The following is a 230,686-nucleotide window of genomic DNA, read 5'->3' on the forward strand; positions in this document are numbered from 1 at the left end:
GCTAAGTGAGACTTCTCCGAAATAACAGCGGGAGTATTTCACGGAACCGATAATAATGATGAGCTATTACTGTATTTTATAAAAAAACAGGTCACATGATAAAAAAATCACCACATTTGATAAAAATAACGAATTTTACAGACGCAGTAAAATCCGTGCTAAGTGAATTTAATTGTTGAAAAAATACACAAATCAAGAATGGCAGTGATATCAGCCAAATATAGGCCGCTCAGGGCTAGCGAATAAGCAGAAGTTATGCTGTAATTTCTTGTCTGATTGGTGTCATTGTGACCTTAAGATTTCAATATATTGATACGGATAGATTTATTTTTATATTACCTATAACATGCTTGGGAACATCAGAATATTGTACCCCGAATGATATTCTGGGGATTAAACGTAGCTGAAACTGAGTCAGGATAGATGTCACAATCGCCAATTGAGTTAAAAGGCAGTAGTTTTACCCTTTCGGTCATTCATTTACATGATTCACGACCGGAGGTAATCCGTCAGGCATTACAGGAAAAAGTGGATCAAGCTCCCGCTTTCCTGAAAAACGCCCCTGTTGTGATTAACGTTGCAACGTTACCTAACGGTGCTAACTGGAAAGATCTCCAACAGGCTGTCACCTCAGCGGGTCTGCGTATTGTTGGCATCAGTGGTTGTCAGGATGAGCGTCAAAAACGGGCGATAGCACGAGCAGGCTTACCGTTACTGAGTGAGGGAAAAGGCCAGAAAATGGCACCCGAACCGGTGATCAGCCCGCCAGAAAACGTTCCGACTAAGACTCGAATCATCAACGCGCCTGTCCGTTCTGGCCAACAGATTTATGCTCGTAATTGCGATTTGATTGTTATCAGCAGCGTCAGTGCCGGTGCTGAATTAATTGCCGACGGCAATATTCATATCTATGGAATGATGCGAGGCCGTGCGCTAGCAGGTGCATCCGGTGATGCCCAATGCCAGATTTTTTGCACGCATCTGGGTGCTGAACTAGTCTCTATCGCAGGGCAGTACTGGTTGAGTGATCAGATTCCGCCTGACTATTTTGGTCAGGCCGCACGTCTGCATCTGCTGGATAACGCACTAACTATACAACCTTTAAATTAAGCCCTTTTGACAAGGAATCCATTTCATGGCACGCATTATTGTTGTTACATCGGGTAAAGGGGGCGTTGGCAAGACCACATCAAGCGCGGCTATTGCAACCGGCTTGGCCCAAAAAGGTAAAAAAACCGTGGTTATCGATTTCGATATCGGCCTACGGAACCTAGATTTGATTATGGGATGTGAGCGCCGGGTCGTTTATGATTTTGTTAATGTGATTCAAGGTGATGCCACTTTGAACCAAGCACTAATAAAAGATAAGCGCACAGATAATCTGTATATCCTGCCCGCCTCTCAGACCCGAGACAAAGACGCCCTGACCAAAGAGGGTGTTGAAAAGATTTTGAACGATCTTGGCGAAATGAATTTCGAGTTCGTGGTGTGTGACTCCCCTGCTGGCATCGAAAGCGGCGCTTTGATGGCACTCTATTTTGCCGACGAAGCCGTCATCACCACAAACCCTGAAGTCTCTTCAGTTCGTGACTCAGACCGTATCCTCGGGATTCTGTCATCCAAGTCACGTCGTGCCGAGAATGGTCAAGATCCGATTAAAGAACATCTGCTGTTGACCCGCTACAACCCAGGGCGAGTTAATCGCGGCGATATGCTTAGCATGGAAGATGTCCTCGACATTCTGAGGATCCCATTGGTTGGCGTTATACCAGAAGACCAGTCTGTATTGCGTGCCTCGAACCAAGGCGAGCCTGTGATTCTGGACAAAGAGTCAGATGCTGGTAAAGCTTATGACGATACCGTTGACCGTTTGCTAGGAGAAGAACGCCCCTTCCGCTTCATCGAAGAAGAGAAGAAGGGCTTCCTGAAACGCCTTTTTGGGGGATAAACCATGGCTTTGTTAGACTTTTTTCTGTCCCGCAAAAAACCGACAGCCAATATAGCCAAGGAACGGCTGCAAATTATCGTCGCTGAACGTCGTCGTGGGGACAGTGCGCCCCATTATTTGCCTGACTTAAAACGCGATATTTTGGCGGTTATTTGTAAATATATCCAGATCGAACCTGAAATGCTGCATGTGCAATTTGAGCAAAAAGGGGATGATATTTCGGTGCTTGAACTTAACGTGACATTACCGGAAACGGAAGAAACGCCTAAATGATTTCTTCGCAATAACTAACCCCTGTATTCATTTACAGGGGTGTTTATTTACAGTGTTATTTATTGTGGAAAGTTACCTCCACTCACTGTGTATATAGCCAGCTTTATTACCGTAGTTAAATAGACACATCCGCTAAAACAAGAAAATTCCTAGTTTCTATTTCGGTTATTCATAAAATCCTGATGAATTAAAACTGAAATAGCCAGAGTGAAGTCTCCCCACTCTGAATATCGATTAATACTGCTGTAAAATCTCGGTCAATTCCGCAGATAACAAATCACCACGCCAACCACTTAATAATTCAGGCTGAGTATCAGATAATTTCAATTTCCAGTGCCAACTGAGTAATTGGTTTATTTGACGACGTGAGGCCAGTAATTCGCTGCTAAGTCCAGAGCGCTCACTGACGGACAAAATGAGCGCTTTAATGTCTTTAAACACTTTCTTGTAGCCGGGCTGGTCAATTAAGTTAGCGACTGGTGCTGGGATTTGGTCTTCAGGTACAGCATTACCCTCAGCAACCAGTGCCAGCAAGGTTCGGCCATGATAGCGAATCTCCTGTCCACTCAGCCCCAAGGAGTCCAGCTCACCTAGCGAAGTTGGCTGATAACGGGCAACTTGCCAGAGGTTCTCTTCCCGCACCACGAAATTCACCGCCAGATCACGCTCACGCGCTTGACGCAAGCGCCATGCTGCCAGCTTCTGTAAACATGCCAACTGACGCCCGCGTAACTGCCAGGCGTTGGTGATTTCGCGATATGCCAGCTCTGGGTCCAGTGTCTCACTACGACGACGGCACAACAGCTCGCATTCATCTTTAGCCGCATCCATACGCCCTGCGGCTTCTGTGGCTTCAACTAATTTAGTCGCTAAAGGCAACAGGTAAAACACATCGGCAGCCGCGTAATCACACTGTTTTTCACTTAATGGGCGGGCTATCCAATCAGTACGAGATTCGCTTTTATCTAACTCAACCCCTTCAAACTCATTAACCAGCATGGCAAAGCCACAAGACAACGATCGTCCTGAAAAGGCGGCCAGTACCTGAGTATCAATCATCGGCGTTGGCATTCTGTCGAAGGCATTTAAGAACACTTCAAGATCTTCGCTTCCCGCATGCAGATACTTCACCACATTCAAATCTTGCAATAACTCGCGGAAAGGTTGCCACTCGGTGATAGGTAAAGGATCAATCAGTGAGAGTTGTTCACCGTCATACAGTTGAATCAGGCCCAACTGCGGATAGTAAGTGCGTGTTCTGACAAACTCTGTATCCAGCGCGACATGAGCATGTTTCCGGGCTTGTTCGCAGACCTGCTGCAATCCATCATTGGTGGTGATCAACTGATAATTCAAAACGTCATTCTCTTGGTCATTATACCCGCCCTCTTTCAAGGGACGGATATCGTCTATGGCAAACACAACAACGCCGGTGATGACCGGCGTTGTTGATAATGATTGGGTGATGCCGTTACGTTAAGCCGCGTCTTGATCGCCAGCCTTATTCATAACAAGCTCATCACGCAATTCCCTACGTAAAATTTTGCCGACATTCGATTTCGGCAGTTCGTCACGGAACTCTACTATTTTCGGTACTTTATACCCTGTCAGGTAGCGGCGGCAATGGGTTAGCAGCTCTTCTTGTGTCAGGGTGGTATCTTTTTTCACAACGAACAGTTTCACCGCCTCGCCAGCAACCCCATTAGGTACCCCGATGACAGCAGACTCGAGTACTTTTGGATGTAACGCGACCACATCTTCAATCTCATTGGGGTAGACGTTAAAACCTGAAACCAGAATCATGTCCTTCTTGCGATCAACGATGCGCAAAAAGCCTTGTTCATCGAGAGTGGCGACATCGCCTGTTGCTAGCCAGCCCTCTTTCAGTACTTCATCAGTGGCTTCTGGCCGCTGCCAATAGCCTAACATAACTTGTGGGCCACGCACCCATAGTTCACCCGGTTCGCCAAATCCAACATCCCGACCCTCATCATCAACCAGCCGCACATCCGTTGAAGGCACAGGTAGACCAATGCTGCCACTGTAATGTTTCAAGTCATAAGGGTTACCCGTCACTAACGGCGAACACTCGGTCAGTCCATAACCTTCCAGCAAGTGCTTGCCGGTGAGTTTTTCCCACCGTTCAGCCACGGCCTTCTGCACCGGCATCCCGCCGCCGACGGACAGGCGCAGCGTAGAGAAATCCAACTTGGTAAACTCTTCGTTATTTAACAAGGCGTTAAATAAGGTATTCACCCCTGTCATTGCCGTGAATGGATAATGACTTAGCTCTTTCACCATTCCCGGAATATCGCGTGGATTAGTGATCAATAAGCTACGTCCACCCAGCTCAATAAACAGCAGGCAGTTCATAGTTAAAGCAAAGATGTGATAAAGCGGCAGCGCCGTCACCACCAATTCATGACCGGGTTGCAACAGTGGCGCATAGGCGGCTTTCGCCTGTTCTAAGTTCGACTGCATATTACGGTGGGTCAACATCGCCCCTTTCGCTACCCCCGTCGTGCCGCCGGTGTACTGTAAAAAGGCCATATCGGTATTGATCACGTCCGGTTTAACATATTGCAGACGGCGACCTTTTTGCAGCGCAGTACGAAATGAAATGGCGTCAGGCAAATAGTATTTCGGCACCAATCTCTTGATGTATTTCACCACGAAATTCACCAGCGTCCCTTTTGCCGTCGATAACTGATCGCCCATGCGGGTTAAAATGACGTGCTTGACCTGAGTTTTAAAAACAACTTTTTCCAATGTATGGGCAAAGTTGGAGACAATAACGATTGCCGCAGCCCCACTATCGTTGAGTTGATGCTCCAACTCTCTGGGGGTATAGAGTGGGTTAACATTCACCACAACCATACCTGCGCGTAAAATGCCAAACAAAGCAATAGGATATTGCAGCAGATTTGGCATCATTAGCGCAACACGGTCGCCTTTTTGCAACCCCAAACCTTGCTGTAAATAGGCGGCGAAAGCACGGCTGCGCTCTTCCAACTTACGGAAAGTCATCACCTCGCCCATATTGATAAACGCGGGTTGGTCCGCATAACGCAATGCCGCATTCTCAAACATTTCCACCAAAGAAGAGTAGCGATCCGGGTCTATCTCTGCGGGGACATCTGCCGGATAACGTTTTAGCCATACTTTTTCCAAGGTAGTACTCCTGAAATTGTTATTGGTCACTAAGATAAGACGCAAATTTACACCAGAACTTTAACAATATTTTAACTCAGCGTACCAGTTTGCTTTTAAACAATTTTAAGGTTGAGAGATACATCACTATTTTCTGGTACCGAGATCCCGAAAATAGCCAAGGCAGCCAATGCTATTCAACAAAACACAACAAAATCAAATTGTTATAAATTACCCATCATGTTAAATATGATAACTATTTGATTATATAATCTTTTGCCGCTTAATCGCTGTAAAACAGAGATAAAAAAAGGCGCTAAATTCAGCGCCTTCTCCTAATGATGTTACTGCTAACACAACAACAAGTTACTCAGTGACAATGGTTTGTACCGGTGCGGGTCCAGGGCCATACCAACCCCAGCCCGGCCCCCACATTTCAGGGTGCCGATACCCCCACGGCCCCATCGTTGGTGGCAGCATCACTTGCTGTTCAAGATGCCATCGTTTGTAGCCAGTGGCATTCATCACCACAAAGGTATACGGCGTCATGCCAATTTTACCGGCTTCAACGCCAGTAATTGGCCCGACGACGGTGACAAGATGCCCTCGGAAATCAACTGGCTCGAGGAAACCATTCACGTAGGCAATCACCCGCCCCTGTGAGGGTTCGCCCAATATCGGTCTAGCACCCGAATCTAATGGGACGCTGGCAATCTCAAGGCGGGTGCGGTGCGGTTCGTTGGTCACATTAATCACTGTGCCGCCGAAACGCGCCTCCTGACCGATAAATACCTGTGGTGAGGTTCTGACAAGATTAAGATTTTGTTGCGGCGTCGCGGTGGTGCCCTGAATCGCAGGGGGGATCGTCACGCAACCGGAAAGTAACAAAACCCCCAAACTCAGCCAACCCAACATCCATTTACGGTTTTTATGATTTGTCGATTGAGCTATTGACGTTTTAATCGCCATCGTCTGTTACCCCTTATTATCTCTTTCGTTGTCCTGATATTTTAGACTCTAATTTCAATAACAAGTTGCTAAGTGCTAGCGGCCCGGCAGTTTTTTCCAAGTGACTTCATTACGCAGATAGACTGGCTCCGCATTTTCCACACTGACAGCGTGTCCGTTCGCCCATAATGATAACGCCAAAGGCAGCATATCTTCGGCTTGCGGTAAGCACATTTGTCCGTCAGCCAGCAGCACATTACTGCCGCTAATCAGATCAGGGTAAGTTTGCCAGCCCGTGCCTACGGTGGCCCAATCACCACTTAACGATTGAGCGCGTACCCCCGTTTGTTCAGGAGTCATCACCGCTTCCGTCGATTCACCGAGCCAAACGCCTTCGGCCTCTCGCTCAAACTCACCCCAATAGACTTCACCCATCCGGGCATCTATCGCGGCCAATACTCGAGACGCGCCCGTCAGCCTAAATGCACCCTGCGCCATGGTTTGCAAGGTGGAGACACCAATCATTGGCAAGTCAGCACCTAATGCCAACCCTTGACCAATGCCGATACCAATGCGCACACCGGTAAAACTCCCCGGCCCCCGGCCAAAGGCCAACGCATCAAGTTGCCCTAGTGATAGGCCCGACTCAGCCAAAATTTGCTGCACCATCGGTAAAATTCGTTGGGTGTGTTCCCGTGGGCAAAGCTCAAACAAAGCCTGTACTTCGCCGTTATTCCAGAGTGCGACAGAACAAGCTTCTGTTGCGGTATCGATCGCTAAAATTCGCGTGGACATGCCAACCTCGGCAGGAAAAGAGTATGAATTCAACACAGGGCGCGCATGATAGCACACCCCTCCTCGCTTTGCCTTTAATCGCGCTGCTTGAGAAAAGCGATGGCTTTCGCCAGTGAGCGGGTTCGTGGGGTCGGTGGCAAGCTATTGAGGAACATCGCGCCATAAGGGCGCATCACCAATCGATTATCACAGATAACCAGTACACCACGATCATCAATGTCGCGAATCAATCGCCCCACGCCCTGTTTCAGGGTGATAACTGCATCGGGCAATTGCACATCATTAAAGGGGTCCCCGCCGCGCAGACGGCAATCTTCAATCCGAGCTTTCAGCAACGGATCGTCCGGTGAGGTGAATGGCAGCTTGTCGATGATAACGCAAGATAATGCATCGCCACGGACATCCACCCCCTCCCAAAAACTGCTGGTCGCAACTAACAGGGCATTCCCCGCCGCCACAAACTGCGCCAGTAACTGCCCTTTACTGGTTTCGCCTTGCACCAACACGGGTAGTGTCATGCTGGCGCGAAACTCCTCCGCCAATCCGCGCATCATCTGGTGCGAAGTGCAGAGGAAGAAACAGCGCCCTTTATTGGCGTCAATTAAGGGTTTGAGCATCACGGCCAGTTTCCGTGCCGCCCCCGGCTCATTGGCGGAGGGCAGATTGCGCGGCACGCAGAGCAAGGCTTGATTGGCATAATCAAACGGGCTGGGCAACAGCAAGGTCTTGGCGTTCGTCAGCCCCAGACGTGTGGTGAAGTGGGAGAGTTGGTCGTTAACCGAGAGTGTGGCGGAGGTGAAAATCCAGGTTCCCGGCTTCTCTTCGATCAATTCACGGAAGCGATCGGAGACCGAAAGTGGCGTCAGCGCCAGAATAAAATGGCGTGAGTTGCACTCATACCAATAGCTGTAGCCCGGCGTGGTGACCTCTTTTAGGCGCTTGAGGCGGTTACGATAGACCGTGGCGCGCTCAAAGGCGGCATCCAGCATGGCGGAACGCCCTAGCGACAACTTCATCACGTCGTAACATAGCTCTAACGCATCATCGAGCAATAACAGCGCCCGCTGAATCGCAGGCTGCTCCATCACGTCGCGTAAATTGCCGCGATAACCGGGGTCTCCCAGTACCAAGCGGAAATCTTGGGTGCTTTGCGACAGGCGATCGGCACTTTTCTGTAATTGCGCGGAGTCCCGCACTTCGGTGCGATAAGCAATAATGATGTCTTTTGCCAGATCCATCAGTTGCCTGCTGGTGAGCTGCTGGCCGAAGTATTGGCTGGCAATATCCGGAATCTGATGAGCTTCATCGAAAATCATCACATCTGCGGTGGGGATTAATTCGGCAAAACCGCTCTCTTTGACCACCATGTCAGCCAAAAACAGATGATGGTTCACCACCACAACATCCGCATCCATCGCCTTGCGGCGGGCTTTCACCACAAAACACTCTTTATACAGCGGGCAATCACTGCCCAGACAGTTATCATTGGTGCTGGTAACCAATGGCCAGACAAAGCTGTCTTCCGCCACCTCTCCACAAGTGCTGATATCGCCGTCAACGGTTTCCGCTGACCACCCGCGCAGGCGAACCAAATCGACGAGGGTTTCACCCGCCAACTCGCCCCCCGCCAATGATTGCTGCTCAAGGCGCTCCAGACAAAGGTAGTTTGAGCGCCCTTTCAATAGGGCCAATTTCCCTTTGTATTTTAAGGCGGTCGCGACGGTGGGCAGATCACGGGAATAGAGCTGATCCTGCAATGCCTTAGAGCCAGTGGAGATGATCACTTTGCAATCAGCCCGCAGTGCGGGGGCCAAATAGGCAAATGTTTTGCCCGTGCCTGTGCCCGCCTCGACCACCAGTTGCTGTTTGCCATCAATAGATTCAGTGATGGCCGCAGCCATCTGGCGCTGGGATTCTCGGGGATTAAAACCTGTAATGGCCTGCGCTAGTGCGCCATCTGTTGCAAAATCGTCTATCACACTGTCTCTTCCGGGCGAAATCAGCGCTGATTATGCCAAGCCTATCGCCCCGCGACTACACATTCTCGCCATAAGCTATGCTACCCTTATGCCAATAACTGACATTGGCATTCACATAAGGAATTGAAAATGAGTATCGAGCGAATTAATCCAGAAAAACGTTGGTCCGATGCAGTGGTTCACAACGACACCATTTATTACACCAGCGTGCCGGAAAATCTGGATGCCGACGCGACCGCACAGACCGCCAACACGTTGGCGGCGATTGATATGATGCTGAATCAGCTCGGCTCAGATAAAAGCCGCATTCTGGATGCCACGATCTTTTTGGTCGATAAAGCGGATTTTGCAGCGATGAATGCCGCGTGGGATGCCTGGGTTGTCGATGGCAATGCGCCCGTGCGCTGCACCGTCGAAGCCAAGCTGATGAATCCGAAGTATAAAGTTGAAATCAAAATTATTGCGGCAATCTGATTAGCGAGAAAATGTACCGAATGGGTCGTAGCAGCCTAAGCCGGTGGAGCGCCCATCGGTACAGTCGCCCCGCCGGACTCTGGGTTATGACAATTTAATCATCACCATTCCCGCCAGCAGCAAAATCAGGCCAATCCAACCTTTATAGTTCAAACGCTGATTAAACAAAATCCAGCCCGCCGCCACAGTCGCGGCAATACCAAATCCGCCCCATAAAGCATAAGCCACGGATAACTCAATGCCTTTCACGGCTTGCGCCAAGGCGCTGAATGCCCCTAATACCGACAGCAATGATAAGATGCCCAACCATACACGGCGAAAACCATCTGACATTTTCAGCAAGATATTGGCGATAATCTCCAAAATGACCGCCAGAATCAGAAAAGCAATATGATAAAACTCAAGCTGTTGCATGATGCTCACCTGCATTTCGGTTCTGGCTGCTCGGCTTCTTCGGTTTACGAGTACCTGATTTCACTAGCATGATCCCAGCCACCAAGGTCGCTAGGCCCGCTATCTTCAGCGCGGATAAACTTTCATCAAACCACAGCACACTGAAAAGGGTAATAATCAGGATGCCAATCCCTTCCCATAAAGCATACGCCACACCCAGCGCTACTTTTTTAACCGCCAGAGCCAGCAAAATATAAGAACCGGTTATCATAAAATACATCACGATATGCCCGGCCATCTCACCGCTAACACTGGCGTATTTCATTGATAAGGTGCCAATAATTTCAGCGACAATCGCTAAACCTAAAAATATCCAATAAATCATCTTTCTTCTCCTAACACGCATAAACGCACGCTAAGGTCTATTTATTACGGTTATCCTGATTCACCGTGCCATTCACAAGGCATAGCGGTGGGGAGGCCGTAAGAAATAGAAACTCACTTGGCGTATAATTTTTTTGTAAATTGACTTAAGACGGAGAGAGAAAGACGCTACAGCTCGCTGCACCAGTGATGCTCACTGGCCAGAATGGCAGACAGGAAGAGTTGGCAGGTAGAAGGTTTGAAAGTAATTCCATTAGTTTTCATCATAATATATCTCTTTTTTTTAGCCACACCTACTTTAGCCACGTACTTGTTAGCCAAACATAGTGTGATACGCCTAAAACCCTCATAAAATTGGAATAATTAACTAACCTATTTTTACCACAGTCAATTTTATAAAGCAAACCATCAATTTGACAAATGGTTTAAAAAAAGAGATTTAAAAATAATAAGTTAGTGATTTCAAAAAACAAAATTCCGCCATAGTGAGCAGTTCCCGCTATTGAGCCTGTTAGGATCTGTCTATTCCCTCCACTGCTGGTTTTTGCCCTTAATTGCCCCTTATTTTTTGATTCCGATATTTTAAGCACACTCAGTGACTGCTCTTGCCGAAGAAATAAGGCGCTGGGAAAGAGATCCCCTCCTTAATCGCCATTAATCATCCTTAACATCCATAAGTTACTGTGACTTTTTTCGACTTCTCTGGCTTTAGCCTTAACCCAAGAGTTACGTTAAGAATTAATAACTTAGAATGCCGCCTCACAAATCATTTCTTAACTAATTCAATCTTCATCGACAGGTGATTGGAGTTGAATGCTATTCGGAGATAGCGTTATGTTACATCCCAAATTACGTACTACACCTATTGCCCTGAGTCTGTTGCTGGCTCTGGGCTTCTCCTCAACATTATCCGCGACCGTTGCAAAAGTTCCGTCCAACCAGTCAATTCAGCAAGCAAAAGATGCGAATAATAGTGCTGAAGTAACGCGGCAAATTCATGTGGTTCAGAATGGCTCTCCCGTTTATTTTACTGGGCAACATAAGCGCAATCGCTTTACCCATCCGACTCAATCCAGCGGGTTCTGGGCGAACAAAGGAGAGATCCTGCATATTGAGTATCAGCATAAGGGGGAAGCCATTGATGAATTGCCTGAACTCTGGATTGTGCCAGTCAAGAAAGGCAAAGAAGCGAACTTTGAGCGGCAGGTGGTTAAGCTGCAAGAAGGCATCAATGAAATTGAGGTTGCAAATACTGGCCCTCTTTATTTCGCCGCCACCAATCAGCCGGGTAGCAGTGAAATGACGGTTAACCTGCTGAAGGGCGGGAAGCCTATGCCGCGCTTTATTCTAGGTGAAAATACCGCAGAAGAGTGGCCGCAGCAGTTAGCGCAATTTAGTGATGCGCCCTTTGCCGAGCTAGTCGGTAAGCGCATGATTCTCACCATGCCAATTAAAAATATGCGCAAGCAGGCCACCGATCCTGAGGGAATTTTACTCTTATGGGACCGCATTGTTGACCTCGCGGAAGAGCAATTCGGGCTCAGCGCAGAGAGAGCTTTCCCCCATCGCGCGACCCCTTTCCAATATCAGTTTGTCAGTAAGCCCGATAGCACTGGGGGTACACTGTCGGCAGGGGATTACTGGTTAGGGAGTAATAGCGAATACATTCCTGAGGTGATCACCACTGAATTGTTACAGAAAGCCTGGGGGCCTTGGCATGAGTTAGGTCACCACTATCAAATGCCAGCGTGGACTTTTGATAACGATACTGAAACTACCGTCAATCTGACCTCTTTGTACGTTCAGCGGGCGCTGGGGGAAACCTCCCGCCTTGAGGCAGAATCACGTTGGGATCTTGTTGATGCTTTTATGAAGACCAGTGGCCATAACTATGAAGAGGTAAGCCCATCTATCCGATTTGCGATGTTTTGGCAGTTGGATCTTGCCTTTGGTCAAGACTTCTACCAGCGCCTTGGTGATCGTTACCGAACACTCACTCAAGCAGAGCAACCCAAAAATAATGATGAGAAGAAACAGAGATTCCTTCTAGAAACGAGTCGGGTTGCAGGCGTTAACCTAGAATCGTTTTTCCATCGTTGGGGACTCAAACCGACTCAAGAGACAAGCGCTCAATTACAAACGATGAATTTGCCTCAGTTAACAAAACCGATTTGGCTGAATACTGACAGTAATATTGCTCACAGTTACCTGCTAACACAGCAAAATATCACCGGCGATGTCCGTGTTCCTGAGACGGTCAATGCAGGGGATGTATTCAGCGTCTCTGTCGATGTCACTAACCGAGAGAGATCCGAGTTAGATTACCAATGGGATATTCCCGCAGGCGTTGAGGTTATCGCTGACAAGGGTCACGAAATTACCCTGCGAGCGCCACATAACGTATTACAAAATGCCATGTTGTCCATTCCAGTCACGGTTACGGATAGCAATCATATGGCAATGCGGTTGGCCAGCTCGACTCAGTTGAAAACTGGAGGTGAAAATATCTCGGCACGGGAAGCTTACAATGAGCTAATCAAACAACGTTACCAAATAGAGGGGGAGTTTAATTTCTGGGATAGTACCGCAACAAAAAATATCCCAGGTACATTCTATCTATACGATAACCCTTACACCCATACCCGTGATTATTTCCGCTTAAAAACGAGCTCATATTCATATTTTCCAACTAACCAAACCAGTGATACCTATTGGGAGTATTTGGAGAGCTACGATGGTCGCCAATATCTGAATGGTGAGGTTATTGAGGCAGTCACCCCGGTCAACCCAGTAGAAAAACCAGTACAATGCAGCGTGCCAGCGTGGGAACAGAAAGTCTATGAAGTGCCGACATCGATCAGTAAAGACGGGCACATTTATACCAACAAATGGTGGGTATCCGCGACAATGGTTCCGGGTGATACTGCGGTGACTGATACCACGGGTAACGGTACGGGCTGGAGTCAACCTTGGGAAGATAAAGGCGTATGTGACTCGACGGTTAAAGGCGAGCAGCCAACCGTCATTGAACCAAAACCTGTCGTACCACAACAGTGCAGTGCGCCATCGTGGGAACAGAAAGTCTATGAAGTGCCAACGACAATCAGTAAAGATGGCAGGGTATATAGCAATAAGTGGTGGGTTTCTGCCGAAAACAAACCGGGTGATAGCGCGGTAACCGACACCAGCGGTAACGGCACAGACTGGGGTAAGGTCTGGGAGGATAAAGGCGGCTGTTAAGGCATAATGAATAAAGGCAGGGGAAACCCTGCCTTAGATAACCGACAAACTCCTGACCAGCTGGCCGGGAGTTTGATTTGTTAGAACAGCTTAGGCAGTGGCACCCGCAACCGCTTGTTTCGCTAATTCAGTAATGCGAGCATAGTCACCTTTTTCCAGCGCATCCGCCGGAACCAACCATGAACCGCCAATACACAATACACTTTTCAGCGCCAGATAATCGCGGTAGTTGTTTGGTGTAATCCCACCTGTAGGGCAGAAACGCACTTGTGAGAATGGGCCGCCGATGGCTTGCAAGGCTTTAACACCGCCGTTGGCTTCCGCTGGGAAGAATTTAAACTCACGCAGACCATAGCTCATGCCCAGCATCAGCTCTGAAACAGTACTGATCCCTGGAATCAACGGGATATCGCCTTCAGTGGCAGCTTTAAGTAGTTCATCCGTCAGCCCAGGGCTGATGGCAAACTGTGCACCCGCCTCAACCACCTCAGCCAACTGCTGCGGATTCAGCACAGTGCCTGCACCGACAATCGCTTCAGGCACTTCTTTGGCAATAGCGCGAATAGCCTCAACAGCACAAGGGGTGCGCAACGTCACTTCCAGTACCCGAACGCCGCCTGCGACCAGCGCTTTTGCTAAGGGTACAGCTTGCTCGAGCTTAGTAATCACAATCACCGGGACAACAGGGCCTGCGGTCATGATCTGTTCTGCGCTCGTTTTCCAGCTTTTCATCAGTTGTTATCTCCACTTATGCCGATTGGCATGTACTCACCCTAAGGTGCCAGTTGAAATATGGCAGGCAGAAGATCTACAGATGTTTTCCGCCTGTCATAAAGAATCAGAATGCGAGCCAGCTAACGGCTCTTTATTATTGCGCGGGCTTCCTGCCCCTAGCGGCCCGCCCTGCTTCCCTGACGGCGACACACCATCAAAATCACCTCTGATGGTGTGCAGGGTCATCAACTTATTCTAACGACAACTTACTCGAACTCGTTCCATGAACGGCCATCGCGGGTGATCATAGCGACAGAGGCCACCGGCCCCCATGTCCCAGACTGATATGGCTTAGGCGCTTCGTTATCCGCAGCCCATGCATCCATGATGGAGTCCACCCACTTCCATGCTTCCTCAACCTCATCACGGCGCACAAACAGAGCCTGAATGCCACGCATGGTCTCCAGAAGCAGACGCTCGTAAGCATCAGCAAGATGCTGTTCGTTAAACGTCTTAGAGAAACTGAGGTCAAGTTTGGTGGTTTGCAGGCGGTGCTTATGCTCCAGACCCGGCACTTTATTCAGCACTTCAATTTCGATGCCTTCATCCGGTTGCAAGCGGATAGTCAGCTTGTTCTGCGGCAATTGTTGATAGGACTCGCGGAATAGGTTCAGCGCAGGGTTTTTGAAGTAAACCACCACCTCTGAACATTTGCTTGGCAGGCGCTTACCGGTTCTCAGATAGAACGGCACCCCAGCCCAACGCCAGTCATCAATGTCAACCCGGATAGAGACGAACGTTTCAGTGTTACTGCTCTTGTTCGCGCCCTCTTCTTCCAGATAGCCCGGCACTTTATTACCCTGCACAAACCCAGCCGTGTACTGACCGCGCACGGTCGTTTCCCGCACATTGGTGTGATCGATACGGCGCAGCGATCGCAGTACTTTCACTTTCTCATCACGGATACGGTCAGTGCTCAGGTCGGCGGGCGGTGACATTGCAATCATGGTCAGGATTTGCAGCAGGTGGTTTTGGATCATGTCGCGCATCTGTCCGGCCTGATCAAAATAGCCCCAGCGCCCTTCAATACCCACCTCTTCTGCTACCGTGATCTGCACGTGATCAATGGTGCGGTTATCCCAGTTGGAGGCAAACAATGAGTTGGCAAACCGCAGTGCTAACAGGTTCAACACCGTCTCTTTGCCCAAATAGTGGTCAATACGGTAGACTTGGCACTCGTTAAAGTATTCAGCCACCTGATCATTAATCACCCGAGAGGAGGCCAAATCCGTCCCCAGCGGTTTCTCCATCACCACCCGGCTTGGCTCTTTATTCAGCCCCGCTTCACCCAATCCTTTGCAAACCGCGCCAAAAGTGCTCGGTGGCATCGCGAAGTAGTTAATGGTTGTGCGATTTTTTTGATCCAGCATTTTGCCCAATTTGGTGAAATGCTTGCTGTCATTGACATCTAAATTACAAAAATCGAGACGCGAACTGAGCTTTTGCCACAATTCATCGTCCAATGTCTCTTTCATAAAGGTATCGAGGGCTTCCTTTACCACGGCTGTGTACGCGTCTTTATCCCAATCGGCACGGCCTACGCCGATAATCCGAGTATCAGGGTGGATGTGACCCGCTTTCTCTAATTGGTAAAGGGAAGGCAGCAGTTTCCGGCGAGCCAAGTCTCCCTTAGCGCCGAAAATCACCAGATCACACGCCTGGGCTGCTTGGCCTGTATTAGTTACCGCCATGTTATTCTCCTCGTTGCAGGATATTTGTAATTTTCTTACATTACTAATGTACTCTCTTTGGCTATAGCCAGTAAACCCAGATAAAAGTGCATCAAAAAAGGTTAAAAAACATCCATTCAGGCGGCAAGCCGCGTCAAATCAGGCCGCGCAACTTAAAAATGTAATTTTATGACGATTTTGACAACCATTTACCATTATGAAAATTAGACACAGGTCATATTCTGGTGAAAAAGCCTCACTTCCAACCAGATGCCACTGCCAACGGGTCCCAGCTCGTAGTATATTTTCATTAAACCGACATAGATTTCTCCTTTAAATGAAATCGGTAAAACCCATGGGTGACTCTCGTTATATGAATACGCTGGAAAATATCCAAAATAATCTGGACCTCCTGAGCAAATCTGAAAGGAAAGTCGCCGAGGTGATCCTGGCCTCCCCACAAACAGCTATCCATTCAAGTATCGCCACACTCGCCAAAATGGCGAACGTCAGCGAACCCACGGTAAACCGTTTTTGCCGCCGACTGGATACCAAAGGTTTCCCTGATTTTAAACTTCATTTGGCACAAAGTCTGGCTAATGGCACACCTTATGTGAACCGAAATGTTGAAGAAGATGATAGTGTAGCCGCTTACACGGGTAAAATTTTCGAATCGACCATGGCTAGTCTGGATATGGCGAAAAATAATTTAGACATTGCTGCCATCAATCGGGCTGTGGATTTATTGACACAGGCAAAGAAGATTTCGTTCTTTGGCCTTGGCGCATCAGCGGCTGTCGCCCATGACGCGATGAATAAATTTTTCCGCTTCAATATTCCGGTAATTTATTTTGATGATATCGTGATGCAACGTATGAGTTGCATGAATTCCAGTGAAGGCGACGTGGTGGTATTAATATCCCATACTGGCCGCACAAAAAGTCTGGTTGAGTTAGCTCACTTAGCCCGTGAAAACGATGCCACGGTGATTGCTATTACCTCGCGCGATACACCATTGGCAAACGAAGCTACGTTACCGCTGCTGTTGGATGTGCCGGAAGACACTGATATGTATATGCCGATGGTGTCCCGTATTGCTCAACTGACATTAATTGATGTCTTGGCGACCGGATTTACTCTGCGTCGAGGGGCAAAATTCAGAGATAACCTGAAACGGGTTAAAGATGCACTGAAAGAGTCACGATTCGATAAAGGTTTACCGCATATCAACAGCGGTGAATAAAGGTAAAAGCGCGGAAGTCGTGTCAGGCGCGGAAATCGCCTTGTTTGGCACCGGTCCTGAAAATTGTGTTAGCGCATCTTCTGTCGTCACGATTTGACGTATTATTAAAAAATAGACGTCACCTTGGCTCAGGTAATTATGGCCCGAGCCGATATGTTGAGAAAGAGCTCGCTTTGTAATGCGATCGTTTTTACATCCGCAAGCGGATAACATGCATGACATGATTTCGTCGTAAAACATGAAAAAGTTTCGTCGTAAAATTTGTAGCTTAGTTACATTTTACTCTCGGATTTATTATCCGCTGTTTTAACAACACCATGCTTCATCAAGTCAACGGAGTAAGAGATGTCCAGACGGCTCAGAAGGACCAAGATTGTTACTACACTGGGGCCGGCTACTGACCGCGACAATAATCTGGAAAAGATTATTGCTGCTGGTGCTAACGTAGTCCGCCTGAATTTTTCCCATGGTAGCGCCGAAGATCATGAGTTGCGGGCGAATAAAGTCCGTGAAATCGCCGCCCGGCTGGGGCGTCATGTTGCTATTCTTGGCGATTTACAAGGTCCTAAAATCCGGGTATCTACTTTTAAGGAAGGCAAAGTTTTCCTTAATGTGCACGATAAATTTCTGCTTGATGCCAACATGGCAAAAGGCGAAGGCGATAAAGATAAAGTCGGTATCGATTATAAGGGCCTGCCTGCTGATGTGGTCCCTGGTGATATCCTGCTGCTGGATGATGGCCGGGTACAGCTAAAAGTGATTGAAGTACAGGGTATGAAAGTCTTCACCGAAGTGACTGTCGGTGGCCCGCTCTCCAACAATAAAGGCATCAATAAACTCGGTGGCGGCCTGTCCGCAGAAGCCCTGACTGAAAAAGATAAGGCCGACATTGTTACCGCCGCTAAAATTGGTGTGGATTTCTTGGCCGTCTCCTTCCCACGTACTGGCGAAGATCTGCATTATGCCCGCCGTCTGGCGCGTGATGCGGGTTGCAACGCACAAATCGTAGCAAAAGTTGAACGTGCTGAAGCCGTGGCAACAGATGAAGCCATGGATGACATCATCCTCGCCTCTGATGTGGTGATGGTCGCTCGCGGTGACTTGGGTGTAGAAATTGGTGACCCTGAGTTAGTCGGTATCCAGAAAAAACTGATTCGCCGCGCGCGTCAGCTTAACCGCGCCGTGATCACCGCGACTCAGATGATGGAGTCGATGATTACCAACCCCATGCCAACCCGAGCAGAAGTGATGGACGTGGCTAACGCCGTACTGGATGGCACCGATGCCGTGATGTTGTCGGCTGAAACCGCCGCCGGTCAGTATCCAGCAGAAACTGTGGCTGCTATGGCGCGAGTTTGTCTGGGTGCAGAAAAAATCCCAAGCATTAATGTGTCCAAGCACCGCCTTGATGTGCAATTCGATAATGTCGAAGAAGCTATCGCGATGTCGACCATGTATGCAGCAAACCACCTGAAAGGTATTACGGCAATTATCGCCATGACCGAATCAGGTCGCACTGCGCTGATGATGTCCCGTATCAGCTCCGGTTTACCGATCTTTGCGATGTCTCGTCATGACCATACTTTAAACCTGACGGCGATCTATCGTGGAGTCACTCCGGTCTATTGTGATACCCACACTGATGGCATCCTTGCCGCCACTGAAGCGGTTAACCGTCTAAAAGATAAAGGCTTCTTGGTTTCGGGTGATCTGGTGATCGTGACTCAAGGTGATGTCATGGGGACCATTGGGACCACCAATACTAGCCGGATTATTCGCGTTGAATAATCTGTCTTAAGCCAGCAAAAGCAAAAAGCCCGCTAATGAATAAAATAGCGGGCTTTTTTATTGATGTTCAACGGTTATTGATATTCAAAGACAATGACTGCCGTTAAAGATCCTTGCGAACATAAGGCTCGATCTCGCCCTCTTTGCGGGTCTTCAGCAGCTTAAGAATCCAGGTGTACTGCTCTGGATTAGGTTTAACCAGCAACTCAACCTCTTCATTCATCCGACGAGCAATATAAGCGTCGTCAGCATCTGCCAAGTCATCCATCGGTGGGCGGATATAGATATCAAGACGATGTTCACGATAATTATAGACTGGGAACATCGGCACAATCGCAGCGCGACAGACTTTCATCAAGCGCCCGACCGCTGGCAATGTGGCTTTATAGGTGGCAAAAAAGTCAACGAATTCACTTTGCTCAGGGCCATAGTCTTCATCGGGCAGATAGTAGCCCCAAAATCCCTGACGGACGGAACTGATAAACGGCTTAATGCCGCTTTCGCGTGCATGGATACGCCCACCAAACCGCAAGCGTGCGCTATTCCATAAATAATCTATCAGCGGATTGCGCTGATGATGGAACATCCCCGCCACCGGTTTACCCTGCTCCGCTAATAACATGGCTGGAATATCAATCGACCAAGCATGTGGCACCAACAGAATGACATTACGCTCTTGACGTTGCAGTTCGTCCAAGATATCTAACCCGTGCCAGTGAACACGGGATAGCACTTTTTTGGGATCGCGAAAACAGAGTTCTGCCATCATCATCAACGGCTGTGCTGCCGTGGCAAACATCTGGTCGATGATATGCTCGCGCTCTGCTTCGGGCAGTTCAGGCATGCAATAGAGAAGATTAATACGGGCGCGGCGGCGGCCACTTTTGGCGAACTTCCCTGCAAGGCGGCCAATGCTTGCCAACAAGGGATCACGGAATTTGGGCGGGACATAGGCCATCGCTGCCATTGCTCCGACTCCCAACCAGACACCCCAAAAACGAGGGTGTAGGAAAGATTTTTTAAATACCGGAATAAAGCCAGCGGCGTCATTTTTATCTTTATGCATGGAGAAACTCTTGGGGTTGGCAGTGGGCTAATAATAACATACCCGTGATCCTTGAAGTTGCTGGGGCTTGAAGTTGCAGAGGATTAGCAACGCTCGTAACTCGATCGACTCATGGGCCTTGCAGCAGCTAGCCCGCGGCAAGGCCCATGATTTTAGATCTATCGCTCTCTGGCAGAGTGCGGCTACCGGAGAACCGTTAGTCTAATTGCAGCTGTGGAATCACCTGTTTGGCGATAGCCAGATATTCACTGCGGTCTTTACCACTTAAGCCTTCTGAACGCGGTAATTTGGCGGTTAATGGATTAACCGCTTGCTGGTTCATCCAGAATTCATAGTGCAGATGCGGGCCAGTAGAGCGGCCAGTGTTACCTGACAATGCGATACGGTCGCCACGCTTCACTTTCTGCCCCGGCTTAACCAGCAATTTCTTCAAATGCATGTAGCGGGTGGTGTACTGGCGGCCATGGCGAATAGCCACATAGTTACCGGCTGCCCCACTGCGTTTAGCAATCACCACTTCGCCATCACCGACAGCAAGCACGGGTGTTCCCACTGGCATGGCGAAATCTACACCTTTATGTGGTGCGACACGCCCAGTCACAGGATTAAGGCGGCGAGGATTGAAGTTAGATGAGATTCGGAACTGTTTCATGGTCGGGAAACGCATAAAACCACGAGCCAGACCAGAGCCTTGGCGATCGTAGAATTTACCGTCATCGGCACGAATCGCGTAGTAATCCTTGCCGCCAGAGCGCATACGAACCCCGACTAACTGGCTTTGCTCACTACGGCCATCAAGAATTTCACGAGACATCAAGACCGAGAATTGATCACCTTTGCGCAGTTTCGCGAAATCCAACTGCCACTGTAGTGCTTTGGTGACCGCACGAATTTCAGAATTAGTTAAACCGGCCTTCTTAGCGCTAGTCACAAAGCTACCATCAAGGCTACCAGTCAGAACTTTGTTGCTCCACTCGCCCTTTTGTAGCTCTTTCGTCTCTTTAAAAGCGTTACCGACACGGTCATAAGTGCGCGTTTCACGGCGAGACATCTCCCATGTCAGACGCTGCAAATCACCCGTATCATTGACGGTCCAAGAGATTTGCTGCCCGATCTTCAGATTACGAAGGTCGCGATTTGAGTTCGCAAGCAGAGAAACATCTGAAATATCAATGCCATACTGGGTAAGAATGCTGCTCAGGGTATCCCCCGTAGAGACAACATACTCATGGACGCCCGTTTCACTGGCATCCTTGGCATCTAACTCGTCTTGCGGAATTTCATCATCAGGCGTGGGCTGATCAATGGGTTCACTGGCTTCAGGCAATAAAATACGGGGTTGGCTGGTATCTAATACCACGCTCTTGGCAATAGGGTCATGCTCAGGGTGATAAACAAAAGGCCGCCAAACAGCTACGGCCAGTGTCATTACAGTCAACGACCCCAACATAATACGGTGGGGTCGAGGGAGATTGTTATACGCCAGGGTGATAGTTCTGACTATCTGCTGCACTTATGAGTATCCTTTTAATCTTACTTCAGGCAGCTCACGTATTGGTTCGACAACTGAGACAAAAAGTTCACATAGCTGTCCTTGCCTAATACTATGCCGCTGCCCAAGGGATCCAGCGTACCTGAACGGACGTCTGTTCCTTTGGCAACGGCATTAATGACGGCCGGCCTGAATTGTGGCTCAGCAAAAACGCATAACGCTTTGTGCTCAACCAACTGTGTTCGAATTTGATGTAAACGCTGCGCACCAGGTTGTATTTCGGGATTGACTGTAAAATGCCCTAATGGGCTCAAGCCAAAGTGTTTTTCAAAGTAGCCATAGGCATCATGAAAAACAAAGTATCCCTTACCTTGGGCAGGCATTAGCATAGTAGCAATATTTTTTTCATTTTGCGCTAGTTGATCCTCGAACCGGCGCAGGTTTGCATCTAATTTGTCCTTATTTTGCGGCATAAGTTCCAATAATCTGTCATGAATCGCGATTGCAGATTGTTTCGCTATGGTCGGCGACAACCAAATATGCATGTTGTATTCGCCATGGTGATGCTCGCCGCCACTATTATCTTTAGCATGATCATGGTCATGCCCCGCATCTTCCCCTTCATGCTCATCATGTTCCTCACCTTTCATTAACAAAGGCATAACGGAAGGTAACTGAGCTAATGCAATTTGTTTCTTATCAGCAACTTGTGAGAGAGGTTTTGATAGAAAGGCTTCCATTTCCGGTCCGACCCAAATAACCAGCTCAGCACTGCGTAACCGCTGGACATCCGATGGACGAAGCGCATAATCGTGCGGCGAAGCGCCATCGGGCAATAATACTTCAGTCGGTAACACGCCATCTGCAATAGCGGAGGCGATAAAACCTAATGGCCGAACAGATGTCACGATGGCAGCGGAGGCCATATTAAAGGGATTAGCAATGAAAATTGCACTGGCGAGCATGGCCCGCTTCAGCCACTTATTTTTATGTAACATAATACGAATTCTCGACGTTTGGTTGAGTAAAGCGTAATATTATAACATTCACTCGGTTCTGCAAACGTAATCATAATGTCCACATTGGTCACTCTAAATAAGATATCTGTCACTTTTGGTAATCGGCGGGTACTAAATGATATTTCCCTTTCTCTGCGCCCGGGAAGAATTCTGACCCTGCTCGGGCCAAATGGCGCGGGTAAATCGACACTGGTTCGCGTGGTGCTTGGATTGGTTGCCCCCACCAGCGGCACACTAATTCGCGAGCCGGGTCTGCGCATTGGTTATGTTCCGCAAAAGCTCCATCTGGATGCCACATTGCCGCTCACAGTCAGTCGTTTTATGCGACTGAAACCCGGCGTCAAAAAGGCCGATATCTTGCCCGCACTGAAACGTGTACATGCTGCACATCTGTTGGATCAACCCATGCAAAAACTCTCCGGCGGTGAAAACCAGCGGGTGCTGCTTGCGCGCGCGCTGCTAAATCGCCCACAGCTATTAGTGTTAGATGAGCCGACGCAAGGTGTTGATGTTAATGGACAACTGGCCCTTTATGACTTGATCGAGCAATTGCGCAAGGAGCTGGGCTGCGCCGTGTTAATGGTCTCCCATGACTTGCATTTGGTGATGGCAAAGACCGATGAAGTTTTGTGCCTTAACCAACATATCTGCTGCTCTGGCGCGCCGGAAGTGGTTTCAACGCATCCTGAGTTTATCGCCATGTTTGGCAATCGCGGTGCCGAACAGTTAGCCGTTTATCGTCATCACCATAATCATCGCCACGATCTGCACGGAAAGATTATTTTGAAAAACAGTGGGAGTCGTGACGCATGATTGAATTATTACTGCCAGGCTGGTTAGCCGGTATTTTGTTGGCGACAGCGGCTGGCCCACTGGGATCTTTTGTTGTCTGGCGACGCATGTCCTATTTTGGTGATACTTTGGCCCATGCCTCTTTATTGGGGGTGGCATTCGGTTTGCTGCTGAATATCAATCCATTTTATGCCGTCATTGCCATGACCATGCTGCTAGCGCTGATTTTGGTGTGGCTGGAACGTCGACCACAGCTCGCAGTCGATACCCTACTAGGGATCATGGCTCATAGCGCATTATCTCTGGGTCTGGTGGTGGTTAGCCTGATGCATAATGTACGGGTCGATTTGATGGCCTATCTGTTTGGTGATCTCCTTTCCGTGACACTGAGTGATATCTGGCTGATTGCGGCTGGGGTTATTGTGGTGTTGGGGGTGTTGTGCTGGCAGTGGCGTGCATTGTTATCCATGACCGTCAGCCCAGAGCTAGCTCATGTGGACGGCGTTAATCTGGAGCGAGTTCGGATGTTGCTGATGTTAGTCACCGCACTGACAATAGGGTTGTCGATGAAGTTTGTCGGCGCTCTGATTATCACTTCACTGTTGATAATCCCAGCGGCGGCGGCACGTCGTTTTGCCCGCACGCCGGAACAGATGGCGGGAATTGCCGTCGGTATTGGTATGATTGCCGTGACGGGCGGCTTAACTTTCTCCGCGTTGTATGACACGCCGGCCGGGCCTTCCGTCGTGCTTTGCGCCGCCGTGATGTTTGTACTGAGCCTGTCACAAAAAGCGCGTGGATAATCATTTGACTGAATGGGGTTTATCTTTATAAGCCCCATTGGTTATGGTCACACTTTCCGGTTAAAGCCGTTAACTCTCTGCCTCTCCCCTCACGTTAGATTACTCTTCGCGGGTAATACCGAAATGTTTGTAAGCATGGTTAGTCGCAATGCGCCCACGGGGAGTGCGCTGAATAAAACCTTGTTGAATGAGATAGGGTTCCAATACGTCTTCAATGGTCTCCCGCTCTTCGCCAATGGCTGCCGCCAGATTATCTAGCCCCACCGGGCCACCCATAAATTTATCAATCACGGCCAACAAAAGTTTACGGTCCATAAAGTCGAACCCTTCGGCATCGACATTCAGCATATCCAGTGCTTTCATCGCCACATCACCATTGATAGCACCATCCGCGCGTACCTCCGCGAAATCCCGCACGCGACGCAATAGGCGGTTGGTGATGCGCGGCGTGCCTCGTGAGCGACGTGCCAATTGGTGCGCTCCTTCGGCGGTTAACTCCAGCCCCAAACACTTGGCACTACGCGCAACAATGTGCTCTAAATCGGCCACCTGATAAAACTCAAGGCGCTGCACAATACCAAATCGATCACGTAACGGAGAGGTCAACGACCCCGCGCGCGTGGTGGCACCAATCAGGGTAAAGGGGGGCAAATCAAGTTTGATTGAGCGCGCGGCGGGACCTTCACCAATCATGATATCCAACTGATAATCTTCCATCGCGGGATACAGAATCTCTTCGACGACCGGTGACAGGCGGTGGATTTCATCAATAAACAGCACATCGTGCGGTTCTAGATTGGTCAACATCGCAGCTAAATCACCCGCTTTTTCCAGCACGGGGCCAGAGGTAGTGCGCAGATTCACCCCCATCTCATTAGCGACAATATTCGCCAAAGTGGTTTTACCCAAACCGGGTGGGCCGAAGATCAGCACATGGTCGAGTGCATCGCCGCGCTGTTTAGCGGCTTGAATGAAGATTTCCATCTGCTCACGGACATGGGGTTGCCCGACATATTCAGCCAACAGTTTCGGGCGGATAGCCCGATCAATGCTCTCTTCATCACTGATCACACCCGCTGAGATCAAGCGGTCTGCTTCAATCATCATCTACCTCTTTATATCCTTGGTACTTGAAGCCGCAGGGGGATAGTTGCCCGCAACGCCAATCACATTGGCTATATAAAATGATTTTCTATAATGCGGCCCGCAGAGCATCACGGATCAGGGTTTCACAATCTGCACCCGGTTTAGCGATTTTGCTCACCAAACGGCTCGCTTCCTGCGGTTTATAACCTAAAGCCACCAGCGCGGAAGCCGCTTCGGCTTCAATATCCGCATCAGAGATTTGTGACGAAGTGGACGCAGGTAAGGTGATATCACCCGTATTGTTGAACAGGTCGCCATTCAGCCCCTTGAAGCGATCTTTCATTTCGACCACCAAACGTTCAGCGGTTTTCTTGCCGACACCCGGCAACTTCACCAGCGTAGTAATGTCTTCGCGCTCAACCGCTGCCACAAACTGCTGTGCTGACATACCGGAGAGAATAGCGAGCGCCAATTTTGGCCCGACGCCGTTCACTTTGATCAGCTCACGAAACAGCGCCCGCTCCTGCTTATCATTAAAGCCGTATAGCAGTTGGGCATCTTCACGCACCACAAATTGGGTAAAGATAATGGCTTCCTGCCCTAGATCAGGCAGCTCATAAAAACAGGTCATTGGCAGTTGGACTTCATAGCCAACACCGTTTGTTTCCAACAGCACCAGTGGGGGCTGTTTTTCCAAAATGATACCTCTGAGGCGGCCTATCACGTGAATCTCTCCTTACCCATGATCCCCTTCGTATGTGAAGCTACAGGGGTGTTCACTGCAACTTCAATCACTTTGGGTATAAACATAATGGGCTGTTTATAGCATAAAAAAGGCTGGATGGATATCCAGCCCGTCATAACAGTTAACCTGCTCGCATTAAAATGCGGCTCAACGAATTCTGCCGCGCGCCAATGTCATCTGATTATTACCCAATCGAAGGGTGTTTTGGCTTAGATGGCAGTGCGTAATGGCAATGGCTAAGGCATCGGCAGCATCGGCCTGAGGGTTCGCGGGCAGCTTCAACAGGGAGCGCACCATGTGCTGGACCTGACTTTTTTCAGCCGCTCCGGTTCCCACTACGGTTTGCTTCACCTGACGAGCGGCGTATTCGGAAACTGGTAAATCCAGATTTACCGCAGCGACAATCGCCGCCCCACGTGCTTGCCCCAGCTTTAAGGCTGAATCGGGGTTTTTCGCCATAAACACTTGTTCGATAGCAAAAAAATCGGGTTGGAACTGAGTGATGATTTCGGTCACACCGGCATAAATCAACTTCAGCCGAGTGGGCATATCGTCAACGACAGTACGGATACAGCCGCTACCCAGATAAGTGAGTTGGCGACCTTCTTGGCGGATGACGCCATAACCGGTGACACGAGAACCGGGGTCGATACCTAATATGATCGCCATACCAATTTATTTACCTTGTTCGCCGCGTGGCTTCTCAACGAGATGACTTTAGTGATACCGAGGGATAAAAGCACCACATTCATGAAGCCTCTGCGGCACTGCAAAAACGCTGGCCACAGAGTGTGACCAGCGATGATGACAGATATTGCTAATGTGTAGAGTAAGACAATGCTGCTTTACAGTGTGGCCGCAACTTCATCAGAGATTTCACCGTTATGGTAAACCTCTTGTACATCATCAGAATCTTCAAGCATGTCGATCAAACGCAGCAATTTAGGTGCTGTTTCAGCATCCAGATCGGCTTTGGTTGATGGGATCAATGAGACTTCCGCGCCTTCGGCAACTAAACCCGTCGCATCCAGAGCATCTTTCACCGCACCCAGCGATTCCCAAGGGGTGAACACGTCGATAGCACCATCGTCATAGACCACGATATCATCTGCACCCGCTTCCAGAGCCGCATCCATCACTGCATCTTCTTCCAAACCCGGCGCATAAGAGATGACGCCTTTTTTGGTGAACAGATAAGAAACAGAGCCATCAGTTCCCAGATTGCCACCGGTTTTGGTGAAGGCGTGGCGGACTTCAGATACGGTACGGTTACGGTTATCACTCAGGCATTCAACCATCACGGCAGTGCCGCCTGGGCCATAGCCTTCGTAAATGATGGTTTCCATGTTGTTATCTTCGTCACCACCCACACCACGAGCAATGGCGCGGTTCAGGGTGTCGCGTGTCATGTTATTCGACAGTGCTTTATCGATGGCCGCACGTAAACGCGGGTTTGCACCGGGATCTCCACCACCCAGACGTGCTGCCGTCACCAGCTCACGGATAATTTTAGTAAAAATCTTACCGCGTTTGGCATCCTGCGCCGCTTTGCGGTGTTTTGTGTTGGCCCATTTACTATGACCTGCCATAAATATCTCCAAAATAGCCTAAAAGACGTACTCTTCAATCGCTTGCTGGTTGCTCCAGGACTTGGTCAATGCAGCGGCATCCGCCGCATTGAGCCACTGGTAAGCGAGATGTTCGCTGATCACCACATCTCGCTCTTCGGGTAACGCCAGACAGAACCAATGCTCTTTATTCCGCGTGACACCCGGTGCATAGCGACGGCGCAAATGCGCAAAGAGTTCAAATTCCACACAGCGCTGGCAGTCGAACAGCTCCAGATTTTCACCCAGTATATCAATGCCGACCTCTTCCTTTACTTCGCGCTGCGCGGTTTGCAACGGGGTCTCCCCCTCTTCCAGACTGCCGGTGACCGACTGCCAGAAATCGGGGTCATCCCGCCGTTGCAGCATCAGCACCCGACCGCTGGATCTGGCGTAGATAACCGCCAGAATCGATTCGGGGCGTTTATAATTCATTACTGATTCTCTTCTTCCGCTGCATCTGTTGCCCCTTTCTTCGCCACGACGCTGATAGACAGCTCTTGCAGTGAAGCAGGATTAGCAAAGCTTGGTGCGTCAGTCATCAGACAAGCCGCCGCAGTGGTTTTCGGGAAGGCGATCACATCACGGATGTTATCCGTACCGGTCAGCAGCATCACTAAGCGATCCAGACCAAAGGCCAAGCCCGCATGAGGAGGGGTGCCGTATTTCAACGCATCCAGCAGGAAGCCAAACTTCTCACGCTGTTCATGTTCATTGATGCCCAGAATGCCGAACACTTGCTGCTGCATTTCAGTACGGTGAATACGCACAGAACCGCCGCCCACTTCATAACCGTTGATCACCATATCGTACGCATTGGCGATCGCGGTGGTCGGTGCTGCTGCCAGCTCTGCCGGACTCATCTCTTTCGGCGCGGTGAACGGATGGTGCATCGCCGTCAGGCCGCCTTCGCTGTCATCTTCAAACATCGGGAAGTCAACAACCCACAGGGGTGCCCATGTCCCCAACTGAGTCAGTTGCAGATCACGGCCCACTTTCAGGCGCAATGCGCCCATAGCATCAGTCACGATCTTGTTGCTATCGGCACCGAAGAACAGGATATCGCCGCTTTCAGCCTGAGTACGAGTCAGAATCGCTTCCAGAACCTCAGCACTGAGGAACTTGGCGATCGGGCTTTGCACCCCTTCCATACCGGCAGCGCGATTATTAACTTTCAACCATGCCAAACCTTTAGCGCCGTAAATGCCAACAAACTGGCCGTACTCGTCAATTTGCTTACGAGTCACCTGTGCACCACCGGGAACACGCAGTGCCGCAACACGGCCTTTGGCGTCATTCGCCGGGCCGGAGAAGACTTTAAATTCGACCTCTTTGACCAGATCCGCGACATCCACCAGTTCCAGTGGGTTACGGAGATCCGGTTTGTCAGAGCCGTAACGGCGCATGGCTTCAGCAAAGGTCATGACCGGGAAATCGCCCAGATCGACACCTTTGGTTTCCTGCCACAGTTCCCGCACCAGTTTCTCCATCACTTCGCGCACTTGATCGGCGGTCATGAAAGAGGTTTCAACATCGATCTGGGTAAATTCTGGCTGGCGATCAGCACGCAAGTCTTCATCACGGAAGCATTTTACGATTTGATAGTAGCGGTCGAAACCCGACATCATCAGCAACTGCTTAAACAGTTGTGGTGATTGCGGCAAAGCATAGAATTTGCCTTTATGTACGCGGCTTGGCACCAGATAGTCACGTGCGCCTTCCGGTGTCGCTTTGGTCAGCATCGGAGTTTCAATATCAAGGAAGCCGTGGCTGTCCATGAAACGACGAACAAAACTGGTAATCTTGGCGCGAGTTTTCAGGCGATCAGCCATTTCTGGGCGACGCAAATCCAGATAGCGGTACTTCAGGCGCTGTTCTTCGCTGTTGATCTGATTAGAGTCCAGTGGCAACGGCTCAGAGCGGTTGATGATATTCAGCGCGTTGGCAAAGATTTCCACTTCACCGGTAGACATATCTTTATTGATTTGGCTATCAGGACGCGCTCGTACAGTACCGGTAATCTGGATGCAGAACTCGTTACGCAGCTCTGAAGCTTGCTCATAAGCGGCTTTATGATCCGGGTCGAAGAATACCTGAACGATGCCTTCACGATCACGCATATCAATAAAAATTAGGCCACCCAAGTCACGGCGACGATTAACCCAACCACACAGTGTCACTTCTTGGCCCACATGGGACAGATTCAACTGCCCGCAATACTCAGTACGCATACAATATCCTTTTACTCAGCCGATGCCGCACGCATATTCATTATTCATATATAGGCATGGGTATTTTGGATTAGAGAGTGTTGAAAAAAGGGAGTCATTATAAAGGAAATTCGAGGCATAGATAAGAGCGAACGCACAGCTCCAGCACGACAAAATTCCTTTCATTGATGTTTTAACACATCATTTAACAAATTTCCCCCCTCACAAGGTGTGCCCGATAACATATGCTGGCCTAACTTGGTCAGCATATTGATCCAACCCTCCCTATTCTCACGTCATGATCTTGAGGCCCGAAACAATGAAACTTGATGCAAAAACCACCGCACTAGTACTGATTGATCTGCAACAGGGAATCTTGCCCTACGCCAAAGGCCCTTACAGTGCCGAGCAGGTTATTGCGACTAATGCGCGTCTAGCCGATAAATTCCGTCAGCTCGGTGCTCCGGTGGTCTTCGTGCGCGTGGGGTGGTCTGACACATTCGCCGATGCGTTAAAACAGCCGGTCGATCAGCCAAGCCCTGCCCCTGAGGGCGGTTTGCCCCAGTCATGGTGGACCTTCCCTGAACAGTTGGCGGTGACGGATCAGGATATTAAAGTGACCAAGCACCAGTGGGGGGCGTTTTATGGCACTGATTTAGATTTGCAGTTGCGCCGCCGGGGTATCAAAACCGTGGTACTGGCGGGGATTGCCACCAATATAGGGGTAGAATCAACCGCCCGTACCGCTTGGGAATTGGGTTATGAGTTAGTGATCGCCGAAGATGGTTGCAGCACGGCCAGCGCCGAGATGCAGCAATTTGCGGTTAATAACATCTTCCCCCGGATTTCGCGAGTCCGCAGCAGCAGTGAAATTCTTGCCGCACTGAGCTAAAATCAGCGCCGCTAACAACGCGGCAACGTCAAGGAGCCATGCGGAATATCCAAACTCATTGGCGTTGCGGCTAGGCAGCAAGTGAGTAAATCCCGATGAGCTGACATCAGTCAGTGATTCGGGTGAGTGAACGCCGCTAACAACGCGGCAACGTCAAGGAGCCATGCGGAATATCCAAACTCATTGGCGTTGCGGCTAGGCAGCAAGTGAGCAAGTCCCGATGAGCTGACATCAGTCAGTGATTCGGGTGAGTGAACGCCGCTAACAACGCGGCAACGTCAAGGAGGAAGGATATTTGTATATTGGACTGCCACAATGGCAACACTCCGCCTGGAACCGCCTGGGTATCAGGGATTTAGCTGACTACAGCCGCTACTTTAATTGCGTTGAGGGGAATACCACGTTCTATGCCCTGCCTCGATTAGAAATCGTGCAGCGCTGGCGTGATATGACCCCCGACAGCTTTCGCTTTTGCTTTAAATTCCCCTCAACGATCAGCCATCAGGCCGCTTTACGTGATTGCGAGCAAGAGCTACTGGCGTTTTATCACTGTCTGACCCCACTGCATGAGCGCATTGGTCAGTTATGGCTACAGTTGCCAGCGGCCTTTGGGCCGAATGAGTTGAACCGCCTGTGGCAATTTCTCGACAAATTGCCTGCGGGCTTCAATTATGGGGTCGAAGTGCGCCACCCTGAGTTTTTTGCTAAAGGTGGCGCGGAGTTGGCGCTGAATCAAGGTTTACATCAGCGGTCAATCAATCGGGTGATATTAGATAGCCGCCCTATTCATGCGGCAAAACCATTAACCGCAGCCGTCCGCGATGCACAAAGTAAAAAGCCACGTTTACCGGTCCACGCCGTGGTCACCGGAGGGCAGCCGCTGGTGCGATTTGTGGGTGGTGACCAGTTGGATGATAATCTGGCCCTCTTTTCGCCGTGGATGCAGAAACTACCACTCTGGGAGCAGCAATATCAGCCCTATGTTTTCATTCACACACCCGATAATGCTGACTCGCCACAGCAGGCACAAAAAATTTGGCAGCACTTGGCCGCGCGCATACCGACATTAGCACCTGCACCCGACTGGCCAGAGCAAGAGACGCTGTTTTAAGTTCATCTTTCCAAACGCTAAACTGAGGCGCTAGAAATGCTATTCCCACGATTTTTCTAGCGACAGTAACACGGTAGGCGGTTATCATCATTCAGCCAGTCTATGGTTGGGCAATGGAGTTGAAAATGGTTAGCTCGCTTTATGTTGTGTTGGGCGCACTGTTATTGATCAAGCTTTCATTCGATGTGGTTAAATTAAGAAACCAGTACCGGGTCGCTTATGGTGACGGGGGGTTTTATGAGTTACAAACCGCCATCCGCGTACATGGTAATGCCGTAGAATATATTCCTATTGCTGTTATTTTGCTCATCATGATGGAGATGAATGGTGCACAGACGTGGATGATCCACCTCTGTGGATTAATGCTGATAGTCGGCCGCCTGCTGCATTATTATGGTTTACGTCACCGCGAAATTCGCTGGCGTCGCTCTGGGATGAGTGCCACTTATGTCTCTTTGGTATTAATGGTTATTGCTAATATTTACTACCTACCTTGGGATCAGATTTTCAGTTTAACCTGACCCGTTATTACCACGTTATCCGTTCCGAGCGCCATTGCCGCCGGAACACTGTTAGTCCGGGCGGGTCATCCCCGCCTTCATGTCTTTCCTTACACTTTGATTATCCCCAGTCGTATTCCGCAAGTTTATTACGCGCTTATATATATTAAATAGATTTTAAATATAACCCCCATTGATTCATCTATGTTGATTTTTCATGGGGTGCTATTTATGACGGTTTTATATGTTAAGAATAACACGGCCGAAAATTAATAATGATAATGGGGTGACGATTCACCATGTGCCATTATTCTTTTTGCCGTAATCTAGAACAGTGTATATACGATACATAATGCACTAAGTGAGTTAAACAGGATGCCGTGAAATTGAAGTGATTTATTATTTTCAAATCAACTTTGAAATAATGCTGCATCAATCAATTATCAGCCATGTATGGCGGTAATGAATTAAAAGGAGTTTATTATGGGAACAGTACAAGCTTGGGCCCCACCATTAATGTGGGGGCCGTGGGTAAATTTAATGGGGCATGTTGGTAACAGTAATGTTTACACCGTGAGTTTTGAAACGGAATCAGAAGCTCCCTCCTCTTTTGACGTAGAAATAGAATACGTGACAGAAGCAAGTATGCAGCTGGTTTATACACAAGGCCCCGGAAGCTATCAAATTGTAGCTAGTGGTGCTGGCACAGATAGAATACGCTTTAAAAGCCATACTCTTGGCCAAACCATTAAAGTTAACTATTAAGTAAAGTAAAACCCCGTGGATAATTTTTGCTTATATATAATGCTAGTACATTAATATAAGCCCCTCGGGGTTGTTCAATTAGCATATGCGTTGACTATTTCTAATGCAACCTCCTTCTTAGAGACTGCCTGAGAAAGAATTCCGCTGTCAAAATTCATTTCTGAGACTATTTTTGTCGCAGGTACTATGTCATTTCCATTAAATGACATGTGTATTTGTTTACCGATATTGGCATTGATAAATTTTGAGAATTTCTGTACACATTCTTTCTTGTTATCTAATTCTATAATGATATTATCATTTAAATAAAATATCGGATTGTCTTCTCGCAAATAAACACGTTCAACACAATTCTTTTCCAGAGGAAAGTAATTATCATTGATTTGGTATACTAACACTCGCTGTCCGTTTTTTGTTGCGCACGAAGATATAAAGGCGACACAAAGAATGGCAATGGTAAATTTATACAAATTTCCTGTATTTTTAAGCATAGAAGTCTACCTTATTGGTGTGTGTAATTTGAACGATAAGTAATGAATATCGGTAACTCAACTAACAACCGCCTATCAATACTATACATGACTCCCACAACCATCTGCATCGGTATGGTGACCACTTTCTCGATGGCATTCTTCATTCCGCTTGCCTGATGTGCGCCATGCAATTAACAACAATAGCCAAGTGAATTTGACCTTAATCCTAACAATGAACCTACATTTATCCAGCTATGGTCCAGATTCACAGATCACTATACCGACCTATCTCCTGCTTGCATTCGGTTTATCGCGCTTATTTGTCCGGTTTTCTGTTATAATATGCGCCTTTAATTTCTTGTTAATGCCAATGACAGTCATGCCAAATCGCGACACTCAATCTCAAAACGACGCGCAACGCCATCCGTCTGGGTCGACAGAGCCACAGCGTGATAGCCTGTTTGCTGCCCCTATTGCCAAATTAGGTGATTGGACCTTCGACGAAAAGGTCGCTGAAGTGTTCCCAGATATGATCCAGCGATCGGTTCCCGGTTACTCCAACATTATCTCGATGATCGGCATGTTGGCGGAGCGTTTTGTGCAGCCCCATAGCCAGATTTACGATCTGGGCTGTTCGCTGGGGGCGGCTACACTGTCAATGCGCCGCAATATCAAGGCTGAAGGTTGCAAAATCATCGCCGTGGATAACTCGTCCGCAATGGTCGAGCGCTGCCGTCGCCATCTTGATGCTTTCCGCGCAGAGACGCCGGTCGAGGTCGTGGAGTCAGACATTCTGGATATCAAGCTGGAAAACGCCTCAATGGTGGTGCTGAACTTCACACTACAATTTCTGGAACCTGCGGATCGTCAACGGCTGCTCAATCAGGTGTATCAAGGGCTGCGCCCAGGAGGCGCCTTGGTGTTATCTGAGAAGTTCAACTTTGAGGATAGCGATATCGGCGAGCTGCTGTTCAACATGCACCACGATTTTAAGCGCGCGAATGGTTACAGCGAGCTGGAGATTAGCCAGAAACGCAGCATGCTGGAGAATGTCATGTTGACCGACTCGGTTGAAACCCATAAACAGCGCCTGCATCAAGCCGGTTTCGAACACGCTGAAGTCTGGTTCCAGTGCTTTAATTTTGGTTCGCTGATTGCCCTGAAAGCAGGAGAGACTCAATGATTGAATTTGGCGATTTTTACCGGCTGATTGCCAAAGGCCCATTAAGCCCATGGCTAGATACCCTGCCCGCTCAGCTCAGTGCCTGGCAGCGTGAGTCATTACACGGCAAATTTAAAACCTGGTTTAACGCGGTAGAGCATCTGCCGCAACTCACCCCAACCTCACTGGATTTGCGCGATGGCGTGCGGGCTGAGATGTCGCCCCCACTTTCTGCTGGTCAGCGGGAGGGGATGGAAAACATGTTGCGCGCCTTGATGCCGTGGCGCAAAGGCCCCTTCTCTTTATATGGGCTGGATATCGACACCGAATGGCGCTCTGACTGGAAATGGCAGCGCGTATTGCCGCACATTAGCCCACTGGCTGGGCGCACCATTTTGGATGTCGGCTGTGGTAGCGGTTATCACCTATGGCGAATGATTGGCGAAGGTGCCCATCTGGCCGTGGGTATTGACCCCATGCAGCTCTTTTTGTGTCAGTTTGAAGCCATCCGTAAACTACTCGGCGGTGATCAGCGCGCGCATGTACTGCCGCTGGGTATTGAGCAACTGCCTGAGCTGGCGGCCTTTGATACCGTGTTTTCGATGGGTGTTCTCTATCACCGCCGTTCACCGCTGGATCACCTCTATCAGCTGAAAAATCAGTTGGTGAGCGAGGGGGAGCTGGTGCTTGAAACTCTGGTGGTTGAAGGTGATAGTCGGCAAGTCTTAGTGCCCGGTGATCGCTATGCCCAGATGCGTAATGTCTATTTCATTCCATCGGCCCCGGCGTTGAAAGAGTGGCTAGAAAAATGCGGATTTGTCGATGTCAGAATCGCGGATATGGCGGTGACCACGACCGACGAACAGCGCCGCACCGATTGGATGACCAGCGAGTCATTAGCCGAGTTCCTCGACCCGCAAGATTCTGGCAAAACGGTAGAAGGCTACCCGGCCCCACTCCGAGCCGTACTCATCGCGCGTAAGCCCTAATCCTAAACTCTCCGCTTAGCCAAAAATAATGGCCCCCGGTTTCATCGCCGAGGGCCGCTAACAACACTGTCACTTCAAGTCTCTGCCATTAGATCCAAAGTAATTGGAGTGACAGCTAGGCAGCAAGCGAACGAGTCCCGATGAGCTGACTTTGGTCAGTGATTCGGGTGAGAAAGTGCCGCTAACAACGCTGTCACTTCAAGTCTCTGTCATTAGAGCCAAAGTAATTGGAGTGACAGCTAGGCAGCAAGCGAACAAGTCCCGATGAGCTGACTTTGGTCAGTGATTCGGGTGAGGAAGTGCCGCTAACAACGCTGTCACTTCAAGTACGCAGGATCTAAGCGGATTGAGGTAGTGGCGCGCCCATCACCAACAAACTCTTCATCGCCTCAACCACTTCGCCATCAACACAATAATGTGCAAATTCATCAACATCACTGTCGGCACACATGGTCACGCCAGCCTTGCGGTATTTCATGGTCGATGGAACAGAGCGCCCCGCTGAACTGTGCAGTTCGCGAATACCGGCATCAATAAATTTCTGCATATTGGTCAGACGAACACCCGCGCCTGCCATAATAATCGGCCCTTGTGCCTGAGTGGCCGCCGCCAAATCTTTCAGTAATGACAGCCCCAGCTCAGCATTTTGCTGCTGACCCGAGGTTAAAATCCGTGCCACATTCAAATCAGTCAATTGCTGTAGAGCGACCATCGGGTTTTGGCACATATCAAATGCGCGATGGAACGTCACCGCCAAGCCACCGCTGAGGGACATTATCTCTCGCATCCGTGGCATATCAATATGGCCGTCAGTATCTAACACCCCCACCACCACGCCCGCAAAACCCATATCACGAATGCGCGCGATATCATTTTTCATGATCGCAAAATCATTATGGCTATAGCAGAAATCACCGCCCCGAGGGCGCACGATAGGGTGCACCGGAATCGTCACGGTCTCTCTGGCTTGCATTAATGCGCCGACACTGGGTGTTAATCCCCCTTCGGACTGACCGCAGCATAATTCAATCCGGTCGGCTCCTGCCTTTTCTGCTACTTGCGCACAATCGACGCTATAGCAACAAATTTCCAATTTAGTCATTCTCTCCCCCGTTTGACGGATGCCACTGCGGCAGTTGTTGTACCCGGTAGTCAATAGATGTCACTTAAGAATTTAATAATTCAATTACTGAATGATTAAGATGCTTAATATATTACTCACGCTAGAGCTGGAGTTCATCACCTGTGCCAAGGCACTTACTATGGCACTCATTTTGAATTCGTGAGTAGATGTCAGTCACAGTGACAACCATAAGTGATAGTTGATGTTGAAATAAATAACCCATTTACGTTAGTTATGGTGCTCGCTATCTATTATTTGCCGCAAGGTATAGGGGTGAAACTTAATCGTTATTTCACCATCACTCACCGCCAATGTTGGGTTAGCTAATCGTTCATGCTCCCCTTGCGGTGAACTAAATTTTTCATTAATACCGGCCGGTAAAGTCACGGGCAGCAAGGCGCGGGCGCGTTGCCTTAGGGTTTGTGGGTCGCCGGGTAAAACCAGCTCAACATGCTCCCACCCCTGATGGGGGTAATGGGTTTTCCCCGGATAGGGCAACTCGATACAATCTATCTGCCAAGGTCCGACGGGTAAAGGTTGCGCTAAATCGAACAAGCAAATAGGTCGGCCATTAATTTGTGTCTCGGACATCAAATGACCGCAATGCAATAAGCCGCTGCGCCAACGTTCCGCCGTTTCAGTCTGATGGCAGCGCAATGAAATATGGTCAGCGCTAAATTGAGTTAAATCCAAATTTAATTTAGCCGAAAAATTGGCCAGTCTTTGCTCAAAATTCGGCAGATCCGTGATTAAATCCTGTAATTCGGCGATATCTGTCAAGCGGCGCATCTGGCACTCCTTTTTAAGCGGCCATTTCGGACATTGAAGCGGCCATAATCTACAGTTATTAGCGCTAATCAGCCATATTTTATATGATTGATTTATGAGGTCGCATCACTCATGGCTAATAAAATAATCAGTTGATTTATTTGCGGGGGATCTTCGCAGCAACTCCCGCCCCGATGCTGACGCCGCAGGTCAAATATGGTATAAATCCCGCCATCTTGCGACTAACACGCCACCAGCCCGCCCCGCCGCCACTCATTTTTGCGGGACAAGGCGCTGGCCCCGTTTGAATTAACTGGCACAAAGATTTTTTTGTGCATCATTAATATCTCTTTTGTGCGTAATAAAGGTAACCCGGTGAATATTCAGGCTCTTCTCTCAGATAAAGTCAGCCAGGCGCTGATTGCAGCAGGTGCTCCAGCAGGTAGCGAAGCTCAAGTTCGCCAATCTGCCAAAGCTCAATTTGGCGATTATCAAGCTAATGGCGTGATGGCCGTTGCCAAAAAACTTGGCATGCAACCCCGACAACTGGCAGAAAAAGTCATTGAGCTGCTCGATCTGGAAGGCATTGCCAGCAAGGTTGAGATTGCTGGCCCCGGTTTTATCAATATTTTCTTAGACCGCCAATGGGTTGCCAGCAAAGTAGAACACGCGCTGACCGCACCCAAGCTGGGTGTTGCACCGGTTGAACCACAAACGATTGTGGTCGACTACTCGGCACCTAACGTGGCGAAGCAGATGCACGTCGGTCATCTGCGTTCAACCATTATTGGTGATGCAGCGGTACGGACGCTGGAGTTCTTGGGGCACAATGTGATCCGCGCCAACCACGTCGGCGACTGGGGTACACAATTCGGTATGCTGATTGCCTATCTGGAAAAAATGCAGAACGAAAGCGCCAGCGATATGGACTTATCGGATCTGGAGCTTTTCTATCAGCAAGCCAAGAAAACCTATGACGAAGACGAAGAGTTCGCTCTGCGCGCCCGTGCCTATGTGGTGAAACTACAAAGCGGCGACGAATATTGCCGCCAGATGTGGCGCAAGTTGGTGGATATCACCATGGCGCAAAACCAGATTGCCTACGATCGGCTGAATGTCACCTTGACCAAAGATGATGTGATGGGTGAAAGTCTGTATAACGCCATGCTGCCGGGGATTGTGGCGGATCTGAAGGCCAAAGGTCTGGCGGTAGAGAGCGACGGCGCGACCGTGGTCTATCTGGATGAGTATAAAAACAAAGATGGCGAGCCAATGGGTGTCATCATTCAGAAAAAAGATGGTGGCTACCTCTACACCACCACAGATATCGCCTGTGCCAAGTATCGCTATGAAACACTGGGCGCAGACCGCGTGTTGTATTACATCGACACACGCCAGCACCAACATCTGATGCAAGCATGGACTATCGTGCGCAAAGCCGGTTATGTCCCCGAGTCCGTGCCGCTAGAGCACCATATGTTTGGCATGATGCTGGGCAAAGATGGCAAGCCATTTAAAACTCGCTCAGGCGGGACAGTTAAGCTCTCCGATCTGCTGGATGAAGCCATTGAACGGGCGGGCAAATTGATTGCCGAGAAAAACCCAGATATGCCGGCGGATGAGCTGAAACAGGTGGTGGAAGCGGTCGGTATTGGCGCAGTGAAATATGCTGATCTGTCCAAGAGCCGCACCACTGACTATATCTTCGACTGGGATAACATGCTGGCGCTGGATGGCAACACCGCACCTTATATGCAATATGCCTATACCCGCGTGGTTTCCGTGTTTAAGCGTGCTGGTGTTGATGAGAGCAGCCTGACCTTGCCACTGGTGATAACCGAAGATCGCGAAGCGGCACTGGCAACACGTTTGCTGCAATTTGAAGAGGTCATCACTACCGTCGCCCGTGAAGGGACGCCGCATGTGATGTGCTCTTATCTGTATGACGTAGCAGGCTTATTCTCCAGTTTCTACGAGCATTGCCAGATCCTGAATGCAGAGAGCGAAGAGATCCGCCAAAGTCGCCTGAAGCTGGCGATGCTGACCGCTAAAACTTTGAAGCAAGGTCTGGATACCCTCGGTATTCGCACTGTCGAGCGGATGTAGTTTTCGCTCACTGGCTGTGTTTAGCTCAGTACTATTGACAACAAAAAAGGCCAAAATGGCCTTTTTTGTTTAGCATAAAGTGATTAAGTTTTAAGCTAATTCGTCCGTCGGGCAAAATCCCGTAATTTGAATCCGAGTAGCGCCAGTGAAGCAAAGTAGGCAATCACCCCCGCCACCACCACGGCCGATAAGCGCAATAACCGATAAGCCATTCCGCCGATATCCCATGCTGGCATGACCCACAACAGCCCCAGCAGCACCGCAGACATCACGATCACGCCGATCACCAATTTAGTCAGGAATATTGCCCAACCGGGTTGTGGCTGGAAAATCTGCTGCTTACGTAACTGCCAATAGAGCAAGCTGGCATTCAAGCAAGCCCCCAGACCAATCGACAGAGATAGCCCCGCATGTTTAAGCGGCCCGATGAAGATGAGGTTCATCACCTGAGTCAATATCAGCGTGACAATGGCGATCTTCACTGGCGTTTTGATGTTCTGCCGCGAATAGAACCCCGGAGCCAGCACTTTAACCACAATTAACCCCATCAGACCCACAGAGTAGGCCACCAACGCCCGCTGGGTCATCGCCGCGTCAAAGGCACTGAATTTGCCATACTGGAACAGTGATACCACCAGCGGTTTGGCAAGTATCCCCAATGCTACGGCACTGGGTAACGCCAGCAAGAAGCAGAGACGCAGCCCCCAATCCATCAATCGGGAGTACTCATCATGGTTACCGCTGGAGAAGCTTTTCGCCAGTGAAGGCAACAAAATGGTGCCTAACGCCACACCCAACACACCGGAGGGGAACTCCATCAAGCGGTCCGCATAGTACATCCAGGAAACAGAACCAGAGACCAAAAATGACGCAAAAATCGTATTGATAATCAAGGAGATCTGGCTTACTGACACCCCGAGGATCGCCGGTCCCATTTGGCGCATCACCCGCCAAACGCCCGCATCACGCAGCGACAAGCGCGGCAGTACCAGCATACCTATCTTTTTCAGATGGGGGAGCTGATAGCCCAATTGCAGTACCCCACCGACCACCACCGCCCACGCCAGCGCCATCACTGGCGGGTTAAAGTAAGGCGCTGCAAAAAGCGCAAACCCGATCATGCTGACATTAAGGAAGGTCGGTGCAAACGCGGGAATGGAGAAACGGTTCCATGTATTGAGGATCGCCCCCACCAGCGAGGCCAGTGAAATCAGCAAGATATAGGGGAATGTCACCCGCAGCAGCGCCGAGGTCAGCGCAAATTTATCTGGGGTATCGGTAAAACCAGGAGCGGTAATAAAAATAACCCAAGGAGCGGCCAACATGCCCAATACCGTGACCACCGCCAGTATTAGGGTTAACAGACCGGAGACATAGGCGACAAAGGTTCGTGTGGCTTCCTCACCCTGTTGGCTTTTATATTCCGCCAAAATCGGCACAAAAGCCTGAGAGAATGCACCCTCGGCAAAAATACGCCGTAAAAGATTGGGCAGTTTAAATGCCACAAAAAAGGCATCCGTTGCCATGCCCGCGCCAAACACCCGCGCCACGATGGCATCACGGGCAAAGCCCAATACGCGGGAAAACATGGTCATGGAACTGACGGCTGCCAGTGATTTCAGTAGATTCATAGGTTTTCTGATCTGGGGTTAAGGAATGGTGGGTTAGCCCGCCGCTTACTGCTGTAACATCGCCTCGATTATGCGTTGAGCATAAATCGCCTCTTCACCCGAGACTTGCGGGGCGGTTTGGTGACTCACCGCGCCGATAAAGTGGCGCACGGCCCCGACAAAACCGCGCTGCTCCAATGTGGTTTGCCAGCCGGGTGCGGGCAAGCTAATCACCTGCCCATCAGACTCCTGCTGCCACTGCCGCATATCGTTCATCTGATAACAGCGTCCAGAGGTAATCGCTTGCACACTCTCCCGCTGTGTACCGGCATCACGATGCATACTGGTGGTGATCAGGCAATCGCCCGCCTCGAAGTGGTGCTCGGCATACAGCATCTGCCCCAGCGCGTTGGTCTGCACGCGGCCTGCTGTCAGTTTTGCCGCCTCTCCTCCTAACCACAATGCGGTATCCACCACATGCAGATAATCATCCAATAAGGTAAAACGGACATCATTTGGGCCAATGCCGTTCTGACGATGCTTCTCCATGCGCAGAGATGCTGGGGCGATTAGCTGCTGTTTAAGCTGCTGATATAACGGCGCAAAGCGGCGGTTGAAACCGACCATCAGCGCCAGATTCTGTTTGGCGGCCAGTGCGATCAATTGCTCCGATTGCGCCAGTGTTTCCGCCAGTGGCTTATCGACATAGACATGAATCCCGGCTCGCAATAATTCACTCACCACCTCAAAATGGCTGGCGGTAGTGCTGTGGACAAAAATTGCATCGCACTCAGCAGCGAGGGCATCCAAACGCGAAAAATAGCGCATTCGATAGCTGTCGCACACCGGCTGCGCTTTAATCTGATTAGGCGAGAATGCACCGATTAACTGCCACTCTTGCGCGTGGCTCAAGATGGGCAAATACGCCTTTTGCGCAATGCCGCCAAGGCCGACAATACCCACTCGTAGTTTTTTGCCAACAGCCGATTTGCTCATAGCATCCTTATCAATCATCTAACTGGATCAACACTTCATCCAAACGGCGTGTCAGCGCCATGACCTGCTGCTCAAGCTGAGCGACTCGGGCTTCAAGTCCCCCGTCCACACCTTGCTCGGCGGGCGCAACGGGTGCAGCATCGCCGCTGAACAGATGCATGTAGCGGTTCTCGCGTTTACCCGGTTCACGGGCCAGACGCGCCACGAATGGCCCATCTTCACGCAAGGCGAGCTGATTCAGTACCTCTTCTGTCTCGGCCACATCCGCAAACTCATACATTCGGTTGGTGCGGGTGCGTAACTCACCCGGCGTTTGTGGGCCGCGCAGTAATAACGTGGTGATCACCGCCAATTCAGCCGGAGAGAATTTAAGGTTACCAAACTCAGAATTGCAGAAACGGTGCTCGTACTTCATAACCCTATTGCCGCTTTGAGTCCGAATCAGGTGTTTTTTCAGCAAAAAATCGAGTGTCTGCTGCACCTCCGAGTCAGAAAGCTCCATCACCGGCTCACGGTTGGTTTTCTGATTGCAAGCCACAGTCACGCCATTAAGCGACATTGGATACTGCTCTGGCGTCGTCACTTGTTTTTCCAACAAACAGCCAATCACTCTGGCTTCTAGTGCATTTAAACTGTGTTTCATCCTGACCTCAGCGAGTTGGTGTCCATTCTTTATGAGTCAAAGCCGTCAGCACATGGTCGCGCCACTGACCGTCGATCAGTAAATAGTCTTTGGCGTAACCTTCGCGCTCAAAACCAAGGCGTTCGAGTAAGCTGCCACTGCGATGATTATGCGGCATATAATTAGCCATAATACGATGCATTCGCTCCTGCCGCTGCATATAGCGAATCAGCGGTTGCAGCGCTTCGAACATTAAACCCTGCCCCTGCCAGCGCTCACCTAATGAGTAGCCCAGAAAACAGGCATGAAAGGAGCCGCGCAGGACGTTGCTGAAGTTAGCGACACCGCGCACCTCTTTCTCTTCCGGGTCCAGCAGAATAAAATAGTAGGCGCTGCCCTGCTTTTGCAACTCCATGATCATCCCCAATCGTGCCTGCCACCCAGAAGGCATACAGTGGCTTTGATCGCGTACCGGTTCCCAAGGTTTGAGAAAGACCTGATTTTCAGCGTAATACTCCGCCATGCGGTAAGCATCACGCTCATGGACCAGCCGCAATGACATGCGGTCAGTGGTCAAGCGTATTTTAGGTGTTGCTGAATGATAGCCGAACATCTGCTCCCCTTGGCGGTGTGCTGCAAATTCACTGAGCAGCTCGCGGCAACTCTTATGCTTCAATATACCTGCTAGGCAGGTGCCGCGTAAAACCACGCTTACGCTCTTTTGATACATCCCATACAATTAAATGATGCCACTGAAGCGCCAAAAAACATTTTATGATGAAATTGTCGGTGAGGTAACGTATTGACGATAAAAAAATATTATCAATCTAACCCCTATCGTTTCTGATGGTTTGGGTACAAACTAGGATCACTAAGCACTATAAGTCTATTTTCTATTCCTCCCTATTTGATTTCTGACGGTGAAGCATGGCTTTGGTATCGCAAGCTCGGAGCTTGGGTAAGTATTTTTTATTGCTTGATAACTTATTAGTGGTGTTGGGTTTCTTTGTCGTCTTCCCACTTATCTCTATCCGATTTGTCGATCAAATGGGTTGGGCTGCGGTGATCGTGGGTCTGGCCTTGGGGTTAAGGCAACTGGTCCAACAGGGGCTAGGGATTTTCGGCGGTGCTATTGCCGACCGTTTCGGTGCCAAGCCCATGATAGTCACCGGTATGCTGATGCGTGCAGCGGGTTTCGCCTTAATGGCGATGGCGACTGAACCTTGGATTTTGTGGCTAGCCTGTGCACTCTCTGGCTTAGGCGGCACCCTCTTCGATCCCCCGCGTACCGCTTTGGTGATTAAGCTCACCCGCCCTCATGAACGTGGCCGTTTTTACTCACTGCTGATGATGCAAGACAGCGCTGGTGCGGTGATTGGCGCATTAATCGGTAGCTGGCTACTGCAATACGACTTCCACTTTGTCTGCTGGACTGGCGCGGCCATCTTCGTCTTGGCGGCGGGCTGGAACCTGTGGTTGCTGCCCGCCTACCGCATATCTACCGTGCGCGCCCCGATGAAAGAGGGGCTGATGCGCGTACTGCGTGATCGCCGCTTTGTCACCTATGTCCTGACACTGACGGGCTATTACATGCTCGCCGTGCAGGTGATGCTGATGCTGCCGATCATGGTGAATGAAATTGCTGGTTCACCCGCCGCCGTTAAATGGATGTACGCCATTGAGGCCGCGCTCTCTCTGACCTTGCTCTACCCGATTGCCCGCTGGAGCGAAAAACGTTTTAGCCTTGAGCAGCGTTTAATGGCCGGGCTACTGATCATGACACTCAGCTTGTTCCCGATCGGCCTGATTAGCCATCTGCAAACTCTATTTATGTTTATCTGCTTCTTCTATATGGGGTCAATCATTGCCGAACCAGCCCGTGAAACCTTGGGGGCATCACTGGCGGATTCCCGCGCTCGCGGCAGCTATATGGGCTTTAGCCGCCTCGGGCTGGCACTGGGTGGCGCATTGGGCTATACCGGTGGCGGCTGGATGTACGACACGGGTCGAACCCTTGAAATGCCGGAGTTACCGTGGTTTATGCTGGGTGTCATCGGCTTAATCACCTTGATCGGGCTTTACTGGCAATTTAATCAACGCCGGATAGAATCTGCGATGCTTAGCGGCAATTAACCTGCGATTAATTCTGATTCAGGGTTATCTGATTGGCAATCACCGTACACTGACGCACTATCTCGCCCCATCCCAAACCGTTGTTGAACGATATCTAACAGTTGAACAACAGCGGTTAATAATACAAAACAGCAGATTAAGCGGTTATTATTGGGCAAACTCGTCTTGTCTGATGTGATTGTGCATATTGCTATGAGGCTTTTAATGAAGAAATTAATGTGGGGCGCTGCTGCGCTGCTAACGACTGCCACGCTGGTCGGCTGTAACCAACTGACACAGTACACCCTGAGCGAGCAGGAAGTGAATGATTACCTGCAAAAGCATAATAACTATGAAAAGCAGATTGGTATTCCGGGTCTGGTTGATGCTCATATCACTTTGACGCAGTTGCAGAGCCAGATCGGCCGCGCGGAACCCGGTAAAGTGACATTAACCGGTAATGCCAAAGTAGATATCACCTCGATTCTTGGCCCGCAAAGTGCGGATATGACGCTGACCTTAAAAGCGCAGCCCACATTCGATCGCGAAAAAGGCGCTATCTTCCTGAAAGATATGGAGTTAACTGATTACACCGTCAAACCAGAGAAGATGGATACCGTGATGAAGGCGCTGACGCCTTATCTGAATCAGTCACTGAAATCCTATTTTGATCAGCAACCCGTTTATGTGTTAGACGGCGAGAAGAGCAAAGCAGAAGCGATGGCGAAGAAACTGGCGAAAGGATTAGAAGTGAAACCGGGCCAATTAGTCATCCCACTGACTGACTAACCGACACGGTGCATTTGATTCAAATTGATAGCGGCGGAGATAACTCCTCCGTGCAGACTACTGACAAACCCCGATGACTCGATCGGGAACGGTGAGGACAGCCGGAAGAGTAAAGCGTCCGCGCCACGGATGGCGCGGTACGAGCCTCCAGGGAGGCTTATTTTTACAAAGGGAAGACGGCGTCTTTACGATCCGCCTGTTCTCTCCGCTGCTAGCACTTTGTCAACAACCTCAACGGAGGAGATTACTCCTCCGCATCGCCGTTTTCTGACAACTCATCCCACATCGCTTGCACCGCCTCACGGCTCAACTGCGCCAAGGTGCGATAAAAACCACTGGTGGCATGAGCTTCTACTTTGCCAAGAAAACGACCACACCAAGGCAGTAAATAGTCATCAAACAGCGCAATTTGTGCTGCCACTTCATCTTCAGCCGCCTGATCTTCCAGCCAAGAGGCCGCCAGTAATAATCCACCGAAGTGGTCGGTGGGCGCATCGCCAAGCGGCATACCGCGCTGTTGCAGAAAGGCTCTGACTTCGGCTTCAGGTCGGGCATCTTCATAATCTGAGCCATAAGGTGACACGCTGCGATCATCACCCACGAACATTGCCGTATAGTCAGCAGCCAATGCCTCTGGCTGATATTCTTGCTGCAAACGCGCCAGCAGCTCACTTTGCTCCAGTGGCCAATGTTGCTCCAGCTTGCCCTGACTGATCAGGGCAAACAGCGGTTCCAGCAGCGGATCTTGTGGTTGGCGATAGAAGAGTGACCCCAGAATTCGACACACCAGAGAAAAATCGTTCATTTACATCGTCCTGTTTCTTATTGTTTTTGCATAAACGCAACGGTGACAACGTCACCTATTATCTTATAAATCGGCTAATTCGGGGATAGCTGGCCGGCCCCGCATCTCGAGGAAATTAAGTAAACGGCGCGGGCTGACATTTAAAATGCGCTCCTGCGGGAAATTCACTTCAGCAATAATACGCTCACAATGCTCAAAAATACCCAATGAATAGGCGATATGGGAGTCAGAACCTAGCGCCAACCAGCCTCCGGCATCACGAACCGCTTCGGCTATCGCACGGCAGTTCGGCTCACTCCCTTTACGTGAATGGCTGAAAGAGGAGTTATTCAGCTCTAGGGCTACATGGTATTTTGCTGCCGCTTGTGCGATCGCCGGAATATCAACCGGGTATTTAGGGTTACCGGGATGGCTGATGATATGCACATTACCTTGGGCCATAGTCGCGATCATCGCCTGAGTATTGGCGGCCTTAGCTTGCGGCGGGAATACGGGCTCGTGGAACCCAGCAATGAGCAGGTCTATGGCATCGAGCATCGGGCCGGTACAATCGATATCGCCGTCTAAATTCTTAATATTGGCTTCAATACCCCGCAAAATGCCCACGCCATCCACTAAACGCGGCCAGACTCGCATATTCATAAAGTGCCAATAGTGTGGCGCATCCGCCATATCCGGGCCATGGTCGGTAATGGCGAACAGCTTAATATTTTTGAGCTTAGCTTCGGCGATGTAATCGTGCAAAGTGCTGTAAGCATGAGTACTGGCAATGGTATGCATATGTAAATCAACAGGATACATGACTACTCCACAAAGTCTTTTAACGCGGGGAACATTTATTTGCAGGCAAAGTATAGCCCGCTAATGATAGCAGGAATTCTTCTCATCAGCAGCGCTAAAAACCTTGCCCGATAAATGCTATCCCCGTGGTACGGGTCGCCCTTAATCAGTAACCTCGTGCCACATCGACCAACCCAACCGGTTCCCTACCCGCCTCCATAGCTTGAATATTTGCGACGACCTGATCCATCGCGGCTTCAGGCAGGGTTACTGCGGCAATGTGCGGCGTAATCGTGATTCGTGGATGGCTCCAGAAAGGGTGCATCGGGGGTAGTGGCTCTTCAGCAAACACATCCAATGTCGCGGCGGCAATATTACCAGCACTCATGGCCGCGAGTAGGTCCCGCTCAAGCAGGTGTGCTCCCCGTGCAATATTAATGATATAGGCATTGGCATTCAGTTGCGAAAAGAGTGATTGATTCAAGATGCCGGCCGTCTCCGGGGTATTCGGCAACAGATTAATCAGTAATTGTGTCCCTTGAAGGAAGGCGGGTAACGTCTCTTTGCCCGCAAAACTGACCACACCATCAATCTGTTTGGGTGTACGGCTCCAACAGCGCACCGTAAAGCCAAATTCAGCTAATTTGTGGGCCACGCTTTTGCCTAAAATACCCGCCCCAAGAATACCGATGGTAAACTTATCGTGCTGATGTGGATCCAGAGGCTGCCACACTTTCTGCTGCTGTAGCAGTTGATATTCATCCATCCGACGGAAATAGCGCAGTACACTGGCAACAACATACTCCTGCATTTGCAAGGACATCCCCGTGTCCTCCAAGCGAATCAGCGGTACCCCAGCAGGCAATGTCCCCGGATGGCGGCGCTCTTGATCCAAAATCGCATCCACCCCTGCCCCCAACGCAAAAACCCCTTTTAGTTCAGTGCGTTTGGCTAGCATCTCCTGTGGCGGTTGCCAAACCAGCGCATAATCTGCGGGTTGAGTATCACCCCGTCGCCACTGCCGAATATTCGCGGCGGGTAAGCGAGACTCGATGCCTGACAACCACTGTTTGGCTTCAAAAAACGGGTGATAAAAAATAATATTCATTATTTGCCAGCTCCTTGCGAAAGTACCTGTTAGATTTCCGCGATTAACCGCCAGATGCAAGTGCTACCCGCAAGAAATGCCGATGAAATCAGCAAATTGATGCAACTTTAGCTAAACAGCCATAAAGGCAACATAAGAGGGTTGACGCTGGGCACACTTTTGCCTACATTACGCCGGTCAACCCCATTTAATGCGGTTGATTGTAGTCGCAGTCAATACGGTGAGGTGTCTGAGTGGCTGAAGGAGCACGCCTGGAAAGTGTGTATACGCGTAAGCGTATCGAGGGTTCGAACCCCTCCCTCACCGCCATATTAAGTCGTTACAGCGCAAAGCGCGGTACGGCAGCAGTAAAATCAAACGGCAATTGAAGCAAACCGGGTGTTTTCCCCCGTATTTGTGATTCGGTTGCCGTTTTTTTTATCTCTTTTTTGCTTGCCCGATAATGGTGTTGCGCCACGTTATTTGCCTGCGATTCACTCTATCTGGGTGCGGAATAACCAGATGAATGGCAACGGATAAATACTGCTTGACCATCACGCCGCCTGTCCCTATAGTACCGCCCCGTTGCAGTGCATAGCGCCGCAACGTACGGTGAGGTGTCTGAGTGGCTGAAGGAGCACGCCTGGAAAGTGTGTATACGCGTAAGTGTATCGAGGGTTCGAACCCCTCTCTCACCGCCATATTCGAGCGAAAGGCTCTGACGAAAGTCAGAGCCTTTTTCTTTGGCGTCCAATCAGGCTTTCATGTCGCGATGACCTCTGCTGCTATGATCTGCGGCGACGCCCTTCTCTACTGATGCGATCCCCTAATGGGGAGAATGGCATTAACCGACTGTAAACCACCTGATTACGCCCTTGTTTTTTCGCTTGATAAAGCGCTTCATCGGTCATCTTCATTGCTTTGAGCATCGACATGCCCGGTAAATAGAGCGAAGCACCAATGGAAATGGTGGTCTTTACTTTTCGGCCGTCAGGCAATTCAACATTTAAATTCTCTACCCGTTGGCAAATGCGCTCAGCAACCGTTTTAATAGTTTGCGGATCATGGCTATGGGTAATCACAATGAATTCCTCCCCGCCAAAACGACCCACGAAATCCTCATCCCGAACACTTGAAGTCAATAATTTCCCCACTTCAGTCAATAACAGATCACCCCCATCATGACCATAGGTGTCGTTAACCAATTTGAAGTGGTCAAGATCCAGAATCATTAACCCACAGGCCTGTCGGCTGCTATGGATGGTATTTAATCGATAATCAACACTTGCCCGATTATTTAATTGGGTTAATTTGTCGATATTCGCCCGGTTCTTCATTGCAAAATAGGCGTAAATATAGCGCTCTTTAAAATTCAGAGCATGATAGCAAATAGCCAAACAGAGGGCAGAAATCAACTGATACACCACAATCTGGGTCCATATCAGTGCACTTGGAACAAACAGAAGCGCGGCGAGAACGCGATAAAAAGCGATTAAGATAATGGTGATATAAAAAATACGATTACTTTTTTTCTCCCACACTCTGGAGAGTAAAAGAGGAATAAAAATGATGGTTATTAAGATATTATCTAACGTGACCCAGCCGGTAAAAGCAAAATTGATCACCAATGCAGTCAAGCTACTCAGCCAGCCGCCATAAAAAGTGACCAACACAATCGGGATCAATTCAAAACTGTAGAAGAATGAGCCGGAAATAACCCACTGGTCCTGATTCAGGTAGAGCGAAACCAGTCCTGCGACCAGACCAAATAAAATACGTTTCCAGACCTCTCCATGATAGGAGAAGGCGCTACTTTTACTTAAAGCAAAATAACTAATAGAGAGAGTTGCATAGGTGACACAAACATCCCGATAGAGTGTTGACAGAGATTCTATTTCACTCATGGCGTAGCATCAGTCCTTTGAATTCTCACTGTTGATTTTAACCCACAGTAGCGTGACCGATTGCCCATTAATGTTAAACCATATTTAAGACTGAAATTATTCATCGGAATCCCTGAACATTGAGTGTGGATAATAGCCATAGTTTCTAACCTAAATCTTAGCTGCGAGATAGGCTTTGTTCCTGAATAATTTCATTATGAGATCTGCCAAGATTGTCCGGCAACAAGATATCGCTGAATCCTGAATGTCTCCCTCTACTGCGCCATCATTTTTATCTGGCGGCTTAATATTCATTTTCTGATATTTGGGGGTAAAAGAAAGGGCTAGTAGGGATAATAGTCATTTTTAATATATCCAGCCGAGAAATTCACTGATCTGCAATGGAACTGTTCATTTAACACCCTTTTTAAAAGAGAGAGTTATCCCAATTCTGACAGAGATTGATATACATCTAGATCTCAGTTACCGAATTGGCGTATCGTGGATGTCTGCTACTCGAGACGGACCCTTATTGGCCCGCCATTTATTTTGTCTTTTCTTTATTTGGTTTGCACCTTAGATGAAAACGCACGGAATTAACGGCATTAGGCCGTTCAGCGCGCTTATTGACGCTTGCTGGCGAGAAACCTATACACTTCAACGACTTCTCAAAGATATAATTGCCGGTGTCACGGTCGGTATTATTGCTATTCCGCTGGCGATGGCTTTGGCTATCGCCAGTGGTGTCCCGCCGCAATATGGCTTATATACCTCCGCTATCGCCGGTATTGTTATTGCAGTGAGTGGCGGCTCCCGCTATAGCGTATCCGGCCCGACGGCGGCCTTTGTCGTTATTCTCTATCCGGTGTCGCAGCAATTCGGTTTAGCCGGTTTATTACTGGCGACATTAATATCCGGCCTATTTTTACTCTGCATGGGTTTGGGGCGACTTGGGCGCTTGATTGAATATATTCCACTGTCAGTGACCTTGGGTTTCACTTCTGGGATTGGCATCACCATCGCCACCATGCAAGTGAAGGATTTCTTTGGCTTACACCTGACCGAGGTGCCGGAAAACTATGTCGGCAAAGTCAGCGCACTGGCGCAAGCCATGCCAACCATTAACTTCAGTGATACGTTAATTGCTACCGTCACGCTGCTGGTATTAGTGCTCTGGCCACGACTAAAATTAAAGTTACCGGGTCACTTACCGGCTCTGGTGGCGGGTACTGCCGTGATGGGGCTGCTATCACTCTTTGATCATCAGGTCGCGACCATTGGTTCGCGCTTTGGCTATTTGCTGGCCGATGGCACTCAGGGCCATGGCATTCCCCCTATCCTGCCGCAATTTGTCTTACCCTGGCATCTCCCTGCCGCAAATGGGCAGGATTTTGTTTTGGACTGGGCGACCCTTTCCGCATTGCTGCCAGCGGCCTTTTCGATGGCGATGCTGGGGGCGATTGAGTCGCTATTATGCGCCGTGGTGCTTGATGGTATGACCGGGCAAAAGCATCATTCAAACAACGAGTTAGTGGGTCAGGGATTGGGGAATATGGTCGCGCCATTCTTTGGTGGGATCACCGCAACAGCCGCGATTGCCCGTTCTGCGGCGAATGTCCGCGCAGGAGCCACCTCACCGGTATCAGCCATTGTCCATGCCCTGCTGGTGTTATTGGCCCTATTGGTGCTGGCCCCCATGCTCTCTTATCTGCCGTTGGCGGCAATGGCTTCGCTACTGCTGATTGTGGCTTGGAACATGAGTGAAGCGCATAAGGTCGTTGATCTCCTGCGCCGTGGGCCGAAAGACGACATTATCGTGATGTTGCTCTGCATGAGCTTAACAGTGTTGTTCGATATGGTGATTGCCATCACGGTGGGTATTGTGTTGGCCTCACTGCTATTTATGCGGCGTATTGCACGAATGACGCGGTTAAGTGAGATTCCGGCGGCGGTTGACGAGCAAACACTGATATTGCGGGTGAATGGGCCACTGTTCTTTGCTGCGGCAGAGCGGATATTTAATGAGTTGCTGGGGCGCAGTGAGCATTACCAGACCATTATTCTGCAATGGGATGCCGTACCGGTGCTGGATGCGGGCGGCTTAAATGCGTTTCTGCGCTTCACAGAGGCTCTGAGCGATGAGCAGCAGCTCATCATCACCGACATTCCTTTCCAACCCCTGAAGACGCTGGCAAGAGCTAGAGTGCACCCTATTGAGGGCAAGTTGAGTTTCTACGGCACCCTGCCAGAAGCACTGGCGGCTTTGCAGTCGAAATAGCCGTTAGCGCGATCAAAAAAGGCAGCCTCAATAGCTGCCTTTCAGACTGATGACAAACCCCGATGACTCGATCGGAAACGGTGAGGACAGACGGAAGAGTAAAGCGTCCGCGCCACGGATGGCGCGGTTCGAGCCATCAGGGACGATTTTACGGCGTCTTTACGATCCGCCTGTTCTCTCCGCCACTGGCACTTTGTCAACAACCTCAAAGGCAGCCTCAATAGCTGCCTTTTCAATCAGTCAAACATTCATTCGACTTATAGCTCGATATCCGAAGTCATTGGCGTTGGCTGCAACGTCAAGGACGACGGAGATGAGCTTACTTGCTGGTATCCAGCTCTGGGAAACTCTTCACCAAATCGTCAATGGCTTTCATCTGAACCAAGAATGGCTCCAGCTTAGCTAATGGCAGTGCTGACGGACCGTCACACTTGGCGCTATTCGGTTCCGGATGTGCTTCAATAAACAACCCTGCCAGACCCACCGCCATACCGGCACGGGCCAGCTCAGCCACTTGCGCACGGCGACCACCGGATGCAGAACCAAATGGGTCACGGCATTGCAATGCATGGGTCACGTCGAAAATCACCGGATGACCGCCAGTGGCTTGCACCATGACATTGATGCCCAACATATCAACCACCAAATTGTCATAACCAAAGTTGCTGCCGCGATCGCAAAGAATAACTTGATCGTTGCCCGCTTCTTTGAATTTCTCGACGATGTTGCCCATTTGGCCGGGGCTAACAAACTGAGGTTTTTTCACGTTGATCACCGCGCCAGTACGGGCCATCGCTTCGACTAAATCAGTCTGACGCGCCAAAAATGCCGGTAACTGGATAACATCAACCACTTCAGCAACGGGCTGACACTGGCTTATTTCATGAACATCGGTGATCACTTTCACGCCAAATTGTTGCTTCAGATCTTGGAAAATTCGCATCCCTTCTTCCAAGCCGGGGCCACGGTAAGAGTGAATTGAAGAACGGTTGGCTTTGTCGAACGAGGCTTTAAATACGTAAGGGATGCCCAGTTTTTGGGTCACGGTGACGTAATGCTCGCAGATGCGCATCGCTAGATCGCGTGACTCAAGCACATTCATGCCGCCAAACAGCACGAAAGGCAGGTCGTTCGCTACGTTGATATCGCCAATGCTAACCACTTTCTGTTTCATACTAATACCTTTATAAAGGGTAAATCGAGATTAATAACAGCAGGTTATGTCAACCGCTCATCGCCGTAGAGGCTGGCCGTTATCGGACCGCAGCGACACAACCGCTATCGAAATAAAATCAGTGCAATGTGACCCGCTGTTGCTCGATGGAGTGGATCTGCATTTTTATCATTTCAGCGATCGGGTCTTCCGGGCACTGCTCGACAAAATAGCTTAAATCTGAGATAGCGATATGATTGCAATCCAATTGGGCATAAATCAGGCCACGGTCGCGGATTTCATAGGGGTCATCGGGATCAAATGCCAATACCGCTTCACTGGCACGTAGTGCCAACTCCATCTGCTTCTCTTCCATCAATGCGGCTTTCAGCGTGTCGAGCATTTTACGGACAATAATCGTGTTTTCTGCCTCTTCTAAATCTTCATCTTCCAACTCGGCGCTCAACCCTAAATTACCTTTGATCCACACCTCCAGCATATGCTCGTTCAGTGTTTCGCCGTTCAGCGGGTTAATTAGCCACATCTCTTCGTCTAGCCAATCAGCACGAAGAATTAATTGAGTTGGAAAGATAACGGGCATTAAAGGCAAATTCAGTTGATGGGCGATATAGAGGAAAATCACTCCCAGCGACACCGGGGTTCCCTGCCGCTTATCGAGCACTTTATCCAGCCAAATAGCATCGGAGAGACGATAAACGCCCCCTGCGCCACCAAATTTCCACTGGCGGTAAAACAGATCGATAAGCACTTCTAATTGCTGATCCTGATTAAGATCGGCAGGCATTGCCGCCCGCGCATCATCGACCAGCTGTTGCAGTTGGTTGCGTACATCAGCCAGTGGAAAATCTTGTCGAATCTCCTGGGTAACCAGTAACACCCCATCACACAGGGACGCGTTGTTAAATTCGAAATCAGCAATACTACTCATAAATATCCCATCAGCAGTGGTAACTTAGTTGTTGCCAGTTTGGCAATCAAATACAGGCAACCCAATGCGAGTATAAAAGCAAGCCAGCGACGACTCTGGCTGCGGGTGCGCTTACCTAATGCGACATAGCCAAGCAGGATATAGATAATAACGCCAAACAGCTTTTCAGTCAGCCATGTTCCTTGCGGACTGAAAGGGTAAAATCCAGTGATAAAAATCAGCACAATGCCGCTGACAAATAACAGCGTATCATTGATATGCGGGGTTATTTTCACCCAGCGTTTGTCCATCATAGCTGAACCGCGACATTTCCAGAAGAAACGTAATACAAACAGCGTAATGCTGATAACCACTGTCAGCAAATGCAAATACTTCATGGCGATATAATCGACCCACATGACTCTTGCTTCCTTTTTTATACAGAACGGGAATTTTCTTAATTACGCGCCCCATTGCCCCAAAGTAACACGATCATTATTACCATAATCTTTATGGGTAATTACAGCACTAAAACCCGCTTTTTTAAGGTGTTTTTGGACTGCCTGCGCCTGCTGCCAGCCATGCTCTAACATTAACCAGCCGCCTGCCTCCAGATAAGCCGGTGCCTGACGGATAATTTCAGCCAGATCGGCCATCCCTTCATCCTCGGCCACCAGCGCACTCTGCGGCTCATAGCGGACATCCCCTTGATTGAGATGAAGATCATTGGCATCAATATAGGGAGGATTGCTGGCGATCAGTATGAATTTGCCGCTCACCGATTGAAACCAGCTACTTTGCAGAAAATCAACATTCTCTATCGCAAGCTTTTCTGCGTTATGACGCGCTAGCGCAACCGCATCCGCTTTAATGTCTACGCCCATCACCGCACAATCTGGCCGTTCGCTGGCCAAGGCCAAGGCGATGGCCCCCGTACCGGTACCTAAATCCAGAATATGGCAAGGGGTGGAGGGCAAATGCACCAACGCCTGCTCGACCAAGCATTCAGTGTCTGGCCGGGGGATCAGGGTGGCGGGGGAAACACTCAGTGGCAGTGACCAGAACTCTCGCTCACCCACCAGATAGGCAATTGGCTCACCCTGCTCACGACGAATAGCCAGTGGCTCTAACACCGCTAACTGTTCGGGAGACAATGGGGTTTCGCCGAAAGCCAATAAATAGGTCCGCGCGCGCCCAGTCACAAAGCTCAACAGAATCTCAGCATCGCGCTTCGGGCTGTCACTTTGGCTAAAACGGGCTGCCGCTAACGACAGCCACTGTTGGTAATCCATTAATCTTGCTCAGATAGTGCGGAGAGTTGGTCAGCCTGATACTCCTGCACGATCGGCTGGATCAACATATCCAGTTTACCTTCCATCACTTCATCCAGACGATACAGTGTCAGGTTGATGCGATGATCTGTTACGCGCCCCTGCGGGAAGTTATAGGTGCGGTTGCGATCAGAGCGGTCGCCTGTACCCAGCAAGTTGCGGCGCTCAGAAGCTTCCGCCAGTTGGCGTTTTTGCATTTCGGCAGCACGAATACGTGCGCCCAAGACGGACATCGCCTTGGCTTTGTTTTTGTGTTGCGAACGCTCGTCCTGACACTCCACCACCAGCCCCGTAGGAATGTGGGTAATACGGATTGCCGAGTCCGTGGTGTTAACGTGCTGCCCGCCCGCCCCTGAAGAGCGGAAAGTATCAATACGCAAATCACCGGCGTTGATCTCCGGCATTTCAGCTTCAGGAATGGCAGGCATCACCGCGACAGTACAGGCCGAGGTATGAATGCGCCCCTGTGATTCGGTTTCAGGGACACGTTGCACACGGTGACCGCCTGACTCGAATTTCAGTTGCCCAAAAGCACCCTCGCCGGAAACCTTGGCAATCACCTCTTTATAGCCGCCGTGCTCACCTTCGCTGGCGCTCATAATCTCAACTTTCCAGCGGCGAGCTTCGGCATAACGGCTGTACATACGGAACATGTCACCCGCAAAAATAGCGGCTTCGTCGCCACCCGTCCCAGCACGGATCTCCAGAAAACAGTCGCGCTCATCATCAGGGTCTTTCGGCAACAGCAACAGTTGCAACTGCTGTTCCAGCTCTTCACTGCGCGCTTTGGCCTCTTTCAACTCTTCCTGTGCCATTTCACGCATTTCGAGATCGTCCAGCATCATTTCTGCGGCTTCAATATCATCCTGCGTACTGCGCCACTCTTTAAAACAGTTTGTGACGTCAGTCAATTGTGCATACTCACGCGATAACGCGCGGAAACGGTCTTGATCGGCAATCACGCTGGCATCGCCAAGGTACGCCAACACTTCTTCATGGCGCTCTTGTAACGCTTCCAGTTTGGCAACAATAGAAGACTTCATCCGTGGTTTTAAACCCTGTAATTAGAGGAAACTAGTGCTGATCCAGCCCAAGGCTGTCGCGTAATAATTGCAACCGCTCCATATCGCCATCGCTGGCAGCTTGCTGGAGGGATTTGGTGGGCGCATGAATCAAGCGGTTGGTGAGCTTATAGGCCAGTTCATTCACCACCTGCTCGATATCAGCACCCTGCTCAATGGCGGCTAATGCTTTAGCGGTCATCTCGCTGCGCACCTGTTCGGCCTGAGAGCGGTAATCACGAATGGTTTCCACCGCCCCCTGTGCACGCAGCCAGGTCATAAAATTCATGCTTTCCTGTTGTACTATCGACTCGGCCTGAACTGCGGCGGCCTGACGCTGCGCCATATTGTGCTGAATAATCGCTTGTAAATCATCAACACTGTATAAATAGGCGTTGGACAGTTTACCCACTTCAGGCTCGATATCGCGCGGCACCGCAATATCGACAAACAGCATTGGCTGATTGCGGCGGCTTTTAAGTGCCCGCTCGACCATCCCTTTACCAATAATCGGCAGCGGGCTGGCGGTTGAGCTGATAATGATGTCAGCATCGGCCAGACGCGCGTCAATTTCTGGTAGGGTGATGACTTCCGCGCCCACTTCCGTCGCGAGCGCTTGTGCGCGTTCGCGGGTACGGTTCGCGATAATCATATGTTTGACTTGATGTTCACGCAGATGACGGGCCACCAGCTCAATGGTTTCACCGGCACCGACCAGCAACACATTCAGTTCTGACAGTGACTCAAATATCTGCCGCGCCAAGGTACAGGCGGCAAACGCCACCGAAACGGCGCTAGCACCAATCTCAGTTTCGGTGCGAACTCGCTTCGCTACCGAGAAGGATTTCTGGAACAACCGCTCCAACTCGCCAGACAGCGATTGGCCGCGCTGAGACTCAGCAAAGGCTTTTTTCACCTGCCCCAGAATTTGTGGCTCCCCTAATACCAGGGAGTCCAGCCCACTCGCAACGCGCATCAGATGACTGACGGCGTCATTGCCATGATGCCAGTACAGGCTTTTTTTCACTTCGTCTGGGCTGAGTTTATGATAGCTACACAGCCAGGCAATGAGTTGTTCGTGCAGATTTTCTTGCTGTTCGACGCTGAGGTACAGCTCCGTTCGGTTGCACGTAGACAATACGACACCGCCCTGCACCAACGGCTGTTGGAGCAAGCTAGCAAGTGCCTGATCGATCGATTCCGGTGAAAATGTCACCCGTTCACGTAACGATACAGGAGCGGTTTTGTGGTTAATGCCTAATGCAAGCAGAGTCATGGGAACGGCTTCGAGTAATACTGGTGTTAGTATGGATTCTCGTCTGAACCGCATTCTACTTGATGCGCGAGATCAATAAAAGGCGCAGTGCATCATCCTAAGTATTATCCCAACTTATGCTCAGAATTTGATTATATGCTGTACAACATAGAACAAGATATTGACGCTCCGCCCTTTGGCCGTTAGCGTGAGCAGCAATATTGCCTGTTTGCGGCACATCATCAGGATCTGCTTTACACTATATTTCTATTGCTCTATCAAAACATTGCTCTATCAAAAATAGCGTGTTTCACCCAAAATATAGTGCTCCAGCAGAAACGTGCCGCCAGTGCAAACCCTGCGACCGATAGGATTTATACTCATATGCCTCAGCGCAAAATCAGTTTTTATCGTCTACTGCCTTTAGCTACCCTGCTGCTAGCCGCCTGTAGCACGACGCCTACCAGTGGCCCAGCGACCAGCCCGACATCACCACAATGGCGTCAGCATGAGCAACAGTTACAGCAACTCAGCCAATTCCAGACCCGTGGTGCATTCGCGTATATCTCCGAAAAACAAAAAGTCTATGCCCGCTTCTTCTGGCAACAAACCGCGCCAGAGCGCTACCGCCTGCTGCTGACCAACCCATTGGGGAGCACTGAGCTAGAGTTGCTGGTGCAACCGGGTGTGACTCAGTTGACGGATAATCAGGGCAAACGCCACGTCAGCGACAATCCACAAGAGATGATTCAGAAATTGACCGGCATGGCGATTCCATTGGATAGCTTGCGTCAATGGATTCTGGGCTTACCGGGAGACACCACCGATTTCACCCTCGATGACAAGTACCGCCTGAAACAACTGACTTACACGCAAGCGGGTATCACGTGGACGGTGGATTATCAGGAGTACAATACTCAGGTGACACCAGCACTGCCTAGCCGCATGGAATTGAGCCAAGGTGGGCAACGTATCAAACTGAAAATGGATAATTGGACTGCCAAATAACATGGTTAGCGTAAACCCACAGGTGTGGCCGTCACCGGCAAAACTGAACCTGTTTCTTTATATCACTGGGCAGCGGGCAGATGGCTATCATCAACTACAAACGCTGTTCCAGTTTCTTGATTATGGCGACGAACTGACGATTGTACCGCGCGATGACGACCAAATTTGCTTATTGACGCCGATCGCGGGCGTGGAGAACGAGCAGAACTTGATCGTCCGAGCCGCACGATTGCTGCAAAAACAGCACGGGGCGACAAAAACAGCACGGGGCGCGGATATCAGTATCGAAAAACGTTTGCCGATGGGTGGTGGATTGGGCGGCGGCTCTTCCAATGCGGCAACCGTGTTAGTCGCGCTCAATGCGCTGTGGCAATGTGGCTTATCTGATGACGAATTAGCCACTTTGGGGCTGACATTGGGTGCCGATGTGCCGGTATTTGTACGCGGACATGCCGCTTTTGCCGAAGGAATTGGTGAGATATTGCAGCCCGCGACACCTGCGGAGAAGTGGTATTTGGTCGCGCACCCCGGTGTAAGCATCCCAACACCCATTATTTTTTCCGATCCTGAATTAAAAAGAAATACGCCAGTTCGCCCACTGGCGGCGCTTTTAAGCACTCCTTACGCAAATGATTGCGAACCGATCGCAAGAAAACGTTTTCGCGAGGTTGAACAGGCTCTTTCATGGCTGTTAGAATACGCACCGTCACGCCTGACCGGAACAGGTGCTTGTGTGTTTGCAGAATTCGACACAGAGTCATCAGCTCGGCAGGTGTTAAGTATTGCCCCGGAGTGGTTGCACGGTTTTGTCGCTCGTGGTGTGAATGTTTCGCCACTGCATCGTGTCCGCTCTGGAAAATTAGAAAGCAGTGAGCACAGATAACGATTTACAGCGTTATGTAAGGTCGATGTAATGGCCCCACTGACCTTGGGTTCTGAAAATACCTGTCTCACTTGATTGAAAGCCGGTTCATAATGCTGTTTGTACCGGATAGATTTCAAAATGCAGAAAGGCGGCACGCGAGAGCAGCCAACCCCCCTGCAACTTGAAAGATGATGGTTATCACTGTGTTTTGGCTTTAAATACCCGTATGTATATTGCAATCAGTATGAATAATCGCCCCTGATTACTGATCTGACAATATCTTCTCTGGACGCATGCCTGAGGTTCTTCTCGTGCCTGATATGAAGCTTTTTGCTGGTAACGCCACCCCGGAACTAGCACAACGTATTGCCAACCGTTTGTACACCAGTCTTGGTGACGCCGCTGTAGGTCGTTTTAGCGACGGCGAAGTGAGCGTGCAAATCAACGAAAATGTACGCGGTGGTGATATTTTCATCATCCAGTCCACCTGCGCACCCACGAACGATAACCTGATGGAACTGGTTGTCATGGTTGATGCCCTGCGTCGCGCCTCCGCAGGACGTATTACTGCTGTTATTCCTTACTTCGGTTACGCTCGTCAGGATCGCCGTGTGCGCTCCGCCCGTGTACCGATCACTGCCAAAGTTGTTGCGGATTTCCTCTCCAGTGTTGGGGTTGACCGTGTTTTGACAGTGGACCTTCATGCTGAACAGATCCAAGGCTTCTTTGATGTTCCGGTTGATAACGTATTTGGTAGCCCAATTCTGCTGGAAGATATGTTGCAGCAAAATCTGGAAAACCCAATTGTTGTCTCTCCAGATATCGGCGGTGTTGTCCGTGCCAGAGCCATTGCAAAACTGCTGAACGATACTGATATGGCGATTATCGACAAACGCCGTCCGCGCGCTAACGTCTCCCAAGTGATGCATATCATTGGTGATGTTGCGGGCCGTGACTGTGTGTTGGTTGACGATATGATCGATACCGGTGGCACATTGTGCAAAGCGGCAGAAGCCTTGAAAGAACGTGGTGCTAAGCGTGTTTTTGCTTACGCAACTCACCCGATCTTCTCTGGCAATGCGGTTGAGAACATCAAACACTCCGTTATCGACGAAGTGATTGTGTGTGACACCATTCCGCTATCTGCTGAAATCAAGGCATTGAAAAATGTGCGTACTCTGACGCTGTCTGGCATGTTGGCTGAAGCCATCCGCCGTATCAGCAATGAAGAGTCGATCTCTGCGATGTTTGAGCATTAATCAGCATTAGGTTATGAATATTCCTGCGGTGCTGTTTGGCCGCAGTTAGCCGCAAGGTTATGACCGTGATGCGCCGTTTGGCGGGCATTACGCGAAATCTTTGTAGTGGAATGATGTTGTAGCGGAATGTTTGTAGCTCGTTGATATAATGCAATATATGAACTGATGCAGATAAAGAAAAACCCGTTGAAGCAGATGCGACAACGGGTTTTCTACTCTTGCTCTATGCTTCCTTGACCAATGGATTTTTGAGCCGTCATTTACCCCTCCTGCACATCAGCTCAATTAAAAACTGAGAAGACAGGTTTTCTATTGGCTACTGCTATATTGGTTACGCTACCTATAAGTGCCGCAACTCAACATAGGGATAGCGGGTTTATAGCTGAATTGTTTTAAAACTGAATTATTTTAAAACTCATCGCTATGAGTGACGTTGATTACGATTACAACGTTTATCAAAGTGCTTAACCCACCAATAGCGGTCAGCAACTTCTTCACGGCCACCAATACGGGCACCCACCAACCACAACAATGCGCCCACAAAGATACTCATGACAGCACCATGGGCAAAGAATTGTGGTAAGCCGAGTTGAGTCACTTCAGTCAGGATGGAATAACCTACGCCACCTACCATAGTCACCAAACCCAATCCCATCAGCACATTACCTAGCCTTGCAGCGCTTTTACGTTTCATATGCCACCTCCACTTCGGGTTGCCGATAAATAATCACTCAGCTGAGCCGTTAAACTGCTTGCTTAATGCGATTATTCATGTCCATTTGATTACTTAGTATAGTCAGGCTGGTGAGGAAGGTATTGCGCTTGCGATCACAACTGGCAAATATAATCCAACAAATCTTTACACTTTCCAGACATTTAGCACCGAAATTGAATTATACACGTGAGTTATTATTCATATTGTGAATTATTGTCATCAATTTGCAGAGCCAATTAAAACACGTCTGCATCTTCACATTAACGATATATAGCCAAAAAATGGGGTATTGCCGCTCAATAGTCCCTCCCCCTGCCCATTCAAGTATCCACGATATCAACCTGAGTTTTGTCATTACGCGCCATGACAGGTAAACTGTGGCCCTTAAATTCCTTTCGTAATAGCGAATGACGACGTGAGCAGTATTAAATTAATCGTTGGGCTGGCAAATCCGGGCGCTGAATATGCCCAAACCCGCCATAACGCGGGTGCCTGGTATGTAGATTTATTAGCCGAGCGCCATAACCAATCACTGAAAGAAGAAGCTAAATTCTTCGGTTATACCGCACGGTTAAATCTGGCAGGTCAGGATGTTCGCTTGCTGGTGCCCTCTACATTTATGAATCTCAGTGGCAAAGCCGTCGTGGCAATGGCAGGGTTTTACCGTATCCTGCCTGAAGAGATCTTAGTCGCGCACGATGAGCTGGATATCCCACCGGGCGTGGCAAAATTGAAATTAGGCGGTGGCAACGGCGGTCATAACGGCCTGAAAGATATTCAGAGCAAGCTGGGCAATAACCCAAACTTCTATCGTTTGCGCATTGGTATTGGTCATCCAGGTGATAAAAGCAAAGTTGTCGGCTTTGTTCTGGGTAAGCCCCCCACAAGCGAACAAACATTAATAGATGATGCCATTGACGAATCCATCCGCTGCACTGAAGTGCTGATGACTGAGGGTATTACCAAGGCAATGAATCGCCTGCACTCTTTCAAGGCTGGCGTATAAAAGCTTGCCAGCTCCCCTGCGGATTCGTATCAGCGGGGGAGTTAATCTTTCGCTTTACTCATTTTTGTTGCACAAGGCATTGATCCCCTGCTGCCCTTCGGCCGTCAATACCACACCCGAGGTGATCACCCTCACCCGCCCAAGAAAGTTATTGCTTTTGCCATCATATTCATCAGCTATATCGCTGAGTTTATCGGTACAAAAAAGGGCATCCCATGCGGTTGCTTTTCTCTTATTTTCTGACAACTCATGGCTGCGCTCGAATTTGTCGGTTGTCGCAGTGAAGGTCAGTTGAATACTATCAAAATCCTCATAAAGTCTGTTTTTCTTGTAGCCCACATACCTTACGCTTTGGCCCGACTGTTTCTCTATTTCCACGCCATATTGATCAATCAATTGCGCAAAGGTGGGTCCAGCAGGCTCAATATCTGCCGTTAAAAACCGCATTCCCACAACACCGACCATCCCCCCGAGTAAAATTACTATTAACCACTTATAGATGCTCATTTCCATTGGGATAATCCAAACTCAATATGCAGATCGTCATCATTAGTTATCGGACATTTGCCAGAAAACTTCAGATGACAGAAACGTGATCTCAGACACAGAGTTAGAAAAATCAATCACCTATCAGCCATTACAGTGAAATCGCCACCCGCAACGAAACAGCATGATCGAGATAAATCATCATTATGTGTATAATGGCGGCATAAATTTTGATTACATCAATCTGTTAACCCTAACAGGTTGATTTTTAAGTTATTTAAGGTGATATAAAACATGGGATTCAAATGCGGTATTGTGGGCCTGCCTAACGTCGGTAAATCCACCCTGTTCAACGCGTTGACACAAGCGGGCATCGAAGCAGCTAACTTCCCGTTCTGCACCATTGAACCCAACACGGGTGTGGTGCCAATGCCGGACCCGCGTCTGGATCAACTGGCCGAGATTGTTAAACCGCAACGTATCTTGCCAACGACCATGGAATTTGTTGATATCGCGGGCCTGGTTAAAGGGGCATCGAAAGGCGAAGGTCTGGGTAACCAGTTCCTGACCAATATCCGTGAGACCGAAGCGATTGGTCACGTCGTGCGTTGTTTTGAGAATGACAACATTATCCACGTCGCAGGGAAGGTTGATCCGGCTGATGATATTGACACCATCAATACTGAGCTGGCACTTTCTGATTTGGAAGCTTGCGAACGCGCCATCCATCGAGTTCAGAAGAAAGCCAAAGGCGGCGATAAAGACGCTAAAGCTGAACTGGAAGCACTGGAAAAATGTCTGCCACATTTAGAGAATGCGGGCATGTTACGTGCATTGAAGAGTCTGACCGAAGAAGATAAAGCCGCGATCCGTTATTTGAGCTTCCTGACGCTGAAACCGACCATGTACATTGCCAACGTCAATGAAGATGGCTTCGAAAACAACCCCTATCTGGATCAAGTGCGCGCCATTGCGGCAGCAGAAGGTTCTGTTGTAGTGGCTGTTTGCGCCGCTGTTGAGTCTGACATTGCTGAACTGGAAGATGCAGACCGCGCTGAGTTTATGGCTGAATTGGGTATTGAAGAGCCGGGTCTGAACCGTGTTATCCGTGCGGGTTATGAACTGCTGAATCTGCAAACCTACTTCACTGCGGGTGTCAAAGAAGTCCGCGCATGGACCATCCCTGTGGGGGCAACCGCGCCACAAGCCGCCGGTAAAATCCATACCGACTTCGAAAAAGGCTTTATCCGTGCTCAAACTATCGCCTTTGATGATTTCATCACCTATAAAGGTGAACAAGGCGCGAAAGAAGCCGGGAAAATGCGTTCAGAAGGTAAAGACTACATCGTAAAAGATGGCGACGTGATGAACTTCTTGTTCAACGTCTAAATAAAATTTGTTGTCTTATGAGGTTTCACTGAATCTCATAAAACTGACAAACACCATAAAATCCACGCACTTGCGTGGATTTTTGATTAATATAAGTGACCAAATAATAATCAGAACTTATTTTATGTTGTCGGAATGCAAATAATTGATTCTATATTTCTGTTTTTGAAAGATTCTTTCCGAAGAATTGATCTAATTTCCCCATGGCTTGATTCACATATTCCGGCTTCCAATAGGTTTCAATATGGGTTGCGCCCTCAATCAGAAATAACTCTTTGTCTTTCGCAGCAGTGGCACCTTTAAAGGCTTTCTCAGTCATATAAAGGGAGTCGGCTTTGCTACCGGCTATCATCAGTAACGGCTTATTAATCAAATCCATATTGCTTGCCGCATCAAATCTCATTAAGTCGAGCAGACTACTGGCGGTGTATCTGAAGGTCGAGTTAGGGTGAGCGTGAGTCTTGCCGTAATACTCAAAACCCTGCCGATAGAGGTCAAACGGCAGTTTGGCAATTTGTTCGTCTGTCAGTTTGGCATCTCCTAGATAAATAACCTCGCCACCAGCCGCTTCCTGTGCTCGTGCATCCGAGGCTTGTTTTAAACGCTCTTGTATCGTAGAAAGCTGCGAATCCTGATAGCCGTTGCGTCTAACCAAGCCTGAGTCAAACATGCTCAGTGTCGCAATGGCACTGAAACGTTTATCTGTTTGCGCTGCTTTTAACGAGTAGCCACCGCCGCCACAAATACCCAGTAATCCTAAACGGGCAGTGTCTACGCCGGGATATTGGCTAATGAAATCTGCCATGCCATGAATATCTTCAATGCGGTAAGCCGGTTTATCCACATTACGAGGTAAACCCCCACTCGCCCCCTGATATGCCGCATCCGCAGTCACAGTAATGTAGCCTTGTTCAGCCAGACGCTGGGCATATAGACCCGCGACCTGCTCTTTTACCCCTCCATTGGGGTGTGCCACCACCACTGCCGGATATTTTTTGGCGGGATCATAATTTGCCAGCGTATAAACGTTAGCAGAAATATCCAGCCCATTCAGCTTATAGGTGACCGGATGAATATTGACTTTGCCTTTCACATTTTCAGTAATCGCGTCGTCATAAGCTAAGGTAAATGGATTTAATTTATAATCTGCTGCCATTGCGCCCCCTGATGAAAATGTGATCACTGCCGCTAGCAAGCTTGATTTAAAAATCGGTGACGTTTTAAAAGTCGATGCACTTTTTAAAACCGATATCGCTTTGCAAACGTTATGTTTCATTTAAAAAACCTCCAGATATTCAAATAAACACGTATTACCCCGTCACTCACTTGGGTATTTTTTGAGTAGGGATAGGCTGGCAGGTAGTCTAAGGGGGTCATGCTGACATCAACGTGACTGCCAGATAACATGTTTGTCAGTGACATAAAGACTTTTCTGACAAAAATGTCAGGAAAATGTCAGCTTGGTGTTAGTCATGAAGCGCTAAGATAGGTGAAATGAGATTTTTATTATCCTGACCGACAAAGGGAGAGAGAAACATGCGGCTACTATTGGTCGAAGATGAGGAGAAAACATCCTCCTATATTCATCGCGCACTGACCGAGCAGGGTTTCACTGTCGATATCGCGGCCACTGGCACGGATGGATTGTATCTGGCCCTTGAGTATGATTACGACACGATTGTGCTGGATGTCATGTTGCCCGGCATGGATGGTTACCGTGTTCTGAAAGGTCTACGCGCCAGTAAGCAAACCCCCGTGCTGATGTTGTCTGCCCGAGGTTCAGTTGATGAACGCGTCAAGGGTTTGCGTCATGGCGCAGATGATTATCTGCCGAAACCTTTCTCGCTCATTGAGCTGATTGCCCGCATACAGGCATTGTTGCGGCGACGTCCCAGCGACGGCGCGGATGTGACACAATTGCACATTAACGATCTGCATCTCGACCTACTGGCGAGACGTGTCACTCGAGGGGGGGAGCGCCTCGAACTCACAGCAAAAGAGTTTGCTCTGTTAAGTTTATTAGCCCGACATCAGGGCGAGATCCTGTCAAAAATGATGATTGCAGAACAGGTCTGGGACATGAACTTTGACAGCGATGCTAATGTCGTCGAGGTCGCAATAAAGCGCCTGCGGGCGAAAATTGATGCGCCCTACTCGCTCAAACTGTTACATACAGTGCGAGGCATGGGGTATGTCCTCGAAACTCGGCCCGAACAACAGGCCAAATAAAGGACGACGTTATGATTAAAAGTTCCATTTCAGGGCGACTGGCGCTGATGTTTGCCCTTGCTGCTGTGTTGATAATCTCAGCCGTCGGTCTTGTGCTGAGAAGCTCCCTACATGAATCATTACAAAAACAGATGCATAACGAATTACGGTTCAGGGAGTCGCTGATGACACCGTGGATTCTCTCTCGCACCACGCTGGATGGCTGGCAAACACTGGCCAGCAAATTTGCCGATTTAGCCACCACTGAAGGGGGTCGAGTACAGTACTGGATTCTCAGTGATGACCCCCGACTTCGGATAGGGGGGCCGCCGCCAAGCGGTGTCAATTGGGCGTCACTGCGCAGTGGATTCAGCAAAGTTTCTGGCTCAACAGAGGCGTCATGCTCTCTCTTTCTGCTGATGTCGGAGATTCCTGCCAAAGGTGAGCGTCCTGCGCTGCGCTATGTTGTTGCTATCGATTCCACGCCCTATATGGGCACCCTGAATGAATTTACCCGCACATTGATTGTGATTACCGCAATTGGCGTCTTATTGGTGGCCCTGTTGGGGTTCGTGATTGCCAGAATAGGCATGCGCCCTGTTAACAAACTCAGTGATCAGGCGCACCGACTTGCTCCGGGAAATCACGGGCAGCGTCTGGAGACTTCAACACTGCCAGATGAACTGCAAAAGCTGGCCGTCGCATTCAACGGCGTACTCGAACGGCAGGAAATCGCCTGGCGACAACTTGAAAGTTTTAATGCTGATGTGGCACATGAACTGAGAACCCCACTGACCAATCTGATGGGCCAAACACAACTCGGTCTGTCACGTCAACGCGAAACGCATGAACTCAAGGAGTTACTTGAGTCCAATTTGGAAGAGCTTGAGCGCATGACCTCTATCGTCAACGATATGTTATTTCTTTCTCATGCTCAGGCCGGGGAGCATGCCACCCAATTAACCGAAGTTTCTCTTCGTGCAGAGGCGTACAAAACCACAGAATACGTCGAACCTTCATTTGCCGAAAAAAACTTGTCTATTCATGTCGAAGGGGATATCACCGCGCGTATTGATCGGCGACTATTCCACCGTTCGTTGGCTAACCTACTGGAGAATAGCGCCCGACACGCGGTTCCCGGCACCACCGTCACCGTGAAGATTGCACACGAAGATAATCTGGCGTCCATTGCCGTCGCCAATGTCGGCGAACCTATTGCGGCTGAGCATCTAAAACGACTCTTTGAGCGTTTTTATCGTGTGGATTCAGCACGTTCACACAGTGCCACACATCATGGACTGGGGCTTTCCATCGTCAGAGCCGTGGCAATAATGCATCGGGGAGAGGTATTTGCCAGTAGCCAAAATGGAGTCAATACCTTTGGTCTGACCCTCGCAGTAAGCAGTGCCCCAGCTGATAAAAAGTCTTTTTAATCAAGGTAATTTAGCCCGTTACTCTGACAGAGTTGTCAGGTCGCGGTCAGCCTAGTGACATGAAGCATCCGGTAAAATCACGTTATCGTCACCGAACGACTCCCCATTTTTAATGGTGTCGATAACAAAGGAAATGGATGATGAAAAAAAAGATTCAGCAATGTCTGCTTTGTACCGCCCTAACATTTTTCGGTTCGATTGCCACCGTTGCTCACGCACAGGACGCCACGAAAAATCAGGCAGAGAAGCCGTCACGGGCGCAACAATTAATGGGTGATATTGCCCCCAAAATGGCGCAACTCACAGACGATGTCCTGTACGCCGATATCTGGGAGAGGCCACAGCTCTCAAAACGTGACCGGAGTCTGGTGACCGTTAGCGCACTAATTGCAATGGATCGCCCCGACCAGTTGCGCTCTCATCTGCGTTTGGCACGCCAAAACGGTGTCACTGAAGAAGAGTTGGTCGAAACCATCACCCAGCTTGCCTTCTATTCAGGATGGCCAACCGCAGTCACAGCAATATCCATCGCAAAAGAGGTCTTTAAAGAAGGGAAATAGTTTTATCTTCAATGGATTAATTGGAATTTCTCGCCTTAAAGGATTGAATCGATATGAAAATGACCCTTATTACACTGGCTGCACTTTTACTGACCAGTACGCACACCGTTGCCGCAACACAGGGGGCGGTGACAGTCAGTTCAGCAGGATCGCAACCCACAACTATGGGTGCAGTAGAGTACTTTACTGGCACGGCAAAAGTTGACTCCCGCTTTAAAGGCACCGCCCCAGCCCGAATCTCTGGAGGGACAGTCTCATTTGACGCGGGAGCACGGACAGCATGGCACACACATCCCCTTGGACAGACACTCATTGTCTCTTCCGGTACAGGTTGGGTACAGGAATGGGAGGGGGCAGCCCAACAAATCAAAACCGGTGATGTCGTCTGGATTCCGCCGGGTGTCAAACACTGGCATGGTGCATCCGCAAAGCAGCCGCTGGTGCACATTGCTATCTCAGAAACACTTGAGGGTAACACTGTGACGTGGATGGAAAAAGTCACGGACGACCAATATCCACAGTGATAAATAAGAGGAACAGACATTGAAAACCTTACTCAAAACATTTACCGCCTGTATGTTGATGGGTGGGCTGATTCCGCAATCTGCATTCGCTGAGCCGACAAAACCCTTAGTGATTCAGTCTCAGGGAAGCTTTGCCGCAGGTGGGGCGATCATGACGGCACCGGGTCAGTTTGATCCGAAAAAGCCACTGGACTCCGCTGGCCAGAGTTATCATGGTGATCACGCCGCTGTGTTTTATCAGATCCCTGAGAACCCTCACAAATATCCTATTGTGATGTTACACGGTGCGGGGCAGTCTTCCCGGACATGGGAAAGCACGCCGGATGGGCGCGAGGGTTTTCAGAATATCTTCCTGCGCCGTGGCTTCTCAACCTATTTGGTCGATCAACCCCGTCGGGGCAATGCCGGACGCAGCATGGTAGAAGGCACGATCAAGCCCGTTGGCGATGAGCAATTATGGTTTAATCAGTTCCGTCTGGGGGTCTGGCCTGATTTCTTTGATGGTGTTCAGTTCTCCCATGATAAAGAGGCGTTAAACCAGTACTACCGTCAGATGACTCCCAATACTGGCCCTTTTGATATTAATGTGATTTCAGATGCCCTGTCAGCCGTAGTGGATAAATCTGGCCCGGCTATTTTATTTACTCACTCTCAGGGTGGCGGCCCGGGCTGGTTTACTGCGATGAAGAACGCCAAGGTCAAAGGGATTGTCGCGTTTGAACCCGGCAGCAGCTTTGTCTTTCCTGAAGGCGAGGTTCCCCCTCCAACAAAGAACGCTTTTGATACCGTCAAAGGAGAGTCGGTGCCCTTGGGTCAGTTTATGGCACTGACTAAAATCCCGGTCCTGATTATTTACGGTGACAATATTCCCGATAAACCGAGCGCTTTGCCTGCACAAGATAGCTGGCGCGCCCGACTGGCTGTGGCGCGTCAATGGCGGGATGTGGTGAATAAGCATGGCGGAGACGTGACGGTGATCCATCTGCCGGAAATTGGCATCAAAGGGAACACTCACTTCCCGTTCTCAGATCTGAATAATATCGACATCGCCGATCAGGTATCGACATTCCTGAAAGAGAAAAACCTCCAATAAATAGGCACATAGCGCCACGTACTCACCATTAATGCAACAACGGACAAGGGTGGCGACGATTTGGAGAGCATAAATCGCTGCCCGCCAGGTCGTCATAGTCCCGCTCTATTTATTAACTCAATTCATAAAGCTATGCGGAATCTAGTCCCTAATCTTATGGCCACACTTGCACTATCCTTTTGGTAGCTAACACATGACACAGGAGATCACGATGAACACGGTGACATTAAATAACGGCATTCAGATGCCGTTACTGGGCTTTGGCGTTTTTCAGATGACGGACCCCTCCGAGTGTGAGCGGGCAGTGATTGATGCTATTGATGTGGGATACCGTCTAATTGATACAGCGGCCTCTTATCAGAATGAAACACAAGTGGGTAATGCATTAAAGCAGAGCGGCATTGCACGAAATGAACTCTTTGTTACCACCAAACTCTGGTTACAGGACACTCACTATGAAGGCGCAAAAGCACAATTTGAGCGCTCGCTTAACCGTCTACAGCTTGATTACGTTGATCTTTATTTGATTCATCAGCCCTATGGCGATGTTCATGGCGCATGGCGTGCCATGGAAGAGTTATATCAGGCGGGGAAAATCCGGGCGATTGGTGTCAGCAATTTTCATCCTGATCGCCTCGCAGACCTGATGGCCTTTAACAAAATCATACCAGCAGTGAATCAAATTGAGGTCAACCCCTTTAACCAGCAACTGCATGCGGTACCGTGGATGCAAAGTCGCACCATCCAGCCCGAAGCTTGGGCACCCTTTGCTGAGGGGCGCAATGGATTGTTCCAGAATCCACTGCTCACGGCCATTGGTGAGAAGTATGGCAAAAGTGTGGGTCAGGTTGTTCTGCGCTGGATTTATCAACGTGGCATTGTTTCGCTGGCCAAATCCGTTCGCAAAGAGCGCATGACGGAAAATATCAATGTGTTGGATTTTGAACTTAACGCCGAAGAGATGACGCGGATCGCCGCTATGGACACCGCCACCAGTGCCTTCTTCTCTCACCGTGATCCGGCGATGGTTGAGTGGCTGACTCATCGTAAGCTCGATGTTTAATGAATAGCCGCCCTGAGCATATTTATCTGGCGGTTGAAAACGGATGTTATTGATTTACTGCACTGACATCAGCGGCTGGCAGCCCTTGCCAGCCCATCTCATTAGCCACACCCCATGGTAGATTTTGACGCTAATCATTCAAATGTTAATATAGAGCAAAGAGGGAACTAAACTTCACGATAAGAAAGGAAATTTTTTGAACACTGAAAGCAGAATAGGGTTGTGGCCAAGGTTAGCTTTATATGCAATGGCAATTTTGCTATTAGCGGGATGCTCAAGCAAAACAAATCGTGACTATGCCACCCTGCCCAAAGGCAGTTACAACGATAAAACCTACACAGTCCAACGCGGTGATACACTCTATTTTATCGCCTGGATCAGTGACTCTGAAGTCAGTGACCTTGCCCGCATCAACAAAATTCGCCCCCCCTATCAGCTCGAAATTGGGCAAAAGATCCATCTTGGCAGCGCCACAACCTCGAGTCGTCAAGCATCGGGTAAGCGCAAATCCTCAAGCACAGCCATCGTCAACTCGACACCACCACCCGGCGCTAATCGTTGCTGGCGTTGGCCAACCAGCGGCCAAATCATATCGAAATACTCCACTGCCGATGGCGGTAATAAGGGTATCGATATTGCGGGTAAACGTGGGCAACCTGTGTATGCTTCAGCCAAAGGGCGAGTCGTGTATGTTGGGAATCAGCTACGGGGTTATGGAAACTTAATCATGATTAAGCATGGCAATGATTTCATCACGGCCTACGCCCATAACGATACGATGCTGGTGAAGAATGCGCAAGATGTGAAGGCTGGGCAAAAAATAGCCACCATGGGAAGCTCAGGGACGGATACCTTGATGTTGCATTTTCAAATCCGTTACCGCGCCACCGCCCTTGATCCGCTGCGCTATTTGCCGCCGCAGGGAACATCACCTAAGTGTTAACCCACTCTCATCTGAGATGATCATGACACGCCATGATCTCTTAGATATGCAAAAGGCTCCTGCTTAGGAGCCTTTGATTTTTGTGCATGATGCTTTTTTGGCGCTATCGTTACGCCAAAATTTCTTTCACGAAAGCTTTGATCTCTTCAACCTGACAGTTATCGAAGAAGCACTGCTGGAAACGTTCGCCGCTTACGGCAGTTTTCACCAGTTCTGGATCGATTGCACGCAGTGTATCCAGATAGTTATCTTTCACTACGGCTGCTTTCACTTGATTCAAGATACCCGCGTTGCGCACTTGTGGCTCTTTACGATCCAGTGGGTAGCCTTCGCCCTTCACGCCAGTAAAGGCTTTTTCGAAGATATAACGCACATTCAGCTCAGCGCCCCAGCCAAAACCTTTGGCATATGGCAGAGAAAGTGCATTACCGTTATTGATTTGCGCAAACAGGAAAGCATCCGCAGGATCAATGCAATAACCACACACCACACCTGGGTGAATGTTTAATGACATCATTGCGCCCTGACCCGTACCACAACCTGTGACCACGAAATCAACCGCTTTAGAATTCAGCAAGATACTGGCCATGATCCCCAGATGAATATAAGTCAGGTGATGGTCGTTTTCATCACTCATACCTACGTTGTATACCGGGTACGCTTTTTCCGAGGCTACAGCATTCAGCTCTTTCAGGATTATCGCGTTTTTCGTTGCCTGACTATTTTCCATCATCAGTGCAATTTTCATTTTTTTATCTCCGATTGGTCAATGAAACGTAGTCCATTGAAGGTGTCATGTTTAGCTTGATTATATCGAAGATATCACTAGTAAAACAACATTTCAATTTTAATGGAAATTAGTTCTACACAAGTCACACATCAGCATGGCTCTGTATAAGAATGCCCTGTTTCTCCTTAAGATTTCGGTCACAACATCTCCAAGATGGCTACGCGCAGGGAACCCAAGCCGCAACACAGTGCGGCTTGGATGATATCAGATGAGATATAAGATAAGGCCACTCTTAGTGATGTAACATCTCGTGAACAATGTCATCTTTACCCAATGTTATTGGATAAAATGTTGGCCAGTTATCCATTTCTTTAAGCAACTTTTCATGCGATTCATTGCTCGTATAAATATGAAAATGATGGGATTTTTGCGACTTAATAATGTGATCGCTGAATTGAACATACTTTGGGGCTTTTGAATGAGTGTCTTTGCATTCGAATAAATAGCGCACACCTTTCTTCCCTGAGTCATAGTGCATTATTTTAAAACCAGAGTAGATATATTTACAGGAGTTCACGGCTTCAGCGGTATGGAAATCAATCGTATTATCCTCAATACCAATCATATTAACGTCAGTGGCGTAGCCTTTTTTGTAATACTCTCGGTACTCTTCAACACTCTTATCTTTATTTTTCTGCGCCTTATGAATGAGCACAGGGTCTAAGTCCCCGTTTATAAGATAGGGATTAATTGATTGCCAGACCCCATCCCAATCGCTAAGTGTTCTATCTTCAACATCTTTGTCTTCAAAAACACCTTCACTCGCTTTACGTTCAGCCTCCGTTTGTTGATGCTCATGCGCATGGCTATGGTTACCGTGAGCGAATAAGTTAAAACTGACCAGTGAGGCACAAACACCGAGTGCAATAATTGATCGATGGATAATTTTTCTTGGCATGAATAGCTCCTGCTTCTGATTGAATGCTTGATATGTGATGTTATACTATTACATATATTGTAATCAATAAGCACTTTTCCTCAAACCCAGATCTGATGAAAACTCAGCTCACAGCGCGGCAATCAAAAAAGGTCAATACAGATTGCTGTCTGTATTGACCTTTTTTGACTAAAAATTATTTTCTTGCGGCTATTGATATAACCAAGTGTTTATAACTGATAACTAACGCTTTTTACGATTGCGATGCATATCAATGGCGACCGCACTGACGATAATGATCCCCTTGATGATGTCTTGGATGTATGAATCCACGCCAATAAAGGTGAAGCCACTCTTAATCAGCCCCAGAATCACTGCGCCTATCACCGTCCCAGTGATTCTACCGACTCCCCCCATCAGACTACTGCCACCAATAACGGCGGCGGCGATCGCATCCAATTCATAGGATTGGCCCATGCTGGATTGCCCACTACTGACACGTGCCGCCAATACAACACCCGCTAATCCGGCCAATCCCCCAGCAATGGTATACACCGTCACCAGATATTTATTAACGTTAATACCCGAGACTTTTGCTGAGATCATATTCCCCCCAATGGCATACACGTATTTACCGTAACGAGTATGCTTCAGGGCAATATGGAAAATCACCGCAATGACCAGAAAGATAATAACGGGCATCGCACCTTGACCTATTGCGGTAAAATCATCGGATAGAAAACTGACCGGATTTCCCTTGGTGTAGTATTGAGCAAGCCCTCTGGCCGAAACCATCATTCCCAAGGTAGCGATAAAGGGCGGGATACCCGTGCGAGTAATAAGAAAACCGTTAATAAACCCACAGACTATCCCTACCCCTATTCCTGCGGTAATGGGAATCGCGGCCGGTAAATCTAATAGATGCGGGTACATGGGGGAAATACTATCTGATGTCTGCGCCAAACTGGCTGCCACGACGGCGGTCAATGCGATTAAAGAGCCAGAGGAGAGATCAATACCCGTCGTAATAATGACTTGTGTTACCCCTACGGCAATAATACCGATAATCGCGACTTGCAAGATAATCAGCAATAACCGATTAGGGTTCAATAAGAATGATTGATCACGAATGAACCAACCAAGAAACTCAAAGATTAATGCAATACCGACCATGACAATAAATATACCGGTATCTTTAGGTAATTTCCCTTTTAGCCCCGACATCAATGACGGAGCTGCTTCTGAACTAACCGTGGGTGATTTATCAATTTTAATATAACTCATTATTATTACCTTCCTGCAATTATTCAGAGGCCAGTGCCATTATCTTCTCTTGGCTAGCATCTTGCTTATCCAATATTCCAGTGATATGGCCACCATGCATGACCATGACTCTGTCGCTCATACCGAGGATTTCAGGTAATTCAGAAGAAACCAAAATAATGGCAACACCCCGGTTTGCCAGCTCACTAATTAAACGATAAATTTCTGATTTTGCCCCAACATCAATACCTCTGGTTGGTTCGTCTAGAATAAGTATTTTAGGTTGGGCTAATAACCATCGTGCAATCAAAACCTTTTGTTGATTTCCGCCACTCAGGTTGTTAATAATTTGATCCATGGTCGGTGTTTTGATATTTAATTTTTTAATCTGCTCCATGCAGTCTTGAGCCATTTGTCCATGACTGACGAATCCTTTTTTATTAATATATTCTGAAAGATTCACAATACTCATATTCTCAACGACAGATAACACCAAGAATAACCCGGATTTTTTTCGGTCCTCGGTCAGAAAAGCTAATCCCTGCTCAATAGCTTTTGAAGGCGAGTTTATATTGACAGGTAGACCCTCAATCAAAATTTCGCCCCCATCTGCCGGATGCATCCCAAATAAACTTTCCATGACCTCACTGCGCCCTGCACCCACCAAGCCAGCAACACCTAATATCTCTCCGCGTTTAACGGCGAATGAAATGTCACGGAACAAACCCTGACGATGTAACCCACTGACCCGTAGCACTTCCTCACCGATATTATTGTTAAATTTAGGGAACATGTGCGTGAGCTCACGGCCGACCATCATGGTAATCAGTGACTGTTTCGTCAGATTTTCAGTTTTATCTGTGGCAACAAAAGTCCCATCGCGGAAAATAGTAACTTCATCGGTAATTTCAAAAATCTCATCCATTTTATGGCTAATATAGATAATGCCTTTTCCTTGCTCTTTTAATTCATTAATAATTGCAAAAAGGTGAAAAACCTCCCCTTCAGTCAAGGCTGAAGTCGGCTCATCCATGATTAAAATATCAGCATCATAGGAGACCGCCTTGGCAATCTCGACCATTTGTTGACTGGCGATATTCAATTCGCCGACAACCATTTCTGGTTTTAATCTTATATTTAAGTGTTGTAATAAGTCCTGAGTTTTACTATTCAGTAAATCATGATTGACCAAACCATAATGGACAGGCTCTCTCCCTAACCAAATATTTTCTGCGACTGTCATGTGTGGAACTAAATTTAGCTCCTGATGAATCATAGCAATACCAGCATGGAGTGCATCCAAGGTATCACTAAAGTTGACCGTCTCTCCTCTTACCTTTATCGTGCCTTCATCAGGATGATATATTCCAATCAAACACTTCATCAGTGTTGATTTTCCCGCACCATTCTCTCCCATTAATGCATGGACACTCCCTGATTTTATTTTAATGCCCACTTTACTCAGTGCCTTAACGCCAGGAAATTGCTTGCTGATGCCTTCAGCTTCGAGAATGTAAGGATGCATGTCATCTTCTCCGGGGTCATCTCAATATTATTATTTAGTAAATGCCGAATTTATTAATTTAAATAAAAACGGCATTATTTATTGATTTAAACAGGCATAGTGAAAGTGTTTTCATGTTCAATGCTAAAATTAGTTAACATCCACTTATTCGCTCTATTCTATTAATTAACCTCTATCAGGAATAAGCCTCTATTTTTACTTTTTATTCTTATTGGCAAAATCTTGATAGTTATCTTTTGTAATTAACTGGTACGGGATCATCACACTACTTTCTACTTTTTGGCCGGAAGCTAATTTAATGGCAGTATCGACCGCCCCCTCCCCTTGCCCTTTCGCATCTTGGAAAATACTGACACTCAAATCGCCTTTCTTAATAAACTCAAGCGCATCAGGTGTGCCATCAATACCACCGATCACCACCCCCTTTTTCTTTGCTTGTTTCAAGGCGAGGATCGCCCCAATGGCCATTTCATCATTATTAGAAGCAATAGCATCTATTTGCTGACCAGAAAGAATCCAATCTGTAGTGACATCAACCGCCTCTTTGCGGAAGAATTTTGCCGTTTGTTTATCAATAATATGGATGTTTGGGTACTGAGCCGCTACTTTCTCGACACCTCTGGTTCTATCGCGGGTAGCCTCACTTGATAGCTCCCCCATTAGAATCATTACGTTCCCTTTGCCCCCCATCAGTTTCGCCAGTTCTTCCATCTGTAGGCGTCCTGCAAGTTCAGAGTCGGAACCCACGTAGGCCATACTGGCTGGTAAGGTTATTTCTGGACGACGATTGACAAAAACCAGTGGGATTTTGGCCTGCTCTGCTAATTTGATCATTGGCTTGACGCCTTGAGTATCAACTGGGTTCAGAATAATGGCATCCACACCCTGACTAACAAAATTCTCTACTTGCTGAATTTGCTGAGCAATATCACCTTTGGCATCTTCAAACTGCCCAGAGACATTACCCTCTTCTTTCATTTTATTTTGCATGGCCTGACGTAATATGGTCAGGAAGTTATCATCGAAGTAAGCCATGGATACGCCAATTTTCAGGTCTTTAGCATAAGCGCCCAGTGGCAGCATACAGATAGCGAGTGAGGTAATAATGAGTTTTTTCAGCTTCATGATCGATACCCTTCAATAGTGGAATGCTTTAACATCTCAATGCCTATTGATTGAAAGTAATTTTTTACAACCGCGCAACTCAGCGCATGGTAAACATAGCTACTTTAGGCATTTTAATGCGCTTTCCGTGAATGCAACCGCCCCATCCCCGGCCTAGTCATCACAAATAACTTAATAAAAAACAATATATTATTCATCTTGTATCTTCTTGTTGAGATCACCACCTTCGTTTTTAAATATTTATTTCATAATTTAGATTATTGAAATTTTTAACACCAAACAACCGAAATGTGCGTTTTGTATCGAGCAAATAACAAAACTATGACAGGGGTCTAACAAATGCAGGTAATTTGAGCGATAGATGATGGCTAAACGTGTTATTCAGCAACGAAAAAGCTGCCTAAACACAATTTATGTAGAGGAGTGAACAGTAAAAAGCAGTCATCGAGTGATGGCCCACGATGTGCCTGTGGGCATTAATCGCGAAAGTACAACTTATATTAGTCTTATAAATTAATGCGTTATATCGGTAGATTGCGGCAAAGAAACATCAATTTGATAAAAATCACAAATGGCTTATCGCTCTGGGAACAAATCCACCCACAACACACAGCTATTTGGGGCGAGCGGCTGTAATTGCCCCCCTTTGATTGTGGATTGCCACCAACACCCCTGCGAGGTTGTCAGTTCGTGTGTTTCTGTATGGCTGATAAGCCATTTCCCTTTCACCACATAGATCAATCCTGCATGAGATGCGGGCAGTTCCCGTGCCGAACTCACTGCCGTTACTGAGGATTGCCAGCAGCCTCGCCGTGTCATAATGTTAAAATCTTGGCTGCTTCCACCTAATAGATGTGCGTGAATAGGAATATCGCCGGGAAAGGCGAAAGGTTGTAATGGCTGTGAGAGTGTATGGGCCTCCCACTCTGGGCTGGAGAGCACCATGCCCTCTCCTGAGAGCAACGTAATTGACCGATCGATATTTGAAAATAGCGAAAATGGGCCATCTTGCTCAATCGTCGCGATACTGGCACGCCAAGCAAAATCATCTCCCCCGACTGGCCAGCATGCAATTTCACGGGTTTCTCCGCCCCCATTTCGCCAACGGCTCACCGGTAAACTGGCAAAGTCAAAAACGGTAAAGCTCATCAGACCTCCTGTTGACAGGCTTTCAGTACTGCCAGAAATGCCTGTGCAGTTTGCTGTTGCAGTGGATGATATCTATCCACTATTACCGCTTTGCCTGCCACATAAACATCTCGAATTTGCGATTTGCCCCCCGCAAATAACCACCTATTCAGCAAAGAAGCGGATTTTGTACCCGCAATATAGGGATCATCGCCATCCAAAACTAGCCAGTCTGCCCGATAACCTTCAGCTAACAGGCTAATTTTACTGGCACAAGCCTGCCGTCCGCCCGCGAGAGCTTGGGTATACAGCAAATCGGCGACAGCAGGATACTGTTTATTGGTCAGGCGATTACGCCGTTGATCACGCAAACGTTGACCATATTCCAACCAACGCAACTCCTCGACCACATCCAGAGAAACGTGGCTATCGGACCCTATGCCCCAGCGCCCCTGATGTTGCAAATAGTCAACACCGGGGAAAATACCATCACCCAAATTTGCTTCCGTGGTTGGGCATAATCCAGCTACTGCCTGACTTTTTGCCAAACGCACAAGCTCTAACTCATCCAGATGGGTGGCATGAATCAAACACCACCGGCTATCGACGGGCAAATGGTCATACAACCATGCAACAGGCCGCTGCCCACTCCAATCCAAGCAGTCCTTAACTTCTTTTTGCTGCTCTGCAATATGAATATGTATCGGTAACTGCTTATCTGAGGCATCAAGTACCTCCTGCATTTGGTTTAACTCCACCGCCCGCAGTGAGTGGAAACACAAGCCATGGTTTTGCAGCGGCTGGTTGGCAAGCTGTTTGCTGATAATCTGCTGCTGCGTAAGATAGCTCTCGGTGTTCTGAATAAAACGACGCTGCCCTTGTTGAGCCGGCTGAGCACCAAAGCCCGCATAACTGTACAATACCGGCAACAGGGTCATTCCGATCCCTGCATCTTGCGCTGCCTGACTCAGCTGTGATGACATTTCACCCGGATCACGGTAGGGATTACCGTCGGTGTCGTGGTGTAAATAGTGAAACTCCGCGACTTGGGTGTAGCCCCCTTTTAGCATTTCGATATACAACTGGCGCGCAATCACACCAATATATTCCGGCGTCAATTGCTGTACCAGCCGATACATCAGGTCCCGCCAAGTCCAAAAACTATCTTGTGGATTACCTGCAATTTCTGCGAGTCCTGACATCATGCGTTGAAAGGCATGTGAGTGAAGATTTGGCATCCCTGGCACAATTGGCCCAGATAAAATTTGGCAATCTTCATCACTGCTACCGCTACAAATGCGCTGAATGATCCCCTGTTCATCAACAGTGATCTGCACATCCGTTGCCCATCCATCGGATAAAAAAGCACGTTTGGTAAAATAAACTGGCATAGCGATATCCCAATATTTTGTTCAGAGTCAAACGCGCTGGTAGCAGCGGCGTCAATTAATTAAGTCATCTACTTGTATATACATATACATACGCTAAATTCAACCTTAGACTTAACATATGATTTTATTATTTGACGAGGTTAACGCCGTGGCGGAACAGCAAGCAGTCTTACAATTAAGTGCCGCAATGGACGATACGCCTGCGCCCATTTACCAACGAGTAAAATTGGCTATTATTCGTCAAATTCGGACCGGAATCTGGCAGCCCCACCAGCGAGTTCCCTCCGAAAGTGAGCTTGTTGCAGAGTTAGGTGTCAGCCGCATGACCATCAACCGAGCACTCCGTGAACTGACCAGCGAAGGTTTCCTTATTCGCATGCAAGGCGTGGGAACCTTTGTCGCTGAAGCAAAAGCGCACAGTGCCTTGCTGGAGGTTCATAATATTGCTGACGAAATTACGGCTCGTGGCCACCGCCACAGCAGTAAAATTCTGCAACTTGAGGCGCGCCCGGCAACCGCTGAAGAAGCGGCCTCGTTGGGTATTCAGCCCGGACAACAACTGTTCTACTCGCAAATTGTTCATTATGAGAATGACTATCCTATTCAGGTCGAAAACCGTTGTGTCAATCCAAACACTGCCCCCGACTACATGAAGCAGGATTTCAATCAGATAACCCCCTACAGCTATCTCACTCAAGTGGCTCCCCTCACCGAGGGTGAGCATATTGTTGAGGCGGTGATCCCAAGCCCAATCGAACGACAACTGCTGCAACTGGATGAACATGAACCCTGTCTGTTGATTCGCCGCCGAACTTGGTATGGAAAAGCCATCGTGACTGCTGCTCAACTGCTCTATCCCGGTTCTCGCTATCAGCTCTATGGTCGTTTTACCCCACAAGGTACCGTGACGTCCTGAACAATTTTATTTCTCTGCGAGAACTGCGAAGTGTTACGCAATTGTTGAAATCCTTATCTTGATGATAGTGAATTTATGCGCTAGGTTGTCCATGATTGTATATACAACTTAATTTCGTCTTTTTTTTGGGGAGTGGAATCGTGTCAGAAATTCACTGCGACAGCCTGTGGTACGGCGCCGATATCGTGACCATGCAGGGTGGGAAGTATCACCTGATACCGCAAGGTGCGATGGCGGTGACTGGCGGTAAAATCGTCTGGATAGGTCCACATAGCGAACTTCCCGCATTCAATGCCTCACGCGAGGTCGTCTATCAAGGTGGCCTAATTACCCCCGGATTGATTGATTGCCATACTCATCTGGTTTTCGGTGGTGATCGCAGTGCTGAATTTGAGCAACGCCTTAATGGCGTGAGTTATGCCGAAATCGCGGCTCAAGGCGGCGGTATCCTCTCTACTGTCAAAGCCACTCGAAACAGCAGTGAACAGCAACTACTAGAACAAGCTCTATTTCGCCTAACACCGCTGCTGGCTGAGGGCGTAACTTGTATTGAGATTAAGTCCGGTTACGGCCTTGACCTTGAAAGTGAAATAAAAATGCTGCGGGTGGCTCGTCAGTTGGGAGAATTACTGCCCATCACGGTGAAAACGACGTGCTTGGCGGCCCATGCTTTACCACCTGAATTTGCAGACCGGGCTGATGACTATATTGATTTCGTTTGCCACACCATCATTCCGCACGTCGCCACAGAGGGGCTGGCCGATGCCGTTGACGCTTTTTGTGAGCATCTGGCGTTTTCGCCCGCACAAGTTGAACGCGTATTTTTAGCTGCCCGCCAAGCTGGGCTGCCCATCAAACTCCATGCCGAACAGCTTTCTGCACTCAATGGCAGCACTCTGGCCGCCAGCTATAATGCGCTCTCCGCCGATCATCTCGAATATGCAACCGAGTCAGATATTCAGGCAATGGGTAAAGCGGGGACTGTCGCGGTGTTGTTACCCGGTGCCTATTATTTGCTGCGGGAAACACAATGCCCCCCAGTTGAGTTGTTCCGCCAATATAATGTACCAATGGCTTTAGCCAGCGATGCTAACCCCGGGACATCCCCTGCACTCTCCTTACGTTTAATGCTGAATATGGCTTGCACACTGTTCCGCATGACCCCAGAAGAAGCGCTGGCAGGTGTCACTTGTCATGCAGCGCAGGCCCTTGGCTTGCAAGAGACTCAGGGCACTTTGGAAGTCGGTAAATTAGCGAACTGGGTTCATTGGCCATTATCTCGCCCTGCCGAATTGGCTTATTGGCTGGGTGGCCAATTACCTGCGGCCGTCGTTTTCCAAGGAGAAACCCGCCCATGAATATCGTTGACCCTTTGAGTTTCCGTGCGGGTAAGCTGCCTTTATTAATCAGTATTCCTCACGCCGGAACGCGACTGACCCCCGCCGTGGAAGCGGGGCTGTCAGATGCCGCTCGTCCTTTATCAGATACCGACTGGCACATTCCTCGTCTCTATGACTTTGCCCATGAGATGGGGGCCAGCATAGTGATCGGCAACTACTCTCGCTTGGTGGTTGATCTTAATCGACCAGAGGATGACCAGCCGCTGTATAGCACCGCGACCACGGGCTTATTCCCTGAAACACTTTTTGATGGCCGCCCCTGTTTTATGCCGGGTAAAACACCGTCACCGCAGGAGCGCCAATCCTACTTACAACAGATCTGGCGACCCTATCATCAACAACTGCAATCAGAGCTGGATCGCCTTAAAAACCAGTTTGGCTATGCATTATTATTAGATGCTCACTCAATTGCCTCAGTTATTCCGAGATTGTTTGAGGGGCAACTGCCCGATTTGAACTTTGGGACGAACAGTGGGGCCAGTTGTGCACCCTCATTGAGTGAGCAGTTGATCGAATGCTGTCAGTACAACTCCTCATTCAGCCACGTATTAAATGGCCGTTTTAAGGGGGGGTACATCACTCGGGCATATGGCTCACCTCAAGATCATCAGCACGCAGTACAGTTGGAGTTATCGCAGCTCAACTATATGTCTGAAACCGTGCCTTATCCCTACTTGCCTGAACGGGCAACGCATTTACAGCAATTACTCCAACAGCTGATTAATAAAATGCTGTTATGGGGTGAACATCACTACCCGCGCTGATTTCTCACAAATCATTAGCCGCAAGTAATTACCCCCACTTATCGTGCTAACTGAGATAACTGAGATAATTGAAATGCAAAAAAGGCGGGGTTATCCCCGCCTTTTTAATTCACCAATTTCCGACACAGAAAAGGGTAATAATGACTGCTTAAATTAACTTAGAAACGGTAAGTCAGGTTAACTGCAACAATATCATCTGTACCCAGACCCAGTGGGTTGTTTTCATCCAGCAAGTTAATCTGGTAGTCAACATAGGTGAACATGTTTTTGTTGATGTAGTAAGTCACACCGATTTCAGCATATTTCAGCAAATCAGCATCACCGACCACTGATAGGTCTTTGCCTTTAGACTGAACATAAGCGATTGATGGGCGAATACCATTTTCGAACTGGTACTGAGCCACCAATTCTACGTTCTGAGTTTTGTTCGCAATCAGTGCCTTGTATGGGGTCATGTTCAGCGTTTCGCCGTACATTGCTGCAATGTAAACTTGGTTTGCATCGTACTTCAGCGCTGTCGCCCAAGCCTGAGCTTTGTCACCGGTAGCACTGTTAGCCAGATTTTTCTGACCCAGAGTACGGTTGGAAGAAGAGTAGGCAGCTGCGAAGCCAACACCACTGCCTTCGATGTCTTGATAATCAACAGACAAGCCGAAACCGTCGCCGTTAGCTTTCTGAATGGCACGCTCGTTCTTAGTGGTATCGCCATCATCATTGTGGCCTTGATACTGCGCGGCAACATTCAGACCTTTTACCAGACCAAAGAAGTCTGAGTTACGGTAAGTTGCCAAGCCGGTAGAACGGCCAGTCATATAGTTATCGGTGTAAGCGATTGAGTCACCACCGAATTCTGGCAACATGTCGGTGTAAGCCAGTGCGTCATAAACTACGCCGTAGTTACGGCCATAATCGAAAGAGCCAAATTCAGCAAATTTCAAACCAGCAAAGCCCAGACGGGTTTTATTGCCCTTATCGCCCTGAGATTCAGCATTGTTTGCTGCAACGTTATATTCCCACTGGCCAAAACCGGTCAGTTGGCTATTAATTTGTGTTTCGCCTTTAAAGCCGAAACGAACATAAGTCGCATCTGCGTTATCATGATTTGTAAAAAGGTATTTAGCGGCTACGCGGCCATAAAGATCCAGCTTGTTGCCATCTTTATTATAAATTTCTGCTGCGTTTGACAGAGTAGGAACCATACTCAAGGTGACCGCTAAGGCCAGCACACTGCGCTTCATCATTATTTTTTCCTTTAAATTTTAATAAAACTAACCCGCCGGACTAAATTGGTTTTAGCCTCATAAAAGTTAATTTTTAATTTTTTATAGTGACCTGTCTTGTAAAGCGAATAGACATTATCATTAAGCACGAAAAGTTAAAACGGTAAATTTGAAGATATATACGTTTAAACAGGTAATCAATTGTAACAAAATGTGTTTTTTGGAACTTTTTATAACTCGTTGATTAAAAGAGATTTTAAGTAATTAGATATAACCAAAATAGTGCAATAGCACCAATTTAGTGCGAAGTCATTTCAATTTGTTTCTTTTTTGTTCTATTTGACAATAAGATTTGTAAAATGGAGTGGATATCACAGTTCTATTGCACTTTTTTATATATTCAATGCAACTTAATGGCTATTTAAAATCCCAAAAGTGAGTCTGACCTGTCCTATTTGGTGCAATAAACATAAAAGGCATTAATAGGTTTGTAAAAAGTGTGCCTTTAGCCTGTTATTAATTGGACGGTTTTTTATTAATAGCATGAGGACTATATAGCGAGGGATAAGATATCTTTTAATTTAATGGGTGAAAAATGAGCTATTGTTTCTGATAGCCCATTTTTTGTACACTAAAAAAGATATATAGCTTTGAATTTAGCTTAAGGAATACTTCCTTTGGTGATATTACCCTACGTCACTATCTACGCCGGTATTGGTAATCGGCTCTTATTTAAACTCTGGGTAACTCACTTTCATCCATTTGCACCAACATGATCCCTGCTCGTAACCCCATCGCGACCCGTGGATTGGGAAATAAGATCCATTCTGCTTCATGTTGGACACGATAAGACTCATTCGATTGTTCAGTCAGCCGTGTCCCTTGCCTGAAACGAGTAAAGTTCAGTGTGTCATCTGCTACCAAAAGTTGAAAATCGGGCTGCTGTTTTAGCAGTGATTTGACCACTCGGTAGAAAATCATCGCCTGTGTCGTGCGTTTTGGCAGTGGCCCACCACTGACTAATGCCTTCAATCCCGCAATAATCGCGCTAAATTGTGTCAGTTGATTCTCACCAAATGGCAGCGCCTTTCCTAGCTCCAGTGTGCAGCTTGCCGCCAGACAGTGCTCACTGCTGAAGTGCGCGAAGGTTCCCCCTGCCGAGGTGTGCATCACCAGCGCGTCCAGCTCAATATCTTGCAGCCAGCGCAGCATTGCCGCCGAGTACGGCGCGGATTGGTAAGGTAATAGGCCAAAGCGAATATGATGTGAACCTCGAATTGCGGTGTGTAAATCATAATGCAGTCGCATTGATTGGCTATCGGCATCAAAAAAATCTATCACCGTCTGTTCGAGAAACGCTGCCCTTTTTGGCTCCTCTCCCGACGGGGAGTTCTGATGACGCCCGCCAAACATGCGGTTGATATCCGCCGTGAGATAGCGCTCCCCTGCTCTTATCGCCGGTGGATTGCCTAATATCACCAATAAACGCACGGCCAGCGGCAATTTGCCCAGCAATAGCTCGGTGACTAATTGATTGATGATCTCAATCGGTGCGGTTTCATTCCCATGGATACCGGCAGAGAGCACCACCGACTGCGTATAACCCCCATGGGGCGTCAACATCAACGCCCCTTCGCCGAGCCATTGCCATGTGAGGTTTGCCGTTTCACCTTGTGTGGTTTGCGGCGAATGGCCCGAGAGTGTCACCGACAAAATATCTAGCATCATCAAATCTTCCCCTTGCTTTATACCTAATCTCGCTGGAACGGGTATACCGAGCCAAGGTTGAGTATTCGCGTCAGTTCATCTAAGGCTTGTCGCCCCTCTTGCAAGAGCTGAGGGTCAGCTAAGTCTTTAAATTGCAGGTGATCACGATAATGTTGGTCAACCCAATTATTCAGTGTGACAAACAGTGCCGGGGTCATCATCACTCGGCTGTTCACGGCCGGTAACTCAACCTCATTCAGCGCCACGCGCAAACGCAAACAGGCCGGGCCACCGCCATTACGCATACTTTCACGCAGATCAAATACCCTGACTTCATCAATGGGTCCACCGCTATTGATCAGTTCAGACAGATACCGCCACACTGCGGGGTTTTCTTGTGACTCCTGCGGAATAATCAGCAGCATTTTGCCGTTGGGTTTACTCAACAACTGGCTGTTAAATAGATAGGTCGAAACAGCATCAGCAACTGACACCTCAGCAACCGGCACTTCAATTGTGACTAGTTGTTGTTCAATGCTCCCCATTTTGCGGCGCAGATCATCCATCACTTGAAACTCTGGCACAAATGCATGCTGGTGATGGAACAATACATTTTGATTACTGACCGCGATAACATCATTGTGAAAGACCCCTTGGTCAATCACAGCGGGATTTTGCTGCACAAAAACCGTCTGTTCAGGCGCTAACTGGTGCAAGCGCGCGACGGCTTGACTGGCTTCCAGTGTTTGGCGGGCAGGATATCGACTCGGATGGGTGCCGTTTTCCAGCCCTTTACGGCCATAAACGAACATCTGAATCGCCGGGCTGTCATACTCGCCGCCCAGACGATTGTGATTCGCCGCCCCCTCATCGCCAAACAGTTCTACCGAGGGTAAAGCCTCGTGATGAACAAAGTGGCGATGGTTGTTGAATACCGCTTTTAACAGCGCAGAGGTGGTATCCGCCTCAATCGCTCGGTGAAATTTATTGTTCAAATTGGCGACAGTAAAATGGACGCGCCCATCGCGGCTGTCCGCCGAGGGAGAAACTGTCGCGGCGTTAGCAGTCCACATTGAGGAGGCGGAGCTGACCGCCGATAACAAGCGCGGCGACTGGCGGGCCACTTCACTCAAGACTTGCTCATCTGAGCCACTGAATCCCAACTGCCGCAGAACCCCGATAGCGGGGCGTTCTTGTGGCGGCAAAACACCTTGTTTGTAGCCTAAATCAGCCAGCGCCTTCATTTTTAGCAACCCCTGTTTGGCGGCCAAACGGGGGTTAGAGATGCTATTTTGATGGGTCGTCGAGGCTTCATTGCCAAAAGACAATCCAGCATAGTGATGTGTCAGTCCAACCAATCCATCAAAGTTAACTTCATAGCCTGCCATCCTAATTCTCCCTTCGCGCGGATCAGTGCCTGTCTGGCAAATCAAAAGCGGGTAAATCGAAAGTGATGCCCGGCGACAAGGTAGCAGGCAGCGTCAGGCTTTCGCTTTCCAGTGATGCCATTGGCCAAGCACAATAATCAGCGGCGTAAAATGCACTTGGTCGATGGTTGCCGGATGCGCCGACCCCACCAAAGGGCGCAGCACTTGAGGCTCCCGTCAGCGGTTTGTTCCAGTTAACAATCCCCGCGCGGGCTTCCAACAGCAGTTGTTCAAATTGTTGGCGATCGTCAGAAACCAGACCAATGGCTAACCCGAAGCGGGTTTGATTGGCAATGTTTAGCGCTTGAGCAAAATCATCGTAGCGAATGACGCTGACCAGTGGACCGAAATACTCTTCATCGGGAACCCCACTGATGCCGGTGATATCAATAATACCGGGGGTCAAGACCGCACTCTGGCTGTCGGGGCGGGTCATGGCTAATAGAGGTTTTCCGCCTAACTCTATCAACAGTTGTTGTGCTGCAAGCATCTTTTCAGCCGCCTGAGATGAAATTACCGCGCCCATAAAAGGTGCAGGTTGACTGTCCCAGCGGCCAATACGCAGTGCTTTGGCGACGGCGACAAAACGCAGTAAAAAAGCATCGCCTTCAGCGCCCGTTTTCACCAACACGCGGCGAGAACAGGTACAGCGCTGTCCAGCGGAGATAAACGCCGACTGAATCGCGAGATTAACTGCAGCATCACGGTCTGTGACATGCTCAACAATCAGGGCATTGTTGCCGCCCATTTCCAGCGCCAGAATTTTTTCCGGCTGCCCCGCTAATTGACGATGCAAGTGATAGCCCGTATTCGCGCTGCCCGTGAACAATAAACCATCAATATCAGGTTGTGCCGCCAGTGCTTCGCCCGTTTCACGCCCGCCCTGTACTAAATTGAGCACGCCGTCAGGTATACCGGCCAATTGCCACAGTTTGACCGTCTCTTCTGCTGTCATGGGTGTCAATTCACTGGGCTTAAACACCAGAGTATTGCCCGCCAACAGTGCTGGCACGATATGCCCATTGGGTAAATGCCCCGGAAAGTTGTAAGGGCCAAAAACCGCCAAGACACCATGGGGTCGATGACGCAACACCGAAACAGCATCGCCCATCGGAGTCTGGCTGCTGCCCGTTCGGGTTTGATAGGCTTGCAGCGAAATCGCCACTTTGCCGATCATCGCCTGCACTTCCGTCACCGTTTCCCAGTGGGGTTTACTGGTTTCCAAGCTAATGGTGCGCGCCAATTGTTGCTTATGCTGCTCAAGTAAGGCGGCAAAACGTTGCACGACAGCCACCCGCTGTTCCAGCGGCGCACGCGCCCAAGCAGGGAAAGCGCCCCGTGCGGCGTGACAAGCTGCCGCCACATCCTGATGGTCAGCGGCCTGCCCTTGCCACAAGAGTTGCTGATCCATGGGGTCATGTTTGTCGAAATGGGCACCTTTGCCAGTGCGCCATTCACCCTGAATAAACAGTGCAGGATGGGTCATTTTTTTATCTCCGGAGCAAAGAGGCTCACTATCCGAACCGAATCACCCGCAGCGACACCCAGTGCGGCGGCATGTGGGGTGGTTAAATGCAACCATTCATCTGATAGATGAGTGTGAATCAATATTGAGCGGAAATGTTGATAGTGATCATTCGCCACTAAATAGGCGGTGCCACTTGGATCAACATCGATATCATCGATAACCACTTTTCGCCTGCTGCTGTCCCGCACTGCGCGCACTTCATCCGTGTTGGCTTCCAGTGTCGGGCCGCCATCAAAGATATCCACATAGCCTTGATATTGTAGCCCTTCGGTCTCCAGTACCGCCCGTGCGGGTGCAGTGTGTGGATGAACTTGCCCGATCACTGCCCGCGCCTCCTCTGCCAGAAAATCCACATACAGCGGGTGCTTGGGCATTAATTCAGCAATAAAGGCTTTTTGCCCTGTTCCACTGAGGTAATCGGCTTTGGCGAACTCAATCGCGAAGAAGTGACGACCCACATTCTCCCAAAATGGCGAGCGGCCCTGTTCATCCGTAAAGCCCCGCATCTCGGCAATGACTTTGCGGGAGAAGTATTGACGAAATGCCGCAATAAAGAGAAAACGCACTTTTGATAAGAAGGGGCCGTTTTTATTGATACGATATTCAGGATCAAGAAACAGCGTGCACAGTTCGCTATACCCCGTGTGGTCATTGCTGAGAAACAGGGTCGGGACAGATTTGTACACATTCAGCGTTTTGGAGGCGTGCACCAGCGTCCCGACGCGGAAGTTGTACCAAGGATCATTCAATCCGACCGCCACTTCAATGGCACTGACACCCACCACTTTCTCTCGTTCACTGTCTTCCAAAACGAACAGGTAGCCCTGTTCGCCCGCTGTCAAAGAACCTTGCCAGGTATTTATCGCGCGCTCAATACGTGCCGCGAGATGTGCCTCATTTTGTGGCAGTGAAGTCATGCCAACGCCAGTTTTTCCAGCCAACTCAAGGATATCGGCCAAATCTCGGCGCTCTACCGGGCGAATGATCATCATATTCAAGGTCCTTGCTGACTGCATAAATGTTACGACTTAGCCTTTCGACACACCTGTTCAATCCCCAGTGCAAGTCGGGCCAAACCATCCTTAATATCTTGTCGAGAAATAATCAGTGATGGCGCAAAACGCACCACATCAGGGCCAGCAATGAGCGCAATAAGCCCATGCTCAGCGGCAGCCTGAATAATCTCTTTGGATTTACCGGCATAATCACTGTTGAGCGCACAGCCAATCAGTAGCCCGCGCCCACGTATTTCAGCGAAGACTTTGTAGCGGGCATTGATTTCAGCCAACCCATCCAAGAACCACTGGTGTCGCTCTTTCACGCCCGCAAGCACCGCAGGGGTGTTGATCAGTGACAAAACGGTACCGGCCACGGCGCAAGCCAGTGGGTTACCGCCGTAGGTGGTGCCATGGCTGCCGACATTCAGTGCGCTGGCAAATTGCGTGGTGGTTAGCATCGCAGCAATCGGGAAGCCACCGCCTAAGGCTTTAGCACTGGTCAGGACATCCGGTGTCACGCCGTAATGCATGTAGGCGTAGAGCTCTCCAGTGCGGCCGACCCCAGTCTGTACTTCATCAAAAATCAGCAATGCATTATGGCGATCGCATAAGGCGCGCAAGCCGTGCAGAAACTCGCGATCCGCTGGCAATACTCCGCCTTCACCTTGAATTGGCTCGACAATCACTGCACAGGTTTGGTCGGTGATCAGTGCTTCAGCAGAGGCCAGATCATTGAAAATGCCGTGACTGATGCCCCCCGGCAGCGGCGCAAAATCCTGCGAGTATTTAGGCTGCCCACCCGCAGACACGGTAAACAGGGTGCGGCCATGAAATGCATTTCTAAACGCCACAATCTGGTTTTTCTCTCCCTGCAGGCCCGGCTTATTGGCAAAGTTATCCAGCGCATATTTTCGCGCCAATTTTAGCGCCGCCTCATTGGCCTCAGCCCCTGAGTTGCAGAAGAAAACTTTCTCCGCAAAGGTCGCATCGATCAGTTGTTTCGCCAGTCGCAGCACCGGTTCGTTGGTATAACCGTTGCCCAAATGCCACACTTTATCCGCTTGCTCAATCAGTGCAGCCTTAACCGCCGGATGCCCATGTCCCAAGGCATTGACGGCAATACCGCCCGCAAAGTCGATATACGATTTGCCCTGCTGATCCCACAGTGTCGCCCCCTCTCCCCGCACGATAATAAAATCTGCTGGTGCATAGGTTGGGACGATCCATTCATCAAAAGACTGTCGGGTAACCGGGATTGGCTGTTCCATAGTGGCCTCTTTAATCAGCGTAAATATTGGGTTGAGAGAGATCCCATTTGGTTTAGTGATGCCATCCAACAGAAATCTCTTATTCTGATAACAATAAATAATGAAATATATTCACCTGATATAAAGTGTACAGCAGCATTCGTGCCACACCATATGCAATGTGAATAAAATGTATAAATTCCATTAAAACAAGAATTTAAATTGCATAATTATGCAGAATACCCGCATTCATACTGTACTACAGTCACTTAACTGGCTAATAATGTGGGCTTGTAGAGCAATTATATGCATTTGTTATCAATTTTGATTTTTGCTCTGTCAGATCACAGTTTAGCAACATATAAATAACAACAGCGGTTCCTGTTGCCCTACAAATGAGCACTGAATGCTTCAATTGAGTGCATTTCTACTGCGTGAAAAAAGGGGCTGGCGGCAAGAAATAAGCGAGTTATGCATCATAACGGGGGTGAAATGACCGCCATATCGCTAGCATATAATGCTGCTTTGGCCCCACTTCTGGAGCCATTTGATTCGTGAATTGATTTGAATTGAGCCATTGAGGTGAGAGGGCTAGCGGAAGCGACTGTTATAGGTGTCGTGGCTCAGTTGGTGAATCAATTGCGCCAAAATTTGGATCGCCTTTTGGCTCTGCTCTGACCAAGCAAAAGAGGCATTGAGTCGAAAGCAGTGATCAAACTGATTACCGGTGGTGAACATCCGGCCGGGGGCAATACTGACGCCCTGCGACAGTGCACGCCGATAGAGTTCGCTGGCATTAAAGGGGGGTTCTAGTTCCAGCCACAAAAAATACCCTCCCGCTGGATGGCTGATTTTGACATTTTTCGGAAAATGCTCGACCACCGCCTGCCGCAGTGCGTTTAGCCGCTGCTCCATTAAGCGGCGTAAGCGGCGAAGATGGGTATCATAGCCGCCTTGAGTGAGATAATCCGCAATCGCCAACTGGGTCGGGACACTGGCCGAAACGGTACTCATCAGTTGCAAATGTTGAATCCGCTGCGCATGTTCACCAGCGGCGACCCACCCCACACGGAAACCCGGTGCCAGACACTTTGAAAATGAGGAGCAGTGCAGAATCTGCCGATGTTGATCGAGTGCTTTGGCAGGCAGCGGGCGCTCGGCACCAAAGTACAATTCGCCATAAACATCATCTTCAATCAACGAAATATTGTTCTGTTGCAACAGCGCCACCAGCCGTTTTTTCTGCGGCCATGACATGGTGCACCCCAAAGGATTCTGAAAATGGGTCATTAACCAGCAGGCTTTAATCGGGTATTGCGTGATGACCTGCTCAAGGGCATCCAGATCCATGCCATGCTGCGGGTGCGTGGTGATGAAAATGGCTTTTAATCGTAACCGCTCAATGGCCTGTAGTGCGCCATAAAAGGCCGGCGACTCTAGCACCACCCAATCGCCGGGCTGAGTGACGGCTTGCAAACTCAAGCTCAGTGACTCCATCGCCCCAGCAGTAATCACAATCTCCTCGGGTGAAACATTCATTCCACTGGCGGCATAACGCTGGGCGATATTGCGCCGTAAACTCTCATTCCCCGGCGGTAAATTGGTCACCGAGCTTTGTGGTGATATTTTGCGGGCCACACTGGCCAGTGAGCGGGATAAGCGGGGTTGCAGCAAGAGACTCGGATCAGGAAATGCCGAACCAAAGGGCATAATTGCCGGATCTTTACCTGCTTGTAGTACATCAAAAATAAAAGCATTAATGTCTACTTGCTCATCCAGATGCAGTTTTTTCCCGCGCTGAGGCTGCGGCAGTTGTGTCGGACGCGAGGCCACATAGTAGCCCGATTGCGGACGGGCGACGATCCACCCCTGACTTTCCAGTAGCTGATATGACTGCACCACCGTCATTAAGCTGAGTCCTGATTGCTTACAACTTTCTCGCAGCGACGGCAGCTTGTCACCCGCCTGCCAGACCTTAGATTCTATTTGCGCCCGGATTTGCTGCGCTAACTGTTCATATCGAGTCATAGACCAACTGTTATAGGTAATATTGAATTAATTGTCACTATTATAGCTACTTTAACTTATGGTTAACTAACTGCCAAGTTTGCACCCTGAAATAATCGCCTGTGGCTCGCCGCAGTGGGTTGATTCATTTTATCGATTGATGAGGCAGTACCATGTTTGCAGCGAGGTCACTATGTTTGGCTTAACCGCTCTCGAGTTGGCCAGAATCCAATTCGCTTTCACTATTTCGTTCCATATCATCTTCCCCGCCATCACTATCGGGTTAGCCAGTTTTCTGGCGGTATTGGAGGGTTTATGGTTAAAAACCAAAAATGAGGATTATCGCGATCTCTACCATTTTTGGTCGAAAATCTTTGCCGTCAACTTTGGTATGGGGGTGGTTTCCGGTCTCGTCATGGCCTACCAATTCGGCACTAACTGGAGCTTTTTCTCCGAATTTGCTGGCAGTATCACTGGCCCCTTGCTGACCTATGAAGTCCTGACCGCGTTCTTCCTCGAGGCGGGCTTTTTGGGGGTGATGCTGTTTGGTTGGAATCGCGTTGGCCCCGGTTTGCACTTCTTTGCAACCTGCATGGTGGCGCTCGGCACTCTGATGTCCACCTTTTGGATTCTCGCCTCTAATAGCTGGATGCAGACCCCCCAAGGTTTTGAGGTTATCAATGGGCAAGTGGTGCCCGTTGACTGGCTGAAGGTGATCTTCAACCCCTCCTTCCCTTATCGGCTGCTGCATATGTCAACCGCCGCATTCTTAGCTTCAGCTTTCTTTGTTGGAGCCTCCGCCGCCTGGCATTTATTACGCAAGCGCGATACCCCGGTAATGCGGAAAATGCTGTCGATGGCGATGTGGATGGCCTTGATTGTCGCCCCGCTACAAGCGGTGATTGGCGATGCCCATGGCCTGAATACTTTGGAGTATCAACCGGCTAAAATTGCCGCCATTGAGGGGCATTGGGAGAATAAGCCCGGTGAAGCCACGCCGTTGATTCTGTTCGGCTGGCCGGATATGAAGCAGGAGAAAACCCATTTCGCGGTGGAGATTCCCTATTTAGGTAGCCTGATCCTGACCCACAGTTTGGAGAAACAGATCCCGGCGTTGAAATCTTTCCCACCGGAGGATCGGCCAAACTCCACCATCGTGTTCTGGTCATTCCGCATCATGGTCGGGTTGGGTATGTTGATGATTTTGGCCGGATTTTGGAGTTTATGGCTCCGCTGGCGTGGCGGTTTGTATCAGTCGCGCCCGTTCCTCTATTTCGTGTTGTGGATGGGGCCATCGGGGCTGATTGCGATTCTGGCCGGTTGGTTTACCACCGAAGTGGGCCGCCAGCCGTGGATTGTTTATGGCTTACAACGCACTCGCGATGCGGTGTCGTCTCATGGCGAGATGCATATGAGCATCAGTTTACTGGTATTCATTGTGGTTTATGGTTCGGTGTTTGGTGTGGGCTACGCCTATATGATGCGGCTGATTCGCCAAGGGCCAAAAGCCCACGAAGATAGCCAGCCAGAGCAAGGCGGCCCCGGCCAACACAAGACGCCTGCACGACCACTCTCCGCCGTCAGTGAGCCATTTGATACTGACCACAATCTTTCGCCGACTGACAATAATCACCACAGGAGCTAATGATGGGTGTTGATCTTCCACTGATTTGGTTTGTCATCATTGTATTCAGCACCATGATGTATGTGGTGATGGATGGCTTCGATTTAGGGATTGGCATCCTGTTTCCGCTGGTCAAAAACAGCCGCGACCGGGATTTGATGATGAACAGCGTGGCCCCGGTTTGGGATGGCAACGAAACTTGGTTGGTACTGGGCGGCGCGGCTTTATTGGGCGCTTTCCCACTCGCCTATGCCGTGATTTTGGATGCACTGGCGATCCCGCTGACCCTGATGCTGTTGGGGTTAATTTTTCGCGGCGTGGCCTTTGAATTCCGCTTTAAAGCCAGCCCGGAAAAACAGCATATCTGGGATAAAGCGTTTATTGGCGGTTCGCTGGTTGCCACCTTTACACAGGGCATGGTGGTCGGAGCCTTTATTCATGGTTTCCCGGTGACTGGCCGCAGCTACAGCGGTGGGCCATTTGACTGGTTTACCCCCTTTGCCCTGTTTTGTGGCCTCGGGTTAGTGACGGCCTATGCCCTGCTCGGCTGCACTTGGTTGATTATGAAAACCGAAGGTCATGTGCAGCAGGTAATGCATAAGCTGGCGACCCCCCTCACCGTCGCGATGTTGCTGATTATTGCCGTCATTAGTCTCTGGACGCCGTTGGCACACCCCCAAATTGCGGCGCGTTGGTTCAGCTTGCCCAATCTGTTCTGGTTTATGCCGGTGCCACTCTTAGTGTTATTGGCCAGTTGGGCCTTGCTGCGCGCCGTCAACCGCGGGGGCCATTATGCCCCCTTCCTGCTGACGCTACTATTGGTATTCCTTGGCTATAGCGGCTTGGGGATCAGTATCTGGCCTTATCTGATTCCGCCCGCCATTACCTTGTGGCAAGCGGCAGCTCCCCCGCAGAGCTTAGGATTTATGCTGGTGGGCGCGCTGTTTATTATCCCCATCATTCTGGTTTATACCTTCTGGAGCTACTATGTATTCCGTGGGAAAATCAATCACGAACAGGGCTATCATTGAATGATTAAATCACCATCACCTTCCCCATCAACTGAGCCGATAAAATCACCTTGGTGGAAGCGCGTCGGCTGGATGCTGATTATCTGGTGCGGTAGCGTACTGGCGCTATTAGCGGTGTCCATGCTGTTCCGTATGATGATGACGGCGGCCGGGATGAAATCCCATTAGCGCTAACATTCCCAGATTAAAACCGTTAAAGTTGCAGGCTTATTTGATCAGGAATCCCACTTTATGAAACGTTACCTTATCCCACTGGTGAATCAGATCTCATTGCTGATGATACTGCTGGGGATGCTGGGGTTGGCGGGCATGACGATTTCGTCGTGGATGGCGCAAAGCATTCAGGGTAATGCCCACGCCATTAATAAAGCGGGTTCACTGCGGATGCAAAGTTATCGGCTGCTCTCAATGGTGCCACTGGATGATCGCGATTTGCCTTATTTGGTGGCACTGGAGCAGGACAAAACCAGCAGTGATTTACAGCAAGCGCTCAAGCGGGAGGGCTTAACCAACCAGTACCTGCAAATCGAGCGCTACTGGCAAGAGACACTCAAACCTCAACTGCTAGAAGCCAAACACCCCGACGAAGTGGCGGCTCGTGTGGCTGACTTTGTTCACCAGCTTGACGCGCTGGTACTCGCCATTGACCATAAAACCGAGCAGCGTCTGTTGCTGGTGACCCTAATTCAGTTGGTCTTCATCATCCTAACTCTGGGACTGCTGTTAGCCACTATCTACTATCTGCGTCGCCGTTTGTTGCGCCCATGGTTACAATTAATCTCCATGGCGAACGCGATTGGGCGCGGTGATTTTAGCAAGCGCTACACCTTATCCAATCAACGTGACGAGATGGGCATGTTGGGGACGGCATTGAATCGAATGTCGCAGGAACTGTCGTTGATCTACAGTGATTTGGAGCAGAGAGTCGAGCAGAAGACCACTGATTTACAACAGAAAAATCAAGTATTGGCCTTTCTGTATCACAGCAGCCGCCAGCTACATACCCATCAACCGCTGAGTGAGCGGCTGGTGCCGGTGATTGATCAGTTGCAAGCCCTGACACCGCTGGAAAACGTGCAGATCTGTTTGTACGGCAATCATCTTTATCGTACACACCTCTCGGATAATATGGATGGTGAATATTTGCCGCCACAAAATAGCCCAACGCGATCTGCGGTCTCAAAACAGTTAACCATCAGCAGCGGGTTTAGCAGTGTCACTCAGGCGACATCACGGGAATCTCTGAGTTGGAGCCTGAGTGATAAGCTCGGCCAATATGGACTATTGCTGGCGAAGTTACCCACGGATAAACCGCTCAATTCAGATCAACAGCAGTTGGTTAACATGTTGGTCGAGCAGCTCACCAGTACCTTAGCGCTGGAGAGCCAAGCCCGACATCAGCAGCAATTACTGTTGATGGAGGAACGCTCCTCCATTGCACGCGAGCTGCACGACTCCATTGCACAATCCCTCTCTTGCCTGAAGATACAGGTGAGTTGCTTGCAGATGCAGACACCTGATTTGCCTGCCCCGAGCCAATTATTGGTACAGCAAATGCGCGATGAACTTAACATCGCCTATCGCCAGTTACGTGAACTGCTAACCACCTTCCGCTTGAAGCTCAATGCTGCAACCTTACAAGCGGCACTCCAGACGCTAGTCAATGAGTTCAGCGAACGAGCCAATGTGCCAATAACACTCGATTTTAACTTAGCCTCGGATGCGGTGCCTGACTATCAAGCTATTCATATGGTCAATATCGCCCGTGAGGCGCTGAACAATATCTATAAACATGCCCATGCCAGCAAGGCCGAGGTCAAAGTCATGGCGGATCAAGGCGAGGTTGTAATGTCCATCATCGATAATGGCTGTGGGATTGGGCAAGCCAGTGAGCGACCTAATCATTACGGCCTGATCATTATGCAGGACAGGGCCACCAGCTTGGGTGGGCAGTGCGATATTCGTCAGCGAGAAGAGGGAGGGACAGAAGTGCGGGTGCGATTTAGCCCGGACAATGATGACCTTGACTGACGTTTTGTGCCAAACCGCCAGTCAGCGCCGCGCCCTTTATCGGCTAAATTTGGTAATCGATCACCCCTTCTTCTGTTGCCTCGGCCAGCACTTTCTCTTTGATATCATGCAGGGAGAGTGTTGGATTACAGAGCTGAATAAAGAACCAGATAAAGTTACGTTGTAACTGACCGCGTTTTAACCCCAACCAAACCGTGTTGGCATCAAATAAGTGCTCGGCATTCAGTCGTACCAGCCCCTTATCACGATGTGCTTCATAGGACATATCTGCCAGAATCCCCACCCCCATACCCAACTCGACATAGGTCTTAATCACATCAGAATCTTGCGCGCTGAGTGCGATATCCGGTGTTAAGCCTGCATTTTTAAAGGCATTATCTAAACGCGAACGGCCCGTAATCCCCTGACGATAGGTAATTAATGGCAAGGTGCTTAGCGTCTCCAGTGTGATATTGGGTTCTTGAGTTAACGGGTGATTCTCTGGCACCACAATGGCGTGATGCCAGCGATAATAGGGAAATGCTGCGATGGACTCATCACTCATTAATAGCTCGGTAGCAATACCGATATCAGCTTCACCGGAGTGAAGCATGGCGGCAATCTCCTGTGGATTACCCTGACTGATCACCAACTTAACCTGCGGATAGAGCAAGCGAAACTCTTTAATCACCCGAGGCAAACTGTAGCGTGCTTGCGTATGGGTGGTGGCAATATGCAACTGACCGCTATCATTACTGCTGAATACATCGGCCAGGCGGCGAATTTGATTGGCGTCATTTAACATGCGCTCCGCCACCGTCAGTAACTCTTTCCCCGGTTCTGTCATCCCCAATAAGCGCTTACCCCGACGAATAAATATCTCAATCCCCAACTCCTCTTCCAGCTCGCGGATATGCCGACTGACACCCGACTGTGAGGTGAATAAAGTATTCGCCACCTCCGTGAGGTTATAATTGCAACGGGCTGATTCCCGAATAATTTTAAGCTGCTGGAAATTCACACCGCCACCCCAAACTTTATTTTCTAAGATGGAAACAGTGATACGGCGGAACAGAGCCGTTCGCAAATATGAAAAAAATGTTTCTTATGCGTTTTAACACTAAGCAAAGCCATTAATGCAGGATCGGCATTTCACCCAACCGCACTTTCTATCAATACAAATAATTATCATTAACATTGGTTGGTGTTATAGTTTATGTCTCTATAAGCCACGATCTCTGCTGGCTGACGATAAAAAATAAAATGCCACGACAAGATGAAGAAGGAACCACTGTGACCACCGAATCCACCCGCACAAAGCCCAAATCTCGTCCCACCCCACCCCGCTTGGTTCAGGTAAAAAAAGTTGTCAACACCTCACCCCATTTGCGCCGAATCACTTTCCATAGCCCCACATTAGAGAATTACCCATCAGATTGCGGCGGTGCGCATTTGAAAGTGTTCCTGCCTTTAGCGGGCCAAACACAGCCGGAATTGCCGATACTCGGCGAGAAAGGCCCGGTGTGGCCAGCAGCGGACGTGCGCCCGATTGTTCGTACTTATTCCGTGCGCGCTGTTCGCCCAGAATTGGGTGAGATAGATATTGAGTTCGCCATACATGAGCACAGTGGTCCGGCGGTGAATTTTGCCCGCAATGCCAAGCTGGGTGACTGGTTGGGGATCACTAATCCCGGCGGGCCTGAAACCCTGCTGCCGGTGGCAACTTACCGCTATCTGGTTGGCGACCCCTCTTCACTGCCAGCCATTGCGGCACTGCTGGAATCCCTGCCTGCCACTGCGGAAGGCCATGCCATTATTCGGGTGGATACGCCCCAAGATGTCTTGGACCTGATCAAGCCAGCCGGTGTTGAACTCAGTTGGGTCATTGGCGGTACAGATAAAACCAAGGAGGTGATCACCCAATTCTGCGCCCTAAATTTGTCGATGGAAGAGTCGGCTTTTTGGATCGCGGGTGAGGACAGCATGGTGGTGCAGTTGCGCCGATATCTACGCCGTGAAAAAGGGTGTGAGCGCCAACAGCTCTATGCCATTCCTTACTGGCGTGAAGGGCTGAATGAAGAGGACTATCATCAGAAGCGCCATGAAGTTATGGATAACCTTGACGACTAGGCTCCATTAATACCTATTAAATCAATGGACATCACTCTGGAATGTCCATTTTTCTTGCCTTTTTTTCACTCTACCCAGTTAAAACCTTGTAAATTTTCTGCGACAATTCCCTGTTATTTGTTAGTCTTAAGGCTACTTAGCCTGCAATACGGCGCTTAATTCTCGTTAAATGGCTGTAATGCCTGTTTAACACAGTAAAGTTATTAGGAGCGTTCTCAAAATGAAGTCGCAAAATGATCCTGGCCGATCTAAATCACGCCATCACGAATACTCCCTTATCCTGCCCATTATTGCGCTGGTTATTCTTAATCTCTGGGGAGATACCAGCAATTTCGCCGCCATTATCATTATCAATCTGATTGCATTGGTGGGGATTCTGAGCAGTGCTTTTAGCGTGGTTCGCCATGCAGACGTGTTAGCACACCGTTTAGGTGAACCTTATGGTTCTCTTATTCTCAGCTTGTCAGTGGTGGTACTTGAGGTCAGCCTGATCTCGGCGATGATGGCCACTGGCGATGCTGCTCCAGCCCTGATGCGCGATACGCTCTACTCCATCATCATGATTGTTATTGGTGGGTTGGTGGGCGTCTCCCTGCTGCTGGGTGGCCGTAAATTTGCGACCCAACACGTTAATTTGGTCGGCATCAAACAATATCTGATGGCTATCTTTCCACTGGCGATCATTGTTTTGGTGTTACCCAGCACCCTGCCCGGCGGTAACTTTAGTGTGGCGCAGTCATTAGTCGTCGCAGCAATTTCGGCGGCGATGTATGGTGTTTTCCTGCTGATTCAAACCAAAACGCATCAAAGTCTGTTTGTCTATGAACACGAAGACGAAGGTGATGACCCAAGTGACCCACACGGTAAACCGTCGTCTCACAGCAGCCTGTGGCATACATTATGGTTATTGGTTCATCTGGTGGCAGTGATTGCCGTCACCAAATTTGATGCTAATCCACTGGAAGCCTTGCTGACCGAGCTGAATGCGCCAGCTAAATTTACTGGCTTCCTGATCGCCCTGTTGATCCTCTCCCCTGAAGGGCTGGGTGCCTTAAAAGCGGTGTTGGCAAATCAGGTGCAGCGGGCCATGAACCTGTTCTTCGGTTCCGTGCTGGCGACCATTTCACTGACTGTGCCAGCCGTGACATTGATCGCGGTACTGACTGGGCAGGAGTTGAACTTTGGTCTGGAAGCGCCGCATATCGTGGTGATGGTGAGCGTCTTGATTCTGTCGCAGATCTCATTCTCCACCGGCAGAACCAACGTACTGAATGGCACCGCCCACTTGGCGCTGTTTGCCGCTTATATGATGACGATTATGCTGTAGCGGCTTTGTAGCGGCAGTTCTCTCGACGCCATTGGCGTCACAGATAAGCAAAGGGCAAGTGCGATAAGCACTTGCCCTTTCTTATGGGGTCATCCATTCATAACTTTGCGTTATGAATAGGCATTCAAAGTATGTTGGCATAGCGCTGAGCGGACACAGTCCTGTTTGTCAAAGCGGATGATGCCAATCATTTCATCCTCAGCGAAACGCTCCAGCGCATCACTAAGACCCGATTTCACGCCACGCGGAAGGTCGCATTGGGTGATATCGCCATTAACGATAACCGTGACATTTTCACCGAGACGGGTCAGAAACATCTTCATTTGGCTGGCGGTCACGTTTTGTGCCTCATCGAGGATCACCACCGCATTTTCGAAGGTACGCCCACGCATATATGCGAATGGCGCAATTTCCACTTTACCGATTTCTGGACGCAGACAATATTGCAAGAAAGAGGAGCCGAGTCGGCGCAGTAGGATGTCATACACCGGGCGGAAGTATGGCGCAAATTTCTCCGAGATATCACCGGGCAGGAAGCCCAAATCTTCATCTGCCTGTAACACTGGCCGCGTCACAATGATCCGATCAACTTCTTTGTGAATGAGGGCTTCAGCCGCTTTGGCCGCGCTGATAAAGGTTTTACCACACCCCGCTTCGCCGGTCGCGAAGATGAGCAGTTTACTGTCTATGGCTGATAAGTAATGACCTTGAGCTTCCGTACGCGCCTGAATAACGGAGGTATCACGGCTATCCCGTGCCATACCTATTGATTCAACACCGCCCATTTGCACTAACGATGTCACGTTCTCTTCCTCACGCTGACGATGACTACGTGAATCACGTCTAATGACGCGTTTCGCTTCACGACGAGCTTTGATCACTGCTTTCTGTCTTCCCATAGTGGCACCTTACAGTTTGTTTCACCTACCGCAGCAGAAATTGCCTACGCGATTATGTTTCACATACGGATGAGGTTTTGGCTTCCTTCGCAGCCAATAATAGCCAATGAAAAATGCGAATAACGTAAACACTTAAGCAGCCTAAAGGCTCGAGTGAAAACAATATCGCAAGGGAGGGTGTTACAGGAGATAAATAGTGGAAGCAATAACGTTGGAGATAATAAATCAGAGGTAGAGACTGACAGCACTGCTAGAAATTGAGAGTCGGAGGGGGAGCCCTCGTCACAACGAGTTGCTTGAGTAAAACTTTGGTCTTGTCTTAACAGCCCAATCATGGACTCTACCATTAGCGATCCCCGCAGTGATAAACAACAGCCTAAGCTATGCACCGTGTGAAAAATACCGCCAGATGATTACAGTATAATGACACTCTTAACTTTCGCGATATTAAAATGCAAAAAATATATTATTTTTTATTTGTTCGTTTTTTACTCTAATCATTTTTCGGATCGCGCTATACTATTTAGCCCCGCTTTACGTCCTGCATTAATCTTGTACTCTTATTTCGCCCTTACTTTTTTTATCTCTACGTTAAGCAAAGGCGAAACTCAATAATCAGCAGGTAATACAAGGGGATAATATTAACGATAATGACCCCGACTATCACTAGCGGCTGATTCTTAAATCCTGTAAACGTGTTTTTTGCTTGCCTTGACTATCAAAGTTTTCCATAGCCAGCCAATCATTAAATGCCTGCTTAATTAATGGCCACTCGCGGTCAGTGATGGAATACCAATTAGTATCTCTATTCCGCCCTTTGGTCACGATAGCCTGACGGAATTGCCCTTCAAATTGGAAACCAAAGCGAGATGCAGCCGAGTTTGACGGCTCATTCAATGAATCACATTTCCACTCACAGCGACGATAACCTAATTTGTCAAAGACGTAATGCAAGAGCAAATAGATGGCCTCAGTGCCCGCTGAGTTGCGCTTTAATCGTGGCGACCAATTAACGGAGCCTATCTCGATGACACCATTTTTCTCATCAATTCGCTGTAAGCCAACCGTCCCCAACGCCAAGCCCGTTTGGGCATCAACCACCGTATAGTGGAAAGCCTCATCACTATTAATTAAGGTTTGCAAATATTGATGAAAATCGATCTCACTTTCCGGGCGTTCACAATAAAAATAGGTCCAGTCATGTGTATCTTTAACCATGTGGTACGCCTGATATAAGCACGCTTCATGTTTATCTGCATCGACTGGGGCGAGATAACAAAAATGGCCCGGCAAAATTTCCCGCTGCGGCAACAATGCGGCTTGCCAATTCAATAATGCAGCTCCGATAGTTTGTCCAAAATGATTTTGATTCACTGTATGCTCCCTTTTTAATTCAACTGCCAGAGGAATACCTGTTATGACGAAACGCGATCATGACTTCACACTATAATTTCAGCTAAATCATAGCAATATATATAAGGAGAGGTAATACAAGAAAGTGGAGTTTTGCGGGGTTAATCTCAGAGGCGGGCCTAAAATTACAGCGGGTATCCCTGAATACTTGAAATAAGCACTAAACAGCCACTTATGTCCAAATATTCAGAGATTATCGCCCATCACCCTCGGCGTAAATTGACGACTGGTGCGACTGATGGGAGTTGTAGTCCCTCTTTGACGTCCAGTAATTGCCCATGCTCATCGTTGTATAACGTGAGACAGGAGCCGGCTTTCAGTTGGGCCACCATCTCGCCCGAAATATCCATACTACTCGCCAGCTCATCGTCGTTCAGATGTGGCCTGTGACCACGGCGCTCAACCTGAAAACGGACCTGATTGTATTTGGCCCAGATAATGATGACCACTGCATTGAAGAGCGCAATAGCCGCATACAAGGCGAGCGTGGTCAAGCCACTGAGGATATAGAGCCTGAACGGAATCGGCCCCATGTTCGGCGCCCTGTCGATCATGTCCAGAAATCCTTTCACAAACAAAAAGATAAAACCGAACCAAGCCAAGGCAGTGATAATAATATCGATCCAGCGGGGTATCAGCCGCTGCTCAGTATGAATCAGAGGTTCATTCATGGTTTAACTCTCCCGATTCCGCGGTCTGGGCTCACCCAACGCGCACGTTTACGCTTGGTGTTGAGCATGACTTTGGGGAACGCAACCACGGTGGTAAACAAACTCAGCATCCAGTAGACCATCGGATACCATATAATCCAGAACAGTGAACTACCCAGTTTAGGCTCATAGCGCCGCTCAATCACCAAACTGATAGCAAACTGCATCAGACAGGTCAGGGCCAATACCATCCCGGTAAAGGCAGGCGGGAAGACCGTTTGTACATGAATTCCCGGCGGCAGTGTAATCACCAACCCCAGCAGGAATAAAACGATACTGAACAGATAAGTAAACGCCCAAGTGATCGACAGCGAGTACTCAAGGAACAACAGCCACATCCTGCGATTGCGCCAGCGCCACAGTTTGAACATGTTCTTCAGGAAAACTTCGGCCCCGCCCTGCGCCCAGCGCAGGCGCTGTTTCCACAAGCCACCGAGGGTTTCTGGCATCAAAATCCAGCACAAACCACGCGGCTCAAAGAATACCGACCAGTGTCTAACCTGTAATTTCCAGCTAATATCAATATCTTCCGTGATCATGTCTGGGCTCCAGTAGCCCACATCGGCTAACGCTCTGCGGCGGAAAGCGGCCACCACACCAGACACAGTGAAAACTTGACCATAGACGCGTTGCGTCCGCTTAATCAGCCCGATAATTGAGGAGAACTCCCCAACCTGAACACGACCAATCAAGGTTGAGCGTGTGCGGATACGTGGGTTGCCGGTGACAGCCCCCGTGCGCGGGTTGGCAATCAGTGGTGCGACCAGATAAGGCACCGCTTTTTTGTCCAGCAAAGCATCACCATCAATGCACACCAGATATTCACTGCGTGCCGCCGCTGCCCCCATGCGCAGGGCAATGGCTTTACCCTGATTATGGGCCAGATGAATCACTCGCAGACGAGAGTCTTCCTCCAGTAATGAATCCAGCACTTGCGCGGTATCATCGCTGGAGCCATCGTTAATGGCGATCACTTCAATATTGGTGTAGGTCTGTGCCAATGCTGCGTGAATGGTTTCCCGTGCATTCAACCCCTCGTTAAAACAAGGGATTAAAATCGACACCAGCGGATTACCTTTCAACTCAGGCGGTGGCACATCATCGCCCCACGGCCAGTGTCTCTCCCGGCGTAGCCAGAAATAGACCCCGCCGGTTATCCAGATACCGGACATAAAGAGCGGATAGAAGAAAACAAAATTCAGCAACACGTCGCCAGTAAAGAGCAAGATCATTCCCGCAGGGATGCTCAGTACCAAGCATAGGATGAGTAATGCAATAATTCTATCGATCATATAAAGGATACCAGGCAGAAGATAGCACAGGGCGGACATCTTTTAGCGGTGGTTCGCCAGTGATAAAGTTATCCGGATAGTAACCAAAATTTTGCGCGCCGTTTAACTGCAACTGGCGCATCCATCCCGCCAGTATCGGGCCACTAATGGCATTGCTGCCCTCAGGCTTGGTCCAGTCCTTCGATTGCAGTTCAAATACTGTTTTATTCAGTGCTCCTGGCCGCTCAGCAACTTTGTTCACCAGTTGCGATAGCCACTCTTTCGACTCAGATAGCGGCACTTTCTCCATTAATGGCATGGCCATCGGAGCAACCCAGTCATAGTTAGCCAAGAAATCATCAAGATTCTGCGCAAACCATGCTTCACTTTCCGGTTCCAAGATCGGCATAGCGAATATATTACGCGCTGATTTTACTTGCGGGCCACGGACATCACGTACCTGCCGCGTTAACTCATTAGTAAAATCAACCAGATACTTACTCTTATAGCGGGTCCAGCGGGCCATGGTTTCGGGATCGTTGCGGATAGTGACAATCGAACCTGGGAAACCGGCTTTTTCGTAAGCGCGAATAGCATCCGGCGAGGCGTCTTCAAAGTCGGACATCACCGCATCGTCATGATAGAGAATTCCGTCAATTGGCGCGCTATAGGCCATATCGCGATAGATATCGATAATGCGCTGCCGGACTTCGGGGTTAAATGGCGACAGACGGCGATATTGATCCGGATCGATGCTGGTTTTGCCAGTTTTCGGATCAATACGCGTAATCCGTGGCAAAGAGGGGTCCATTTCAAAGGCCAATACGGGCATCCACGCATAGACATCCACATCTGGGCGAGAGGCTAATTGCCATGCCACGCGGTTAAACAAGTCTTGGCGCATCGGTATCCAGCGGTTAGGGAAATAGACCTGCCGGATATTGCCATCCCCTTTTGGGTCAGAAAACGCTTGTAAAAACACGGTAGTGACACGTAAATCAGAGATGCGTTGTACCAGTTTGTCGAGGTTCTCCTTCTCCTGTACGGGGTCTGGATCGTAGAGATAATCCAAATCAACATGCGCCACCCGCATGATTTCCTTTTCCTGTACGGAAGTGATCAACTGGGCAAAGTCTTTCAATGACGGATTATTACTGATTAAGATACGCGGAATATTCATCAGATCATTAACGTTGCCAATGCCCGGCTCCAATGTCATTGCCATTTGGTAGCCGTGTTGACGCAAGATATTGATTACCGTGCCATTCGGCGCACCGTAGGGCCAAACCCAGACCCGAGGGGGTTTCCCCGTGGCTTGAGTAATGCGCTGGGTGATCAACGAAACGTCTTTTTCCATTCGCTGCTTGAATGCCGCTTCAGTTTCATATTTCTTTGTTTTTGGATCGTAGATCAAGTTAGCGGCAGCCGGTTCAGTATTCCCCTGCGGGTTGGCAATCACACCATAATGGGAAGCATAGGTATGTGCGCCGATCTCAATCAGTCGCGATTTAGACATTTCGGCGATCTCTTTCCAGGTCAGGAAACGATCGCGGTCCGTGCTTAACCCCCCAAAATCCACCTTTTTATTGGGTGGCGTATCTATCCAAGTCCCCACAGGGGCCAGCACCGCACTCATATTATTGGCTTCTAACAACGGATAAACACGGGTGTAAAAACTGCTGTAACCATCATCAAAGGTCAGCAAAACCGCTTTATTGGGTAAGGGTGTGCCCCCATTACGGGCGGCCAGAATTTGATCGACAGAAACCACGTTGTAGCGGTTATCCTTCAACCACGCCAGTTGCTCACTTAATGCACTGCTTCTTACCGATAAATAACGTTGGTCGGCTGAATCATCTTCAACATCATGATAAGCAATGACTACGAAGGTATTCTTCTGCCACGGCCTTTCACTCTGCGGTAATGGACGATCGGCCGGTGGAACGAATACGGGTTTTTCTGCATAACACACGGAGGCCAGTAGCGTTATCATTCCTACTACGAGTATCCGGATAAAAAATAGTATCTTCGCCATAGCGCTGATCCCTTAGAAACGGTAATTCAAATCGAAAGCGAGCGAGAGGTCGTGCTCACGGACACCATCATAAGGGCGTTTGTCATAGGTCACTGCCACACCAGCATCGACCACATCATTCCATTGAATACGTTGCCCATAACCTGCCGTGGTGACCAGACCATTACCGTAGTTTTTCTCCCAGTAGCCGCCCACACCGAGCTGTATTTGTTGACTCCAGACCGTTTTATAGTGGCGATACATGATGTGATTGAGAGTCACAGCAGGTAGGTAGGTGAAATCACGTTTTGGGTTATAGTAAATCACGTCTTCTTTGGTATTGGTGCTGGCGGCCAATCCTAGATTGAAGTCTGCTGTCAGGTACGGCCCAGTCCAGATACGCTGACGTCCGTTAAGCTCGTATTCCCACCGCTTGTTGCCGTCAGAGTAATCAGACGGCGTGACATTAAATTCAAGATCACGCCGATCATCAGCCTTCCACAAGACAAAAGCAGAGGCGCTGTTGGAGCTAATATTGTTTTTCATGGCGCGCAATGGAGTCTCTTTCGCCAATCTTTCGACCTGACCGCCGACCCGCCAGTGATCATTAAAATCGTACCAAGTGGCTAACCGAGCACCGGTTTTGTTACCGAAACCGTAATTCTGATTATTCACTTCGGCCTCGACCCAGTGATCACGAGAGGTCCACTCTCCGCCCAAACGCATCACGCGATTAATACCAGTACCTTCTTCAAACTGGGCATTGTTATAGCTGCCACCACCAAATACACGCCAGTTTTCGGCTATCGGTGGGCTGTACAGCAAGGTTTCAATGCCATAATCCTTGTTACCGCTGACTGGGCTATTGGAGGAGAGCGTACGGTTACCACTCACACGCAGTTCATACATATTGTGTACTTTGCGCTGCCGATCTAATTCCTGAGACGGAACATCTTCTGGGGAGCGGGTAATCACATCATCGGTCAACAACTCCATCTGATGCCACTCCTGCAAATCCATCGCCGTTTCAGCTTGGGCGCGCTCCAAAATCAGGCTGCGTGGTGCCAATGACTCCACCGCTTTCAGCTCTTGTTCAGCTTTACGTGGTAAGTCTCTGGCCAGATAAACACTGGCTAAAGCGATACGTAAATTCTGGTTTGCAGGCGCGGTGCTGGATAATGTTTCCAGCTTTTTCTGTGCTGCGGGCAGATCATTAAGCGCCACCAAAGACTGAACCAGCAGCGTCTGACCCTCCATCCAATCGTCATTGGGTTCTTTGCCCGGCAGACCATAAACCCCTACTTGATACGGGGTCTGCTCGCTGTAGTTCTTAGCGAATTGATGCGCCTTATCCAATTGCTCACTTTCATTCAGCGAGTAATAGAGATCATCGGCATCAAGTAAGTCATCACTGTTTCGGAAAGTTTTGCCATCGGCGTAATACAAACTGGTCAAGATCGGCGCTGCTTTTTCTGGCATCCGACGATCGACATAAGCAGAGGCGGCCCAGCGACGGGCATAATCCGGCATTTTGTAGCCTTCAGCTTCCATCGCTTCATATTCTTTAATCAGCTCGACGGTATTACGGCGTACCAATAATGCACCGAGCCTATCAATACGCGCGCGCTGATAATCCGCCTGCGCGTCGGGATCTTTGCTCCAACGCGTTAACAGATCCTGATAATCTGCCAGCGCCTGATCAGCAATGTAAAAACGCTCAGTTTCACTGCGCGTTGGCATCACGGCCATACGAACCTGTTCCGCTGCCGCATCTCTCTCAAGTTGCCTATACTGTTCAGCCGTGACGAGTTTCGGATTCTCTTTTGCCAGTTGTAGTGCAGGATCAGCAATGCGGTTTCTTTGCAGTATCTCAAGGTGATTTTTTAAGACTTCCTCAGATTCAGGCGCTAATCGCACTGCCTCACTGGAAGCCTGCAACGCATCATAATTGCGGTTGGTTGCGCGGCTCAGATAAGAGAGTGTCATATAATTTTTGGCGGAGGGGTCACGCTCAGCTAACTCTTTTGCCTTTTGTAAAGCCTCACCGCCACGCCCTGAATCAGCCTGCGTCATGATCATACCGGTGATAAGGTCAGGGTTAGTCGGGTCTTTCTTCAAGCTGCTTTGCCACAGTGCCAAAGCTTGATCCCAACGTTTTTCATTGCGATAAGCACGCGCCGCAGCGGCTAGCCCCCGCGAGGAGAGATTCACGGAAGAGTGATATTTTTCGTAAACATCGATCACTTCTTGATTACGCCCTGCCCAACCGGCTATTTGTAGCCAGTCGTCAACTTGACCACTATTAAGCGGGCCTGCTTTAGATTCTTTTTGTAAATAGTCAAGGACCGGCGCAGTATCCCCCGCTCTGGCTTTGATGATTAATGAATCATACTGTGTTTCTGCCATGACTGGATTAACTGAAAGGCCGGAAATTAATAGCGCTAATAAAGTAATTCTGTGCCGTTGCAACGGACGCAGTAGTGTCGTAAATGCGTTATACATTATATAACCCTTAAGCCAGCAACTTGTTTGATGATCAAGAAAAGCTACTTCACGAACATCCATTTTTCATTATTGAATTACGATGAAATGAAGTCCTTGGAATGTATTACAGCATGTTACATAGGATAGTTGAAAGAAAATACTGTTGTCGAATTATTATAGAATATTGTTATTCCAGCGATTAATAGAGGTGAAAACGTGATATGTGCGTTAGTTTAGGGGCGATCAAGATTAATCCTAGTTAAAAACACCTAACAACTCCAGAAAATAGAGATAAAATATTTTCACTCGGTGCATAGCGCGATACAGTATCCTGCACGAGGGCAGTATGGTTTGATTTTTGGGCTGTTTCATCGGCTTTTTTATTGCTTTAAATTTTGAATGTCTAAAATATTCTTTATATTAATAATCGTCAAAAAAATAGTATGATTTGGAATGTCGATTATCACTTCCGTTATCATTATTAATAGAACCATTTCAAAATTATAAATAACCAATGGAATGTAAATAACAAGAGCGCTAAAGCACCTTTGTGCTTTAACACTCTATTCTATATGAATAATATTATTATTTTATGCAAATCTGTGACAAATGACTTTCGAGAAAAAAACTTGGTTAAAAAACTGAAGCATTGACTGCCAAAGATGAATGCCATTCACATCAAGTCAGATATTGTGCAAAAATTAAGGGCAACGCAGTAAGTCGCGTTTAAGTTTACTTAAAAACTCAAAACCGTTATTGGTAATGAGAATCATATCCTCCAACATAATTGCGCCAATACCGATACCGTAATAGGGTGTCTCGAGGCTTAATACCATTCCTGGGCGAAACGTTTCAGTTGCCAAAGTACTGACAAAAGGCGCTTCTTCTAGCCCTAAAAATACCCCGTCGCCATGCCCAAGATGACCACGATTATAATGCGGTAAACCTGACTTTTTGATGACATCCATGGTGGAGTCAAATACATCTTTTAATTTCACCCCAGGTGCAACCATCGATAACATATGTTCATGGCCGATTCGAATGGTGTCATAGATCTGTTGAGTTAGTGGGTCCGGCTCGCCTAGTACAAATGTTCTGGCCAGATCAGCACCATAGCCCGCAACATCGACACCGCAGTCAAATTTAATGAGGTCACCATACTTTGCTGGCGTCTCATCCGCGATAATCTTAGGTGAGAAGTTGTCGCCAACAGAAATAAGATTGAAACGCGAGAAGTTCGTTTCTGGGAAGGTCATCACCGCAGCTTTAAATGCGGCGGTCAATTCTGCGGCAGTACAACCGACACGGATTTTTTTAGCTGCACAGGTAATACCATATTCGGTAATTTCAGCGCTTTTTCGCAGGTGTTCAATCTCCCACGGGCTTTTGATCACTCTGATTTCATTAAACAGCGGGGTTGAATCAACCCATTTTAACCCTGGAGCCACTTTGTCCAGCACACTTTTACCACCGTTGGACATCGCATTTAATTCGATGGCAATCGTCTTATCCATTACGTGGGCCTTTTCAAGCGCCGCTTTAACTAAACCGAAAACGGCTTCAATCGGCGGACCAATCGGGCGCTCACGTTTGTTCTGATGATTGAGGGGATTGCGTGGATCATCGACATCAACCCATACAGGGAAGGTTTTCAGCTCCACATTGGGCATATCAAAGTGTGTGCTGGCAGCCTCAAATTCATTCATGATGATTTGCGAAGGTATTGTCGCATCACGGAACATAATCGCAACAGCCGCGCCAGTATGTCGGAAGGTATACATAAAGAAGCTGGCAAACCCGGTGAGATAATAAAAATTATCACACACGGTGACCACCAAGGCCTCTATCCCCTCTCGTTCCATTACCTTGCGGGCGTTATGACTGACCACCTCTAAATGCGCAATTTTTTCGTTATTCACCGAGACTTCCTTCATCACTTTCTTGATCTGTAGGTTGAATCATATACCCAAAATCAGTGAAGTTGCAGGTAGGCAGTCATTATGGGCGAGATTCTAGTGGGTAATCGAGGCAATTGCCGACGCCCGGAAGCTTATTACATCGGTAGTCAGTATCTTACGTCGGCGGTAAGTGTTGTTCGATGCGGTAATTACGGTTTCTTTGCCAGCAAAGTGGCAAAACGTAATTTTATCCGATTACCTTGCGCATCAGTCTTATGTAATTGCCCAACATCTTCGTTGTACTTAATCACTTCCCAATCTTTATAGTACTGGCTTAACTCACCTGACTTTAATGTAAAGGAGAATGGCACAGTACAAGGAAAGTCATCAGTTGACATGGCGGAGATGATCAGATTATAACCACCGGGCAAAGTACACTCTTGCATATTATTAATAAGATGCGGAATTCTTTCCGGTTGCAGGAACATAAGCACGACAGTCGAAAGAATAAAATCGTAACGGTTGTCCAAACTGGCTTCGTTGATGTTGTAAGTGCTGGCAGTTATATTTTGCAGTTCTTCCTGCGCAATGATCTGCTGCAAGTTCCCTATACTATCCGTATTTTTATCCACCGCCGTAACATCAAAACCTAATAAATTCAGGTATAACGAGTTGCGGCCAGAACCACAGCCTAAATCTAATGCTTTTCCCGGTTGAACCCACTTTACCGCTTCAATCACTTCGGAATGTGTCGGGGTTAGATTGTATTTCTTATGGTAAAAATCTTCCGCTGAACAGTAAAAACTCAGTTGGCATTGCAGATCATCTGAACATGCAGCAATACGATGCCAGACTTGTGGCTCAATAAAAGGCGGTTGATGTTCACTTGAAAATGAGTGCCTTTCCAGTGTATTTCCTGCTTCGTCCAGAATCAGAAAATCCATCTCGCCGCTGAGAATGGTGAGTTTGGCCCAAGTGCCTGCTTTGGTATTGTGTTTCTCTCGAAACATCGCTGGCACGCCAGCACTGTTCCAGACAGGTAACTGTTTGTAGCAAAGCAGCGCTGATGTATTTCCCATGCTGATATTCCTCAAATAAATTAAAGATGCATTTAATATGCAACATATAATACAGCATTTATGTGACCAAATGAAGCAGCGAAATCACTCATATACAGTGATAACCATCCGCTTATTTAGCACATAAAATCATTTAGATAGCGTTATCGTAGGATGTCATGGGGCTTTAGGCTTGGTTAGTTTTAGGTTTTCAATATGATCAGCGAGCTTTTGGATATCGTCATCTGTCAGATGCGCTTTGGCTTTATTCCCCCTACCGACAATCTTGCCATCGCGCCGCGCAGTCAGACCGTCGACTATTTCATCGCGAGATAAAGAGATCAGCGGAGGGGCTTTATCTAAACCTTTCCGATCAGCCAAACGTCCATGGCAGCTTGAACAGGTTTGTTTATAGATATGCTCACCGTCAGTGGCCGCCTGTGTAGGTATGCTAAATATCATCATGCACAGGGCCAACAACAATATTTTCATATTGCACCCGTCGCCCATTGTTGGAACAACCGAGTCAAATCTTTCTCATTGCGTGCACCCTGATGTAACTCAGTGACTTTGCCGTTGCGATCAATCAGAAAAGAGGTGGGTGTGCCAATCACCTGATAACGTTCCTGCGTAATGCCCAGTTGATCGCGAATGACGGGATAGCTAAGATTGCGCTGCGCCAATACCGGATTGATATCCACCTGATCTGGATCGGTGTTGATGGCCACCACCACAATATCACCCTGATATTGCTGGCTCAGCTTATCCAGTGCCGCCATCTCGGCCAGACATCCCCCACAGCTTGCCGACCAAAAATTGAGGTAGACCTGTTTGCCTTTCCATTTATCGAGTGCGACGGGCTGACCTTGCATATCATAAGCCGCCAATTGAGGGGCAACTTCCCCCACCGCGACCTCTTCTTGTTTGCAGGCGCTAAGTAGCAGTAACAGGCTACATAGGCCAATCGTTTTTAACCCATTACGCCACATGATGACGACTCTCTTCGTTAAGATATCTACCGTGCTGAAGCCGGATGATCCGATCAGCAACACAGCCTAGGTCTGGATTATGGGTGACCATGACGATGGTTCTGCCTTGGCGATGAATATGGTTTAACAGATCCAAGACCCGCTGTTCATTCTCTTCATCAAGGTTGCCGGTAGGTTCATCGGCAAAAATGATCGGGGGCTGATTGACTAATGCCCGCGCAATGCATACCCGCTGTTGCTCCCCCCCGGAAAGCTGGCTGGGCAAGTGATCCATACGCGGCGTCATCCCAACTTGCTCCAAAACTTGCCGCGCTGCCTCTTCATCCACCACGCTGTGGTAATGCTGCGCTAACATAATGTTTTCTAATGCTGTCAGGTAAGGGATAAGGTGAAATTGCTGGAAAACCAGCCCTATCTTGTCTGCCCGAAACTTCCTGCGGCCCTCTTCATCCAACCCTGCGGCATCAATACCATCGAGCAATACCTGCCCTTCGGTTACCGTGTCCAGGCAAGTCAGAATATTCATCAGTGTGGTTTTGCCAGAGCCTGAAGCCCCCATAATCGCCACAAATTCACCGCGATTGATGCGAATATTAATATCTTCCAGCGCCGTAACTTGCCCGAAACGCTTATATAAGTGCCGGGTTTCAATGACGGCATCCGTAACGTATTCAGGTTTCACCTGTGTTAGTGACGATGTCATTTGCTACTCTCCTTTCAGGACTTTAGCGGGTTCAATATGAATAGCCCGGCGGGTGGGAACAATTGCCGCGACAGCGGCGACTAACAATGACAATACCAGTGTCAGCGGTAATACCGGCGCACGTAAGGCTATTGACGCGCTGAATACGGTCTGCCCCAAGACTTGCGCCAATACATACCCTAGCAGAGCACCACAGACGGCGGCCGCCAGCGAGATAATCAGCGTTTCGGTCAGCATCTGGCGAATAATATCGCCCCCACTGGCACCCAGTGCTTTTTGTAAGGCGAACTCTTTTGAGCGCTCACCCACAATCGCCATCAGAGTGGTATTAACGCATAGAGAGGACAGAATAAGAATCACGACCGAAACCAGCCCCATTAGCCCTTTTATTTTATCGAGCACCTGCCCTTCAGAGGCGGAGACTTTCCGAATCGGCCGGATTTCAAGATCGGGATATTGTTCACGCAGATGGCTGGCAAAAGTTTCGACCTGCCCCACATCATTGCTGACACTCAGTAGTGCGTTGCTGATCTGGCCCGGTTGATTGAGCCATTTCTGTGCCAGTTCCAAATTAACGATCAGCATATTATCGGTGGCATCGCCAGCCTCAACAATACCTTTGATTTGCAGCCGCTGCCGCGCACCTTCACTCACTAGGGTGAGGGTATCGCCCACCTTGACGTGCAGGCGCTCCGCCAGTTTGACGCCGATCATGGCGTTGCGATCATCAAAACTGACACCAATCCAATTGCCCGTCACTTGCCAGTAAGGCACCAGTTGTTGCAAGGATTCAAACCACACGCCCATCAATACTACTTTTTCTAGTTCGGTACGTGCCATGCCATAAATGTAGGGGCTGGAGGCGTTGATCAGCCCTTTCGGGGCAGCATCAATGATGGGCTGAAATCGCTCTTGCTCAAATGCACTGCCATGCCCTGGGCCGATATAGAAATTCGCGCCGAAAGTGCGTAACTCTTGGCTCATCTTGGCATTGATATCGAAATAGACGGCCGACATGGCGGTGACAATCGCCGCACCGACGGTCAGCGCCGCAAACACCACACTGACCCGCTGCATACGCAGGCGCAAGGCACGTAATACCAACCGCCAAAACATGCTATGACTGCCTTTATGTTGCACTGCTGGAGGATTAACGGCCATAGAGTACCTCCACCGGATACAGGCTAGCGATGCGCCGTGCGGGGAACCAAGTACCAATGACCGCAATCAAAATAGAGATCACCAACACACAAGGCACCACCATCCAAGCGAAGCTCAATGGAGCACCAAAAAGCATCAGGCCAATGGTTTTTGCCAACCCCCACCCAGCCAGACAACCGGCTAGCCCTCCAATCAACCCACTGATGGCGGCTTCAAGATAGAACAACATCAGAATTTGCCACTGACGCGCCCCCAATGCTTTCATCAAACCAATCTCTTTAGCCCGTTCCATTATCGTGCTGGTCATCAGTGAGGCGATGCCCATGGCAGCCGCAATCAACGCGGCCAATGTGACGACGCCCAGCAGCAGTTGTATTTTTTCAATCACCACCCCCTCAGATGCTGCAACCTGCCAGATAGGCCGAACGACTGAACCGGAGATCGCCTCCTCGAGTTGGTGAGCAATGGAAGAAACATAGGCGGTGCAATACCACAAGTCATACTCCTCGGCATTGAGGGCTTCAAGATTTTCACGCGCTTTGCGTGACAACTCATTTTCCGGCACGGTCAGCGCCGAAACCCGTACTGCCTGAATCTTCCCTGGCAAACCCAGTAATGATTGCACTGCCACCAGAGGCAACACCAGACGGCTCTCTTCTTCGCCCCCACTGCTCAACACGCCGCTTATCTTCACCGTCAACGGGCCAGAAACGCCGTTTAGATGCAGCTCATCGCCTATTTTCCAGCCAGTGTGTTGTGCCAATTGCTTACCCAGTAGAGCCTGAAGCTCTTGAGCATCGGCTTTGACTGGCTCGCTCGGCCAGTCACCATTAACCTGCCAATAGGGGCTGATTATTTGCTGACCCGTGTGATAATCCTCTTCATCAGGCACATCAACTGGCTGATTAAAATAGGTGCCTAGTAGTGGAATAGTCAGTCCGTTAACGTCAGTTTCACCGCTGAGCAGTGGGGCAAAACCGACAATATTGTTGCGCCAAAAAATGTCTTTAATATTGGGTAACTCGGCTTGATCCAAAAAATCCTGCCCACTCAGGGGATGACTTTTCTCGCCAAACAGTGACGGCAATGCCACCTGACCGGCGGGTTCAATCAGAATATTGGCACCATAAGATTTCAGCTCACGGGACATTTTATCGCCAATATCTATCGACACCGCCAAAAGCGAAGAGATTAGCCCTGCGGCAAGGAATACCGTAAAGACGGCCAACGACTTACGCCGGACATTCCTGAACCAAGATTGCTTGAGCATACGCCACAACATAATTATGGGTTCTCCTGAGTATCACTCTCTTCACTGCTGATAACTGGTGTGACAAATTGCTCTGGATGATCGCGGAAACGGTTGTAATTCGCCTCAGATGAGAAGAAGTAGGTTTTATCACCGTAGCTGTACTTAAATTCGGCTTTTTGATTAGTGAGGTGCGTTTTATCGACCGGATCAATCACATCTAATGTCACGACCGTCGTGAAATAATTGACGCCCGCCTCCAGAGAGGCTTTGGGGATAACGAGCTCTTTATCATCACTTTTCCACTCTTCTAGCGGGATCGGGTTGCATCCCCCCGCTTTGCCGATCGACGGAATGAAAATATGCACCGCGCAGGCAACACAAATCACCTGATTACCTTCCATCACATACCCTTGGTCGCCACATAATAGGCAGGCGTCAAACACCACGCTAAGACGTAAACGATCGGGGTAACGGTTAATAATAAAGAAGCGCACGGCTTTGCCATCATCAGCGACCCAAACAAAACGGTGCAGTTTGCCGTCGCGTACCTGATCAACCGGAATATGAACCAAGCCATCAGCGGCTAGCGTGACAGGTAAAGCTTCTGAGAGTTGTGGGGGCTGAGAAGCCACTTTATCCCAATAAAGTTGAGCGCCCATCACCACGATCCATGCCAGCAAAGCAAACACAAAAATTCTGCGGACATTACGGTAATCGGCCAAGGCTTTACGGCGGGCAATGGGTTCTGCATTTTCACTGACCACCCGACGAGCATGGCGCAACGGCATCAAATAACAGAGTGTCGTCAATGCCAATAGCAGCGCACAAATATAACTGAGCCAAGCATTCCCGTTAGTCACCAAAGCCACATAACTGAGCAGTGATTTGGTTAACGGCAAAACCTGTAACTTCATCAGTAACAGGATCGCATCGCCACTCAAGGGTAAAATGAGGAGCAGTGTCAACAGAACCAACAGCGGCCAGCGACAACGCGGCAATTGTCGAATCATCATCAGCAACAGTACTGCACAGAAAATGACCCAAGCAAACGCGACAATAATCGCCGCCAGATTAAGCAGCAGGTCAGTGTTGATCACATGAGTGTTGGTAAACGCGCCCAGATTGGGATTATTGCCCCAATTAAAAGCTGCGCCAAATACCAGCAAAATCTGCCAGCAATAGCCTAATGAACGGCGGGGAGTGAATTGGCTTAATAAGAAGAACAACAGTGCGAGAAGTTGAATCCCCGCCAGCGCTAACTGCAATTGCTGCGACTTAGGGTAATGAGTACCCGCCCATATCCCGGCAATAGCCATAAGTATTGTTATCCATACCACCCGATTCAATGCAGGGGCAGGCCGAATAGCCCAACTTAACCCCAGCAGCATAGCAATCGGTAAAAAGGCCTGTAGTACGGAAACAAAGAAATAACTCATTAGCACACACCTTGGGCAAGGAGATCACAACACCTGCCAGTTATCACTGATCAGCCCCTCATGTGGCGCTGATAACAACAATTGCCTGACCGTCCGATATCAATAAAAAAAGCCGCGATCACTGCATCAGTCATCGCGGCTATGACTATCAATTCAAACCGGTATATTTAAAGTCGTAGCTCACATCAAACGGCTTCCACCAACGACCAACACCTGTTTCGCTATCGGTATGACGATGCAAACCTGCTTTGGATGGCTCACTAATGTGATAGGTCACTTTGTAGTTACCCACGCCCATCATTTTGATGTTAGCACCGTAGTGTGGGCCATCGCTGGCAACCATTGGCATAAAGGTGCCTTCTTGTTTCGCGCCAGTATCGGTGTTCACCAAGGTGTAAGCGATAGTCAGGTATGGCATCCATTCACCGGCACCGAAACCATTTTTATTGCCTTCAGTTGCATGGATATCCGCTTCCAGATGGATGTCAGCCTTCGCTGCTGGCAAGCCCATACCGCGAGGTTCCATATCAATCGGCTGTAAGTAAACCGCCGCAATTTCCATATCATTAATTTTGATAGGTTCGCCGGCTGGATACTCTTTAAAGGCAAAGGCAGCAGGTGCTGCAAAAATGCTGGCAATGATACTGCTGGCAATAATCGTTTTCTTCATGGTCATGTAGCACACCCTCTGGTATCAAATGATAAGTACATTGTCGTAATTCACACCGGCATCATGCCGGACCATCATGCTGGGATAGCACGACCACGCCGTTGCATTACCCAAAGGGCAACCAGCGCAGCAATCAGTAATATCCCTTGAGGAATCAAAGTCTCCAGATATGGATAGATTCCCAACCAACTAATTTCAGGCACGCCCGGTAGCAGTGTCGGCTCAAACAATTTGCCCTCAATCAGCTCAAGGACACTCTTCCCAGCGAACACAAACGCCATCAGGTACATAAAGCCACCGGTAAACATAAAGAACGGCTTAAGTGGCAATTTAACCACGGTAAAGCGCATGACCAGATAAGCCACCAACAAGAACACACAGCCGACGCCAAAACCGGCCAAAATCGACAAGTGCCCGCTGGTTGTGCTGGCATCCCCCATCAGAGCCAGATAGAACAGCACGGTTTCGGCCCCTTCGCGGTATACCGCCAAGAAGCTGGTTAGCCATAGCCCTATCATTGAGCCGCTACTGAGTGATTTGGAGAACTTCCCTTCGAGATAGGCTTTCCATTGGCGTGCTTCAGTTTTTGAAAGCAACCAGTAACTCATGGAGAACAGCATCACCACGGCAATCATCATGGTGAAGCCTTCCAGCAATTCGCGGCTTTGCCCTGAGTTGGCAAACAGCCACTGGAAGACAAAGGCCGTTAATACGCTGGCAATTAATGCCACCACAACCGATTGACGAATCAGCGGCAGTTTGTCCTGATGGTTGTTTTTCACCAGATAAGCGACGATGGCCGCCACAATCAGCAAGGCTTCCAAACCTTCGCGCACAATGATCAACAGGCTGTAGATAAACAGACTCCAGTCGGTTTCATCTCCTCCGCCTAACATCTCAACCGCACTGGAGAGATCTTTCTGCAAAGCGAGAGCTTCAGCTTGCAACTGTTCGACCGGCTGCCCCGCTTTCATAAAGCTGACCAAGCGGGTGAAATGGCCCTCTAGCGTTGATTTAAACGCCGCATCCCGTGAGCCAATTTTGTTCTCCATGCCACTGGCTTCGAACAGATCAAAATAGGCGTCCTGTACTGCCATCATGGCAGGTGTGGTCTGCCCTTTCTGGTACTCATCGATAGCGGCGGTAACCGCCTGATTTATTTTGTCGGAAACCACACCCCAATCCGTGTTGGCCTGCCCATCAGCATTAGCACCACTCGCAGAGGATTGCCCCGCATTGGGCTGATCGGCAGTGACTTGCTGCTGTTCGCGGGTTGTAGGTAAGCCCGGCAGTATGTCTTCAATGGTTTGCAACAAGCCCGTGACACGATAAGCCACTTCCGTCAGTTGGTCGGGCTTGCTGGTTAAATCAATTAATGCGGTGAATTGTTGGTTAATCGCAGCGGCATCCTGTGCAGAACGATTTCCCCGCACTGACATTTCCATTTCAGAGTTTTTAAAGCCCTGATAGTGTGCTTGTTGCACACTTTGACTGGCAGCCGCGAAATTGCCTGCCTGATATTCACTGATGGCCTGCGCCAACAGATCATCAATGATTTTGAAGCTCTGCTGCCAGTAGACTGCAATATCACTGTTTTCATAGGCGGCATGCTGTTGTTCGGCGGTGAGTTTGTGACCGTCAGCCAGCACGGGCAACACGCCTGTCAACTCACTTTTGAGCCAGTTGATCTTATTATCGACCTCAGCTTGCGGTCTCCCTTCGCCAATCATGCGGCGAATTTCACCAAAAGCCGCTTCCATCTGATAACTCTTTTGGGCAGAGATATTAATGCGAATCGGCCCTTCCAGATTTTCAAACAGTTCAAAATAGGCCATCTGCACCGTGGTGCGGGCTTCATCATTGTTCTGTTGTTGATAAAGTTGAGACGTTTTATCAAGGCGGGATTGAATATCATTGACCAGTTGCGGGTAATCCACAGCAGCCCAAGCCAATGAGCTAGAGAGCCACCAACAGCAACAAAGCAGAATAAATTTGTGCCAAATTTGCATAATGAGTGATGCACATGAAGTTGATAATGAGATTTATTAACATTACCACTAAAGATAGGAAATGTGTCTTGATCCGCATCAAAAAATATTTAGTCTCTTGAAGTTTTGTTTAGAAATGCGGAGCACCCCGCAATTCTTGTTCAGGAAACAGCCCCTTGCTGGATGGCTCTTAGCCATTTGTTGAAATGGAGTATAAGAAGAAAAAATGCTCGCCTGCTGCGGAAATACCACAGGTGAAGGTAACCTAAATCCGCAGACAGGCGTTTATTTCATTAAAAATATAATCTGAGTTAAATGGTTAATTGATAATGTTCATTTATCCAATAACTGATATTACATCAGAAGAAATATTTGAATCTGGCACGAACACCATAACGATCATCATTGTCGCCATTGACTACTTTATTATTTTCAGCGACCTCCAATTTAGACCAGTAGGCACCAAGGTATAAATTAAAGTTATTCATATCCATAACATTAGCGATTTTATATGAGGTATGAATGGTGTGGACATCATATTTATCTGGTGAAGTTAATATTCCTGACGTAATAACACCGGCATTCGCACTGTTGAAATATTCGATATCGTTATGTGCGAAAATATAACCAACTTCAAAGTTTCGCCATAAAATATTGGCACCTGCACTGAAGTTTTTCTCATTGGTGGCATCCATATAAGCTGAACTCAGGTTGGCAACAATACCATTCTCGGGATCTTTATCCTGATTATTAAAGGTGAAGGTGGCACCATAACCATTACGTTTAGACTGATCCTGCCATATGCCTTGGTCATCCCGATAGCCATAGGCGTTACTGATGACGTTACTTTCCATCGCAATCGCGGCAGAAAGGCTGTCTTGTTTCCACGAAATAACAGGGCGAACATAAGCCACATTTTTTTCGTTTTCCAACGTATTGCCATGGTAGGTATTATTGGCAAACAGTGTGGTGCCATCTTTTAAGATGGTGTTAACTTCAAAATACCAGTTGCCCAGATATTTGCTCACCAGGAAGTTGCCGCCATTATTGCTGCGTCCACGCCCCTCTTTCATCATATAGATGTAGCCATAACCGTCACTGTATAGATCATTCGCAGTGTTCCCTGAGTGCTGGACAAAGGTATCCTGATTCAGTGGGAACATATCGTAAGCTTCAAAGCGACCCACTTTCACTTTCCAATCTTTTTCATGGCCAAAGAAGAATGCCGCATCATCAAGGTTCATGCTACCGCCAACATCAGCTAATGGCTGCACCGTGAAGCCGGCAAAGTTACCATTATTCAGGCGGCGATAACCATCCAGACCAATAAGAATTCGTCCATTAATATCCCATTGTTCTCTGCTACCTGCTTTCCAGTCTTTATTTGCACTGGTACGCAATGAGGTGAGTTGCCCGCTTTTGCTGGCGGCATCCATATTAATTTCAACATCACCATATAATTTAAGATTTCCTTGAGGGGTTTCCCAAGTAACTTCAGCTAACGCAGGCAATGATAAAAGACTGGTAAGTCCAACCAGAATAAACTTGTTCATATTGACCATCTCTATTTAGGATAATGTAAAGTAAAAATACTTTCTTAGAATGAGGGCAACACTCTGCCCACCCGATTTTAAAGAGTTAATATTTGTTTTATTATTTATTGTCATATCCAGAAGCATTAATTGGAAAATGGCACGCCATGATTAAATATTCATATTTGACCTCTACGAAATAGTTAAACTATTTTTATTTAATTTTATGATATTTATCAGCGAGGAATGAATTATCCTCGCTGATAGAGTAATACTAATTCATTGGTTAATTCACGGGCTAATAGCGATGTCATTAAGTGATCCTGAGCATGGACCATAATGAGCGTCATGGGTGTTTTGGCTTCACCCGCATCTTGTTCAATCAGCTTGGTTTGCATACGATGCGCCGCTTTTGTAAAGCCATCAGACTCCGCTAACAGTGCATGAGCCTGAGTGAAATCCCCTTCACGGGCAGCGCGCAGGGCTTCAAAGCACAAGCTTCTGGCCTGACCGGCATTGACGATAATCTCCATGACGGCCTCTTCCAGATCAATCATTTTTCTCTACCTCATCAAAGCCTTGATTGTCAGCCGTTGCCGCGAACCATTCACCACTTTTTTTCACGATGCGTTGTTGCGTTTTTAAATCTAACTGGATGAAACCATAACGGTTTTTGTACGCATTGCACCATGACCAGTTATCAATAAACGTCCACATATGATAGCCCAGGCAGTGGCTTCCTTCCGCTAATGCGCGGTGAACCCATTTTAAATGTTCAGAGACAAACTCAATACGATAATCATCATTAATCTGCCCGTTCTGGCTAAAACGTTGTTCGTTTTCAACGCCCATGCCATTTTCTGAAATAAAGCAGCGCGGATTATCGTAATTTTCACGTAGGTTGGTCAGGATGTCGTAAATACCGGGTTCATAAATTTCCCAACCTCGGTGCGGATTCATTTTGCAGCCGGGCATCTGATAATAATCAAACAACCACTCCGGCATAAATGGCGCATCAGGATTAACCCTGCTATCGCGACACTTTATTCTACGCGGCTGATAATAATTGATGCCGAGTAAATCTACTTTGCCCTCAAGGATTAATGCGCTGTCTCCGGGCTGGCACTCAGGTAATTGATCGTAATCTTTAAGCAATGCGACCAGTTCAGTCGGATATTCACCGCGTAATACGGGGTCAAGGAAGCTGCGGTTAAACAGTAAATCCGCAATGTTGGCTGCTTTGATATCCGCCGGATTCTCGGAGCGGGGATAGGAGGGTGTCAGATTTAAAATAATACCAATTTCGCCCCCTAATTCGCGCTGACGGTATTTTTTTACCGCTAAAGCATGGGCCAACACCGTGTGATAGGCCACCGTGGCCGCGCGCTTGAAATCCACCACATTGGGGTAATGGAAATCATACAGATAACCGCCTTCAACGGGCACGATAGGCTCATTGAAGGTAAACCAGTGTTGCACCCGATCACCAAACAAACGGAAGCAGGTATCCGCATATTCGGCATAGGCGTCAACCACATAGCGACTTTCCCAGCCCCCCTGTTCTTGCATCACAGTGGGCATATCAAAATGGAACAAATTGATAAACGGGGTTATCCCCTGCGCCAACAACTCATCAATCACGCCATTGTAGAAATCCACGGCCTCTGGGTTGACTTCACCCCGCCCTTTGGGCATCAGACGCGCCCAAGAAATTGAGGTGCGGAAGCTATTGTGATTTAACTGTTTCAGCAACGCGATATCTTGCTGCCAGTGTTGATAAAATGTCGAGGTCTGCTGTGGTCCGATTTGCTGATGAAAACGGCCTGGCTGCTTTGCATACCAAGTGTCCCAAATAGTCGCACTTTTGCCACCACTTAGGCTCTCACCTTCAGTTTGCGGCGCGGAGCTGGCACTGCCCCACCAGAAATCACGTGGAAATTGATACTTCATCTTACTCTCCGTAAAAATCAATCTAATCAGGGTTTAGCGAGTTTCAGCGGCTTCAGCAAAGCTCTGTTGTTGCTCTTTTTCTTCGTCAGCTTTCAGCAGGCTGCGCTCATAAGCTTTGAGGAAGGGGTAGTACATCACCGCAGAGAACACCATACATAACAAGCACATCACCACCGGGCTAAAGGCCCAGTTTGCCGCCCAAGAGGCACCAATAGGTGCAGGTGTGGTCCAGGGTGTTAATGACACAACTTGTGCAATCCAGCCCAACTTGGTTGCGATATAAGCCAAAGTGGCATTGATCATCGGAACAAAGATAAAGGGCAGGAAGAAGACCGGGTTCATGATGATTGGTGCGCCAAATAGAATCGGCTCGTTGATATTAAAGAAGCTCGGCACAATGCCCATCTTGCCAATCGTTCGCAAGTGAATGGCTTTGCTGCGCAGTAGCAGGAAGGCCAGCGGTAATGTTGAACCGACGCCGCCAATCAGTAAGTAGTGATCCCAAAAACCTTGCAAGTAGATGTGGGGCAGAGGTGCACCCGCCGCTAATGCCGCCTGATTCAGTGCCAAGTTGGTCATCCAGAACGGGTTCATGATACCGGTGACAATCAACGCGCCATGAATACCGGCAAACCACAATATTTGGCAGAGCAATACCGACAGCAAAATAGCCGGCAGTGAATCTGAAGCTGAAACCAAAGGAGCCAACAAATGCATGATGGCTTCTGGAATAATCATTCCAGTGGATGATTCGATAAATAAATTGAGTGGGTGCAGAGTCGCGACCACGGCCACCACAGGAATCAGGATTTCAAAGGAGCGCGCCACACCGGTCGGCACCTCTTTGGGTAGACGGATGGTAATGTTATGGCGCTTTAAAAATGCATATAATTCAGTGGAGTACACCGCAGTAATAATGGCGGTAAAAATTCCTTGGCCGGAGAAGTATTGGGTTGAGATATGGCCGTCGGCATAAGGAGCCGCCACCAGCAAGAATGACATCAATGCCAGCAGGCCAGTCATGATCGGGTCAAGCTTGTATTGCCGACCCAGACTGGCGCCAATCCCGACCGAGATAAAGAAGGTCATAACCCCCATGCTGAGATTAAACGGCAGCATCAGTTCATTGCGATAGGTGCTGGAGAAATTCAACCACGCCCGAGCAAAACCCCAAGTGGTGTCAGCAGAAAATGGCGGGAAGATAAAGACCAGCATAAACGAACCGATGATCATAAACGGCAGTGCCGAGGTAAAACCGTCGCGGATCGCGATAATGTACTTTTGTTGCCCTATCCGCCCGGCCAGCGGCGTGATGGTTTGCTCAATCATCCCAACCATTGTTTGGTAAAGAGAACTCATTGCAGATACCTTTTATTTCACTGCATTAATAAGAGATAAGGCGAAGTCGAGAACCTTATCACCGCGTTGCATGCCGTAATCCATCATGTCGATGGTCATCACCGGAATTCCCAAAGGCTCAGCCGTTGCTGCCAAATCCCGTTGCATGTATTTCACCTGCGGCCCTAACAGCACAACCTGATAGTGGCTGAATTGCTCGTTAAACTCGCTGGCACCAAAAGCATCAATCTGAACCTCCAGTCCACGGGTCGCTGCTTCAGCCAGCATTTTTTTCACTAGCATACTGGTGGACATCCCGGCTGAGCAGCACAGCATTATTTTTTTCATTACCTATAGCCTCACGTCATCTTGTCATATTGAGCCTCATTGGAAACAAAATGGAAACCGGTTTCCATCCAAACAGAAGAGATATGAGAGCGCGCTCAAATATTTACTTACTGAAAGATATGCAGTTGTGAAAGAGGTCACAAAAAGCTAAGCAAGAATCAATGTTTTACTGGATACTTTCTGGTGACAACGGTTTCCGTCATGGCAATCAGGGTATAGAATGGGCAGAGTTAGATTGGAACCAAGGATAAAAGGAACTGATCAGGCCCTCTGGCCATTGATCAGATAAAGTGGAGTGAAGTTATGTCGACTATTAATGATGTATCGCGGTTAGCCAACGTATCTAAAGCCACTGTGTCTCGGGTGTTGAGCGGGTCACGCGGTGTCAAGGAAGAGAGCCGTCTGGCAGTAATGAAAGCGGTCGAAACCCTTAACTATAAGCCGAATGTGATCGCGCAATTTCTGACCGCGCAGTCAACAGGTTGTGTCGGAGTGATTTGTGCCACTGAACACATTCAGCAAACAACCAGTTATCTGTTCGCCTTAGAAAAGCAGTTTAGTCAGCATCAAAAGCACTTATTACTGCGTTTTGCGGACAACAGTGTCGGGGTTGCCAACGCCGTGACAGAGCTGGCCAATGGCCTGTGCGATGCCATTATCATCATCGGTGCACGCTTTCCGCTGCCGCCACCCGATGAGAAAACCATCATGATTGATTGCCTTGAATCCTCAACCCCTAACAGTATTTTATTCGACCACTCATTCGCGGCAGAAACCGCCTGCCACTATCTGGTCAGTCAGGGCCGTCGGCATATTGCGCTGTTAAATCATGCTTCGGGGACAGTCGCGGAGCAGACACTGTTGGGTTACCAGCGGGCGCTGGAAAATTACCTGATCCCCTACAACCGTAGTCTGGTGATGGGCAATGTTCTCTCCTCTTCCGAGGCGTTGCAGACACTGTTGAACAATGGCGTGCAATTTAATGCCCTGCTAGTGATGGATGAGATTGAAGCCCAGAAAGCCATTGCCCTGTTACATCTCTTCAAGCGCACCGTGCCGGATAAAGTGATGGTTTTCAGTCTGGATGGTTCGGTGCAATTACCGGGAGTTCCCGCGGTGCCTGCCATTGAGTATTCGCTGGAAACACTGGCCAGAAAAGTTGTCGACTTAATTGATGCCCGCACGGGTAAGCATGTAAATCCACAAGTTTTCCGTGGCAATCTGGTGGTTCCGCACGGTTTAACCGAATAACGACACTTATTTAGGTGATTCGATAATGAATACCATTCAGACAGATTATGACGTTATCCGTTCAGCCCTCAGCGATAACACATTGATTACACTATTGCATATTGGCGATGAATCGACCGCCGTCATAACCTCTGACGCCGACGATGCAGTAGTTACACAGCAGCTCACGGTCGGCGCAATCAATACCGCTCGCACCTACTTCAGGCACAATCCGCCAACCCCAGATGAGATGGAAACCGCCATTATGGTGGTCGAAGATGAAGTTATCCGTATCAGTCCTGCGGTGAATAGAGCTTCGCAACTCTTTACCACTGACCCTAATATTGCGGAGATTGCCCTGCTTGCCGGTTTGCCCTTGCAGTCTGAAACTCGGATGTCACTGGAGTCAGTGGAGCGAATGTTTGATAGGTTGGCCGCCGTGATGATGGGCAGACCTGCCGCCTCTGAAGGGATTCCGGCAGATAATGAGTTTGCGGCCCGCCTGCTGATTCTGCGCGAATTTATGCATCATTTGCAGTTTTCGGCGATTACTGTGGTGGCTGAGACGATGCGAATGAGTGGCTATGCGGATAAGCGGTAATCGATTGATCTTATTAGGATAATGTAGATAGATGAGTGACAGCGGCCATTTTCATCGCACACTGTCACTCTTTTTTATGATGCTTTTACTCGCAATACCACTGCTTATTTACTGGCTTTAGGGTCCAGATTATCCGCTGGCAATTCACCGGGCAGATAGTCCGGCAAGCGACCCGCAGGGAAGATAGCCAGCAGTGATAACAGCGCCATAATCAGCAAGCCAAATTTCAGCGCACGTAAACGGGCTTCTTCGTTGACTCGCACCGCTTCCGCTACCTGTTCAGGGGTCGCAGTCGTCTGCGCTAACACACCTTGTAGGCGGTCATTACTGACGAAGTTGATGCTGTCCATATTGACCTGAGCCTGAATCTCTGGCGTCAGAATTGGCGTTTCAGCCACACCGCGCATCACGTTGGCACTTAACAAGCCCACCAGCAAAGCACCGGCGACCGCAGTACCGATGGCGTTGGCCAAGTTGTTTGTCGTACCACGTAGTGAGCCAACATCGCCTGCCAGTTCTTTTGGTGACGCACTGACCAACACGTTGAACAGCAAGGTGACCAATGCACCCTGAGCCAGACCGAAGATCACCAGACCAATCAATACCGCGAACTCACTCCAGTTATTGCGCACCACAAATGCCAGCCACAACAGGGCGATGGTACAGGTGATAAAGCCATAACGGCCGATCTTGCGGGGTGTCAGTTTCTTATAGAAGCGGACAATCAGCATGGCAGAGAAGAAGACAGACAAGTTAAACGGCATCATGGCAATGGCCGTGGCCATTGGGGTGCTGCCCTGCACGATTTGGATGTACAGCGGAACCGAGAAGTTCAGCATTGCTTCCAGTGCGACCACGGCGAACATGGCGAACACGGCCGCTTTCTCCGTGGGTGAGGTGATCACTTCCAGTGCCAGTAACGGCGTCTTGCCTTGTTCTTGGCGGCGACGCGTCCAGACCACAAATGCCTGACCCAGCACAATACCCAGTACAATCATAAATGGCGCAGGTGAGAAGCCCAGCAGATCAAATGGCGCACCGTCACGCACTAAGCCGAAGCCCCAGCGATTCAGGTTATTAAAGCCGAATGACAGCAAAATAATGGCCGAAGCCGCCAGAATCACACCGATAATATCAATGCCCACTTCTGGACGGCCTTTATCTGCTTTCAGGCGGAAGCTCAGTACAAAGATAACTGCCGACAACACAATCAAAATACCGAACGCCGGACGCCAGCCGATATAAGTCCCAAGAATACCGCCGATCAAAAACGCCGCCACACCCGCACCGGCACGGGCAGAACCCAATGCACCGAGCGCCGTCGCTTGTTGCGTACCACGATAGTTTTCAGCAATCAGTGCCACCAAGGCTGGCACCAAGGCCGCACCGGCCAGACCGCTTAATGCCTGTGCACTGATCATCACGGTGACATTCGGACTGAATGTCATCATGACCTGCGCGATACCGAACAGCAAAACGGTGCTGCGAAATACCACCAATGGCCCAAAGCGCTGGTTGAGTTTGGCACCCAACATCACGAAACCGGCCACTGACAGTGAGTACATCACGATAGCGGTGGCAATCGTGGTGGGTGGCACATTAAAACTTTTGACCATTCCACCCAAGGCAACCGGCAGAGAGGCCACGTTGAATGACATTAAAATCTGGGCCAATGCGATGGTGATCATCGGCACCCAGGACTCTTTAACTTCCGCACCCGCGCGGTGAGTTGATTGATTCGCCATAAATTTCTCTATCCTTTTGACATATTATTCTTGTTTTCAGAACCATTCGACTTTTGACGCCGCTCAGTTTTTGAAACGATCGATTTTCAGAGCAATGCCCAGATGCCGAGGCTCAACCCTTGTCGGTGTAAGGCTCAGAAACAAACATGTCCATCCCAAGACGACGTGATAAGAATCGGGCAGCCAGTTGCCCTTTGACACTGTTACCCGCAGCATCCAGTAATGGCGCAAAGGTCCCCAAGCCACCTTTACCTGGTGACACTGTCACAATCCCACCACCAATCCCGCTTTTACCGGGCAGACCGATGTCATACAGCCAGTCACCCGAGGTTTCGTACAACCCAGCGGTGACCATGACGGCTAATGCGTAATGACATACATCGTTATCCACCACCCGCTCACGGGTCAGTGGGTTAACACCGCCATCAGCCAATGTTGCGCCCATCACAGCGAGATCTCGGGCGCTGACATTCAGTGAACATTGGCGGGTATATAAGTCGGTGGCAATCAGCGGATCACAGCCCAGACGCCCATAGCCTTGCAGCACATTGGCAATGCCACGATTGCGGAAGTTGGTTTCACAGGCGGATTGATACACTTCTTCATTCAGTGTCAGCTCACGCCCGGCAAAGCGGCACAAACCGTCATAAATGAATTTCCACTGTTCATCACTGGTGGCGCCCGGCACTAAACTGGTGGTAGCAATCGCACCGGAGTTCACCATTGGGTTAGTGCGTCCATCGGGTGCGCGTTCAATCGCCGTGACAGAGTTAAATGCCATCCCAGTGCTGTTAACGCCCAGTTTTTCGCGAGCGGCTTTCGCCCCAATAGCCTGACAAACTAATGCAAAAACAAACGGTTTAGAGACACTCATGATGGTGAATTCATAGTCTACATCGCCGGCTGAATGCACTTTACCGTTAGTGCCGACCATGCATACACCAAAGAGATTCGGTGGAATACGCTCCAATGCGGGGTAAACGGTTGAAACCACACCTTCCGTATCTGTGCCAAATCGTTGATGGGCTTCTTGTACCAGTTTAACTACCGTGTCTGGATCCGGCAGATGTCCGGTTGATACGTAGTCGATAATTCCATTCTTGCTATCATCTGTAGGCATATAGTTATCTCTTGTTTAACTTCCGTTTATTATTCTGTCTTTCTTTTGTCTCTTTAACTTATTTTAAGCGACGGAAATAGTTCCTTCATTTTGACTCATAGGAAATGATAATAATCAATTGAAGCTTCTTTGAGTCTTGGCTTTATCAATTAATCATGAAATTCTTAGAGTAAGATATCCTAGGTTAAGAAAGCTGTATATCACTTGTTTTCAATAATTTGATTGTTATTGAGCAGAGAAAAAAATATCGAGACTGTTGCAGAATCATGACATTAACGATGAGGGATGAAAAAATTGGTAGCCATGCATTTAATTATCAGCAGCAGATTCGCATGTCTGTTAGCAATAATCTGATATAACTACGCAACAAAGGGATGAAGTTTGCCTTTAATGACTAATATTAATAAAAGTGGCACATCGTCAACCTAAATAGTTAATGTCAGCTTGTCGTTAAAATTAATACAGATAATTGAATGCCCTGCCCAGTCAGCAAGCTAACTTAACCAGCAATGAAGATGATACCCCTTGAACCTCACCCTCGGAGGTTGATTCGGGTTGCTAGACCCGACGAACTAACATTGCTGAACAGAGTGATCACACCTGACTCTTCATCGTGATCTGTCGGTGCCTGAAGGGTGAAATTTGATTAACTATATAAATCGTTATGTAGCTAAAGTAATCCCAAGTCTTAGCATCCTAATCACTAAACAGCGTAAACTATAGGGTAATTTTATCAGCTCACTGATTGGGTTCGCTGTTTTTTGGTACTACACCCATTTCATCAATCTGGACGTCTGAGAATCACGCAGGCCGGTGTCTCTGGAGCATGGCATGAACAACGCAACATCGGCAGGAAAGCAAAAAGTGCCGTTACGGCTTAGCACCTCAATTACTCTGATGGTTTCTGCGGTGATTATTTCTGTGTTATTCGTGGTTCACACGCTATTTTTCATTCAGCTCAGCCAGATGGCGCAAGAGAGTTTGCAAAACAAAGCCGTCGCCGTCGCACGGGCCTTATCTTTCTCTCCCACGATCATTAACGGCTTAACCGACCCGGTGGCCGGACAGAAGATTCAGGCTTATACCAGCGAAGTACAGAAAGCCAATGACCTGCTCTTTATTGTCATTACCAATATGGAAGGCATCCGTTATTCACATCCCAATCCTGAAATGATCGGTCAGCATTTTATCGGCAATGATCTGCTGCCGGCATTGCAGGGTAAAGAGAACAGCGCGATAAACCGTGGTGTATTGGCGAGGGCATTACGTATTTTTATTCCTGTCTATGCGCCACAGGGTAAACAAATTGGCGTGGTAGCGATTGGGATTTCTCTGACCAGCATTGATTCGGTGGTCAATGAAACCCGTTGGACAATCCCGTGGACCATCTTATTTGGTGCTCTGATTGGTTCGCTGGGAACTTGGTTTTTAGTTAAAGCGCTGAAGCGAATTATGTTGGGCTTCGAACCCTACGAAATATCGAATTTATTTGAACAGCGTAACGCCATGCTGCAGTCCATTAAGGAGGGCGTCATTGCTGTTGATGCCGACTCTCGCATTACTGTAGTGAACCATGAAGCCAAGCGTCTATTTAAACAAAGTGGGCCAATGGAGAATTTATTACTGAGCAATGCCAGTAAATATTGGCCGGTGCGCTTGTACTTACAGCAGGTTCTGGAAACCGGCATTGCCCGCCGTGATGAAGAGATAAATTTTAATGGCAGCATATTACTGACCAATACCGTCCCGGTGATGGTGAAAGGGAATGTTATCGGCGCCATTGCCACCTTCCGTGATAAAACTGAAGTGAGCCAACTGATGCAACGCCTGACTGGCATGGTGCATTACGCTGATGCTTTACGGGCGCAATCACATGAATTTATGAATAAACTTCATGTGATTCTCGGTCTACTACACATGAAGTATTATCAACAACTCGAAGATTACATCGTTAAAACATCGAATAATTATCAGGCGGAGATCGGCTCTCTGCTGCGCAAAATAAAATCACCCGTAATTGCAGGTTTCCTGTTAGGAAAAATTAATCGTGCTCGGGATCTAGGTATCACATTATCCATCAGCGACGATAGCTTATTGCCGGATACGGATAATGAACAAGTGACCACCACCTTAATCACCGTGTTAGGCAATTTGATTGAGAATGCCATGGAGGCTATTGGAAGTCAGAGTCAACGAGAGATCAATGTCAGTTTTCATTACCAAAATGGCCGGGTGCATTGTGTCGTCAGTGATGATGGGCCGGGCATATCAGCTGAACTGCAAGATCGTATTTTTGATAACGGTTTCTCCACCAAAGGAAATGAACACGGCATAGGTTTAAGTCTGGTACGCCAGAGTTTAGAGAGTATTGGTGGCGATATTGAGTTTGATTCTGAAGCCGGTGTTTTTACACAGTTCTTTATCAGCCTTCCCTACGACATTACCCTTAATAATATGACATCTCATAACAATATGACTTTTAGCAATATCTCTTCAAACAACATCAGCGCGGTAAATCATGATTAATGTATTAATAGTGGATGATGATGCCATGGTGGCTGAACTCAATAAGTGTTATCTGAACCAAGTCGCCGGTTTCAACTGTTGCGGTTCAGTTTCCAGCTTGCAGCAAGCCAGAGAATACTTAATGGCAGCAGAGCAGCCAATTGATCTGGTGCTGTTGGATGTTTTTATGCGTCAGGACAATGGATTGGATTTGTTGCCAGTGTTGCGTGAATTCAGCGTGCAGACAGATGTGATTGTCATTTCATCAGCGACTGATGTGAATACCATTAAAAAAGCGCTGCAATATGGTGTCGTCGATTACTTAATTAAGCCTTTCCAGTTTTCACGTTTTGAAGAGGCACTTTCCACTTACCGTGAAAAAAAGAGCTTGCTGGATCAACGTGAGTATTGTGCGCAAGAGGATGTGGACTCATTACTGCGGCGCAGCAATGTGATACCCGCCGAGCGTAAAAAGTTACCTAAGGGTCTGACATCGCAGACACTGCGTACGGTATGTGAATGGATTCAAGAGATGCAGGACGGGGAGTTTTCTACGGAGCAGATGGCGAATGCCATTGGCATTTCGCGGGTTTCTTGTCGCAAATACCTGATCTATCTTTCAGATACTGAAGTCCTCAGCACCAAGGTTCTTTACGGGGCGACCGGACGGCCCGTTTATCTCTACAAACGCTTACCCAGCCAGCAAGAAGTCTTAAAACAGTATTGCCAATAGCAGAATGCGGAGCCTACTGCCCGACAAATAAGCGGCATCCGATTAGGGATACCGCTTATGCCTTCTTTATCCACGAAGATTTACATAATCCAGCCTAATAGTAGCGTGGCACCAATCACGGTAGATGCTCCACCAATACGGGTTGCTATCTGAGCAAATGGCATCAATGACATCCGGTTAGATGCGGACAGAATCGCCACATCCCCCGTCCCCCCTAATCCACTGTGGCAACTGGTAACGATGGAAGCTTCCACCGGATACATATTTAAATATGGGGCGATAATAAAACTGATTGCGGCCATTGATAGCACCACGGCACCACAGACCACGACATACCCAACAGAGAACACCGCAACAACACTTTCGAGTGGAACATAGAGCATTCCGAGACCAATCATCAGCGGCCACACCAGTGTGGTAGAGACAAATTTGTACCAGCTATGCGCGCCCTGCTCCATTTTCGATGGAATAACCTGCGCATATTTGCACATCACCGCAATCAAGATCATCAATACGGGGCCAGGGATATGAACAATATGCTCAAACAAACCACCGACAATAAAGAAAGCGCAGGTCATCAACAGCCCTCCACCCATTAACTGAAAGTCCGCTTGTTTTGGCCCCTCTTGCGAAGTAAATACGGCATTATCCTTTGCCGAGCGAATTAACATCCCCTCACCATTGAGATCTTTGCGCCGCATACCAATACGCGCCAATACACCCGCACAAATAATCGCAAATATATTCCCGACCACCGCCGCAGGTGCAAGTTGAGCAACATAGATATCTGGAGACTGCCCAAGGATGGCTGAATAAGCCAGTGATAATGGCAATATACCCTCACCAATACCGCCACCGATGATGGGCACAATAATAAAGAAGAATGTGTGGTAAGCGGTAAAACCAAATAATTTACCAACCAGCAAACCCGTAGCCACTGCGGTTATCGTGCCCACTACCAGCGGGATAAACATCCGCGTCATCCCTTGGATAAGCACCACGCGATTCATGCCTAGAATACTCCCGACCACCAGACTGGCTATCACGAAATAGAGTAAATTCGCCTCTTTCATCAGCAAGTGGACGGTGTCCAACGTATTCGTTTGGAAAATACCAAAGTAAACCAGAACCGATGGCACCATTAAACATAAAATGGCGGGTCCACCGATATCTTTCAACACCGGTATATGACGGCCGATGTGTGATAAAACAAAGCCCATTGTCATGATAACAGCCAGCCCGCCAATCATATTTTTTGGTAAGTAGCTGGCATAAGCGGAAATGAACACAATGGCTGAAATAGTCATAAATAATGCCATAGGCATGGTATTTATATTCATCTCATTTATACTTAAAATAAATTTCTTGGCGGCGGATTTATCCGTTATGTCAATTTTATCGGCGGATGCAAGAGCGGTATCCTGATTTATTTTTTTCATTTTATACCTACAGTTGGGTAGCACCTAGGGAGCGGGTTTATCTATGCCGCATCATGGTTAATATCTATCCAGTTAACACCTCTAATAAAAACATCAACCTAACTGGCACTAGAGAGTACATTGTCGATATTACACATCAAACATTGAGTTTAAGTGCAAATATATGCCATCAAACTACCACTCGATTAAAAATAAAAAAATAGCCGGCGTGATTAGGATTTCTGTTTTTGAGAAGATATCATCAAGTTTATTATAATTAACTTAACTTGGCGTTTTGTAATTAAATAATTTGAATGATAAACGATTTATCTGTTATGATTTTCAGTTAATAATAAGATCCTCAGCCTTGACAAAGGTAATCTATCCTCTACCCCTCTAAATCTACTGCTTCAATAAGAAAAACCGCCAAAATGCATCGTTCATCAAGAAATGATATATTTTATTTCCTATTAGTTATCATAGAAATAGAAAATATAGTATGATTAATCATCATCTCCTTCATGGCCATGTACATCCTCATTACAGAGGTACAAATGGTCATATCACACTCAACACATTGTGTTTCTGAGCTCAGATTAGCCGAAATACGTGTGCTTTATAATTAGTACAAGCTCAAGGGTATTACATGAGAACATCTGTACAAAACCTATTGAGAAATTCCATATCATTGTAATGATATAGCAGAATGAGAAATGTCATTAACATTACTAACATCACTACATAAAAAATAAATCACAATCTTAAAATAATAGATCAAAAATCAATGATATATAATTATTATAGCAAATAAGACAAATTGCAATTCTGCCTCTAAAAATAATCTGCCATTGTAAGTTAAGCTTGAAAATAGTTTTCACATAATCGATATGTGCTTGATTTATATTTAAGGCAAGTAATTATTGAATTTTCATCAAGTTAACAATGAGCTATAAATTGTTGAAAATTAATTCAATAGAAATGGTAAATACATCACCTTGAAAATATTATCATTGCATATAAAACAACCTATCACTATCAATTACTGACTCGGGTAATAACACAAAAAAAATAATTTATAAGTGAATATTTTTTTGCCTCATCACGTCAGAAACGATAGCATGCCCCTCCAGAAATCCAATGACAGTAATAAAAACCATAATAACGGAAGGCGCTAAGACGCTATTTATGCATTAACCTTTAGCAATCAGTTGCTGTAATACATTCACGATGATTGCACGACAGACAGGAAAATAGGAAAGTTTATGATGTCAGGAAAATACTCTGCGGAGACTCATCACGCCGCAAAAAAACGCTGGTTAGATTCTAATGATACTGGCTACCACAAAAGTATGGGTCGACGTCATATACAGATGATAGCTATCGGCGGTTCTATTGGCACTGGGCTGTTTTTAGGCACAGGTGCCCGCTTACAAATGGCTGGCCCGGCGCTGGCTTTGGTTTATCTCATATGCGGCGTTTTCTCGTTTTTTATTCTGAGAGCTCTCGGCGAATTAATTTTACATCGCCCTTCCAGTGGCAGCTTTGTTTCTTATGCAAGAGAGTTTTTAGGCGAAAAAGCGTCCTATGTTGCCGGATGGATGTATTTTCTCAACTGGGCAATGACTGGCATTGTTGATATCACCGCAGTGGCACTTTATATGCACTATTGGGGCAGCTTCTCTGATGTACCTCAGTGGTTATTTGCACTCGGTGCGCTATTCATTGTCGCGACCATGAATATGATTGGAGTGAAGTGGTTCGCCGAAATGGAGTTCTGGTTTGCTCTAATCAAAGTTGCCGCCATTGCCATATTTTTAGTCGTGGGGGTAGTCTTCCTTGGGACTGGGCAGAGTGTTGCAGGGCATCCTACCGGCATGCATCTCATCACAGATAATGGGGGATTATTCCCTCACGGATTATTGCCAGCACTGATATTGGTTCAAGGGGTCATATTCGCTTTCGCCGGCATTGAATTGATTGGCACGGCGGCAGGTGAATGCAAGGACCCGGAAAAAATGCTGCCAAAAGCAATTAATAGTGTTATTTGGCGTATCGGCCTATTTTATGTCGGCTCTGTGGTGCTATTAGTCTGTTTACTACCTTGGAATAGCTATCAGGCGGGTCAAAGCCCCTTCGTAACATTTTTTAGCAACTTAGGTGTCCCCTACATTGGTAGCATCATGAATATCGTGGTGTTAACGGCCGCGCTCTCCAGCTTGAACTCGGGCCTTTACTCCACTGGCCGCATTCTACGTTCGCTATCAATGGGTGGTTCAGCGCCTAAATTCATGTCCAAAATGAGCCCACAATCGGTTCCTTATGCCGGAATATTAGTGACCGTTGGGATTTATGTATTGGGTGTGTTTCTGAACTACCTTGTTCCATCTCAAGTATTTGAAATTGTATTGAACATTGCCTCTTTGGGTATTATCAGCTCATGGGCATTTATCATTATCTGCCAGATGAAGCTGCGTCAGGCCATCAAGCGGGGAACGGCAAAACCGGTCTCCTTTAAGATGCCTGGTGCGCCCGTAACATCTTGGCTGACACTCTGTTTCTTGTTCGGTGTTTTAGTGATGATGGCCTTCGACTATCCAAATGGCACTTGGACCGTCGCCACTGTGCCAGTGATAATCGTGTTACTTATTGTCGGTTGGTTCAGCTTGCGTAAACGTGCTAGTGAGGTTGCAGCGGCACCAATAGAAGTCATATCGCAAGATGCCTCATTTCACGAGTCTGAAATTCATAAAAAACCGCAAAAAGAGCTATATAAGCAAGAGTCTGCGGGCTAATACCTGCTGTCATTGAAAGTCTGTAGGTGGCTTAATACACCTACAGGCTGGATTGAGTTTTACTTTATCGGTTCAATCAGAACTTGCTCAAAAGAAAATCACGTAACATGACTGCATGATCCTAATGATAGTGTTTTCCTCATAAAAACTAACATGTTATATTCATTTCTGCTGAATCATTGGTGAAAAAAATGACTACTGTACCGATTAATACAACCAGACAGATGAAACAAAAAAATATTATGTTGGTTATGAGTACATTAAAATCACTGATCTCGGCAACCAAAGGTGATATATCCAACCAAACTGGGCTAAGTCTGGCGACATGTGGCACCATTTTGAATGAACTCTGCTCTAAGGGAGAAATTATTGAGGAGTCCCTTGATGAGTCTCGAGGTGGCCGCCCAGCAAAACGTTATAGATATAACTCAAACTACTTTAGCTTATTAAGCATTTACGTCGAGGGGACCAACACCTCAGGCGTTATTTCCTCATGCTTAACTTCTGCTGATAATAATACCATTGACGAACACGATGAAATCTACAGTAATTTTACCGTAGATGCATTAATTACACACATTCAAAAGCTCTCTGATAAATACCCTAATATCAAAGCAATAGGGTTGGGGGTGCCGGGCATTGTTGTTAGTGGAAATGTGCTCTCCTGTGACATTAGTAATCTGGAGGGATTAGCAATATCTGAGCTACTCAGTTCTCATTTTGGTATTTTTGTCCAAGTAGGGAATGATATGAATTATACGGCATTTGGCTTCTATCGTAATCACTGCCGTAATATAGATTCACCTGTTGCTTACATTTATATGCCACCAAGACACTGTGCTGGCTGCGGCATTGTTATTTCAGGGGAAATGCTAAGAGGTGCAAGCCAATTCGCAGGTGAGGTAGCTAAACTGCCATTTTATGATCATGTTGTAAATAAAGTGAATGTACGGTCTCAGAGTACACTCGTGTTAGAGAGACTTATCCATATTACGTCATCTCTGATTGCGATAATTAATCCCGCCACTATAGCCATATCTGGCGAGCAGGTCAGCCAGAATTGCATCGAAGATCTTTCTGGGGAGTTACTAAAAAGATTTGATAGCAAGCATATCCCCCACTTTGTTTATCGCGATAACATAAAATCCGACTACCATAATGGAATATCAGAATACACCCTTGATGCCTATAATAACTTCCGAGTATTTAAAATCTAACTTGGAAACTCCTGCTATGGGATAACTTTATCTAGGGCAGAAATACAGCGATTCTAAAAAACACCTCAAGTTAGCACTACCCTTTCAATACACCTTGCCCTTTCACCTCACTTTGCAACCCTGCCTATCAATCAAGATTCTGCTTGACACATCAAGTCTCCGCTTATACTTTAACACTTAATTTAAGTCTTTTATTAAGTGTTTTCGGACTAATGACCCGAGTTCACTTGCCACAGTTAACCAGAGAAAGGTCACTAAAGAATGTCTACTCATACCATCGACTACTCTCTGGATTCCCAAGCTAAACGTGTCGCCACACGAGCTATCTTCTTTGTCGCCGGATTTGCTATGGGACTTTGGGCGTCACTGGTGCCCTACGCACAAAATAGATTAAATTTCGATGCAGGTTCATTGGGTATGCTGCTGCTCTGCCTAGGCAGTGGGTCACTTCTCGCGATGCTTTTCTCAGGAAAACTTATTGGCCGTTTGGGATGCCGAAGGATCATGTTATTAGGTATTGCACTGACCTGCTTTTTCCTACCCACATTGGCCGTTATTGATCTATTTCCCTTAATGGCATTATGCCTATTCTTTTTTGGCGCGGGTATTGGCTTGGTCGATGTTGCCGTGAATGTACAAGGCTCTCTGGTTGAGCAATCCTCTGATAAACCTCTTATGTCCGGCTTCCATTGCTTATTCAGTATTGGCTCGATTGTGGGAGCAGGAGGTGGTGCAATATTGTTTACCATTGGCTTAATGCCCATCACCGTGACACTTATTGCCGTCACCGTAATTGGAATAATTACATCTGTCGTATTCAACGAATTAATCCCCTTTGGCGATCATAAAGAGCCTAATAAGTCGGTAATGACAAAACCGCGACCAAACTTTAGGCTCATTTTAATGGCACTTATGTGCATGATATGTTTCATGGCCGAAGGTGCAATATTGGATTGGAGTGGCGTATTTCTGACAAATGACCGAGGCCTTGACATAGTTCATGCCGGATGGGGGTTTGCTATTTTTGGTGGCACTATGTCGATAATGCGTTTTAGTGGCGATAAAGTTGTCAGCCTCTTGGGCCGCAAACGCGTCCTGATTTTCAGCAGTGTATTTGCCATGATCGGTTATGCGATCGTGGTCATTATTCCAGATTGGAAATTTACTCTGCTTGGCTTTGCTCTGGTCGGTGTGGGTGCCGCCAATATTGTCCCTGTACTTATCACTCTGGCGGGTCAGGAAAAAGTGATGCCCGTTAATATGTCTGTCGCTTTGGTGGCAACAATGGGCTATTTCGGGATATTGGGTGGACCGGCACTGATCGGCTTTATTGCCCACTTAACTAATCTTTACATTGCATTCTCAATAGTCGCACTGACCTTTCTCGTCATTGCGCTGGGTGCATTTAAGCTGAAATACATCAGTGACTAGCCGCGATATAACGGTGAAGAAAAGCAGCAAGATAATGAACAGAAGCCTTTTTCGAAGATTATGAATGTAACTGAGTAGGTAATTTTACCGGCTAGCAAAATTATGCTAGCTTTTTTTTAGAGAAAATAACACTCAGACATCTTCAAACAGTCCTATATTTTAAATATTTTTAAAGAGGAAAATGAAATGAGCATCAAAATTATTGCTGTTGATATGGATGGAACCTTCCTCAACGATCAAATGAGCTTTGATCGGCAACGGTTTAGTGCGCAATATTCACAATTAAAAGAAAATGGAATAAGATTTGTTGTTGCCAGTGGCAATCAATATTATCAGTTGATCTCATTTTTCCCTGATATTGCCCACGAAATCGCTTTTGTTGCTGAAAATGGTGCCTATGTCAGTGACAAAAATACCGAGATTTTTTGCGGTGAAATCGCCAGCCAAGACACAAATAACGTACTGAAAACGCTACTGTCGATACCTTATTTAGATGTTATCCGTTGCAGCAAAAATGGGGCATATATGCTGAGCTCTTCAGATGAAGATTTCTATGCCACCATGAGTAAATACTACCATCGCCTTAAAATCATTGATAACTTTAATCAAGTTACTGAACCTGCATTTAAATTCGCGATCAGTTTACCCAATGAGAAGTTGCCCGGTTTTATGACATTCATTGAACAGAAATTGGCAGGAATTGTTACCCCCGTATCCAGCGGCCATGGTTCTGTTGACCTGATAATACCCGGTGTTCACAAAGCCAATGGTATTAAATTACTCCAAAAAAATTGGGGGGTAAAAGATGAGGAAGTCGTCACTTTTGGCGATGGTGGTAATGATGTGGAGATGTTGCAATACGCAGGTTTTGGTTATGCAATGGCTAATGCACCCGATAACATTAAAAAAATAGCAAAATACCAAGCCGAATCGAATAATGATTCTGGCGTGCTAAATATTATAGATAAAATTATAAAAAGAGAGCCCCCTTTCGTATAGGTATCCGCATATGATTGGCGGGGAGTTTCCCGCCAATCATATTAGAACTAGAAATTAATTAAAACACAGCGATCAGTAGTACTCTGTTTCATATATCGCCGTATAGATTTCAATTACTTTACCATCAGGGTTCAAACTCTCTATTTTACAAGATGCCGGATTCCCATGAGAATCAGTCTTACACTCTCTTCTGGTTGAAAGCAGAAGCTTATCATCTTCATAAATCTTCGTTTTATAATTGAATGGGTTTTGTCCTTTCGCGTCTAGTTCCGTCACTATTTTAAACGCTTTTCCGATATCATAACTAATATCTACGATAGGAAACCCATTATCGTCATAATCATAGTGTTTTTTTGTCACTCCAGATTCAGACATTTTGACATCTGTTACGAATCCTTTGTCATTAATTAAAACGTTAACGTTTCCACTCGCCGTCTGCGTAATGTGGCATTTTTCATTTAAAACGAGTTGTTTCTCTTTCGTTTTATTATCGATTAGATAGCCGCCCTCTTTTACATAATCTAAATCGACATCTTGGGCAGGAGTCTGTATCTGAAGAGTGGTAAAGCATCCATCCTCATTAATCTCTGCATGAACCTCAGAATAAATATCACCTTTTGCATCTAGCATTTTTTGAGTCAGTGATTTTACAGGCCCCTGTATTGGATCAAACCCGAATATATTAGAGTAACTTGCAACGTTCGCTGTGAAAACGTAAGGCTCATGACCCTTATCGCAGGCGCTTAATGCCAAGACCAGCAAACAAATACTTAAAGTCCGTCCCATTAATTACTATTCCTATAATAATCAGTGGACACACTCTAGCAGGAGTGACTGCAAAACCAAGAGACACACAGCTAATACTTTAAAAATTTTAGGGATTTTGCCAATAGAAAGCGTTTATTTAATCACTATTCGGCGATAAATCCCTCAACTACGGCGCTATACGAGGAGACTAGCTGGCGGAAACACGTAATCTAATAGTTGGCTTAAATGGAACACCCTTATCCCAGCGTGAATTCCAGTGTGTTACAAACTGTTGAACAACTTTAGGCATCCCACGTATGACAACCACGTTTTCTGAGTTCTCAGTTTCAGCCGAAGGGGCAAAATTAAATGATCCTGTTTCAACCGTTTGGCCGTCAACAATAATCGTTTTATCGTGCTGGATATGATAATGCCCATCAATACGCAGCTTTACGCCATTATTGGCAGCATACAACATCGTAGTTTTGCTCGCATTCACTTGATTGCGTCTTTTATCCACAACAACACGGACATCAACACCCCGCTCTCTCGCAGCAATTAATGCCTTTGCAATGTCCGGCGCTTGAAACGAATAACCGATCATCTGGATAGATTTATGTGCGCTATTGATGACGTTCAGCACTAATGCTCGAGCTGAGCCTTCCGGCGAAAATCCCACTTGCACATTCGGTGCCGCAAATGAAACAACGGGGAAACTAATCACGGCCACGAATATAATGTATTTTGTACAATGCATAGAATTGACTTTTCAGGCGGCTCTAATTCTTCCCTCAACAATATTCTTGGAACCAATTTGTGTCCAGCAAAGGGGACGATAGAAGTCAGGATAAAACGTGAGAATTTATTTCCGCACTAATGCGGCCGATTTTCATGGCGGTACTGCAAAAGAAAAACCACCGGCTTATAAGGAATCCAGTTCTGACCACAGGGCATCTTTGCCAGATGTTTTATCGGTGAAGACTTTATCACCTGAGTTTGATCCCGTTGCCGTTCAGGGTTCTGATCAAAACTACTGACCCGGATATAGCCAATGCGTTGGCCTTTCATACGCCCCGATACTGAATACGTAAGAATAATCTGTTATTTTTAATTATCAGCGTCAATGATTATGATTATTGATATTTTTCCTACACTTTTTTGTCAAAAATCCTACCGTAAATTTAGGGTATAATCCTAATTTACATTGGAAAACAATCATTATGAAACCAAAGTCTGAATATATAAAAAGCTTCTGTGTGACAGGGCTTTGTGTACGTACGAAAAATATTGATGAGTTTAATTCTGAAAGTGCAAGAATCCCTGGGCTATGGACACAGTTCTATTCAGAGGGAGTGGCAGAACAGATCTCAACACGGCTACCAGATACTCCTATTTTTGGCGTTTACTCGGCTTATGAATCTGACGCTACTGGCTTCTATGATTTAACCGTTGGTGTATCTGTTGATAAGTCAAACAGCGGTTTTGAAAATATTGTCATTGAAGCTGGGGAATATCTCGTTTTTGAAGCAAAAGGGGTCATGCCCGATGCGATTATTCATACTTGGTCTAACATCTGGTCTTATTTTGAGCAACACCCCAAGATATGTCGCAGCTTCCTTACTGATTTTGAAGCTTATAAAAGCCCAGAAGAAGCTCATATCTATATAGGCATTAGTACTACGTAATCTTCTCAAATGCGATAAGTCTACATTGGGGTTCCGTCCCAATGTAGACAAAGCAGATGTCCAAACATCCTTGATTAAAGCATACGCTATTTGCATATCAAATTATTACGGGGTTTTCTGTCGCTAGAGATAAGAGTGGGTTTCAGTGGAAAGAAGGTACCCCTCCAACATTCCATGAACAACGATCATTAGCAGAAGGCTATATCGGGAACAAGGAGTAGATACCAAGACATTACTCGGACATAAAAATCAGGCAATGACAGATAAATGCAATGACGATCGAGGTAAAGAATGGACTGTTTTAGCTGTTTAAATCAGGTTACTTTCTAGACAGTTTTGCAGAGGGGTTTTGCAGGAGCACTTAGCGGCGCTTTAAAAAATCACGGAAGCCGAAGCCTCCGTGAACTATTGCACTCGAAGCGCAATTACATGTGCTGAATAATGGCGTCGCCAAATTCACTACATTTCAACAGCTTAGCGCCATCCATCAGACGTTCAAAATCATAAGTCACGGTCTTGGCCTGAATCGCGCCTTCGGTGCCTTTGATAATCAGGTCTGCGGCTTCGAACCAGCCCATGTGACGCAGCATCATTTCTGCGGACAGAATGATAGAACCGGGGTTCACTTTATCCTGACCTGCATATTTTGGTGCAGTACCGTGTGTGGCTTCGAACAGTGCGCACTCATCACCAATGTTGGCACCAGGGGCAATACCGATACCGCCAACCTGTGCTGCCAAAGCATCAGAAATATAATCACCGTTCAGGTTCATACACGCGATAACATCATATTCAGCAGGACGCAGTAGGATTTGTTGCAGGAAGGCATCGGCAATAACATCTTTCACGATGATCTCTTTGCCGTTGTTTGGGTTCTTGATTTTAACCCAAGGGCCGCCGTCGATCAGCTCACCACCAAACTCCTCACGCGCTAACTGGTAACCCCAGTCTTTAAATGCGCCTTCGGTGAATTTCATAATGTTGCCTTTGTGAACCAGAGTGACTGATTCACGATCGTTGGTAATTGCATACTCAATTGCTGCACGTACCAAGCGCTTGGTCCCCTCTTCTGAACAAGGTTTGACACCGATACCACATTGTTCAGGGAAGCGGATTTTCTTCACGCCCATCTCTTCACGCAGGAACTTGATGACTTTCTCAGCTTCTGGTGAACCGGCTTTCCATTCGATGCCCGCATAGATATCTTCTGCGTTTTCGCGGAAAATCACCATGTTGGTCAATTCAGGGTGTTTTACCGGGCTTGGCGTGCCTTCGTAATAGCGCACTGGGCGCAGGCACACATACAGATCGAGTTGTTGACGTAAAGCAACGTTTAAAGAGCGAATGCCGCCACCGACTGGCGTGGTCAATGGGCCTTTAATTGCAACGCGATAGTCACGAATCAGGTCCAATGTTTCCTCTGGCAACCAAACGTCTTTGCCATAAACATGCGTTGATTTTTCACCGGTGTAGATCTCCATCCAGGCGATTTTACGCTCACCTTTATAGGCTTTCTTAACCGCAGCATCGACCACGTTAATCATGGCTGGAGTCACATCAACGCCAATGCCGTCACCTTCAATAAAAGGAATGATCGGATTATGCGGAACAACCAGTTTACCCTGAGCATCGACAGTAATTTTCTTACCTTCTGCCGGAACCACTACTTTGCTTTCCATCAACCTCTCCTTCAGCGCAATTTTGTTAATGCCTTGTAAGATTCGTGTCAATACTACTTGAATATTCGTTCCACGCCAATCCGAAACGGATTGAGGTATAATGCGCTAATCATTCGGAATCGCAATAATCATGAATAAATTCTCTGTTAAAAATCACAAAGTTAACCGATTCAGCACTCAGTCACCGGCCAAAACGGCAATACCAGTGCCCCCACAGAGGGTGCTGTTATTCAACAAGCCTTTTGATGTTTTACCCCAATTCACAGATGAGTCTGGGCGCAGAACTTTGAAGGAATTTATTCCTTTTAATGATGTTTATGCCGCTGGCCGACTCGATCGTGACAGTGAAGGTTTGCTGGTATTAACCAACAATGGCAAATTACAGGCCAAACTGACGCAACCAGCCCAGAAAACAGGTAAAGTCTATTTTGTGCAAGTGGAGGGGGTACCCACAGAGGAAGCACTGACTCAGCTACAGCGGGGCGTGATCTTAAAAGATGGCCCGACCCTACCTGCCGGTGCTGAGTTAGTTTGTGAGCCCGAGTGGCTCTGGCCACGTAATCCGCCCATTCGAGAACGAAAATCGATCCCCACCAGTTGGTTAAAGATCACACTTTTCGAGGGGCGCAATCGGCAAGTTCGTAGAATGACGGCCCATATTGGCTTCCCAACCCTGCGTCTTATCCGTTTTAGTATGGGAAATTTAAGTCTTGGCGATCTACAGCCAGGCGAATGGAAGGAGATAAACCATGTTTAAGCCCCATGTTACCGTCGCTTGTGTCGTTCACGCTCAAGGGAAGTTTTTAGTGGTCGAAGAGACCATCAACGGTAAAAAGTTATGGAATCAGCCCGCAGGACATCTTGAGGCGGATGAAACCCTGTTTCAGGCTGCGGAAAGAGAACTGTGGGAAGAGACGGGCATACGCGCAACCCCCCAATCGTTTCTGCGGATGCATCAATGGATAGCGCCGGACAAAACCCCATTCTTACGTTTCGCTTTCGTGATTGAACTGCCTGCACCGCTACCGACCTCGCCCCATGACAATGATATTGACTGCTGCTTGTGGCTCACTGCCGATGAAATCCTGCAATCGGCCAATTTGCGATCACCTCTGGTCGCTGAAAGTATCCGCTGTTACCAGCAGCCAGAGCGCTATTCGCTTGATTTAGTCGGCCCCTTTAACTGGCCGCTGTAACAGACAGATTTGATTTTCGCAGGTAATTTCGCCCAGACTGCGAATCTGCAATGCAGCAACGCGACCAACGTGATAAAATCCGGCGCTTGTTTTTATAATGCCTTTCCCGCGCGGGTAAATTGTTCGGATAGTCGATCCGCAATGGTCCTGCCGGAGCTGGGGTATTTACGTTAGTGAGACTCCCATGTCAGATAACAGCCAGAAAAAAGTAATCGTCGGTATGTCCGGCGGTGTCGACTCCTCCGTTTCCGCTTACCTGCTCCAGCAACAGGGCTACCAAGTTGCCGGCCTGTTCATGAAAAACTGGGAAGAGGATGATGGCGAAGAGTATTGCTCAGCAGCGACCGATTTGGCCGATGCTCAAGCGGTATGCGACAAGCTGGGCATGGAGTTGCACACCGTCAATTTTGCCGCAGAATATTGGGATAATGTCTTCGAGCTATTCCTCGAAGAGTACAAAGCTGGGCGCACGCCTAATCCCGATATTCTCTGCAATAAAGAGATCAAATTTAAAGCCTTCCTTGAGTTCGCCGCCGAAGATCTGGGGGCTGACTATATTGCTACCGGTCACTATGTCCGTCGTCAGGACGTTAACGGTAAGAGCCGCTTATTACGGGGTCTGGATGGCAATAAAGACCAAAGTTACTTCCTCTATACACTCAGTCACGAACAGCTTGCTCAGAGCCTGTTCCCCGTTGGCGAGTTAGAAAAACCGGAAGTTCGCCGCATCGCCGAGCAACTTGATCTGGTCACTGCAAAGAAAAAAGACTCTACCGGGATCTGTTTTATCGGCGAGCGAAAATTTCGCGATTTCCTTGGCCGCTACCTGCCCGCGCAACCCGGCCCTATCATGACCGTAGACGGCCAGCATATGGGCGAACATCAGGGTTTGATGTATCACACCTTGGGGCAGCGTAAAGGTTTAGGTATCGGTGGCACCAAAGACGGTGGCGATGATCCTTGGTATGTAGTGGATAAAGATGTCGCCAACAATATCTTGCTGGTCGCACAAGGCCATGAACATCCGCGCTTAATGTCTGTGGGCCTGATTGCCCAGCAGTTACATTGGGTTGACCGCCAACCCATCACTGCCGCTTTCCGCTGCGTGGTGAAAACCCGTTACCGCCAGCAGGACATTCCCTGTACCGTGACACCACTGGATGACGAGCGTGTTGAAGTGCGGTTTGATGACCCCGTTGCAGCGGTTACGCCCGGCCAGTCCGCCGTCTTCTACCAAGGTGAAGTGTGTCTCGGTGGGGGTATTATTGAAGAGCGCTATCCACTGACTGACTCAGCAACCCAATAAATCAGTCATCATCGAGCCAAAATGTTTACAGGAGTGACCGTGGCGAAGAACTATTATGATATTACGCTGGCGTTGGCAGGCATCTGTCAGTCAGCTCGCTTGGTTCAACAATTGGCCCATGAAGGTCAGTGCGACAATGACGCACTCAGTACCGTGCTGGGGGGATTACTGCAAACTAATCCCCCGTCAACACTGGCGGTGTTTGGCGGCAATGAACAATCCCTGAAGATGGGGCTGGAAACACTACAAAGCGTCCTAAATGCCAATCGTCAGGGACCCGCAGCGGAACTGACCCGCTATACCCTAAGCCTGATGGTGCTTGAACGTAAGCTCAACGCCAATAAATCAGCCATGAATACCTTAGGTGAACGTATCAGTCAGCTTGATCGCCAACTGGCACATTTTGACCTCGAATCTGAAACCATGATGAGTTCGCTGGCATCCATTTATACTGATGTTATCAGCCCGCTCGGCCCACGCATTCAGGTGATAGGTTCACCGGCTATTTTACAAAGCACACTGGTGCAGGCAAAAATTCGTGCCACTCTGCTGGCGGGCATCCGCTCAGCGGTGCTATGGCAACAAGTGGGCGGAAGCCGCTTGCAGTTAATGTTTTCGCGAAATCGTCTGTTCAAGCAGGCACAGAGTATTCTTGCTCATAATTGAAATCTGATCTCAGGAGTTGCCACCGATGGAATTATCCTCACTGACCGCCGTTTCCCCTATTGATGGACGCTATGGCGATAAAGTCAGCGCACTGCGCCCAATCTTCAGCGAATTTGGTTTGCTGAAATTTCGTGTGCAGGTCGAAGTACGTTGGCTGCAAAAACTGGCCGCCTGTGCAGAAATCAAAGAAGTTCCGGCTTTTGATGCCGACGCAAACGCTTACCTTGATAAGATCGTGCAAGAGTTCAATGAACAGGATGCACAACGCATCAAAACCATTGAACGTACCACTAATCATGATGTGAAAGCGGTTGAGTATTTCTTGAAAGAGAAAGTCGAAAGTATTCCAGCCTTGCATGCAGTGTCCGAATTCATTCACTTCGCTTGTACATCTGAAGACATCAATAACTTATCCCACGCTTTAATGTTGCAAACCGCCCGTCAGGATGTGGTCTTGCCGATGTGGCGTCAGATTATTGACTCAATTAAAGCACTGGCCCACCAATATCGCGACTTGCCGCTACTGTCACGCACCCACGGCCAGCCTGCCACCCCCTCCACTATCGGCAAAGAATTTGCGAATGTCGCTTACCGTATGGAGCGCCAGTTCCGTCAACTGTCACAAGTGGAGATTTTGGGCAAAATCAACGGGGCTGTTGGCAACTATAATGCGCACATCGTGGCATATCCTGAAGTTGACTGGCACCAGTTCAGCGAAAGTTTCGTCACGTCACTGGGAATTAACTGGAACCCATACACCACTCAAATTGAACCTCATGATTACATTGCTGAGCTTTTTGATTGTGTTGCCCGTTTCAATACCATTCTGATCGATTTTGACCGCGATATTTGGGGTTATGTTGCACTGAATCACTTCAAGCAAAAAACCATCGCCGGTGAGATTGGTTCCAGTACTATGCCGCATAAAGTGAACCCGATTGACTTCGAAAACTCTGAAGGCAATCTTGGGTTGTCTAACGCGGTGCTGGGCCATTTGGCCAGCAAGTTGCCGGTTTCACGCTGGCAGCGCGACTTGACGGACTCCACCGTGCTGCGAAACTTGGGTGTTGGCCTCGGTTATGCCCTGATCGCCTATCAGGCGACAATGAAAGGGATCAGCAAACTGGAAGTTAATGAAGCACACCTGTTGGAAGAGCTGGACCATAACTGGGAAGTTCTGGCTGAGCCAATCCAGACTGTAATGCGCCGTTATGGCATTGAAAAACCGTATGAAAAACTGAAAGAACTCACCCGTGGCAAGCGTGTTGATGCTGCCGGTATGCAGGCGTTTATTGATGGTCTTGCCTTGCCGGAAGAAGAAAAAACGCGATTGAAGGCCATGACACCCGCCAACTATATTGGTCGGGCGACGTCTATGGTTGATGAACTAAAGTAGTGTTTAGCGCTGATATACCCAGCGTTATTAGCGTTGTAGGTAAGTAGCAAGCAAAGTATCCCCAACTGGCTCAGGCGAGTGAGTTGGGGAATTACCCTAGCGAGCAGATTACTGTTTAAAATAGCAATAATATACAGATAGTTAGTGCCCTCTGCATCACCTCACTGCTCTTTCCCTCCCTAGCGCCCCCTCCCTGTTTAGCCCCGGTTTAGCTGTTGTCACTGATAATGTTAGCGATATCAAAAGGACATTATACACGCAAGAGCTACTATCACATGTAGTGAGTTTGCGTTATAACGTTTCAATAATCAGTTTAATGGCTTACTGGGCAATATTTGATTACCCGGTTAAAGACTTATCGAGGGATGTGGTATGCGGGTTCTCGTTGTGGAAGACAATGCTCTGTTGCGTCACCATCTTACTGTACAAATGCGTGAGATGGGCCATCAGGTTGATGCAGCAGAAGATGCCAAAGAGGCAGACTATTTCTTGCAAGAGCACGCGCCAGATATCGCCATTATTGATCTTGGCCTACCCGGTGAAGATGGATTAAGCCTTATTCGTCGCTGGCGTAGCCATCAAGCAAACTTACCCATTCTGGTGCTGACTGCACGTGAGAGCTGGCAAGATAAAGTCGCGGTACTGGAAGCCGGTGCTGACGATTATGTGACTAAACCCTTCCATCTGGAGGAGGTTATCGCTCGGATGCAAGCCTTGATGCGGCGTAATATTGGTCTGGCATCTCAGGTCATTGAGTTCCCGCCGTTTCAGATTGACCTTTCGCGTCGAGAGTTGTGTGTCAATCAGCAACAGATTAAACTGACCGCCTTCGAATACACCATTATTGAAACCCTGATTCGTAATTCGGGCAAAGTCGTCAGCAAAGAGACACTGATGCTGCAACTCTATCCTGATGCCGAACTACGTGAGAGCCATACCATTGACGTATTAATGGGCCGTTTGCGTAAAAAACTGCTGGCAGAACATGAGGGTGAAGTGATTACGACCATTCGTGGTCAGGGATACCGCTTTGACGCCAACTAGACATCATGTTCAGGAAAAATAGCAAACCCTTCTCCCTTCGTGCGCGTTTTCTTATGGCCACAGCGGGTGTCATCCTTGCGCTATCGCTCTCTTACGGTATGGTCGCGGTAGTGGGATATATCGTCAGTTTTGATAAAAACACTTTCCGCGCCCATCGTGGGGAGAGTAACTTATTTTTCAGCTTGGCGCAGTGGCATGATAATAAGCTCAGTATTTCGGTGCCCCCTGAGCTTGAGCTCAATATCCCGACGCTGATTTTGATTTACGATAAAGATGGCAATATCTTGTGGCGTCAGCGTCATGTCCCTGAACTTGAATCTCATATCGAAAAAAGCTGGTTACAAAAACCGGGCTTTTACGAACTGGATACCGGGACGCACATCAGTAGCGTGATGCTGGGTGATAACCCAAAAGCCCAAGATCAGCTCAAAAAATATGACGATAACGACAACAGTGCGCTAACTCACTCAATCTCAGTCAATACTTATCCCGCGACAGCCCGCTTGCCACAACTCACCATTGTGGTGGTTGATACCATCCCGCAGGAGCTACAGCGCTCTGATCTCGTTTGGGACTGGTTTAGCTATGTCTTACTGGCAAATTTGCTGTTGGTGGTCCCCCTGCTGTGGCTGGCTGCCTATTGGAGTCTGCGACCAATTAAAGCGCTGGTCAGCCAAATCAACCAGCTCGAGAAAGGGGAACGCGAACAACTGGATGAGAATCCGCCGCGCGAATTGCAGAGTTTAGTTCGCAATCTCAACATATTGTTAACCAATGAACGCCAGCGTTATACCAAATATCGCACCACGCTGTCGGACCTCACCCACAGTCTTAAGACCCCACTGGCGGTATTACAGACCACATTACGCTCTTTACGCACCGGTAAGCAGACGACCATTGAGGAAGTGGAGCCGATTATGCTTGAGCAGATAAGCAGAATCTCTCAGCAAATTGGTTATTACTTGCACCGTGCCAGTATGCGTTCAGAGCATAGTGTACTGGTTCGGGAAATTCACTCCGTTCCTGCCTTGCTGGATAGCCTGTGCAGTGCGCTGAATAAAGTTTACCAACGCAAAGGGGTGGTTTTGACACTGGATATCTCCCCGGAGGTCACATTCCTTGGCGAGGAAAATGACTTTATGGAGGTGATGGGCAATGTTTTGGATAATGCCTGTAAATACTGTTTGGAATTTGTTGAGATTACCGCCCTGCACTCAGAAAAACAGCTCACTATTGTGGTCGAAGATGATGGGCCGGGTATCCCTGAAAGTAAACGGCAGTTGATTTTCCAGCGCGGTCAGCGGGTTGATACATTACGCCCAGGCCAAGGACTAGGGTTATCTGTCGCCGCCGAAATCATTGAGCAGTATCAGGGTGAAATCACCATTACTGAAAGTCCCTTAGGGGGCGCAAAAATGATGGTAACCTTTGGTCGGCAGAGTGATTATCATGATGATTAACAAAATTTGCCTATCACCCCCTGATACTGGCGGCAGGCATCCGTTATAATCACCGCCAAGCCCCCTCCTATTTGGAATAAACATGGATTACCAACTCGATCTCGATTGGCCTGATTTTCTGCAACGCTATTGGCAGAAACGTCCCGTTATCCTCAAACGCGGCTTTAAAAACTTTATTGACCCGCTCTCGCCAGACGAGCTTGCTGGGTTAGCGATGGAAAATGAAGTCGATAGCCGTCTGGTCAGTCATGAAGAGGGTCGTTGGCAAGTCGGCCATGGTCCATTTGAGAGTTTTGACCATTTAGGCGAAACTAACTGGTCACTGCTGGTTCAGGCGGTTGACCACTGGCATGAACCCGCCGCTGCATTAATGCGCCCTTTCCGTGAACTTTCTGATTGGCGCATGGATGATTTAATGATCTCCTTCTCTGTGCCCGGTGGCGGCGTTGGCCCCCACTTTGACCAGTATGACGTCTTTATCATTCAGGGCACGGGCCGTCGTCGCTGGCGGGTCGGAGAAAAAACTGAAATGAAGCAGCACTGCCCACATCCAGACTTGCTGCAAGTCGGCCCCTTCGACGCCATCATTGATGAAGAAATGGAGCCGGGTGATATTCTTTATATCCCACCGGGCTTTCCTCATGAAGGCTATGCCCTCGAAAACGCATTAAATTACTCTGTCGGTTTCCGCGCGCCAAATGCGCGCGAGCTAGTCAGCGGCTTTGCAGACTATATCCTTTCACGGGAGTTAGGCAGCCACCGCTACAGCGATCCCGATCTGCAATTGCGTGAGCATCCCGCTGAAGTGTTGCCACAAGAAGTCGATAAGCTTCATACCATGATGTTGAATTTAGTCCAGCAACCGGAGCACTTCCAAAATTGGCTCGGTGAGTTTATTTCTCAATCGCGCCATGAATTGGATATCGCGCCGCCGGAACCACCTTATCAGCCCGGTGACATCTATGAGTTGCTCCAGCAAGGTGAGGCGTTACAGCGCCTGACTGGCCTGCGCGTTCTGCGCATCGGTGACCATTGCTATGCTAACGGTGAGTTGATTGATACACCTCATCTGCAAGCCGCCGACGCATTGTGCCAACATTTCAGTGTTGATGCCGAGAAGCTGGGCGACGCGCTGGAAGACCCATCATTCCTGGCGATGCTGAGTGCGATGGTCAATAGCGGATATTGGTATTTTAACGACTGATTTTTGCGGCTTATTACACGACAACGCCCCGCATAACGGGGCGTTCAGCTAAAAAACAACCGAGAGACTTATGCTGCTTTAGCCCGTTTAGCGGTCAATTCAGCAATTCGCATGATAACGGCAACCGCTTTCTCCATCCCTTCCAGCGTAATAAACTCATGTTTACCATGATAGTTATATCCCCCGGTAAAGATATTTGGACAAGGCAGTCCGAGGAAGGATAACTGAGCGCCATCGGTCCCACCACGGATTGGCTTCATGATAGGGGTGATATCACAATCGCGCATGGCCTGTTGTGCCAGTTCAATAATATGCGGATGCTTAACGATATGCTCACGCATGTTGTAATAGCTGTCATCCATAATGATTTCGATATAACAATCACGGTGTAAACCTTTCCCAACCCGCTTAGCAATATCCACCATATTCTTCTTGCGCGCTTCAAAACCGTCACGGTTGAAATCTCGCACAATATAGTGCATTTCTGCCCGTTCAACCGTGCCTTTAATGCTTTGCAGATGGTAAAATCCTTCGTAACCCTCTGTGCATTCAGGTGTTTCATCCACAGGGAGTTCCTGATGGAAACGAGTCGCCAGCGACAACGCATTCACCATCACCCCTTTCGCACTGCCGGGATGGACGTTATTACCCACAATTTTGATGGTCACTGAAGCCGCATTAAAATTTTCAAACTCTAGCTCACCCACGCCGCCACCATCTACCGTGTAAGCCCACTGCGCATCAAATGCGGTCACATCAAAGAACCGCGCGCCTTTACCCACCTCTTCATCTGGGGTAAACGCAATGCGGATCTCCCCGTGTGGAACATTGCTGTGCTTTAAGCGCATCATGGCAGTGATGATTTCGGCAATACCGGCTTTATCATCCGCGCCTAATAGTGTTTTACCGTCCGTGGTGATCAAGGTATGTCCGAGTAACTGATGCAATATGGGGAACATCACCGGGGACAAAACCTCGTCGCCCATCCCCAAAGCAATATCGCCACCACGGTAGTTTTCTAAAATCTGCGGATTGACATTTTTACCTGAGAAATCAGGTGACGTATCAAGATGGGCAATAAAACCAATGGTGGGGACCGGCCAAGAGACATTGGCTGGCAATGTTGCCATGACACAGCTATGGTCGCTCAAGCTAACCTGAGAGAAGCCCAGCTCCTGCAACTCATGTTGCAGTGCCTGAGCAAGCTTACGCTGCCCTTCAGTGCTCGGCACGGATTTTACATTGGCTTTTGCTTGTGTATCAAAAGAGACATAGTTGAAAAAGCGGTCGAGTAATTTGTCCATGGTTCCCACCCTCATAATAGTGATTATCATTATGGGGAAGTGATCATGATCAAATATTGCGTCAGGTCAGTTTTAGACAAACTTAAGCCAGAATAAAAGTGGCGGCCTTAAAAACCCGCCGGATGATTTATTCATCAACCGGCAGAGTCATTAATCGCCTTGGCGATTCTCGCCCCGAGTCGTTAAAAACTCGCGCACATATTCCGGTACCACTTTACTCGCTAAGCCGTAATGTTTTTCATCAAACTGGCTCTCCACTTGACTCGGTTCCAGATTCAGCTCGACGGTATGTGCACCGTGCAAACTTGATTCATGAACAAACCCAGCAGCAGGATAGACATGGCCTGAGGTGCCAATCGAGATAAAGAAATCTGCATCAGCCAGTGCTTGATAGATCTCATCCATCCCCATCGGCATTTCGCCGAACCACACGATGTGAGGCCGCAGTGGCGAAGGGAATTGGCAGCAATGGCAGCGCTCATCCGCAGAGAGATCACCCGGCCAATCCAGCACTTGTCCCGATTGGGTGCAACGCACTTTCAGCAGCTCACCATGCATATGAATTACTCGCTTACTGCCCGCTCTTTCATGCAAGTTATCAATATTTTGGGTCACCAGTACAAAGTTATCACCGAGCACGGCTTCCAGATCTGCCAGTGCGAAGTGAGCCGCGTTAGGCGCAATATCTGGCTGCTGTAACTGGCGACGACGCGCATTATAAAAAGCTTGAACTAATTCAGGGTCTCTGCGATATCCCTCAGGTGTGGCGACATCCTCTACCTGATGCTCTTCCCATAAACCATCAGCGGCACGGAAAGTACGAATACCGGACTCAGCCGAGATACCTGCTCCAGTGAGCACCACCACAAAGGGTTTCTTCATTTCTGATATCGCGGCACTGTCCCGATGAAAAATACGGGAGCGAAAACGTTGATGCCGCAAATGCTTATTCTTGCGAAACCGACATAGCCGATGGCGAATGCGCATAACTTTTTGCCTCTTCTATAACCGTGGCACTTGAGGTTGCAGGGGGAGCACACTACCGACCTGTCTCATCAGCGCCATTGGGTATTATTATTGATAGTAACGACTATTGCTCATTCAAATTCAGAAACGCAGCCCCACGCACGCCACCCGCATCGCCATATCGCGCTTTCTCAATGCGGGGTAAGCGCGCCACTCGTAATAGATGCTGCGGTAAGCGTTTGGGGAGTTCTTCGTAGATCTTCCCGAAATTAGATAATCCGCCACCAATCACCACTAAATGGGGGTCCAGCATGGTCAGTAGATTGCCCAAACAGACCGCCAACACATCCATAAAGCGCTCAACATGAGCCACGGCTTTAGGTTCACCAGCGTTATAATTGGTGATAATTTCGGTTGCAGGCAAGGATTGCTGGCTAAAGTGCTGATACATCCACTCAAAACCACGGCCAGAAATGTAGTTCTCTATGCAACCATTATGGCCGCAACCACAAGGCACCCGTGGAATATCTGCCCCCAAAATATCGAGCGCATCGACGGGTAAGCGGAAGTGACCAAATTCACCGGTGATATGGTTGCGCCCACTGACAATACTACCGTTCACTATTAAGCCACCACCGACCCCCGTCCCCAGAATCAGCCCCAAGACCGTAGGATAGGCGCGAAATTCCGGGTCCCAAGCTTCAGACAGCGCAAAACAGTTGGCATCATTATCAATTCGCACTTCACGCTGAATCAATTTTGACAAGTCGCCTTGCAATGATTGCCCCATCGCCGCCGGGACATTGGCAGTGAAAACCGTGCCGTCATCCGCATTAGGTAAACCGGGAATACCTATACCCACACGGCCTTTAACACCACAATGGGCATCAGCTTCCCATGTTAAACTTTGTAGTGTTTGCAGCAATTGTTGATAGTCGTCGCGTGGCGTAGAGACGCGTTTATGCCAGATTCGTTGTAGGTTGACATCAAAAACGCCCAACTCTATTTTGGTGCCGCCCATATCAAAACCGTAATACATAAACGTGTCCTTAATATGCCCTAAATAATTCGAATGACAGGAAGACAACCCACGCACATGCAGCTTGAAATATGACGGTCTAATTATTGCCCGCTCAGTACTCGTGCGGGATCAATACGGCTTGCACGACGCGCAGGATACCAGCTAGCAATCAAGCTCAGCACCAGTGCAGTTGCCAGCACGCAGGCCACGTCAAACCAGTGCAACTCTGACGGCAAGAAGTCGATGAAATAGATATCGCCCGACAAAAATTGATGCCCGATCAGCTTTTCCAATCCACGGATGATATTGGTGAGTTGCAGCGAGATAATCACTCCGGCCACCACCCCGCTAATGCTGCCAATAAATCCGGCCAGTAAGCCATACCAGATGAAAATGGCACGGATCAGGCCATCTTTAGCGCCTAACGTGCGCAATACCGCAATATCGCTGCTTTTATCTTTAACCGCCATGACCAGTGTGGAGACAATATTAAAACTGGCGACACCGATCACCAGCACCATCGCTAAGTACATGATCGTGCGGATCATCTGGATATCTCGGTACATATAGCCATAGGTGCCAATCCAGCTACTGATATAGACATAGGCATTACTCACCTCACCGGCGCTGCGCACCAGCTTGTTGGCGTTATAAACATCATTGACCTTGATGGCGATGCCCGTAACACTGTCACCCATCTCGAGATATTGCTGTGCATCAGCCAAGGGCACCAGTGCCAGACTGTGATCCAACTGGCCACTCAACTGAAAAATACCGGCCACCTGTAAACGAATGCGTTTAGGTTGCAGCAGTTTCATCTCAGGATCGCTATTGGGGATCATCACCGTCAGCCAAGAGCCTTGCTTCACCCCTAAGGCATCCGCCAAACCCTTGCCTAATATAATCTGCTGTTGCCCTGCTTTGAAATTATCCCAAGCGTGATCAACAACAAAACTGGGCAGTGCGCTAAGTCGCTGTTCGGCCTCAGGATCAACCCCTTTGACCTGCACCGCGCGCAGTTGTGTGGCGTTTTCAATCAGCCCGGTAAAGTTGATATAGGGGGCAGCAGCCAGAATACCCGGCACTTTTTCAATTCGCTGTAAGCTCTGTTGCCAGTCTGAAAACGGCTGATTCACCGCCGCAATCTCACCGTGAGGGACAACCGCCAAAATGCGGTTTTTCAGCTCACGTTCGAAGCCGTTCATGGCGCTTAGGCCGACGATCAACACCGCAACACCCAAGGCAATACCCAAGGTCGATATCACCGAAATGAGCGACACCATGCCGCCACGACGGCGGCCTCGACTAAAACGTAAACCGATTAAGAGCGAAAGTGGCAAAGCGCCCATCACTAAGCCCCCACCAACGTCAAGTGCTGCTGTAGCTGACCATCGCGCATCTCTAACTGACGGCTCATCCGTTTCGCCAACTGCAAATCGTGGGTGACCACTAAAAAGGCGGTCCCCTGCCGGACATTCAATTCACCCAGCAAATTGAAGATGCTATCTGCATTGCGCTGGTCCAGATTACCGGTTGGCTCATCGGCCAACACCAAAGAGGGGTTGTTGACCAGTGAACGGGCAATCGCCACCCGCTGGCGCTCACCACCGGACAACTCTGACGGGCGATGCTTACTGCGCTTTTCCAGCCCCACCGCCACCAACATAGCGCGGGCTTTATCCTGCGCCTCTGCCGGTTTAGCGCCGCCGATGAGCAGTGGCATCGCGACATTTTCTAATGCAGTAAAATCAGGCAGTAAATGGTGGAATTGATAGATAAAACCTAACTCACGGTTGCGTAACTCCGCTTTCGCGCTGGAGGAGAGCTGATTCAGTGAGCGCCCCTGATAAATGACTTCACCAGAGGTCGGGGTATCCAAACCGCCCAACAGATGCAGCAAGGTGCTTTTCCCCGAGCCAGAGCTGCCGACAATCGCCATCAGTTCACCGGACTCAATGGTAAATGACACATTGCTTAACACGTCGGTATGCAACTGCCCTTCCTGATAGCGTTTGCACAAGTTTAAGCACTGTAATAAAGGATGATTACTCATAGCGTAAAGCCTCGGCAGGTTGTGCGGCGGCAGCGCGCCAGGAAGGATAAAGCGTGGAGAGCAAAGCAATGGCCATCGCCAACAGGGCAATAACCGTCACCTGAACAGGGTTAATTTCCACCGGTAAGGTGGCATCATCAATCAGCAAGCCGAGAATTGGGATAAGCGTGTTCAATTGGCTGGCGAGTAAAATACCCAGCCCCGCGCCGAGTAGAGCACCAATCACCCCCGCAGTGGCCCCCTGCACCATAAATATCAGCATGATTTGGCGGCGGCTCAAGCCTTGCGTCTGCAAAATAGCCACCTCACCCTGTTTTTCCATCACTAACAGGCCCAGCGAGGTGATGATATTAAAGGCCGCAACGGCAATAATCAGACTCAGCAGCAACCCCATCATATTCTTTTCCATGCGCACGGCTTGAAACAGTTCGCCTTTGCGGTCGCGCCAATCCTTCCATACCGTGCCTTCCGGCAGGGTTTGTTGGCTCAGACTATCGACGGAGAGTGGTTGCGAAAGGAATAAGCGCCAGCCGGTAATATTACCCGCCGGATAGCGCATCAAGCGCGATGCATCCTGCTGATTAACCAGCATTTGATAGCCATCGACCTCACTGTTAGCAGCGAATGTCCCAATGACATTAAACAGCCGCTGGCTAGGAATACGCCCCATTGGCGTGAACTGACTAGCGCTAGGCACCATTAAACGTAGCGTTTCGCCCCGCTTGACCCCTAACTGCCCCGCCAGTTTCTCACCGAGGATCATATTATAGCTACCGGGCTGCAAATCTTTCAGGTGCACATTAACCAAGTAATCCGCCAGAGGTTCGTGCTGTGTGGGGTCAACCCCCAGCATTACACCAGCGGAAAGATTACGGGCGCTCTGTAACACCACATCTGCCGTGGTCAATGGCACAATATCGGTCACACCTGTCAGTGATTTCAGGGCTGACGCAGGGATTTTATTCGGATCGAGCGAGCCTTGCGGCGTGGTAATCAGCGCCTGTGGCATCAGCCCCAAAATATTATTCTGCAAATCGCGCTCAAAACCATTCATCACAGACAATACGGTAATCAGTGCCATCACACCCAGCGTGATGCCAATGGTAGAAAGCCACGAAACAAACCGCCCAAAACGGTCGGATGCACGCCCGCGCATATAACGCAGGCCAATAAATAGTGCGACAGGTTGATACATGAAATCTGTTTAGATCCTGTTGCTAAAGCAAAGTGATCGAGGATAATAAAGGGTACTACCGCTTTATGGAACCATTAACCGCCTAAATCTCCGGCTTTTATTCCAAAAAAGAGCACCCATCTGTGGCTATACCGCTTCACGTGCTAGGATAGCCGCCGAGATAATTTGTCCTGATAAAGAGACTGTTTAACTGCTTATGTCCCAACAATATCGTTATTCATTACCTGAACGACGTGGCGATACCCGTCAGTTAGGTCAGTTGACCGGCTCTGCATGCGCGGTCGAATGTGCGGAAATCATTGAGCGCCATAAGGGTCCGGTAATGTTAATTACCCCCGATATGCAGACGGCGCTGCGCCTACGCGATGAGATCCAGCAATTCTCATCATGGCCGGTGAATACTCTCTCCGACTGGGAAACGCTGCCTTATGACAGTTTTTCTCCGCATCAGGATATTATTTCGGCCCGCCTCTCCTGCCTGTATCAACTCCCAGCAATGGATCGTGGCGTTATTATTCTCCCGATCAATACCCTGATGCAACGGGTATGCCCCCATGAGTTTCTGCATGGTCATGCGCTGGTGATGAAAAAGGGCCAGCACCTGTCGCGGGATAAGTTACGCGCCCAGCTTGAACAGGCGGGATATCGCAGTGTTGATCAGGTCATGGAGCACGGTGAGTTTGCCACCCGTGGAGCACTGCTGGATCTCTATCCGATGGGCAGTGAAGAGCCGTATCGAATTGATTTCTTTGATGATGATATTGACAGTTTGCGGGTGTTTGATGTGGATACCCAGCGCACACTGTCTGAAGTTGAGCAGATAAATTTACTGCCCGCCCATGAATTTCCGATTGATAAAGCCGCCATTGAGCTATTTCGCAGCCAATGGCGTGAGCAGTTCGACGTCCGCCGTGATGCGGAACATATTTATCAGCAAGTGAGTAAAGGGATCTGGCCTGCCGGGATTGAGTACTGGCAGCCGCTGTTCTTCAGCCAACCCTTGCCCTCACTGTTCAGTTACTTGCCTGAAAATACCTTATTGGTTAACACGGGTTCGCTGGAAAGTTCCGCTGAGCGTTTTTGGCTCGATGTGAATCAGCGTTTTGAGAGCCGCCGCATTGACCCAATGCGCCCCTTGCTGGCCCCCGACACTCTCTGGTTGCGGGTGGATTCGCTGTTCAGTGAGCTAAAAGCGTGGCCACGCGTCCAATTTAAGACGGATGAAGTCCCTACCAAAGCCGCCAATACTAACTTGCACTATCAGGCGCTGCCTGATTTGGCAGTTCAGGCGCAGCAAAAAGCGCCACTGGATAATCTACGCCGTTTTATTGAGGCATTTAGCGGTAGTGTTGTCTTCTCCGTGGAGAGCGAGGGGCGACGCGAAACACTGCAAGACCTGCTGGCGCGGATAAAAATCAGCCCAACCCTGATCACCGAGTTATCGCAAGCCCGCACACCCGGCCATTATCTGATGATTGGTGCCGCCGAACGCGGCTTCCTTGATGCGGATAAACAGCTGGCGCTGATTTGCGAAAGTGATCTATTGGGCGAGCGCGTTAGCCGTCGTCGACAAGATAACCGCCGCACCATCAATACCGATACCCTGATCCGCAATCTGGCCGAGCTGCGCCCCGGTCAGCCGGTGGTGCATCTGGAACACGGGGTCGGCCGCTATTTGGGTCTGACCACCCTTGAAGCGGGCGGCATCAAAGCTGAATACTTGATTTTGACCTACGCCGGTGAAGATAAGCTCTATGTGCCGGTCTCCTCCTTGCATCTGATCAGCCGTTATTCCGGTGGCGCAGATGAAAATGCGCCGCTGCACAAACTGGGTGGCGAAGCCTGGAGCCGCGCACGGCAGAAAGCCGCCGAAAAAGTGCGCGATGTGGCGGCTGAGTTGCTGGATATCTACGCACAACGCGCCGCCAAATCGGGCTTTAAATTCAAGCTCGATCGCGAGCAATATCAGCTGTTCTGCCAAAGTTTCCCGTTTGAAACCACCCCCGATCAGGAGCAGGCCATCAACGCGGTGCTCAGTGATATGTGCCAGCCGCTGGCGATGGACAGATTAGTGTGTGGTGATGTTGGTTTCGGTAAAACCGAAGTGGCGATGCGGGCCGCCTTCCTTGCTGTCGCAAATAATAAGCAAGTCGCGGTATTAGTGCCGACCACCCTGCTTGCTCAACAGCATTTTGACAACTTCCGCGACCGTTTTGCCACTTGGCCCGTGCGGATTGAGATGATGTCCCGCTTCCGTAGCGCCAAAGAGCAACAAGTGATTCTGGAGCAAGCCGCTGAAGGGAAAGTGGATATTATTATCGGCACCCACAAATTGCTACAAAGTGACCTGCGCTGGCAAGATCTCGGTCTGTTGATCGTCGATGAAGAGCACCGTTTCGGGGTGCGCCATAAAGAGCGTATCAAAGCCATGCGCGCTGATGTGGATATCCTGACGCTCACCGCAACGCCTATCCCGCGGACACTGAATATGGCGATGAGCGGTATGCGCGATTTGTCGATTATTGCTACCCCGCCAGCACGCCGTCTGGCGGTGAAAACCTTTGTTCGCGAATATGACAGTTTGGTGATTCGTGAAGCGATTCTGCGTGAAATTCTGCGTGGCGGGCAGGTTTACTACCTGTACAACGACGTGGAGAACATCGAAAAAGCCACCCAGCGACTGGCGGAATTAGTGCCAGAGGCGCGGATCGCTATTGGTCATGGTCAGATGCGTGAGCGCGATCTGGAGCGGGTGATGAACGATTTCCATCATCAGCGCTTTAACGTACTGGTCTGCACGACGATTATCGAAACCGGCATCGACATTCCTAGCGCGAATACCATTATCATCGAACGGGCCGATCATTTCGGTCTGGCGCAGCTACACCAGTTGCGGGGCCGCGTCGGGCGATCGCATCATCAAGCTTATGCCTACCTGCTCACGCCAAACCCGAAAGCGATGACCACCGATGCCAAAAAACGGCTGGAGGCCATCGCCTCACTGGAAGATCTGGGTGCGGGCTTCGCCTTGGCAACCCATGATCTGGAGATTCGTGGGGCTGGTGAGTTGTTGGGCGAGGACCAAAGCGGCCAGTTGACCACCATTGGCTTCTCGCTCTACATGGAGCTGTTGGAAAACGCGGTTGATGCGCTGAAAGAGGGCCGTGAACCCTCACTGGAAGATTTGACCAATAATCAGACTGAAATTGAGATGCGTATGCCAGTGTTGCTACCTGACGATTTCATTCCAGATGTGAATATCCGACTTTCGTTCTATAAGCGAATCGCCAGCGCGCGCAATGAAACCGAACTTGATGAGTTAAAAGTTGAGCTAATCGATCGCTTTGGCAAACTGCCCGATGCCGCCCGCTACCTGTTGCAAACCGCCGAATTACGTCAGTTGGCGCAGACGTTGGGAATTAAGCGCATTGAAGGCAATGAGCGCGGAGGTTTTGTCGAATTTAGCGAGAAGAACAAGGTCGATCCGGTCTATCTGATTGGTCTGCTACAACGCCAGCCAAAGATCTATCGACTGGAAGGACCAACCAAGCTGAAGTTTATGCAGGATTTGACCGACCGAACGCAACGACTGAAATTTATCAGTGAACTGCTGGCGGCATTTGCGCAGCACCGCGTGGCTTAATCGGAGGGCTAGTGCGGGCTATCAGTCATGAGAAACCCGCGTAATGCTAATGCCACTCGCTTAACTCCCCTACTCTTCATCCTTGGGGACGCAGGAGTGTTGGGGACAAATTAGGTTAAGCGATCAGAATTAACACTAAATCGCGGGTTCTTGATGCAAGGTCTTGGACAACAGATTTTGTATTATGCTCGGTCGTTCAGTATCAGTTGACCATTTTTATCGATTGGAATCTGCGTACCTGGATCACGATCCATACGAATTTTTCCCTGCTGATCACCAATTTTGTAGGTTACGTCATATCCCAGCATTTTCTGTGATTTGTCGTAAACTGTTTGGCATCGTTCTTGGGTAGTCGTATAGGTATCATTTTCCTGCATATTATTTTGCACGCGGTTACCGGCATAGCCACCTGCCAGTGCACCCGCAACCGTGGCAATATCTTTACCACGGCCACCGCCAACCTGATGACCCAGAACCCCACCCGCAACGGCACCTAATACGGAACCCGCGATTTGGTTCTCATCCTGCACCGGTTTGCGGTGAGTGACAGTCACATTGCGACACTCTTTACGAGGCGTTTTGATCGTCTCTTTAATTGGTGTCGCGGCAAGAACTTGTGCATATTGCGGTGCGCCGGAGAAAACATTCATACTCGCGACAGCGGCAATTCCCAGAGCGGCCGCTATACCGATACCCACACCTGCTAACATTGATTTGTTCACAGGAAATCCTCCTGAAAGTGTTACCACGCATCTTCTGCTCCAGAATTCCAATATCACCAACAGAAAATCTGACAGCGTCTGGCTTTGAGGGCAGCCCCCTTAACCAGAGTACGGCGTGCGTGACTCGCCGTGTTAACTCAGTTGACAGGTGAAGTCTGCACAATGTGCTTTGACCTAGCAATAAGACAAATGGACTAAACATCCAGATAATAGGTGTGAATGAATGTGTTTAGGAGGAATCCGACTGAGGGCTTCTGTTATTGCGGAATTTTATGCTGACGTTTTCACATTACGTGCGCATGGCTTTAGCTTTCCGTGCGCCAAACGGCAATCTTCCAATAAAAAACCGCCCCCTTAACCAAAGGTAGCGGTCTATTTCAGATAAAAGCAATTTTTAGTGCAATTTTAAGCGAGGTCGGATAACCCGATTAATCCCGCCCACCAGCATCATCAGCCCCGTCTTAGTGTAACCATGCAGTGCCACTTGGTGCATACGGTACAACGAGATATAGACCACGCGAGCCACTCGGCCTTCGACCATCATTGAGCCGCGCATCAGGTTACCCATCAGGCTGCCAACGGTGCTGAATTTCGACAGTGACACCAGTGAGCCGTGATCTTTGTAGATGTACGGCTTGAGCGGCTGGTCGTTAAGCAGCGCCAAAATATTGCTGTAACAACGGCTGGCCATCTGATGCGCTGACTGCGCACGCGGTGGAACAAAACCACCACTCGGCTGCGGACAAGAAGCACAGTCGCCGATAGCAAAGATATTCGGATCACGGGTAGTTTGCAGTGTTGGTTCAACCACCAACTGATTAATGCGGTTGGTTTCCAGCCCTGCGATATCTTTCATAAAGTCCGGCGCTTTAATCCCTGCGGCCCAGACCATCAGATCTGCATTAATGTACTCACCCTCTTTGGTATTCAGACCGTTTTCGTCAGCACTGGTTACCATAGTTTTGGTCAATACGCGGACACCCAACTTAATCAGCTCTTGATGTGCGGCAGCCGAAATGCGTGGCGGCAAGGCAGGAAGAATACGCTCACCTGCTTCAACCAGCGTCACATTCAACGCCTGATTGTCCAAACCTTCAAAACCGTAGCTGTGCAACTGTTTTACCGCATTGTGCAATTCAGCAGAGAGCTCTACACCCGTGGCCCCGCCGCCGACAATCGCGATGTTCACTTTGCCCTTCTCACCCGGTTGCGCTGAATATTTCAGGAACAGGTTAAGCATCTCATTGTGGAAACGGTGCGCCTGATGCGGGTTATCGAGGAAAATGCAGTTCTCTTTCACGCCCGGTGTCCCGAAATCGTTCGAGGTACTGCCCAGCGCCATCACCAGAATGTCGTAGGTTAATTCGCGTTGTGTCACCAGTACATCGCCGTGTTCATCGCAAATCTCTGCCAGGCTGAGGGTTTTGGTTTCACGATTGATGCCCGTTAAGGAACCTAACTGGAAATTAAACGCGTGGTTACGGGCATGAGCCAGATAACTCAGTGCATCGACACCATCATCCAGAGAACCGGTCGCCACTTCATGCAACAACGGTTTCCACAAATGGCTATGGTTACGATCGACCAAAACGATCTCAGCTTTTTTACTGCGACCCAGCTTATGACCCAGGCTCGTTGCCAGCTCAAGACCGCCGGCACCACCACCAATAATAACGATTTTTTTCTTCGGCGTTGTCAAAATGACCCCCTAAATGTGAACCCTTTGTTAGCTAAAGGTAAATGAATAATATCCTTATATAACATAGGGTTCGCTGATGCTAATTCAATAAACTGGAGTCAGAATATCATGCAGGGTTATTTGGTCATACCAAAATTGATATATATCAACTTTATTTGATTAAAGTGGCAGCGGCGGGATTTTTTCTGGAATAGGATTCAAATAGTTAGCATTTCGTCACAATTTAGAATCTTTCTATTTGCCAACCCAGAAAGGGAGATTTTGAGGTTTTTTGCCATAAAAATGGCCTGAAAAAAGTACGATATGCACCCTTTCCAAGCCAGATAACAGAGTGTTGTAAGCTCTGCAATTAACCCATCATTAACATTCAACCGCATTAACCTTGCGTTTTAGGCTAACTCAGCCCTCTAACTAACCCAGCGTTTTAAACGCCTTGATCCGCTGAAGATGGGGTGACAGATCCCTAAATTTGTGGCTCTGCTTCTCATCCCAGACAATTTCATAATAGGGGTGCAAGTCACCGGCTGTCAGCTTGCTATCGAGCATTTCATCATGGCGAGAGAGCACCACCAGACAACGATCGCGGTTTTTCTCACGGAAGTCATTAACACATTTACTGGCAATATCGATGTACTCTTCCGGGCGATCAATTTTGCCACTCATATTATTTTGCGGATAAAGATTGGGGTTGAATGAGACTTGACGAATACCACACAAAAAACCGATGCGCTCAGCCCAAAAACCACCTAAACCCACACCACAAATCAGTGACTTGGCATCACCGCCCTGCTGAATGGCTTTATCTACCTCTTTCAACAAATGCTGCATATCGTGGCGAGGATGCAAAGTGCTGTAACTGATAAAACGCACATCCGGATCAATGAATTGCAGTTGCAGGACTTTCTCGTGATTGCCGGGACTCGTGGAGTCAAAACCATGTAGATAGACTATCATTTTTATCCTCGCGACTTATTTAGGATATGAATCTTTATGTGCATCCCAACGTTCGCTGAGTGCAGTTAATGCCCTATTCGCCTGCTGCCAACGTGATGATGCCATCAGCGCCTGACGATCAAACTGCCCAGAATGATACAAGCCCGTCAGTTTGTCTGCTTTGACCGGAGACAGGTTATCGAGCACGCTGATAGCCCCCTGACGGTTATTGCACACCAAAATCATATCGCAACCCGCATCCAAAGAGGCCTGCCCGCGCTCGGCGTAGCTGCCCATAATCGCCGCCCCTTCCATCGAGAGATCATCGGAGAAAATGATGCCGCTGAAGCCTAACTCTTGACGCAATATCTGCTGAAGCCAGTAAGCCGAGCCACTGGCGGGGCGTGCATCGGCTTCAGTATAAATCACGTGAGCAGGCATGATGGCATCGAGCAACCCGCGCGCGATCAGTTCGCGAAATATAACCATATCATGAGTGCGGATTTCTGCCAGTGGCCGATTATCCCGTGGCGTCTCTTTGTGGGAGTCAGCGGTCACTGCGCCGTGACCGGGGAAGTGCTTCCCAGTGGTTTTCATCCCCGCGCTGTGCATCCCTCGGATAAAGCACTCGGCCATATTCAGTGCTTGCTGTGGATCACTGTGGAATGAGCGCTCACCAATGGCGGCGCTGACATGACCAATGTCCAATACTGGCGCGAAGCTGATATCAATATCCATTGAGATCATCTCTGCCGCCATCAACCAGCCCGCCTCTTGCGCAAGCTGAGCGGCAGTGGCGGCATCATTGATAGCGGCAAATGACTGGGCCGCAGGCAGGCGAGTAAAACCTTCGCGAAAACGTTGCACCCGCCCACCTTCTTGATCCACCGCCACCACCAGCCGATCATGGGATGCCGCTCTGATTTGGCGAACCAACTCACGCAACTGCTCAGCATCATGATAATTACGGCTGAACAAAATCAGGCCGCCCACCAGCGGGTGTTTTAAAATCTCACGCTCTTCAGCATCCAGCTCATAGCTGGCAACATCTAACATCACTGGACCCACGACAACCTCACATCATTCCCGCCATACTTAACGCTGTAGCGCCAAGTTCTTTGGGTAAAGTTAAAAGTTAAAAAATCAAAAAGAGAGATTAAATCGCTGACGCAACGGTGCGGCCCATTGTAAAAACGCGCTATCCCCCGTTTGCTGCCAGCGAACTTCAAACCACATCAACATCAAGTAATCAATCCACGGCAGCCAGCGCTGTATCTGGCAGGATAGCCGCTTGATATCGGAATAGCCGTGTTGACTGCTACAATAGCGCTGTAAAAAAAACTGTTGTTGTGGTTTTGACCACCCATTACTCCGAAAAAGAGCGGCAATGTCCAAGGCAATATCGCCATCGGCGGCATATTCCCAATCAATTAGTTTCAGCCCAGTCGCGGTCATTAAGAGATTGCCAGGATGAATATCCATATGCAGGGGAGCCAGTTTCACCGGCTGCGGTTGCGGTCTGCGCAGAAAACCATGCTGGAGCCGCAGCCAGCCCGGTGAACGGCGCGCGGGATCAATTAAGTCACCATAGCGGATAAGCTGAGCGCGCAAGTCCAGCCGATAACCACTAACGGGTAAATGATGGAGGCGGGCCAAGAGCTGCGCTAACTGACCATTATTCGCTAATTCAATAAATTGGGCATTAGTGACAACGTCACCCTCAAGCCAATTGACCACCAACCAGTGCGCATTTGCGGCAATAATGGCCGGAGATAGATCGCTGCCAGCGACATGCCGCAACAGTTTGCACTCTCGCCGCCGATTCACACCTAACTGCATTTTCTGCATCGACTGTTCACGTGCCAGCCAATCAACATTTGGGGCGGTGATACGCCAGCTTTCACCCGTTAGCCCAGAGACGGGGCTAATCTGGCAATCGGCGATTTTCACCGCCGGATTGAGACTTTCAATCAGCACATGCAGGGCAGGATCAGCGCTGGACCGGGCCATGACCTGACCAGATAATTTCGCCAGTTTGCGCCTGCATCAATTGCATTTCGATGGTCGGTGATTTGACATCGCCGCTCACATCGCTATACAGCACATACTGGGCGCTGACATAACGGGCCAGACCAATCGCTTTGCTGCGCGATCCCAGACTATCCTCTTCCGATAAACCCAGTGTTTGCTTGGCGACAGCCAATTGCTGCGGCGAGATCAACACAAACTTCTTATTTGATGTCAGCATCTGATGCAGTGCGGCGGTGGCTTTCGCCATCTGCAATGCGCCGTTGGTGTTATTTTTGACGCTATCGAGCAGCAATATGCTGCCGTTCGCCACCTCTTTGCTGTTCACCATCTGTGCGACTAAAGGTTCTACGCTGACGGCCCAGTCGATAGATTGCGGCATTTTCGGCGGCGGAGGCACGGTATCCACCGGAGGAGGTGTTTCAATGACGGGGGGGGTGACCGGCTCTATGGTGACTGGCGGTGTGGTTGGCTCAACAGGTGGCGGGGTAATACAGCCCGTCAGCACCAGTGCAGCCAGCGCCACAGATAAATACCTTTTCATTGTCCCACTCCAATAGCGACTGAACTATTATAAAAATAAATGAAGGCGCGCACTTCGCGCGTTGAAATTATTATTGACTGACTGAACCGCAACATCATCGCCCGGCGTGATTATCATCGAACGCGGCGCGTCCAGTGGCGGCACATCCAAGCCCTGCGCATCATACCAATAAAAACGATAGTTTATTTTTATCGGCTTATTTTGACTATTAGAGATCACTGATCGCGCAATATTGTCACCCGATGAGGTTGATACCGCGGGTTGAGAAGCCAAAATACCCGCCGTCAGCACTGACGAATCCATGACCACGGTTTGCTGCTGATTAACCGCAATCCCTTTCGGGCTGCTGCACCCTAGCAATGTCGCCATACCCGCGAACGCCATCAGTGGCAATAAAAACGCCTTCACACGGCGCATAGGCTGACCTCAGTTAAACTCAACAATGATATCGCTATTGATGCAGCGACCTATTTGTGTGGCAATCTAATTATGTGGCAACTGGCTGATGCGGCAACTTACTTATGTGACAGCAAAGAACCCAGTTCACGGCCGCCGACCAAATGCATGTGGATATGGTAGACCACCTGCCCGGCATGGCGGTTGCAATTGATAATCAGGCGATAGCCATCTTCAGCAATACCTTCCTGCTCTGCAAGTTTAGCAGCTACCGTAATCATGCGGCCTAATGTTGCTTCGTGTTCTGCGGTGACATCATTCACAGTAGGAATAAGAATATTGGGAATGATTAAGATATGGGTTGGTGCCTGCGGAGCGATGTCGCGAAACGCGGTCACCAGTTCATCCTGATAAACCACGTCGGCAGGGATTTCACGGCGGATAATTTTGCTGAAAATCGTTTCTTCGGCCATAACGCATTTCCTTGATCATGATAAAAATGGGGAATGCGTAGTATGAGCGACAAATTCTATTGATTTCAACCTCAATCATCAGCCTCGGGCATAAGCCGCCGCTTTTTCAAACAAAGCCTGATCGGGGCGAATGCCGGTATATAGCACAAATTGCTCGACCGCCTGAATAGCAAACACTTCAGCCCCGGTAATCACTGTTTTCTCTTGCGTTTGGGCATAATGAATCAGCGGTGTGATGGCGGGCAGTGCCACCACATCAAAAATGATCTCCGCGTGATTGACCTCATTTTCAGTGAAAGCCATGATCTCCGCCTCTTTACCCCCCGCCATGCCCACTGGCGTCGCATTGATCAATATATCAGCCTGAACACCTTGCATATCAGGGCGATAGGGGTAGCCAGATTGCTCAGCTAATTGCTTGCCAGTATTTTCATTTGTCGCAATGATAAAACCCTGCTTAAAACCGGCATTTTTGAGCGCAAAAGCTACCGCCTTCGCCATACCACCACTGCCACGCAGAGCAAAAACCTTATCGGCTGGCACCTGATGGCTCTGTAGCAATTTCGCGATGGCGATATAGTCAGTGTTGTACGCCTTCAAATAACCCTCCGTGTTAACTAATGTATTGACCGAATTAATCGCTACGGCTGAGGGGTCCATCTCATCCACCATCGGGATGACCGCCTCTTTAAACGGCATCGAAATAGCGCAACCACGGAATCCCAGCGCTCGTACTCCGCCAATAGCCGCCGCCAAGTCCTTGGTAGTAAAGGCCTTATAGAGGTAATCGAGATCGAGTGCATCATACAAAAAGTTATGAAAACGGGTGCCAAAATTGCTCGGTCTGGCGGCCAGAGAAATGCAGACTTGGGTATCTTTGTTTAAGTATCGAGTCATCTTCTTGCCTCAATGATTTTCGTCAATAAAAGTGTGCACCCTGTTCGTCCGAACTGTGGGCGATAAAGGCTTGCTGTACTAAAAATTATCGGCTAAAAAGATGATATTAAAAACTGCTGACTTTAGATCAATTAGGTTCCCCTTTTATGACCAGCCGACGCCTTGAGCAACAATATTTGCGATTACTGAATGCGGTCGGCGTGCAATCTGTGGCGATCACACTGCAAGAGCTAGCGGATAAACTCAACTGCACCAAGCGCCACATGCGGACACTGCTGGTTCAGATGCAGCAGGCGGGCTGGTTAACATGGCAAGCAGAGGCGGGCCGTGGTCGCCGTTCACATTTACAACTATTGCGGAACACACATCAGTTATTGATTGAAAAAGCGGAACAGTTACTCGACTCAGGCGGTTTCAATGAAGCCATTGTGCTGCTGGGTGAAGATAAGCAGCTCATTACGCCATTATTGCGATCCAAATTGGGGTATCGGATACGCGATGACTATCAAGCACTGCGCATCCCCTACTACCGCACCATGCCAAATCTCTACCCCGGCACCCCATTACGTCGCTCCGAGTTACATTTAGTCCGGCAACTTTTTAATGGGCTAACGCGAATAAATGAGGAGAGTGGCGACGTCGCGACTGATTTAGCCCATCAATGGCGAATGCTGGATCCATTGCATTGGCGCTTCTATTTACGCCCTGGCGTGCAGTTCCATGATGGTCGCGAGCTTTCCAGCCGTGATGTGGTCAGCTCATTAACTCGCTGCGCCCGCTTACCGCTGTTTTCACATATTCAACAAATTAAAGCGCATGGACCATTGAGTGTGGTTATCGAATTGACCCAGCCGGACCCGCATCTTCCTTTGCTGCTAGCTCACCATTCGGCACTGATTTTGCCGCAAGACCATGCTGAACAGCCGAATTTTGCCTCTCACCCCATTGGCACTGGTCCCTATCGGGTGGCCGAAAATGATGACTGGCATTTGCTGATGAAATCTTTTGATCACTATTTTGGCTTCCGTGGCCTGCTGGACGAAATTGAGGTGCTGATTTTTCCTGATCTGGCGCGCACCCAAGATCGCCCGCCAGTGCTTGCCGAGCAACTGAATAGGGCCGATCGTCAGAGCGCGACTTGGCTCAGCTCAAGTATCAGCGACATCGATTATGTCTCCGGCTTCGCGGCCAGCCTGACCGGTAAACCCTCGGACTCCACGCAGGAGATGTTCCTCGAACGTGGCGGCTATTTTTTACTCTGCGATAGCCGTTCGCCGCACTGGCACAGTATTGAGCAACGGCGCTGGCTGCGGGAAACACTCAATCCTTATCATTTAATCCAAAGATTAATCGCCCCGATTCGCCCTTTTTGGGTCCCAGCCAGCAGTGTATTGCCGACATGGTTTCACGGGATTGATTCAGGGGAGGCATATTCGCCCTTCTCTACAGTGACAGTCCCTGCGGATTGGCCGACATTAACCTTGGCTTATCATACCCAACATCCAGAATATTCGATGCTGATCGCAGAGATGGCGCATATTCTGGCGGCACAACGTATTCGACTGGTGGCATTGGAGCTGGATTACACCACGTGGGCCAAGGGTGAAGCCGATGCGGACCTGTGGCTCGGGACGGTTAACTTTGCCGTGCCGGAAGAGTGGAATGTCGGCGCATGGTTGTTCGGCACCCCACTGTTGCGGCAATCCATTACTGGTGGTGATGAAGCACATTTGCAGGCACAACAGAATGAATGGCGTAATCAAAGACTCACTGGCGAGCAATTCGTCCGAGAGATTACCGACAAGGGCTGGTTACAGCCGCTATTTCACCACTGGATGCGCTTGAAAGCCCCCGAGCAGGCGCAGGGGGCGCACTTGAATAATCTGGGCTGGTTTGATTTCCAAACAACTTGGCTAGAACCGGAATAATGGACATTTATTATCAAGGCAATATGCCTTTTATTATATCGATAACGATAAAGTTTATTATATTAAATAAGAAAATTACTTACATGAGCATTTAATTTATTTCCCCACATATAAAACCCCACCCATAAAAATTAAATATTAAATTCCAGAATTTAACTTAATTAATATTAAATCGCGCTAAACAGTGGCAAAGTAAGTTCTTAGCATTTGACATAGCCTTATACTCAGTGATATTTCTAATCCAAGGAGAGCAGGATAGTGCTTAATGACTTTCAATCACAACATTAAGTTATTACGATTAATTTACTTCCGTCATTCAAAGTCAAGACAAGCACAATAACACTCTCCTTAACGGACTAATCTAGGGAGAAATCTCTTGATATCGATAATCAATGGAGGGATATATTATGTCTCGTTTAAAAAAAGAGATCACGGCAACGAAAACAGTAATCAATGTTAACGAAGTTAAAAAGAGTCAACCTCAGCGCTTAGCAGAAGAGACACTTGAGCAGATAGCCGGTGGTGCAGGCTGGATAAATGCTTTCGCAAATTGGACTAAGTCGTTTTAATGATGTAACGGGGGTCATCAGGCCAATGGTGGCCCCTAATTTAAACTCCCAACATCGCCCAAAGAATATAAAGCTATCGCTAAAAGGAGTGCAGATTCATGGTTGAACTATTAATTGACAAGAGGATTAGGCATCTTGAAATAATATTAAAAATAAGTGAGCGTTGCAATATCAACTGTGACTATTGCTACGTATTCAATAAAGGCAATTCGGCAGCCAATGACAGTCCGGCTAGAATATCGGATAAAAACATTCGCCATTTCGTCAATTTTTTAGAACGCGCCAGCCAAGAATATCAAATTGGCACACTACAAATTGATCTTCATGGCGGGGAGCCGCTGCTAATGAAGAAAGAAAACTTCGCCAATATGTGTATTCAATTCATGTCAGGGCACTACTGTGGTTCGAATATTAGGCTCGCATTGCAAACGAACGGCACACTTATTGACGAAGAGTGGATAGCGTTATTCGAAAAATACTCTGTGAATGTGAGTGTCTCTATTGATGGCCCCAAACATATTAATGATCGCCACCGGCTAGACACCAAAGGGCGCAGTACCTACGAAGGCACAGTACGGGGTCTACGTATGCTGCAACAAGCCTATCAACAAGGTCGCCTTCCCTCCGCTCCCGGCATTTTGTGTGTCGCCAATGCGAAGGTAAATGGCGCTGAAATCTATCGGCATTTTGTTGATGATTTAGGGGTTTACAGTTTTGATTTTCTGATACCCGACGACTGTTACAAAGATGCTGACGTTGATGCCCTTGGTTTGGGCCGCTTCCTCAACGAAGCACTGGATGAGTGGGTGAAAGATGATAATCCCAAGATTTTTGTCCGCCTATTTCAAACGCACATTGCCACACTTCTCGGGCAGAAAAACTCAGGAATTTTGGGTCACAACCCCAGTGTCACGGGGGTCTATGCCCTGACAGTCAGTTCTGATGGTTTTGTACGCGTCGATGATACCTTGCGGTCAACATCAGACTCTATGTTTAATCCCATTGGTCATACCTCTGAGGTGAGCTTGTCAGAGGTATTCGATAGCCCACAGTTTCGGGAATACACTTCAGTCGGGCAATCCTTGCCCACAGAATGCACAGGCTGTATTTGGGAGAATATCTGTGCCGGGGGGCGCATAGTCAATCGTTTCTCCCCCGAAGATCACTTCGACCGCAAATCTGCATATTGTTACTCCATGAGAAGTTTTCTTAGCCGTGCATCTGCTCACCTGATCAATATGGGCATCAAGGAAGAGCGCATTATGGCGGCCATTAGCCAGTAATTTTTGGGTTACAGGATGAGGGAGCGTTTTTAAATTGGTTAATATACATCCTATTTTCAGGCAAGAAGCGATTGAGCATCGATCCCAATATTGGTTGGGCAGCCCGCAAGTGATTACGCCAGTGGGTGCCTCTCTATGGGCCATAATGGCACTGGCACTGATTGTCAGTCTGCTCGCCTTTATGGTGATAGGGACTTACACCCAGAGAGTCCGCCTAACGGGCACGGTGGTTCAGCAACCTGCGGTCGCGCGGATTACTGCCCCCCATACTGGCGTTATTGTCAGCAGCTTTGCGGAGGAAGGAAAAGCGGTGCGGGCTGGTGAGGTGATTTTTATCCTGAACAGGGAGACGCAAACGAAGTATGGCGCGACCAGCCATGAAATGACTACTGCGCTAAAAGCACAGAAAACCGCCATTGAGCGGGAGATCACCCTAACCTCTGAGGCCGCTGAAACTGAGCGAAACTTTCTGCTTCAACGCCTGAAAAATAAGAGTGCCGAACAGCAAAAGATGGATGACTTGATCGCCAAATCACGTCAGCAAACCGCATGGCTGCTGGAAAAAGCAGAGCATTTCAAAACGTTAGTTCGCCAAGGGATTGCCCTTGAGACCGAGTATATGGCACGCCACTCTGAGTATTATCACGCCGCAGTTCAATTTGAAACCCACCAGCGGGAAAAGGTCAAGTTACAAGGCGAAACCCTCGACATCAAGGCAAGAGTCGCGGTTATTCACAATGAGGTTGAAACCTCACGGGAGAGACTACGTCGACAAGCGGCCAAATTTGACCAAGACCTCGTCTCGACGGAAGAGCAGCGGGAGCTTTATATTACCGCGCCAATTGATGGCGTATTAACCGGCATTATGGGGCTAACGGGCAACAATATTCGTGCAGCCCAAGAGTTAGCCAGTGTGGTTCCCACATCAGGGCGGGCCGAGGTAGAAATTTTTGCTGCCGCCGAATCCATTGGCGAGTTGCGGGAGGGTCAGGCGGTAAGATTGCGTTTCGACGCCTACCCGTACCAATGGTTTGGGCAATACGACGGCACTGTTACCTCAATTTCCACTACGGCTATTTCCAGTGACTCCGACGAAAGGGGCTTAGCCACAGAACGGGCTGATCAACCGCCATTAAGGTATTTCCAAATACGCATCAGTCCCCAGAATAATACCGTACTGTTGGCCGGGAAAACCTACCCCCTGCGCCCCGGCATCGGGGTCGAAACCGATATTTTCATCAGAAAACGTCCACTCTACGAATGGCTACTTTTGCCCTTGAAACCGGCTCGCAGCACAGCACAAGGTGAAACAGGGGGAGCCGCATGATCGTGATGATGAAAGGGTATTTTGCCGCCCTGCGGCAACGTCTGCCCGTGGTGATGCAGACCGAAGCGACGGAGTGTGGGCTGGCCTGTATCGCGATGATCGCGGCCTATTATGGCCTTAACATGGATCTTCAGGCGCTGCGTAAACACTTTCAAGTATCACTGAAAGGCATGACACTGCGTGATCTCATTGTACTGGCTGACCGTCTCTCATTAGGGTCGCGCCCGGTACGGGCTGACTTGGATGCTGTCCGTCAGCTAAAAACCCCCTGTATTCTGCACTGGTCATTTAACCATTTTGTGGTGCTGAAGCAGTTTTCCCGTCACGGGGCGATTATCCATGATCCGGCAAAAGGCGAGCGGCGGATCTCTATGGCGGAGCTATCTCAACACTATACCGGCATCGCACTGGAAATTTGGCCTAATCCACATTTTCAGCGACGCACTGAAAAACAGGTCATCCGGCTGCTGGACATGTTCAAGAATGTGGCTGGATTGTCGCGAGCAATAGCACATGTATTGGCCCTCTCGTTCTGCATTGAACTTCTGACCTTAGCGGTGCCGATGGCCGTGCAATTCACCATTGATATGGCCTTACGATCCGGCGATATCGATCTGGTTTCACTTATCGTGTGGGGAATGATTGCCCTATTGCTTTTCAGAGCCTTGCTCAGTCTGGTTCGCTCTTGGACAGTGATGTCGATTAAGTACTCATTGGGGATTCAATGGCACGCCGGGCTTTTTAGCCATTTAATCCGATTGCCGGTGTCATACTTTGAAAAACGCCATGTCGGTGATGTAGCATCACGTTTTAACTCACTGTCGGTTGTGCAAGAGGCTTTTACGGCCGAAATGGTGGCATCACTGCTGGACATCGTCGTGGTGATTGGCCTGCTCTTTTTGATGTGGGTCTACAATGGCTATCTCGCGGTAGCGGTTATCTCAATATCTTGCCTCTATGCCGCCATAAAATTCTCTCTTTTTCGCGCCTATCGCTCTGCCAATCTAGAAGCCATTGCTCACGAGGCGACACAAAATTCGCATTTCCTTGAAACCGTGCGGGGCATCACTTGCATTAAAATTTTTGACCTGTCGGAGCGCCGACGCTCTGATTGGCTCAATCTGGTTATTGATGAGGCCAATGCAAAAATCTACCTTTTTAAGATAGATCTGGCGACGCAGACGGTGGGCCTGCTGTTAGTCGGGTTATCTTCCGCACTGGTATTGGGGTTAGGCGCAAAGCTGATTGATGGCGGCACCCTAACCACCGGTATGCTCTTTGCATTCTTGATTTACTCGGACATGTACGTCACTCGATCCATTCGCGTGGTTGACTCAATGATCAAACTCCGCCTAATCGATATGCACAGTGAGCGCCTGTCAGAAGTCGCTCTTACCACACCAGAACCTGATGAAGGTGAGGCCGATCTGGTTACCCCCAACACCCTCGCTGGCAGCATTGAGATAAAAGACCTGAGCTATCGTTATGGTGATGGCGAACCCGCCATCTTTGAACAGGTTTTTCTCACCATTAAGGCCGGCGAAAGTCTCGCCATCATCGGGCCATCAGGCTGTGGCAAATCGACACTGCTTAAAACCATGGGGGGGTTAGCTCCACAAGAGAGCGGCACTATCTTATTCGATGGTGTGGATATTCGACGATTGGGCCTCGGAATCTACCGCAAACATATCGCCTATGTGTTGCAAGAGGACAGACTCTTTGCCGGCTCTTTGCTGGATAACATCAGTTCATTTGATATTTATCCAGACAGCGAATGGGTGTTTGAGTGCGCTCGCCTTGCCTCTATACATTCTGAGATTGAAGCCATGCCGATGAAGTATGAAACCAGAGTCGGTGATATGGGTAGCGCACTTTCTGGCGGGCAGCGGCAGCGTATCTCTCTGGCCCGCGCCCTGTATAAACGCCCGCGAATATTATTTCTCGACGAAGCGACCAGTGATCTGGATATCGAGAATGAAGCCCGAATTAATGACTCAATACGCGCCCTGAAAATCACCCGAATTTTTGTCGCCCACCGCCCAAGCATGATAGCCATGGCGGACCGAGTATTTGATCTCAGCACCAACACTGAACTGGAAATAGAGAGGGCAAACCCTTATGTTCCCTTTATTAAATAGAAAATCATGTCACTGAAAAAGCACATTACGGCTATCACATTTGGCCTCCTATCCTCCATAACCTCACTGGCGGCACTTGATGATCATGCGCCACAAAAAGTGATGCATATGCCTTTTGAGTGGAGTGAGGCATCAATACCCTTGGTCAATATTGACATTAATGGTATACGCCAAACATTTTCAATCGATACCGGCTCCAACACCGCCCTGCATTTAACGCGAGACCTGATGGCTCAACTCCCCGGATTGGCGCTCGACTCAGAAAAGCATCGCGCTATCGATCTGGCGGGTAACGTCTCTGTTAATGATAAATTCCACATCCCACAACTTTTCATCAATGGCATGTTTTTTAAGGATGTAAAAGGCGTTTCATTCACCCCGTGGGGGTTGAGACTCACCCCCGAGAGCAACATCCCAAACTCAATGGTTATTGGCCTGAGTTTATTCAAGGAAAAGGCGGTGCTGATCGATTACAAAAGCCAGCGATTCTCTGTTGCTGAGAGTGTTCAAGATTTAAGCATTAATATGGCTGATGACTGGCTCTTATTGCCGCTACGGCTCACGCCAGAGGGGATTGAAATTAGCGTCACGCAAGAGGCAAAACAGTACAACATGGTTTTGGACACCGGAGCCACCGTCTCGGTTTTCTGGCGAGAGCGGCTTAAATCGCTGGTAATGGAAATGCCCTGCCGCGCGGTACTGGCAGAAGTGCGTATTGAAGGTGACATTGAGGGCTGCATTGCCTCGGTGTTTCAGCTTGACGGGGCGGGGAAAAAGGGGATAAAACTGAATGCGATGCTGTTAGATGGATCATTTAAACAGATGGATGCCGATGGATTAATTGGCAATAATTTCCTCAAAAAATTCGCCGTCATCATCGACTTCCCCGCCCAGCGATTGCTTATAAAGCCCTTTTAGAGCGAGCAAAACCATAAAAAAAGGGAGGCATCAGCCTAATGGGGGTCATAGCAGATGATGTTACGACCTCTGTTTACATGCTTTCTCCGATAGTTGTCCTTGGCCCCTTAATCCTCCGTCAGGATGAAAATTCCCGGCAGATCGCGTATATTTGTTTCATCGGCACATATATCACTCTACCGGGGTTCGTGATGGCTAAGATAATGAGCAGTTTGGCTGAAAAGAGGCAATACTTTGATCGTGTTAAGCTAGAGAACTACCGGGAGAGTATGCGCTTGGAAGGTCTGAAAAGTAGCAACCAAACCCTCCCTGCCTCAAAGCATGAAAGAGATAAATTGAAACAACGCCTGCTCAGTAAATATGCCGCCAAGACACCGCAGAATTAGAAGTGATAGACGATAAATACGGCCAAGGGCCAGACCCTTATACCTATCCAAACAGTCAGGTGCTTATCAACAAACTCAGCATTACAGATGATGTTCAGTTTATTGAGATGGAAAAAGATTTTTCCGAGCTGGCTATTATGGATATTGAATTCAGCCCACCTCCGTATAATTTACGTTACTGGTGTTCGCTCCACCAAGCGCTGTTTGGCGACATTTATCACTGGGCAGGAAAACTCCGCACCATCGATATATCCAAAGGGACAACACGATTCTGCAATGTCCACCGCATCGAAACGGAAGCTAATCGGCTATTTAGTCAATTAGCGCAACAAGAGTATCTTGTTGGCCTACCTTATGACTTACTCATTGCCAAACTGGCTGAGTACTATTCTGAGCTGAATGTTATCCATCCTTTCCGTGAAGGTAATGGCCGCGCGCAACGATTACTGTTTGAACATATCGTGATTAACTGTGGTTTTAAAATCTCCTTTGCAACCATAAATCCTGACGAATGGGTTCAGGCTAATATTGATGGCTACAATTGCCGCTATCACCGTATGACTGAGCTGTTCTCCCGTTGTATTAGCTAAGCGAACAATACAAATACCTCAAACATTCGACTACTGCATATTGTATTCTGGCCGAAAAACCATAAAAAAAGGGAAGCATCAGCCCCCCCTTTGCACTCCCCTGACCTGAATTAATGGTTACGAATGTACTCGTCCATATCTGTTTTCAGGTTATCCGATTTAGTCCCGAAGATGGCCTGGACACCCGAGCCTGCAACCACAACGCCCGCAGCACCCAGTTTCTTCAGACCCGCTTGGTCAACTTTGGATATATCCGCTACGCTGACACGCAGACGGGTGATACATGCATCCAGGTTAGTGATGTTCTCTTTACCACCAAACGCATTAACCAGTGCCGCTGACATTTCTGTGCCGCTCTGTGACGTTTGTTCAGTCGAGTTATCTTCACGGCCCGGAGTTTTCAGATCCAGTTTGGCAATCAGCACACGGAAGATGGTGTAGTACACCAGACCGTAGCAGATACCCACCAGAGGGAACAGCCAGATACGGCTACTGTTGCCACTCAGCACGATGAAGTCAATCAAGCCGTGGGAGAAGCTGGTCCCGTCACGCATCCCAAGTAGGATACAGATTGGGAACGCCAGACCGGCCAGAATTGCATGGATAACATACAAAATTGGTGCCACGAACATGAAGGAGAATTCGATTGGCTCGGTGATACCCGTCAGGAATGAGGTCAGTGCTGCGGAGATCATGATCCCGCCCACTTTTGCCCGGTTTTCCGGTTTAGCTGAGTGCCAAATCGCAATCGCTGCCGCTGGCAAGCCGTACATTTTGAACAGGAAGCCGCCAGACAGTTTACCCGCAGTTGGGTCACCCGCCATATAACGTGGGATGTCACCGTGGAATACCTGACCCGCTGCGTTGGTGTATTCACCAATTTGCATTTGGAATGGTACGTTCCAGATATGGTGCAGACCGAAAGGTACTAACGCACGTTCAACAACGCCGTAGATACCAAACGCGACCACAGAGTTCTGATAAGCGGCCCATTGGGAGAATGTCTGGATAGCCGTACCGATAGGTGGCCATACGAAAGACAAAATCACGCCCACGAAGATCGCGGTGAAACCAGAGATAATCGGAACGAAACGTTTACCCGCAAAGAAGCCTAGATATTCAGGTAACTGAATACGGTAGAAGCGGTTAAACATGTAGGCGGCAATCGCACCTGCAATAATCCCGCCCAATACCCCAGTATCGGCTAAATGCTTCGCAGCAATTTCTTCTGCTGGCAGATGCAAGACCAGTGGTGCGACCACAGCCATGGTTTTCACCATGATGCCGTAAGCCACAACTGCCGCCAACGCGGATACACCGTCGTTATTGGTAAAGCCAAGTGCAACGCCAATAGCAAAGATTAATGCCATGTTAGCAAAGACGGAACCGCCCGCTTCTGCCATTACGTGAGAGACTACCGATGGTAGCCAGCTAAAATTCGCGGAACCGACACCCAGCAGAATACCTGCGATGGGTAGGACGGATACCGGTAGCATTAGCGATTTACCTACCTTTTGAAGGTTTGCAAATGCGTTCTTAAACATAGTTGAGTGAGCTCCTGAGTAATAGTGCTTTTTTCTGCTTTTTCTCGCGTTTATTGGCATTACAAAGGGGGGAGTAAGCCTTTGCGAATAAGGGTGTCTAAAGCACCCCTTTAATTTTTACGAAGAGTAAAATAAATAGCCTGCTTAATGTTTGATGGCAGTCACGTTTCTTTCAAGAAAGCGCTGATTTTGCTTAAAACCGCACGTTTTTTGTAAAAAAACGTCAATAAGACCTGCCCTCACCCAATAAATCGGGTGAGAACATTACTCGTTTCGACGATTAATTACGAGCTTAAAAAAAAGTATTATTAAGGAAGTTAGCACTTTTCACTGGCGAATTTGGATGAATCCAGATGAAACAATCGGCAGAAGTTCTCAGTAGTGGCTTGGGCTAGCGTTTCAATACTCACGCCTTTCAGTACAGCCATATACTCTGCGACATCACGAACATAGGCGGGTTGGTTCTCTTTACCACGATGAGGAACCGGTGCCAAATAAGGTGAATCTGTCTCTACCAGCAATCGGTCCAGCGGTACATAGCGAGCAACATCGCGCAGTTGTTCTGCATTGCGAAAGGTCATTATCCCCGAGAAGGAGATGTAAAAACCCAGATCCAGCAGGGTGGCGGCAGTCGCTTTATCTTCTGTAAAGCAGTGTAAAACCCCACCGCACTCTTGCGCCTGCTCCTCACGTAAAATAGCGAGGGTATCTTCACGCGCATCACGGGTATGTACGATCACTGGCTTATTCAATTCACGGCCGATACGAATATGTTCGCGGAAGGAGGCTTGTTGCAGCGGGATATTATCTTGCTGATAAAAGTAATCCAGCCCAGTCTCCCCCATGGCGACCACATTGTCTGCTGCCGCCAGCATTCTCAACTGCTGAAAATCATAGCCACCGTCAAGATTCAGCGGATGAACACCACATGAGAATGCCACATTTTTGCGTTCACCAATTAGCGCAGTCATGGCCGAAAAGCCCGGTAACGTGGTGGCAACCGCCAGCACAAAGCCCACATCCCGCGCTTTCGCTTTGGCTAATACATCATCAACGCTGCTGTGCAGCGTCTGGTAATCGAGGCTATCAAGGTGGCAGTGTGAATCGACTAACAACATAATATTAAACCCATTTACAACGAAGATAAGGTGGAATAGGTGCCACTGGAGAGAGCGGTTTCCCAGTTGAGCAGTTGCTCAGTGAGTAACAATTCGCGGTTGACACCGACCACAGTTAATAATTGATGGCGGCAATGCGCTAGCTGCTTAGCCGATTGCAGCAATACCGGAGTGGTGGCTATTTGCGCCAGCTGTTGCACCAGCGGTAATTGATCCTGATTCACCACAAATTCACCCGCGCCCTGCTGCCACTTCAAGGCATCCAGTAGCAGCGAAGAGAGCCACTGTAAACGCTCAGCCGCGTCGTCATGGTTCAATTGCGGCAGCAATGAGAGTAGATCCGAACTGCTTAGCGCGCGACTGAGCGCATCACAGAGCGCGATTCGGATGGCCCAGCGCTCCGGTTGAAGCAGACGCTCTGCCGCCAGCGGTGCGCCCTCACTCAATTTCAGCGCCGTCAGTGACGCAATAGGTTCAGCCTGAATCTGGCGTTGAAGCCATTGCAGACTGAGTGCTGTCTCAGGACACGCCAGATACCAGTAAAAACAGCGGCTACGCAAGGTGGCTAACAAGCTCGCTGGTTGGTGGCAATCGAGCAAGAAATAGGTGTTCTCTGGCGGCTCTTCCAGCGTTTTCAGCAAGGCATTTGCCGCCGCATCGGTCAATTGCTCGGCGTGAGGCAACCACACGACTTTGGCCCCGCCTTGCTGCGCATGAGAGTAAAGTTTTTCAATCTGTTGGCGAACCAGTTCAACCCCGATGCTGCTTTTACCTTTCTCCGGTCCCAGTACATACCAGTCAGGATGATTCCCCGCCAACATCAGACGACAGCTATGGCATTCGCCGCAGCTTTTCTCACCTTGACGTTGTTGGCACATCAACCAACGGCTGAGGCCATAAATCAGCGCCTCTTCGCCATTACCGGGCAATGCGTGTAGTAATAGCGCATGGTGCCCACGCCCGGAGATGTGTTGCCCTATCAACTGACGATAAGGCCCCGTCAGCCAAGGATACCATTTCATTACAGGGTGCCCCGGCTAGCAAGCCATTGGCTCAGCACCCGACTGATCGATTCACTCACCTGCCCAAGCGGCTGTGAAGCATCAATGGTTTTGATGCTTGGGTCTGCGGCGGCCAATGCCAGATAGCGCTCGCGAGTGCGCTCGAAAAAGGCCAGTGACTCTTGTTCAATGCGATCCAACTCGCCACGGGCGCGAGCGCGGGCCAGACCCACTGTCGGCGGTAAATCCAGATAGAGCGTCAGGTCAGGACGAAAATCGCCTAGAACTGTGTCACGTAATGAGGTCATGAGCTGGCTATCAATCCCCCGCCCCCCGCCCTGATAAGCTTGCGACGACAAATCATGTCGGTCCCCCACCACCCAACTGCCACGGGCCAACGCAGGTTTGATGACGTTTTCAACCAGTTGCACGCGCGCGGCATACAGCATTAACACCTCCGCTTTGTCCGTCAGGTGTTCGCCGTCAATGCCTTGCTTGATCAAATCGCGCAGTTTTTCTGCCAACGGTGTCCCCCCCGGCTCGCGGGTAAAGACAATATCGTTAATCCCTTGGGCGCGTAGCGTGGCAACCACGGTCTCTCTGGCGGTGGTTTTCCCTGCCCCTTCAAGCCCCTCAATAACGATAAATTTACTGTTCATTTTTATCCTTTAGCGATTGGCGATAGACCCGCACCGCTTGGTTATGGCTGGCTAAATTGGTGGTAAAGGTATGCCCGCCCTTGCCATCTGCCACAAAATAGAGGTAGGCAGTTTTGGCTGGATGCGCAGCAGCGGTCAACGATGCCAGCCCCGGCATCGCAATCGGGGTCGGCGGTAGACCGGAAATAACATAGGTATTATAAGGCGTCGGGGTATCTAAGTCTTTACGACTAATGTTGCCATTATAGTTATTCCCCATGCCATAGATGACCGTCGGGTCGGTTTGCAGCCGCATCCCCATGCGCAGGCGGTTGATAAATACCGATGCCACTTTGGTCCGCTCTTCATTTACCGCCGTCTCTTTTTCGATGATAGACGCCATCGTGACCAGTTCGCTCGGCGTCTTGTAGGGCAGCGACTTATCACGCCCTTGCCAGATTTCATCAACCGTTTTCTCCATCTTCGCATGGGCGCGTTTAAGCAAAGTGAGATCGGTGGTACCCGCAGTGTACGAGTAGGTATCAGGATAGAGCCAGCCCTCGGGGTGATCACTCTCTTTCAACCCCAGCAACGCCGCGATTTCAGCATCACTCTTCCCATCCAATACATGCTTCACGTATTTGGCTTGTTGCAGCTCATCCATCCAATCACGCAGGCGTTTGCCTTCGATAAAGCGCACCGTAAATTGAGCTTCTTTGCCGCTGGCAAGCAGTTGTAGCATCTCGCGCACTGTCATTCCGGGAGTAAAACGGTAAGTCCCCGCTTTGAATTGAGCGAGGTCAGGCTCGATACGCAGCAACCAAGGGAATAAGCGGGTATTTTTAATCAGGTGGTCACGTTGCAGCAAATTCTCCAGTGCCACCCGCCCAGTACCGGTTGGCAATTTAAAGAAGGTCTCTTGCTTAATCGCCAATGGCTGGTTGGCAAAGCGCTGTACTTTTTGATAACCCAGCAGCAGTAATCCCAAACAGATCACCACCAACAGAGGTATCGCTCTGGTGCTTCTTATTTTCATCGGACGGCCATCTTCACATTAAAAGTATTCACGAACGCTATATTGAGTCACTTATGCATCACAGCAATGTTGACTCAGGAAATCAAACAATTGCCGCGAATGATAAACCCAGTTATCGGCGCGATTGACCGGCAGTAGCGGCATCAGGGCATTACAAATAATCACTTCATCGGCATCTGCCAGTGCGCTCAACGGTTGTGCCACAATCTCTACCTGCCGACCATGAGCGGCAAGGCAGGCCATAATCTGCTGACGCATAATGCCATCAACCCCTGATTGGCTCAGGTCGGGCGTAAATATCACCTCATTTTTACGCCAAAATAAATTAGCCGCACAGCATTCCACCAGCATGCCTTCAGTGTCAAGTACCAGCGCCTCATCAGCTGTCGTGTGCTCAAGATGCGCGCGAATCAATACTTGTTCGAGCCGATTGAGATGCTTCACGCCAGCCAGCAAGGGGCTGCGCGCCAAAGGAATTGGGCTGAGTGCCAATGAGATACCTCGCTCACGCCAGCTAAGGTAGTGAGCCGGGTAGTCACTGAGCGAAATAATCCGCGTCGGATGCTGACATGTCGTACCACTGTAGCCGCGCCCGCCGCTACCACGACTAATAATCACCTTCAGCACCCCCTCTTCGGTATGGTTCGCCGCCTCCACCATTTCTTGGGTCAATGCATTCCAGTTTACGGTGGGCATCAATAAGCGCTCAGTTGCCTGCTGCAAGCGCAGTATGTGCTTATCAAGCCACAGAATCCGCCCCAGGGTGACTCTTGCGGTGGTAAAACAGCCATCACCAAACTGCACCGAGCGGTCAGAAGCTGAAATCAAATTTTGCTCTACACCATTAATCCAGAACATTCAGATTCTCTTTAAATGGAATGCGGTGGTTTGTCATCTGACAGTATCAGATTTAAGCCAATGGATGTTTTCAGATCTAAGACAATTATTATTGAGGGATGTTATCAGTGTGGGGGGTTAGCTAATAAAAGACCCGGAAACCCGGGTCTTTTAAGCAGCAGAAGCGTAACAGCCAAAGTTAGACCTTGCGGAATACCAAAGAGCCGTTTGTGCCGCCGAAGCCGAAGGAGTTACACAGGGTGTACTCCATATTTTTTACCTGACGGGCTTCATGAGGAACAAAGTCCAAGTCACAACCTTCATCTGGGTTATCCAGATTAATGGTCGCGGGTATAGCCTGGTCACGCAGAGCCAGTATAGTGAAGATTGACTCAACTGCACCTGCTGCACCCAATAAGTGCCCAGTCATGGATTTGGTGGAACTGACCATCACTTTGTGGGCATCTTCACCAAATACAGACTTAACTGCCTGCGTTTCGGCTTTATCACCAGCAGGAGTTGATGTTCCGTGCGCATTGATATAACCAATTTGAGAGGTGGTCACACCCGCATCACGTAAAGCACTTACCATTGCCAATGCTGCCCCAGAACCATCTTCCGGTGGTGAGGTCATGTGGTAGGCATCACTGCTCATACCAAACCCAACAACTTCAGCATAGATTTTCGCACCACGTCTCTTCGCGTGTTCGTACTCTTCCAACACCATCATGCCTGCACCATCACCCAGCACGAAACCGTCACGGTCTTTATCCCATGGGCGACTTGCTGCCTGTGGATTATCGTTGCGAGTAGACAATGCTCGAGCAGCACCAAAACCACCGACACCTAATGGCGTACTGGCTTTTTCAGCCCCACCCGCCACCATGACATCTGCATCATTGTAAGCAATGATACGTGCCGCGTGACCGATATTGTGCACACCAGAAGTACATGCCGTCGCAATAGAGATGCTTGGCCCACGCAGACCATACATAATGGTCAAGTGGCCGGCAATCATGTTAACAATGGTTGAAGGCACGAAGAACGGGCTAATTTTACGTGGCCCACCATTCACCAACGAGGCGTGGTTTTCTTCAATCAGACCCAAGCCACCAATACCCGAGCCAATCGCAGCACCGATACGAGGAGCATTGGCTTCTGTCACTTCAAGCCCGGAGTCTTGCATGGCTTGCATACCAGCGGCAACACCGTACTGTATGAAAGCATCCATTTTGCGTGCATCTTTACGCGAAATGTAATCTTCACAATTAAAATCTTTTACTAAGCCAGCAAATCGCGTTGCATAGGCACTAGTATCGAAATGGTCGATCAGGCTGATGCCACTCTGCCCGGCAAGAACAGCTTTCCATGTGGATTCGACTGTATTACCGACAGGAGACAACATGCCCAGTCCAGTCACAACAACTCGACGCTTAGACACGGTTGTCCTCCAAGGAGGGAAAATAACGCTTAGGACAAAAAAAACTTAGGCGGTCGAGTGACCGCCTAACTATCTAAACTTAAAGCATATTCGCTTACTGCTGATTAGCGTTGATAAAATCAATAGCTGCCTGAACAGTAGTGATTTTTTCTGCTTCTTCGTCTGGAATCTCGGTATCAAACTCTTCTTCCAGAGCCATTACCAGCTCAACGGTGTCCAGAGAATCCGCGCCAAGATCTTCAACGAAAGAAGCGCTGTTCTTCACTTCGTCTTCTTTAACACCCAGTTGTTCAACGATGATTTTCTTAACGCGTTCTTCGATAGTGCTCATACTCTTAAATTTCCTATCAAAACTCGCTTTCGCGATGGTTTTCGTAGTGTATAAAATGTTGAAAAAGATGCAACTAAATCTAGGCTGGTCAAACCACGATTTTACGCTATTTTGCGGTTTTCACCTCAAATAACGCAAATACTTTCGTGATTTTTAAATCATATACATGCCGCCATTGACATGTAATGTTTCACCGGAGATGTAGCTGGCCTCGTCAGAGGCTAAAAATGCAACAGCGCTGGCGATTTCTTTAGCTTGCCCAAGCCGGTTAGCTGGTACTTGGGCTAAAATGCCTGCGCGTTGATCATCTGTCAACGCCGTCGTCATGTCCGTCTCAATAAAGCCAGGTGCCACAACGTTGACAGTAATGCCACGTGAAGCAACCTCACGCGCCAAAGACTTGCTAAAACCAATCAGACCCGCTTTAGCTGCCGCGTAGTTAACCTGCCCTGCATTGCCCATTGTCCCAACTACAGACCCGATGGTGATGATACGCCCAAACCGCTTTTTCATCATAGCGCGCATTACCGCTTTTGACAGACGGAATACGGAAGTCAGATCGGTGTCAATAATATCTTGCCACTCCTCGTCCTTCATACGCATCAGCAGGTTATCACGCGTAATACCTGCATTATTCACTAAAATGTCTACTTCGCCAAATTCCGCACGAATCGTTGCCAAAACTGACTCGATTGATGCAGGGTCCACGACATTCAGCATTAAACCTTTGCCACTACCACCCAGATAGGCACTAATTGCTTCCGCACCTTTTTCACTGGTCGCTGTACCAATAACACGGGCACCACGTTCAGCCAATAATTCTGCAATCGCACGGCCGATACCACGGCTAGCGCCTGTTACCAGCGCAATTTTTCCTTCGAAGCTCATGTTATCCTCTTTTTAGTTTTCAAGCGCACTCGTCAGCGTGGCAACATCGTTTACCGGCGCTGCGGCTAAAGTATCAACAATACGCTTGGTTAAGCCAGTCAAGACCTTACCCGGCCCAACTTCTAACAGCAGCTCAACACCTTCCGCTGCGATAAATTCAACACTTTCAGTCCAACGTACCGGATTATATAACTGACGCACCAACGCGCTACGGATAGCTTCTGGTGACACTTCAGTTTTCACGTCTACGTTATTCACGATAGGGAATACCGGGGCCTGAAACTCAATATTTTCTAGTGCTTCTGCCAGCTTATCTGCCGCAGGTTTCATCAACGCACAATGGGACGGCACGCTGACAGGTAAAGGTAAGGCACGTTTTGCACCTGCAGCTTTACAAGCGGCACCGGCACGTTCTACCGCCTCTTTGTTACCCGCAATAACCACCTGACCCGGTGAGTTAAAGTTGACCGGTGAGACCACCTGCCCTTGAGCAGACTCTTCACAGGCTTTGGCAATGGATTCATTATCCAGCCCAATAATTGCATACATCGCGCCAGTACCTTCGGGTACGGCTTCTTGCATCAGTTTACCGCGCAGTTCAACCAGACTCACCGCCTGCTTGAAATCCAGAACGCCAGCACAAACCAGCGCTGAGTATTCACCCAAACTATGACCGGCCATCATAGTAGGTAATTTACCACCTTGATGTTGCCAAACACGCCAGATTGCTACGGACGCCGTGAGTAATGCAGGTTGCGTTTGCCACGTTTTATTCAGCTCTTCTGCCGGGCCTTGTTGCACTAACTGCCACAAATCGTAACCCAACACCGATGATGCTTCACTGAAGGTTGCTTCAACTATCGGAAATTGTGCGGCCAAATCGGCCAGCATGCCAAGGGATTGAGAGCCCTGACCTGGAAATACCATTGCAAATTTCGACATTCTGCATTCCTGTTAAATCAAAAGAATCGCTATTAAATCAAAAACGAACCAGCGCAGAGCCCCAGGTAAAGCCGCCGCCAAACGCTTCCAGCAGCACTAACTGCCCACGTTGAATACGCCCATCTCGTACTGCTTCGTCAAACGCCGCAGGTACTGATGCCGCCGAGGTGTTGCCATGACGATCAAGTGTGATCACCACTTTATCCATCCCCATGCCTAATTTTTTAGCCGTTGCGCTGATAATACGCAGGTTTGCCTGATGCGGCACCAACCAATCCAGTGCTGAGCGATCCAGATTGTTGGCCTGCAATGTCTCGTCCACTATGTGGGCAAGCTCGGTCACCGCAACTTTAAAGACTTCATTCCCGGCCATAGTGACATAAGCCGGCTGGTCTTGCTGTTGGCGATTCTGATATGGCAATGCCAGCAATTCGCCATAACGACCATCTGCATGCAGATGGGTCGAAATGATACCCGGTTGCTCTGACGCACCCAGCACGACAGCACCAGCGCCATCACCAAACAGAATAATCGTGCCACGATCTTCTGGGTTCAGTGCTCGGGATAAAACATCCGAACCGATAACGATAGCATGCTTGACCGCACCACTTTTGACGTACTGATCAGCCACACTCAGAGCATAGGTAAAACCAGCACAGGCCGCAGCCAAATCGAAAGAAGCCGCATCTTTAATGCCCAGCATTTGCTGTACCTGACAAGCAGAGCTTGGGAAAGCATGGCTTGACGAAGTGGTGGCAACGATGATCAGTCCAATGTCGTCTTTATCAATACCAGCCATTTCCAGCGCTTTTTCTGCTGCATGGAAACCCATGGTCGCCACTGTTTCATCAAGCCCTGCAATACGCCGCTCACGAATACCTGTCCGGGTGACAATCCACTCGTCAGAGGTATCCACCATTTTTTCTAAATCAGCATTACTGCGCACTTGTACGGGCAGATAACTCCCCGTACCGAGAATCTTAGTATACATGTACGATCAGTCACTCTTGGGTAGTACCGCTTCAAGGCGCACGGCAATCCGTTGAGGGACTTGCCGCTGCACCGCCTGCACAGCCTGTTCGATGGCGACGGCGAATGCTCGTTGATTCGCTGCGCCGTGACTCTTGATTACGATGCCCCGTAATCCTAACAGGCATGCACCATTATACTGGTCGGGGTTCAAATGACCGAACCGCCTTGCCACACGTTTTTGCAGCCAACGCCCAATGAGTTTCAGCCACCAGGATTGCTTACTGCCTTCGCCCGATGATTTGAGCAGTGACAAGAACATTCTTATCACACCTTCCATGGTCTTTAGAGTGACGTTACCCACGAAGCCGTCACAAACCATTACATCAGTCTTGCCAGTCAGCAATTCATTGCCTTCCAGATAACCAATATAATTGATTGCCGGTGTATTTTTTAATACTGCGGCGGCTTCGCGGATATTATCTAGCCCCTTGGTTTCCTCTTCGCCAATATTAAGCAAAGCAACACGCGGGTTTATAATTCCAACAACTTCTTCTGCCATCACCGACCCCATGACAGCAAATTGCACCAACATTGTACTATCACACTCAACGTTAGCGCCTAAATCTAATACCACGGTCTTACTGCGCTGCTGATTTGGAATAACTGTCATCAATGCCGGACGTTCTATGCCATCCAGTGGCTTGATCATCATCTTCGCCAGCCCCATCAATGCCCCGGTGTTCCCTGCGCTAACACAAGCCTGGGCGTCACCGTTTTTGACAAGTTCTAATGCTATACGCATAGAAGTACCACGGCTGGCACGAATAGCTTGTGAGAGTTTAGCATCGCTGGCAATAACATGCTCAGCGGGGATTACCTGCAACCTCTCCAGCAACAAAGGAGCGGCATTAACAAGTAACGGAGTGATGGTGTCGGGATTTCCGACCAGCAAGAGTTTTAGCTGTGGATTAGAGGCCAGTGCCTGCAATGAAGCAGGCACTGTGACGCAGGGACCGAAGTCCCCACCCATTGCATCTAACGCCAGGGTTAGACAAGTCAAGGTATCGCCTTGCTAAAGATTAGCAAGTACTACTCAGCCGATAACCTTGCGGCCACGGTAGAAACCGTCGGCTGTGATGTGGTGACGCAGGTGAGTTTCACCGGAAGTTTTGTCCACAGACAGAGTGGCAGTGGTCAGCGCATCGTGTGAACGGCGCATGCCACGTTTGGAACGAGTTGGTTTGTTCTGTTGTACGGCCATTGACCTTACTCCTTAATTACTTTTCTTTAAACTGGCTAATACGGCAAATGGATTGGGTTTCTCCACCTCTGCAGGCAGTTTACCAAATACCATGTCCGCCTCGGACACTTCACAGTGTTCAGAATCATGTACCGGAACGACAGGCAGTGAAAGAATAATTTCGTCTTCAATCATAGCCAGCAGATCAACTTCGCCAAATTCGTCGACTTCGATCGGCTCGTACGCTTCCGGTAATGCTTCAGCCTGCTCATCATTGACGATCGGGCTAAAACAATACGTTGTATGAACATGGTGTGCAAACGTGCCATTACAGCGCTGACACATCAATGTTACATCGACGTCCGCATGACCTGTAATAACCGCCAGACGCTGATTATCGATATTAAACGATAATGAGGCCACGACATCGCTGTCCACACTTACCACTGAGTCGGCTACTCGTGTAACCTGCTCAGGCGAATAGATACCTGCGTAATCTAAACGCTTCTGGGCGGTACGAACCGCATCAATGGTCAGGGGTAATTTTACCTTTTGCATAGGGCGCGCATATTAACTTTGTAACGACATAGAGTCAAAGAAAAAGGCCGTTTTACCGCACCTTTCACCAATATTCGCTTCCGAAGCGGTAGACAGTTTAAAATGCCTGATTAAATTACGCCACGGTTTATGGAAAATATTATGCCGCAACTTGTTCTTGCTTCAACCTCACCCTATCGCCGCACCTTACTCGAAAAGCTGCAATTACCCTTCGTTACCGCCGCGCCAGAGATTGATGAGACGCCATTATTGGGGGAGTCCGCTGACGCGCTGGTGCAACGGTTAGCGCAAGCAAAGGCCCAAGCACTGGCGGTACATTACCCACAACATATGATTATTGGCTCAGATCAAGTTTGTGTGATTAACGGCGACATCGTCGGAAAACCCCACAATTATGCCAACGCGATGAAACAATTACAGCAAGCCAGTGGCCAATGTGTCACTTTTTATACCGGTTTGGCGCTGTTCAACACAGCAACGGGTAGCAACAATTGTCTTTGTGAAACTTATGATGTTTATTTCCGCACCTTAAACGAAGCCGAAATCGATGGCTACTTGACGCGAGAACAACCGTGGAATTGCGCGGGCAGTTTTAAAAGTGAAGGGTTGGGTATCACTCTATTTGAGCGATTGTCAGGCCGTGATCCAAATACTCTCATCGGCCTGCCGCTCATTGCCCTCACCCGAATGTTAATTGAGCAAGGGGTAAATCCATTACGCTAAGCGGCATTAAACTGCCGCTTTCTTACGCAACATCAGTAAACAATGGCGTAGCTGATTATCCAGCGGTGCTTCAATACGCATTGTTTCACCGGTATTCGGGTGCTCAAAGCGTAATGCGGCGGCATGCAGGAATAGGCGATGCAGCCCTGTTCCTTGCAATTGTTGGTCAAACTCACGGTCACCATAGCGATCATCAAAGGCGATGGGATGCCCGGCATGAAGTGCATGAACACGAATCTGGTGAGTACGGCCCGTAATTGGGCTGGCTTTAACCAGCGTCGCGTGCTCAAAACGCTCTTCGACTTTAAAGCGTGTTTCTGAAGGCTTGCCTTCACTGCTCACTTTCACTACCCGCTCGCCACTTTGCATAATATTTTTCAGCAACGGTGCCTGCACAGCTTTGCAGTGGGATTGCCACTGACCACGCACTAACGCCAGATAATCTTTCTGCATCCCTTTCAAGCGCAACTGCTCATGCAAAGAGCGCAACGCCGAGCGTTTTTTGGCGATCAGTAAGACACCCGAGGTATCACGGTCAAGGCGGTGAACCAACTCCAAAAAACGAGCTTCGGGGCGCAGTGCGCGCAATGCTTCAATCACGCCGAAACTTAAACCACTACCACCGTGTACCGCAGTGCCTGAAGGCTTGTTCAGCACCAAGAGGTAATCGTCCTCAAATAAAATGCAATCGGCCAACGCCGCGACTTTATCAAGTTTAGCTGATACCTGAATCTCTTCACGCTCTGCAACGCGCACCGGTGGCACTCGCACCACATCACCGTCAGCCAGTTTATACTCTGGCTTAATGCGCCCTTTATTAACGCGAACCTCACCTTTGCGTACGATACGGTAGATCATACTTTTGGGCACACCTTTCAATTTGGCGAGCAAAAAGTTATCGATCCGCTGGCCCGCTTCATCGGCTGAGATGGTGATTAATTGTACTGCTGGATTATTCGTTTTCATGGGGCGCGATTCTAAATACACCGAGGAATTAGCGCCACCCCTTTTTCTGTGCTTAACTGTCATTCTGGCTAATTAGAGATAACGTTTGCGTGCATTTATTGTTTAATAAGACAACGATAGCCGCTAACACTGTGGAAACAGTAAAAGAATCTTTATGTAGACAGGTAAAGTCATCTTGCTATATCAGTGTCAGCAATGGAATAATGACAGTAATTCTGCGTTGATTCTCGTTAGACCAAGAGACTTGTGGAATAAAAAGATTTGCCTGATCACACAAAAACGCAGCAATGGCGTAAGACGTAATGTGAAATCAAGCAATTAGCGGGCTGCGGGTTGCAGCTTGGTCGGCAAGTGGGTAAAGCTCTGTTGTCTTATATTCAGAAGCTGCCCTTTATATAAAAGCGCTGTTTTTCAGAACGAAACACAGGCTTACCGAAATAATGCGCCCCTATGCAGGCGACAACCGTGAGGTTGACGGCTTTGCTAGAAGACTCGGGGTCATCGGTTTACCCGACCATGAGGTTAATTTGCCCGCAGTTCTAACGCCAATGTAAAAATAATGAGTAAGTAAAGATGAAAAGAATGTTGATTAACGCAACTCAGCAAGAAGAGTTGCGTGTTGCCCTTGTAGATGGACAGCGGCTGTATGATTTGGATATTGAAAGTCCAGGCCATGAACAGAAAAAAGCGAATATTTACAAAGGTAAAATCACCCGAATCGAACCCAGTCTGGAAGCCGCCTTTGTTGATTACGGCGCTGAACGGCATGGTTTCCTCCCACTAAAAGAAATTTCTCGCGAATATTTCCCTAGTAATTACTCTTCCCATGGCCGCCCGAACATCAAAGATGTGCTGCGCGAAGGCCAAGAAGTTATTGTTCAGGTTGATAAAGAAGAGCGTGGTAATAAAGGTGCCGCGCTCACGACGTTCATCAGCCTGGCTGGCAGCTATTTGGTTCTGATGCCAAACAACCCACGAGCCGGTGGTATTTCTCGCCGTATCGAAGGTGATGACCGCACTGAATTGAAAGAAGCCCTATCCTCTCTGCAATTGCCTGATGGCATGGGTCTGATTGTCCGTACTGCGGGTGTTGGTAAATCTGCTGACGCGCTGCAATGGGACTTGTCATTCCGCCTGAAGCACTGGGATGCGATTAAAAAAGCGGCGGAGGGTCGCCCTGCACCGTTCCTGATCCATCAGGAAAGTAACGTGATTGTCCGTGCTTTCCGTGATTACCTGCGCCCAGACATCGGCGAAATTCTGATCGACAACCCGAAAGTTCTCGAGTTGGCGAAAGAGCATATCGCCGCGTTAGGTCGCCCGGATTTCAGTAGCAAAATTAAACTCTATAGCGGTGAAATCCCACTGTTCAGCCACTACCAGATTGAGTCGCAGATCGAATCTGCATTCCAGCGCGAAGTGCGTCTGCCATCGGGTGGTTCTATCGTTATCGACACCACCGAAGCCCTGACCGCGATTGATATCAACTCCGCACGCGCAACTCGTGGTGGTGATATCGAAGAGACGGCCTTCAATACTAACCTTGAAGCTGCGGATGAAATTGCCCGTCAGTTACGTTTACGTGACTTGGGTGGACTTATTGTCATCGACTTCATCGATATGACCCCAGTGCGTCATCAACGTGAAGTGGAAAACCGTTTACGCGACGCTGTCCGTCAAGACCGTGCCCGTATCCAGATTGGCCGCATCTCCCGCTTTGGTTTGTTGGAGATGTCCCGTCAGCGCCTCAGTCCATCACTGGGTGAGTCAAGTCACCACGTTTGCCCACGCTGTAGCGGCACCGGTACAGTGCGTGATAACGAATCCCTGTCGCTCTCTATTCTGCGTTTGATTGAAGAAGAAGCGCTGAAAGAAAATACCCATGAAGTTCACGCTATTGTGCCGGTACAGATCGCTTCGTACCTGCTCAACGAAAAACGTGAATCAGTGAACGCCATTGAGAAACGTCAAGGCGGCGTGCGTGCCGTGATCGTGCCAAACGATCAGATGCAAACACCACACTACTCTGTCCTTCGGGTACGTAAAGGCGAGGAAGTTCCTTCCCTTAGCTACCTGTTGCCACAACTGCACGAAGCAGAAATGGCACAACCGCAGGAAGAGGCCACCATTGAGCGTAAGCGCCCAGAGCAACCTGCGCTGGCGACATTCTCTTTACCGACTGAAGTACCGCCGGAGTCAACACCTGCGCCCGTCAGTGCTAAACCTGCTGCGGCACCACAGACTGCGGCTTCTACCACCGCTGAGCAACCTGGCTTATTTAGCCGCCTGCTCACTGGGCTGAAAGGCATCTTCAGTTCATCACCTGAAGCCGAAGTTAAACCGGTTGAAGTTGAGAAAACCGAAACTAGCGAAAATCGTCGTAATGATCGCCGTAATCCGCGCCGCCAAAACAATGGCCGCAAAGATCGTGGTGACCGCACACCACGCGAAGGTCGTGATAACGCGAGCCGTGACAATAATGGCCGTGATAACGCCAACCGCGATAATAATCGTGACAACAGTGCTCGTGACAATAATGGTCGCGACAATGCCAATCGTGAAGGTCGTGAAGATCAACGCCGTAATAATAAGCGTCCAGCTCAACAAACTGCTGTAGCACCGACATCAACTGATATTGTTGAAGCCGATAAAGAGCAGCGTGAAGAGCAGCCGCAACGCCGTGGTGATCGCCAGCGCCGTCGTCAGGATGACAAACGCCAGGCACCGCAGGATGTTAAAGCTAACGTTGATGTTCCTGTCGTCAGTGTCGAAGAAGCACAACCTGAGCAAGAAGAGCGTCAACAGGTTATGCAACGTCGTCAACGTCGCCAATTGAATCAGAAAGTCCGTATTCAATCAGCGAACGATGAACTGAATACACAGGAAAGCACTTCTCAGGTTGCCCCGGCCAGTGAGCCAATAGCGACTTTTGCTGCACCAGCCGTGCAGGAAGAGGTGAAGTTACTGCCACAGGCAACGGCTCAGGCAGATGATGAAGCGACTAATGATCGCAATGCCAACAATGAAAATGGCATGCCGCGTCGTTCACGCCGCTCACCTCGTCACCTGCGTGTCAGTGGTCAACGCCGTCGTCGCTATCGTGATGAGCGCTATCCGACTCAATCTGCTATGCCTTTGGCGGGTGCTTTCGCCTCACCAGAAATGGCATCGGGTAAAGTTTGGGTTCGTTATCCAGTCGCTCAACCGTTTGAACAAGCTGCCTTTGTTGAGAATCCGGTTGAAGAGCAACTGCCAGTCGAGGTTGCCGCAGTAGAAGTTGCGGTAGCCGAGGTGCTAGTCGTCGAAGCACCGGTAAATGTTCCTGCAGCCATCATCGCAGCACCAGTGGTTGTCGCAGCTGTGACTGAAACTATTGCTCCAACGCCAGCGCCGCAGCATAAGCCCGGAGGTTCTTCATCTTCAGTTGCCACCGTTCCTGGTCGTGCACCTGTTGTTGTGCCTGAAGTTATCGCTGAGCCAGTAGCAGAAGTGATTGAAGCCGCCCCTGTCGTTGAAGAGGCTATCGTGCCTGAAGCTGTGGTTGAAGATACTCAGGTTGAAATAAACCAAGCTGAAGAAACACTTGTTGCTGAAACGGCCGTTGAAGAAGTCGCCATCGTTGAAGAACCTGTCGTTGAAGAGACCATTGTCGCTGAAACAGTCGTTGCTGAAGCGACGGTTGAAGAGACGAACGAGACTGAAGCTAACGTTATAACTGCCGCTGAAGCAGTGCATGTGACTGAACCTGTCACCGATGACACGCCAGTTGCAGCAGTACAGCAACAGCCCGCTGCCGCGCTCCCTGAAGGCGTGTTATTCAAACACTACGCTTCTGCACCGATGACCAAAGCACCGGCACCGGATTATGCGCCAGAGTCGCAAACCCAAGGTCATTGGGATCGCCCAGCCTTTGATTTTGCTGGTAAAGGCTCTGCGGGTGCACACGCTGCTGCCACTCAGGCAACGGCACCTGCGACAAAGCCACGTCCTGTCGAATAAATGCATTATTGTTAAATGCAAATAGGCAAAATAAAACCCGCTTCGGCGGGTTTTTTTACGTAACGCTTAGGCTATCTGTTTCAATTTCTTAATTTCAATGCTTTCTAGCTTGCCATCTATTGATTTGACAAAATCGCGGAAATGTTGCGATTTATTATGTTTGTCCAGTGCTTCATCAGACGCCCAGCGCTCGAAAAATACAAAAGAACCCTTTTGGTCGTTTTCAGCGTGGAGATCATATTGCAGATTCCCCTTCTCCTCACGACTCGGTTCTATAATCTGATGAACCGCCTCTTTGACTTCATTCACAAATTCAGGCTTGGCCACTAAACTGGCAATGACTCGGACTTCCATCGTAATTCTCCCATACAGTACATTCAATTTGCGTATTTTATGGCTAATCAACCGCTCATCTTCGCGGACAACTTCATCTAAAGCCCCCCTATAAGATGCCCTTTTTGCACTATTTTCAACTCGCCACCCACAATGTTTTCAACTTAACCCTAACAATCAGATGCATCCTGCACACTTTCCGCTTATCCTTACACCCCGCCGGAAACAGCATTAAAAACCCGAAATCTCATCATGACTGCGGAGCTCGTTGAATGACTGCACAACCCCAAACCCTGAAAATTCGCCGCCCAGATGACTGGCATATTCACTTACGTGATGACGAAATGCTCAGTACCGTGCTGCCTTATACCTCCGAGGTGTTTGCCAGAGCTATTGTCATGCCGAATCTGGCCCCGCCCATTACCACTGTTGCCAGTGCTATTGCGTATCGGGATCGTATTCTGGCGGCTGTACCGACTGGGCATAAATTCACACCATTAATGACGTGTTATCTGACAGATACGCTTGATATCAATGAGCTGACCACCGGTTTTGAGCAAGGCGTATTTACGGCGGCAAAACTCTATCCGGCCAATGCCACCACCAACTCAAATCATGGTGTATCCGATATCCCAGCGATATATCCCTTGTTTGAGCAGATGCAAAAAATAGGTATGCCGCTGCTTATCCACGGTGAAGTCACGGACGCCGCAGTCGATATCTTTGATCGTGAAGCACGTTTTATTGATCAAATCATGGAACCGATTCGCCGCAAATTCCCTGAGCTAAAAATTGTCTTTGAGCATATCACCACCAAAGATGCTGCCGATTATGTACTGGCAGGCAATCGTTTTCTTGGTGCGACTATCACCCCGCAACATCTGATGTTTAACCGTAATCACATGTTAGTCGGTGGCATTCGCCCCCATTTATTCTGTCTGCCAATACTGAAACGCAGTACACATCAAGAAGCCTTGCGGCAGGTTATTGCCAGTGGCTCAGATCGTTTCTTCCTTGGAACCGACTCAGCACCTCACGCCAAACACCGCAAAGAGTCATCCTGTGGCTGTGCGGGGGTGTTCAATGCACCATCAGCACTGCCTGCTTATACAACCGTGTTTGAAGAGATGAACGCCCTACAGCATTTGGAAGCATTCTGTTCCTTAAATGGTCCGCGTTTCTATAACCTGCCGGTTAATGACGATTTTGTTGAGTTGGTTCGTATCCCCAGCCAACAACCGGAAGAGATTTCGCTGGGGAGCGAATCGATCGTTCCTTATCTGGCAGGCCAAAGCCTGAATTGGTCAGTTAAAAACTGATATTAATTAGGGGCAGAGAGTCTCACTCCCTGCCCTTGAAAAATTTTATATCAGTCACTTGCAACCTGAATACTTACACTGTATAAATAAACAGTATAAATATTCGGAGGGCCAGATATGCGTGTCGAAGTCAGTATTGATAAAAAAAACCAATTACCCGCAGGTGCTATCGAAGCGCTAACCCATGAATTAAGCAAACGGCTGGATTCAAAATTTCCGGACACCCGCACCACAGTGCAAGTGCGTTACGCCGGAGCAAATAACCTTTCTGTTTTGGGCGGTGCTAAAACAGATAAAGATCTGATCTCTGAAATATTACAAGAAATATGGGAAAGCGCTGACGATTGGTTTGACGCGAAGTAACCCACTACAATGCTGTTTTTGCCGGGGAGTCGCTCCTCGGCTTTTTTAAATAAAGCGTAAGCTATGCCGTTTACCTCAGCGCTTCTATCACTCTTCCTCGATTAATTAATCATCAGAAAATAAATAATTTGTAAAGATCCGTGGATAATCACCCAATTTATTAGCGGTTGCGTATACTGAAAAAGCTCACTTGATAAAGAGCCGCATTGATCCTCATTAGTCACTCCCGTCAGTAACTACTATATAAGGGGTCTTTATGGACAGAAATGATGAAGTTATTCAGACTCACCCGCTTGTCGGTTGGGATATCAGCACTGTGGATGTATACGACGCGATGATGATACGTCTTCATTACCTGTCTTCCATGGATCAGCCGCCAGAAGATGCGCTGGTTGATAGAACGCTCTGGTTAACGACCGATGTTGCACGCCAATTAATAAATATTTTAGAAGCAGGCATTGCTAAAATTGAGTCATCAGAATATCAAGATCTTGATCACCGTAAGCATTAATTTTTGTCCACCCATTAATTTCTCAATGCTCTCAAAAACAGGCACCAGTGAATATCACTTGGTGCTTTTTTATTAACCACTCCCACCGCCATAGGGTGAACATCCCTTTTTCTCCCCTCACTCCCGTGTTATTACTATCGTTTTAGTTTTTATTGTTTCTGAATTGAAATCGTTTTGGTCAATACTACGATAAATACGCACAACCAACCCAAAACGTGTCGAATAAAGCCAGCAACGATATTTTCCAAGGTGCAAAATATGGATTACGATTTGATTGTCATTGGTAGCGGTTCTGTTGGCTCTGCCGCTGGCTACTACGCCTCACAAGCCGGTTTAAACGTGCTGATGATTGACAGCGCGATGCCACCTCATCAATCTGGTAGCCACCATGGCGACACACGAATCATTCGCCATGCATATGGTGAAGGTGAGAAATATGTCCCGCTGGTATTACGTGCTCAGGCGCTTTGGGATCAACTGTCAGCGCAAACCGGTGAAAAGTTATTTCAGGCCAGTGGTGTGCTTAATTTGGGGCCAGATAATTCAACTTTTCTGCAAAATGCACAACAGAGCGCGCAACACTATCATTTGCCAGTAGAGACGTTAACGGCGGCGCAGGTCCGCGAAAAATGGCCAGTATTTGCCATCCCGGATAATTATGTTGGCGTGTTTGAGCCACAAGCGGGTTTTTTGCGTTCCGAATTAGCCATAAAAACATTAATTAAGGCTGTCACTGAGGCGGGCTGCGGTATCTTATTCAATTGCCCGGTCACCGCGATTGTCCCGCTGGATGAGGGGGTCGATGTCGTCACCATTGATGGTACCTACAGTGCTAAAAAGGTCGTGGTCACCGCCGGTACTTGGGTCAAAGAACTGATTCCCTCATTGCCCGTGACCGCAGTTCGCAAAGTCTTCTCCTGGCATCATGCCGATGGCCGCTATAGTGAAGAGAACCATTTCCCAGCCTTTACCGTAGAGACACCCGATAATATCCATTATTATGGTTTTCCCTCACAAAATGAGGAGCTTAAACTCGGCAAACATAATGGCGGGCAACCTATCGAGTCAGCGGCACAGCGCAAACCTTTTGGCAGTTACGCCGAAGATGGTACGGAAGTTTTTGGATTTTTACGGAATTTTTTGCCAGGTGTCGGCGTCTGCCTGCGGGGTGCCTCATGTAGCTATGATATGAGCCCTGATGAAGACTTCATCATTGATACGCTACCGGATAACAGGGATATTATGGTGGTGACGGGCTTAAGTGGTCATGGGTTTAAATTTGCGACTGCGTTGGGGGAAGTGGCAGCGTTCTTCGCACAAAATAAGCCGTCACCCATTGATATTTCTGCTTTTTCTTTGTCTCGCTTCGCTCACCCTTAGCCTCAAAACGTCCCTCTTCGCTTCCCCCATTTTTATCGGCGACTATTTTAATAAAAAATAAGTCGCCTCGTTTTTATTTATGTCATTTATACCTATTTTTTGGTATAAAGTGTTGCTGCTTTCATGGCATACATAACATTTACTCGTGTATTCCGTTTAAATCGCTCGATAATCCCGAATTGACGTTTTAGGTATCTGAGGCTTACCTTAACCTTGTATGCGGCCAGGTATGGTTGCTGTTAGACAAGGATGTATGTCACATGAAAATATTAATTATTGATGAATGCTTTTATACCCGATCCGGGGTAAATACTTATTTTAATAGCTCTGTATCGCTTAATTTAATGGATTCACCTACTGTCGAGCAGGCGACATTAGCTATTAATGATTTTTCTCCCGATATCATTATTGTTAATCTGACGAAATATTGTCGATTCGGCGGGCACTGCCCATTACTTGAACAATTTTTAAATTGTTGTGGTAAAGCTAAAGTCTATATCTATCTGGATGCCTCCTACCCATTCAGTGAAACCCCCATTCCCTTGACTGATTCAGTCTCCATTTTGGCAAAAAGGTATTTACCGGAACTGCTGCAAAAGCTTGCGGATATATCAAATGATATGCGCAAACCGCATTTGCCCTGCCCATCATCGCTGTTTAGTCCGCAAGAGCATAAAGTGATGTGCTACTGGATGATGGAGATGCCCAATTACCGTATTGCCAGAAAATTGAATATCAGTGATAGCACCGTTTATTCGCATAAACGACATATTACCGAGAAAATCAAAGTTAGAAATCGGCTGGAGCTATGCTTTATTTATAATGTTTTTAAGTATTTATATTGAAATCATTATTAATTAAGCCAACACATAAGTAATTTTGATAGAAATGTAACCGGATTAATATCGCTGAAAATAACTTGCGGTTAGAAAAATGGTTACATTTAATTTGATGTTTTTGATGAAACACCGACTATTTCATGGCTCTGATTATCCAGACACCCACTGTTCTATCTGTTTCCAGATACTGGAATTTAGTCTGCTAGCTTGTTGTTTGCTAAATTAAAACTCCCTATAATGAGCAACGATTTTAGCCACAGGCAGCCAGTATGTTAGATAAATTGCTCTCGATGGTTATCAATAATGTGCGAGAGCACCTATTGCTCTATATCTGCCTATGGTTGATTCTGCTGGCATTAGATATTTATTTCTTTTTCTATTAATCTAATTAATGCCTCGATACTGCTTAACCTCTCTTCACTCTTCAGGCCAACGGGTGGCAATTCACCCGAGGCCCGTAGACGATAACAACTAGCCTGCGCTACTCAGTTTTGGCCGGTTTACCGTCACTCAGTAAAACTGCAAATTTATACCCCGCGGGGGTTAGCTCAAGTGCAATCTTAGCAATGATGGTTAAGGGAACGGAGAGCAGCATACCTATTGGCCCTAATAGCCAGCCCCAGAAAATCAGTGATAAGAACACTACCAATGTTGATAGCCCCAAACCACGGCCCATCATTCGTGGATCAATAATATTACCGCCAATCAGGTTGATTAGAATGTAGCCGCCAGTAACCGCAAAAGCATCAGCAAAACCGTTAAACAGTAGCGCCTGAATAATAGGCGGAATAGCCGCTAATACTGACCCGATGTTGGGAATGTAATTCAGAACAAAAGCCAACAGCCCCCAGAGGAAAGCAAATCTGACGCCCATCGCCGCTAGGAATAACCAGATAACAATCCCCGTCGCGATGCTAATAATGGTTTTGATTACCAGATAGTGAGTTACCCCATTCAGCGCACGTTTGAGAATCGCATTGCCCTGCTCTGGATTATCAAACATAAGCTGCATTTTATAAGGCAAGCGTTCCACTTCAAATAACATAAAGACTACGGTCATCAGCAATAAGAAGGTGCTCGCCATCGCCCCGGAAAGATGGCTCAGCAGCCGGGTAACAAAGTTCACGGCAGTGCTGGGATCGACATGCTTCATGATGTCATCCACTGAGAACTCAATATTAAAGCGCATGGCGAACTCTTGCAGATCGCGCATTTTCTCCAGCATCATGCCACGATATTGCGGTAATGAGCGGGCAAATTCATTTAATGAAACACCCAAACGGCTAAAGAGCAGTGCCATCAGTAAAATAATGAGGGTGACCAATAAGACAATTGCCAGCGTACGGGGGATTTTTATTTTCTCAAGTAATTTCACCAATGGATTCAGTACAATAGAGAGAAAAATAGCCAGTAAGAATGGCACTACAATCGGTGATGCCGCTTTAATTCCGGCCATAATTACCACCAGCATTGCCAGCATAGCAACCAGCCGTAACCCTTGGTGACTTACCACAGGTGTTGTCATTATCAATCCTTGTATTGGAACTGCCACCGCTCAAAATGGCAAAAAAAAGACGCTATCGAATAAAATAACCGACAACGCCTCTCTTTAATAGTATAACCCGCAGGTTAACATCCAGATTAATTAGGTATCACTCTTTATTATCCGCACCCTTTTCTGGCATTGGAATATGCATAGTGGTTTGCAACAGCCCTTTCGATTTATTAAAAATCTTGATGCCGTTCTCACGCCCTGCCCGACGAGAGCGTTGCTCTTCCTGCGGCAATTTCAGCTCTTCTTGGCAAATCTGACTACAGCAACCTTCAAATTTAGCCGCGCAAACTGGGCACTGAATAAACAGCAAGTGGCAACCATCATTTTTGCAATTGGTATGCGCATCACAAGCGGTACCACATTGATGGCAATGCGCGATAATATCGTCAGAAATCCGCTCGCCCATCCGCTCATCAAAAACAAAATTTTTGCCGATAAATTTCAACGGCAAACCTTGCTCTTTCGCTTTGCGGGCATATTCAATGATCCCACCTTCAACGTGATAAACGTTTTTAAAGCCGTTGTGTAACATGTAGGCGCTGGCTTTTTCGCAGCGAATCCCGCCGGTACAGTACATGACAATATTCTTCTCTTTGTCATGTTGCAGCATGTCAACCGCCATCGGCAGTTGCTCACGGAAGGTATCAGACGGCACTTCTATCGCGTTTTCGAAATGGCCCACTTCGTATTCATAGTGGTTACGCATATCAACAAACAAGGTATCTGGGTCATCAATCATTTGATTGACCTGATCCGCTTTCAGATAGTGCCCCACATTGCTGGGATCAAAGCTGTCGTCATCAATGCCGTCAGCCACAATGCGCTCACGAACTTTCAGGCGCAGCACCCAAAATGACTTACCGTCATCTTCATGGGCCACATTCAGGCGCACCTGATCCAGTGCCGGGTGTGAGGCAAACAGCGCGGCTTTGAATTCGTCATAGCGGTTAGCGGGCACACTAATTTGGGCATTGATCCCCTCTTTCGCCACATAAACCCGGCCAAATACCCCGAGTTTAACGAATTGACTGTAGAGGCTATCGCGGAAGGCTTTGGCATCTTCTAAGGTGAAATATTTATAAAAAGAAACTGTGGTGCGCGGTTCGGTTTCAGCCAACATGCGCGCTTTAAGTTCCTCATTAGAAATTCGGTTATGTAACACTGGCATGGTGTACGTTCCTGTCTTTCAAAGAGGTTACTGATAGATATTTAATTACTGCTCAATGGGTTACGTCAGCCATTAGATGGCGAACTAAGGTCATTCATCGCGCAATAGAACTGATATAGTGGGCACCGGCTTCCCCGTGCGGCGCATATAATACCTGAAACAGTGAGGCGACACATCATTAGCGCTTACCCATCGCGCAGCACATCACGCCACGAGCAATGCCCATTGCCCGGTTTTATCCCTTTCAGTGATGATCCTCATCGGCAAAATTCACACGATCAGTAAAGCCAGAGACAATAATCCCGGCTAGCAGGGCAATTCCGGCGGCGATCAGCAATGATTTCGTCTGCCAATAGGCTCCGAAGTAACCCAACAGGCCGCCGACAGCCAATAACCCCGCACTGAATTTTGCTGCTGACATTACCAATTCTCCGCTGAATGCTGATGATGCTTATTTATACATCAAAAGCATCATCATTCAGATTGATTTTTGGTTAATTTGCATTCAGATCTGTGACTTATCTGTCGGAATATTCAACGAAATGGCTTTTTGGTGCGGTCTTTTTTCCCGTAGCACGCTAAAAATGCCACAATGGTCTATCTTCAACCACTGATGAGACAGCTAAACAGGTTGGCATGGACTGCCCCTCAAGATTCACTAATGCGCTATATTCATTACTGCATTACATGTCCGCCATCATGAATAATTGTTAACTGTCCCAATGAATTACAATGACGCTGAGAACAGATATGCAAGTTCCCTCTTTTGATCGATCACTGCTACACCCTCGTTATTGGCTGACTTGGATCGGCCTCGGCATTCTCTACCTGTTAGTACTGCTCCCCTACCCCGCTATCTATTCCATGGGCACTTCGCTGGGCCGCTTCTCTATGCGTTTTCTCAAACGGCGTAAACGGATCACGCAGCGCAATCTGGAGCTGTGCTTCCCCGACATGCCGCAAGCGGAGCGCGATCTGCTGCTGGTGAAGAATTTTGAGTCAGTCGGAATGGGGCTATTTGAAACCGGCATGGCTTGGTTTTGGCCGAACTGGCGAATTGAGCGCTGGTGCAGTGTCAGCGGGCTAGAGCACATCCAGAAAGCCCGTGATGAGGGCAAAGGGGTGCTGCTGATTGGTTTACATTTTCTGACGCTGGAGCTGGGTGCCCGCATCTTCGGTATCTACAATCCGGGGATTGGCGTCTATCGCCCCCATGATAATAAGGCCATGGACTGGATGCAGACGTGGGGGCGGATGCGCTCCAATAAAGCCATGCTGGACCGCAAAGACCTGAAAGGGATGGTCCGCAGCCTAAAACAGGGCGAGATTATCTGGTACGCGCCGGATCATGATTACGGCCCGCGCAGCAGTGTCTTTGTGCCGCTATTCGCCGTCGATCAAGCGGCCACCACCACCGGGACTTACCTGCTGGTGCGCATGGGCAAACCGGCGGTGATTCCCTTCACGCCACGGCGTTTGCCGGATGGTAAAGGCTATCAACTGATTTTGCAGCCCGCTGTTGAAAACTTCCCGCTGGAAAACGAAGTCGTGGCCGCCGCCTTTATGAATAAAGTGATCGAAAAAGAGATTACCCAAGCCACTGACCAGTATATGTGGCTGCATCGGCGGTTTAAAACCCGTCCAGAGGGTGCACCTTCGCTCTATGAGTAGACCTGCTTATTCCGAAAGGCAATAACACGAATGATAATGAGAATTAGTTTATATCAGTTTTTTTGATATAGTCTGTCAGTTTTATCCGGTAGAAACATGGCATCTATCTGACAGATAATTAAAAGTAATTAATGCTAGTTATTATGTGGTTATTTCCTTAATAGGGGTCTACTTATGTTGGCAAGTTTAAATCTCTGGTTCACACGGTTAACAAATCATCAAGACGGCGGCAAACTCTTATTGCGCCTGACGTTCGGTATTTTGATGCTGTTCCATGGCGTAGCTAAAATTCAGCACGGCACCAGTTGGATTGCTGAATCTTTACAGGCGCAAGGTATTCCCAGTTTTGTGGCTTATGGCGTTTACATTGGCGAAATCATTACCCCACTGCTGATTATTCTGGGTCTGTTCACTCGCCCTGCGGCCTTTATTTATGCGGTTAACCTGCTGGTGGCCGTGTTGATGGTCGGGACAGGTAAATTCTTTACCCTGACTCAGGTCGGTGCATGGGGTCTGGAAAACGAAGCCATGTACTTCCTTGGCGGTATCGCCATTATGTTACTGGGGAGTGGCCGTTACTCGGTGACCAAGAATGAAGCTTATCGCTAAGCCCTTCGCGGGGATAGAAAGCCCTTAGCGTGATAGACAACCCTTAGCGGTGACAGAAAGCCACTCCACGGATTTCGGGAGTGGTTTTTTTATGTGTGAGGCCCACGGCTTAGCACTAAACGAAATAAACATATTCCGCCATTTCAAACTGACATTCCATTTTAACAAAAACTCACATTCATCTTATTGATGTCACCCCCTCATAAGCGCATACTTATCAAGCTAACTGTTTTCTTCTTGCGCTTTGCCCCTTCAAACGCCCAATCGACGAATAGAGAGATGCAAAGCGATCTGCCTGTTTAATAACAGTCCATTTGTTTAAAAACAATCACTTGCATATTCGGTAGATTATGACTCCGGCACGACAACCAGTTAATTGGAAGCGAAACCTCTTTGTCACTTGGCTAGGCTGCTTTCTCACTGGCGCGGCCTTTAGTTTGATCATGCCCTTCCTGCCACTCTATGTGGAGGAGCTAGGTGTGAGCGGTCACCAATCACTGAACATGTGGTCTGGGTTGGTGTTCAGTATCACCTTCTTATTTTCGGCTATCGCCGCCCCTTTCTGGGGGAGCCTTGCTGATCGCAAAGGCCGCAAAGTGATGCTGTTGCGCTCCGCATTGGGTATGGGGATTGTGATGGTGTTGATGGGGATGGCGCAAAATATCTGGCAATTTCTAGCATTACGCGCACTGCTGGGCTTGCTGGGGGGCTTTATTCCGAATGCCAATGCGCTGATTGCCACGCAAGTGCCGCGCAGCCGAAGCGGCTGGGCATTGGGCACCCTCTCCACCGGTGGGGTCAGTGGCGCGCTAATTGGGCCACTGATTGGCGGCCTGCTGGCAGATAACTATGGCTTGCGCCCGGTGTTCTTTATTACCGCAGGGGTGCTGTTTCTCTGCTTTGCGATGACTTGGTTGTATGTCAGAGAGCAATTTTCCCCCGTGCTGAAGAAAGATATGCTGAATGGGCGGCAAGTGTTTAACTCGCTGAAAAACCCTAAGTTAATCCTCAGCCTGTTTATCACCACCATGATCATTCAGGTGGCAACTGGCTCCATTGCCCCGATCCTGACACTCTATGTGCGCGAGTTGGCGGGTGACATTCATAATTTGGCCTTTGTCAGTGGCATGATTGCCTCAGTACCGGGGGTCGCGGCGCTGATGAGTGCCCCGCGATTAGGCAAGCTGGGGGATAGAATCGGCCCAGAGCGCATTCTGATTGCCATGTTGGCACTCTCAGTGCTGATACTGATTCCGATGGCCTTTGTTCAGACCCCGTTGCAACTGGGCATTCTGCGCTTTTTATTGGGGGCGACGGATGGCGCGCTACTGCCTGCGGTGCAAACACTATTGATTTATAACTGCACCAATCAGGTGGCAGGCCGAATTTTCAGCTATAACCAGTCGTTTCGTGATGTCGGTAATGTCAGTGGCCCGCTGCTTGGAGCGGCGGTCTCCGCCAGTTACGGCTTCCGCGCTGTCTTCTGCGTCACAGCCGCCGTGGTGCTGTTTAATGCCCTTTACTCCTACTGGTGTTTACAGCGCCATCCGGCAAAACCACGGCAGCACGATGTTCAACAAACGCAAGACAGATAACCTGGCGCCTGCGCCCTAACAGTCAACATCCGTCTACACGCCGGGATAAAAAACACCCGCTTTCCGGCGTTTTTCTCGGCGCTTTGCTCTGTATCCTCCTCACCTCTGTGATCTCCCGATAAAAAGCCGAAAAAATAATCACATTCAGCTTTAACTGGTTGATAATTGTTATGAGTATCGACTTTTCATCTAAAAATACGATATAAGACCCGACAGATAACAAAAAACGACGTTAATATGACGTTAAATTCTAAGGGATGACTTTATGCAAACCTCCATTAACTCGTCAGGTGGCCGAACGTTCTTTGGCCATCCTTATCCGCTCAGCGGACTGTTTTTGTCTGAAATGTGGGAGCGCTTCTCATTTTACGGCATCCGCCCCCTGCTGATTCTGTTTATGGCCGCCACGGTTTTTGATGGCGGTATGGGTCTGCCCCGCGAACAAGCTTCGGCTATCGTCGGCATCTTTGCCGGTAGCATGTATCTGGCCGCCCTGCCCGGCGGCTGGCTGGCGGATAACTGGCTCGGTCAGCAACGCGCGGTCTGGTATGGCTCGATTCTGATTGCGCTGGGTCACTTGTCGATCGCCTTATCGGCCTTCTTCGGCAATGACCTGTTCTTTATCGGTTTAGTGTTTATCGTGCTGGGTACAGGGCTGTTCAAAACCTGTATTTCGGTGATGGTCGGGACACTGTATAAGCCGGGTGATGCTCGCCGCGACGGGGGCTTCTCCCTGTTCTATATGGGCATCAATATGGGGTCGTTTATCGCGCCGCTGCTCTCTGGCTGGCTGCTTAAGACCCACGGCTGGCATTGGGGCTTTGGTATTGGCGGGATTGGGATGCTGGTGGCATTGCTGATTTTCCGTTACATCGCCATCCCATCAATGAAACGCTATGACGCCGAAGTGGGTTTAGACTCAAGCTGGAATCGGCCGACCAATAAACGCCAAGGTGTGGGCAAGTGGGTGGCGGCCATTATGGTGCTGGTCGTGGCGATCATCGCGCTGATTTCAAATGGGATTATCCCGATTAACCCAGTGCTGGTGGCCAGCTTGCTGGTCTATCTGATTGCCGCCTCGGTGACCCTCTATTTCGTCTATCTGTTCGCCTTCGCCAAGTTGAGCCGTAAAGATCGCGCCCGCTTGCTGGTGTGCTTTATTCTGCTGGTTTCAGCGGCCTTCTTCTGGTCCGCTTTCGAGCAGAAACCCACCTCCTTTAACCTGTTTGCCAATGACTACACCAACCGCAACTTGATGGGTTTTGAGATCCCAACCGTCTGGTTCCAGTCGATTAACGCGCTGTTTATCATTATCTTAGCGCCAGTATTCAGTTGGGCATGGCCAGCACTGGCGAAGAAGAAGATTCAGCCTAGCAGCATCACTAAATTCGTGATTGGGATTTTATGTGCTGCCGCCGGTTTCGCGGTGATGATGTACGCGGCACAGCATGTGCTTAACAGTGGCGGTGAAGGGGTCTCCCCGCTGTGGCTGGTGATGAGTATTCTGTTGCTGACACTGGGTGAGTTGTGTCTCAGCCCGATTGGCTTGGCGACCATGACCTTATTGGCACCGGAGAGAATGCGCGGTCAGGTTATGGGGCTGTGGTTCTGCGCTAGTTCGCTGGGTAACTTGGCGGCGGGCTTGATTGGCGGGCATGTGAAAGCCGATCAGCTCGATATGTTGCCGACTCTATTTGCGCGCTGCTCAATTGCTCTGGTGATCTGTGCTGCCGTGCTGATCCTGCTTATCGTGCCGATTCGTCGGATGATGAATAACACCCAAGGGCAGCAAGCCGCCTGATTATTACTGTTTACTCTCGATAAATAAAACTCCGTTCACTTAAGCTACTTTGAGTGAACGGGGTTTTTGTATTACTAATTTAACGGGTTGTTATTACATCAAATCCTGTCGGTTAGAAGTAACGTTCAAATTGATACCAAAACCTCTCTGGGTTCCATTACCCAAACTACTCATTAAATCATCTTTTTTTATTTTTTTATCATCAAGCTTGGAAGAAAATTCCGTTTTTTTACTCTCACTTTGTGTAGTGATTTTTGTTAACGCAGTTTTCAGGCCAACCAGTGAAGCCATTTTTTCGTCTTTCATCGCTGAACCCTGCGCGTTCAGTGTACTAATCATCGTATCGATTTTTTGGTTAAAAGAATTTGCCTCAGACTGGCTGATTCGATTAAACGGTCCCTGAGTAGGATTGTTTTTTATTTCCTTCATCATGCTTGTCAGTGATTTCATATCTGCTTTATGAAAACGACTGTCATTCGTGGTATTTTTGAACGCAGTAGTAACAACTCTGTTGAGATTCCCTACGCTAAAGCTCATATTGACTCCTAATAATATTAATCATTGATGGTTTTATTAGGCGTGATAATGAGCCAGCGACTCATACAAATCTTGTATAAATCGATTCTAAGCTGACAACAGAACAATCCCCAGTAACAGTGTGCGGATGATGATATTGGGTCGTTGTATCAGTTTAACGATGAGATTCACGTAATCACTCTTTTAGCTTCGCAGAACAAAAAAAACGGGCAATACATGATGTATGCCCGTTCTTTGTCAGTATAACAATCACTCTGTTGTCGTTACTTCACGGCGGGAAACGCCTGCTGATTATGCGCCAGTTGACGATAATAGCGGTTCCAGACGCGATACTGCTCCGGCTGCTGCCACACTTGCTGGTGCAGACGAGAGATCAGCACTGGGTCGCTGAGCAGCTCAAGGCGCTGTAATTTCGCCAATTTATCCGGCCCGGCTTCCAGTGCCAATGCCACTCGCTCGGCACGAACCTGCTCAATAATCGCCCGAGTGTGATGACGGGCAGTAGCCATGGCACTAGCGAGGGCGTTATAGGCCGGGTTCATCACCGCATGGAAGAAGCCATCACTCAGCGCCCGCTGATGGTTCAGCTTCAGGTAGGCTTCTGTCGCCAGCAGCTCCTTCGGCGGATTGTACTCTTCCGGGATCAGGAACAACTTAGCGCGCTTGCTGGCCAGCCCCAGAGTCCGACGGCTGGAGAGCACCGAGACCACCGGAGAGAGAATCAGCGAGAAGACGATCGGCGATAACCACCACAGGAAGCGCAGATCCAGCCACGCAACCCCACCCGCCCAGACCAACCCCAGCAGCAGTTGCGGGCCGTGGCGCACCATGGCTTCACTCCACGGCGTGGCATCATCATCGCGCTGCGGCGAATTCCACTGTACTGACCAGCCGAGGAAGGCGCTGACCACAAATACCGTGTGGAATAGCATCCGCACCGGTGCCAGCAGTACCGAGAACAGCATCTCCGACAGCATGGAGAGCAGCAACCGAATCGCCCCGCCATACTCTTTCGCGCCTTTGGCCCAGATCAAAATGATGCTGAGTAACTTTGGCAAGAACAGCAACACCAAGGTGGTGGAGAACAGACCAATGGCGAGTTCAGGTCGCCACTGCGGCCAGACCGGGAACAACTGACGCGGTTGCAGGAAGTATTGCGGCTCCATCAGGGTGTGCACCGCTTGTAATGCGGTACAGAGCACCAAAAACATAAACCACAGGGGGGCTGAGAGATAGGACATCACCCCCGTAAGGAAGACCGCGCGGTGAACCGGATGCATCCCCTTCACCAAAAATAGGCGGAAGTTCATCAGGTTGCCATGACACCAACGGCGGTCACGTTTTAACTCATCCAGCAAGTTAGGCGGCAACTCTTCGTAGCTGCCCGGCAGGTCATAAGCAATCCACACCCCCCATCCGGCGCGGCGCATGAGTGCCGCTTCCACGAAATCATGTGACAGGATGGAACCGGCGAAAGAGCCTTCGCCCGGCAAAGGTGCCAAAGCACAGTGCTCGATAAAAGGTTTCACCCTAATAATGGCGTTATGACCCCAGTAATGGGATTCACCCAACTGCCAGTAATGCAAACCCGCAGTGAACAAAGGGCCATAGACCCGCGTCGCAAACTGCTGAATGCGGGCGTACAGGGTATCCATGCCAGAAGCTTTCGGTGCCGACTGAATGATGCCGGCATTCGGATTGGCTTCCATCAGCCGCACCAGCCCGGTCAAACACTCACCACTCATCACACTATCGGCATCCAGAATCACCATATAGCTGTACTGGCTGCCCCAACGGCGGCAAAAATCGTCGATATTGCCGCTTTTGCGTTTCACCCGACGGCGACGGCGGCGATAGAAAATGCGGCCATGCCCCTCGACATCACGACACAGCTCCAGCCACGCCTTCTGCTCCGCAACACAGATATCGGGATCATAGCTGTCACTCAGCACATAGATATCAAAGTGCTCAAGCTGCCCTGTCGCCGCCACAGACTCATAAGTGGCGCGTAAACCGGCAAACACCCGCTCCACGTCCTCATTACAAATCGGCATAATCAACGCCGTCCGGTGGGCCGGATTGAGCGCCTCATCCCCTTTGATGGTGGACGATATGCTGTATTTGTCTTTGCCAATCATCAGTTGCAGGAAGCCCATCAGCGCGGTCCAGAACCCTGCCGACACCCAGCAAAATAGGATGGCAAACAGGATCAGGATGCCGGTTTGCAGTAAATAAGGCAGCAGTTGCATCACTGAAACTTGCCAGTTCTGCTTCACTATCTCTAAAGGATCGAGCAGTGCCCAGCCCTGATAAGGCAGGATGGTCTTCATATAGCTGGTCGCAATAGCGGTTTGCAGCACTATCAATATCAGCAATATGTAGCGGCGCAGAGAACCGACACTGCGCCACTTTTTCTCAGCAATGGCCTGCTCGTCAGTTTGCGCCCGTGACACCGGATTGCGGCCTAGCAGGGAGTCCCAAAACCGCCCGACCGGATTGGTCCGCCAAGCTTGCGGGGCCATGCTGGTGCGCTTGATGGGCGGTGTAGCATGAATCACCGTGCGCCCTTCACTGTCTTGCCCCAGCACATTTTCGCCCTTAACGGCATCCGGCCAGGCCGCTTGCAGACGGGCATTGACTGACGCCAGTGCGCTGTCTTGTGCAGCAAAAGCGGTGCTTTCGGCGCTGTTGGCCGCTAATTGTTGATGCAAACGCAACATGGCATCAGACGTGCTATCGAGTAGCACATCTTCAGGGAGAGCCGCGCGCAGTGCCCCTTGTTGCTGCGCAGTCAGGGGCAAGTCCGCAATATAATCCTGAACAGGAGATTGAGTTGACTTATTCATCGGCAGGTAGCTGATAGCTCCAGGTTTCAGTCAGTGTTTTATCCCCATTAGCCAGCGCAGCGCGCATCTCTATGGGCTTTTTCGCGTCCTTAACTTTCAGCCGCAGTGTCAAACGCCAGCCCTTGGTGACCGGGTTGTAGCGCACACTGTTTTCGATCAGTTCGCCATTATCATCGACACTGACTTGCGACGCCAAGGGCGTAGCCTCATCCAGTGCTTTCAGCGACGGGCCGACAAAATCAACCAAGAACGCCACACTGCCATCAGGCTCACGAATCAAATTCGACTGTTTTACATCTCCGGTTGAGCGCAAAGTCTGTTTGACGTAGGCCACATCCGGTGAGTGCAGCTTCTCTTCATCACGGGTGAAGTGCAGGCGATAGTTCAGATCGAGTGATTTTTTCGCATCAGGCAACACGTCTGGGGTCCAAAACGCCACAATGTTATCGTTGGTTTCATCGGCGGTAGGGATCTCCACCAGCTCGACTTTACCTTTGCCCCAATCACCACGAGGTTCAACCCAAGCACTAGGGCGCAGATCGTAGCGGTCATCTAAATCCTCATATTGTGAGAATTCACGGCCACGTTGCAGCAGACCAAATCCTTTTGGATTTTCAACCGTATAGGTGCTGACAGAGAGATGTTTTGGATTATTCAGCGGTCGCCAAATCCATTCACCATTACCGGCATGAATAGAAAGACCGTTGGAATCATGCAATGCCGGACGATAGTTCAACACCGCCGACGGCTGGCTTGGGCCAAACAGGAACATGCTGGTTAATGGCGCGATGCCCAGTTTCTCCACTTTATCGCGCAGGAAGACTTTAGCCTGCACATCAATCGTGGTGTCACGGCCCGGATAGATAATAAACTTATAAGCACCCGTGGCGCGCGGGGAGTCGAGCAGCGCATATATAACCAGATGTTTATCATTGGGTTTCGGCCGCTCAATCCAGAACTCGCGAAAACGCGGGAACTCCTCACCCGAAGCTAAAGCGGTATCAATCGCCAACCCACGAGCAGAAAGACCATAAACTTGCCCTTTACCAATCACGCGAAAATAGCTGGCACCGAGCATACTGACGATTTCATCTTTTTTATCCGCTTTATTAATCGGATAGAGCACTTTGAAACCGGCAAAGCCCAGATTTTTGACAGAATCAGGATCGTGCTTCACGGAACCGAAGTTGAAATAGTCGGGGCTGTAATTAATCGGTTTAACACTGCTCGCGGTGACTTCATTAATCTGCACCGGGGTGTCGAAATACATGCCCTGATGATAAAACTCTAACTTGAATGGCGTATCCAGTTTGCTCCAATAGGACTTATCGTGGTTAAACTGAATCTGCTGATAGTCGGCAAATTTCATGTCGCGAAATTGCGATGGAAGGTTACTTTTCGGTGCCTCAAAGCTTTTGCCTGCTAGCGCCTGTGCCTGTTTAGCCACATCATCTAGCGAAAAAGCCATTGCCTGAAATGTAAATAATGATAGCAAGAGTGTTATCCCCAACCCTCTGGCGCGGTGCGCCCATGGCCCTGTTGACACTCGATTAACGTTTGAAAAAATATTAACTCGCACATCTCCCCCTAAATCATAACAGCCAAATTATTGACGATTTATCCAACAGGCCAGGCAGATAAGCCCAGGTGACGATGATGTCCGGAGTTATACTGCCAGCTTATTGTGCAAATCAGTGGCTAAGCCACGAGCCATGCTATACCCGTCATACTTCAAGCTGCATGTGCGTTGGCTATCTTCGTTCACCCCGGTCACTGACTCATGTAAGCTCTGGGGACTCACTCAGTTGCCGCCTTCCTGCAACTCGAATTATTTAGGGTATAAAATACGCTATGGAAAATTATTAACCCTTATAGTAGTGTTTCTCGCCCGACTGATCCATTAATAACGTATATCGTTACCAACGATATGTTTACTATAAAAATGAGTATGGTCAAAAACCGATTCGTTATTCTATTTCCGATAACAACTTGCGAATAATTATGAAAAAAAACACTAACCAACGAGAGTACTTTCTCGACGCCATTCGCGCCTATTTGATGTTACTCGGCATTCCTTTTCATCTTTCTCTTATATACTCTAACAATCATTGGGCGGTAAACAGTAGCCACCCCTCAGTGGTATTTACTGTGCTGAATGACTTCATTCACGCCTTTCGGATGCAGGTGTTTTTCGTTATTTCCGGCTATTTTTCGTTCATGCTATATCAGCGCTATGAGCGCCAGCGCTGGCTACAGGTCCGCTTGGAGCGTGTGGTTATCCCTTTACTGGCGGCCATCCCGCTCATTACATTGCCACAATTTTTTCTTCTTAAGAATTACACCAGCAAATTACAAGATTGGAATTCATTTACAATTTATCAAAAAATAAATATTGCTATTTGGGAACTTGTTTCGCATTTATGGTTTTTGTTCACACTCGCATTACTTACCGGCCTCTGTTTTTATTTGTTTAAAAGAATAAAGAATAACCGACAGTCAGTTCCCGCGTTGATAAAGGGAATGAATAACATAGGAAAAATCTCACTATATGTGTTTCTATTGACCTTCGTTTTTTCAGTAATACGTAGAATAATATTTTTCCTTAACCCGGAAATCCTCTTTAATAGCATCTTCAATTTCACCGTTATGGAGACGCTGTTTTATCTTCCTTTCTTTCTGCTGGGTGCTTACAGTTTTATCTATCCACCACTCAAACAGTTATTTCTCACCTTTTCACCTGCGGCATTATGGGCTTCATTAATTCTATTCGCGGCTTACTTTGTGAATCAACATGCTAATAGTACTGATTTTTTTGCCTTTGAGCTGGATCTCATCATCAAGGCCGTCATGGGGGTGACCATGACCAATGTGGTCTTCTCCCTTGGACATAAGTTGCTAAACTACCCCTCCCCTCGCATCACTTATCTGGTGAACGCTTCACTCTTCATTTATCTGGTACATCATCCATTGACCTTGATTTATGGCGCTTTTATTACGCCACACATTGGCAATAACGCCCTCGGCTTTCTCTTAGGCATGGCTTTTGTTTGCCTCGTCTCATCTGCACTCTATGAGGTTCATCGCCGTATTCCTTTGCTTAAATTCTTGTTTTCAGGCAGAAAGCCACAACAAACGGCGTAATCAAATTATTATTCAAACGAATAATGTTATTGCTAAGCGATATTAATATCCGAATATCGCTTGAGTGATAAAACCGCTACACTGATCAACCATCATGTCGATGCGGGATGGCTAATGCCTCACTGTGCGCTCTGCTTTCAGAGCACGTATCCTGTGGATTCTTTATCAGGATTTGTTTCACTTGCAGTGACAACAAAAGAGGAATTGTGATGAATAAGCAAGAATCTATTGAGAATAATCCCAAGTCGGATACGCCAGCCGTCGCCGAGTTCGCCACCCTGTTTTCCTTAGTCAGTCGCCTTAGCGGCGCACTGGACAGTGCAATCAATGGGAAAGATCGCAGTGTCTTGGTCAATGAGCTTTCACAACTTTCTGTCGATAGCCTGCCTGAACCGGAAAAAACAGTGACCACTGAGGCGCTAAAAAGAGTACTGGCAACACTCAAACGCGACTAGTTTTAGCATCCAACGCTCACCCTTGATTCCCCGTCGGGCGATTAAAGGTGAGCGACCTGCTGCTTGCCCCGCCTCTCTATCTCTCTCTATCCATCTATATCCCCAAAGTCATTGGCGTTGCAGCAAGGCAGCAAACGAACTCATCCCGATGAACTGACTCAAGTCAGTGATTCGGGTGACAAATCTGCCGGGAGCAGATTTGAACGCTGCTTGCAGCGGCCTCGCAGAGGCGAGGCCCAGGGATGGGCCGAGTAACGAGTGCCGCTAGCACCGCTGCGGCGTCAAGGATGAAGAGGATATGAATAAGGCCTTGAATTAAGTCATATCCTCCCATTGAATCTAAAAAATCTGTGTATAATAATTTTGCCTTAACATTCGCTAGCCATCCATTCGTTTGCGTATTACATCAGGAGAACTCCCACATTGGACGCCATCACTATTAATAGCCTCTTTTTGATCGGCGCAGTGCTGGTGGGAGCCAGTATTTTACTCAGCTCATTCTCCTCCCGATTGGGCATCCCCATTCTGGTTATCTTCTTAGCGATCGGGATGTTGGCCGGCGCTGACGGCATTGGCGGCATCGCCTTCGATAACTACCCTGTCGCCTATCTGGTCAGTAACCTCGCATTAGCCGTGATCTTGTTAGATGGCGGGATGCGCACCCGAGCCTCCTCCTTCCGTGTCGCCTTATGGCCCGCCCTCTCTTTGGCCACTGTCGGTGTGGTGATTACCGCCGGACTGACCGGGCTGGCTGCCGCCTGGCTATTCGATTTGGATATCATTCAAGGCTTATTAATTGGCGCAATTATAGGTTCAACCGATGCGGCAGCCGTATTCTCACTGTTAGGCGGCAAAGGGCTAAATGAGCGCGTCAGTGCCACGCTAGAGATTGAGTCCGGCAGCAACGACCCGATGGCGGTATTTCTGACCGTGACCTTGATTGCCATGATTTCAGCCGGAGAGAGCAGTCTAAGCTGGATGTTCTTGGTGCACTTGATTCAGCAATTTGGTCTAGGCATTTTGATTGGATTGGGCGGCGGTGGATTACTGTTGCTACTGATCAACCGTATTGAGCTGGCAAACGGCTTATACCCCTTACTGGCTGTCAGTGGCGGGATTTTAGTCTTTTCACTCGCCACCGCGATGAACGGCAGCGGCATCTTAGCGGTCTATCTCTGCGGCCTGTTACTTGGCAACCGCCCCATCCGCAACCGCGCGGGCATATTGCAAACTTTCGATGGGCTGGCATGGCTCAGCCAGATTGGCATGTTTCTGGTCTTGGGGCTGCTGCTTAACCCGAGCGAATTGTTACCGATCGCCATTCCGGCCCTGATCCTCTCATTGTGGATGATTCTGTTCGCCCGTCCGCTCTCCGTGTTCATCGGCTTGCTGCCCTTCCCAAGCTTTAATCTGCGCGAGCGAATCTTTATTTCATGGGTGGGTTTGCGCGGGGCCGTACCGGTTATTTTGGCGGTATTCCCAATGATGGCGGGCATCCCCAATGCGAATCTCTTCTTCAATGTCGCCTTTTTTGTGGTACTGGTCTCACTGCTATTGCAAGGCACCAGTCTCTCATTTGCTGCTCGCAAAACGAAATTGGTGGTGCCACCCGCGCTAGCTCCGGTGGCGCGTATTGGCTTAGATATTGATAAGAATAATCAGTGGGAACAGTTTATTTACCAACTCAGTTGTGACAAATGGTGTATCGGTGCCGCCTTGCGCGATTTAGAGATGCCGCATGGCACGCGGATCGCCGCCCTATTTCGTGGCAAAGACTTATTGCACCCCACCGGCAGTACCCGCCTAAAAGAGGGCGATATCCTGTGTGTCATTGGTCAGGAGCATCACTTACCCGCGTTGGGGAAACTCTTTAGTCAGTCCCCCAGCATCCAATTGGACGAGCGCTTCTTCGGTGATTTTATTTTGGACGCCGAGGCAAAACTCGATGATATTTCGCAGATCTATGGCCTCAATCTGGAACAGGGCATCGATAAGCAACAAACGCTGGGGCAATTCGTCTTATATCTGTTTGGCGGGGAGCCAGTTATCGGCGATCAGATTGAGTGGGATGGCCTGACGTGGACCATTGCCGAAATGGAGTCTGATCGCGTCAGTCGGGTGGGGGTTAAAATCGTTACCGATAAAGCCTGATATTGGTTGTCAGTATTACAGCCACGCTAACCGAAATTGATCATCATAGAATTCCGGTTAGCCCTCACCTAATACAGTCAAAAACGCTAGACTCTGCTCTGCTTAACTCTATTCACTAAAACGATCCCCACACAGACCAATGCCAGTGCAATGGCGTTTTTCCATTCCAAAATACTTTCGTTGAGGAAAATAGCCGAGAGAACCGCACCAGAAACGGGTATGAGAAAATTGAACGGGGCAACCATCCCGACCCGATTATATTTGAGTAATAAGCTCCACAGCGCAAACGCCGCCGAAGATAACAGCACCAGATACGCCAGCAATAACAGGGCGCGCCAACTAAAGTCCGTTAAATGACCGCCAAATAAGTAGCCCCCAATAGTCAGCACTAAACCGCCAATAGCCAACTGATAACCGGTCATCACTGTGGTATCCATGGTTTGCGAAATACGCTTCCCGTAAATACTGGCAGCGGAAAGAATGAAAGCGGCCAGCACCACCGATCCCTCACCGATGAGTGAGAAATGAAAATCCATTAAGTCTGAGCCAAAGTTCACCACCATGACCCCGGCAAAACCTAGAGCGCAACCCATGATTTTATTGAAGGTTAATCGGTCATTTTGATAAATATAATGCGCTAGCAGCACACTAAAAAATGTCCCGGTCGCATTCATGATGGAGCCTTTTACTCCCGTGGTGTATGCCAGACCAATATAGAAAAAGACATACTGTAGTGTGGTCTGTGTTAGCCCCAAGAGAGCTATCTGCTTATATTGACTCTTCTTGAGGCGACCAATGGCTTTACCGCTAGCCATCGCCACGATCAACAGTACCAGCCCGGCCAAAAGAAAGCGGTAACCGGCAAATACCATCTTGCTCGGAATATCATCAGGGGCAATATGAAACAGCACATAGCCATTTTTTATCGCGGGATACGCGCTGCCCCAAAGGAGGCAACAGAAGGTCGCAACGAGGAAAACAAATTTTTTATGGGTAAAAAGCGGAGAACTGCGGTCCACGCGAAACATCCTTTCGAACAAAAAAAATGAAATAATGTTTCGTTATAACTATTCCCTATCAAAAAGTCTTGCCCAACGTCTCTTTTCCTTTAAAAAGCCCCTGATAACCCCATGGTTTAGCACTAATAGTACATGCTGACTAAAAATGAACTCTATCCTGACTTGTCAGTTGTAGAATAATTGTACTGTAAATAGGGCGTTAATAGGTTATTCATAGCCGGGTCGATCTCGTTCAATGTTTGCACTGATAGACAAAGATCGTGTACGATGCTGGTTTAATTAAATAACTTTGGTTTTCATTATGTTAAAACTATTTAACGTAAACTTTAACAGTATGCCTGAAAGAAAGTTAGACGAGATCTTCACACTGAGAAAAATAACATTTAAAGATCGGTTAGATTGGAAAGTTACCTGTATTGATGGCAGAGAAAGTGATCAATATGATGATGAGAATACCAATTATATATTAGGCACAATAGAGGATACTATTGTCTGTAGTGTCCGTTTTATTGAAATGAAATACCCGACAATGATTACTGGGCCATTCTCTCCCTATTTTAACGATGTTAACTTGCCTATTGATGGTTTTATTGAGTCCAGTCGATTTTTTGTCGAAAAAGCATTAGTCAGAGATATGGTCGGTAATGATAGTTCGCTTAGCACGATACTGTTTCTGGCGATGGTTAATTATGCCAGAAGCCGTGGATATAAAGGTATATTGACCGTTGTCAGCCGAGGTATGTATATTTTGCTGAAACGTTCCGGATGGAATATGACTGTTTTAAACCAAGGTGAGTCAGAAAAAAACGAAGTTATTTACCTTTTAAATTTAGGTGTCGATATTGATAGCCAACAAAAACTTATCAAAAAAATATGCAGAAAACATCAAGTCGAGTCTACTGTCCTTGAAGCCTGGCCTTTAGCTGTGCCTGACATCATTAAATAGGCTTAATTAATTTCAATTCGATGCCAAGCCTTATTGCGTGCTTGGCATTCAAAACACCTAGTTTTCTAACCACATTACCAATATGGAATTTGACTGTACTTCTCTTTATTCCCAGAATTATCGCAATTTCTGAGTAGGTTTTACCAACACTGGCCCAATATAAAATTTCATTCTCTCGAGGAGAGAATATTTCTCTCCCATTGGGGACTTTACCTAACTCATTATTTTCATTGATATTTTTTTGGTATAAGCCCAGCATTTTATCGTGCGTTAAAATAAGCAGCATTTGAATTTTTTCTTTATTGACTTCAATGCTCTCATCAAAATAAATACTATCATCATTTCCATTCGAAATATTCAACGTTGCCATATTATTGTTATTATCATGCAGAACAAATGTATAGCCATTGATAATATTATATTCTCTCGCCAGATTAAATACGGCTGAGTCCGTTGATTTTTTATTGATGACTGAGTTGTCGTCCCAGGCAAACGGGGCAACCTTATCTTTTGCCGTCAAAATAACAGGATCAATAAGATGATAACTATTCTTTTTGTATTTTTTTATCCAATCCAACGGATAGTTAGAGATAATAGCCGGATGCAGTGGTGTTTTCTTATTCATGACTAAATAAGAATAACGAAGATCGCCATACGCTTTTATTCTTCTTTGAATATAGTTTTTTATGTCTTCATTAATACTTTCATTATCAAAATAATCAATTATCATAACAAACCAGACTCATTAAATAGATTGCGCAACAATACAATTTTATCACATTGTTTTCAATAGAAATCAGTGTATAAATAGACTTACAGATATTCCCAATATGGCACTAGCCAGCCTGATAACAATAAAAAACCTAGCCTAAAGGATAGTTTTGCAAGCTAGACTTAAGGTTAGCTATTATTATAGCCCCATGTTTATTAAACTGTTTTTGCTTTAAACAATTAGCTTTGAATATAATTGAACTAATATCTTAGCGCACAGATGCCAAGAAAGTTAGTCTGAAAAGAATATAATTTCGCCAATACCAGGGGACTTTTTTGAGTCCAACAGTACCGTTTTACCCCGCCATCTGGATGCCTTTACATTCAGATGGCCGTAATGCCCCATCTTAGTTATCTCTCCCACGACACATCGACAAGCACTCCCTATCACCTTAATTTGCATTGCGCAGTACAAACTTAATGTAGCTGCATGATAGGACAGAGATCACATTTTTTCGATATCGTTTAAAAATCAAACAAATATTCCCCTTCCCTGACCGATATCCACCGATTACAATGGATAAATACTCTTTTTACACATATAAACATTAAACTTATTTATGTAATTTTGATAAACTTGACTTAAGTCATGTCCGTAACCGAAATTAATCGTATGATAAATCAACGGTTATAATGTTTCCCTGGTGTTGGCCGAATTGGCATCCCTTACCAAATGAGATTGGTAAGGGTTTTTTTTACCTGCAATTCAGGCGAGATGCCGAGGGCTAAGAGGCCCGTTGCATCATCCGAGCCAATGTTAGCGCTTGAATAATCACCGCACGATCGACCTCTGGATTCTCACTCTCCAACAACCGCTGCCAAATCGCGATGGCCTCGGTATAGCGCCCTTGGGTAAATTGATCTGAGGCTTGCAGCATTAATGCCGTGTATTGCAACGGCTCTTTGGTTAATGACTGCTGTAACCAATAGGTCACCTCATCAGTCATCTTTTTCCCCGACTGATAATAAAAAATGGTCGCGCGGGCAGCATCCAGCGCCGCATTGGCCCCCTGTAAACGCTCTGCTTGCTGCAATGCAATTAGCGCATCACCAAACTCATTACGATAGAGATAATGTTGAGCCAAACTAAACCAGCCCGCACCGTTATCCGGTGATTGGCGGATGCGCTGCTGTAGACGATATAACCTCGGGTCACTGCTCTGCTTATCCAGCATATTATTTAATCGAGTGGCTTCTTGCTGTCGCAGCGCCTCCTGCTGCACCAAGCTATAGCTGCCCAGATGTTGATACCCGACAAGAATCAGCGTCAGCGCCACCAAGGTTAATCCCACCGGCCAGCGCCAACTGATGCGGCCATAATGCGCAAACCAAGGCCCCCCGATCACGATAAGCATCAACAGCATGAGTGTCGCCAGCCCGATTGCCAGCACCATTAGTCAGTTCCTCGCGTCAATGAGGTCGTTCGCCGGCGTATTTTGTACACCAATGCACCCAACAAGCCGAACAGCAGCAGCGCTGGCCCAAACCAGAGCACCAGTGTGGTGCTGCGCAGCGGGGGTTGATAGCGCACAAAATCCCCATAGCGCGCTGTCATTAATGTCATGATCTCCTGCGCGCTATGCCCCTCTTCGACCAAACGGTAGACCTCAAGCCGCAAGTCCTGCGCAATGGGGGAAGTTGACTCCAATAGGTTCTGATTTTGACATTGCGGGCAGCGCAACTCTTTTGCCAGTGCCAATGCCTGTTGCTGGCGTTGCGGCGAACTGAATCTGTAGGTATCCACCACGTCAGCTAACCCCCAAGGCGAGATGAGCAGTGATAGCACCAGTAAGATGACTTTCATTGCTCCCCCGCCTTTGCCCACTGCGCCAATAGCGGCATAAATTGTTGCTGCCATACCGCGGGTGTCATCTCCCCCGCATAACGCTGGCGAATAACCCCATTGGCATCAATCAGCCATGTCTCAGGGGTGCCATAGACTCCCATCGCCAGTGCTAAGGTGCCCTGCGGGTCATACAGACTTTTTTGGTAGGGATTGCCGTAGCGCTGGAGCGCATTCAATGCCGAGTGGCGCTCATCGCGGTAATTTAGCCCATAAAACTGCACCCCCGGTAAGGTGCTGGCGATCTGCCCTAATGCCGCCATCTCTTGCTTGCAGCTAGCGCACCAACTGGCCCAGACATTAATGACCGTGACCTTACCCCGCAGTTGATCTTGAGTGGTAAGTTGCGCGGGTTGCTGCAATTCAGTGAGCGAAAATGCCGGGAAGGGCCGATCATTCACCGCCAACTCAATCCGATGGGGATCGCGCTTTAAGCCACTGTAGAGCAGCATGCCCAAGACAAAAGCCAGCAGGGGAACCATTAACCAAGGCCAACGTTGCCTCATTTATCCTCCGCCATTGCATCGGAACGCCGAATTCGGTTCCACAGTGCCAGCAAGCCGCCCACGACCATCATCAGCGCACCGCCCCAGATCCAACTCACCATTGGCTTGTAATACAAACGCACGCTGTACTCCCCCGCGCCCAAGTTATCCCCCAAAACCGCATAAAAATCGGCTAGTGGGCCACTGGCGATGGCCGGTTCAATCATCAATACCTCGCGCACAGTATAGCGCCGTCGCTCAGGTAATAGTGTGGTTATGGGCTGGCCCTGTTGGCTCACCCTGATCTGCGCCCGTTCGCTGGTATAGTTTGGGCCAACGCGCAACTCCGTTTGGCGATAAGTAAACTGATAGCCCGCCAGTGTAATCTGAGTGCCGAGAGACATTCGGCTGCCCTGCTCCACCGAGTGATACGACGCAAATAACATGCCCAGTAAGCTGACAGCAACACCACCATGCAGCAGCCATGATCGCCAGTGTATTTTTGGTGCGAACAGGGGGGCCAGCAAGGCCCAGAGGGCGAGAGTGACACCCGGTACCATCCCCGCTTGCCACGGCAATTCGCCCAAACAGGAAGTGAACAGTGCCACTGAGAGGGCGAGCAACGCGGGGATCGCCAGCCGCCAGAGAGTGACTTTGGGGCTGTGCCGCCAATGAGCAAAGGGCATTAATCCCACCAGCAAGAGCATCACCAGCACAAAGGGGGTGAGCGTCTGATTAAAATAGGGTGCGCCCACAGAGAGCGAACCCAAGCCTAATGCACTGAAAATCAATGGGTATAAGGTGCCAATCAGGACAGTTACCGCCGCGACACTCAACAGCACGAATGCCGCCAACAACAAGGTTTCCCGTGAGAAAAGGTTGAAGTCAGCCACACGACTCCCTCCCCTCACCCGCAGCGCAAATAGGGTCAGTGAGGCTAAGGTCACGACGCCAAACAGCGCCAGCAGGGCTTCACCCCGAGCGCTATCCACGGCAAACGCGTGTACTGAGGTCAACACCCCAGAGCGGACAATAAAGGTGCCGAGCAAACAAAGTTGGAAGGTCACCAGCGCCAGCAGTATCCCCCAATGCGGGTATAAGTCGCGCCGCGCGTTGATGGCAAGTATATGCAGTAGCGCAGTGGCGGTGAGCCAAGGCAGCAGTGACGCATTTTCGACCGGGTCCCAGAACCACCAGCCACCCCAGCCCAATTCACTGTAGGCCCACCAAGCACCCAGCAAGATCCCCGTGGTCAATAAGCACCAAGCGGCCAATACCCACGGGCGGCTGTAGCGCGCCATGGATTGACCGCGATGTCCATCAAGTAGCGCCGCGACGGCGAAAGCAAAACTGATGGCAAATCCGCTATACCCCAGATACAACAGGGGAGGATGAAAGATCAGTGCCAGATCTTGCAGCATCGGGTTCAAATCACGCCCCTCCGCCAGTGTGGGGAATAAGCGTTCAAAAGGGTTGGAGAAAAAGAGGATAAACAGACTCAAGATCACCAGCAGCCAACCCATCACACAGAGTGAACGGGCAAAAAAACGCAGTGGGAAGTGGCGACGAAAAAAGGTCAGTGCGGCACTCCAGAGACTCAGCGCAAAGAGCAGAAACAGCATCGACCCTTCATGCCCACCCCAGATCGCTGCTATTTTGTAAAAAAGTGGAAGCTGGCTGTTCGCGTGCTGCGCAACATAGAGCAGCGAGAAATCGTCGGTCACAAAACACTCGCCCAGTAGCAGTAGCGCCAGTGAGATAAACAGTGTCACGCCATAACTGAGCGACGGAAGCCAATAGAGTAGTGGCCACCGCCGCCCCTGTAGCGCAATAATCGACAGACAGCCGAGCAGTAGCGCCAGTGACGCCGCCGCCAGCAGTGACAACAGTCCTAATTCGCCGATCATATCCGCTCGCTCATCACGCCACCGTCATCTGTCCGGCATAGAGAATGAAGAAGCGCAAAACGAATACGCCAAATAGACTCATGCCCGATACCGTGAGCAAAAATGAGATCCGGTGGCGTAGGTGATGGCTGCAATAGCGGTTTAATGCCAATGGCAGCACCATGCCGCAACCCACCACCCCGACCCAGAACATCGCCGCCCAGAAGCCGCTGCCCAATGCAACCGCCACGGCTACCTCTTTCTGCCCGCCGCCAAACCATAGCCCGGTAAAGAAGGCCAACAGCAGAAACAGCTCCAGCCAAACCACCGGTTTCTCCAGCCGATGGATAAACGCTAGCGCCGGGCTATCTATCGGCTCTTTAAACACCGCCACCGCACACAACACCATCGCCGCGATCCCCGAGGAGACACCGGAGAACAGGAACAACACCGGTAACACCGGATTATTCAGCAGCGGATAG

At 48.6% G+C, this 230,686-nt stretch carries 206 protein-coding genes, 2 tRNA genes and 2 pseudogenes (1 of these 210 running past the window's edge); 85 read left to right on the forward strand and 125 right to left on the reverse strand.

Annotated elements, in window-relative coordinates:
• Window positions 1–423: 423 nt before the first annotated feature.
• The 3 genes from minC to minE are packed head-to-tail and all read left to right on the forward strand — an operon-like array spanning window position 424 to window position 2,221.
• On the forward strand, window positions 424–1,110 hold the full coding sequence (minC, locus tag HRD69_RS16480) for a septum site-determining protein MinC (protein ID WP_004874205.1): 687 nt from the start codon (window positions 424–426) through the stop codon (window positions 1,108–1,110).
• A 25-nt stretch (window positions 1,111–1,135) separates the two neighbouring features.
• On the forward strand, window positions 1,136–1,948 hold the full coding sequence (gene minD, locus HRD69_RS16485; RefSeq protein WP_004874204.1) for a septum site-determining protein MinD: 813 nt from the start codon (window positions 1,136–1,138) through the stop codon (window positions 1,946–1,948).
• Between the two features lie 3 nt (window positions 1,949–1,951).
• Window positions 1,952–2,221, forward strand: a complete 270-nt coding sequence (gene minE / locus HRD69_RS16490; protein ID WP_004874203.1) for a cell division topological specificity factor MinE — start codon at window positions 1,952–1,954, stop codon at window positions 2,219–2,221.
• A gap of 234 nt (window positions 2,222–2,455) precedes the next feature.
• Here minE and rnd read toward each other — a convergent pair whose 3' ends face one another.
• From rnd to yoaA, 5 genes are all read right to left on the reverse strand, one after another.
• Window positions 2,456–3,577 carry a ribonuclease D gene (rnd, locus tag HRD69_RS16495; RefSeq protein WP_032813594.1) on the reverse strand — a complete coding sequence of 374 codons (1,122 nt, stop codon included), beginning with the start codon at window positions 3,575–3,577 and terminating at the stop codon, window positions 2,456–2,458.
• A 120-nt stretch (window positions 3,578–3,697) separates the two neighbouring features.
• Entirely contained in the window at window positions 3,698–5,392 is a 1,695-nt protein-coding gene (gene fadD / locus HRD69_RS16500; protein ID WP_032813510.1) for a long-chain-fatty-acid--CoA ligase FadD, read from the reverse strand.
• A gap of 345 nt (window positions 5,393–5,737) precedes the next feature.
• Window positions 5,738–6,340: a Slp family lipoprotein gene (locus HRD69_RS16505; RefSeq protein ID WP_004874200.1), complete on the reverse strand. Its 603-nt coding sequence runs from the start codon at window positions 6,338–6,340 to the stop codon at window positions 5,738–5,740.
• A gap of 75 nt (window positions 6,341–6,415) precedes the next feature.
• On the reverse strand, window positions 6,416–7,114 hold the full coding sequence (gene tsaB / locus HRD69_RS16510; protein ID WP_004874199.1) for a tRNA (adenosine(37)-N6)-threonylcarbamoyltransferase complex dimerization subunit type 1 TsaB: 699 nt from the start codon (window positions 7,112–7,114) through the stop codon (window positions 6,416–6,418).
• Window positions 7,115–7,188: 74 nt separating this feature from the next.
• Window positions 7,189–9,093 carry a DNA repair helicase YoaA gene (yoaA, locus tag HRD69_RS16515; RefSeq protein ID WP_004874198.1) on the reverse strand — a complete coding sequence of 635 codons (1,905 nt, stop codon included), beginning with the start codon at window positions 9,091–9,093 and terminating at the stop codon, window positions 7,189–7,191.
• A gap of 129 nt (window positions 9,094–9,222) precedes the next feature.
• Between yoaA and HRD69_RS16520 the strand changes: the two genes are divergently transcribed.
• Window positions 9,223–9,567 (forward strand): RidA family protein, encoded by a 345-nt coding sequence (locus HRD69_RS16520; protein WP_004874197.1) that lies wholly within the window; start codon window positions 9,223–9,225, stop codon window positions 9,565–9,567.
• An 84-nt stretch (window positions 9,568–9,651) separates the two neighbouring features.
• Here the strand turns inward: HRD69_RS16520 and mdtI are convergent, their stop codons facing one another.
• Both mdtI and mdtJ read right to left on the reverse strand, forming a co-directional pair.
• Window positions 9,652–9,981 (reverse strand): multidrug/spermidine efflux SMR transporter subunit MdtI, encoded by a 330-nt coding sequence (gene mdtI / locus HRD69_RS16525; RefSeq protein ID WP_005163022.1) that lies wholly within the window; start codon window positions 9,979–9,981, stop codon window positions 9,652–9,654.
• Window positions 9,968–10,345 (reverse strand): multidrug/spermidine efflux SMR transporter subunit MdtJ, encoded by a 378-nt coding sequence (mdtJ, locus tag HRD69_RS16530; RefSeq protein WP_004874195.1) that lies wholly within the window; start codon window positions 10,343–10,345, stop codon window positions 9,968–9,970. The genes mdtI and mdtJ overlap by 14 nt, the downstream gene beginning before the upstream one ends.
• An 833-nt stretch (window positions 10,346–11,178) precedes the next feature.
• Between mdtJ and HRD69_RS16535 the strand changes: the two genes are divergently transcribed.
• The gene (locus HRD69_RS16535; protein WP_004874193.1) at window positions 11,179–13,584 is read left to right on the forward strand and encodes a M60 family metallopeptidase; all 2,406 of its coding nucleotides are present in this window, start codon (window positions 11,179–11,181) and stop codon (window positions 13,582–13,584) included.
• Window positions 13,585–13,674: 90 nt separating this feature from the next.
• On the opposite strand, the gene HRD69_RS16540 is transcribed toward HRD69_RS16535, so the two are convergent.
• Together HRD69_RS16540 and zwf are read right to left on the reverse strand one after the other, a co-directional pair.
• Window positions 13,675–14,316 carry a bifunctional 4-hydroxy-2-oxoglutarate aldolase/2-dehydro-3-deoxy-phosphogluconate aldolase gene (locus HRD69_RS16540; RefSeq protein WP_004874192.1) on the reverse strand — a complete coding sequence of 214 codons (642 nt, stop codon included), beginning with the start codon at window positions 14,314–14,316 and terminating at the stop codon, window positions 13,675–13,677.
• Window positions 14,317–14,564: 248 nt separating this feature from the next.
• Window positions 14,565–16,049 (reverse strand): glucose-6-phosphate dehydrogenase, encoded by a 1,485-nt coding sequence (gene zwf, locus HRD69_RS16545; RefSeq protein ID WP_032813506.1) that lies wholly within the window; start codon window positions 16,047–16,049, stop codon window positions 14,565–14,567.
• A 352-nt stretch (window positions 16,050–16,401) separates the two neighbouring features.
• Between zwf and HRD69_RS16550 the strand changes: the two genes are divergently transcribed.
• Window positions 16,402–17,271: a MurR/RpiR family transcriptional regulator gene (locus HRD69_RS16550; protein WP_049605681.1), complete on the forward strand. Its 870-nt coding sequence runs from the start codon at window positions 16,402–16,404 to the stop codon at window positions 17,269–17,271.
• 345 nt (window positions 17,272–17,616) lie between these two features.
• A complete protein-coding gene (pyk, locus tag HRD69_RS16555; protein ID WP_004874188.1) occupies window positions 17,617–19,059 on the forward strand; it encodes a pyruvate kinase in 1,443 nt (480 codons plus the stop codon).
• A 103-nt stretch (window positions 19,060–19,162) separates the two neighbouring features.
• Here pyk and lpxM read toward each other — a convergent pair whose 3' ends face one another.
• From lpxM to znuA, 3 genes are all read right to left on the reverse strand, one after another.
• Window positions 19,163–20,125, reverse strand: coding sequence for a lauroyl-Kdo(2)-lipid IV(A) myristoyltransferase (gene lpxM, locus HRD69_RS16560; protein ID WP_004874187.1), 963 nt, complete (start codon window positions 20,123–20,125; stop codon window positions 19,163–19,165).
• 196 nt (window positions 20,126–20,321) lie between these two features.
• Window positions 20,322–21,638: a murein DD-endopeptidase MepM gene (gene mepM, locus HRD69_RS16565; protein WP_032813501.1), complete on the reverse strand. Its 1,317-nt coding sequence runs from the start codon at window positions 21,636–21,638 to the stop codon at window positions 20,322–20,324.
• A gap of 20 nt (window positions 21,639–21,658) precedes the next feature.
• Window positions 21,659–22,615, reverse strand: coding sequence for a zinc ABC transporter substrate-binding protein ZnuA (znuA, locus tag HRD69_RS16570; protein WP_004874185.1), 957 nt, complete (start codon window positions 22,613–22,615; stop codon window positions 21,659–21,661).
• Window positions 22,616–22,690: 75 nt separating this feature from the next.
• Here znuA and znuC point away from each other — a divergent pair, with 75 nt between their 5' ends.
• Window positions 22,691–23,449 (forward strand): zinc ABC transporter ATP-binding protein ZnuC, encoded by a 759-nt coding sequence (znuC, locus tag HRD69_RS16575; RefSeq protein WP_004874184.1) that lies wholly within the window; start codon window positions 22,691–22,693, stop codon window positions 23,447–23,449.
• Window positions 23,446–24,231 carry a zinc ABC transporter permease subunit ZnuB gene (znuB, locus tag HRD69_RS16580; protein WP_032813500.1) on the forward strand — a complete coding sequence of 262 codons (786 nt, stop codon included), beginning with the start codon at window positions 23,446–23,448 and terminating at the stop codon, window positions 24,229–24,231. Before znuC ends, znuB begins: the two co-directional genes overlap by 4 nt.
• Window positions 24,232–24,330: 99 nt before the next feature.
• On the opposite strand, the gene ruvB is transcribed toward znuB, so the two are convergent.
• The 6 genes from ruvB to aspS all read right to left on the reverse strand — a co-directional run bounded on the left by ruvB (window position 24,331) and on the right by aspS (window position 29,900).
• Window positions 24,331–25,335 carry a Holliday junction branch migration DNA helicase RuvB gene (ruvB, locus tag HRD69_RS16585; protein ID WP_032813498.1) on the reverse strand — a complete coding sequence of 335 codons (1,005 nt, stop codon included), beginning with the start codon at window positions 25,333–25,335 and terminating at the stop codon, window positions 24,331–24,333.
• An 88-nt stretch (window positions 25,336–25,423) separates the two neighbouring features.
• A complete protein-coding gene (gene ruvA / locus HRD69_RS16590; RefSeq protein WP_032813497.1) occupies window positions 25,424–26,041 on the reverse strand; it encodes a Holliday junction branch migration protein RuvA in 618 nt (205 codons plus the stop codon).
• Window positions 26,042–26,209: 168 nt separating this feature from the next.
• Entirely contained in the window at window positions 26,210–26,731 is a 522-nt protein-coding gene (gene ruvC, locus HRD69_RS16595; protein ID WP_004874180.1) for a crossover junction endodeoxyribonuclease RuvC, read from the reverse strand.
• A 176-nt stretch (window positions 26,732–26,907) separates the two neighbouring features.
• A complete protein-coding gene (locus HRD69_RS16600; RefSeq protein ID WP_004874179.1) occupies window positions 26,908–27,651 on the reverse strand; it encodes a YebC/PmpR family DNA-binding transcriptional regulator in 744 nt (247 codons plus the stop codon).
• 18 nt (window positions 27,652–27,669) lie between these two features.
• A complete protein-coding gene (gene nudB, locus HRD69_RS16605; RefSeq protein ID WP_032813494.1) occupies window positions 27,670–28,104 on the reverse strand; it encodes a dihydroneopterin triphosphate diphosphatase in 435 nt (144 codons plus the stop codon).
• On the reverse strand, window positions 28,104–29,900 hold the full coding sequence (gene aspS / locus HRD69_RS16610) for an aspartate--tRNA ligase (RefSeq protein ID WP_004874178.1): 1,797 nt from the start codon (window positions 29,898–29,900) through the stop codon (window positions 28,104–28,106). The genes nudB and aspS overlap by 1 nt, the downstream gene beginning before the upstream one ends.
• 298 nt (window positions 29,901–30,198) lie before the next feature.
• Between aspS and HRD69_RS16615 the strand changes: the two genes are divergently transcribed.
• From HRD69_RS16615 to HRD69_RS16630, 4 genes are all read left to right on the forward strand, one after another.
• Window positions 30,199–30,771 carry a hydrolase gene (locus HRD69_RS16615; protein ID WP_050537911.1) on the forward strand — a complete coding sequence of 191 codons (573 nt, stop codon included), beginning with the start codon at window positions 30,199–30,201 and terminating at the stop codon, window positions 30,769–30,771.
• Window positions 30,772–31,066: 295 nt separating this feature from the next.
• Window positions 31,067–31,882, forward strand: a complete 816-nt coding sequence (locus HRD69_RS16620; protein WP_004877752.1) for a DUF72 domain-containing protein — start codon at window positions 31,067–31,069, stop codon at window positions 31,880–31,882.
• Between the two features lie 125 nt (window positions 31,883–32,007).
• The gene (locus HRD69_RS16625) at window positions 32,008–32,403 is read left to right on the forward strand and encodes an MAPEG family protein (protein WP_032815522.1); all 396 of its coding nucleotides are present in this window, start codon (window positions 32,008–32,010) and stop codon (window positions 32,401–32,403) included.
• A gap of 462 nt (window positions 32,404–32,865) precedes the next feature.
• Window positions 32,866–33,147, forward strand: coding sequence for a colicin Z C-terminal domain-related protein (locus HRD69_RS16630; protein WP_032815520.1), 282 nt, complete (start codon window positions 32,866–32,868; stop codon window positions 33,145–33,147).
• A gap of 74 nt (window positions 33,148–33,221) precedes the next feature.
• Here HRD69_RS16630 and HRD69_RS16635 read toward each other — a convergent pair whose 3' ends face one another.
• Window positions 33,222–33,638, reverse strand: coding sequence for a hypothetical protein (locus tag HRD69_RS16635; RefSeq protein ID WP_050537913.1), 417 nt, complete (start codon window positions 33,636–33,638; stop codon window positions 33,222–33,224).
• Window positions 33,639–33,999: 361 nt separating this feature from the next.
• Between HRD69_RS16635 and cmoA the strand changes: the two genes are divergently transcribed.
• Both cmoA and cmoB read left to right on the forward strand, forming a co-directional pair.
• The gene (gene cmoA, locus HRD69_RS16640; RefSeq protein ID WP_032815519.1) at window positions 34,000–34,803 is read left to right on the forward strand and encodes a carboxy-S-adenosyl-L-methionine synthase CmoA; all 804 of its coding nucleotides are present in this window, start codon (window positions 34,000–34,002) and stop codon (window positions 34,801–34,803) included.
• Window positions 34,800–35,771 (forward strand): tRNA 5-methoxyuridine(34)/uridine 5-oxyacetic acid(34) synthase CmoB, encoded by a 972-nt coding sequence (gene cmoB / locus HRD69_RS16645; RefSeq protein WP_032815518.1) that lies wholly within the window; start codon window positions 34,800–34,802, stop codon window positions 35,769–35,771. The genes cmoA and cmoB overlap by 4 nt, the downstream gene beginning before the upstream one ends.
• A gap of 337 nt (window positions 35,772–36,108) precedes the next feature.
• On the opposite strand, the gene cutC is transcribed toward cmoB, so the two are convergent.
• Entirely contained in the window at window positions 36,109–36,873 is a 765-nt protein-coding gene (cutC, locus tag HRD69_RS16650) for a copper homeostasis protein CutC (protein WP_004877743.1), read from the reverse strand.
• Between the two features lie 249 nt (window positions 36,874–37,122).
• Window positions 37,123–37,683: a VOC family protein gene (locus tag HRD69_RS16655; protein WP_004877740.1), complete on the reverse strand. Its 561-nt coding sequence runs from the start codon at window positions 37,681–37,683 to the stop codon at window positions 37,123–37,125.
• Window positions 37,684–38,037: 354 nt separating this feature from the next.
• Here HRD69_RS16655 and argS point away from each other — a divergent pair, with 354 nt between their 5' ends.
• Entirely contained in the window at window positions 38,038–39,768 is a 1,731-nt protein-coding gene (gene argS, locus HRD69_RS16660) for an arginine--tRNA ligase (RefSeq protein WP_032815525.1), read from the forward strand.
• 95 nt (window positions 39,769–39,863) lie between these two features.
• Here the strand turns inward: argS and murJ are convergent, their stop codons facing one another.
• Genes murJ through rimJ form a run of 4 tightly spaced genes read right to left on the reverse strand, consistent with a single transcriptional unit; the run spans window position 39,864 to window position 43,609 of the window.
• The gene (gene murJ, locus HRD69_RS16665; RefSeq protein ID WP_004877734.1) at window positions 39,864–41,399 is read right to left on the reverse strand and encodes a murein biosynthesis integral membrane protein MurJ; all 1,536 of its coding nucleotides are present in this window, start codon (window positions 41,397–41,399) and stop codon (window positions 39,864–39,866) included.
• Window positions 41,400–41,444: 45 nt separating this feature from the next.
• Window positions 41,445–42,392 carry a Gfo/Idh/MocA family protein gene (locus HRD69_RS16670; protein ID WP_032815516.1) on the reverse strand — a complete coding sequence of 316 codons (948 nt, stop codon included), beginning with the start codon at window positions 42,390–42,392 and terminating at the stop codon, window positions 41,445–41,447.
• Complete coding sequence (locus HRD69_RS16675; protein WP_004877728.1) at window positions 42,385–43,017, reverse strand: YceH family protein; 633 nt, start codon at window positions 43,015–43,017, stop codon at window positions 42,385–42,387. The genes HRD69_RS16670 and HRD69_RS16675 overlap by 8 nt, the downstream gene beginning before the upstream one ends.
• Before the next feature lie 7 nt (window positions 43,018–43,024).
• Window positions 43,025–43,609, reverse strand: a complete 585-nt coding sequence (rimJ, locus tag HRD69_RS16680) for a ribosomal protein S5-alanine N-acetyltransferase (RefSeq protein WP_032815524.1) — start codon at window positions 43,607–43,609, stop codon at window positions 43,025–43,027.
• 314 nt (window positions 43,610–43,923) lie between these two features.
• Between rimJ and mdtH the strand changes: the two genes are divergently transcribed.
• A complete protein-coding gene (gene mdtH, locus HRD69_RS16685; protein WP_004877725.1) occupies window positions 43,924–45,129 on the forward strand; it encodes a multidrug efflux MFS transporter MdtH in 1,206 nt (401 codons plus the stop codon).
• Window positions 45,130–45,333: 204 nt separating this feature from the next.
• A complete protein-coding gene (locus HRD69_RS16690) occupies window positions 45,334–45,897 on the forward strand; it encodes a lipoprotein (RefSeq protein ID WP_032815515.1) in 564 nt (187 codons plus the stop codon).
• Window positions 45,898–46,141: 244 nt separating this feature from the next.
• Here the strand turns inward: HRD69_RS16690 and HRD69_RS16695 are convergent, their stop codons facing one another.
• The 3 genes from HRD69_RS16695 to ghrA form a co-directional block, all read right to left on the reverse strand.
• Window positions 46,142–46,702: a TorD/DmsD family molecular chaperone gene (locus HRD69_RS16695; RefSeq protein ID WP_004875685.1), complete on the reverse strand. Its 561-nt coding sequence runs from the start codon at window positions 46,700–46,702 to the stop codon at window positions 46,142–46,144.
• Between the two features lie 63 nt (window positions 46,703–46,765).
• A complete protein-coding gene (locus HRD69_RS16700; RefSeq protein ID WP_004875684.1) occupies window positions 46,766–47,503 on the reverse strand; it encodes a phosphatase in 738 nt (245 codons plus the stop codon).
• A 145-nt stretch (window positions 47,504–47,648) separates the two neighbouring features.
• Complete coding sequence (gene ghrA, locus HRD69_RS16705) at window positions 47,649–48,590, reverse strand: glyoxylate/hydroxypyruvate reductase GhrA (protein ID WP_004875683.1); 942 nt, start codon at window positions 48,588–48,590, stop codon at window positions 47,649–47,651.
• A gap of 219 nt (window positions 48,591–48,809) precedes the next feature.
• On the opposite strand from ghrA, the gene HRD69_RS16710 reads away from it, so the two are divergent.
• Together HRD69_RS16710 and HRD69_RS16715 are read left to right on the forward strand one after the other, a co-directional pair.
• Window positions 48,810–48,899, forward strand: a tRNA-Ser gene (locus HRD69_RS16710).
• A 281-nt stretch (window positions 48,900–49,180) separates the two neighbouring features.
• A tRNA-Ser gene (locus HRD69_RS16715) sits at window positions 49,181–49,270 on the forward strand.
• A gap of 84 nt (window positions 49,271–49,354) precedes the next feature.
• Here HRD69_RS16715 and HRD69_RS16720 read toward each other — a convergent pair.
• A complete protein-coding gene (locus tag HRD69_RS16720; protein WP_004875681.1) occupies window positions 49,355–50,473 on the reverse strand; it encodes a diguanylate cyclase in 1,119 nt (372 codons plus the stop codon).
• Between the two features lie 559 nt (window positions 50,474–51,032).
• Here HRD69_RS16720 and dauA point away from each other — a divergent pair.
• A complete protein-coding gene (dauA, locus tag HRD69_RS16725) occupies window positions 51,033–52,730 on the forward strand; it encodes a C4-dicarboxylic acid transporter DauA (protein ID WP_004875680.1) in 1,698 nt (565 codons plus the stop codon).
• 319 nt (window positions 52,731–53,049) lie between these two features.
• On the opposite strand, the gene kdsA is transcribed toward dauA, so the two are convergent.
• The 6 genes from kdsA to hemA form a co-directional block, all read right to left on the reverse strand.
• Window positions 53,050–53,904 carry a 3-deoxy-8-phosphooctulonate synthase gene (gene kdsA, locus HRD69_RS16730; RefSeq protein ID WP_004875679.1) on the reverse strand — a complete coding sequence of 285 codons (855 nt, stop codon included), beginning with the start codon at window positions 53,902–53,904 and terminating at the stop codon, window positions 53,050–53,052.
• 118 nt (window positions 53,905–54,022) lie between these two features.
• Window positions 54,023–54,832: an invasion regulator SirB1 gene (sirB1, locus tag HRD69_RS16735; RefSeq protein ID WP_032814783.1), complete on the reverse strand. Its 810-nt coding sequence runs from the start codon at window positions 54,830–54,832 to the stop codon at window positions 54,023–54,025.
• Window positions 54,829–55,230, reverse strand: coding sequence for a SirB2 family protein (locus HRD69_RS16740; protein ID WP_004875677.1), 402 nt, complete (start codon window positions 55,228–55,230; stop codon window positions 54,829–54,831). The genes sirB1 and HRD69_RS16740 overlap by 4 nt, the downstream gene beginning before the upstream one ends.
• 42 nt (window positions 55,231–55,272) lie before the next feature.
• The gene (gene prmC, locus HRD69_RS16745; protein ID WP_032814781.1) at window positions 55,273–56,103 is read right to left on the reverse strand and encodes a peptide chain release factor N(5)-glutamine methyltransferase; all 831 of its coding nucleotides are present in this window, start codon (window positions 56,101–56,103) and stop codon (window positions 55,273–55,275) included.
• The gene (gene prfA, locus HRD69_RS16750) at window positions 56,103–57,185 is read right to left on the reverse strand and encodes a peptide chain release factor 1 (RefSeq protein WP_004875676.1); all 1,083 of its coding nucleotides are present in this window, start codon (window positions 57,183–57,185) and stop codon (window positions 56,103–56,105) included. Before prfA ends, prmC begins: the two co-directional genes overlap by 1 nt.
• Before the next feature lie 31 nt (window positions 57,186–57,216).
• Window positions 57,217–58,479: a glutamyl-tRNA reductase gene (hemA, locus tag HRD69_RS16755; RefSeq protein ID WP_004875675.1), complete on the reverse strand. Its 1,263-nt coding sequence runs from the start codon at window positions 58,477–58,479 to the stop codon at window positions 57,217–57,219.
• 363 nt (window positions 58,480–58,842) lie between these two features.
• Here hemA and lolB point away from each other — a divergent pair, with 363 nt between their 5' ends.
• The 3 genes from lolB to prs all read left to right on the forward strand — a co-directional run bounded on the left by lolB (window position 58,843) and on the right by prs (window position 61,590).
• A complete protein-coding gene (lolB, locus tag HRD69_RS16760; RefSeq protein ID WP_032814780.1) occupies window positions 58,843–59,466 on the forward strand; it encodes a lipoprotein insertase outer membrane protein LolB in 624 nt (207 codons plus the stop codon).
• A gap of 1 nt (window position 59,467) precedes the next feature.
• Window positions 59,468–60,349, forward strand: a complete 882-nt coding sequence (ispE, locus tag HRD69_RS16765; RefSeq protein WP_004875673.1) for a 4-(cytidine 5'-diphospho)-2-C-methyl-D-erythritol kinase — start codon at window positions 59,468–59,470, stop codon at window positions 60,347–60,349.
• A 293-nt stretch (window positions 60,350–60,642) separates the two neighbouring features.
• Entirely contained in the window at window positions 60,643–61,590 is a 948-nt protein-coding gene (gene prs, locus HRD69_RS16770) for a ribose-phosphate diphosphokinase (RefSeq protein WP_004390739.1), read from the forward strand.
• Window positions 61,591–62,011: 421 nt separating this feature from the next.
• Here prs and ychH read toward each other — a convergent pair whose 3' ends face one another.
• Window positions 62,012–62,284, reverse strand: coding sequence for a stress-induced protein YchH (gene ychH / locus HRD69_RS16775; RefSeq protein WP_032814778.1), 273 nt, complete (start codon window positions 62,282–62,284; stop codon window positions 62,012–62,014).
• A gap of 436 nt (window positions 62,285–62,720) precedes the next feature.
• Between ychH and pth the strand changes: the two genes are divergently transcribed.
• Window positions 62,721–63,311, forward strand: coding sequence for an aminoacyl-tRNA hydrolase (gene pth / locus HRD69_RS16780; RefSeq protein WP_004875671.1), 591 nt, complete (start codon window positions 62,721–62,723; stop codon window positions 63,309–63,311).
• Between the two features lie 54 nt (window positions 63,312–63,365).
• On the opposite strand, the gene HRD69_RS16785 is transcribed toward pth, so the two are convergent.
• On the reverse strand, window positions 63,366–63,824 hold the full coding sequence (locus HRD69_RS16785) for a hypothetical protein (RefSeq protein ID WP_032814777.1): 459 nt from the start codon (window positions 63,822–63,824) through the stop codon (window positions 63,366–63,368).
• Window positions 63,825–64,091: 267 nt separating this feature from the next.
• On the opposite strand from HRD69_RS16785, the gene ychF reads away from it, so the two are divergent.
• Window positions 64,092–65,186, forward strand: a complete 1,095-nt coding sequence (ychF, locus tag HRD69_RS16790; protein WP_004875669.1) for a redox-regulated ATPase YchF — start codon at window positions 64,092–64,094, stop codon at window positions 65,184–65,186.
• Between the two features lie 151 nt (window positions 65,187–65,337).
• On the opposite strand, the gene HRD69_RS16795 is transcribed toward ychF, so the two are convergent.
• Entirely contained in the window at window positions 65,338–66,462 is a 1,125-nt protein-coding gene (locus tag HRD69_RS16795; RefSeq protein WP_004875668.1) for an alpha/beta hydrolase, read from the reverse strand.
• A gap of 260 nt (window positions 66,463–66,722) precedes the next feature.
• On the opposite strand from HRD69_RS16795, the gene HRD69_RS16800 reads away from it, so the two are divergent.
• From HRD69_RS16800 to actS, 7 genes are all read left to right on the forward strand, one after another.
• Complete coding sequence (locus HRD69_RS16800) at window positions 66,723–67,415, forward strand: heavy metal response regulator transcription factor (protein ID WP_004875667.1); 693 nt, start codon at window positions 66,723–66,725, stop codon at window positions 67,413–67,415.
• A gap of 11 nt (window positions 67,416–67,426) precedes the next feature.
• The gene (locus HRD69_RS16805) at window positions 67,427–68,827 is read left to right on the forward strand and encodes a heavy metal sensor histidine kinase (protein WP_004875666.1); all 1,401 of its coding nucleotides are present in this window, start codon (window positions 67,427–67,429) and stop codon (window positions 68,825–68,827) included.
• Between the two features lie 137 nt (window positions 68,828–68,964).
• Window positions 68,965–69,387 carry a carboxymuconolactone decarboxylase family protein gene (locus HRD69_RS16810; RefSeq protein WP_004875665.1) on the forward strand — a complete coding sequence of 141 codons (423 nt, stop codon included), beginning with the start codon at window positions 68,965–68,967 and terminating at the stop codon, window positions 69,385–69,387.
• Between the two features lie 53 nt (window positions 69,388–69,440).
• Window positions 69,441–69,911 (forward strand): (R)-mandelonitrile lyase, encoded by a 471-nt coding sequence (locus HRD69_RS16815; RefSeq protein ID WP_004875664.1) that lies wholly within the window; start codon window positions 69,441–69,443, stop codon window positions 69,909–69,911.
• Between the two features lie 19 nt (window positions 69,912–69,930).
• Window positions 69,931–71,004, forward strand: a complete 1,074-nt coding sequence (locus HRD69_RS16820) for an alpha/beta hydrolase (protein WP_004875663.1) — start codon at window positions 69,931–69,933, stop codon at window positions 71,002–71,004.
• A 211-nt stretch (window positions 71,005–71,215) separates the two neighbouring features.
• On the forward strand, window positions 71,216–72,067 hold the full coding sequence (locus tag HRD69_RS16825; RefSeq protein WP_032814776.1) for an aldo/keto reductase: 852 nt from the start codon (window positions 71,216–71,218) through the stop codon (window positions 72,065–72,067).
• A 214-nt stretch (window positions 72,068–72,281) separates the two neighbouring features.
• Window positions 72,282–73,010 carry an amidase activator ActS gene (actS, locus tag HRD69_RS16830; RefSeq protein WP_032814790.1) on the forward strand — a complete coding sequence of 243 codons (729 nt, stop codon included), beginning with the start codon at window positions 72,282–72,284 and terminating at the stop codon, window positions 73,008–73,010.
• A 109-nt stretch (window positions 73,011–73,119) separates the two neighbouring features.
• On the opposite strand, the gene HRD69_RS16835 is transcribed toward actS, so the two are convergent.
• The 7 genes from HRD69_RS16835 to HRD69_RS16865 form a co-directional block, all read right to left on the reverse strand.
• Window positions 73,120–73,758: an RpiB/LacA/LacB family sugar-phosphate isomerase gene (locus HRD69_RS16835; protein ID WP_004875660.1), complete on the reverse strand. Its 639-nt coding sequence runs from the start codon at window positions 73,756–73,758 to the stop codon at window positions 73,120–73,122.
• Window positions 73,759–74,032: 274 nt separating this feature from the next.
• Window positions 74,033–74,698, reverse strand: a complete 666-nt coding sequence (zinT, locus tag HRD69_RS16840; protein ID WP_004875659.1) for a metal-binding protein ZinT — start codon at window positions 74,696–74,698, stop codon at window positions 74,033–74,035.
• A 222-nt stretch (window positions 74,699–74,920) separates the two neighbouring features.
• Window positions 74,921–75,961, reverse strand: coding sequence for an ABC transporter permease (locus tag HRD69_RS16845; protein ID WP_004875658.1), 1,041 nt, complete (start codon window positions 75,959–75,961; stop codon window positions 74,921–74,923).
• A 19-nt stretch (window positions 75,962–75,980) separates the two neighbouring features.
• Entirely contained in the window at window positions 75,981–77,465 is a 1,485-nt protein-coding gene (locus HRD69_RS16850) for a sugar ABC transporter ATP-binding protein (RefSeq protein WP_004875657.1), read from the reverse strand.
• Window positions 77,466–77,660: 195 nt separating this feature from the next.
• Entirely contained in the window at window positions 77,661–78,590 is a 930-nt protein-coding gene (locus HRD69_RS16855; protein ID WP_004875656.1) for a sugar ABC transporter substrate-binding protein, read from the reverse strand.
• A 576-nt stretch (window positions 78,591–79,166) separates the two neighbouring features.
• Entirely contained in the window at window positions 79,167–79,739 is a 573-nt protein-coding gene (locus HRD69_RS16860) for a HutD/Ves family protein (protein ID WP_032814774.1), read from the reverse strand.
• Window positions 79,739–81,109 (reverse strand): formimidoylglutamate deiminase, encoded by a 1,371-nt coding sequence (locus HRD69_RS16865; protein WP_004875655.1) that lies wholly within the window; start codon window positions 81,107–81,109, stop codon window positions 79,739–79,741. The genes HRD69_RS16860 and HRD69_RS16865 overlap by 1 nt, the downstream gene beginning before the upstream one ends.
• Before the next feature lie 148 nt (window positions 81,110–81,257).
• On the opposite strand from HRD69_RS16865, the gene hutC reads away from it, so the two are divergent.
• The 3 genes from hutC to hutG all read left to right on the forward strand — a co-directional run bounded on the left by hutC (window position 81,258) and on the right by hutG (window position 84,189).
• Window positions 81,258–82,025, forward strand: coding sequence for a histidine utilization transcriptional repressor HutC (gene hutC, locus HRD69_RS16870; protein ID WP_032814788.1), 768 nt, complete (start codon window positions 81,258–81,260; stop codon window positions 82,023–82,025).
• A gap of 137 nt (window positions 82,026–82,162) precedes the next feature.
• Complete coding sequence (hutI, locus tag HRD69_RS16875; RefSeq protein ID WP_032814787.1) at window positions 82,163–83,383, forward strand: imidazolonepropionase; 1,221 nt, start codon at window positions 82,163–82,165, stop codon at window positions 83,381–83,383.
• Window positions 83,380–84,189 carry an N-formylglutamate deformylase gene (hutG, locus tag HRD69_RS16880; protein ID WP_050538227.1) on the forward strand — a complete coding sequence of 270 codons (810 nt, stop codon included), beginning with the start codon at window positions 83,380–83,382 and terminating at the stop codon, window positions 84,187–84,189. Before hutI ends, hutG begins: the two co-directional genes overlap by 4 nt.
• 158 nt (window positions 84,190–84,347) lie before the next feature.
• Here the strand turns inward: hutG and HRD69_RS16885 are convergent, their stop codons facing one another.
• The 7 genes from HRD69_RS16885 to HRD69_RS16915 all read right to left on the reverse strand — a co-directional run bounded on the left by HRD69_RS16885 (window position 84,348) and on the right by HRD69_RS16915 (window position 94,344).
• Entirely contained in the window at window positions 84,348–85,430 is a 1,083-nt protein-coding gene (locus HRD69_RS16885) for a porin (protein ID WP_004875651.1), read from the reverse strand.
• A 711-nt stretch (window positions 85,431–86,141) separates the two neighbouring features.
• A complete protein-coding gene (gene astE, locus HRD69_RS16890; protein WP_032814786.1) occupies window positions 86,142–87,134 on the reverse strand; it encodes a succinylglutamate desuccinylase in 993 nt (330 codons plus the stop codon).
• 26 nt (window positions 87,135–87,160) lie between these two features.
• Window positions 87,161–88,504, reverse strand: a complete 1,344-nt coding sequence (astB, locus tag HRD69_RS16895) for an N-succinylarginine dihydrolase (protein WP_004875649.1) — start codon at window positions 88,502–88,504, stop codon at window positions 87,161–87,163.
• A gap of 22 nt (window positions 88,505–88,526) precedes the next feature.
• Window positions 88,527–90,029, reverse strand: a complete 1,503-nt coding sequence (astD, locus tag HRD69_RS16900; protein WP_032814772.1) for a succinylglutamate-semialdehyde dehydrogenase — start codon at window positions 90,027–90,029, stop codon at window positions 88,527–88,529.
• Window positions 90,026–91,063 (reverse strand): arginine N-succinyltransferase, encoded by a 1,038-nt coding sequence (astA, locus tag HRD69_RS16905; protein WP_004875647.1) that lies wholly within the window; start codon window positions 91,061–91,063, stop codon window positions 90,026–90,028. The genes astD and astA overlap by 4 nt, the downstream gene beginning before the upstream one ends.
• A gap of 29 nt (window positions 91,064–91,092) precedes the next feature.
• Entirely contained in the window at window positions 91,093–92,337 is a 1,245-nt protein-coding gene (locus HRD69_RS16910) for an aspartate aminotransferase family protein (protein WP_032814770.1), read from the reverse strand.
• Window positions 92,338–92,907: 570 nt separating this feature from the next.
• Window positions 92,908–94,344, reverse strand: a complete 1,437-nt coding sequence (locus HRD69_RS16915; RefSeq protein ID WP_004875645.1) for an aminotransferase-like domain-containing protein — start codon at window positions 94,342–94,344, stop codon at window positions 92,908–92,910.
• 172 nt (window positions 94,345–94,516) lie between these two features.
• Here HRD69_RS16915 and HRD69_RS16920 point away from each other — a divergent pair, with 172 nt between their 5' ends.
• The 4 genes from HRD69_RS16920 (at window position 94,517) to narX (ending at window position 99,009) form a co-directional block, all read left to right on the forward strand.
• Window positions 94,517–95,968, forward strand: a complete 1,452-nt coding sequence (locus HRD69_RS16920; RefSeq protein WP_004875644.1) for a cytochrome ubiquinol oxidase subunit I — start codon at window positions 94,517–94,519, stop codon at window positions 95,966–95,968.
• A gap of 2 nt (window positions 95,969–95,970) precedes the next feature.
• A complete protein-coding gene (cydB, locus tag HRD69_RS16925) occupies window positions 95,971–96,978 on the forward strand; it encodes a cytochrome d ubiquinol oxidase subunit II (RefSeq protein ID WP_004875643.1) in 1,008 nt (335 codons plus the stop codon).
• Window positions 96,979–97,146, forward strand: a complete 168-nt coding sequence (locus HRD69_RS16930) for a DUF2474 domain-containing protein (RefSeq protein WP_004875642.1) — start codon at window positions 96,979–96,981, stop codon at window positions 97,144–97,146.
• A 63-nt stretch (window positions 97,147–97,209) separates the two neighbouring features.
• Window positions 97,210–99,009, forward strand: coding sequence for a nitrate/nitrite two-component system sensor histidine kinase NarX (gene narX, locus HRD69_RS16935; protein ID WP_004875641.1), 1,800 nt, complete (start codon window positions 97,210–97,212; stop codon window positions 99,007–99,009).
• A 43-nt stretch (window positions 99,010–99,052) separates the two neighbouring features.
• Here narX and cbl read toward each other — a convergent pair whose 3' ends face one another.
• Entirely contained in the window at window positions 99,053–100,009 is a 957-nt protein-coding gene (gene cbl / locus HRD69_RS16940; protein ID WP_032814784.1) for an HTH-type transcriptional regulator Cbl, read from the reverse strand.
• 272 nt (window positions 100,010–100,281) lie between these two features.
• Here cbl and HRD69_RS16945 point away from each other — a divergent pair, with 272 nt between their 5' ends.
• Together HRD69_RS16945 and chaA are read left to right on the forward strand one after the other, a co-directional pair.
• A complete protein-coding gene (locus HRD69_RS16945; protein WP_032814768.1) occupies window positions 100,282–101,118 on the forward strand; it encodes a siderophore-interacting protein in 837 nt (278 codons plus the stop codon).
• A gap of 220 nt (window positions 101,119–101,338) precedes the next feature.
• Window positions 101,339–102,445, forward strand: a complete 1,107-nt coding sequence (chaA, locus tag HRD69_RS16950; protein ID WP_004875638.1) for a sodium-potassium/proton antiporter ChaA — start codon at window positions 101,339–101,341, stop codon at window positions 102,443–102,445.
• A gap of 110 nt (window positions 102,446–102,555) precedes the next feature.
• Here chaA and phoH read toward each other — a convergent pair whose 3' ends face one another.
• From phoH to HRD69_RS17055, 21 genes are all read right to left on the reverse strand, one after another.
• The gene (gene phoH / locus HRD69_RS16955) at window positions 102,556–103,344 is read right to left on the reverse strand and encodes a phosphate starvation-inducible protein PhoH (protein WP_032814767.1); all 789 of its coding nucleotides are present in this window, start codon (window positions 103,342–103,344) and stop codon (window positions 102,556–102,558) included.
• 666 nt (window positions 103,345–104,010) lie between these two features.
• Window positions 104,011–104,718: a GNAT family N-acetyltransferase gene (locus HRD69_RS16960; protein ID WP_004875636.1), complete on the reverse strand. Its 708-nt coding sequence runs from the start codon at window positions 104,716–104,718 to the stop codon at window positions 104,011–104,013.
• Window positions 104,719–104,960: 242 nt separating this feature from the next.
• Entirely contained in the window at window positions 104,961–105,428 is a 468-nt protein-coding gene (pgaD, locus tag HRD69_RS16965) for a poly-beta-1,6-N-acetyl-D-glucosamine biosynthesis protein PgaD (protein ID WP_032814764.1), read from the reverse strand.
• Window positions 105,425–106,759, reverse strand: a complete 1,335-nt coding sequence (pgaC, locus tag HRD69_RS16970; RefSeq protein WP_032814763.1) for a poly-beta-1,6-N-acetyl-D-glucosamine synthase — start codon at window positions 106,757–106,759, stop codon at window positions 105,425–105,427. The genes pgaD and pgaC overlap by 4 nt, the downstream gene beginning before the upstream one ends.
• Window positions 106,749–108,773: a poly-beta-1,6-N-acetyl-D-glucosamine N-deacetylase PgaB gene (gene pgaB / locus HRD69_RS16975; protein ID WP_032814762.1), complete on the reverse strand. Its 2,025-nt coding sequence runs from the start codon at window positions 108,771–108,773 to the stop codon at window positions 106,749–106,751. Before pgaB ends, pgaC begins: the two co-directional genes overlap by 11 nt.
• A gap of 12 nt (window positions 108,774–108,785) precedes the next feature.
• Window positions 108,786–111,254, reverse strand: coding sequence for a poly-beta-1,6 N-acetyl-D-glucosamine export porin PgaA (pgaA, locus tag HRD69_RS16980; protein ID WP_004875632.1), 2,469 nt, complete (start codon window positions 111,252–111,254; stop codon window positions 108,786–108,788).
• A gap of 683 nt (window positions 111,255–111,937) precedes the next feature.
• Window positions 111,938–113,155, reverse strand: coding sequence for a M24 family metallopeptidase (locus HRD69_RS16985; protein WP_032813242.1), 1,218 nt, complete (start codon window positions 113,153–113,155; stop codon window positions 111,938–111,940).
• A 188-nt stretch (window positions 113,156–113,343) separates the two neighbouring features.
• Window positions 113,344–114,213 (reverse strand): SAM-dependent methyltransferase TehB, encoded by an 870-nt coding sequence (gene tehB, locus HRD69_RS16990; protein WP_004873930.1) that lies wholly within the window; start codon window positions 114,211–114,213, stop codon window positions 113,344–113,346.
• Between the two features lie 156 nt (window positions 114,214–114,369).
• Window positions 114,370–114,684 carry a c-type cytochrome gene (locus HRD69_RS16995; protein ID WP_032813240.1) on the reverse strand — a complete coding sequence of 105 codons (315 nt, stop codon included), beginning with the start codon at window positions 114,682–114,684 and terminating at the stop codon, window positions 114,370–114,372.
• Entirely contained in the window at window positions 114,681–115,181 is a 501-nt protein-coding gene (locus HRD69_RS17000) for a TlpA family protein disulfide reductase (protein ID WP_032813238.1), read from the reverse strand. The genes HRD69_RS16995 and HRD69_RS17000 overlap by 4 nt, the downstream gene beginning before the upstream one ends.
• A complete protein-coding gene (locus tag HRD69_RS17005) occupies window positions 115,171–115,884 on the reverse strand; it encodes an ABC transporter ATP-binding protein (protein WP_032813236.1) in 714 nt (237 codons plus the stop codon). Before HRD69_RS17005 ends, HRD69_RS17000 begins: the two co-directional genes overlap by 11 nt.
• A gap of 3 nt (window positions 115,885–115,887) precedes the next feature.
• Window positions 115,888–117,000, reverse strand: coding sequence for an ABC transporter permease (locus tag HRD69_RS17010; protein ID WP_004873926.1), 1,113 nt, complete (start codon window positions 116,998–117,000; stop codon window positions 115,888–115,890).
• Window positions 117,001–117,034: 34 nt separating this feature from the next.
• On the reverse strand, window positions 117,035–118,327 hold the full coding sequence (locus HRD69_RS17015; protein WP_032813234.1) for an ABC transporter permease: 1,293 nt from the start codon (window positions 118,325–118,327) through the stop codon (window positions 117,035–117,037).
• Between the two features lie 2 nt (window positions 118,328–118,329).
• A complete protein-coding gene (locus HRD69_RS17020; protein ID WP_004873924.1) occupies window positions 118,330–119,733 on the reverse strand; it encodes a Fe-S-containing protein in 1,404 nt (467 codons plus the stop codon).
• A 148-nt stretch (window positions 119,734–119,881) separates the two neighbouring features.
• Window positions 119,882–120,409 (reverse strand): iron transporter, encoded by a 528-nt coding sequence (locus HRD69_RS17025; RefSeq protein WP_004390794.1) that lies wholly within the window; start codon window positions 120,407–120,409, stop codon window positions 119,882–119,884.
• Between the two features lie 68 nt (window positions 120,410–120,477).
• Window positions 120,478–122,412, reverse strand: coding sequence for an FTR1 family iron permease (locus HRD69_RS17030; protein WP_004873923.1), 1,935 nt, complete (start codon window positions 122,410–122,412; stop codon window positions 120,478–120,480).
• 338 nt (window positions 122,413–122,750) lie between these two features.
• On the reverse strand, window positions 122,751–123,953 hold the full coding sequence (locus tag HRD69_RS17035) for a carbohydrate porin (protein WP_004873922.1): 1,203 nt from the start codon (window positions 123,951–123,953) through the stop codon (window positions 122,751–122,753).
• A gap of 221 nt (window positions 123,954–124,174) precedes the next feature.
• Entirely contained in the window at window positions 124,175–124,480 is a 306-nt protein-coding gene (locus HRD69_RS17040) for a PTS lactose/cellobiose transporter subunit IIA (RefSeq protein ID WP_019209713.1), read from the reverse strand.
• Window positions 124,473–125,873: a glycoside hydrolase family 1 protein gene (locus HRD69_RS17045; RefSeq protein ID WP_004873920.1), complete on the reverse strand. Its 1,401-nt coding sequence runs from the start codon at window positions 125,871–125,873 to the stop codon at window positions 124,473–124,475. Before HRD69_RS17045 ends, HRD69_RS17040 begins: the two co-directional genes overlap by 8 nt.
• A gap of 33 nt (window positions 125,874–125,906) precedes the next feature.
• On the reverse strand, window positions 125,907–127,232 hold the full coding sequence (locus HRD69_RS17050) for a PTS sugar transporter subunit IIC (RefSeq protein ID WP_032813233.1): 1,326 nt from the start codon (window positions 127,230–127,232) through the stop codon (window positions 125,907–125,909).
• A gap of 12 nt (window positions 127,233–127,244) precedes the next feature.
• The gene (locus HRD69_RS17055; protein ID WP_004873918.1) at window positions 127,245–127,559 is read right to left on the reverse strand and encodes a PTS sugar transporter subunit IIB; all 315 of its coding nucleotides are present in this window, start codon (window positions 127,557–127,559) and stop codon (window positions 127,245–127,247) included.
• Window positions 127,560–127,862: 303 nt separating this feature from the next.
• On the opposite strand from HRD69_RS17055, the gene HRD69_RS17060 reads away from it, so the two are divergent.
• Both HRD69_RS17060 and HRD69_RS17065 read left to right on the forward strand, forming a co-directional pair.
• The gene (locus HRD69_RS17060) at window positions 127,863–128,810 is read left to right on the forward strand and encodes a LacI family DNA-binding transcriptional regulator (protein ID WP_004873917.1); all 948 of its coding nucleotides are present in this window, start codon (window positions 127,863–127,865) and stop codon (window positions 128,808–128,810) included.
• Window positions 128,811–128,835: 25 nt separating this feature from the next.
• A complete protein-coding gene (locus tag HRD69_RS17065) occupies window positions 128,836–129,390 on the forward strand; it encodes a hypothetical protein (RefSeq protein WP_004873916.1) in 555 nt (184 codons plus the stop codon).
• A gap of 104 nt (window positions 129,391–129,494) precedes the next feature.
• Here the strand turns inward: HRD69_RS17065 and HRD69_RS17070 are convergent, their stop codons facing one another.
• On the reverse strand, window positions 129,495–131,135 hold the full coding sequence (locus HRD69_RS17070) for an MFS transporter (RefSeq protein WP_004873915.1): 1,641 nt from the start codon (window positions 131,133–131,135) through the stop codon (window positions 129,495–129,497).
• Window positions 131,136–131,247: 112 nt separating this feature from the next.
• Window positions 131,248–132,255: a glutaminase A gene (gene glsA / locus HRD69_RS17075; protein WP_004873914.1), complete on the reverse strand. Its 1,008-nt coding sequence runs from the start codon at window positions 132,253–132,255 to the stop codon at window positions 131,248–131,250.
• An 831-nt stretch (window positions 132,256–133,086) separates the two neighbouring features.
• Here glsA and HRD69_RS17080 point away from each other — a divergent pair.
• Both HRD69_RS17080 and dcuR read left to right on the forward strand, forming a co-directional pair.
• On the forward strand, window positions 133,087–134,781 hold the full coding sequence (locus tag HRD69_RS17080) for a sensor histidine kinase (protein ID WP_032813232.1): 1,695 nt from the start codon (window positions 133,087–133,089) through the stop codon (window positions 134,779–134,781).
• Window positions 134,774–135,493, forward strand: coding sequence for a two-component system response regulator DcuR (dcuR, locus tag HRD69_RS17085; protein ID WP_032813231.1), 720 nt, complete (start codon window positions 134,774–134,776; stop codon window positions 135,491–135,493). The genes HRD69_RS17080 and dcuR overlap by 8 nt, the downstream gene beginning before the upstream one ends.
• 80 nt (window positions 135,494–135,573) lie before the next feature.
• Here dcuR and HRD69_RS17090 read toward each other — a convergent pair whose 3' ends face one another.
• On the reverse strand, window positions 135,574–136,932 hold the full coding sequence (locus HRD69_RS17090) for a 2-hydroxycarboxylate transporter family protein (protein WP_004873910.1): 1,359 nt from the start codon (window positions 136,930–136,932) through the stop codon (window positions 135,574–135,576).
• A gap of 1,241 nt (window positions 136,933–138,173) precedes the next feature.
• Here HRD69_RS17090 and ansP point away from each other — a divergent pair.
• The 4 genes from ansP to HRD69_RS17110 all read left to right on the forward strand — a co-directional run bounded on the left by ansP (window position 138,174) and on the right by HRD69_RS17110 (window position 143,350).
• Window positions 138,174–139,703 (forward strand): L-asparagine permease, encoded by a 1,530-nt coding sequence (ansP, locus tag HRD69_RS17095; protein WP_032813230.1) that lies wholly within the window; start codon window positions 138,174–138,176, stop codon window positions 139,701–139,703.
• A 191-nt stretch (window positions 139,704–139,894) separates the two neighbouring features.
• The gene (locus tag HRD69_RS17100) at window positions 139,895–140,920 is read left to right on the forward strand and encodes an ROK family protein (protein WP_004873908.1); all 1,026 of its coding nucleotides are present in this window, start codon (window positions 139,895–139,897) and stop codon (window positions 140,918–140,920) included.
• A 261-nt stretch (window positions 140,921–141,181) separates the two neighbouring features.
• Window positions 141,182–142,351, forward strand: a complete 1,170-nt coding sequence (locus tag HRD69_RS17105; protein WP_004873907.1) for an MFS transporter — start codon at window positions 141,182–141,184, stop codon at window positions 142,349–142,351.
• 186 nt (window positions 142,352–142,537) lie between these two features.
• Window positions 142,538–143,350: a Cof-type HAD-IIB family hydrolase gene (locus tag HRD69_RS17110; RefSeq protein WP_172984626.1), complete on the forward strand. Its 813-nt coding sequence runs from the start codon at window positions 142,538–142,540 to the stop codon at window positions 143,348–143,350.
• A gap of 72 nt (window positions 143,351–143,422) precedes the next feature.
• On the opposite strand, the gene HRD69_RS17115 is transcribed toward HRD69_RS17110, so the two are convergent.
• The 3 genes and pseudogenes from HRD69_RS17115 to HRD69_RS20520 form a co-directional block, all read right to left on the reverse strand.
• Window positions 143,423–144,136 (reverse strand): YnfC family lipoprotein, encoded by a 714-nt coding sequence (locus tag HRD69_RS17115; RefSeq protein ID WP_004873904.1) that lies wholly within the window; start codon window positions 144,134–144,136, stop codon window positions 143,423–143,425.
• A gap of 169 nt (window positions 144,137–144,305) precedes the next feature.
• Window positions 144,306–144,854, reverse strand: coding sequence for a phospholipase D family nuclease (locus HRD69_RS17120; protein ID WP_032813229.1), 549 nt, complete (start codon window positions 144,852–144,854; stop codon window positions 144,306–144,308).
• Window positions 144,855–145,022: 168 nt separating this feature from the next.
• Window positions 145,023–145,165: pseudogene (locus HRD69_RS20520) on the reverse strand (recombinase family protein); the annotation flags it as partial.
• Window positions 145,166–145,317: 152 nt separating this feature from the next.
• Between HRD69_RS20520 and HRD69_RS17130 the strand changes: the two are divergent.
• Window positions 145,318–145,782 (forward strand): GyrI-like domain-containing protein, encoded by a 465-nt coding sequence (locus HRD69_RS17130; protein ID WP_032813227.1) that lies wholly within the window; start codon window positions 145,318–145,320, stop codon window positions 145,780–145,782.
• A gap of 113 nt (window positions 145,783–145,895) precedes the next feature.
• Window positions 145,896–146,095, forward strand: a pseudogene (locus HRD69_RS20650) (site-specific integrase); the annotation flags it as partial.
• 112 nt (window positions 146,096–146,207) lie between these two features.
• Here HRD69_RS20650 and icd read toward each other — a convergent pair.
• Window positions 146,208–147,461: an NADP-dependent isocitrate dehydrogenase gene (gene icd / locus HRD69_RS17135; protein WP_004873900.1), complete on the reverse strand. Its 1,254-nt coding sequence runs from the start codon at window positions 147,459–147,461 to the stop codon at window positions 146,208–146,210.
• Between the two features lie 130 nt (window positions 147,462–147,591).
• Between icd and rluE the strand changes: the two genes are divergently transcribed.
• The 8 genes from rluE to HRD69_RS17175 all read left to right on the forward strand — a co-directional run bounded on the left by rluE (window position 147,592) and on the right by HRD69_RS17175 (window position 155,733).
• On the forward strand, window positions 147,592–148,218 hold the full coding sequence (rluE, locus tag HRD69_RS17140; RefSeq protein ID WP_004873899.1) for a 23S rRNA pseudouridine(2457) synthase RluE: 627 nt from the start codon (window positions 147,592–147,594) through the stop codon (window positions 148,216–148,218).
• A complete protein-coding gene (locus HRD69_RS17145; RefSeq protein ID WP_032813226.1) occupies window positions 148,211–148,657 on the forward strand; it encodes an NUDIX hydrolase in 447 nt (148 codons plus the stop codon). Before rluE ends, HRD69_RS17145 begins: the two co-directional genes overlap by 8 nt.
• A 184-nt stretch (window positions 148,658–148,841) precedes the next feature.
• A complete protein-coding gene (mnmA, locus tag HRD69_RS17150) occupies window positions 148,842–149,963 on the forward strand; it encodes a tRNA 2-thiouridine(34) synthase MnmA (protein WP_004873897.1) in 1,122 nt (373 codons plus the stop codon).
• A 39-nt stretch (window positions 149,964–150,002) separates the two neighbouring features.
• The gene (gene hflD, locus HRD69_RS17155; protein WP_032813225.1) at window positions 150,003–150,629 is read left to right on the forward strand and encodes a high frequency lysogenization protein HflD; all 627 of its coding nucleotides are present in this window, start codon (window positions 150,003–150,005) and stop codon (window positions 150,627–150,629) included.
• 25 nt (window positions 150,630–150,654) lie between these two features.
• Window positions 150,655–152,025, forward strand: coding sequence for an adenylosuccinate lyase (purB, locus tag HRD69_RS17160; RefSeq protein WP_004873895.1), 1,371 nt, complete (start codon window positions 150,655–150,657; stop codon window positions 152,023–152,025).
• Between the two features lie 372 nt (window positions 152,026–152,397).
• Window positions 152,398–153,069, forward strand: coding sequence for a two-component system response regulator PhoP (gene phoP / locus HRD69_RS17165; RefSeq protein WP_032813224.1), 672 nt, complete (start codon window positions 152,398–152,400; stop codon window positions 153,067–153,069).
• Window positions 153,070–153,074: 5 nt separating this feature from the next.
• Entirely contained in the window at window positions 153,075–154,529 is a 1,455-nt protein-coding gene (gene phoQ / locus HRD69_RS17170; protein WP_032813223.1) for a two-component system sensor histidine kinase PhoQ, read from the forward strand.
• An 82-nt stretch (window positions 154,530–154,611) separates the two neighbouring features.
• Window positions 154,612–155,733 carry a ribosomal protein uL16 3-hydroxylase gene (locus tag HRD69_RS17175; protein WP_004873892.1) on the forward strand — a complete coding sequence of 374 codons (1,122 nt, stop codon included), beginning with the start codon at window positions 154,612–154,614 and terminating at the stop codon, window positions 155,731–155,733.
• 68 nt (window positions 155,734–155,801) lie between these two features.
• On the opposite strand, the gene pepT is transcribed toward HRD69_RS17175, so the two are convergent.
• The 6 genes from pepT to lolC all read right to left on the reverse strand — a co-directional run bounded on the left by pepT (window position 155,802) and on the right by lolC (window position 162,272).
• Complete coding sequence (gene pepT, locus HRD69_RS17180) at window positions 155,802–157,037, reverse strand: peptidase T (protein WP_004873891.1); 1,236 nt, start codon at window positions 157,035–157,037, stop codon at window positions 155,802–155,804.
• Between the two features lie 150 nt (window positions 157,038–157,187).
• Window positions 157,188–158,024: a Sir2 family NAD+-dependent deacetylase gene (cobB, locus tag HRD69_RS17185; RefSeq protein ID WP_004873890.1), complete on the reverse strand. Its 837-nt coding sequence runs from the start codon at window positions 158,022–158,024 to the stop codon at window positions 157,188–157,190.
• Between the two features lie 103 nt (window positions 158,025–158,127).
• On the reverse strand, window positions 158,128–159,042 hold the full coding sequence (gene nagK, locus HRD69_RS17190; protein ID WP_004873889.1) for an N-acetylglucosamine kinase: 915 nt from the start codon (window positions 159,040–159,042) through the stop codon (window positions 158,128–158,130).
• Window positions 159,043–159,125: 83 nt separating this feature from the next.
• The gene (gene lolE, locus HRD69_RS17195) at window positions 159,126–160,373 is read right to left on the reverse strand and encodes a lipoprotein-releasing ABC transporter permease subunit LolE (RefSeq protein ID WP_004873888.1); all 1,248 of its coding nucleotides are present in this window, start codon (window positions 160,371–160,373) and stop codon (window positions 159,126–159,128) included.
• A gap of 2 nt (window positions 160,374–160,375) precedes the next feature.
• Window positions 160,376–161,077, reverse strand: a complete 702-nt coding sequence (gene lolD / locus HRD69_RS17200) for a lipoprotein-releasing ABC transporter ATP-binding protein LolD (RefSeq protein WP_032813222.1) — start codon at window positions 161,075–161,077, stop codon at window positions 160,376–160,378.
• Window positions 161,070–162,272: a lipoprotein-releasing ABC transporter permease subunit LolC gene (gene lolC / locus HRD69_RS17205; protein ID WP_004873886.1), complete on the reverse strand. Its 1,203-nt coding sequence runs from the start codon at window positions 162,270–162,272 to the stop codon at window positions 161,070–161,072. The genes lolD and lolC overlap by 8 nt, the downstream gene beginning before the upstream one ends.
• Window positions 162,273–162,468: 196 nt before the next feature.
• On the opposite strand from lolC, the gene mfd reads away from it, so the two are divergent.
• Window positions 162,469–165,915 (forward strand): transcription-repair coupling factor, encoded by a 3,447-nt coding sequence (gene mfd / locus HRD69_RS17210; RefSeq protein ID WP_004873885.1) that lies wholly within the window; start codon window positions 162,469–162,471, stop codon window positions 165,913–165,915.
• A gap of 182 nt (window positions 165,916–166,097) precedes the next feature.
• On the opposite strand, the gene HRD69_RS17215 is transcribed toward mfd, so the two are convergent.
• From HRD69_RS17215 to HRD69_RS17255, 9 genes are all read right to left on the reverse strand, one after another.
• Window positions 166,098–166,637, reverse strand: a complete 540-nt coding sequence (locus HRD69_RS17215; protein ID WP_004873884.1) for a glycine zipper 2TM domain-containing protein — start codon at window positions 166,635–166,637, stop codon at window positions 166,098–166,100.
• 394 nt (window positions 166,638–167,031) lie between these two features.
• Window positions 167,032–168,336 carry an NAD(P)/FAD-dependent oxidoreductase gene (locus tag HRD69_RS17220; protein WP_004873883.1) on the reverse strand — a complete coding sequence of 435 codons (1,305 nt, stop codon included), beginning with the start codon at window positions 168,334–168,336 and terminating at the stop codon, window positions 167,032–167,034.
• 411 nt (window positions 168,337–168,747) lie between these two features.
• Window positions 168,748–169,290: an alpha/beta hydrolase YcfP gene (gene ycfP, locus HRD69_RS17225; protein ID WP_004873882.1), complete on the reverse strand. Its 543-nt coding sequence runs from the start codon at window positions 169,288–169,290 to the stop codon at window positions 168,748–168,750.
• A 15-nt stretch (window positions 169,291–169,305) separates the two neighbouring features.
• On the reverse strand, window positions 169,306–170,337 hold the full coding sequence (gene nagZ, locus HRD69_RS17230) for a beta-N-acetylhexosaminidase (RefSeq protein WP_032813220.1): 1,032 nt from the start codon (window positions 170,335–170,337) through the stop codon (window positions 169,306–169,308).
• 75 nt (window positions 170,338–170,412) lie between these two features.
• Window positions 170,413–171,279, reverse strand: a complete 867-nt coding sequence (gene thiK, locus HRD69_RS17235) for a thiamine kinase (RefSeq protein ID WP_080544981.1) — start codon at window positions 171,277–171,279, stop codon at window positions 170,413–170,415.
• Window positions 171,260–171,841 (reverse strand): penicillin-binding protein activator LpoB, encoded by a 582-nt coding sequence (gene lpoB, locus HRD69_RS17240; RefSeq protein ID WP_032813219.1) that lies wholly within the window; start codon window positions 171,839–171,841, stop codon window positions 171,260–171,262. Before lpoB ends, thiK begins: the two co-directional genes overlap by 20 nt.
• Window positions 171,842–171,868: 27 nt before the next feature.
• Window positions 171,869–172,258: a YcfL family putative periplasmic lipoprotein gene (locus tag HRD69_RS17245; protein WP_004873878.1), complete on the reverse strand. Its 390-nt coding sequence runs from the start codon at window positions 172,256–172,258 to the stop codon at window positions 171,869–171,871.
• A gap of 98 nt (window positions 172,259–172,356) precedes the next feature.
• Window positions 172,357–172,710 (reverse strand): purine nucleoside phosphoramidase, encoded by a 354-nt coding sequence (gene hinT / locus HRD69_RS17250; protein WP_004873877.1) that lies wholly within the window; start codon window positions 172,708–172,710, stop codon window positions 172,357–172,359.
• A 78-nt stretch (window positions 172,711–172,788) separates the two neighbouring features.
• Complete coding sequence (locus HRD69_RS17255) at window positions 172,789–173,607, reverse strand: shikimate 5-dehydrogenase (protein WP_004873876.1); 819 nt, start codon at window positions 173,605–173,607, stop codon at window positions 172,789–172,791.
• A gap of 146 nt (window positions 173,608–173,753) precedes the next feature.
• Here HRD69_RS17255 and HRD69_RS17260 point away from each other — a divergent pair, with 146 nt between their 5' ends.
• The 8 genes from HRD69_RS17260 (at window position 173,754) to HRD69_RS17295 (ending at window position 182,746) form a co-directional block, all read left to right on the forward strand.
• Window positions 173,754–175,535, forward strand: coding sequence for an SgrR family transcriptional regulator (locus HRD69_RS17260; protein WP_004873875.1), 1,782 nt, complete (start codon window positions 173,754–173,756; stop codon window positions 175,533–175,535).
• A gap of 407 nt (window positions 175,536–175,942) precedes the next feature.
• Entirely contained in the window at window positions 175,943–176,104 is a 162-nt protein-coding gene (gene xyeA / locus HRD69_RS17265; protein ID WP_071984814.1) for a XyeA family cyclophane-containing RiPP triceptide, read from the forward strand.
• Between the two features lie 98 nt (window positions 176,105–176,202).
• The gene (gene xyeB / locus HRD69_RS17270) at window positions 176,203–177,387 is read left to right on the forward strand and encodes a cyclophane-forming radical SAM/SPASM peptide maturase XyeB (RefSeq protein WP_004873873.1); all 1,185 of its coding nucleotides are present in this window, start codon (window positions 176,203–176,205) and stop codon (window positions 177,385–177,387) included.
• Between the two features lie 34 nt (window positions 177,388–177,421).
• The gene (locus HRD69_RS17275) at window positions 177,422–178,714 is read left to right on the forward strand and encodes a beta-barrel domain-containing protein (RefSeq protein ID WP_032813217.1); all 1,293 of its coding nucleotides are present in this window, start codon (window positions 177,422–177,424) and stop codon (window positions 178,712–178,714) included.
• Window positions 178,711–180,852, forward strand: coding sequence for a peptidase domain-containing ABC transporter (locus HRD69_RS17280; protein WP_032813215.1), 2,142 nt, complete (start codon window positions 178,711–178,713; stop codon window positions 180,850–180,852). Before HRD69_RS17275 ends, HRD69_RS17280 begins: the two co-directional genes overlap by 4 nt.
• A gap of 6 nt (window positions 180,853–180,858) precedes the next feature.
• Window positions 180,859–181,770: an aspartyl protease family protein gene (locus tag HRD69_RS17285; RefSeq protein WP_004873870.1), complete on the forward strand. Its 912-nt coding sequence runs from the start codon at window positions 180,859–180,861 to the stop codon at window positions 181,768–181,770.
• 191 nt (window positions 181,771–181,961) lie between these two features.
• Complete coding sequence (locus tag HRD69_RS17290) at window positions 181,962–182,156, forward strand: YhfG family protein (protein ID WP_230817587.1); 195 nt, start codon at window positions 181,962–181,964, stop codon at window positions 182,154–182,156.
• Window positions 182,157–182,158: 2 nt separating this feature from the next.
• Complete coding sequence (locus HRD69_RS17295; RefSeq protein WP_004873868.1) at window positions 182,159–182,746, forward strand: putative adenosine monophosphate-protein transferase Fic; 588 nt, start codon at window positions 182,159–182,161, stop codon at window positions 182,744–182,746.
• A 110-nt stretch (window positions 182,747–182,856) separates the two neighbouring features.
• Here HRD69_RS17295 and ptsG read toward each other — a convergent pair whose 3' ends face one another.
• The 14 genes from ptsG to yceD form a co-directional block, all read right to left on the reverse strand.
• Window positions 182,857–184,290 carry a PTS glucose transporter subunit IIBC gene (ptsG, locus tag HRD69_RS17300; protein ID WP_032813213.1) on the reverse strand — a complete coding sequence of 478 codons (1,434 nt, stop codon included), beginning with the start codon at window positions 184,288–184,290 and terminating at the stop codon, window positions 182,857–182,859.
• Between the two features lie 317 nt (window positions 184,291–184,607).
• Window positions 184,608–185,408, reverse strand: coding sequence for a metal-dependent hydrolase (locus HRD69_RS17305; RefSeq protein ID WP_004873866.1), 801 nt, complete (start codon window positions 185,406–185,408; stop codon window positions 184,608–184,610).
• A 14-nt stretch (window positions 185,409–185,422) separates the two neighbouring features.
• Entirely contained in the window at window positions 185,423–186,430 is a 1,008-nt protein-coding gene (holB, locus tag HRD69_RS17310) for a DNA polymerase III subunit delta' (protein ID WP_004873865.1), read from the reverse strand.
• Entirely contained in the window at window positions 186,430–187,068 is a 639-nt protein-coding gene (tmk, locus tag HRD69_RS17315; protein WP_032813211.1) for a dTMP kinase, read from the reverse strand. The genes holB and tmk overlap by 1 nt, the downstream gene beginning before the upstream one ends.
• Window positions 187,058–188,083 (reverse strand): endolytic transglycosylase MltG, encoded by a 1,026-nt coding sequence (mltG, locus tag HRD69_RS17320; protein WP_004873864.1) that lies wholly within the window; start codon window positions 188,081–188,083, stop codon window positions 187,058–187,060. The genes tmk and mltG overlap by 11 nt, the downstream gene beginning before the upstream one ends.
• A gap of 51 nt (window positions 188,084–188,134) precedes the next feature.
• Entirely contained in the window at window positions 188,135–188,941 is an 807-nt protein-coding gene (gene pabC / locus HRD69_RS17325) for an aminodeoxychorismate lyase (RefSeq protein ID WP_004873863.1), read from the reverse strand.
• 178 nt (window positions 188,942–189,119) lie between these two features.
• Window positions 189,120–190,361 (reverse strand): beta-ketoacyl-ACP synthase II, encoded by a 1,242-nt coding sequence (fabF, locus tag HRD69_RS17330; RefSeq protein ID WP_032813209.1) that lies wholly within the window; start codon window positions 190,359–190,361, stop codon window positions 189,120–189,122.
• A gap of 94 nt (window positions 190,362–190,455) precedes the next feature.
• Window positions 190,456–190,692, reverse strand: coding sequence for an acyl carrier protein (gene acpP, locus HRD69_RS17335; RefSeq protein ID WP_002220787.1), 237 nt, complete (start codon window positions 190,690–190,692; stop codon window positions 190,456–190,458).
• 153 nt (window positions 190,693–190,845) lie between these two features.
• Window positions 190,846–191,580, reverse strand: a complete 735-nt coding sequence (gene fabG, locus HRD69_RS17340) for a 3-oxoacyl-ACP reductase FabG (RefSeq protein WP_004873861.1) — start codon at window positions 191,578–191,580, stop codon at window positions 190,846–190,848.
• Between the two features lie 12 nt (window positions 191,581–191,592).
• Entirely contained in the window at window positions 191,593–192,522 is a 930-nt protein-coding gene (fabD, locus tag HRD69_RS17345) for an ACP S-malonyltransferase (protein WP_032813207.1), read from the reverse strand.
• 37 nt (window positions 192,523–192,559) lie between these two features.
• Window positions 192,560–193,513, reverse strand: coding sequence for a beta-ketoacyl-ACP synthase III (locus HRD69_RS17350; protein WP_004873859.1), 954 nt, complete (start codon window positions 193,511–193,513; stop codon window positions 192,560–192,562).
• Window positions 193,514–193,519: 6 nt separating this feature from the next.
• Complete coding sequence (plsX, locus tag HRD69_RS17355) at window positions 193,520–194,554, reverse strand: phosphate acyltransferase PlsX (RefSeq protein ID WP_032813205.1); 1,035 nt, start codon at window positions 194,552–194,554, stop codon at window positions 193,520–193,522.
• Window positions 194,555–194,587: 33 nt separating this feature from the next.
• Complete coding sequence (rpmF, locus tag HRD69_RS17360; RefSeq protein ID WP_002210931.1) at window positions 194,588–194,755, reverse strand: 50S ribosomal protein L32; 168 nt, start codon at window positions 194,753–194,755, stop codon at window positions 194,588–194,590.
• A gap of 12 nt (window positions 194,756–194,767) precedes the next feature.
• A complete protein-coding gene (yceD, locus tag HRD69_RS17365) occupies window positions 194,768–195,292 on the reverse strand; it encodes a 23S rRNA accumulation protein YceD (protein ID WP_002210930.1) in 525 nt (174 codons plus the stop codon).
• Window positions 195,293–195,433: 141 nt separating this feature from the next.
• Between yceD and HRD69_RS17370 the strand changes: the two genes are divergently transcribed.
• Window positions 195,434–196,015, forward strand: coding sequence for a Maf family protein (locus tag HRD69_RS17370; RefSeq protein ID WP_032813203.1), 582 nt, complete (start codon window positions 195,434–195,436; stop codon window positions 196,013–196,015).
• A gap of 6 nt (window positions 196,016–196,021) precedes the next feature.
• Here the strand turns inward: HRD69_RS17370 and rluC are convergent, their stop codons facing one another.
• Window positions 196,022–196,981: a 23S rRNA pseudouridine(955/2504/2580) synthase RluC gene (gene rluC / locus HRD69_RS17375; RefSeq protein ID WP_004873856.1), complete on the reverse strand. Its 960-nt coding sequence runs from the start codon at window positions 196,979–196,981 to the stop codon at window positions 196,022–196,024.
• Between the two features lie 573 nt (window positions 196,982–197,554).
• Between rluC and rne the strand changes: the two genes are divergently transcribed.
• Window positions 197,555–200,980 (forward strand): ribonuclease E, encoded by a 3,426-nt coding sequence (gene rne, locus HRD69_RS17380; protein ID WP_032813202.1) that lies wholly within the window; start codon window positions 197,555–197,557, stop codon window positions 200,978–200,980.
• A gap of 66 nt (window positions 200,981–201,046) precedes the next feature.
• Here rne and HRD69_RS17385 read toward each other — a convergent pair whose 3' ends face one another.
• Window positions 201,047–201,334: a putative quinol monooxygenase gene (locus HRD69_RS17385; protein WP_004873854.1), complete on the reverse strand. Its 288-nt coding sequence runs from the start codon at window positions 201,332–201,334 to the stop codon at window positions 201,047–201,049.
• 251 nt (window positions 201,335–201,585) lie between these two features.
• On the opposite strand from HRD69_RS17385, the gene pyrC reads away from it, so the two are divergent.
• The 6 genes from pyrC to HRD69_RS17415 all read left to right on the forward strand — a co-directional run bounded on the left by pyrC (window position 201,586) and on the right by HRD69_RS17415 (window position 206,108).
• Window positions 201,586–202,632 carry a dihydroorotase gene (pyrC, locus tag HRD69_RS17390; protein ID WP_004873853.1) on the forward strand — a complete coding sequence of 349 codons (1,047 nt, stop codon included), beginning with the start codon at window positions 201,586–201,588 and terminating at the stop codon, window positions 202,630–202,632.
• Between the two features lie 117 nt (window positions 202,633–202,749).
• A complete protein-coding gene (gene dinI / locus HRD69_RS17395) occupies window positions 202,750–202,995 on the forward strand; it encodes a DNA damage-inducible protein I (RefSeq protein WP_004873852.1) in 246 nt (81 codons plus the stop codon).
• Window positions 202,996–203,251: 256 nt separating this feature from the next.
• Window positions 203,252–203,506, forward strand: coding sequence for a biofilm formation regulator BssS (gene bssS / locus HRD69_RS17400; protein WP_032813201.1), 255 nt, complete (start codon window positions 203,252–203,254; stop codon window positions 203,504–203,506).
• 258 nt (window positions 203,507–203,764) lie between these two features.
• A complete protein-coding gene (gene solA, locus HRD69_RS17405) occupies window positions 203,765–204,886 on the forward strand; it encodes an N-methyl-L-tryptophan oxidase (RefSeq protein ID WP_172984627.1) in 1,122 nt (373 codons plus the stop codon).
• 260 nt (window positions 204,887–205,146) lie between these two features.
• Window positions 205,147–205,731 carry a LuxR C-terminal-related transcriptional regulator gene (locus HRD69_RS17410; protein WP_004873848.1) on the forward strand — a complete coding sequence of 195 codons (585 nt, stop codon included), beginning with the start codon at window positions 205,147–205,149 and terminating at the stop codon, window positions 205,729–205,731.
• A 263-nt stretch (window positions 205,732–205,994) separates the two neighbouring features.
• Window positions 205,995–206,108, forward strand: coding sequence for a DUF2770 family protein (locus HRD69_RS17415; protein WP_004873847.1), 114 nt, complete (start codon window positions 205,995–205,997; stop codon window positions 206,106–206,108).
• A 98-nt stretch (window positions 206,109–206,206) separates the two neighbouring features.
• Here the strand turns inward: HRD69_RS17415 and HRD69_RS17420 are convergent, their stop codons facing one another.
• The 3 genes from HRD69_RS17420 to HRD69_RS17430 form a co-directional block, all read right to left on the reverse strand.
• Window positions 206,207–207,250 (reverse strand): AI-2E family transporter, encoded by a 1,044-nt coding sequence (locus tag HRD69_RS17420; protein ID WP_032813199.1) that lies wholly within the window; start codon window positions 207,248–207,250, stop codon window positions 206,207–206,209.
• A 127-nt stretch (window positions 207,251–207,377) separates the two neighbouring features.
• Window positions 207,378–208,448, reverse strand: a complete 1,071-nt coding sequence (trhO, locus tag HRD69_RS17425; protein ID WP_004873845.1) for an oxygen-dependent tRNA uridine(34) hydroxylase TrhO — start codon at window positions 208,446–208,448, stop codon at window positions 207,378–207,380.
• Between the two features lie 244 nt (window positions 208,449–208,692).
• A complete protein-coding gene (locus tag HRD69_RS17430; RefSeq protein ID WP_004873844.1) occupies window positions 208,693–208,869 on the reverse strand; it encodes a hypothetical protein in 177 nt (58 codons plus the stop codon).
• 329 nt (window positions 208,870–209,198) lie between these two features.
• Here HRD69_RS17430 and HRD69_RS17435 point away from each other — a divergent pair, with 329 nt between their 5' ends.
• The 4 genes from HRD69_RS17435 (at window position 209,199) to HRD69_RS17450 (ending at window position 214,124) form a co-directional block, all read left to right on the forward strand.
• Window positions 209,199–210,119, forward strand: a complete 921-nt coding sequence (locus HRD69_RS17435; RefSeq protein WP_004873843.1) for a Kdo(2)-lipid IV(A) acyltransferase — start codon at window positions 209,199–209,201, stop codon at window positions 210,117–210,119.
• 174 nt (window positions 210,120–210,293) lie between these two features.
• Complete coding sequence (locus tag HRD69_RS17440) at window positions 210,294–210,728, forward strand: DoxX family protein (protein WP_004873842.1); 435 nt, start codon at window positions 210,294–210,296, stop codon at window positions 210,726–210,728.
• 350 nt (window positions 210,729–211,078) lie between these two features.
• Window positions 211,079–212,323: a multidrug efflux MFS transporter MdtG gene (mdtG, locus tag HRD69_RS17445; protein ID WP_032813197.1), complete on the forward strand. Its 1,245-nt coding sequence runs from the start codon at window positions 211,079–211,081 to the stop codon at window positions 212,321–212,323.
• Between the two features lie 265 nt (window positions 212,324–212,588).
• A complete protein-coding gene (locus HRD69_RS17450) occupies window positions 212,589–214,124 on the forward strand; it encodes a peptide MFS transporter (RefSeq protein WP_004873840.1) in 1,536 nt (511 codons plus the stop codon).
• A 93-nt stretch (window positions 214,125–214,217) separates the two neighbouring features.
• On the opposite strand, the gene HRD69_RS17455 is transcribed toward HRD69_RS17450, so the two are convergent.
• From HRD69_RS17455 to HRD69_RS17465, 3 genes are all read right to left on the reverse strand, one after another.
• Entirely contained in the window at window positions 214,218–214,661 is a 444-nt protein-coding gene (locus tag HRD69_RS17455) for a hypothetical protein (RefSeq protein ID WP_032813195.1), read from the reverse strand.
• A gap of 263 nt (window positions 214,662–214,924) precedes the next feature.
• Window positions 214,925–217,507, reverse strand: a complete 2,583-nt coding sequence (gene mdoH, locus HRD69_RS17460) for a glucans biosynthesis glucosyltransferase MdoH (protein ID WP_050413167.1) — start codon at window positions 217,505–217,507, stop codon at window positions 214,925–214,927.
• On the reverse strand, window positions 217,500–218,975 hold the full coding sequence (locus HRD69_RS17465; protein WP_230817594.1) for a glucan biosynthesis protein G: 1,476 nt from the start codon (window positions 218,973–218,975) through the stop codon (window positions 217,500–217,502). The genes mdoH and HRD69_RS17465 overlap by 8 nt, the downstream gene beginning before the upstream one ends.
• Before the next feature lie 533 nt (window positions 218,976–219,508).
• Between HRD69_RS17465 and mdoC the strand changes: the two genes are divergently transcribed.
• From mdoC to HRD69_RS17480, 3 genes are all read left to right on the forward strand, one after another.
• Complete coding sequence (gene mdoC / locus HRD69_RS17470) at window positions 219,509–220,648, forward strand: glucans biosynthesis protein MdoC (protein WP_172984628.1); 1,140 nt, start codon at window positions 219,509–219,511, stop codon at window positions 220,646–220,648.
• A gap of 209 nt (window positions 220,649–220,857) precedes the next feature.
• Window positions 220,858–221,103 (forward strand): hypothetical protein, encoded by a 246-nt coding sequence (locus HRD69_RS17475; protein WP_032813194.1) that lies wholly within the window; start codon window positions 220,858–220,860, stop codon window positions 221,101–221,103.
• Window positions 221,104–221,526: 423 nt separating this feature from the next.
• The gene (locus HRD69_RS17480) at window positions 221,527–223,254 is read left to right on the forward strand and encodes a potassium/proton antiporter (protein ID WP_004873833.1); all 1,728 of its coding nucleotides are present in this window, start codon (window positions 221,527–221,529) and stop codon (window positions 223,252–223,254) included.
• Window positions 223,255–223,340: 86 nt separating this feature from the next.
• Here the strand turns inward: HRD69_RS17480 and HRD69_RS17485 are convergent, their stop codons facing one another.
• On the reverse strand, window positions 223,341–224,273 hold the full coding sequence (locus HRD69_RS17485; protein ID WP_004873832.1) for a DMT family transporter: 933 nt from the start codon (window positions 224,271–224,273) through the stop codon (window positions 223,341–223,343).
• Window positions 224,274–224,574: 301 nt separating this feature from the next.
• Between HRD69_RS17485 and HRD69_RS17490 the strand changes: the two genes are divergently transcribed.
• The gene (locus tag HRD69_RS17490; protein ID WP_032813193.1) at window positions 224,575–225,219 is read left to right on the forward strand and encodes an acyl-homoserine-lactone synthase; all 645 of its coding nucleotides are present in this window, start codon (window positions 224,575–224,577) and stop codon (window positions 225,217–225,219) included.
• Here HRD69_RS17490 and HRD69_RS17495 read toward each other — a convergent pair.
• The 6 genes from HRD69_RS17495 to nrfD form a co-directional block, all read right to left on the reverse strand.
• The gene (locus HRD69_RS17495; protein WP_004873831.1) at window positions 225,212–225,949 is read right to left on the reverse strand and encodes a helix-turn-helix transcriptional regulator; all 738 of its coding nucleotides are present in this window, start codon (window positions 225,947–225,949) and stop codon (window positions 225,212–225,214) included. The genes HRD69_RS17490 and HRD69_RS17495 overlap by 8 nt on opposite strands.
• A 766-nt stretch (window positions 225,950–226,715) precedes the next feature.
• Window positions 226,716–227,384 (reverse strand): TPR domain-containing protein, encoded by a 669-nt coding sequence (locus HRD69_RS17500; RefSeq protein WP_004873830.1) that lies wholly within the window; start codon window positions 227,382–227,384, stop codon window positions 226,716–226,718.
• Window positions 227,384–227,794, reverse strand: coding sequence for a heme lyase NrfEFG subunit NrfF (nrfF, locus tag HRD69_RS17505; protein WP_032813192.1), 411 nt, complete (start codon window positions 227,792–227,794; stop codon window positions 227,384–227,386). Before nrfF ends, HRD69_RS17500 begins: the two co-directional genes overlap by 1 nt.
• The gene (locus tag HRD69_RS17510) at window positions 227,791–228,339 is read right to left on the reverse strand and encodes a DsbE family thiol:disulfide interchange protein (protein ID WP_032813191.1); all 549 of its coding nucleotides are present in this window, start codon (window positions 228,337–228,339) and stop codon (window positions 227,791–227,793) included. The genes nrfF and HRD69_RS17510 overlap by 4 nt, the downstream gene beginning before the upstream one ends.
• Window positions 228,336–230,225, reverse strand: coding sequence for a heme lyase CcmF/NrfE family subunit (locus tag HRD69_RS17515; protein ID WP_004873828.1), 1,890 nt, complete (start codon window positions 230,223–230,225; stop codon window positions 228,336–228,338). The genes HRD69_RS17510 and HRD69_RS17515 overlap by 4 nt, the downstream gene beginning before the upstream one ends.
• Window positions 230,226–230,238: 13 nt before the next feature.
• Window positions 230,239–230,686 carry the 3' end of a cytochrome c nitrite reductase subunit NrfD gene (gene nrfD / locus HRD69_RS17520; protein ID WP_032813190.1) on the reverse strand. It continues 518 nt past the right edge of the window, so the window shows 448 of its 966 coding nt (coding positions 519–966); the start codon falls outside the window, past its right edge; the stop codon is at window positions 230,239–230,241.

The sequence above is a fragment of the Yersinia mollaretii ATCC 43969 genome (genome assembly GCF_013282725.1).
Lineage (GTDB): Bacteria > Pseudomonadota > Gammaproteobacteria > Enterobacterales > Enterobacteriaceae > Yersinia > Yersinia mollaretii.

What these genes read in the sequence shown, in the direction of transcription:
- minC (WP_004874205.1), top strand. Translation starts at nt 424, where the DNA reads ATGTCACAATCGCCAATTGAGTTAAAAGGCAGTAGTTTTACCCTTTCG.
- minD (WP_004874204.1), top strand. Translation starts at nt 1,136, where the DNA reads ATGGCACGCATTATTGTTGTTACATCGGGTAAAGGGGGCGTTGGCAAG.
- minE (WP_004874203.1), top strand. Translation starts at nt 1,952, where the DNA reads ATGGCTTTGTTAGACTTTTTTCTGTCCCGCAAAAAACCGACAGCCAAT.
- HRD69_RS16505 (WP_004874200.1), bottom strand. Translation starts at nt 6,340, where the DNA reads ATGGCGATTAAAACGTCAATAGCTCAATCGACAAATCATAAAAACCGT.
- tsaB (WP_004874199.1), bottom strand. Translation starts at nt 7,114, where the DNA reads ATGTCCACGCGAATTTTAGCGATCGATACCGCAACAGAAGCTTGTTCT.
- HRD69_RS16520 (WP_004874197.1), top strand. Translation starts at nt 9,223, where the DNA reads ATGAGTATCGAGCGAATTAATCCAGAAAAACGTTGGTCCGATGCAGTG.
- mdtI (WP_005163022.1), bottom strand. Translation starts at nt 9,981, where the DNA reads ATGCAACAGCTTGAGTTTTATCATATTGCTTTTCTGATTCTGGCGGTC.
- mdtJ (WP_004874195.1), bottom strand. Translation starts at nt 10,345, where the DNA reads ATGATTTATTGGATATTTTTAGGTTTAGCGATTGTCGCTGAAATTATT.
- HRD69_RS16535 (WP_004874193.1), top strand. Translation starts at nt 11,179, where the DNA reads ATGTTACATCCCAAATTACGTACTACACCTATTGCCCTGAGTCTGTTG.
- HRD69_RS16540 (WP_004874192.1), bottom strand. Translation starts at nt 14,316, where the DNA reads ATGAAAAGCTGGAAAACGAGCGCAGAACAGATCATGACCGCAGGCCCT.
- zwf (WP_032813506.1), bottom strand. Translation starts at nt 16,049, where the DNA reads ATGGCGGTAACTAATACAGGCCAAGCAGCCCAGGCGTGTGATCTGGTG.
- HRD69_RS16550 (WP_049605681.1), top strand. Translation starts at nt 16,402, where the DNA reads ATGAATACGCTGGAAAATATCCAAAATAATCTGGACCTCCTGAGCAAA.
- pyk (WP_004874188.1), top strand. Translation starts at nt 17,617, where the DNA reads ATGTCCAGACGGCTCAGAAGGACCAAGATTGTTACTACACTGGGGCCG.
- lpxM (WP_004874187.1), bottom strand. Translation starts at nt 20,125, where the DNA reads ATGCATAAAGATAAAAATGACGCCGCTGGCTTTATTCCGGTATTTAAA.
- znuA (WP_004874185.1), bottom strand. Translation starts at nt 22,615, where the DNA reads ATGTTACATAAAAATAAGTGGCTGAAGCGGGCCATGCTCGCCAGTGCA.
- znuC (WP_004874184.1), top strand. Translation starts at nt 22,691, where the DNA reads ATGTCCACATTGGTCACTCTAAATAAGATATCTGTCACTTTTGGTAAT.
- znuB (WP_032813500.1), top strand. Translation starts at nt 23,446, where the DNA reads ATGATTGAATTATTACTGCCAGGCTGGTTAGCCGGTATTTTGTTGGCG.
- ruvB (WP_032813498.1), bottom strand. Translation starts at nt 25,335, where the DNA reads ATGATTGAAGCAGACCGCTTGATCTCAGCGGGTGTGATCAGTGATGAA.
- ruvC (WP_004874180.1), bottom strand. Translation starts at nt 26,731, where the DNA reads ATGGCGATCATATTAGGTATCGACCCCGGTTCTCGTGTCACCGGTTAT.
- HRD69_RS16600 (WP_004874179.1), bottom strand. Translation starts at nt 27,651, where the DNA reads ATGGCAGGTCATAGTAAATGGGCCAACACAAAACACCGCAAAGCGGCG.
- nudB (WP_032813494.1), bottom strand. Translation starts at nt 28,104, where the DNA reads ATGAATTATAAACGCCCCGAATCGATTCTGGCGGTTATCTACGCCAGA.
- aspS (WP_004874178.1), bottom strand. Translation starts at nt 29,900, where the DNA reads ATGCGTACTGAGTATTGCGGGCAGTTGAATCTGTCCCATGTGGGCCAA.
- HRD69_RS16615 (WP_050537911.1), top strand. Translation starts at nt 30,199, where the DNA reads ATGAAACTTGATGCAAAAACCACCGCACTAGTACTGATTGATCTGCAA.
- HRD69_RS16625 (WP_032815522.1), top strand. Translation starts at nt 32,008, where the DNA reads ATGGTTAGCTCGCTTTATGTTGTGTTGGGCGCACTGTTATTGATCAAG.
- HRD69_RS16630 (WP_032815520.1), top strand. Translation starts at nt 32,866, where the DNA reads ATGGGAACAGTACAAGCTTGGGCCCCACCATTAATGTGGGGGCCGTGG.
- HRD69_RS16635 (WP_050537913.1), bottom strand. Translation starts at nt 33,638, where the DNA reads ATGCTTAAAAATACAGGAAATTTGTATAAATTTACCATTGCCATTCTT.
- cmoA (WP_032815519.1), top strand. Translation starts at nt 34,000, where the DNA reads ATGCCAAATCGCGACACTCAATCTCAAAACGACGCGCAACGCCATCCG.
- cmoB (WP_032815518.1), top strand. Translation starts at nt 34,800, where the DNA reads ATGATTGAATTTGGCGATTTTTACCGGCTGATTGCCAAAGGCCCATTA.
- cutC (WP_004877743.1), bottom strand. Translation starts at nt 36,873, where the DNA reads ATGACTAAATTGGAAATTTGTTGCTATAGCGTCGATTGTGCGCAAGTA.
- HRD69_RS16655 (WP_004877740.1), bottom strand. Translation starts at nt 37,683, where the DNA reads ATGCGCCGCTTGACAGATATCGCCGAATTACAGGATTTAATCACGGAT.
- murJ (WP_004877734.1), bottom strand. Translation starts at nt 41,399, where the DNA reads ATGAATCTACTGAAATCACTGGCAGCCGTCAGTTCCATGACCATGTTT.
- HRD69_RS16670 (WP_032815516.1), bottom strand. Translation starts at nt 42,392, where the DNA reads ATGATTGATAAGGATGCTATGAGCAAATCGGCTGTTGGCAAAAAACTA.
- HRD69_RS16675 (WP_004877728.1), bottom strand. Translation starts at nt 43,017, where the DNA reads ATGAAACACAGTTTAAATGCACTAGAAGCCAGAGTGATTGGCTGTTTG.
- rimJ (WP_032815524.1), bottom strand. Translation starts at nt 43,609, where the DNA reads ATGTTCGGCTATCATTCAGCAACACCTAAAATACGCTTGACCACTGAC.
- mdtH (WP_004877725.1), top strand. Translation starts at nt 43,924, where the DNA reads ATGGCTTTGGTATCGCAAGCTCGGAGCTTGGGTAAGTATTTTTTATTG.
- HRD69_RS16690 (WP_032815515.1), top strand. Translation starts at nt 45,334, where the DNA reads ATGAAGAAATTAATGTGGGGCGCTGCTGCGCTGCTAACGACTGCCACG.
- HRD69_RS16695 (WP_004875685.1), bottom strand. Translation starts at nt 46,702, where the DNA reads ATGAACGATTTTTCTCTGGTGTGTCGAATTCTGGGGTCACTCTTCTAT.
- HRD69_RS16700 (WP_004875684.1), bottom strand. Translation starts at nt 47,503, where the DNA reads ATGTATCCTGTTGATTTACATATGCATACCATTGCCAGTACTCATGCT.
- ghrA (WP_004875683.1), bottom strand. Translation starts at nt 48,590, where the DNA reads ATGAATATTATTTTTTATCACCCGTTTTTTGAAGCCAAACAGTGGTTG.
- HRD69_RS16720 (WP_004875681.1), bottom strand. Translation starts at nt 50,473, where the DNA reads ATGAGTGAAATAGAATCTCTGTCAACACTCTATCGGGATGTTTGTGTC.
- dauA (WP_004875680.1), top strand. Translation starts at nt 51,033, where the DNA reads ATGAAAACGCACGGAATTAACGGCATTAGGCCGTTCAGCGCGCTTATT.
- kdsA (WP_004875679.1), bottom strand. Translation starts at nt 53,904, where the DNA reads ATGAAACAGAAAGTGGTTAGCATTGGCGATATCAACGTAGCGAACGAC.
- sirB1 (WP_032814783.1), bottom strand. Translation starts at nt 54,832, where the DNA reads ATGAGTAGTATTGCTGATTTCGAATTTAACAACGCGTCCCTGTGTGAT.
- HRD69_RS16740 (WP_004875677.1), bottom strand. Translation starts at nt 55,230, where the DNA reads ATGTGGGTCGATTATATCGCCATGAAGTATTTGCATTTGCTGACAGTG.
- prmC (WP_032814781.1), bottom strand. Translation starts at nt 56,103, where the DNA reads ATGGATTACCAACAGTGGCTGTCGTTAGCGGCAGCCCGTTTTAGCCAA.
- prfA (WP_004875676.1), bottom strand. Translation starts at nt 57,185, where the DNA reads ATGAAGTCTTCTATTGTTGCCAAACTGGAAGCGTTACAAGAGCGCCAT.
- hemA (WP_004875675.1), bottom strand. Translation starts at nt 58,479, where the DNA reads ATGACTCTGCTTGCATTAGGCATTAACCACAAAACCGCTCCTGTATCG.
- lolB (WP_032814780.1), top strand. Translation starts at nt 58,843, where the DNA reads ATGCCTCAGCGCAAAATCAGTTTTTATCGTCTACTGCCTTTAGCTACC.
- ispE (WP_004875673.1), top strand. Translation starts at nt 59,468, where the DNA reads ATGGTTAGCGTAAACCCACAGGTGTGGCCGTCACCGGCAAAACTGAAC.
- ychH (WP_032814778.1), bottom strand. Translation starts at nt 62,284, where the DNA reads ATGAAACGTAAAAGCGCTGCAAGGCTAGGTAATGTGCTGATGGGATTG.
- HRD69_RS16785 (WP_032814777.1), bottom strand. Translation starts at nt 63,824, where the DNA reads ATGGAAATGAGCATCTATAAGTGGTTAATAGTAATTTTACTCGGGGGG.
- ychF (WP_004875669.1), top strand. Translation starts at nt 64,092, where the DNA reads ATGGGATTCAAATGCGGTATTGTGGGCCTGCCTAACGTCGGTAAATCC.
- HRD69_RS16795 (WP_004875668.1), bottom strand. Translation starts at nt 66,462, where the DNA reads ATGAAACATAACGTTTGCAAAGCGATATCGGTTTTAAAAAGTGCATCG.
- HRD69_RS16800 (WP_004875667.1), top strand. Translation starts at nt 66,723, where the DNA reads ATGCGGCTACTATTGGTCGAAGATGAGGAGAAAACATCCTCCTATATT.
- HRD69_RS16805 (WP_004875666.1), top strand. Translation starts at nt 67,427, where the DNA reads ATGATTAAAAGTTCCATTTCAGGGCGACTGGCGCTGATGTTTGCCCTT.
- HRD69_RS16810 (WP_004875665.1), top strand. Translation starts at nt 68,965, where the DNA reads ATGATGAAAAAAAAGATTCAGCAATGTCTGCTTTGTACCGCCCTAACA.
- HRD69_RS16815 (WP_004875664.1), top strand. Translation starts at nt 69,441, where the DNA reads ATGAAAATGACCCTTATTACACTGGCTGCACTTTTACTGACCAGTACG.
- HRD69_RS16825 (WP_032814776.1), top strand. Translation starts at nt 71,216, where the DNA reads ATGAACACGGTGACATTAAATAACGGCATTCAGATGCCGTTACTGGGC.
- HRD69_RS16835 (WP_004875660.1), bottom strand. Translation starts at nt 73,758, where the DNA reads ATGAAAATTGCACTGATGATGGAAAATAGTCAGGCAACGAAAAACGCG.
- zinT (WP_004875659.1), bottom strand. Translation starts at nt 74,698, where the DNA reads ATGCCAAGAAAAATTATCCATCGATCAATTATTGCACTCGGTGTTTGT.
- HRD69_RS16845 (WP_004875658.1), bottom strand. Translation starts at nt 75,961, where the DNA reads ATGAGTTATATTAAAATTGATAAATCACCCACGGTTAGTTCAGAAGCA.
- HRD69_RS16850 (WP_004875657.1), bottom strand. Translation starts at nt 77,465, where the DNA reads ATGCATCCTTACATTCTCGAAGCTGAAGGCATCAGCAAGCAATTTCCT.
- HRD69_RS16855 (WP_004875656.1), bottom strand. Translation starts at nt 78,590, where the DNA reads ATGAAGCTGAAAAAACTCATTATTACCTCACTCGCTATCTGTATGCTG.
- HRD69_RS16860 (WP_032814774.1), bottom strand. Translation starts at nt 79,739, where the DNA reads ATGAGCTTTACCGTTTTTGACTTTGCCAGTTTACCGGTGAGCCGTTGG.
- HRD69_RS16865 (WP_004875655.1), bottom strand. Translation starts at nt 81,109, where the DNA reads ATGCCAGTTTATTTTACCAAACGTGCTTTTTTATCCGATGGATGGGCA.
- hutG (WP_050538227.1), top strand. Translation starts at nt 83,380, where the DNA reads ATGAATATCGTTGACCCTTTGAGTTTCCGTGCGGGTAAGCTGCCTTTA.
- HRD69_RS16885 (WP_004875651.1), bottom strand. Translation starts at nt 85,430, where the DNA reads ATGATGAAGCGCAGTGTGCTGGCCTTAGCGGTCACCTTGAGTATGGTT.
- astE (WP_032814786.1), bottom strand. Translation starts at nt 87,134, where the DNA reads ATGCTAGATATTTTGTCGGTGACACTCTCGGGCCATTCGCCGCAAACC.
- astB (WP_004875649.1), bottom strand. Translation starts at nt 88,504, where the DNA reads ATGGCAGGCTATGAAGTTAACTTTGATGGATTGGTTGGACTGACACAT.
- astD (WP_032814772.1), bottom strand. Translation starts at nt 90,029, where the DNA reads ATGACCCATCCTGCACTGTTTATTCAGGGTGAATGGCGCACTGGCAAA.
- astA (WP_004875647.1), bottom strand. Translation starts at nt 91,063, where the DNA reads ATGATGATCATTCGCCCGGTAGAGCGCCGAGATTTGGCCGATATCCTT.
- HRD69_RS16910 (WP_032814770.1), bottom strand. Translation starts at nt 92,337, where the DNA reads ATGGAACAGCCAATCCCGGTTACCCGACAGTCTTTTGATGAATGGATC.
- HRD69_RS16915 (WP_004875645.1), bottom strand. Translation starts at nt 94,344, where the DNA reads ATGACTCGATATGAACAGTTAGCGCAGCAAATCCGGGCGCAAATAGAA.
- HRD69_RS16920 (WP_004875644.1), top strand. Translation starts at nt 94,517, where the DNA reads ATGTTTGGCTTAACCGCTCTCGAGTTGGCCAGAATCCAATTCGCTTTC.
- cydB (WP_004875643.1), top strand. Translation starts at nt 95,971, where the DNA reads ATGGGTGTTGATCTTCCACTGATTTGGTTTGTCATCATTGTATTCAGC.
- HRD69_RS16930 (WP_004875642.1), top strand. Translation starts at nt 96,979, where the DNA reads ATGATTAAATCACCATCACCTTCCCCATCAACTGAGCCGATAAAATCA.
- narX (WP_004875641.1), top strand. Translation starts at nt 97,210, where the DNA reads ATGAAACGTTACCTTATCCCACTGGTGAATCAGATCTCATTGCTGATG.
- chaA (WP_004875638.1), top strand. Translation starts at nt 101,339, where the DNA reads ATGAAGTCGCAAAATGATCCTGGCCGATCTAAATCACGCCATCACGAA.
- phoH (WP_032814767.1), bottom strand. Translation starts at nt 103,344, where the DNA reads ATGGGAAGACAGAAAGCAGTGATCAAAGCTCGTCGTGAAGCGAAACGC.
- pgaD (WP_032814764.1), bottom strand. Translation starts at nt 105,428, where the DNA reads ATGAATGAACCTCTGATTCATACTGAGCAGCGGCTGATACCCCGCTGG.
- pgaC (WP_032814763.1), bottom strand. Translation starts at nt 106,759, where the DNA reads ATGATCGATAGAATTATTGCATTACTCATCCTATGCTTGGTACTGAGC.
- pgaB (WP_032814762.1), bottom strand. Translation starts at nt 108,773, where the DNA reads ATGGCGAAGATACTATTTTTTATCCGGATACTCGTAGTAGGAATGATA.
- pgaA (WP_004875632.1), bottom strand. Translation starts at nt 111,254, where the DNA reads ATGTATAACGCATTTACGACACTACTGCGTCCGTTGCAACGGCACAGA.
- tehB (WP_004873930.1), bottom strand. Translation starts at nt 114,213, where the DNA reads ATGGGAAATACATCAGCGCTGCTTTGCTACAAACAGTTACCTGTCTGG.
- HRD69_RS16995 (WP_032813240.1), bottom strand. Translation starts at nt 114,684, where the DNA reads ATGAAAATATTGTTGTTGGCCCTGTGCATGATGATATTTAGCATACCT.
- HRD69_RS17000 (WP_032813238.1), bottom strand. Translation starts at nt 115,181, where the DNA reads ATGTGGCGTAATGGGTTAAAAACGATTGGCCTATGTAGCCTGTTACTG.
- HRD69_RS17005 (WP_032813236.1), bottom strand. Translation starts at nt 115,884, where the DNA reads ATGACATCGTCACTAACACAGGTGAAACCTGAATACGTTACGGATGCC.
- HRD69_RS17010 (WP_004873926.1), bottom strand. Translation starts at nt 117,000, where the DNA reads ATGTTTTGGCGGTTGGTATTACGTGCCTTGCGCCTGCGTATGCAGCGG.
- HRD69_RS17015 (WP_032813234.1), bottom strand. Translation starts at nt 118,327, where the DNA reads ATGTTGTGGCGTATGCTCAAGCAATCTTGGTTCAGGAATGTCCGGCGT.
- HRD69_RS17020 (WP_004873924.1), bottom strand. Translation starts at nt 119,733, where the DNA reads ATGAGTTATTTCTTTGTTTCCGTACTACAGGCCTTTTTACCGATTGCT.
- HRD69_RS17025 (WP_004390794.1), bottom strand. Translation starts at nt 120,409, where the DNA reads ATGACCATGAAGAAAACGATTATTGCCAGCAGTATCATTGCCAGCATT.
- HRD69_RS17030 (WP_004873923.1), bottom strand. Translation starts at nt 122,412, where the DNA reads ATGCAAATTTGGCACAAATTTATTCTGCTTTGTTGCTGTTGGTGGCTC.
- HRD69_RS17035 (WP_004873922.1), bottom strand. Translation starts at nt 123,953, where the DNA reads ATGGTCAATATGAACAAGTTTATTCTGGTTGGACTTACCAGTCTTTTA.
- HRD69_RS17040 (WP_019209713.1), bottom strand. Translation starts at nt 124,480, where the DNA reads ATGATTGATCTGGAAGAGGCCGTCATGGAGATTATCGTCAATGCCGGT.
- HRD69_RS17045 (WP_004873920.1), bottom strand. Translation starts at nt 125,873, where the DNA reads ATGAAGTATCAATTTCCACGTGATTTCTGGTGGGGCAGTGCCAGCTCC.
- HRD69_RS17050 (WP_032813233.1), bottom strand. Translation starts at nt 127,232, where the DNA reads ATGAGTTCTCTTTACCAAACAATGGTTGGGATGATTGAGCAAACCATC.
- HRD69_RS17055 (WP_004873918.1), bottom strand. Translation starts at nt 127,559, where the DNA reads ATGAAAAAAATAATGCTGTGCTGCTCAGCCGGGATGTCCACCAGTATG.
- HRD69_RS17060 (WP_004873917.1), top strand. Translation starts at nt 127,863, where the DNA reads ATGTCGACTATTAATGATGTATCGCGGTTAGCCAACGTATCTAAAGCC.
- HRD69_RS17065 (WP_004873916.1), top strand. Translation starts at nt 128,836, where the DNA reads ATGAATACCATTCAGACAGATTATGACGTTATCCGTTCAGCCCTCAGC.
- HRD69_RS17070 (WP_004873915.1), bottom strand. Translation starts at nt 131,135, where the DNA reads ATGGCGAATCAATCAACTCACCGCGCGGGTGCGGAAGTTAAAGAGTCC.
- glsA (WP_004873914.1), bottom strand. Translation starts at nt 132,255, where the DNA reads ATGCCTACAGATGATAGCAAGAATGGAATTATCGACTACGTATCAACC.
- HRD69_RS17080 (WP_032813232.1), top strand. Translation starts at nt 133,087, where the DNA reads ATGAACAACGCAACATCGGCAGGAAAGCAAAAAGTGCCGTTACGGCTT.
- dcuR (WP_032813231.1), top strand. Translation starts at nt 134,774, where the DNA reads ATGATTAATGTATTAATAGTGGATGATGATGCCATGGTGGCTGAACTC.
- HRD69_RS17090 (WP_004873910.1), bottom strand. Translation starts at nt 136,932, where the DNA reads ATGAAAAAAATAAATCAGGATACCGCTCTTGCATCCGCCGATAAAATT.
- ansP (WP_032813230.1), top strand. Translation starts at nt 138,174, where the DNA reads ATGATGTCAGGAAAATACTCTGCGGAGACTCATCACGCCGCAAAAAAA.
- HRD69_RS17100 (WP_004873908.1), top strand. Translation starts at nt 139,895, where the DNA reads ATGACTACTGTACCGATTAATACAACCAGACAGATGAAACAAAAAAAT.
- HRD69_RS17105 (WP_004873907.1), top strand. Translation starts at nt 141,182, where the DNA reads ATGTCTACTCATACCATCGACTACTCTCTGGATTCCCAAGCTAAACGT.
- HRD69_RS17110 (WP_172984626.1), top strand. Translation starts at nt 142,538, where the DNA reads ATGAGCATCAAAATTATTGCTGTTGATATGGATGGAACCTTCCTCAAC.
- HRD69_RS17115 (WP_004873904.1), bottom strand. Translation starts at nt 144,136, where the DNA reads ATGGGACGGACTTTAAGTATTTGTTTGCTGGTCTTGGCATTAAGCGCC.
- HRD69_RS17120 (WP_032813229.1), bottom strand. Translation starts at nt 144,854, where the DNA reads ATGCATTGTACAAAATACATTATATTCGTGGCCGTGATTAGTTTCCCC.
- HRD69_RS17130 (WP_032813227.1), top strand. Translation starts at nt 145,318, where the DNA reads ATGAAACCAAAGTCTGAATATATAAAAAGCTTCTGTGTGACAGGGCTT.
- icd (WP_004873900.1), bottom strand. Translation starts at nt 147,461, where the DNA reads ATGGAAAGCAAAGTAGTGGTTCCGGCAGAAGGTAAGAAAATTACTGTC.
- rluE (WP_004873899.1), top strand. Translation starts at nt 147,592, where the DNA reads ATGAATAAATTCTCTGTTAAAAATCACAAAGTTAACCGATTCAGCACT.
- HRD69_RS17145 (WP_032813226.1), top strand. Translation starts at nt 148,211, where the DNA reads ATGTTTAAGCCCCATGTTACCGTCGCTTGTGTCGTTCACGCTCAAGGG.
- mnmA (WP_004873897.1), top strand. Translation starts at nt 148,842, where the DNA reads ATGTCAGATAACAGCCAGAAAAAAGTAATCGTCGGTATGTCCGGCGGT.
- purB (WP_004873895.1), top strand. Translation starts at nt 150,655, where the DNA reads ATGGAATTATCCTCACTGACCGCCGTTTCCCCTATTGATGGACGCTAT.
- phoP (WP_032813224.1), top strand. Translation starts at nt 152,398, where the DNA reads ATGCGGGTTCTCGTTGTGGAAGACAATGCTCTGTTGCGTCACCATCTT.
- phoQ (WP_032813223.1), top strand. Translation starts at nt 153,075, where the DNA reads ATGTTCAGGAAAAATAGCAAACCCTTCTCCCTTCGTGCGCGTTTTCTT.
- HRD69_RS17175 (WP_004873892.1), top strand. Translation starts at nt 154,612, where the DNA reads ATGGATTACCAACTCGATCTCGATTGGCCTGATTTTCTGCAACGCTAT.
- pepT (WP_004873891.1), bottom strand. Translation starts at nt 157,037, where the DNA reads ATGGACAAATTACTCGACCGCTTTTTCAACTATGTCTCTTTTGATACA.
- cobB (WP_004873890.1), bottom strand. Translation starts at nt 158,024, where the DNA reads ATGCGCATTCGCCATCGGCTATGTCGGTTTCGCAAGAATAAGCATTTG.
- nagK (WP_004873889.1), bottom strand. Translation starts at nt 159,042, where the DNA reads ATGTATTACGGTTTTGATATGGGCGGCACCAAAATAGAGTTGGGCGTT.
- lolE (WP_004873888.1), bottom strand. Translation starts at nt 160,373, where the DNA reads ATGGGCGCTTTGCCACTTTCGCTCTTAATCGGTTTACGTTTTAGTCGA.
- lolD (WP_032813222.1), bottom strand. Translation starts at nt 161,077, where the DNA reads ATGAGTAATCATCCTTTATTACAGTGCTTAAACTTGTGCAAACGCTAT.
- lolC (WP_004873886.1), bottom strand. Translation starts at nt 162,272, where the DNA reads ATGTATCAACCTGTCGCACTATTTATTGGCCTGCGTTATATGCGCGGG.
- mfd (WP_004873885.1), top strand. Translation starts at nt 162,469, where the DNA reads ATGTCCCAACAATATCGTTATTCATTACCTGAACGACGTGGCGATACC.
- ycfP (WP_004873882.1), bottom strand. Translation starts at nt 169,290, where the DNA reads ATGATAGTCTATCTACATGGTTTTGACTCCACGAGTCCCGGCAATCAC.
- thiK (WP_080544981.1), bottom strand. Translation starts at nt 171,279, where the DNA reads ATGGCCCGGTCCAGCGCTGATCCTGCCCTGCATGTGCTGATTGAAAGT.
- lpoB (WP_032813219.1), bottom strand. Translation starts at nt 171,841, where the DNA reads ATGAAAAGGTATTTATCTGTGGCGCTGGCTGCACTGGTGCTGACGGGC.
- HRD69_RS17245 (WP_004873878.1), bottom strand. Translation starts at nt 172,258, where the DNA reads ATGCGCCGTGTGAAGGCGTTTTTATTGCCACTGATGGCGTTCGCGGGT.
- hinT (WP_004873877.1), bottom strand. Translation starts at nt 172,710, where the DNA reads ATGGCCGAAGAAACGATTTTCAGCAAAATTATCCGCCGTGAAATCCCT.
- HRD69_RS17255 (WP_004873876.1), bottom strand. Translation starts at nt 173,607, where the DNA reads ATGACTCGATACTTAAACAAAGATACCCAAGTCTGCATTTCTCTGGCC.
- HRD69_RS17260 (WP_004873875.1), top strand. Translation starts at nt 173,754, where the DNA reads ATGACCAGCCGACGCCTTGAGCAACAATATTTGCGATTACTGAATGCG.
- xyeA (WP_071984814.1), top strand. Translation starts at nt 175,943, where the DNA reads ATGTCTCGTTTAAAAAAAGAGATCACGGCAACGAAAACAGTAATCAAT.
- xyeB (WP_004873873.1), top strand. Translation starts at nt 176,203, where the DNA reads ATGGTTGAACTATTAATTGACAAGAGGATTAGGCATCTTGAAATAATA.
- HRD69_RS17280 (WP_032813215.1), top strand. Translation starts at nt 178,711, where the DNA reads ATGATCGTGATGATGAAAGGGTATTTTGCCGCCCTGCGGCAACGTCTG.
- HRD69_RS17285 (WP_004873870.1), top strand. Translation starts at nt 180,859, where the DNA reads ATGTCACTGAAAAAGCACATTACGGCTATCACATTTGGCCTCCTATCC.
- HRD69_RS17290 (WP_230817587.1), top strand. Translation starts at nt 181,962, where the DNA reads ATGGCTAAGATAATGAGCAGTTTGGCTGAAAAGAGGCAATACTTTGAT.
- ptsG (WP_032813213.1), bottom strand. Translation starts at nt 184,290, where the DNA reads ATGTTTAAGAACGCATTTGCAAACCTTCAAAAGGTAGGTAAATCGCTA.
- HRD69_RS17305 (WP_004873866.1), bottom strand. Translation starts at nt 185,408, where the DNA reads ATGTTGTTAGTCGATTCACACTGCCACCTTGATAGCCTCGATTACCAG.
- holB (WP_004873865.1), bottom strand. Translation starts at nt 186,430, where the DNA reads ATGAAATGGTATCCTTGGCTGACGGGGCCTTATCGTCAGTTGATAGGG.
- tmk (WP_032813211.1), bottom strand. Translation starts at nt 187,068, where the DNA reads ATGAACAGTAAATTTATCGTTATTGAGGGGCTTGAAGGGGCAGGGAAA.
- mltG (WP_004873864.1), bottom strand. Translation starts at nt 188,083, where the DNA reads ATGAAAATAAGAAGCACCAGAGCGATACCTCTGTTGGTGGTGATCTGT.
- pabC (WP_004873863.1), bottom strand. Translation starts at nt 188,941, where the DNA reads ATGTTCTGGATTAATGGTGTAGAGCAAAATTTGATTTCAGCTTCTGAC.
- acpP (WP_002220787.1), bottom strand. Translation starts at nt 190,692, where the DNA reads ATGAGCACTATCGAAGAACGCGTTAAGAAAATCATCGTTGAACAACTG.
- fabG (WP_004873861.1), bottom strand. Translation starts at nt 191,580, where the DNA reads ATGAGCTTCGAAGGAAAAATTGCGCTGGTAACAGGCGCTAGCCGTGGT.
- fabD (WP_032813207.1), bottom strand. Translation starts at nt 192,522, where the DNA reads ATGTCGAAATTTGCAATGGTATTTCCAGGTCAGGGCTCTCAATCCCTT.
- HRD69_RS17350 (WP_004873859.1), bottom strand. Translation starts at nt 193,513, where the DNA reads ATGTATACTAAGATTCTCGGTACGGGGAGTTATCTGCCCGTACAAGTG.
- rpmF (WP_002210931.1), bottom strand. Translation starts at nt 194,755, where the DNA reads ATGGCCGTACAACAGAACAAACCAACTCGTTCCAAACGTGGCATGCGC.
- yceD (WP_002210930.1), bottom strand. Translation starts at nt 195,292, where the DNA reads ATGCAAAAGGTAAAATTACCCCTGACCATTGATGCGGTTCGTACCGCC.
- HRD69_RS17370 (WP_032813203.1), top strand. Translation starts at nt 195,434, where the DNA reads ATGCCGCAACTTGTTCTTGCTTCAACCTCACCCTATCGCCGCACCTTA.
- rluC (WP_004873856.1), bottom strand. Translation starts at nt 196,981, where the DNA reads ATGAAAACGAATAATCCAGCAGTACAATTAATCACCATCTCAGCCGAT.
- rne (WP_032813202.1), top strand. Translation starts at nt 197,555, where the DNA reads ATGAAAAGAATGTTGATTAACGCAACTCAGCAAGAAGAGTTGCGTGTT.
- HRD69_RS17385 (WP_004873854.1), bottom strand. Translation starts at nt 201,334, where the DNA reads ATGGAAGTCCGAGTCATTGCCAGTTTAGTGGCCAAGCCTGAATTTGTG.
- pyrC (WP_004873853.1), top strand. Translation starts at nt 201,586, where the DNA reads ATGACTGCACAACCCCAAACCCTGAAAATTCGCCGCCCAGATGACTGG.
- dinI (WP_004873852.1), top strand. Translation starts at nt 202,750, where the DNA reads ATGCGTGTCGAAGTCAGTATTGATAAAAAAAACCAATTACCCGCAGGT.
- bssS (WP_032813201.1), top strand. Translation starts at nt 203,252, where the DNA reads ATGGACAGAAATGATGAAGTTATTCAGACTCACCCGCTTGTCGGTTGG.
- solA (WP_172984627.1), top strand. Translation starts at nt 203,765, where the DNA reads ATGGATTACGATTTGATTGTCATTGGTAGCGGTTCTGTTGGCTCTGCC.
- HRD69_RS17410 (WP_004873848.1), top strand. Translation starts at nt 205,147, where the DNA reads ATGAAAATATTAATTATTGATGAATGCTTTTATACCCGATCCGGGGTA.
- HRD69_RS17415 (WP_004873847.1), top strand. Translation starts at nt 205,995, where the DNA reads ATGTTAGATAAATTGCTCTCGATGGTTATCAATAATGTGCGAGAGCAC.
- HRD69_RS17420 (WP_032813199.1), bottom strand. Translation starts at nt 207,250, where the DNA reads ATGACAACACCTGTGGTAAGTCACCAAGGGTTACGGCTGGTTGCTATG.
- trhO (WP_004873845.1), bottom strand. Translation starts at nt 208,448, where the DNA reads ATGCCAGTGTTACATAACCGAATTTCTAATGAGGAACTTAAAGCGCGC.
- HRD69_RS17430 (WP_004873844.1), bottom strand. Translation starts at nt 208,869, where the DNA reads ATGTCAGCAGCAAAATTCAGTGCGGGGTTATTGGCTGTCGGCGGCCTG.
- HRD69_RS17435 (WP_004873843.1), top strand. Translation starts at nt 209,199, where the DNA reads ATGCAAGTTCCCTCTTTTGATCGATCACTGCTACACCCTCGTTATTGG.
- HRD69_RS17440 (WP_004873842.1), top strand. Translation starts at nt 210,294, where the DNA reads ATGTTGGCAAGTTTAAATCTCTGGTTCACACGGTTAACAAATCATCAA.
- mdtG (WP_032813197.1), top strand. Translation starts at nt 211,079, where the DNA reads ATGACTCCGGCACGACAACCAGTTAATTGGAAGCGAAACCTCTTTGTC.
- HRD69_RS17450 (WP_004873840.1), top strand. Translation starts at nt 212,589, where the DNA reads ATGCAAACCTCCATTAACTCGTCAGGTGGCCGAACGTTCTTTGGCCAT.
- HRD69_RS17455 (WP_032813195.1), bottom strand. Translation starts at nt 214,661, where the DNA reads ATGAGCTTTAGCGTAGGGAATCTCAACAGAGTTGTTACTACTGCGTTC.
- mdoH (WP_050413167.1), bottom strand. Translation starts at nt 217,507, where the DNA reads ATGAATAAGTCAACTCAATCTCCTGTTCAGGATTATATTGCGGACTTG.
- HRD69_RS17465 (WP_230817594.1), bottom strand. Translation starts at nt 218,975, where the DNA reads ATGGCTTTTTCGCTAGATGATGTGGCTAAACAGGCACAGGCGCTAGCA.
- mdoC (WP_172984628.1), top strand. Translation starts at nt 219,509, where the DNA reads ATGAAAAAAAACACTAACCAACGAGAGTACTTTCTCGACGCCATTCGC.
- HRD69_RS17475 (WP_032813194.1), top strand. Translation starts at nt 220,858, where the DNA reads ATGAATAAGCAAGAATCTATTGAGAATAATCCCAAGTCGGATACGCCA.
- HRD69_RS17490 (WP_032813193.1), top strand. Translation starts at nt 224,575, where the DNA reads ATGTTAAAACTATTTAACGTAAACTTTAACAGTATGCCTGAAAGAAAG.
- HRD69_RS17495 (WP_004873831.1), bottom strand. Translation starts at nt 225,949, where the DNA reads ATGATAATTGATTATTTTGATAATGAAAGTATTAATGAAGACATAAAA.
- HRD69_RS17500 (WP_004873830.1), bottom strand. Translation starts at nt 227,384, where the DNA reads ATGGTGCTGGCAATCGGGCTGGCGACACTCATGCTGTTGATGCTTATC.
- nrfF (WP_032813192.1), bottom strand. Translation starts at nt 227,794, where the DNA reads ATGAAAGTCATCTTACTGGTGCTATCACTGCTCATCTCGCCTTGGGGG.
- HRD69_RS17510 (WP_032813191.1), bottom strand. Translation starts at nt 228,339, where the DNA reads ATGAGGCAACGTTGGCCTTGGTTAATGGTTCCCCTGCTGGCTTTTGTC.
- HRD69_RS17515 (WP_004873828.1), bottom strand. Translation starts at nt 230,225, where the DNA reads ATGATCGGCGAATTAGGACTGTTGTCACTGCTGGCGGCGGCGTCACTG.